The 230686-nt window shown below is 70.2% G+C and carries 214 protein-coding genes, 4 tRNA genes and 3 pseudogenes (2 of these 221 running past the window's edge); 75 read left to right on the top strand and 146 right to left on the bottom strand.

The window, feature by feature from the left end:
* The 26 genes and pseudogenes from rplC to PCA76_RS29145 all read right to left on the bottom strand — a co-directional run.
* A protein-coding gene (rplC, locus tag PCA76_RS29020; protein WP_272613590.1) for a 50S ribosomal protein L3 crosses the window boundary here: on the bottom strand, positions 1-650 show its 5' portion. Its footprint begins 16 nt before the window's first position; 650 of the gene's 666 nt are visible here — the first part of the coding sequence; its start codon is at positions 648-650; the stop codon falls past the left edge of the window.
* A gap of 10 nt (positions 651-660) precedes the next feature.
* Positions 661-969 (bottom strand): 30S ribosomal protein S10, encoded by a 309-nt coding sequence (rpsJ, locus tag PCA76_RS29025; protein ID WP_007073037.1) that lies wholly within the window; start codon positions 967-969, stop codon positions 661-663.
* 350 nt (positions 970-1319) lie between these two features.
* Positions 1320-2513: an elongation factor Tu gene (gene tuf, locus PCA76_RS29030; RefSeq protein WP_272613591.1), complete on the bottom strand. Its 1194-nt coding sequence runs from the start codon at positions 2511-2513 to the stop codon at positions 1320-1322.
* 212 nt (positions 2514-2725) lie between these two features.
* Positions 2726-4822 carry an elongation factor G gene (gene fusA / locus PCA76_RS29035; RefSeq protein ID WP_272613592.1) on the bottom strand — a complete coding sequence of 699 codons (2097 nt, stop codon included), beginning with the start codon at positions 4820-4822 and terminating at the stop codon, positions 2726-2728.
* Positions 4823-4898: 76 nt separating this feature from the next.
* Positions 4899-5369: a 30S ribosomal protein S7 gene (rpsG, locus tag PCA76_RS29040; RefSeq protein WP_007465317.1), complete on the bottom strand. Its 471-nt coding sequence runs from the start codon at positions 5367-5369 to the stop codon at positions 4899-4901.
* Position 5370: 1 nt separating this feature from the next.
* Entirely contained in the window at positions 5371-5745 is a 375-nt protein-coding gene (rpsL, locus tag PCA76_RS29045; protein WP_007465318.1) for a 30S ribosomal protein S12, read from the bottom strand.
* 507 nt (positions 5746-6252) lie between these two features.
* A complete protein-coding gene (locus PCA76_RS29050; RefSeq protein WP_272619717.1) occupies positions 6253-6633 on the bottom strand; it encodes a hypothetical protein in 381 nt (126 codons plus the stop codon).
* Between the two features lie 631 nt (positions 6634-7264).
* A complete protein-coding gene (locus PCA76_RS29055) occupies positions 7265-7633 on the bottom strand; it encodes a hypothetical protein (protein ID WP_272613593.1) in 369 nt (122 codons plus the stop codon).
* Positions 7634-7727: 94 nt separating this feature from the next.
* Positions 7728-11618 carry a DNA-directed RNA polymerase subunit beta' gene (locus PCA76_RS29060; protein WP_272613594.1) on the bottom strand — a complete coding sequence of 1297 codons (3891 nt, stop codon included), beginning with the start codon at positions 11616-11618 and terminating at the stop codon, positions 7728-7730.
* 80 nt (positions 11619-11698) lie between these two features.
* Positions 11699-15130: a DNA-directed RNA polymerase subunit beta gene (gene rpoB, locus PCA76_RS29065; protein ID WP_272613595.1), complete on the bottom strand. Its 3432-nt coding sequence runs from the start codon at positions 15128-15130 to the stop codon at positions 11699-11701.
* A gap of 569 nt (positions 15131-15699) precedes the next feature.
* Positions 15700-16086, bottom strand: a complete 387-nt coding sequence (rplL, locus tag PCA76_RS29070; protein WP_272613596.1) for a 50S ribosomal protein L7/L12 — start codon at positions 16084-16086, stop codon at positions 15700-15702.
* 55 nt (positions 16087-16141) lie between these two features.
* A complete protein-coding gene (gene rplJ, locus PCA76_RS29075) occupies positions 16142-16687 on the bottom strand; it encodes a 50S ribosomal protein L10 (protein WP_204942106.1) in 546 nt (181 codons plus the stop codon).
* A gap of 350 nt (positions 16688-17037) precedes the next feature.
* The gene (locus PCA76_RS29080) at positions 17038-17727 is read right to left on the bottom strand and encodes a hypothetical protein (RefSeq protein WP_272613597.1); all 690 of its coding nucleotides are present in this window, start codon (positions 17725-17727) and stop codon (positions 17038-17040) included.
* Positions 17724-18533 (bottom strand): ABC transporter ATP-binding protein, encoded by an 810-nt coding sequence (locus tag PCA76_RS29085; RefSeq protein WP_272613598.1) that lies wholly within the window; start codon positions 18531-18533, stop codon positions 17724-17726. The genes PCA76_RS29080 and PCA76_RS29085 overlap by 4 nt, the downstream gene beginning before the upstream one ends.
* A gap of 80 nt (positions 18534-18613) precedes the next feature.
* Positions 18614-19330, bottom strand: a complete 717-nt coding sequence (gene rplA / locus PCA76_RS29090; RefSeq protein WP_272613599.1) for a 50S ribosomal protein L1 — start codon at positions 19328-19330, stop codon at positions 18614-18616.
* Positions 19331-19408: 78 nt separating this feature from the next.
* Complete coding sequence (gene rplK / locus PCA76_RS29095) at positions 19409-19840, bottom strand: 50S ribosomal protein L11 (RefSeq protein WP_272613600.1); 432 nt, start codon at positions 19838-19840, stop codon at positions 19409-19411.
* Positions 19841-20027: 187 nt separating this feature from the next.
* Positions 20028-20750: a transcription termination/antitermination protein NusG gene (gene nusG / locus PCA76_RS29100; RefSeq protein ID WP_272613601.1), complete on the bottom strand. Its 723-nt coding sequence runs from the start codon at positions 20748-20750 to the stop codon at positions 20028-20030.
* A 39-nt stretch (positions 20751-20789) separates the two neighbouring features.
* Positions 20790-21182, bottom strand: a complete 393-nt coding sequence (secE, locus tag PCA76_RS29105) for a preprotein translocase subunit SecE (protein WP_272613602.1) — start codon at positions 21180-21182, stop codon at positions 20790-20792.
* A 214-nt stretch (positions 21183-21396) separates the two neighbouring features.
* Positions 21397-21469, bottom strand: a tRNA-Trp gene (locus tag PCA76_RS29110).
* A 129-nt stretch (positions 21470-21598) separates the two neighbouring features.
* Complete coding sequence (locus PCA76_RS29115; RefSeq protein ID WP_272613603.1) at positions 21599-21991, bottom strand: MaoC family dehydratase; 393 nt, start codon at positions 21989-21991, stop codon at positions 21599-21601.
* A 1-nt stretch (position 21992) separates the two neighbouring features.
* Positions 21993-22439 carry a MaoC family dehydratase N-terminal domain-containing protein gene (locus tag PCA76_RS29120; RefSeq protein WP_272613604.1) on the bottom strand — a complete coding sequence of 149 codons (447 nt, stop codon included), beginning with the start codon at positions 22437-22439 and terminating at the stop codon, positions 21993-21995.
* Positions 22440-22563: 124 nt separating this feature from the next.
* Complete coding sequence (gene rpmG, locus PCA76_RS29125; RefSeq protein ID WP_272613605.1) at positions 22564-22731, bottom strand: 50S ribosomal protein L33; 168 nt, start codon at positions 22729-22731, stop codon at positions 22564-22566.
* A gap of 134 nt (positions 22732-22865) precedes the next feature.
* Positions 22866-22938: transfer RNA gene (locus tag PCA76_RS29130), tRNA-Met, on the bottom strand.
* A 24-nt stretch (positions 22939-22962) separates the two neighbouring features.
* Positions 22963-23035: transfer RNA gene (locus PCA76_RS29135), tRNA-Thr, on the bottom strand.
* A gap of 93 nt (positions 23036-23128) precedes the next feature.
* The gene (locus PCA76_RS29140) at positions 23129-25678 is read right to left on the bottom strand and encodes a putative bifunctional diguanylate cyclase/phosphodiesterase (RefSeq protein WP_272613606.1); all 2550 of its coding nucleotides are present in this window, start codon (positions 25676-25678) and stop codon (positions 23129-23131) included.
* A gap of 896 nt (positions 25679-26574) precedes the next feature.
* Positions 26575-27771 (bottom strand): annotated as a pseudogene (locus tag PCA76_RS29145) (epoxide hydrolase family protein).
* A gap of 443 nt (positions 27772-28214) precedes the next feature.
* Between PCA76_RS29145 and PCA76_RS29150 the strand changes: the two are divergent.
* Positions 28215-28568, top strand: a complete 354-nt coding sequence (locus PCA76_RS29150; RefSeq protein ID WP_272613607.1) for a hypothetical protein — start codon at positions 28215-28217, stop codon at positions 28566-28568.
* Positions 28569-28784: 216 nt separating this feature from the next.
* Here PCA76_RS29150 and PCA76_RS29155 read toward each other — a convergent pair whose 3' ends face one another.
* From PCA76_RS29155 to PCA76_RS29205, 11 genes are all read right to left on the bottom strand, one after another.
* Positions 28785-29141, bottom strand: a complete 357-nt coding sequence (locus PCA76_RS29155; protein WP_272613608.1) for a hypothetical protein — start codon at positions 29139-29141, stop codon at positions 28785-28787.
* 20 nt (positions 29142-29161) lie between these two features.
* Positions 29162-30487, bottom strand: a complete 1326-nt coding sequence (locus tag PCA76_RS29160; RefSeq protein ID WP_272613609.1) for a pentapeptide repeat-containing protein — start codon at positions 30485-30487, stop codon at positions 29162-29164.
* A 733-nt stretch (positions 30488-31220) separates the two neighbouring features.
* Positions 31221-31787 (bottom strand): hypothetical protein, encoded by a 567-nt coding sequence (locus PCA76_RS29165; RefSeq protein ID WP_272613610.1) that lies wholly within the window; start codon positions 31785-31787, stop codon positions 31221-31223.
* 73 nt (positions 31788-31860) lie between these two features.
* On the bottom strand, positions 31861-33297 hold the full coding sequence (locus PCA76_RS29170) for a tyrosine-type recombinase/integrase (RefSeq protein WP_272613611.1): 1437 nt from the start codon (positions 33295-33297) through the stop codon (positions 31861-31863).
* Positions 33294-33479, bottom strand: a complete 186-nt coding sequence (locus tag PCA76_RS29175; protein ID WP_030329852.1) for a helix-turn-helix transcriptional regulator — start codon at positions 33477-33479, stop codon at positions 33294-33296. Before PCA76_RS29175 ends, PCA76_RS29170 begins: the two co-directional genes overlap by 4 nt.
* A complete protein-coding gene (locus PCA76_RS29180; protein ID WP_272613612.1) occupies positions 33476-35230 on the bottom strand; it encodes a replication initiator in 1755 nt (584 codons plus the stop codon). The genes PCA76_RS29175 and PCA76_RS29180 overlap by 4 nt, the downstream gene beginning before the upstream one ends.
* A complete protein-coding gene (locus tag PCA76_RS29185; RefSeq protein ID WP_272613613.1) occupies positions 35227-35766 on the bottom strand; it encodes a DUF2637 domain-containing protein in 540 nt (179 codons plus the stop codon). Before PCA76_RS29185 ends, PCA76_RS29180 begins: the two co-directional genes overlap by 4 nt.
* Positions 35763-35951, bottom strand: a complete 189-nt coding sequence (locus PCA76_RS29190) for a hypothetical protein (protein ID WP_272613614.1) — start codon at positions 35949-35951, stop codon at positions 35763-35765. The genes PCA76_RS29185 and PCA76_RS29190 overlap by 4 nt, the downstream gene beginning before the upstream one ends.
* Positions 35952-35954: 3 nt before the next feature.
* On the bottom strand, positions 35955-36221 hold the full coding sequence (locus PCA76_RS29195) for a hypothetical protein (RefSeq protein WP_272613615.1): 267 nt from the start codon (positions 36219-36221) through the stop codon (positions 35955-35957).
* Positions 36218-37813 (bottom strand): FtsK/SpoIIIE domain-containing protein, encoded by a 1596-nt coding sequence (locus PCA76_RS29200; RefSeq protein ID WP_272613616.1) that lies wholly within the window; start codon positions 37811-37813, stop codon positions 36218-36220. The genes PCA76_RS29195 and PCA76_RS29200 overlap by 4 nt, the downstream gene beginning before the upstream one ends.
* Before the next feature lie 175 nt (positions 37814-37988).
* Complete coding sequence (locus PCA76_RS29205) at positions 37989-38384, bottom strand: transcriptional regulator (RefSeq protein WP_272613617.1); 396 nt, start codon at positions 38382-38384, stop codon at positions 37989-37991.
* A 1484-nt stretch (positions 38385-39868) separates the two neighbouring features.
* On the opposite strand from PCA76_RS29205, the gene PCA76_RS29210 reads away from it, so the two are divergent.
* Together PCA76_RS29210 and PCA76_RS29215 are read left to right on the top strand one after the other, a co-directional pair.
* Positions 39869-41773, top strand: coding sequence for a hypothetical protein (locus PCA76_RS29210; protein WP_272613618.1), 1905 nt, complete (start codon positions 39869-39871; stop codon positions 41771-41773).
* Positions 41774-41848: 75 nt separating this feature from the next.
* A complete protein-coding gene (locus tag PCA76_RS29215; RefSeq protein ID WP_272613619.1) occupies positions 41849-42286 on the top strand; it encodes a hypothetical protein in 438 nt (145 codons plus the stop codon).
* On the opposite strand, the gene PCA76_RS29220 is transcribed toward PCA76_RS29215, so the two are convergent.
* From PCA76_RS29220 to PCA76_RS29235, 4 genes are all read right to left on the bottom strand, one after another.
* Entirely contained in the window at positions 42276-43052 is a 777-nt protein-coding gene (locus PCA76_RS29220) for a glycosyltransferase family 2 protein (RefSeq protein ID WP_272613620.1), read from the bottom strand. The genes PCA76_RS29215 and PCA76_RS29220 overlap by 11 nt on opposite strands.
* Positions 43040-43861 (bottom strand): GntR family transcriptional regulator, encoded by an 822-nt coding sequence (locus PCA76_RS29225; RefSeq protein WP_272613621.1) that lies wholly within the window; start codon positions 43859-43861, stop codon positions 43040-43042. Before PCA76_RS29225 ends, PCA76_RS29220 begins: the two co-directional genes overlap by 13 nt.
* Before the next feature lie 149 nt (positions 43862-44010).
* Positions 44011-44256, bottom strand: a complete 246-nt coding sequence (locus PCA76_RS29230; RefSeq protein ID WP_272613622.1) for a precorrin-4 C11-methyltransferase — start codon at positions 44254-44256, stop codon at positions 44011-44013.
* A gap of 91 nt (positions 44257-44347) precedes the next feature.
* On the bottom strand, positions 44348-44683 hold the full coding sequence (locus tag PCA76_RS29235; RefSeq protein WP_272613623.1) for a hypothetical protein: 336 nt from the start codon (positions 44681-44683) through the stop codon (positions 44348-44350).
* Between the two features lie 549 nt (positions 44684-45232).
* Here PCA76_RS29235 and PCA76_RS29240 point away from each other — a divergent pair.
* The gene (locus PCA76_RS29240; protein ID WP_272613624.1) at positions 45233-45655 is read left to right on the top strand and encodes a GntR family transcriptional regulator; all 423 of its coding nucleotides are present in this window, start codon (positions 45233-45235) and stop codon (positions 45653-45655) included.
* A gap of 540 nt (positions 45656-46195) precedes the next feature.
* Here PCA76_RS29240 and PCA76_RS29245 read toward each other — a convergent pair.
* The gene (locus PCA76_RS29245; RefSeq protein WP_272613625.1) at positions 46196-48121 is read right to left on the bottom strand and encodes an AAA family ATPase; all 1926 of its coding nucleotides are present in this window, start codon (positions 48119-48121) and stop codon (positions 46196-46198) included.
* A 568-nt stretch (positions 48122-48689) separates the two neighbouring features.
* Entirely contained in the window at positions 48690-50033 is a 1344-nt protein-coding gene (locus tag PCA76_RS29250) for a hypothetical protein (protein ID WP_272613626.1), read from the bottom strand.
* A gap of 933 nt (positions 50034-50966) precedes the next feature.
* On the opposite strand from PCA76_RS29250, the gene PCA76_RS29255 reads away from it, so the two are divergent.
* On the top strand, positions 50967-52043 hold the full coding sequence (locus tag PCA76_RS29255) for a hypothetical protein (protein WP_272613627.1): 1077 nt from the start codon (positions 50967-50969) through the stop codon (positions 52041-52043).
* Positions 52044-52046: 3 nt separating this feature from the next.
* Positions 52047-52496: a DUF3883 domain-containing protein gene (locus tag PCA76_RS29260; protein ID WP_272613628.1), complete on the top strand. Its 450-nt coding sequence runs from the start codon at positions 52047-52049 to the stop codon at positions 52494-52496.
* A 163-nt stretch (positions 52497-52659) separates the two neighbouring features.
* On the opposite strand, the gene PCA76_RS29265 is transcribed toward PCA76_RS29260, so the two are convergent.
* From PCA76_RS29265 to PCA76_RS29275, 3 genes are all read right to left on the bottom strand, one after another.
* Positions 52660-56271, bottom strand: a complete 3612-nt coding sequence (locus PCA76_RS29265; RefSeq protein ID WP_272613629.1) for a tetratricopeptide repeat protein — start codon at positions 56269-56271, stop codon at positions 52660-52662.
* The gene (locus tag PCA76_RS29270) at positions 56268-56630 is read right to left on the bottom strand and encodes a hypothetical protein (RefSeq protein WP_272613630.1); all 363 of its coding nucleotides are present in this window, start codon (positions 56628-56630) and stop codon (positions 56268-56270) included. Before PCA76_RS29270 ends, PCA76_RS29265 begins: the two co-directional genes overlap by 4 nt.
* A gap of 812 nt (positions 56631-57442) precedes the next feature.
* A tRNA-Tyr gene (locus PCA76_RS29275) sits at positions 57443-57526 on the bottom strand.
* Positions 57527-57672: 146 nt separating this feature from the next.
* Here PCA76_RS29275 and PCA76_RS29280 point away from each other — a divergent pair.
* Positions 57673-58167: a YajQ family cyclic di-GMP-binding protein gene (locus PCA76_RS29280; RefSeq protein ID WP_272613631.1), complete on the top strand. Its 495-nt coding sequence runs from the start codon at positions 57673-57675 to the stop codon at positions 58165-58167.
* Positions 58168-58171: 4 nt separating this feature from the next.
* Here PCA76_RS29280 and PCA76_RS29285 read toward each other — a convergent pair whose 3' ends face one another.
* From PCA76_RS29285 to PCA76_RS29325, 9 genes are all read right to left on the bottom strand, one after another.
* Positions 58172-58408 carry a dihydrofolate reductase family protein gene (locus PCA76_RS29285; RefSeq protein ID WP_272613632.1) on the bottom strand — a complete coding sequence of 79 codons (237 nt, stop codon included), beginning with the start codon at positions 58406-58408 and terminating at the stop codon, positions 58172-58174.
* 163 nt (positions 58409-58571) lie between these two features.
* Positions 58572-59831 (bottom strand): MFS transporter, encoded by a 1260-nt coding sequence (locus PCA76_RS29290; protein WP_272613633.1) that lies wholly within the window; start codon positions 59829-59831, stop codon positions 58572-58574.
* A gap of 145 nt (positions 59832-59976) precedes the next feature.
* Positions 59977-60852, bottom strand: a complete 876-nt coding sequence (gene htpX, locus PCA76_RS29295; protein ID WP_272613634.1) for a zinc metalloprotease HtpX — start codon at positions 60850-60852, stop codon at positions 59977-59979.
* A 124-nt stretch (positions 60853-60976) separates the two neighbouring features.
* Positions 60977-62473 (bottom strand): NADH-quinone oxidoreductase subunit N, encoded by a 1497-nt coding sequence (locus PCA76_RS29300; protein WP_272613635.1) that lies wholly within the window; start codon positions 62471-62473, stop codon positions 60977-60979.
* A 55-nt stretch (positions 62474-62528) separates the two neighbouring features.
* Positions 62529-64037, bottom strand: a complete 1509-nt coding sequence (locus PCA76_RS29305) for a complex I subunit 4 family protein (protein WP_272613636.1) — start codon at positions 64035-64037, stop codon at positions 62529-62531.
* A 175-nt stretch (positions 64038-64212) separates the two neighbouring features.
* Positions 64213-66150 (bottom strand): NADH-quinone oxidoreductase subunit 5 family protein, encoded by a 1938-nt coding sequence (locus PCA76_RS29310; protein WP_272613637.1) that lies wholly within the window; start codon positions 66148-66150, stop codon positions 64213-64215.
* On the bottom strand, positions 66147-66509 hold the full coding sequence (nuoK, locus tag PCA76_RS29315) for an NADH-quinone oxidoreductase subunit NuoK (RefSeq protein ID WP_272613638.1): 363 nt from the start codon (positions 66507-66509) through the stop codon (positions 66147-66149). Before nuoK ends, PCA76_RS29310 begins: the two co-directional genes overlap by 4 nt.
* The gene (locus tag PCA76_RS29320; protein ID WP_272613639.1) at positions 66506-67063 is read right to left on the bottom strand and encodes an NADH-quinone oxidoreductase subunit J family protein; all 558 of its coding nucleotides are present in this window, start codon (positions 67061-67063) and stop codon (positions 66506-66508) included. The genes nuoK and PCA76_RS29320 overlap by 4 nt, the downstream gene beginning before the upstream one ends.
* A 28-nt stretch (positions 67064-67091) precedes the next feature.
* Positions 67092-67715: a NuoI/complex I 23 kDa subunit family protein gene (locus tag PCA76_RS29325; protein ID WP_272613640.1), complete on the bottom strand. Its 624-nt coding sequence runs from the start codon at positions 67713-67715 to the stop codon at positions 67092-67094.
* Positions 67716-68031: 316 nt separating this feature from the next.
* Between PCA76_RS29325 and PCA76_RS29330 the strand changes: the two genes are divergently transcribed.
* Positions 68032-68286, top strand: a complete 255-nt coding sequence (locus tag PCA76_RS29330) for a Uma2 family endonuclease (protein ID WP_272613641.1) — start codon at positions 68032-68034, stop codon at positions 68284-68286.
* Here PCA76_RS29330 and PCA76_RS29335 read toward each other — a convergent pair.
* The gene (locus PCA76_RS29335) at positions 68267-68695 is read right to left on the bottom strand and encodes an ester cyclase (RefSeq protein ID WP_272613642.1); all 429 of its coding nucleotides are present in this window, start codon (positions 68693-68695) and stop codon (positions 68267-68269) included. The genes PCA76_RS29330 and PCA76_RS29335 overlap by 20 nt on opposite strands.
* Before the next feature lie 91 nt (positions 68696-68786).
* Between PCA76_RS29335 and PCA76_RS29340 the strand changes: the two genes are divergently transcribed.
* The gene (locus PCA76_RS29340) at positions 68787-69806 is read left to right on the top strand and encodes a glutathione S-transferase family protein (RefSeq protein ID WP_272613643.1); all 1020 of its coding nucleotides are present in this window, start codon (positions 68787-68789) and stop codon (positions 69804-69806) included.
* Positions 69807-69927: 121 nt separating this feature from the next.
* Here the strand turns inward: PCA76_RS29340 and PCA76_RS29345 are convergent, their stop codons facing one another.
* A complete protein-coding gene (locus PCA76_RS29345) occupies positions 69928-70890 on the bottom strand; it encodes a complex I subunit 1/NuoH family protein (RefSeq protein WP_272613644.1) in 963 nt (320 codons plus the stop codon).
* Positions 70890-71693 (bottom strand): NADH-quinone oxidoreductase subunit C, encoded by an 804-nt coding sequence (locus PCA76_RS29350; RefSeq protein ID WP_272613645.1) that lies wholly within the window; start codon positions 71691-71693, stop codon positions 70890-70892. Before PCA76_RS29350 ends, PCA76_RS29345 begins: the two co-directional genes overlap by 1 nt.
* Before the next feature lie 118 nt (positions 71694-71811).
* On the opposite strand from PCA76_RS29350, the gene PCA76_RS29355 reads away from it, so the two are divergent.
* Positions 71812-72858, top strand: a complete 1047-nt coding sequence (locus PCA76_RS29355; RefSeq protein WP_272613646.1) for a glucose 1-dehydrogenase — start codon at positions 71812-71814, stop codon at positions 72856-72858.
* 16 nt (positions 72859-72874) lie between these two features.
* Here PCA76_RS29355 and PCA76_RS29360 read toward each other — a convergent pair whose 3' ends face one another.
* Positions 72875-74191, bottom strand: coding sequence for a DUF2252 domain-containing protein (locus PCA76_RS29360; protein WP_272613647.1), 1317 nt, complete (start codon positions 74189-74191; stop codon positions 72875-72877).
* Positions 74192-74372: 181 nt separating this feature from the next.
* Between PCA76_RS29360 and PCA76_RS29365 the strand changes: the two genes are divergently transcribed.
* A complete protein-coding gene (locus tag PCA76_RS29365; RefSeq protein WP_272613648.1) occupies positions 74373-75296 on the top strand; it encodes a hypothetical protein in 924 nt (307 codons plus the stop codon).
* Positions 75297-75350: 54 nt separating this feature from the next.
* Here PCA76_RS29365 and PCA76_RS29370 read toward each other — a convergent pair whose 3' ends face one another.
* The gene (locus PCA76_RS29370) at positions 75351-75932 is read right to left on the bottom strand and encodes an NADH-quinone oxidoreductase subunit B (protein WP_272613649.1); all 582 of its coding nucleotides are present in this window, start codon (positions 75930-75932) and stop codon (positions 75351-75353) included.
* Positions 75933-76069: 137 nt separating this feature from the next.
* On the opposite strand from PCA76_RS29370, the gene PCA76_RS29375 reads away from it, so the two are divergent.
* The 3 genes from PCA76_RS29375 (at position 76070) to PCA76_RS29385 (ending at position 78929) form a co-directional block, all read left to right on the top strand.
* The gene (locus tag PCA76_RS29375; RefSeq protein WP_272613650.1) at positions 76070-77014 is read left to right on the top strand and encodes a hypothetical protein; all 945 of its coding nucleotides are present in this window, start codon (positions 76070-76072) and stop codon (positions 77012-77014) included.
* A 153-nt stretch (positions 77015-77167) separates the two neighbouring features.
* Complete coding sequence (locus tag PCA76_RS29380) at positions 77168-77734, top strand: RNA polymerase sigma factor (RefSeq protein WP_272613651.1); 567 nt, start codon at positions 77168-77170, stop codon at positions 77732-77734.
* Complete coding sequence (locus PCA76_RS29385) at positions 77727-78929, top strand: hypothetical protein (protein ID WP_272613652.1); 1203 nt, start codon at positions 77727-77729, stop codon at positions 78927-78929. Before PCA76_RS29380 ends, PCA76_RS29385 begins: the two co-directional genes overlap by 8 nt.
* A gap of 60 nt (positions 78930-78989) precedes the next feature.
* Here the strand turns inward: PCA76_RS29385 and PCA76_RS29390 are convergent, their stop codons facing one another.
* Genes PCA76_RS29390 through PCA76_RS29400 form a run of 3 tightly spaced genes read right to left on the bottom strand, consistent with a single transcriptional unit; the run spans position 78990 to position 82276 of the window.
* On the bottom strand, positions 78990-80477 hold the full coding sequence (locus tag PCA76_RS29390; protein WP_272613653.1) for a pyridoxal phosphate-dependent decarboxylase family protein: 1488 nt from the start codon (positions 80475-80477) through the stop codon (positions 78990-78992).
* 27 nt (positions 80478-80504) lie between these two features.
* The gene (locus PCA76_RS29395) at positions 80505-81929 is read right to left on the bottom strand and encodes an MFS transporter (RefSeq protein WP_272613654.1); all 1425 of its coding nucleotides are present in this window, start codon (positions 81927-81929) and stop codon (positions 80505-80507) included.
* Between the two features lie 32 nt (positions 81930-81961).
* The gene (locus PCA76_RS29400) at positions 81962-82276 is read right to left on the bottom strand and encodes an MGMT family protein (RefSeq protein ID WP_272613655.1); all 315 of its coding nucleotides are present in this window, start codon (positions 82274-82276) and stop codon (positions 81962-81964) included.
* Positions 82277-82289: 13 nt separating this feature from the next.
* Between PCA76_RS29400 and proB the strand changes: the two genes are divergently transcribed.
* Together proB and PCA76_RS29410 are read left to right on the top strand one after the other, a co-directional pair.
* A complete protein-coding gene (gene proB / locus PCA76_RS29405) occupies positions 82290-83447 on the top strand; it encodes a glutamate 5-kinase (RefSeq protein ID WP_272613656.1) in 1158 nt (385 codons plus the stop codon).
* Between the two features lie 90 nt (positions 83448-83537).
* The gene (locus PCA76_RS29410; protein ID WP_272613657.1) at positions 83538-84779 is read left to right on the top strand and encodes a glutamate-5-semialdehyde dehydrogenase; all 1242 of its coding nucleotides are present in this window, start codon (positions 83538-83540) and stop codon (positions 84777-84779) included.
* Between the two features lie 6 nt (positions 84780-84785).
* On the opposite strand, the gene PCA76_RS29415 is transcribed toward PCA76_RS29410, so the two are convergent.
* The 6 genes from PCA76_RS29415 to PCA76_RS29440 form a co-directional block, all read right to left on the bottom strand.
* On the bottom strand, positions 84786-85658 hold the full coding sequence (locus PCA76_RS29415) for a prenyltransferase/squalene oxidase repeat-containing protein (protein ID WP_272613658.1): 873 nt from the start codon (positions 85656-85658) through the stop codon (positions 84786-84788).
* Between the two features lie 146 nt (positions 85659-85804).
* Positions 85805-86986 carry an adenylyltransferase/sulfurtransferase MoeZ gene (gene moeZ, locus PCA76_RS29420; protein ID WP_272613659.1) on the bottom strand — a complete coding sequence of 394 codons (1182 nt, stop codon included), beginning with the start codon at positions 86984-86986 and terminating at the stop codon, positions 85805-85807.
* Positions 86987-87109: 123 nt separating this feature from the next.
* On the bottom strand, positions 87110-87937 hold the full coding sequence (locus tag PCA76_RS29425) for a DUF3152 domain-containing protein (RefSeq protein ID WP_272613660.1): 828 nt from the start codon (positions 87935-87937) through the stop codon (positions 87110-87112).
* Positions 87938-88039: 102 nt separating this feature from the next.
* The gene (locus PCA76_RS29430) at positions 88040-88897 is read right to left on the bottom strand and encodes a DUF3152 domain-containing protein (protein ID WP_272613661.1); all 858 of its coding nucleotides are present in this window, start codon (positions 88895-88897) and stop codon (positions 88040-88042) included.
* A 5-nt stretch (positions 88898-88902) separates the two neighbouring features.
* Entirely contained in the window at positions 88903-89877 is a 975-nt protein-coding gene (locus tag PCA76_RS29435) for an alpha/beta fold hydrolase (RefSeq protein ID WP_272613662.1), read from the bottom strand.
* A gap of 23 nt (positions 89878-89900) precedes the next feature.
* A complete protein-coding gene (locus tag PCA76_RS29440; RefSeq protein WP_442930171.1) occupies positions 89901-91553 on the bottom strand; it encodes a hypothetical protein in 1653 nt (550 codons plus the stop codon).
* 1917 nt (positions 91554-93470) lie between these two features.
* Between PCA76_RS29440 and PCA76_RS29445 the strand changes: the two genes are divergently transcribed.
* Entirely contained in the window at positions 93471-94109 is a 639-nt protein-coding gene (locus PCA76_RS29445) for a TetR/AcrR family transcriptional regulator (protein ID WP_030489514.1), read from the top strand.
* 64 nt (positions 94110-94173) lie between these two features.
* Complete coding sequence (locus tag PCA76_RS29450; RefSeq protein WP_272613663.1) at positions 94174-94401, top strand: DUF3107 domain-containing protein; 228 nt, start codon at positions 94174-94176, stop codon at positions 94399-94401.
* Between the two features lie 62 nt (positions 94402-94463).
* On the opposite strand, the gene PCA76_RS29455 is transcribed toward PCA76_RS29450, so the two are convergent.
* Positions 94464-95114 carry a ferritin-like fold-containing protein gene (locus PCA76_RS29455; RefSeq protein ID WP_272613664.1) on the bottom strand — a complete coding sequence of 217 codons (651 nt, stop codon included), beginning with the start codon at positions 95112-95114 and terminating at the stop codon, positions 94464-94466.
* A 317-nt stretch (positions 95115-95431) separates the two neighbouring features.
* Here PCA76_RS29455 and PCA76_RS29460 point away from each other — a divergent pair, with 317 nt between their 5' ends.
* The 3 genes from PCA76_RS29460 to PCA76_RS29470 all read left to right on the top strand — a co-directional run bounded on the left by PCA76_RS29460 (position 95432) and on the right by PCA76_RS29470 (position 99018).
* Positions 95432-97147, top strand: a complete 1716-nt coding sequence (locus PCA76_RS29460) for a DEAD/DEAH box helicase (RefSeq protein WP_272613665.1) — start codon at positions 95432-95434, stop codon at positions 97145-97147.
* 86 nt (positions 97148-97233) lie between these two features.
* Positions 97234-98394 (top strand): class I SAM-dependent methyltransferase, encoded by a 1161-nt coding sequence (locus tag PCA76_RS29465; protein WP_272613666.1) that lies wholly within the window; start codon positions 97234-97236, stop codon positions 98392-98394.
* 207 nt (positions 98395-98601) lie between these two features.
* Positions 98602-99018, top strand: a complete 417-nt coding sequence (locus PCA76_RS29470) for a helix-turn-helix domain-containing protein (protein ID WP_091402568.1) — start codon at positions 98602-98604, stop codon at positions 99016-99018.
* 133 nt (positions 99019-99151) lie between these two features.
* Here PCA76_RS29470 and PCA76_RS29475 read toward each other — a convergent pair whose 3' ends face one another.
* The 8 genes from PCA76_RS29475 to PCA76_RS29510 form a co-directional block, all read right to left on the bottom strand.
* The gene (locus PCA76_RS29475) at positions 99152-100099 is read right to left on the bottom strand and encodes a hypothetical protein (RefSeq protein ID WP_442930172.1); all 948 of its coding nucleotides are present in this window, start codon (positions 100097-100099) and stop codon (positions 99152-99154) included.
* A gap of 306 nt (positions 100100-100405) precedes the next feature.
* On the bottom strand, positions 100406-102538 hold the full coding sequence (locus tag PCA76_RS29480; protein ID WP_272613668.1) for a RecQ family ATP-dependent DNA helicase: 2133 nt from the start codon (positions 102536-102538) through the stop codon (positions 100406-100408).
* Between the two features lie 116 nt (positions 102539-102654).
* On the bottom strand, positions 102655-103767 hold the full coding sequence (locus tag PCA76_RS29485; protein ID WP_272613669.1) for a branched-chain amino acid ABC transporter permease: 1113 nt from the start codon (positions 103765-103767) through the stop codon (positions 102655-102657).
* Positions 103764-104654 carry a branched-chain amino acid ABC transporter permease gene (locus PCA76_RS29490; protein WP_272613670.1) on the bottom strand — a complete coding sequence of 297 codons (891 nt, stop codon included), beginning with the start codon at positions 104652-104654 and terminating at the stop codon, positions 103764-103766. Before PCA76_RS29490 ends, PCA76_RS29485 begins: the two co-directional genes overlap by 4 nt.
* Complete coding sequence (locus tag PCA76_RS29495; protein WP_272613671.1) at positions 104654-105433, bottom strand: ABC transporter ATP-binding protein; 780 nt, start codon at positions 105431-105433, stop codon at positions 104654-104656. Before PCA76_RS29495 ends, PCA76_RS29490 begins: the two co-directional genes overlap by 1 nt.
* 56 nt (positions 105434-105489) lie before the next feature.
* Complete coding sequence (locus tag PCA76_RS29500; protein ID WP_272613672.1) at positions 105490-106233, bottom strand: ABC transporter ATP-binding protein; 744 nt, start codon at positions 106231-106233, stop codon at positions 105490-105492.
* Between the two features lie 3 nt (positions 106234-106236).
* Positions 106237-107436, bottom strand: coding sequence for a substrate-binding domain-containing protein (locus PCA76_RS29505; protein ID WP_272613673.1), 1200 nt, complete (start codon positions 107434-107436; stop codon positions 106237-106239).
* Between the two features lie 226 nt (positions 107437-107662).
* Positions 107663-107902 (bottom strand): hypothetical protein, encoded by a 240-nt coding sequence (locus PCA76_RS29510; RefSeq protein WP_272613674.1) that lies wholly within the window; start codon positions 107900-107902, stop codon positions 107663-107665.
* Between the two features lie 261 nt (positions 107903-108163).
* On the opposite strand from PCA76_RS29510, the gene PCA76_RS29515 reads away from it, so the two are divergent.
* Positions 108164-108430 carry a GntR family transcriptional regulator gene (locus PCA76_RS29515; protein ID WP_272613675.1) on the top strand — a complete coding sequence of 89 codons (267 nt, stop codon included), beginning with the start codon at positions 108164-108166 and terminating at the stop codon, positions 108428-108430.
* 177 nt (positions 108431-108607) lie between these two features.
* On the top strand, positions 108608-109768 hold the full coding sequence (gene tcmP, locus PCA76_RS29520) for a three-Cys-motif partner protein TcmP (RefSeq protein ID WP_272613676.1): 1161 nt from the start codon (positions 108608-108610) through the stop codon (positions 109766-109768).
* A 36-nt stretch (positions 109769-109804) separates the two neighbouring features.
* On the opposite strand, the gene PCA76_RS29525 is transcribed toward tcmP, so the two are convergent.
* Together PCA76_RS29525 and PCA76_RS29530 are read right to left on the bottom strand one after the other, a co-directional pair.
* Positions 109805-110560, bottom strand: a complete 756-nt coding sequence (locus tag PCA76_RS29525) for a DUF5131 family protein (RefSeq protein WP_272613677.1) — start codon at positions 110558-110560, stop codon at positions 109805-109807.
* Between the two features lie 378 nt (positions 110561-110938).
* Positions 110939-112063, bottom strand: coding sequence for a glycerophosphodiester phosphodiesterase (locus PCA76_RS29530; protein ID WP_272613678.1), 1125 nt, complete (start codon positions 112061-112063; stop codon positions 110939-110941).
* Positions 112064-112203: 140 nt separating this feature from the next.
* On the opposite strand from PCA76_RS29530, the gene PCA76_RS29535 reads away from it, so the two are divergent.
* Together PCA76_RS29535 and PCA76_RS29540 are read left to right on the top strand one after the other, a co-directional pair.
* On the top strand, positions 112204-113538 hold the full coding sequence (locus tag PCA76_RS29535) for a TrkH family potassium uptake protein (RefSeq protein ID WP_272613679.1): 1335 nt from the start codon (positions 112204-112206) through the stop codon (positions 113536-113538).
* 16 nt (positions 113539-113554) lie between these two features.
* Positions 113555-114220 (top strand): potassium channel family protein, encoded by a 666-nt coding sequence (locus tag PCA76_RS29540; RefSeq protein WP_272613680.1) that lies wholly within the window; start codon positions 113555-113557, stop codon positions 114218-114220.
* 44 nt (positions 114221-114264) lie between these two features.
* Here PCA76_RS29540 and PCA76_RS29545 read toward each other — a convergent pair whose 3' ends face one another.
* The 7 genes from PCA76_RS29545 to PCA76_RS29575 all read right to left on the bottom strand — a co-directional run bounded on the left by PCA76_RS29545 (position 114265) and on the right by PCA76_RS29575 (position 122976).
* Positions 114265-115914, bottom strand: a complete 1650-nt coding sequence (locus PCA76_RS29545) for a serine/threonine-protein kinase (protein ID WP_272613681.1) — start codon at positions 115912-115914, stop codon at positions 114265-114267.
* A gap of 71 nt (positions 115915-115985) precedes the next feature.
* A complete protein-coding gene (locus tag PCA76_RS29550) occupies positions 115986-117548 on the bottom strand; it encodes a fused MFS/spermidine synthase (RefSeq protein WP_272613682.1) in 1563 nt (520 codons plus the stop codon).
* A 36-nt stretch (positions 117549-117584) separates the two neighbouring features.
* Positions 117585-118601 carry a coiled-coil domain-containing protein gene (locus tag PCA76_RS29555; protein WP_272613683.1) on the bottom strand — a complete coding sequence of 339 codons (1017 nt, stop codon included), beginning with the start codon at positions 118599-118601 and terminating at the stop codon, positions 117585-117587.
* 194 nt (positions 118602-118795) lie between these two features.
* Positions 118796-119605, bottom strand: a complete 810-nt coding sequence (locus PCA76_RS29560; protein WP_272613684.1) for an inositol monophosphatase family protein — start codon at positions 119603-119605, stop codon at positions 118796-118798.
* Positions 119598-120050 carry a response regulator gene (locus PCA76_RS29565; protein ID WP_272613685.1) on the bottom strand — a complete coding sequence of 151 codons (453 nt, stop codon included), beginning with the start codon at positions 120048-120050 and terminating at the stop codon, positions 119598-119600. Before PCA76_RS29565 ends, PCA76_RS29560 begins: the two co-directional genes overlap by 8 nt.
* The gene (locus PCA76_RS29570; protein WP_272613686.1) at positions 120047-121780 is read right to left on the bottom strand and encodes a sensor histidine kinase; all 1734 of its coding nucleotides are present in this window, start codon (positions 121778-121780) and stop codon (positions 120047-120049) included. The genes PCA76_RS29565 and PCA76_RS29570 overlap by 4 nt, the downstream gene beginning before the upstream one ends.
* Entirely contained in the window at positions 121777-122976 is a 1200-nt protein-coding gene (locus tag PCA76_RS29575; protein ID WP_272613687.1) for a PP2C family protein-serine/threonine phosphatase, read from the bottom strand. Before PCA76_RS29575 ends, PCA76_RS29570 begins: the two co-directional genes overlap by 4 nt.
* Positions 122977-123265: 289 nt before the next feature.
* Between PCA76_RS29575 and PCA76_RS29580 the strand changes: the two genes are divergently transcribed.
* Positions 123266-125686 carry a M28 family peptidase gene (locus PCA76_RS29580; RefSeq protein ID WP_442930173.1) on the top strand — a complete coding sequence of 807 codons (2421 nt, stop codon included), beginning with the start codon at positions 123266-123268 and terminating at the stop codon, positions 125684-125686.
* A gap of 107 nt (positions 125687-125793) precedes the next feature.
* On the opposite strand, the gene PCA76_RS29585 is transcribed toward PCA76_RS29580, so the two are convergent.
* The gene (locus tag PCA76_RS29585) at positions 125794-126282 is read right to left on the bottom strand and encodes a hypothetical protein (protein ID WP_272613688.1); all 489 of its coding nucleotides are present in this window, start codon (positions 126280-126282) and stop codon (positions 125794-125796) included.
* Between the two features lie 207 nt (positions 126283-126489).
* Between PCA76_RS29585 and PCA76_RS29590 the strand changes: the two genes are divergently transcribed.
* The gene (locus PCA76_RS29590; protein ID WP_272613689.1) at positions 126490-128640 is read left to right on the top strand and encodes a tetratricopeptide repeat protein; all 2151 of its coding nucleotides are present in this window, start codon (positions 126490-126492) and stop codon (positions 128638-128640) included.
* Between the two features lie 4 nt (positions 128641-128644).
* Here the strand turns inward: PCA76_RS29590 and PCA76_RS29595 are convergent, their stop codons facing one another.
* Positions 128645-129586: a threonine/serine dehydratase gene (locus PCA76_RS29595; protein ID WP_272613690.1), complete on the bottom strand. Its 942-nt coding sequence runs from the start codon at positions 129584-129586 to the stop codon at positions 128645-128647.
* Between the two features lie 17 nt (positions 129587-129603).
* Entirely contained in the window at positions 129604-130404 is an 801-nt protein-coding gene (locus PCA76_RS29600; RefSeq protein WP_272613691.1) for a 2OG-Fe(II)-dependent halogenase WelO5 family protein, read from the bottom strand.
* 287 nt (positions 130405-130691) lie between these two features.
* On the opposite strand from PCA76_RS29600, the gene PCA76_RS29605 reads away from it, so the two are divergent.
* Positions 130692-130838: a hypothetical protein gene (locus PCA76_RS29605; protein ID WP_272613692.1), complete on the top strand. Its 147-nt coding sequence runs from the start codon at positions 130692-130694 to the stop codon at positions 130836-130838.
* Between the two features lie 54 nt (positions 130839-130892).
* Here the strand turns inward: PCA76_RS29605 and PCA76_RS29610 are convergent, their stop codons facing one another.
* Both PCA76_RS29610 and PCA76_RS29615 read right to left on the bottom strand, forming a co-directional pair.
* On the bottom strand, positions 130893-131117 hold the full coding sequence (locus tag PCA76_RS29610; RefSeq protein ID WP_272613693.1) for a hypothetical protein: 225 nt from the start codon (positions 131115-131117) through the stop codon (positions 130893-130895).
* A gap of 111 nt (positions 131118-131228) precedes the next feature.
* A complete protein-coding gene (locus PCA76_RS29615) occupies positions 131229-131612 on the bottom strand; it encodes a hypothetical protein (RefSeq protein ID WP_272613694.1) in 384 nt (127 codons plus the stop codon).
* A 61-nt stretch (positions 131613-131673) separates the two neighbouring features.
* Between PCA76_RS29615 and PCA76_RS29620 the strand changes: the two genes are divergently transcribed.
* Together PCA76_RS29620 and PCA76_RS29625 are read left to right on the top strand one after the other, a co-directional pair.
* Complete coding sequence (locus PCA76_RS29620) at positions 131674-132276, top strand: DinB family protein (RefSeq protein WP_272613695.1); 603 nt, start codon at positions 131674-131676, stop codon at positions 132274-132276.
* Positions 132273-132899, top strand: a complete 627-nt coding sequence (locus PCA76_RS29625; protein ID WP_272613696.1) for a class I SAM-dependent methyltransferase — start codon at positions 132273-132275, stop codon at positions 132897-132899. The genes PCA76_RS29620 and PCA76_RS29625 overlap by 4 nt, the downstream gene beginning before the upstream one ends.
* A 36-nt stretch (positions 132900-132935) precedes the next feature.
* Here the strand turns inward: PCA76_RS29625 and PCA76_RS29630 are convergent, their stop codons facing one another.
* From PCA76_RS29630 to PCA76_RS29640, 3 genes are all read right to left on the bottom strand, one after another.
* Positions 132936-133190 (bottom strand): Smr/MutS family protein, encoded by a 255-nt coding sequence (locus PCA76_RS29630; RefSeq protein WP_007465523.1) that lies wholly within the window; start codon positions 133188-133190, stop codon positions 132936-132938.
* A gap of 138 nt (positions 133191-133328) precedes the next feature.
* Positions 133329-133697, bottom strand: a complete 369-nt coding sequence (locus tag PCA76_RS29635) for a tetratricopeptide repeat protein (RefSeq protein WP_272613697.1) — start codon at positions 133695-133697, stop codon at positions 133329-133331.
* Between the two features lie 111 nt (positions 133698-133808).
* Positions 133809-134579: an ROK family protein gene (locus PCA76_RS29640; protein WP_272613698.1), complete on the bottom strand. Its 771-nt coding sequence runs from the start codon at positions 134577-134579 to the stop codon at positions 133809-133811.
* 62 nt (positions 134580-134641) lie between these two features.
* On the opposite strand from PCA76_RS29640, the gene PCA76_RS29645 reads away from it, so the two are divergent.
* From PCA76_RS29645 to PCA76_RS29655, 3 genes are all read left to right on the top strand, one after another.
* Positions 134642-136279, top strand: coding sequence for an ABC-F family ATP-binding cassette domain-containing protein (locus PCA76_RS29645; RefSeq protein WP_272613699.1), 1638 nt, complete (start codon positions 134642-134644; stop codon positions 136277-136279).
* A 38-nt stretch (positions 136280-136317) separates the two neighbouring features.
* Positions 136318-136626 (top strand): hypothetical protein, encoded by a 309-nt coding sequence (locus tag PCA76_RS29650; RefSeq protein ID WP_272613700.1) that lies wholly within the window; start codon positions 136318-136320, stop codon positions 136624-136626.
* Positions 136627-136736: 110 nt separating this feature from the next.
* On the top strand, positions 136737-137462 hold the full coding sequence (locus PCA76_RS29655; protein WP_272613701.1) for a methyltransferase domain-containing protein: 726 nt from the start codon (positions 136737-136739) through the stop codon (positions 137460-137462).
* Between the two features lie 102 nt (positions 137463-137564).
* On the opposite strand, the gene PCA76_RS29660 is transcribed toward PCA76_RS29655, so the two are convergent.
* Positions 137565-138572, bottom strand: a complete 1008-nt coding sequence (locus PCA76_RS29660; RefSeq protein WP_272613702.1) for a LacI family DNA-binding transcriptional regulator — start codon at positions 138570-138572, stop codon at positions 137565-137567.
* Positions 138573-138720: 148 nt separating this feature from the next.
* Between PCA76_RS29660 and arfA the strand changes: the two genes are divergently transcribed.
* The 7 genes from arfA (at position 138721) to PCA76_RS29695 (ending at position 147106) form a co-directional block, all read left to right on the top strand.
* Positions 138721-140235 (top strand): arabinosylfuranosidase ArfA, encoded by a 1515-nt coding sequence (gene arfA / locus PCA76_RS29665; protein WP_272613703.1) that lies wholly within the window; start codon positions 138721-138723, stop codon positions 140233-140235.
* Between the two features lie 60 nt (positions 140236-140295).
* On the top strand, positions 140296-141627 hold the full coding sequence (locus PCA76_RS29670) for an ABC transporter substrate-binding protein (RefSeq protein WP_272613704.1): 1332 nt from the start codon (positions 140296-140298) through the stop codon (positions 141625-141627).
* Positions 141628-141633: 6 nt separating this feature from the next.
* Complete coding sequence (locus tag PCA76_RS29675; protein WP_272613705.1) at positions 141634-142599, top strand: carbohydrate ABC transporter permease; 966 nt, start codon at positions 141634-141636, stop codon at positions 142597-142599.
* A 10-nt stretch (positions 142600-142609) separates the two neighbouring features.
* Positions 142610-143467: a carbohydrate ABC transporter permease gene (locus PCA76_RS29680; RefSeq protein WP_272613706.1), complete on the top strand. Its 858-nt coding sequence runs from the start codon at positions 142610-142612 to the stop codon at positions 143465-143467.
* Positions 143464-144489, top strand: a complete 1026-nt coding sequence (locus tag PCA76_RS29685; protein WP_272613707.1) for a glycoside hydrolase family 43 protein — start codon at positions 143464-143466, stop codon at positions 144487-144489. The genes PCA76_RS29680 and PCA76_RS29685 overlap by 4 nt, the downstream gene beginning before the upstream one ends.
* Before the next feature lie 229 nt (positions 144490-144718).
* On the top strand, positions 144719-146380 hold the full coding sequence (locus tag PCA76_RS29690) for a glycoside hydrolase family 10 protein (RefSeq protein ID WP_272613708.1): 1662 nt from the start codon (positions 144719-144721) through the stop codon (positions 146378-146380).
* 186 nt (positions 146381-146566) lie between these two features.
* Positions 146567-147106, top strand: coding sequence for a phospholipase (locus PCA76_RS29695; RefSeq protein WP_272613709.1), 540 nt, complete (start codon positions 146567-146569; stop codon positions 147104-147106).
* Positions 147107-147270: 164 nt separating this feature from the next.
* Here the strand turns inward: PCA76_RS29695 and PCA76_RS29700 are convergent, their stop codons facing one another.
* Both PCA76_RS29700 and PCA76_RS29705 read right to left on the bottom strand, forming a co-directional pair.
* Positions 147271-150111: an ATP-binding protein gene (locus tag PCA76_RS29700; protein ID WP_272613710.1), complete on the bottom strand. Its 2841-nt coding sequence runs from the start codon at positions 150109-150111 to the stop codon at positions 147271-147273.
* Positions 150112-150262: 151 nt separating this feature from the next.
* Entirely contained in the window at positions 150263-150478 is a 216-nt protein-coding gene (locus PCA76_RS29705) for an FmdB family zinc ribbon protein (RefSeq protein ID WP_272613711.1), read from the bottom strand.
* A 55-nt stretch (positions 150479-150533) separates the two neighbouring features.
* Between PCA76_RS29705 and PCA76_RS29710 the strand changes: the two genes are divergently transcribed.
* The 3 genes from PCA76_RS29710 to PCA76_RS29720 all read left to right on the top strand — a co-directional run bounded on the left by PCA76_RS29710 (position 150534) and on the right by PCA76_RS29720 (position 156425).
* Positions 150534-151961 (top strand): lytic transglycosylase domain-containing protein, encoded by a 1428-nt coding sequence (locus PCA76_RS29710; protein WP_272619721.1) that lies wholly within the window; start codon positions 150534-150536, stop codon positions 151959-151961.
* Positions 151962-152033: 72 nt separating this feature from the next.
* Entirely contained in the window at positions 152034-153053 is a 1020-nt protein-coding gene (locus PCA76_RS29715) for a GNAT family N-acetyltransferase (protein WP_272619723.1), read from the top strand.
* A 93-nt stretch (positions 153054-153146) separates the two neighbouring features.
* On the top strand, positions 153147-156425 hold the full coding sequence (locus PCA76_RS29720) for a lamin tail domain-containing protein (protein WP_272613712.1): 3279 nt from the start codon (positions 153147-153149) through the stop codon (positions 156423-156425).
* A gap of 90 nt (positions 156426-156515) precedes the next feature.
* Here the strand turns inward: PCA76_RS29720 and PCA76_RS29725 are convergent, their stop codons facing one another.
* The 6 genes from PCA76_RS29725 to PCA76_RS29750 all read right to left on the bottom strand — a co-directional run bounded on the left by PCA76_RS29725 (position 156516) and on the right by PCA76_RS29750 (position 163033).
* Positions 156516-157019 (bottom strand): helix-turn-helix domain-containing protein, encoded by a 504-nt coding sequence (locus tag PCA76_RS29725; RefSeq protein ID WP_272613713.1) that lies wholly within the window; start codon positions 157017-157019, stop codon positions 156516-156518.
* Between the two features lie 303 nt (positions 157020-157322).
* Positions 157323-158306 (bottom strand): porphobilinogen synthase, encoded by a 984-nt coding sequence (gene hemB, locus PCA76_RS29730; protein ID WP_272613714.1) that lies wholly within the window; start codon positions 158304-158306, stop codon positions 157323-157325.
* Between the two features lie 20 nt (positions 158307-158326).
* Positions 158327-159907, bottom strand: coding sequence for a uroporphyrinogen-III synthase (locus tag PCA76_RS29735; RefSeq protein WP_272613715.1), 1581 nt, complete (start codon positions 159905-159907; stop codon positions 158327-158329).
* Complete coding sequence (gene hemC / locus PCA76_RS29740; RefSeq protein ID WP_272613716.1) at positions 159904-160872, bottom strand: hydroxymethylbilane synthase; 969 nt, start codon at positions 160870-160872, stop codon at positions 159904-159906. Before hemC ends, PCA76_RS29735 begins: the two co-directional genes overlap by 4 nt.
* Positions 160869-162266 (bottom strand): glutamyl-tRNA reductase, encoded by a 1398-nt coding sequence (locus tag PCA76_RS29745; RefSeq protein ID WP_272613717.1) that lies wholly within the window; start codon positions 162264-162266, stop codon positions 160869-160871. The genes hemC and PCA76_RS29745 overlap by 4 nt, the downstream gene beginning before the upstream one ends.
* Positions 162263-163033 (bottom strand): redox-sensing transcriptional repressor Rex, encoded by a 771-nt coding sequence (locus tag PCA76_RS29750; protein WP_272613718.1) that lies wholly within the window; start codon positions 163031-163033, stop codon positions 162263-162265. Before PCA76_RS29750 ends, PCA76_RS29745 begins: the two co-directional genes overlap by 4 nt.
* Positions 163034-163403: 370 nt before the next feature.
* On the opposite strand from PCA76_RS29750, the gene PCA76_RS29755 reads away from it, so the two are divergent.
* Both PCA76_RS29755 and PCA76_RS29760 read left to right on the top strand, forming a co-directional pair.
* Positions 163404-164708, top strand: coding sequence for a sensor histidine kinase (locus tag PCA76_RS29755; protein ID WP_272613719.1), 1305 nt, complete (start codon positions 163404-163406; stop codon positions 164706-164708).
* Positions 164709-164766: 58 nt separating this feature from the next.
* Entirely contained in the window at positions 164767-165420 is a 654-nt protein-coding gene (locus PCA76_RS29760; protein ID WP_272613720.1) for a response regulator transcription factor, read from the top strand.
* Here PCA76_RS29760 and PCA76_RS29765 read toward each other — a convergent pair.
* From PCA76_RS29765 to PCA76_RS29775, 3 genes are read right to left on the bottom strand one after another with little or no spacing between them, the layout of a single operon-like run.
* Complete coding sequence (locus PCA76_RS29765; RefSeq protein ID WP_272613721.1) at positions 165401-166063, bottom strand: HAD family hydrolase; 663 nt, start codon at positions 166061-166063, stop codon at positions 165401-165403. The genes PCA76_RS29760 and PCA76_RS29765 overlap by 20 nt on opposite strands.
* A 20-nt stretch (positions 166064-166083) precedes the next feature.
* Positions 166084-166338, bottom strand: a complete 255-nt coding sequence (locus tag PCA76_RS29770) for a glutaredoxin family protein (RefSeq protein ID WP_272613722.1) — start codon at positions 166336-166338, stop codon at positions 166084-166086.
* Positions 166328-167959 carry an AMP-binding protein gene (locus PCA76_RS29775; protein WP_272613723.1) on the bottom strand — a complete coding sequence of 544 codons (1632 nt, stop codon included), beginning with the start codon at positions 167957-167959 and terminating at the stop codon, positions 166328-166330. The genes PCA76_RS29770 and PCA76_RS29775 overlap by 11 nt, the downstream gene beginning before the upstream one ends.
* A gap of 585 nt (positions 167960-168544) precedes the next feature.
* Between PCA76_RS29775 and PCA76_RS29780 the strand changes: the two genes are divergently transcribed.
* The 3 genes from PCA76_RS29780 to PCA76_RS29790 all read left to right on the top strand — a co-directional run bounded on the left by PCA76_RS29780 (position 168545) and on the right by PCA76_RS29790 (position 171653).
* The gene (locus PCA76_RS29780) at positions 168545-169501 is read left to right on the top strand and encodes an ECF subfamily RNA polymerase sigma factor, BldN family (protein ID WP_272613724.1); all 957 of its coding nucleotides are present in this window, start codon (positions 168545-168547) and stop codon (positions 169499-169501) included.
* A 279-nt stretch (positions 169502-169780) separates the two neighbouring features.
* A complete protein-coding gene (locus PCA76_RS29785) occupies positions 169781-170656 on the top strand; it encodes a DUF5667 domain-containing protein (RefSeq protein ID WP_272613725.1) in 876 nt (291 codons plus the stop codon).
* 127 nt (positions 170657-170783) lie between these two features.
* Positions 170784-171653 (top strand): HAD family hydrolase, encoded by an 870-nt coding sequence (locus PCA76_RS29790; RefSeq protein WP_272613726.1) that lies wholly within the window; start codon positions 170784-170786, stop codon positions 171651-171653.
* Positions 171654-171662: 9 nt separating this feature from the next.
* Here PCA76_RS29790 and PCA76_RS29795 read toward each other — a convergent pair whose 3' ends face one another.
* The 11 genes from PCA76_RS29795 to PCA76_RS29845 all read right to left on the bottom strand — a co-directional run bounded on the left by PCA76_RS29795 (position 171663) and on the right by PCA76_RS29845 (position 181874).
* On the bottom strand, positions 171663-172703 hold the full coding sequence (locus PCA76_RS29795; protein WP_272613727.1) for a lysophospholipid acyltransferase family protein: 1041 nt from the start codon (positions 172701-172703) through the stop codon (positions 171663-171665).
* On the bottom strand, positions 172700-173776 hold the full coding sequence (locus tag PCA76_RS29800; protein ID WP_272613728.1) for an NAD-dependent epimerase/dehydratase family protein: 1077 nt from the start codon (positions 173774-173776) through the stop codon (positions 172700-172702). Before PCA76_RS29800 ends, PCA76_RS29795 begins: the two co-directional genes overlap by 4 nt.
* Before the next feature lie 122 nt (positions 173777-173898).
* Positions 173899-174000: a 30S ribosomal protein bS22 gene (locus tag PCA76_RS29805; protein WP_007465623.1), complete on the bottom strand. Its 102-nt coding sequence runs from the start codon at positions 173998-174000 to the stop codon at positions 173899-173901.
* A 214-nt stretch (positions 174001-174214) separates the two neighbouring features.
* On the bottom strand, positions 174215-174424 hold the full coding sequence (locus tag PCA76_RS29810; protein ID WP_007465625.1) for a helix-turn-helix domain-containing protein: 210 nt from the start codon (positions 174422-174424) through the stop codon (positions 174215-174217).
* 212 nt (positions 174425-174636) lie between these two features.
* Complete coding sequence (locus tag PCA76_RS29815) at positions 174637-175821, bottom strand: ABC transporter permease (RefSeq protein ID WP_272613729.1); 1185 nt, start codon at positions 175819-175821, stop codon at positions 174637-174639.
* Positions 175818-176702 (bottom strand): ABC transporter ATP-binding protein, encoded by an 885-nt coding sequence (locus PCA76_RS29820; protein WP_272613730.1) that lies wholly within the window; start codon positions 176700-176702, stop codon positions 175818-175820. Before PCA76_RS29820 ends, PCA76_RS29815 begins: the two co-directional genes overlap by 4 nt.
* Positions 176699-178081, bottom strand: a complete 1383-nt coding sequence (locus tag PCA76_RS29825) for an efflux RND transporter periplasmic adaptor subunit (protein WP_272613731.1) — start codon at positions 178079-178081, stop codon at positions 176699-176701. Before PCA76_RS29825 ends, PCA76_RS29820 begins: the two co-directional genes overlap by 4 nt.
* 42 nt (positions 178082-178123) lie before the next feature.
* Entirely contained in the window at positions 178124-179413 is a 1290-nt protein-coding gene (locus PCA76_RS29830) for a hypothetical protein (protein WP_272613732.1), read from the bottom strand.
* A 70-nt stretch (positions 179414-179483) separates the two neighbouring features.
* A complete protein-coding gene (locus PCA76_RS29835; RefSeq protein ID WP_272613733.1) occupies positions 179484-180059 on the bottom strand; it encodes a TetR/AcrR family transcriptional regulator in 576 nt (191 codons plus the stop codon).
* Positions 180052-180852, bottom strand: coding sequence for an alpha/beta fold hydrolase (locus tag PCA76_RS29840; protein ID WP_272613734.1), 801 nt, complete (start codon positions 180850-180852; stop codon positions 180052-180054). The genes PCA76_RS29835 and PCA76_RS29840 overlap by 8 nt, the downstream gene beginning before the upstream one ends.
* 101 nt (positions 180853-180953) lie before the next feature.
* Positions 180954-181874, bottom strand: a complete 921-nt coding sequence (locus tag PCA76_RS29845; RefSeq protein WP_272613735.1) for a proline dehydrogenase family protein — start codon at positions 181872-181874, stop codon at positions 180954-180956.
* A gap of 107 nt (positions 181875-181981) precedes the next feature.
* On the opposite strand from PCA76_RS29845, the gene PCA76_RS29850 reads away from it, so the two are divergent.
* The 3 genes from PCA76_RS29850 to PCA76_RS29860 are packed head-to-tail and all read left to right on the top strand — an operon-like array spanning position 181982 to position 184026.
* Entirely contained in the window at positions 181982-182251 is a 270-nt protein-coding gene (locus PCA76_RS29850; RefSeq protein ID WP_272613736.1) for a hypothetical protein, read from the top strand.
* 1 nt (position 182252) lies between these two features.
* Positions 182253-183419 (top strand): glutathionylspermidine synthase family protein, encoded by a 1167-nt coding sequence (locus PCA76_RS29855; RefSeq protein WP_272613737.1) that lies wholly within the window; start codon positions 182253-182255, stop codon positions 183417-183419.
* A 19-nt stretch (positions 183420-183438) separates the two neighbouring features.
* Positions 183439-184026, top strand: a complete 588-nt coding sequence (locus tag PCA76_RS29860) for a CGNR zinc finger domain-containing protein (RefSeq protein WP_272613738.1) — start codon at positions 183439-183441, stop codon at positions 184024-184026.
* Positions 184027-184058: 32 nt separating this feature from the next.
* Here the strand turns inward: PCA76_RS29860 and PCA76_RS29865 are convergent, their stop codons facing one another.
* Both PCA76_RS29865 and PCA76_RS29870 read right to left on the bottom strand, forming a co-directional pair.
* Positions 184059-184865, bottom strand: coding sequence for a sugar phosphate isomerase/epimerase family protein (locus PCA76_RS29865; RefSeq protein ID WP_272613739.1), 807 nt, complete (start codon positions 184863-184865; stop codon positions 184059-184061).
* A 75-nt stretch (positions 184866-184940) separates the two neighbouring features.
* Entirely contained in the window at positions 184941-185885 is a 945-nt protein-coding gene (locus tag PCA76_RS29870; RefSeq protein WP_272613741.1) for a Ppx/GppA phosphatase family protein, read from the bottom strand.
* A gap of 80 nt (positions 185886-185965) precedes the next feature.
* Between PCA76_RS29870 and PCA76_RS29875 the strand changes: the two genes are divergently transcribed.
* Positions 185966-186763 carry a hypothetical protein gene (locus PCA76_RS29875; RefSeq protein WP_272619725.1) on the top strand — a complete coding sequence of 266 codons (798 nt, stop codon included), beginning with the start codon at positions 185966-185968 and terminating at the stop codon, positions 186761-186763.
* A gap of 131 nt (positions 186764-186894) precedes the next feature.
* On the opposite strand, the gene PCA76_RS29880 is transcribed toward PCA76_RS29875, so the two are convergent.
* Positions 186895-187578, bottom strand: coding sequence for a response regulator transcription factor (locus tag PCA76_RS29880; protein WP_151489907.1), 684 nt, complete (start codon positions 187576-187578; stop codon positions 186895-186897).
* A 24-nt stretch (positions 187579-187602) separates the two neighbouring features.
* Positions 187603-188886 carry a sensor histidine kinase gene (locus PCA76_RS29885; protein ID WP_272613743.1) on the bottom strand — a complete coding sequence of 428 codons (1284 nt, stop codon included), beginning with the start codon at positions 188884-188886 and terminating at the stop codon, positions 187603-187605.
* 205 nt (positions 188887-189091) lie between these two features.
* Here PCA76_RS29885 and phoU point away from each other — a divergent pair, with 205 nt between their 5' ends.
* Positions 189092-189745: a phosphate signaling complex protein PhoU gene (gene phoU, locus PCA76_RS29890; RefSeq protein WP_272613744.1), complete on the top strand. Its 654-nt coding sequence runs from the start codon at positions 189092-189094 to the stop codon at positions 189743-189745.
* Positions 189746-189807: 62 nt separating this feature from the next.
* On the opposite strand, the gene PCA76_RS29895 is transcribed toward phoU, so the two are convergent.
* Positions 189808-190575 carry a phosphoglyceromutase gene (locus PCA76_RS29895; protein WP_272613745.1) on the bottom strand — a complete coding sequence of 256 codons (768 nt, stop codon included), beginning with the start codon at positions 190573-190575 and terminating at the stop codon, positions 189808-189810.
* A gap of 152 nt (positions 190576-190727) precedes the next feature.
* On the opposite strand from PCA76_RS29895, the gene PCA76_RS29900 reads away from it, so the two are divergent.
* Positions 190728-192011, top strand: coding sequence for an MDR family MFS transporter (locus tag PCA76_RS29900; RefSeq protein ID WP_272613746.1), 1284 nt, complete (start codon positions 190728-190730; stop codon positions 192009-192011).
* A gap of 74 nt (positions 192012-192085) precedes the next feature.
* Positions 192086-193381 carry an MFS transporter gene (locus PCA76_RS29905; RefSeq protein ID WP_272613747.1) on the top strand — a complete coding sequence of 432 codons (1296 nt, stop codon included), beginning with the start codon at positions 192086-192088 and terminating at the stop codon, positions 193379-193381.
* A 475-nt stretch (positions 193382-193856) separates the two neighbouring features.
* Here the strand turns inward: PCA76_RS29905 and PCA76_RS32920 are convergent, their stop codons facing one another.
* The 3 genes from PCA76_RS32920 to mshA all read right to left on the bottom strand — a co-directional run bounded on the left by PCA76_RS32920 (position 193857) and on the right by mshA (position 197038).
* Entirely contained in the window at positions 193857-194765 is a 909-nt protein-coding gene (locus tag PCA76_RS32920; protein WP_442930287.1) for a hypothetical protein, read from the bottom strand.
* A gap of 335 nt (positions 194766-195100) precedes the next feature.
* A complete protein-coding gene (locus PCA76_RS29920; protein WP_272613751.1) occupies positions 195101-195616 on the bottom strand; it encodes a YbjN domain-containing protein in 516 nt (171 codons plus the stop codon).
* 57 nt (positions 195617-195673) lie between these two features.
* On the bottom strand, positions 195674-197038 hold the full coding sequence (gene mshA, locus PCA76_RS29925) for a D-inositol-3-phosphate glycosyltransferase (protein WP_272613752.1): 1365 nt from the start codon (positions 197036-197038) through the stop codon (positions 195674-195676).
* A 204-nt stretch (positions 197039-197242) separates the two neighbouring features.
* Here mshA and PCA76_RS29930 point away from each other — a divergent pair, with 204 nt between their 5' ends.
* Entirely contained in the window at positions 197243-198007 is a 765-nt protein-coding gene (locus PCA76_RS29930) for an SDR family oxidoreductase (RefSeq protein WP_272613753.1), read from the top strand.
* A 22-nt stretch (positions 198008-198029) separates the two neighbouring features.
* On the top strand, positions 198030-198818 hold the full coding sequence (locus PCA76_RS29935) for a class I SAM-dependent methyltransferase (protein WP_272613754.1): 789 nt from the start codon (positions 198030-198032) through the stop codon (positions 198816-198818).
* A 107-nt stretch (positions 198819-198925) separates the two neighbouring features.
* On the opposite strand, the gene PCA76_RS29940 is transcribed toward PCA76_RS29935, so the two are convergent.
* Entirely contained in the window at positions 198926-199972 is a 1047-nt protein-coding gene (locus PCA76_RS29940; RefSeq protein ID WP_272619727.1) for a UDP-N-acetylmuramate dehydrogenase, read from the bottom strand.
* 113 nt (positions 199973-200085) lie between these two features.
* On the opposite strand from PCA76_RS29940, the gene PCA76_RS29945 reads away from it, so the two are divergent.
* The 8 genes and pseudogenes from PCA76_RS29945 to PCA76_RS29980 all read left to right on the top strand — a co-directional run bounded on the left by PCA76_RS29945 (position 200086) and on the right by PCA76_RS29980 (position 208128).
* On the top strand, positions 200086-200844 hold the full coding sequence (locus PCA76_RS29945) for a maleylpyruvate isomerase family mycothiol-dependent enzyme (RefSeq protein WP_272613755.1): 759 nt from the start codon (positions 200086-200088) through the stop codon (positions 200842-200844).
* A gap of 183 nt (positions 200845-201027) precedes the next feature.
* Entirely contained in the window at positions 201028-202335 is a 1308-nt protein-coding gene (locus PCA76_RS29950; RefSeq protein ID WP_272613756.1) for an ABC transporter substrate-binding protein, read from the top strand.
* A gap of 70 nt (positions 202336-202405) precedes the next feature.
* On the top strand, positions 202406-203404 hold the full coding sequence (locus tag PCA76_RS29955) for a carbohydrate ABC transporter permease (protein ID WP_272613757.1): 999 nt from the start codon (positions 202406-202408) through the stop codon (positions 203402-203404).
* Positions 203401-204234: a carbohydrate ABC transporter permease gene (locus PCA76_RS29960; protein ID WP_272613758.1), complete on the top strand. Its 834-nt coding sequence runs from the start codon at positions 203401-203403 to the stop codon at positions 204232-204234. Before PCA76_RS29955 ends, PCA76_RS29960 begins: the two co-directional genes overlap by 4 nt.
* The gene (locus PCA76_RS29965) at positions 204231-205610 is read left to right on the top strand and encodes a GH1 family beta-glucosidase (protein ID WP_272613759.1); all 1380 of its coding nucleotides are present in this window, start codon (positions 204231-204233) and stop codon (positions 205608-205610) included. The genes PCA76_RS29960 and PCA76_RS29965 overlap by 4 nt, the downstream gene beginning before the upstream one ends.
* Positions 205611-205629: 19 nt before the next feature.
* Positions 205630-206637, top strand: a complete 1008-nt coding sequence (locus tag PCA76_RS29970) for a LacI family DNA-binding transcriptional regulator (RefSeq protein ID WP_272613760.1) — start codon at positions 205630-205632, stop codon at positions 206635-206637.
* A gap of 179 nt (positions 206638-206816) precedes the next feature.
* Positions 206817-207231: pseudogene (locus PCA76_RS29975) on the top strand (RidA family protein).
* Entirely contained in the window at positions 207232-208128 is an 897-nt protein-coding gene (locus tag PCA76_RS29980; RefSeq protein WP_272613761.1) for a GNAT family N-acetyltransferase, read from the top strand. It begins immediately after the preceding pseudogene.
* A gap of 26 nt (positions 208129-208154) precedes the next feature.
* Here PCA76_RS29980 and PCA76_RS29985 read toward each other — a convergent pair whose 3' ends face one another.
* Positions 208155-208670 carry an O-acetyl-ADP-ribose deacetylase gene (locus PCA76_RS29985; protein WP_272613763.1) on the bottom strand — a complete coding sequence of 172 codons (516 nt, stop codon included), beginning with the start codon at positions 208668-208670 and terminating at the stop codon, positions 208155-208157.
* Between the two features lies 1 nt (position 208671).
* On the bottom strand, positions 208672-209463 hold the full coding sequence (locus PCA76_RS29990) for an EI24 domain-containing protein (protein WP_272613764.1): 792 nt from the start codon (positions 209461-209463) through the stop codon (positions 208672-208674).
* A 198-nt stretch (positions 209464-209661) separates the two neighbouring features.
* On the opposite strand from PCA76_RS29990, the gene PCA76_RS29995 reads away from it, so the two are divergent.
* From PCA76_RS29995 to PCA76_RS30015, 5 genes are read left to right on the top strand one after another with little or no spacing between them, the layout of a single operon-like run.
* Positions 209662-210570: an ABC transporter ATP-binding protein gene (locus PCA76_RS29995; protein ID WP_272613765.1), complete on the top strand. Its 909-nt coding sequence runs from the start codon at positions 209662-209664 to the stop codon at positions 210568-210570.
* A 12-nt stretch (positions 210571-210582) separates the two neighbouring features.
* Positions 210583-211317: an ABC transporter permease gene (locus PCA76_RS30000; RefSeq protein WP_272613767.1), complete on the top strand. Its 735-nt coding sequence runs from the start codon at positions 210583-210585 to the stop codon at positions 211315-211317.
* A gap of 11 nt (positions 211318-211328) precedes the next feature.
* A complete protein-coding gene (locus PCA76_RS30005) occupies positions 211329-212597 on the top strand; it encodes a sensor histidine kinase (protein ID WP_272613768.1) in 1269 nt (422 codons plus the stop codon).
* Positions 212594-213235, top strand: coding sequence for a response regulator (locus PCA76_RS30010; RefSeq protein ID WP_272613770.1), 642 nt, complete (start codon positions 212594-212596; stop codon positions 213233-213235). The genes PCA76_RS30005 and PCA76_RS30010 overlap by 4 nt, the downstream gene beginning before the upstream one ends.
* 24 nt (positions 213236-213259) lie before the next feature.
* Entirely contained in the window at positions 213260-214228 is a 969-nt protein-coding gene (locus tag PCA76_RS30015; protein ID WP_272613771.1) for a helix-turn-helix transcriptional regulator, read from the top strand.
* Here PCA76_RS30015 and PCA76_RS30020 read toward each other — a convergent pair.
* The 7 genes from PCA76_RS30020 to PCA76_RS30050 all read right to left on the bottom strand — a co-directional run bounded on the left by PCA76_RS30020 (position 214219) and on the right by PCA76_RS30050 (position 219163).
* Positions 214219-215133: an SDR family oxidoreductase gene (locus tag PCA76_RS30020; RefSeq protein ID WP_272613773.1), complete on the bottom strand. Its 915-nt coding sequence runs from the start codon at positions 215131-215133 to the stop codon at positions 214219-214221. The two genes, PCA76_RS30015 and PCA76_RS30020, sit on opposite strands and share 10 nt — an antisense overlap.
* 88 nt (positions 215134-215221) lie before the next feature.
* Positions 215222-215761 (bottom strand): DUF1697 domain-containing protein, encoded by a 540-nt coding sequence (locus tag PCA76_RS30025; protein WP_272613775.1) that lies wholly within the window; start codon positions 215759-215761, stop codon positions 215222-215224.
* Between the two features lie 4 nt (positions 215762-215765).
* Positions 215766-216503 carry an alanyl-tRNA editing protein gene (locus tag PCA76_RS30030; protein ID WP_272613776.1) on the bottom strand — a complete coding sequence of 246 codons (738 nt, stop codon included), beginning with the start codon at positions 216501-216503 and terminating at the stop codon, positions 215766-215768.
* 11 nt (positions 216504-216514) lie between these two features.
* Positions 216515-217402: an alpha/beta fold hydrolase gene (locus PCA76_RS30035; RefSeq protein WP_272613777.1), complete on the bottom strand. Its 888-nt coding sequence runs from the start codon at positions 217400-217402 to the stop codon at positions 216515-216517.
* A complete protein-coding gene (locus tag PCA76_RS30040; protein ID WP_272613778.1) occupies positions 217399-217713 on the bottom strand; it encodes a DUF2516 family protein in 315 nt (104 codons plus the stop codon). The genes PCA76_RS30035 and PCA76_RS30040 overlap by 4 nt, the downstream gene beginning before the upstream one ends.
* A gap of 71 nt (positions 217714-217784) precedes the next feature.
* The gene (locus tag PCA76_RS30045; protein ID WP_272613779.1) at positions 217785-218519 is read right to left on the bottom strand and encodes a hypothetical protein; all 735 of its coding nucleotides are present in this window, start codon (positions 218517-218519) and stop codon (positions 217785-217787) included.
* Positions 218516-219163: a helix-turn-helix domain-containing protein gene (locus tag PCA76_RS30050; RefSeq protein ID WP_272613780.1), complete on the bottom strand. Its 648-nt coding sequence runs from the start codon at positions 219161-219163 to the stop codon at positions 218516-218518. The genes PCA76_RS30045 and PCA76_RS30050 overlap by 4 nt, the downstream gene beginning before the upstream one ends.
* Positions 219164-219374: 211 nt before the next feature.
* Between PCA76_RS30050 and PCA76_RS30060 the strand changes: the two are divergent.
* Positions 219375-220072 (top strand): annotated as a pseudogene (locus PCA76_RS30060) (alpha/beta fold hydrolase).
* 40 nt (positions 220073-220112) lie between these two features.
* Here the strand turns inward: PCA76_RS30060 and PCA76_RS30065 are convergent.
* The 4 genes from PCA76_RS30065 to PCA76_RS30080 form a co-directional block, all read right to left on the bottom strand.
* Entirely contained in the window at positions 220113-221072 is a 960-nt protein-coding gene (locus PCA76_RS30065; RefSeq protein WP_272613784.1) for an asparaginase, read from the bottom strand.
* A 94-nt stretch (positions 221073-221166) separates the two neighbouring features.
* A complete protein-coding gene (locus tag PCA76_RS30070) occupies positions 221167-221994 on the bottom strand; it encodes a 3-keto-5-aminohexanoate cleavage protein (RefSeq protein ID WP_272613785.1) in 828 nt (275 codons plus the stop codon).
* 23 nt (positions 221995-222017) lie between these two features.
* Complete coding sequence (gene ygfZ, locus PCA76_RS30075; RefSeq protein ID WP_272613786.1) at positions 222018-223130, bottom strand: CAF17-like 4Fe-4S cluster assembly/insertion protein YgfZ; 1113 nt, start codon at positions 223128-223130, stop codon at positions 222018-222020.
* Positions 223127-223555, bottom strand: coding sequence for a Fur family transcriptional regulator (locus PCA76_RS30080; protein ID WP_272613787.1), 429 nt, complete (start codon positions 223553-223555; stop codon positions 223127-223129). Before PCA76_RS30080 ends, ygfZ begins: the two co-directional genes overlap by 4 nt.
* A gap of 69 nt (positions 223556-223624) precedes the next feature.
* Here PCA76_RS30080 and PCA76_RS30085 point away from each other — a divergent pair, with 69 nt between their 5' ends.
* Entirely contained in the window at positions 223625-224503 is an 879-nt protein-coding gene (locus PCA76_RS30085) for an aminotransferase class IV (RefSeq protein WP_272613788.1), read from the top strand.
* A gap of 1 nt (position 224504) precedes the next feature.
* On the opposite strand, the gene PCA76_RS30090 is transcribed toward PCA76_RS30085, so the two are convergent.
* A complete protein-coding gene (locus tag PCA76_RS30090; RefSeq protein WP_272613789.1) occupies positions 224505-225092 on the bottom strand; it encodes an FABP family protein in 588 nt (195 codons plus the stop codon).
* A gap of 232 nt (positions 225093-225324) precedes the next feature.
* Positions 225325-225429, bottom strand: a complete 105-nt coding sequence (gene mtfM / locus PCA76_RS30095) for a small membrane protein MtfM (protein ID WP_030327764.1) — start codon at positions 225427-225429, stop codon at positions 225325-225327.
* Between the two features lie 12 nt (positions 225430-225441).
* On the opposite strand from mtfM, the gene PCA76_RS30100 reads away from it, so the two are divergent.
* The 3 genes from PCA76_RS30100 (at position 225442) to PCA76_RS30110 (ending at position 228325) form a co-directional block, all read left to right on the top strand.
* Positions 225442-225816 (top strand): DsrE family protein, encoded by a 375-nt coding sequence (locus PCA76_RS30100; RefSeq protein WP_272613790.1) that lies wholly within the window; start codon positions 225442-225444, stop codon positions 225814-225816.
* Positions 225817-225893: 77 nt separating this feature from the next.
* Positions 225894-226274: an SCP2 sterol-binding domain-containing protein gene (locus tag PCA76_RS30105; RefSeq protein ID WP_272613792.1), complete on the top strand. Its 381-nt coding sequence runs from the start codon at positions 225894-225896 to the stop codon at positions 226272-226274.
* Positions 226271-228325 carry an amylo-alpha-1,6-glucosidase gene (locus PCA76_RS30110; protein ID WP_272613793.1) on the top strand — a complete coding sequence of 685 codons (2055 nt, stop codon included), beginning with the start codon at positions 226271-226273 and terminating at the stop codon, positions 228323-228325. The genes PCA76_RS30105 and PCA76_RS30110 overlap by 4 nt, the downstream gene beginning before the upstream one ends.
* A gap of 19 nt (positions 228326-228344) precedes the next feature.
* Here the strand turns inward: PCA76_RS30110 and PCA76_RS30115 are convergent, their stop codons facing one another.
* The 4 genes from PCA76_RS30115 to PCA76_RS30130 all read right to left on the bottom strand — a co-directional run.
* Entirely contained in the window at positions 228345-229208 is an 864-nt protein-coding gene (locus PCA76_RS30115) for a hypothetical protein (RefSeq protein WP_272613795.1), read from the bottom strand.
* A 76-nt stretch (positions 229209-229284) separates the two neighbouring features.
* On the bottom strand, positions 229285-229785 hold the full coding sequence (locus tag PCA76_RS30120; RefSeq protein WP_272619729.1) for a winged helix-turn-helix domain-containing protein: 501 nt from the start codon (positions 229783-229785) through the stop codon (positions 229285-229287).
* 211 nt (positions 229786-229996) lie between these two features.
* Complete coding sequence (locus PCA76_RS30125) at positions 229997-230317, bottom strand: DUF1416 domain-containing protein (RefSeq protein WP_272613796.1); 321 nt, start codon at positions 230315-230317, stop codon at positions 229997-229999.
* A gap of 2 nt (positions 230318-230319) precedes the next feature.
* On the bottom strand, positions 230320-230686 hold the 3' portion of the coding sequence (locus PCA76_RS30130) for a sulfurtransferase (RefSeq protein ID WP_272613797.1). 482 nt of this gene lie beyond the right edge of the window; 367 of the gene's 849 nt are visible here — the last part of the coding sequence; its start codon lies off the right edge, out of view; its stop codon occupies positions 230320-230322.

Here is a 230686-nt window from a genome sequence, read left to right on the forward strand (position 1 = left end):
CCCTTCTTCACCTTGCTCTTGGCCGCGGTACGGACCAGAACCAGCGCGCCCTTGGGGCCAGGAATGGCACCCCGGACGAGCAGGAGGTTGTTCTCGGTGTCGACCGCCTGGACGGTGAGGTTCTGCACGGTGTACCGAACGCCACCCATGCGGCCGGCCATCCGGGTGCCCTTGAAGACACGACCCGGAGTGGCGCAGGCGCCGATGGAGCCGGGCGAGCGGTGCTTACGCTCGACACCGTGGCTGGCGCGCAGACCGTGGAAGCCGTGCCGCTTCATCGGGCCGGCGTAACCCTTGCCCTTGGTCTTGCCGGTGACGTCGATGGTGACGCCGACCGGGAACTCCTCGACCGTGACTTCCTGGCCGAGCGAGTATTCCCCAGCGTCCGTGGTGCGCAGCTCGACGATGTGCCGGCGCGGCGCCACGTCCGCCTTGGCGTAGTGCCCGCTGATCGGCTTCTTGACCTTGCGCGGGTCGATGATGCCGTACGCCAGCTGGACCGCGGAGTAACCGTCCTTCTCGGCGCTACGAACCTGGCTGATGACGCACGGGCCGGCCTCGACCACGGTCACGGGAACAACACGGTTGTTGTCCCAGACCTGGGTCATGCCGAGCTTGGCGCCCAGGATCCCCTTGACTTGCCTGTCCATTGTCCGGTCCCTACAGCTTGATCTCGATGTCGACGCCAGCCGGCAGGTCGAGGCGCATGAGCGAGTCGACCGTCTTCGGGGTCGGGTCGATGATGTCGATCAGCCGCTTGTGCGTGCGCATCTCGAAGTGCTCGCGCGAGTCCTTGTACTTGTGCGGCGAGCGGATAACGCAGAAACGGTTGATCTCCGTGGGCAGCGGCACCGGGCCCGCGACCTGCGCCCCGGTGCGCGTCACGGTCTCGACGATCTTCCGAGCCGAGGAGTCGACGACCTCGTGGTCATAGGCCTTGAGCCGGATGCGGATCTTCTGTCCCGCCATGGTGGCTTCTGTTCCTTCTCTCGATGCCGCTGTGTTGCGGGCGCCTGTACCGGCTGGCACAGGCCCACTTCGCCGACCCCCGCGGTCGGGCGTGTCGCGCCCTCGGATCGGGCTCCGCCCCGTGGTTCCGGAGCGGTGCTGACCGCGCGGTGGGTCAAGGCGTCGATCGCATTACCGCGACCTGAACGCCGTGCGAGGGTGGTTGGCGACTGGGCCGCCAACCACCCCACGCTCGACTGCCTCGCCACCCGGAGGTTCAGCGAAAGCCGAACACAGGCGACGAACTGTCGTTACGCAACCTGACTAGTATGCCGCACGACTGGCGGCGGGTCTAATCGGGGTTACCTAGTTCACTTCTGGATCTTGGTGACGAACCCGGCGCCGACGGTGCGGCCACCCTCGCGAATCGCGAACTTGAGGTTCTCCTCCATGGCGATGGGCTGGATCAGCTTCACCGACATGGTGGTGTTGTCGCCCGGCATGACCATCTCGGTGCCCTCGGGAAGGGTGACGACACCGGTGACGTCCGTGGTCCGGAAGTAGAACTGCGGGCGGTAGTTCTGGAAGAACGGGGTGTGCCGGCCGCCCTCCTCCTTGGAGAGGATGTAGACCGTCGCCTCGAACTCCGTGTGCGGGGTGTTCGAGCCCGGCTTCACGACGACCATGCCGCGCTCGACCTCGTCGCGCTTGGTGCCACGCAGCAGCAGGCCGACGTTCTCGCCTGCGCGGGCGTCGTCCAGGGTCTTCCGGAACATCTCGATCGCGGTGACCTTGGTCTTGAAGCTCTTCTCCTTGATACCGACGAGCTCAACATCCTCGTTCGGCAGGAGAACGCCGCGCTCCACGCGACCGGTGACGACGGTGCCACGACCGGTGATCGTGAACACGTCCTCAACCGGCATCAGGAACGGCTTGTCAACCTCGCGCTCCGGCTGCGGGATCGAGGTGTCGACCGCGGTCATCAGGTCCAGCAGCTTGCTGGTCCACTCGGGGTCACCCTCGAGGGCCTTCAGCGCCGAAACCCGAACGACCGGCAGGTCGTCACCCGGGTACTCCTGCGACGAGAGCAGCTCGCGCACCTCAAGCTCGACGAGCTCCAGGAGCTCCTCGTCATCGACCATGTCGCTCTTGTTGAGCGCCACGACGATGTACGGCACACCGACCTGACGGGCCAGCAGCACGTGCTCGCGGGTCTGCGGCATCGGGCCGTCGGTCGCCGCCACCACCAGGATCGCGCCGTCCATCTGCGCGGCACCGGTGATCATGTTCTTGATGTAGTCGGCGTGCCCAGGGCAGTCGACGTGCGCGTAGTGACGCGTCTCGGTCTGGTACTCGACATGCGCGATCGAGATCGTGATGCCGCGGGCCTTCTCCTCCGGCGCCTTGTCGATCTCGTCGAACGGCGTGTAGGGGTTCAGGTCCGGGTACTGGTCGTGCAGGACCTTGGTGATGGCCGCCGTCAGCGTCGTCTTACCGTGGTCGATGTGACCAATGGTGCCGATGTTGACGTGCGGCTTAGTCCGCTCGAACTTAGCCTTCGCCACTGGTGTCCTCCTGTGGACTTCTTGGTTCGTACGCCCGGCGCGCCGGTCGGCGCTTAGGACTCTGTCGACAGCCTTTCCGGCCTGACGGCCGGAGAGCCATTGTGGGTTCTGCGGCGATGAAGCCTACAGGCCCGGTCTCACGCGATCCGATCGTGGTGGTCGCGGGCGGGCGAACCCTCCCGCGACCAACCACGAATCACCTGCTCAGGGCTTTACTCGCCCGTTGCCTTGGCGATGATCTCCTTCGCGACGCTCTGCGGAACCTCGGCGTAGGAGTCGAACTGCATGCTGTAGCTAGCCCGGCCCTGGGTCTTCGACCGCAGGTCGCCGACGTAGCCGAACATCTCCGACAACGGCACCAGAGCCCGGACGATGCGGGCGCCGCTGCGCTCCTCCATCGCCTGGATGATGCCGCGGCGGGAGTTGAGGTCACCGATGACGTCACCCATGTTCTCCTCAGGAGTGGTGACTTCAACGGCCATCATCGGCTCGAGCAGTGCGGGATCGGCCTTGCGGGCCGCGTCCTTCATCACCATCGAGCCGGCGATCTTGAATGCCATTTCCGACGAGTCGACCTCGTGGTACTGGCCGTCCAGCAGGGTCAGCTTCACACCGACCAGCGGGAAGCCCGCGAGGATGCCGTACTGCAGCGCATCCTGCGCACCGGCGTCCACCGACGGGATGAACTCCCGGGGGATCCGGCCGCCGCTGACGGCGTTGGCGAACTCGTAGGTCGGCGAGTCGTTGTCCAGCGGCAGCGGCTCGACGCTCACGATCACGCGGGCGTACTGGCCGGAACCACCGGTCTGCTTCTTGTGGGTGTACTCGACCTTGTCCACCTTGCGGCGAATGGTCTCGCGGTATGCCACCTGGGGCTTGCCGACGTTGGCCTCGACGTTGAACTCGCGGCGCATCCGGTCGACCAGGATGTCCAGGTGCAGCTCACCCATGCCGGAGATGACGGTCTGACCGGTCTCCTCGTCCAGACGGACGCGGAAGGTCGGGTCCTCCTCGGCCAGCCGCTGGATCGCGGTGCCGAGCTTCTCCTGGTCAGACTTGGTCTTCGGCTCGATCGCCACCGAGATGACCGGCTCCGGGAAGGTCATCGACTCCAGGATCACCGGGTTCGCCGGGTCGGAGAGCGTGTCGCCGGTGGTGGTCTGCTTGAGACCCTGCACCGCGATGATGTCGCCGGCCTGCGCCGACGGACGCTCTTCCCGCTTGTTGGCGTGCATCTGGTAGATCTTGCCGATCCGCTCCTTGCGGTCCTTGGTGGAGTTGACCACCTGGGAGCCGGATTCGAGCAGACCGGAGTAGACCCGGACGTAGGTGAGCTTGCCGAGGTGCTTGTCCGTCTGGATCTTGAAGGCCAGCCCGGCGAACGGCTCCGACTTGGACGGCTTCCGAATCAGCGGGGTCTCGCCGTCGGTGGCCGTACCCTCGATGGCCGGAACGTCCAGCGGCGACGGCAGGAAGTCGACCACGGCGTCGAGCATGGGCTGAACGCCCTTGTTCTTGAACGCCGAGCCGCACAGCACCGGGTTGGCCTTGCCGGCGATGGTGGCACGCCGGATGGCGGCCTTGATCTCCTCGACGGAGACCTCCTCGCCTTCCAGGTACTTCTCCATCACCGAGTCGTCGACGTCGGCGAGGGTCTCCAGCAGCTTCTCGCGCCACTCGGCCGCGGAGTCGGCCAGGTCGGCCGGGATCTCCTCGATCGCGTAGTCGTCACCCTTCTGGGTCTCCCCACGCCAGGTGAGCGCGCGCATGCCGATCAGGTCGACGACGCCGATGTGGTCGCCCTCGAGCCCGATCGGGATCTGGAGCACCAACGGGGTGGCGTTGAGCCGGTCGATCATCATCTGCACGCAGCGGAAGAAGTCGGCACCGGTCCGGTCAAGCTTGTTGACGAAGCACATACGCGGGACGTTGTACTTGTCGGCCTGCCGCCAGACGTTCTCCGTCTGCGGCTCCACGCCGGCGACACCGTCGTAGACCGCGACCGCACCATCCAGCACGCGCAGCGACCGCTCGACCTCGACCGTGAAGTCGACGTGGCCGGGCGTGTCGATGATCTGGATCGTGTGGCCCTTCCACTCACACTTGGTAGCAGCAGAGGTGATGGTGATACCACGCTCCTGCTCCTGCTCCATCCAGTCCATGACGGCAGCGCCCTCGTGGACCTCACCGATCTTGTACGTGATGCCGGTGTAGAACAGGATCCGCTCGGTGGTCGTGGTCTTACCGGCATCGATGTGCGCCATGATGCCGATGTTGCGTACGTTGGCGAGCGCGTCTGCGGCGGCCACTTCAATCCCTACTTATCGTCGTCTCGACTCAACTGGTGGCGGTTCCGGCGCCCGTGGGGGCGCCGGAACCAGGGTGTTACCAGCGGTAGTGCGCGAAGGCCTTGTTGGACTCGGCCATCTTGTGCGTGTCCTCGCGCCGCTTGACGGCGGCACCGAGGCCGTTGCTCGCGTCCAGCAGCTCGTTCATCAGCCGCTCGACCATGGTCTTCTCGCGACGAGCGCGGGAGTAGGTGACCAGCCAGCGCAGGCCCAGCGTGGTCGCCCGGGTCGGGCGGACCTCGACCGGCACCTGGTAGGTGGCGCCACCGACACGACGGCTGCGCACCTCGAGAGTCGGCTTGACGTTGTCCATCGCCCGCTTGAGGGTGACGACCGGGTCGGTGCCGGACTTCTCGCGGCAGCCCTCGAGGGCCGCGTACACGATGGACTCGGCGAGCTGACGCTTGCCGCGAAGCAGGATCTTGTTCACCAGCTGGGTGACCAGCGGCGAGTTGTACACCGGGTCAGCGACCAGTGGCCGCCGCGGAGCGGGTCCCTTACGCGGCATGTCAGCTCTTCTCCTTCTTGGCGCCGTAACGGCTGCGCGCCTGCTTGCGGTTGCGGACACCCTGGGTGTCCAGCGAACCGCGAACGATCTTGTAACGCACGCCGGGGAGGTCCTTCACCCGACCGCCGCGGACGAGCACGATCGAGTGCTCCTGCAGGTTGTGACCGACACCCGGGATGTAGGCGGTCACCTCGATCTGGCTGCTGAGCTTCACACGAGCGACCTTGCGCAGCGCCGAGTTCGGCTTCTTAGGGGTGGTGGTGTACACGCGGGTGCACACGCCGCGCCGCTGAGGGGAACCCTTCAGCGCCGGGGTCTTGGTCTTGGTGGTCTTCGCCTGGCGGCCCTTTCGGACCAGCTGCTGGATCGTGGGCACCGGGTTTCTCCGCTCCCTTCGGCCGCATTCGCGACCGCGCCGTCTGCTCGTTAGCCGGCCTGATGACCGGCTCTCCTACACTTCGACCAGGGCCACCTCACGGAGACCCCGGCACCCGCGGTCGGGCGTGTCGCCCTCGTCACGGTCCCGTTGCGACGCTTTCGCGTGCGTACCGGGTTTTGTCACCGGTGCGCGGGTCGCCCCGCTCCGGATCTTTAGCTTGTCGTGCCGCCGCCCGGACTCCGGAAACAGCGCACGCACGAGTTGCCCGGGCATGCCCGGGCACAAGGGGAAAGAGTACCTACCACAACCGCCCAGGTCAAAACGGAACGGCCCGGCGACTGTCTCACCTCGCCGGTCGAATCTCGTCCTGCCCCGTCGCCCGCGATGGGCACCTGCGAGCACAAGTGTACCGGCTTGCCGGCGGGACCACCCGTCGCCCCCGGCGCGCACCGGGATGCCACCGCGCCAATCGAAAAACGCGTCACGTGCGCGCGGTGACCTGCCTCACGTCAGGGCGAGCAACAGCGCCAGGCCCAGGCCCAGGAGGCTGAGCAGTGCCCCTGCCCCGCCACAGCTGATCCCGGCCACCGCCAGTCCTCGGCCGGTGAACCGGACTGCGGAGGGCGCGGCCGGACGGCGGATCTGCCGCTGGCCGAGCAGGCCGGTGACGACCGCCGCCACACCGGCCAGCAACCCGAGCGCAGCGAACGCCCCGGAAGCCCAGGCCCCACCCTCATTCACGAAGGCCACCCCGAAGCAGATCACCAGCAGCGACACCAGGACCGACGCGATCCCGGCCACCAGCGCCCCGATGGCGAGCCCCGAAGTGACCGGTGGCACATCCAGGTACACGACGCCGAACGGCGTACCAGACACCGACTCCACTCGTTTCGGCGGCCGGCGCTGGTCGTCGGTGGGTGGTGGCACCGGATGCCCCGGGCCGCCCCAACCGGGTGCGTGACCCGACGGCGGGCCCCAGCCGTGCGGCACACCAGGCCCGGACGACGGAGGACCCCAGTCGGGCGGCCCACCAGGCCCGGACTGCGGAGAGCCCCATCCGTATGGGACGCCAGGCCCAGAGTGCGGCGGACCCCACCCGTACGGGACGCCAGGCCCAGAGTGCGGCGGACCCCACCCGTACGGGACGGCAGGCCCAGACGACGGCGGACCCCAGCCCGGCGGTGTCGGGGTCGGCCCCCCGGAGACCGGGTACGGCTGACCGGAGCCGGGCGGAGTGGTCGTGCCCCAGCCGGGGTGCGGCCCGGCCGGGGTCGACGCGCCCCAACCTGGAGAGGACGCAGGTGGGTGCGGCTCGCCGCTCGGGCCCGCTTGAGCCCAGCCACTCGACTCGGACGGAGCCGGCGCATCCGGAGGGCCGGCCGGTTCGTCCGCAGGGGGCCGCGCCGGATCCGTCACGAGGTCCTCCTGTCGAAAGGCCGCCACCGCCGCACGGTGGACACCGGCCAGGCTACCGCCGAGAGCGCTGACGGCCGCGCCGGGCGCGGCCACGGGCGGCTCAGTCCATGTTCGCCGGGTAGTCGTGGCCGAACGGCGCCCCGGCCAACCGAACCACCCCGATGACCACCGCGGCCACCACACTGACGGCGACCAGCACCAGGCCGGTCCAGGCCATCCGCTCCCCCCGTCGCAGCCAGGCGCCGCCGGTCAGGAAACCCCCTGAGGCGTACGCCTCGCGCCGCGCCTGCCGGGCCAGTTGCAGTGCCACCGTCGCCGGCACCACGCCACCGATGAACAGCCCGGTCAGCAGGCCGAGCAGCCCCAGCGCGAAGACCGCCCGCGCCTTCGTGGCGCGGGCCGGATCCGGGTCCAGCGGGTGGCGCAGGCCCTGCTGCGCGACGGACACCTGCCCGGGTGCGGTCGTCATCCCCCCATCATGCCGAACTCGGACCGGGGGTGGGTGGGTCCGGACACGACGAGGCCCCCGGCGGATGCCGGGGGCCTCGTCGTGCGATTGGTGCTTAGCGGTACGACCCGAAGTCGAAGTCGTCCAGCGGCACAGCCTGCCCGCTGGCCGGCCCGAACCCGTAGTCGGTCTCCGGGTACCCGGTCATCGAGTAGACCTTGGCCTTGGCCTCCTCGGTCGGCTCGACCCGGACGTTGCGGTACTTGCTGATGCCCGTACCCGCCGGGATGAGCTTTCCGATGATCACGTTCTCCTTGAGGCCGACCAACGAGTCGCTGCGCGAGTTGATCGCAGCGTCGGTCAGCACCCGGGTGGTCTCCTGGAAGGAGGCCGCCGAGAGCCAGGAGTCGGTGGCCAGCGAGGCCTTGGTGATACCCATCAGCACCGGACGGCCGGCGGCGGGCTCGCCGCCCTCCGAGACGAGTCGGCGGTTCTCCGACTCGAACAGCGCCCGGTCGACCAGCACACCCGGCAGGAACTCGGTCGAGCCGGAGTCGATGACCGTCACCCGCTTGAGCATCTGGCGGATGATGATCTCGATGTGCTTGTCGTGGATGAGCACACCCTGCGAGCGGTAGACCTCCTGGACCTCACTGGTCAGGTGGACCTGAACCGCCCGCGGACCCATGATCCGCAGAAGCTCGTGCGGGTCGATGGTGCCCTCGGTCAGCTTCTCGCCGACCGCGACGTGACCGCCGTCGTGGGTACGGAGCTTGACCCGCTTCGAGATCTTGTCGTAGACGATCTCTTCGCTGCCGTCGTCCGGCACCACGATGATCTTGCGCGAGCGCTCGCCGTCCTCGATCCGGATCCGGCCGGGGGTGTCGGCGATGGGCGCCTTACCCTTCGGGACCCGAGCCTCGAAGATTTCCTGCACACGCGGCAGACCCTGGGTGATGTCCTCACCCGCGACACCACCGGTGTGGAAGGTACGCATCGTCAGCTGCGTACCGGGCTCACCGATGGACTGGGCGGCGATGATGCCGACCGCCTCACCGATGTCGACCGACTTGCCGGTCGGCAGCGACCGGCCGTAGCAGGCCGCGCAGACGCCCAGCTTGGACTCACAGGTGAGCACGCTGCGCACCCGGACCGTCTCCACGCCGGCGGCGACGATCTTGTCGACCCCGATGGAGTTGATGTCCTGACCACGCTCGGCGACCACGGTGCCGTCCGGCCCCTTGATGTCGTCGGCCAGGGTCCGGGCGTGCACGCTGGTCTCGGCGTGGGTGTGGACGACGAGCTTGCCGCCTTCGAGCTTCTCGCCGATCTGCATCGGGATCGCCCGGTCGGTGCCGCAGTCCTCTTCGCGGATGATGACGTCCTGCGAGACGTCCACCAGACGACGGGTCAGGTAACCCGAGTCGGCGGTCCGCAGCGCGGTGTCGGCGAGACCCTTACGGGCACCGTGCGTGGAGATGAAGTACTCCAGCACGGACAGACCCTCCCGGTAGCTGGCCTTGATCGGCCGCGGGATGATCTCGCCCTTCGGGTTGGCCACCAGACCACGGATCGCCGCGATCTGCCGGAGCTGGAGCAGGTTACCGCGGGCACCCGAGTGGATCATCTTCCACAGTGGGTTCTCCTGCGGCAGCGCGGTGTCCATCTCCTTGGCGACCTCGTTGGTCGCCTTGGTCCAGATCTCGATGAGCTCGCCGCGACGTTCCTCGGCGGTCATCAGACCACGCTGGTACTGCTTGTCGATCCGGTCGGCTTCCTTCTCGTACTTCGACAGGATCTCCGCCTTGCGCGGCGGAGCGATGACGTCCTCCATGCCGATCGTCACGCCGGACCAGGTGGCCCAGTGGAAACCGGCCTCCTTGAGCCCGTCCAGGGTGGCGGCCAGCGCCACCTTGGGGAAGCGCTCGGCGAGGTCGTTGACGATCGCGGAGAGCTGACCCTTGCGGATCTCGTAGTTCACGAAGCGGTAGCCCTGCGGCAGCGTCTCGTTGAACAGCACCCGACCCAGGGTGGTCTCCACGGTCAGCGCGTCACCCTCGACGAAGCCCTCCGGGGCGGTCCACGCCTCGGAGCCAGCACCGTTGTCGACCTCGACCACACCACGCAGGCGGATCTTCACGGGCGCCTGCAGGTGCAGCTCACCGTTGTCGAAGGCCATCCGCGCCTCGGCGTCCGAGCTGAACGCCCGGCCCTCGCCCTTCTCACCGGCGGTGAGGTGGGTGAGGTGGTAGAGACCGATGACCATGTCCTGGGTGGGCATGGTGACCGGCTTACCGTCGGCCGGCTTGAGGATGTTGTTCGACGACAGCATCAGGATCCGCGCCTCGGCCTGAGCCTCAGCGGACAGCGGCACGTGCACCGCCATCTGGTCACCATCGAAGTCGGCGTTGAACGCGGTGCAGACCAGCGGGTGGATCTGGATCGCCTTGCCCTCGACCAGCTGCGGCTCGAAGGCCTGGATACCCAGGCGGTGCAGGGTCGGCGCCCGGTTGAGCAGCACCGGGTGCTCGCCGATGACCTCTTCCAGCACGTCCCACACGACCGGGCGCTGACGCTCGACCATCCGCTTGGCGGACTTGATGTTCTGCGCGTGGTTGAGGTCCACCAGCCGCTTCATGACGAACGGCTTGAACAGCTCCAGCGCCATCTGCTTGGGCAGACCACACTGGTGCAGCTTGAGCTTCGGGCCGACCACGATGACCGAACGGCCGGAGTAGTCGACGCGCTTGCCCAGCAGGTTCTGGCGGAACCGGCCCTGCTTGCCCTTGAGCATGTCGGACAGCGACTTGAGCGGGCGGTTACCCGGGCCGGTGACCGGCCGGCCGCGACGGCCATTGTCGAACAGCGCGTCGACGGCCTCCTGGAGCATCCGCTTCTCGTTGTTGACGATGATCTCGGGCGCGCCGAGGTCGATCAGCCGCTTGAGGCGGTTGTTCCGGTTGATCACGCGGCGGTACAGGTCGTTCAGGTCCGAGGTCGCGAAGCGGCCACCATCGAGCTGCACCATCGGGCGCAGGTCCGGCGGGATGACCGGGACGCAGTCGAGCACCATGCCGAGCGGGGAGTTGCGGGTGTTCAGGAACGCCGCCACGACCTTGAGTCGCTTGAGCGCCCGGATCTTCCGCTGGCCCTTGCCGGACCGGATGGTCTCCCGCAGGCTCTCGGCCTCGGCGTCGAGGTCCATGTTCTGGACCAGCGCCTTGATCGCCTCGGCGCCCATGGAACCGGTGAAGTACTCACCGAACCGGTCGCGCAGCTCGCGGTAGAGCAGCTCGTCGGTGACCAGCTGCTTCGGCTCCAGCTTGCGGAAGGTGTCCAGCACCTCGTCCAGGCGGTCGATCTCGCGCTGGGCCCGGTCGCGGATCTGGCGCATCTCGCGCTCTCCGCCCTCCTTGACCTTGCGCCGGACGTCCGCCTTGGCACCCTCGGCCTCCAGCTCGGCCAGGTCGGCCTCGAGCTTGGCGGCCCGCTTCTCGATCTCCGAGTCGCGGCTGTTCTCGGACTGCCGCTTCTCGGCCAGGATCTCGTTCTCGATCGTCGAGAGGTCACGGTGACGCGACTCCGCGTCCACGCTCGTCACGACGTACGAGGCGAAGTAGATGATCTTTTCGAGGTCCTTCGGAGCGAGGTCCAGCAGGTAACCCAGCCGGCTCGGAACGCCCTTGAAGTACCAGATGTGGGTCACCGGAGCAGCGAGCTCGATGTGCCCCATCCGCTCACGACGGACCTTGGAGCGAGTCACCTCGACGCCGCAGCGCTCGCAGATGATGCCCTTGAATCGGACGCGCTTGTACTTACCGCAGTAGCATTCCCAGTCCCGCTGCGGACCGAAGATCTTCTCGCAGAAGAGCCCGTCCTTCTCCGGCTTCAGGGTGCGGTAGTTGATCGTCTCAGGCTTCTTGACCTCGCCGTGCGACCACTGACGGATGTCGTCGGCGGTGGCGAGACCAATGCGCAGCTCGTCGAAGAAGTTGACGTCGAGCACTCTGTCCCCTATGTCGTCGTCTGTACTGCTAATTCTCGGGCGAGGTCGGGGGCCGGCGTACCGGCCCCCGACCGCTCACCTCAGACCTCTTCGACCGAGCTCGGCTCGCGCCGGGACAGGTCGATGCCCAGCTCCTCAGCGGCCCGGAACACCTCGTCGTCGGTCTCGCGCATTTCCAGGGCCACACCGTCGCTGGAAAGCACCTCAACGTTGAGGCACAGCGACTGCAGCTCCTTGAGCAGCACCTTGAACGACTCCGGGATGCCCGGCTCCGGGATGTTCTCGCCCTTGACGATGGCCTCGTAGACCTTCACGCGGCCGAGCACGTCGTCGGACTTGATCGTGAGCAGCTCCTGCAGGGCGTAGGCAGCGCCGTACGCCTGCATCGCCCAGCACTCCATCTCACCGAAACGCTGACCACCGAACTGCGCCTTACCACCCAGCGGCTGCTGCGTGATCATCGAGTACGGGCCGGTCGAACGAGCGTGGATCTTGTCGTCGACCAGGTGGTTGAGCTTCAGGATGTAGACGTACCCGACCGCGATCGGGTCCGGCAGCGGCTCGCCGGAGCGACCGTCGAACAGCTGCGCCTTGCCGGTACGCCCGATCAGCTGCTTGCCGTCCCGGTTGGGCAGGGTCGACTCGAGCAGACCGGAGATCTCCTCCTCGCGGGCACCGTCGAAGACCGGGGTGGCCACGTTGGTGTCGCCCTCGGACTCGTGCGCGTCGATCGAGCGCAGCTGGCGCTTCCAGTCGGTGTCGTCGCCTTCGACCTTCCAACCGGTCTTGGCGACCCAACCGAGGTGGGTCTCCAGAACCTGGCCGATGTTCATCCGGCTCGGCACACCGAGCGGGTTGAGCACGATGTCGACCGGGGTGCCGTCCTCCAGGAACGGCATGTCCTCGATCGGCAGGATCTTCGAGATGACGCCCTTGTTGCCGTGCCGGCCAGCGAGCTTGTCGCCGTCCTGGATCTTGCGCTTCTGGGCGACGTAGACCCGGACCAGCTCGTTGACACCCGGCGGCAGCTCGTCGCCGTCCTCGCGGGAGAACGTGCGCACACCGATGACCGTGCCGGTCTCGCCGTGCGGCACCTTCAGCGAGGTGTCCCGAACCTCACGCGCCTTCTCACCGAAGATCGCGCGGAGCAGTCGCTCCTCCGGGGTCAGCTCGGTCTCACCCTTGGGCGTGACCTTGCCGACCAGGATGTCACCGGGGACGACCTCGGCGCCGATCCGGATGATGCCGCGCTCGTCGAGGTCAGCGAGCATTTCCTCGCTGACGTTCGGGATGTCGCGGGTGATCTCCTCCGGGCCGAGCTTGGTGTCCCGAGCGTCGACCTCGTGCTCCTCGATGTGGATCGAGGTGAGCACGTCCTGCTGCACGAGACGCTGCGACAGGATGATCGCGTCCTCGTAGTTGTGGCCCTCCCAGCACATGAACGCCACCAGCAGGTTGCGTCCGAGTGCCATCTCGCCCTCGTCGGTGCACGGACCATCGGCGATGACCTGACCGGCCTCGACGCGGTCGCCCTCGAAGACCACCGGCTTCTGGTTGACGCAGGAGCCGGCGTTGGAGCGGCGGAACTTGTGCAGCAGGTACGTCCGGCGGTGGCCGTCATCCTGGTGGATGGTGACGTAGTCGGCGCAGAGATCCTCGATCACACCGCCGACCTCGGCGACAACCACGTCGCCAGCGTCGACCGCGGCCCGGTACTCCATGCCCGTACCCACGAGCGGCGCCTCGGCCTTGACCAGCGGCACCGCCTGGCGCTGCATGTTCGCGCCCATCAGTGCCCGGTTGGCGTCGTCGTGCTCGAGGAACGGGATCATGGCGGTCGCGACCGAGGTCATCTGCCGGGGCGAGACGTCCATGTAGTCGACGGCACCGGGGAGGACGTCCTCGGTCTCGCCGCCCTTACGACGGCAGAGCACCCGCTCCTCGGCGAACGTGCCGTCAGCCTTCAGGCGCGCGTTGGCCTGGGCCTTGACGAACCGGTCCTCCTCGTCAGCGGTCAGGTAGTCGATCTGGTCGGTGACCCGACCCTCGACGACCTTCCGGTACGGCGTCTCGATGAAGCCGAACGGGTTGACCCGGGCGAAGGTGGACAGCGCGCCGATCAGGCCGATGTTCGGGCCTTCCGGCGTCTCGATCGGGCACATCCGGCCGTAGTGGGACGGGTGCACGTCGCGGACCTCGAAGCCGGCCCGCTCCCGGGACAGACCACCCGGGCCGAGCGCGCTCAGCCGGCGCCGGTGGGTCAGACCCGCCAGCGGGTTGGTCTGGTCCATGAACTGGGACAGCTGCGACGTCCCGAAGAACTCCTTGATCGCCGCCACCACCGGGCGGATGTTGATCAGGGTCTGCGGGGTGATCGCCTCGACGTCCTGCGTGGTCATCCGCTCGCGGACGACCCGCTCCATCCGGGACAGGCCGACCCGGACCTGGTTCTGGATCAGCTCGCCCACGGTACGCAGACGCCGGTTGCCGAAGTGGTCGATGTCGTCGGCCTCGTAGCCGTCCTCACCGGCGTGCAGCCGGCACAGGTATTCCACGGTGGCGACGATGTCGTCCTCGGTCAGCGTGCCGGTGGTGATCGGAACGTTGACTTCGAGCTTCTTGTTGAACTTGTAACGCCCGACCTTGGCGACGTCGTACCTCTTCGGGTTGAAGAAGAGGTTGTCGAGCAGGGTCTGGGCGTTCTCGCGCGTCGGCGGCTCGCCAGGGCGCAGCTTGCGGTAGATATCGAGCAGGGCCTCGTCGGCGCCGGCGATGTGGTCCTTCTCGAGCGTGGTCATCATCAGCTCGGACCAGCCGAACCGCTCACGGATCCGCTCAGCCGACCATCCGACGGCCTTGAGCAGGACCGTGACGGCCTGCCGACGCTTACGGTCGATACGAACGCCGACCGTGTCGCGCTTGTCGATGTCAAACTCCAGCCAGGCACCCCGACTCGGGATGACCTTGACGCTGGAGAGGTCGCGGTCGGAGGTCTTGTCCGGCTCCTTGGAGAAGTACACGCCCGGAGACCGGACGAGCTGGCTGACCACCACGCGCTCGGTGCCGTTGATGACGAAGGTGCCCTTGGGCGTCATCATCGGGAAGTCACCCATGAACACCGTCTGGCTCTTGATCTCGCCAGTGGTGTTGTTGGTGAACTCCGCGGTCACGAAGAGCGGAGCGCAGTAGGTCAGGTCCTTCTCCTTGCACTCCTCGATCGAGGCCTTGACCTCGTCGAAGCGCGGCGCCGAGAAGGAAAGCGACATGGTGCCGGAGAAGTCCTCAATGGGACTGATCTCTTCAAGGATCTCCGCGAGACCCGAGCGTGCGTGCGGGTCGTCCGCCGACCGGCCCTGCCAAGCCTCGTTGCCGACGAGCCAGTCGAAGGACTCGTTCTGGATGGCAAGGAGGTTGGGGACCTCGAGGTGTTCGGTGATCCTGCCGAATGAAACTCGGCGGGGAGCGAATGCGCTCGACGTACGACTGGTCTTCGCAGGGCGGGAAGCTGCCAAGATGCGTCCTTCCGAGGACCGGTGCTGCAGAACGGCTGGTACGCGTGCACTCCAATGACCCCACCAGAAATATCCGTAAACGGACATTTCCGAGCAGGGGTCAAGTCGGAAGGCAGCGCAAACTAGCAGTGTAGCCGAGAGGCTAACCGCTGTCCAGCCCACCCCGCAGGTCGTTTGCGGAACGTGCCTCGGCCCCCGTCAACCGGGGTCTGCCGGGCCGCTCAGAACGCAACGTCCCCACTGGGCCGCTCGGGTTACTGCGGCGATGGTGCCACCGCTGTCATACCCACGTCATGGCCGTCGCAAGCGCGGTGTCTTGCTGGTGTCAGCGTGCCTGGCAGCCCGGGGCCGCGTCAAGAGCCGGTATCCGGGTTGTCCCTTGTTTCCCACCGGAGGGCGACCCGCCACGCTCATTCGGGTCAACGGTGCCGGTCGTCGGAGCCCAGCTCAGGACCGGTCGGAGCCAGATTTACCAATACGGCGGGCGGCGATCCTTGTCGGATCACCGCCCGCCGCGACGCGATGATGTCCCGGCCCACGAGCCAGGTACGCGCAGGTGGAACGTCAGATCACTTGAGGGTGACCTTGGCGCCTTCGCCCTCGAGCTTGGCCTTCGCCTTCTCGGCGGTCTCCTTGTTGACCTTCTCCAGGATGGCCTTCGGCGCGGACTCAACCGCGTCCTTGGCCTCCTTGAGGCCCAGGCCGGTCAGCTCACGCACGACCTTGATGACCTGGATCTTCTTGCCACCGTCAGCCTCGAGGATGACGTCGAACTCGTCCTGCTCCGGCTCGGCCTCGGCAGCAGCGGCGGCGCCGCCGCCACCCTGGGCGATCGCGACCGGAGCGGCAGCGGTGACCTCGAAGGTCGTCTCGAACTGCTTCACGAACTCAGAGAGCTCGATCAGCGTCATCTCCTTGAACGCGTCGAGCAGCTCGTCGGTGCTGAGCTTCGCCATATCTGGCGTCCTTTCCTGATTCTGTTAAGTAAAGAACTGGTGCGCCGTGGGGGCCTCAGGCCGCCTCGGCGCCCTCCTTCTCGCGCTTGTCCTGCAGGGCAGCCGCCAGACGGGCGGTCTTCGACAGCGGGGCCTGGAACAGGGCCGCGGCCTTGCTCAGGTTGCCCTTCATCGCGCCGGCCAGCTTGGCCAGCAGCACCTCGCGGGACTCAAGGTCGGCAAGCTTCGTGACCTCGGCCGCGGAAATGGCCTTGCCCTCGAAGACACCGCCCTTGATGACGAGCTTCGGGTTGGCCTTCGCGAAATCGCGAAGCCCCTTCGCCGCCTCGACGACGTCGCCCGAAACGAAAGTCAGCGCGGTAGGACCGGTGAACAGCTCGTCGAGGCCGGTGATGCCCGCGTCCGTCGCAGCACGCTTCGCCAGCGTGTTCTTCGCGACCGTGTAGCTGGTCTCGGCGCCGAGCGTGCGCCGAAGCTGGGTGAGCTGGGAAACCGTCAGACCGCGGTACTCGGTCAGCACGGTGGCGCCCGAGCTACGGAAGCTCTCGGTCAGCTCAGCGACGGCCGTGGCCTTGTCGGCCCGGATCGGCTTGTCCGCCATGTCCCTCCTCTCTCGTTACTCGAGGCTGGTCCCCGTCACAGCCGAAGCTGGAACGGGGGCGGAGGCAGCACGACAACGAAAAAGCCCCGGCGCAGGGCGCACGGGGCGAGGGCCGGAAGTTCGTCACGGTCGGCGGACCATGCTCACTGCCGAGTTACGCTTGCCGCCCTACGCGGGTCGCCCGTTGTCGCAGGGCCTTCGACCGTGCCGAAGCACAGTGACCAGCGGTCTCTGGGTGGTTCCTCATCCATGACAACACGGATGACGTTTGAAGAGTACGCGACCCCGCGACCTGCGCCAAATCAGGTCCGTGTGGGCCAGGCCACCGTCCGCGAGCAACGTCGAGCCGGTCAGCCGTGGGACCGCCGCCGCCACAGGTAGCCCCCGAGGGCGGCCGCGCTCCAGGCCAACGCCCACGCGCTGAGCCCCAGCAGCGTGAGCGCGGCGGCATCGCCCGCGGTGGTCCGGGCGGCGGCCATGATAGGCGGCGCCAGCCAGGGGGCCACCGAGCCGGCCAGGCCGAGCACCACCGCCCCAACCCCACCGAGAGCCAACACCGCGACGCCGTACCCGGCGCCGCCCACCGACGCCCGACTGGCCAGCGCGCCGAGGGCGATCGCTGCTGGCACAGCGAGCAGATGCGCCCACACCCCCAGCGCAAGCCCGACCGGGATCGACCGGTCCCCCGGGTCGACCGGGCCGGAGACCCCGCCGACGAGCCACGGAAAGAGCAGCGCGACAGCCACCGTCATCGACGCCGCCACGCCGGCGGCGAGAATGCCGGCCAACCGCTCGCGGGCCACACCGACCACCACCTGCGCCAACCGGCGCTGCACATCCGGCTCCACGTCCAGAAGGATCTTGGTCTGCCAGGCGATGACCGGGAAGAGCACCACGGCCGAGACGCCATACGCCTCGGCCGGCTGGGCCCGGCCACCGCCATAGAGGGTGCCGAGCGTGATCAGGCCGGCGAGCAACGGCGCCAACGCCCGCCCGGTCCGTAGGAACCCGGACAGCCGCATCCGCACGAGGGCGTTCACCGGGCCTCCCCCGCCGCCTGTTCGACCGCCACAGCGCCGTCCGCGTTCTCTGGATCCCCCGGTGTGGCCGATGGCGCGCCGGAGCGTACCCGCAGCACCTGGTGGCCCTCGGCGCGTAACCGGGCGACGGTGCCGGCGACCCGCGCGGCCGGCACCGCAACCTCGACCACCGCGATCTCCTCGTCCGCCGACGACGTCTCCTCGGTCAGCGAACCGCCGCCCACCAACCAGCGCCGTGCGGCCGGCAGCCGGACCGTCTCCCCACGGTGGTCGCTGACCAGGACGGCACCGTCGCCGGCGAGCACCTCGGCGATCAACTCGGGCACCAGCTCGCGGGTGGCGGCGTCCAGCCCCTCCCACGGCTCGTCGAGCACCAGCAGGCCCGGCGGACGCAGCATCGCCTGGGCGAGGCCCACCTTCTGCGCGGTGCCCTTGGACAGCTCCGGCAGCCGGACCGAGCGGAAAGCGGAAAGCCCGAGCCGGTCGGTCCAGAAAGTCACCGCGTCATCGGCCGCTGCCTTGCCCAACCCCGCCACCCGGGCCATCCCGGTCAGATAGCGGGCCACGGTGAACGGCTGGTCAGCGGCGAAACGTTCCGGCACCCAACCCACCCGCGCCGGCCGACCGGTGACCCGGCCCTTGTCCGGCCGGAGCACCCCCGCGGCCACCTGGAGCAGGGTCGACTTGCCCACCCCGTTGCGGCCCTGAACGACCGCCACCTCGCCCGGACCGATCCGCACGTCAATGCCCCGCAGCACCCACGACCCTCGCCGGTGGTACCGCAACCAGACGTTCTCCAGCCGCATGCGGACGAGCCTGCCACACCTCAGACGCGCCGGGGCGCCGCCACTGTCGTGGCGGCGCCCCGGTGGAGCGATCTGTCGACTCAGGCCTCGGCCGAGTCCTCACGCAGGTTCTTCACCAGGTTCGGGTCGACCGGGACACCCGGGCCCATCGTGGTGGTCAGGATGACCTTGCGGAGGTACTTGCCCTTGGACGCCGACGGCTTGGCACGCAGCACCTCGTCGAGCACCGCGGCGTAGTTGTCCACCAGCTGGCTCTCCGTGAAGGAGGCCTTGCCGATGATCAGGTGCAGGTTGGAGTGCTTGTCCACCCGGAAGGTGATCTTGCCGCCCTTGATGTCCTGCACCGCCTTGGTGACGTCCATGGTCACCGTGCCGGTCTTCGGGTTCGGCATGAGACCGCGCGGGCCCAGGATCCGCGCGATCCGGCCGATCTTGGCCATCTGGTCCGGCGTGGCGATTGCCGCGTCGAAGTCCAGCCAACCACCCTGGATCCGGGCGACCAGCTCGTCGGTGCCCACCTCGTCCGCACCCGCCGCGGCGGCCTCGTCGGCCTTCGCGCCGCTGGCGAACACGATCACGCGGGCGGTCTTACCGGTGCCGTGCGGCAGGTTGACCACACCGCGAACCATCTGGTCCGCCTTGCGGGGGTCGACGCCGAGGCGCATGGCGACCTCAACCGTGGCGTCGAACTTGACGTTGGTGGTCTCCTTGGCCAGCTTCACGGCCTCGACGGGGGTGTAGAGCTTGTCCCGGTCGATGACGTCGGCGGCCTTGCGGTAGCTCTTGCTGCGCTGCATTGCTGATTACTCCTGTGGTCTCTGGCGGGCCGCTCGGCGCGAGCCCTCCCACGGTTGGGTCGTTGGCCTGGGCCGACGTCAGTCGTTGACGGTGATGCCCATCGACCGGGCGGTGCCGGCGATGATCTTCTCGGCCTGGTCCAGGTCGTTGGCGTTGAGGTCGGCCATCTTCTTCTCGGCGATCTCACGCAGCTGGACGCGGCTGATCGAGCCAACCTTCTCGGCCTGCGGAACGCCCGAGCCCTTCTGCACACCGGCGGCCTTGATCAGCAGCCGGGCAGCGGGCGGGGTCTTCAGCACGAACGTGAAGGACCGGTCCTCGTACACGCTGATCTCGGCGGGGACGATGTCGCCCCGCTGGGACTCGGTCTGCGAGTTGTAGGACTTGCAGAACTCCATGATGTTCACGCCGTGCTGGCCGAGCGCGGGGCCGACCGGCGGCGCCGGCGTGGCCTGGCCCGCCGGCAGCTGAAGCGTGAACGTCTTGACGAGCTTCTTCTTGGGAGGCATGTCACTTCCTGGGGCTTGGAGCTGGGAAAATGCGGCTGTCGCCGCCCTCGGAGCGCGCACGGTCAGCGCGGTGCGACAGCTGGCGACATTCAAGGGTAGCGCAGGCCGCAGCCCACTCGTCCGCCGAGGTCGAGCGGGAGGCGTACGCCGACGTCGGCGGCGGGCCGTGCCCGCCGCCGACGACCAGTCAGATCTTGGCGACCTGGTTGAAGTTGAGCTCCACCGGCGTCTCGCGACCGAAGATCGACACCAGCACCTTGAGCTTTTGCTGGTCCGCGTTGATCTCGCTGATCGTGGCCGGCAGCGACGCGAACGCACCGTCGGTGACGGTGACCGAGTCACCCACCTCGAAGTCGAGAACCTTGATCTCCGGCTTCGACTTCTTCTGCTCAGTCTCGATGGCCGGCGCCAGCCACTTCAGCACCTCGTCGAGGGAGAGCGGGGCGGGCCGGTCAGCCCGGTCGGTCGCGCCGACGAAGCCGGTCACGCCCGGGGTGTTACGGACACACGAGTACGACTCGGCGGTCAGCTCCATCCGGACCAGGATGTAGCCCGGGAAGACCTTGGCCTGGATCTGGGAACGCTTACCGTTCTTGACCTCGACCTCTTCCCGGGTCGGCACCTCGACCTGGTAGATGAAGTCTTCCATGTCGAGGCTCGTGATCCGGGTCTCGAGGTTGGTCTTGACCTTGTTTTCGTAGCCGGCGTACGAGTGCACCACATACCAGTCACCCGGCGCGTAGCGCAGCTTCTGCCTCAGCTCGGCGACCGGGTCGTACTCCTCGTCCGGCGCGGGCTCGGTCGTTGGGAACTCCGGCTCGCTGGCGGCCTCAACCGACTCGTCGCCATCCGCCGTCGCGACCGTGGACTGCTCGTCCACCGGTCCGGCGGTCTCGTCGTACTCAGGCACGCTCGCTCACTTCCGTCACTATCGGCTGGAGGCAGCCGGTCAGTCCGAGTTGCCGAAGACAAACAGCACGACCTTGGCGAAGCCGTAATCCAGCACACCCACGATCGTCAGCATCACCGCGACGAACGTCACCACCACGGCGGTGTAGGTCAGCAACTCCTTGCGGGTCGGCCAGATGACCTTACGCAGTTCGGCTACGACCTCGCGGAAGAACCGGGCGATGCGGCCGAACACGCCCACCCGACCGGTTTCCGAACGCGTGGTCGGCCGGCTGTCCGCCGACTCCGCCCGGGCACGCGACCGCGTGGCGGTGCCTCCCCGGGAGACCGGCTCGTCCGCGCCGGTGGCGTCGTCGTCAGCGACGTCGTCGACGACCTCGTCATCCAGACGATCGTCGCCGGCGTCCTCGCCGTGCCGCTTGTTGTCGGCCACTTCGCCCTCCGTCGCGGAATCTCGGGTCGTACGCCGAGCGGCGTACGCAGCGCTGGTCACGCTGGCCGTACCCAACCGTCCCGCGACGGGCCGCGGCCGGTGGATCATCCGGAGGGCCCCGATTGCCTCGGAACCACCCCGCCGATGCCACCACCACGGGCCGGACGCCGCCATGCTGGCGGCGCGACCCACGGGAACGGTCAGGCCTGAGGCGCAGGGGTGACAGGACTTGAACCTGCAGCCTGCGGTTTTGGAGACCGCTGCTCTGCCAATTGAGCTACACCCCTATGCGGCAACACTCGCCCCACGCGGTCACAGACGACCGAGCAGGGGTCACTTGCCCCACGGCGGACCAGTGTACGGGTAGCCGACCGACTTTCCCAACCGGTCTCGCCGCCACGCGTGGCGGGCTCGGCTCAGCGTGCCGTCCGGATGGTTGCCCGGGCCTGCGAGAGCACCTTTTCGCCCACGCAGGTGGCGGTCACCTCGAGTCGGGTGAGGCCATCCTCGGTCACCTCACGGACCCGCGCGGTCACCTCGATCTCGGTCCCCTGGTCGTCGTCCGGGACCACCACCGGCCGGGTGAAACGGACGCCGTACTCGACCACCGCGTCGGGCGCCCCGGCCCACTCGGTGACCGCCCGGCCGACCAGCGCCATGGTGAACATGCCATGGGCGATCACCCCGGGCAGACCCACCTTGGTGGCGACCCGGTCGCTCCAGTGGATCGGGTTGAAGTCACCCGAGGCGCCGGCGTAGCGGACCAGGTCCGCGCGGGTCACCCGGAACGTCTTTGCTGGCAACTCCATCTCAGGCCTCCCCGCGTACGACGATCTTGGACCAGACGGCGACCACCGGTTCCCCGCCGACGGTGCTGACGTCGGTGCGCGTGGTCAGGAAGCCGTGCCCACCCCGGTTGCTGACGTCCTCGATGATGTTGGTGCAGACCAGCTCGTCGCCGGCAATCACCGGCCGGGTGTACGCGAACCGCTGGTCGCCATGCACCACCCGGCTGTAGTCCACTCCCAGGGCCGGGTCCTCGATGATCTGGCTGCTCGCGGCCATCGTGATGATCACCGGGAAGGTCGGCGGGGCCACCACGTCGGGGTGGCCCAGCGCCTGCGCGGCCTCCGGGTCGTGGTGGACCGGGTCGGTGGCGCCGATGGCGCTGGCGAACTCACGGATCTTTTCTCGGCCCACCTGATAGGGGGCGGTCGGCGGATAGGTCCGGCCGACGAAGGAAGGGTCCAGAGGCATGCCGCGAACCTACACGGAAAGCACAATCGCCGATCTGGTCGGCAGGCGGCGGCAGAGCCGCGCCAAACCGGTCAGATCGGCGATTGGAAGCTTCGACAGCGGCCGGCATGACGCCGGCCACGGGTCAGCGGGTCTCGCGGTGGATCGTGTGCCGACCGTCGCGCGAGCAGAACTTCTTCAGCTCGATGCGGTCGGGGTCGTTACGGCGGTTCTTGCGCGTGATGTAGTTGCGCTCCTTGCACTCCACACACGCCAAAGTGATCTTCGGCCGGACATCGGTAGCCTTCGCCACGGCGGAGTGCCTTCCTCGCTATCGGAAACAACTACGACGCGCCAGCCTAGACGCTGACAGCGCGGACATGCAAAGTGGGCGCCGGAAGCGCCCATTTTCCTACGACCACCGGCGACGAGCCCGGAAGACGAGAGTAGCGGTGGCCGGACTTGAACCGGCGACACAGCGATTATGAGCCGCTTGCTCTACCATCTGAGCTACACCGCTGCGATGGGTCCAGCTGAACCCTCGAGCCCCCTTACGGAATCGAACCGTAGACCTTCTCCTTACCATGGAGACGCTCTGCCGACTGAGCTAAGGGGGCCTGCGCGATCTCCCCGTGGGGCGCGCAGAAGTAAGAGTACACGGCCGCGCGCGACAGGTGAAATCGGATCCCCAGTGATCGTCCGCGCCCTGTTCAGGGCACGACACGAAGGCGCGGAAGCTCCCCGTTGGAGACCGTTTCCGGCTCGACCTGGGCACCGAACCAGGCGGCCAACCGCTCGTACGGCAGCGGCCGACTGAACAGGAAGCCCTGCCCGATCTCACAGCCGATGTCCTGGAGAAGCTCCAGGGTCAGCTCACTCTCCACGCCCTCGGCGACCACGGCCAGGCCGAACTGCTGAGACAGGGTCACCACGGCGTTGACGATGGCCAGGTCCCCTGGGTCGGTCGCCATGCCCTGCACGAAGGAACGGTCCACCTTCACCTCGTGCACCGGCAGCCGGCGCAGATGCGCCAGGGACGAGTCGCCCGTGCCGAAGTCGTCCACCGACAGCCGGACACCGAGGTCACGCAGCCGCTGCAGGGTCGGGATGGGCCGGTCCGTGCCGTCCAGCACGCCAGCCTCGGTGATCTCCAGGGTGAGTCGCTGAGCCGGCACCCCGTACTCGGTCAACAACTCCTGGACACGGTCCGGGAAGTGCTGGTCGGTGAGCGTACGGGCCGAGATGTTGACCGCGATGGGCAGAGGCTGATCGGCCAGGGCCCAGTCCCGGCTGCGGCGCAGCCCCTCGCGGAGCACCACCTCGGTGAGCCGGCTCAACTGGCCGGTGTGCTCGGCCACCGCCACGAAGTCCTCGGGAGCGACCGTGCCGTGCGTCGGGTCGTCCCACCGAGCCAGGCACTCGACACCAACGAGGCGCCGATCCCGCAGAGTCACCTTCGGCTGGAAGTAGACCTCCAGCTCACCCTGGTCCAACGCGCGGCGCAGATCGCCGGCCAGACCCAGCCGGCGCAGCGATCGGGACTCCAGCGCGGGGTTGAACAGCTGCACGCTGCCCGGCACGGATTTGGCCGCCGTAGCGGCCAGGTCGACCCGAAGCAGCAGGGTCGCCGCATCGCTGCCGTGATCGGGGTGCACGGCCACCCCGACCGCGGTGTTCATGTCCAGGGTGAGCGCGTCGAAGACCATCTCGTCGCGGATCTGGTCGCGCAGTTGAGCGGCCAACTCGAGCGCGGCGTCGGCACTCTCCAACCGCAACGTCACCAGGAACTCGTCCCCGCCGGCCCGGCCGACCAGAGCCGACGACGGCGCGCTGGCCCGCAACCGGCTGGCGACCTCGGCGAGGACCTTGTCCCCGGCCGCGTGACCGAGGGACTCGTTGACCTGGCGCAACCCGTCGACGTCGAAGAGCAGCAGCGCCACCACCTCACCGGGAAGGCGGATCTTGACCGACTCCTCCAGCGCTGCGGTGATCCGCCGCCGGTTGGGCAGCCCGGTCAACGTGTCGTGGTGCGCGTCGTGCCGGAGCCTGTCGACCAGGCGCGAATTTTCCAGGGCCACAGCCGCGTGCGCGGCGACCGTCTCGAAGACAGGGATGTCGCCGGGCGTGAAGTGGCCAACGTCGCTGAGCCGGTTGACCACCTCAAGCGTGCCGATCACCGCCTGACCGGAGTAGAGCGGCACCACGATGATGTCCTTCACGCCGGTGCTGCGCAGCGATGCCTGCAGACTCTCCTCGTCGCCGAGGCGAACCCCCATCGCCAGACTGCGGCGCTGACGTCGGGCCTCCTCACGCACCACCACCGGCGTCGGCGACGTGTCCAGCAGACCCGCGTCGTCGACCCGCGCGGTCAACATCACCTCGGGATGACGCCCCTGGGCCGGCAGCCACAGCGTGGCGTACTCAGCCTGCATGAGCCCGCGGATCCGGCCGAGCAGGACGTCAGCGAGGTTGCCGCTCTGCCCGCTGGCGGTCATCGCCTTGGTGAGTTCGTACATGTCGCCGAGCGTCCGGTGCTGGCGGAAGAACTGCTCGTACGACCGGTAGACCCTCGCGAGTGCGGCCGCGAGGATGACGATCAGCACGGACGACCACCAGGTGGTTCGCACGGCGATCAGAACCACCAACCCGACGACGATGTTGACACCGGAGGTCAGCAGGGGCGGCAACGCGTTACGCAGCACGCCCAATGCCGCCTGCCAACCGTGCATGATCGCGATCACGCCGGCCACACCGGCCAACGTCGAGATGAGGATCGTGCTGACCGCAACGAAGAGCACGGCCCACGTCTGTGGCCCGACGTCCTTACCAGCAGGCGGAAGCGCCAGCAGCACGAGGCCGGCTAGCGATGCGGCGGCAGAGGCATTGGCGACGTTGAAGGCCAGTTTCGCCGGGCCGAACCGGTAACGCAGGTGGGTGATCAGCGTCGAGAGCGTGTACGCCGCCACCACCATCAGCGGCGGCAGGAAGAAGAACGCCACCACGAGGGGGATCTCGGTGAGCCGCGACCCGAAGGACTGGCGCCCGATGACGAAGTTGAGCATCGGCAGGCCGGCGACCACCATCACGGCCAGCAGGACTACGGCGAGCCCCCAGGACCGGAAGTGGTCCTGACTGACCAACCCGATAGTCGTCGAGAAGATCGCGGCCGCGAACGCCAACGGCCCGGTGATGAACCACGCGTACTGGGCCGGGCGGCTAGGAGACCCCGAGCCACCCGACGCGGACCGGCGGTCGGTCATCCCACTCCTTACCGGTCACTGCCACAAGTTATGCACGGCCGGTGAACGAAGCTGGCGACACCGGCGTGGGTGTCGCCTGCTTCGGACCTAGTGGAGTGGTGCCGTCCAGACGAAATCCAAGGCCTGGAACTCCCCAAAACCGGGAGCCCCACCCGCCATCACGGCGAAAGCCAGTACTGCGACCACCATGCCGACCCGCCGGGCCAGCCTTTGACCAGACATCGCGTGCTCCTCGTGGCAGGGGTGTCGGGAAGGCAAGATTCCACGATGGTGCCATACCCGAGGCAGCCCGCAAAGTGGTCGGACGGTTGAGCACCGCGGGCCCGACCGGCCGGCCTGAACGCTTCAACGACGGATGCCCAGCAAGGTCGTTGGCTCGCCCCCGGGGGGACGCGCAAATGATGCGTGTTCAAGTTATAGCCGCAATTTGCAACTACGCCTCGGATGCCCCGAGCAGGCGCAAAGCCCGCCTCCAGTGCAAAGCCGACAGGTTTTACGAGCAGCGGGGTTGCTCCGACCACCAGGATTCCGCCGCAACGACGCCAACGACTCGCCGCGCTCGCGGCCGGTGACCAGTTGAACACAAAGCCCCTCCGATCCATAGGATCGGAGGCTCTCGATTATTACGGGTGCCGGGACGTGATTCGAGGCTCTGTAGCCTTCACGACGGATCAGCCCACGGGCTGCCCACCACCGCCCAGGCCGACCAGTCGCGCCTTCACACTCGTCCTCCGGCATCGGCCACACGTCCCGAGAGTCGTTGAAGGCTCCCGAAGGCGACCACCGCCAAGCCCAGCGCCGATACCGCCACGTAGGCGAACACCGCTTCGAGGATCACGTGGGTATCGGCGCCCAGGCGTCGCAGGGCAAGCCATGGCGCGAACCCGAGCGAGGGCTCAGGATTCCCGCAGTGGCCGGAACGCGGCCCGCACCTCGGCGGAGAAGAGTTCCGGCTGCTCCCAGGCCGCGAAGTGGCCGCCGCTGTCGACCTCGTTGAAGTACGCGAGGCCGGGGTAGACCGCCTCGGCCCAGCTGCGTGGGGCAGCCCAGATCTCGCCGGGAAACGTCGTGAAGCCCACCGGGACCGAGACCGGAGGAGGTGCCTGGCCGGTCGCCTGGGCTGCGGCCTGGACCCGTCCAGACTCCCAGTACCACCGGGCAGACGAGGCACCGGTGCCGGTCAGCCAGTACAGCGTGATGTTGTCGAGGATTGCATCCCGGGTGAGATTGCCGGCGGGCTCGCCGTCGACGAACGCGCGGGAAATCTTGTAGTAGCTGTCGGTGTCATGGTCGAGCATCCACGCCGCCAGCCCGACGGGTGAATCCAGCAGGGAATAGCCGATCGTCTGCGGCCGGGTGGACTGCTCCAGGAAGTAGCCGAAGCCGTCCATCGTGAAAAGGTTGAGCGCGTCGCGTGCCACGCGTTCCTGCTCGGACTCCGCCGGCAACTGGTCCTTGAGGCCGATCGCTCCGGCGAGCAGATTGAGGTGGATGCCGAGCAGTCCCTCGGGTGCTTGGCGGCCCATCGCGTCCGTAACGGCGGCGCCTACGTCGCCACCCTGGGCGACGTAGCGCTTGTAGCCGAGGCGGCCCATCAGTTTCGCCCACGCCTGCGCCATGCGACCGGAGTCCCAGCCGAGCTCAGTCGGCTCGCCCGAGAAGCCGTAGCCGGGCAGGGACGGCAGCACCAGGTGGAATGCGTCTTCCGGAGTGCCGCCGTGCGCGGTCGGGTCGGTGAGCGGGCCGACGACCCCGAGCAACTCGACAACCGAACCTGGCCAGCCATGCGTCATGATCAGCGGCAGGGCATTCTCGTGCTGCGACCGTACGTGAATGAAGTGGATCTCGACGCCGTCGATCTCGGTCGTGTACTGCGGCAAGGCGTTCAGCTTCGTCTCGAACGCGCGCCAGTCGTGATCGGTCGCCCAATAGCGGGCCAGTTCCTGAAGCGTCGCCAACTGCACACCCTAAGAACGATCGGTGACCAACTCCCGGATGGGCCAACGCGTGGCCGCGATCCGGCGACGCATGTCGGCAATCGCTTCCTCCGGCGTGTCGAGCCGGAAGGGACGGATTTCGCTGTCGTTGGGCATCTACTCCACCTGCCGGATCGAGTCGGCCAACGCCGAAGTGCCGGCGGAACTGGCACTCGCCCAGTCTCGCAGCGGCCCTTTGGTCGGCGGGCCGAAACGGCACCCAAGAACGGTGGACGCGCGGCTGACACGCGCCAGGCCACTCGTCGATCATCGACCGCGCGCGCCCGGCAGGACGTCCTTTCGCATGGCTGAGGCCAAGTCGAAAGGGCATCGGTCGCCGCATGATTCCGCCGGGGCGTTCCGGTGGGAACGACGGTGTGGCGGCTGCTGACCCGCCTGGACTCCGTTGTGCTCGCGGCGCCTCCAGCTCACCGAGCCACCGACGGGCAGGGTCGGCGCCATCATCGGCCCGCCCCCATCGCGAATGGAATGCGATGGTCCCGGGTGCAGGTCCGCCGGTACTGTCCGGGCTCACCCAGAATCCGAACGGCGAGGCCGACATGAACAGCGATGACGGTACGACGGTGCTGTGGCGCCCAACCGGGCCGGAGGAGCTGGATCTCGTCCGCGAATCCGGATGGCTGAAGTGGCCGCCACGCCTGCCCGATCAGCCGATCTTCTACCCGGTCCTGAACGAGGACTACGCGGTGATGATCGCCCGGGACTGGAACGTGCCCGCGTCCGGCGTCGGCTACGTGACCCGCTTCCGGGTGGAGTCGGAGTTCCTGAGCCGGTACCCGGTCCGCCAAGCAGGCGGAAAGACCATCCTGGAGCTGTGGGTGCCGGCCGAGGAACTGAACGAGTTCAACGCTCACATCGTTGGACTGATCGAGGTCGTGCACGAGTTCCGGTAGCCGCCGCCCGGCGACGAGGATGGCCATCATCAAATGATCCCGACGACTGGGGCCGACTGGGCTGGACGGCACCGGTCGGCGGCAGCACTCGGCCCTGCCCTTGCCTGCTGCGGCCTCCGGTCGGCATCAGCCGGGCCAGCGGGGACCACCGGCTGCGGACGTTTCGGGCATCGCGGTCGTTTGGTTACGCTCCTCCCACGCGTTGCCGGAGGGTTTCTAATCGCGCTCGACCCCGGTACACCCGATCACGTGCGGCCGGTCGAAAGCGAGAAACAGGATGAACGCACAGGGCGGATCTTGCACTGTCACCTTGCCCAGCCGTACGAGTTCATTCCCGCACTCCCGAAGTTGCTCCACGGCCTCCCGCAGCCCGATCGTCCGTTGGCCCGTTCTCTGGGCGTGTCGGTCGCGGCGCCGATAGATCGGCTCCAGGCGCGATGCTGGTATCCCGTCATCCCAGACGACAAACTCAGCGCCCTGGAGCAACGCCTGCCGGCACGCGCGATGCGCCGGCACGTCATCCACAAGCGCGTCCAGAAGTTCGTTCCGCGTCACCAACCCGGCGCCCACCATCTGCCCACGCCTCCAAATCCTTACGCTTCCGGCAGGAGGAGACCGTACGGAGCACGCCCGGTAGGCCAATCGTCGAACCTAGGCGGGTCTTGAAACTTCGCACCAACGAAGGACACCTCCCCGCCGCTGAACGTCGCCCCGACGAAGGACACCTCACCACCGCTGAACGTCGCCCCGACGAAGGACACCTCACCACCGCTGAACGTCACCTGGGTGAGGTACACCCGCCCGCCACTAAACGTCGCCCCGTCGAAGTGCACCTTCCCACCGCTGAACGTCGCTCCTGCGAAGGACACCTGCCCGCTGCTGAACGTCACGCCGATGAAGTACACCTCGCCACCGCTGAACGTCGCTCCAGCGAAGGACATCCGGCCGCCGCTGATCTTCACGCCGACGAAGGACACCTCCCCGCCGCTGAACGTCGCCCCTGCGAAGGACACCCGGTCGCTGAACGTCGCGCCGACGAAGGACACCCGCCCGCCACCGAACGTCGCACCCGAGAGGTCCCCGCCATCGAAGACTGCGCCGGTGAAGTCGAAGTCGCAACCACGCCATGACCTGGCATCTTCTTCGGTAAGACGTAAGTGCCTGCCGACGAGGCGGATGACGGTATGCCGCACCTCCTGCTCCTCGCGAGCGGCCCGCGCTGCGTCCGCATTCACGATCGACACCTGGTCGCCGGCCTGGGCTGACGCTGCGTTCGAAGCATCCGCCGCAGGCGGTGTGTAGGGCATGCGGAGATAGGCGCAGAGGACGTCGATGCAGGTCTGCCGCCCTTCCCACCAGTCGTCAGCAAGACCGGCCATGGCGTGGACGCCCGCCAAGCGTACGGCCGCTTTCTCCGACCCGAGTTGCTCGGACGCCTTGGCGAAGCGTTCGTTGAACAGCCGGACAACGTTGCGGTCAGTCTCGATCTTTGCCCGTTCGTCGGCCGCCTCAGCGAGAACTTTGGTGACTTCGGCACGCAGATCAGCAGCGTGCGCCAGTTGGTGAGCGAATTCCGCCAGCGCGTTTGTGTGCTCTGCTACTCGCTGCCGACGGTAGGCCACCACCAAGGCTGCGACAGCGCCAATGCCCGCCACAACGGCGAAGACAAGCTTCAAGAGGTCGAACAGCGTGGCCGCGGTGACGGTGGCACCCCGTTCAAGGCCGGGCCAGCCCGCGTACCAGAGCGCCGCAGCGATCAGACCGCCGACTAGCAGCAACGCAGCCACTACAGCCAGGGCGATTGACCGACGGATGCCCCAGAGCCGCAGCTCTGGCACCCGACTATCAGTGGCTGGAATCGAACCAACCGCGTTACGGACCTCGGGCCGGGTTGAGTCTTGCGGCGCGGGCAACTCCATCCCCTCCTTCTAGCGCACCTCGTCCACTTCAGCACTCAGCAGGACGACCGCGAACAACACCGGACCGCCAGCAACGTCATCCGAGCGCGTTGCCGATCTCGTCGCTCATCGTGTCGTCTCCCCCGTCGATGCAGTTGGCGTGGACCCGGAGCAGGACGGCGACGCCGTGGCCCAGGCGCCGGGGCGACCTCGGTCGGCGGGACGCCTGCATTCAGCTAAAGCGAGGCCGCCGCGTGCTGCAAGGTCGTAGGGCCCCGCCCACAAGGGGCGAGGCCGCCTGCGATTCGGTGAGCCCTTTCTCGCGGGCGGGCTTCCACCACCGGTCGTGCCCCGACTCGGAGAGCGGCCCACCGTGCGGGCCCCGAAAGAAACCGACCGTCCGGAGCTACGCCGTGGTTCTCGACGTGCGCGCACAGCAGTCTTCGCAGCCCCAGAGGAGCCCTCAGCGGCAAGAACGACCTGCCCACAACCAGTCGTCATCGGTTGGACCGAGCCGGACTCGGCCAGACAAACTACAGCGGCCCCTGATCAGCATCTCTGCTGGTGAGGGGCCGTTGCTGCACCTGGTGGCGGGTAGAGGATTCGAACCTCTGAAGCTTTCGCGACGGATTTACAGGGCGTCCGTGATCTTGCCTTGATCAGCGGCGTTGACCTGCTGTTTCTCTGCATTGGCCGCAGCGCTCGCATACGAGCGCCCACCATCCGCCCACGCCCCGACACTGCCAGCCTGCCGTCAGGATTGACCGTTCCGAAGGAGGTGCTCGCACGGTCGTTCGGCACCAAGGTGCCAGACGCTCCCCGCCACAGCGACGGGATAGGTGGCCTCTCTCGCCTGCCGGTCGGCGGTCTCGACCGACAGGCGCATCGACAAAGGCTCACTCCCGAACGCAGTCGCACATTCGAGGCTCAGCTTGACTTCGACCCAGCCAGTACCGCCGGGACGTAGCAACACGGATTTTCCGGTACCACGTACCAGAACGCCCGGTCGTTCCCCGGCAACCGCAACAACCGTGATCGGCGCAGGGCCAGTGTTGATCACCGCCAGCTGCCCATCCATCTGGAAAACACCTTTAACGTCCCCGCCGCCGCTTCCTGCCGAAACAGGGATTGCGACGAGTGATACCGCAGTGACCCGATCCCGCTCTTCCTGCGAGTCTCGCAGCTCGTTGACACCGACACCACCAAGCACAGCACCGATCAGGAAGACAGCGACCAGCCGAACGACCATCTTTGACCTGCGCATAAGGCGGTCAGGGCTGGCCACCGCCGGCTGGCGACTATCTTCGTCCAGATCGATCACTCCACGCTCCGCCAACATCGCGTTAGCCTATGGCTCACCTTTCCCCCGGTCTGCACCCTCCTCAGTTCCGCCATCACCCGAAAGCCTCGCCGATCTTGTCGTTCATGGTGTCGTCTCCGCCGTCGATGCAGTTGGCGTAGACGCGGAGCAGGACGGCGACGCCGTGGCCCAGGCGCCGGGCGACCTCGGTCGGCGGTACGCCGGCATTCAGCCAGAGCGAGGCCGCCGCGTGCCGCAGGTCGTAGGGCCGGCGGACGAGCGGCGAGGCGACCTGCGATTCGGTCAGGGCCTTCTCGCGGGCGAGCTTCCACCACCGGTCGTAGACCGACTCGGACAGCGGCCCACCGTGCAGACCCCGGAAGAACCGACCGTCGGGACCGACCCCGTGATTCTCGACGTGTGCGCACAGCAGCTCGACGAGCCGGGGCGGAATCGGGACCGTACGAGTCTCGGCCCTCCCCCGGTGCTTGAGTCCGCGCCGCTCGTGGGAGCCGCCGTCATCCGTCCAGTGCGACCCGGCGCGCGGCGAGGTGCCGGCGAGCACCAGGCGGCCCCAGCGATGTTCGATCTTCTCGTGGTCGCAGGACCGGAAAGGCTTGACCGCCGCCAGGTCGTCGAATTCGGCCCCGCAGTCGGCGCACCGGCCGGCAAGGTCGCAGTCCTCCCGCCGTAGGTCTGCGGCTTCTGAGGGACGCATCCCCGCGTAGTAGAGGCAGCCGAAGAACGCCGTGACCTTGTCGGCCCGTTTGCCGAGAGATTTCACCGCCTCCAGCAGGGTGGCGACCTGGGCTGGGTTCGCCACCACCCGCCGGTCTATGGACTGTGCGACCTCGGGTGCGGTCCACTGGACCCGGTCGACCGGGTTGGAGGCGATCAGTTCCAGCTCGACGGCGTACCCGAGCACGTTGTAGAAGGTGGCCCGCTTCCGCTGGACGGTGGAGGCAGCCGCGGGCTTGCCGTCGAGGCGTACGCAGAGGCTGTCGAGGACGCGGCGGACCATCGCGGGCGAGTCCAGCTCGACGACCGGGAGCGACGCGGTTTCCAACCAAGCCAGCGCCGCCGCGTGGTCGGCCGGGAACTCCTCGGACCACCGGCGCGGGTTGAGGCCGTAGAGGTACAGCGCCTCACGGAGCAGGGCATCAGTCGGTCGGCCCCGCTTTGTCGGCCGGCTCAGGGTGACCGTGATCGACGTCAGCGCTTCGACGATCGAGCGCCGGGTCTTGGCCGCCGCCCGGGGCCACTTCATCTCGACGTACGCGCGGCTGTGCGCGTACCAGGTGGTGGGGTTCTTGGTTCTGGCCTCGGAGGCCGGGCGGCCGGTGGCCGGGTCGAAGGGCTCCCCCGCGTTGGCCGCCTGGACCAGCTCGGCGCGGAACGAGTGCGCCAGGGCTTTGGTACGGAACATGTCCTCGAAGCGTTGGCCGCTCACCGCCCAGCGGACCCGCCACGGCCGAGCTTTCCGGTCGGCGCGCTTAGCGATCTCCCAGATCTGGACCTCGTAGCTCTTCATGCCGCGTCCTGCTCCAGGTCCCCGAGCCACCGACCGAGCGCCGACCGGCGGACCCGGAGTTGTCCGTTCGGGAGCTTGATCACCCGTGGTCCCTTGCCGGTCTGCCGCCAGTAGAACCAGGTCGAGCGCGGTACGCGCAGCTCGGCGAGCACTTCCGGCACGGTCAACAACTCCTCGTTCACTGCGTTTCCTCCCCGTCGTGCTGCGCGCTGTGCTGAGTTGCCGAGAGATCTGGTGACTCCTGCGCGGCCCGGTCCTTGGCGGCGAGTAGTTCGGATCGCCAGCGGGCGCGTTCGCTGATCGAGCGCATGAGTCGGTGGGTCATCGGGCCGACGTCGGGGTCGTCGGGTCGGGCGAGTTCCCAGGCGTGCCGGACGCGTTCGGCGGTGTCGCCCTGGTCGTCGACGAGCGGTGTGCCGTCGGTGGTGACGCCGAGCAGTGCCCGGACCCAGGCCCGCGCGTCGTGTTTGTGGTCGGCGAGGGTCTTGCCGGACCAGTCGCGGGAGATGAGGATGCGCCGGCCGCCGATGCCGAGGGTGTCGCGCTGGTGGACCTTGCCCTTGCAGCGGCCGGGCTTGAGCTTGGCGTGTGCCCTCTTGGGCTGGACGCCGTAGAGCAGCCAGTTGGCGCACCGGTCGGCGCAGGGGGTGAGCTGGAGTTGCTGCCAGAGCCGGTCGAGGTGCTTGCGTTGCCGGTCGGTGGTTGCCTTGTGGCAGTCGCCGGTGTGTTTGGTGATGTATTTCGTGACATACCGGATGGTCCGTTCGGCGTCCTCGGTGCCGGGCATGACGCCGCGGGCGTCGACCTGGGCGCCGAAGCGGACGACGTGCACTGGCTCGGCGTCCGGGTTGTCGTCGATGGTGTCGAGGGCTTCCGTCCAGGTGGTCAGCGGCTCGCGGGTGTCGGGGTCGACCCATGCCGCTGCCTGCTCGTCCAAGATCGGGAGCCGGTCGAGGGTGTAGCGCTGGACGTCGACCGAGGGCCACCACACTTGGTGGTAGGTGGCAGCCGCCACGGTGCGGAGCACGTCGCGAGGGATGGTGCCCCGGATGGCGAAGTGGGCGTGTGGGGCGAGTCGGCGTTGCGGCTCGACGCAGCCGGCGTACTGGACGTTCCAGCCCTCGCAGCGTCGGAGGTTCTGCCAGAACCGGTCGAGTAGTCGGGGGAAGTGCACGGCGTCCCAGGCGGCGCGGCGGTAGTCATACCTGGCCGGGTTGACGGGGGTGCCGTCGGGGCGGACCGGGCCGTATGAGTCGAGGGTGAGCGTGAGCCACATCGACGGTTGGTAGGTGGAGCCGTCCGGGGCGGTGTAGGTCTTGCCGACAGTGCGCCGTTCGACTTTGCGCCGAGGCAGTTCGGGGGCATCCTGGCGCCGCTTGGTGGAGCGCTTGCGACGCTGGCCGGGCTCGTCGTCCTCGTCGTCATCGTCGCTGGCGTGCGGTGGCCCGACGCGCCCGCGCAGGCCCTCAGCGGCGATGGCCTCCTCTACCTCGCGGATCGCCTCGTCGATGTCGGAGACCTGGTCCCACTGGGCGGCGCGTACAGCCTCGTCGCGGGAGAACTCCAGGTGTGCGCGGAAGAGGATCAGGGACCTCTGTGCCTCGGTTGCGGGTTCCGGGCCGGGTAGTGGCTCGTCGTCGCGGTGCCAGCCCTCGCGGATCTGGGCCTGCCGCAGGCGGCGGTTCTTCTTGGCGCACGGCGGGCACTTGTCCTCGCGGGTCGCGCCGCAGGGCAGGTCGATGACCTCGGTCAGGCCGCTGTCGAGATCGGTGCGGCGCATGGCGAGCGGGCGGACGCAGACGCCGTACTCGATGGCGATGTCCTTGAGCACGTCGATCGAGCGGGGTAGCGCCATGCGGGCCGCCCGCGACCCCGGCCGAGGAGCAACCGGGGTCGGGGCGGGTTCGAGGCCGGGCAGGGTCGGAGCCGTCATCGGATGATCCCGACGACCTGGGGCCGGTTGTGGACGACGCCGACCGGAGGCAGCACCGCGGCTGATGCCGGCGGCATCACCGGAGCCGGCGGCGCGGGTTCGACAGGCTGCGGCTCGTCGAACCAGTCGGCCTGCGGCTGATCGGGCTCGGACGCCGGCACGGCGGTGGGTACGCTGGACAGGACGACCTTCACCAGGGCGAGGAAGGCCAGCGACGGCACCGCCGCGACGATCCAGCCCCAGACGGAGGGTTCGGCTTCGGCGACCTGAGCGGCGAGAGAGAGCAGCGCGAACGCGACCAGGAGCACGCCGACCAGGCCGACGGGTCGCCCGGTGCGGCGGCGGGCGCGGATCTCCAGGCCGAGGTAGATGGCCATCAGCTCGACCGCTACGGCGTTGGCCCAGCCGATCCAGTCGGGTTGGCCGTGGGCAACGGTCAGATCGTGGACGTGGGTGAAGGCGGCGGCACCGGCCATGGTGCCGACGACGAGCAGGATCAGCACCCGGACGCCAGACTCGGCGCGTTCGCGGATCATCGGCCGCTGCCGTTGTCGCGGATGGTCAGGGTGATTCTGATCTGCTGGCCGTTGAGGTCGCGGCGGCGGTTGACCATGTGCGCCAAACCGTGGAGGGCACCGGCGAGCCGGTCCGGGGAGCCGTTGAGTTCGATGTGCAGCGGCTTGAGGCGGTGGGTGCCGAGGAAGAAGCTCTTGAGGGACATCGGTTACCTCCGGGCCGGGGCGACGCGGGTACGGATGTGGTCGGGTGGCTCGCCGAGGGAGGCCACCGCTTCGGAGAGGCAGCGCCACAGCGCCCACGCCTCGTCGGGGGTCAGGTACATGCGGCGCCGGCCGCCACCGACGGCGAGATAGACCGGGTACGCATCGGGCCGGGCGGGATCGACGCGCACGGACACGGCCGTGCTGGTGGCGCCGTCGGTGCCGGGTGCGCGCAGCCGGTAGAAGGTTCGGCCGTCGGCCGGGGTAGTCACCGCGGCTCACCCCCGTCGGTGTCCCGGTCGAGGATGTTCAGCAGCGAGTCGGGCAGCAGTGGTCCGCGACGCTGCCGGGGCAGGGGTGGCCGGGTCGGTTCGGTGGCGGTTTCGCGGCCGACCTGGGCGAGGATGTCCGCCGCGTCGGCCGGCGCCGGGTACTCGGCGGCCAGCTCCCGGATGTGGTCGTCGGAGATGTAGGAGAAGCGGACCCGCGCGGGTTCGGGGGTGCCGTCGAGGGTCACGTAGCCGACGCCCTTGGCCCAGCGGGGCATCTGGTCGGCGAGGGCACCCCGGTTGCGGGCACCGTCGCCCAACACGAGGTCGACCTGAGCGGCCTCGGTCAGGCCGAGTGCGATCCGGGTCGGGAACAGGTCCCGGAACGGCAGGACCTCCTTGCGGGGGTCCTGCAACGCAGCCACCACCAGAACGCCGACGCCGGCACCCTGCGACAGCAGCAACCCGAGCGACCCGGCGATGCGCTTGCGCAGGTCGACGTCCTGGAGGTACGCGGTCAGTGCCGCCATCTCGTCGATGACGACCACGACCAGGGGGTCATCCAGGGTCGGGGTGTGCACCCGCACAGCGCCGGCAAGCCGCGTCTGTCGCTCGCGCATCACCGTCACGGCCTCGTCGAGCAGGTCGGCCATGGCCTCGAACGACTTACAGGCGAACCGGGCGAACAGCGGCCGGCCCATGGCGAACTCCATGCCGCCCTTGGGGTCGATAACCCAGAGCCGGACCAGCCCGGAGGAGATCCCGCCGGCCAGGACGCGGACCAGCGACCACAGCACCGAGCCTTTACCGGAGCGGGTGGCGCCGCCGATGAGAACGTGGGTGGCGAGCAGGTGCAGGCACCAGTGCCGCAGGTCTTCCCGTCGCGCGAGCGGGAGCGCGGTGAAGTCGGGTACCGATGGGACGTCGAACGGGTCGACCAGGGTGCGTAGCGCGTCCGTGCGGACCACCACCAGGTAGACCACCGACGGCCGGTCCCGGAACCGCAGCCGGTCCACCGCGCCCAGGACGAGCGCCCAGTAGCCCGACCGGATCGGCGGGTCATCGGGGCGCTCGGAGTAGACGCGGGCGTGCCGCCGGCCGAAGGCGTACGCCAGGTTCGCCGTTGCCTTTTGGAACTCCTCCGGTGTCTGGCCGCGAACCATGCGGATGGTCAGCACATCGAGCGCCTGATCCGAGCGGACCCGCAGCAGCTCCGGCAGGACCGTGCGATGGTCGTACACCTTGGCCAGGCCGCAGAGGGTCATCGCCTCGCGCCAGGCCCGCCGGTAGACGAAGAGCTGCCGGAATCGACCAAGGATCGGACCGGCGCACCAGGTCCACCAGGACGACTCGTGCCGCCACCGCCACAGCGCCGACACGGCAGCGGCCAGGACCACGGGCACGATCACGCCGGACCGGCCGAACTCGCGGTAAAGACTCACCCCGGCCACGACCAGGCCGACGGCAACCGGGTGACGAAGGCACCACCACAGGCCCCGCCACAGCCACCGCAGCACCAGGCCGACCGCGATCAGCCAGACCGGCAGCTCCAGCCTGCGCGGGCGGATCACCATCAGGTCCCCGGCGGTGGTCATCACGACCTCGCCACGCGGGCGGCGCATCATCGCCCACCCGCCATGACGAGCCGCCGCGGGACGGCAGGCATACGCTTGGACATGTCACTACCTCTCTCGACAGAGCAGGGGAAAGAGACAGAGGGCGGGGCTGCCGTCCGCCAAGACCTGACAGCCCCGCCCCCACCAGATGCGGCTACTGCGCCGCCTTCGTCGCCACGCCCCCCGGGGCACGCATCCCGGTCGCCCGCAGCGAATACGCCATCCGACCGTTGTTGCCCACGTACGGCGTCACGGTCATGCCGTCGAACTCCACCGCCTCGAACAGGCCACCCGTCGGCGGCACCGGCTGGTAGTCCGCCGAGATCTTCACTGTCGTCTCCCGCGACCGCTTCCCCAGCTCTGGATCCAGGTCCATCACCCGGACCTGCCACACCCGCTGGCCGGTCAGCTTGTCCTTCGCCGGGCTACGCCGGCCGGTCTTCTCGTCGTAGTCCTCGACCTCGCCCAGAGACTCGGGCACCAACGCGCACCCCGCCGGGAACACGTCCTCACACCGCACCGCGAACCTCGTACCGCCTCGCAGAGCCATCGCTCAACCTCCAACTTGTTAACTTGTCTGCCAAGTTGCGTCCAAGGTAGACGGCGCTTGGCAGACAAGTCAACAAGTTCTCTATGCGCTTCGCGTGAGCAGCATCAGCGAAATGCCAGCACCCACTCTCTTGCCAGCCATCCAGACATACCGACACGGACGAGTGACATCTATTTGACAAAAGGTCACCCGACCTGCGTCTCAAGCACCGGAAGAGCCTGGACATACCGGACCCTTCAATACATAAAGGCTCCTCAGGTTGCCATGCATAACGGCAGTCTTTCGGTAAAATACTGCGCAAATCTTTGCTGAATACGAAGAAATGCAGGACCTGCACCGCCAATCCTTCTGGGTTGGCCGCTAGCTTGGGAGAAAAATGGAAACGTGGGCAATCGTGGCGATTGTGTTCGCCATTGCGGTAGTGGCAGCGCTCGCAGGGGGATGGCTTCGGAGGCTTCGGATGCGCTCGCCGGAACACGAGTTGAACGTCGAAGCGCCTCCCAGCGGTCGCCTAAAAATTAGCCGATCCCTCTTTCGCCGCAGCAAGGTGAAGAATAGAGGTGCCACGGTCACAATGGACGAAACTAAGTCCTACGATTCGAAGTTCGATGTCCGTTGAAGCCAGGAGATCTCTACAATTTTGACTCACTGCTCGCCGAATTCGACCTACACCACTGGAGCCAGAGCCCGTACGTCTCGATCGTAGGCGCTCCAAAGTCAGGCAAGACACGACTATTGGAGCAATTTATAGAAACCCTCCTTGGAGCAGGCCAGGTTCTACATTTCGACGGGAGACGTGAACGGTCGGAAGAAGAGGTACTACTCCGCGCAGTTGCGTGCGCTTCTCCAGGCGAACTGCTTCATACGCGAGATGCCCTGGTGAGAACGGCAGGCCAAGTATCTTTTACGAATGCGACCCTTAACGGATCCCGGGTTCAAGTAAGGTTCAGCCCCTTCTTCTCGTTCTTCGGGCGGCGCTCGGAACCACCTGCAGCCCCGCGGAGCAAGCTACCAGTTCTTCTAGAAGATATAAGCGAAGTAGGACGGCCAGCATGGGTGGTAATTGACCATATCGATGAGGCGGCCGAACCCCTTAACGTCATGGCAGATCATCTCAAAGAACGCATAATGCGGACCGAAGGGCTCTACTTCATCGGAGTAAGATCGGATCACTCCGAACGGGAAACACCGAGCCTCCTCCTAAGGCAGGGGCCACTCAGACCGACTGTGTTTGAAATGAACGCATTGGAGATCCACAAGCTGCATGATTGGGCGGAAAAGCTGGGCTTGCGAATCGAGCTAAGTGATGCGGAGTTTCTCCACGCCCAAACAGACGGGCTAGCTGGCGCCGCTTGGACACAAATGGCACGCCTGATCGTCAAGGGCTGGAGTCGGAAACCCGTTAATAAGAGGCGGCTGAGAGCATGACTAAAGCGCGAAGCGCGTTCGACGGTGAGGACTTCCCGGCAGAGGATCTGCTAATCATGCTGGGCTCCCCAATCTCCAGGTTGCTGATACTTGAGAAGTTCTCACCGGGCGAAGCTCACGCCTATTCGGGTGGAAGGTTCACGTCAGAAGCGTTCGGCCCACTGACGGATATCGCTTTCACACGCGATCCAGTATCTGGAGATTTCTACACACGCCCCGAACTGGAACCAGTCCTACTATCCACTTTATCCGATGTTTACCCATCGGCAGCACCCGAGCTAGGTGAACTTTTAATCACTCGGCAAATCGGATATGAAGTCCTGGATAGCAATGATCTTTTGAGCTGGATGCTGCGTAACCGCGGGCACCCGATTGCGCGTTCTTCCGTAGCTGCCGCCGCCGCTTTTACTCCCCGAGAAGTAGAAGGCATCTTTCATAGTTTACGCCATTTGAATCCCGGTGCCTACCAGGTAAACATGGCTCTTTCGTCATATGCCACGGCAGCCAAGCGTTGGTTCGACATCCTGAAGCCGGCGGCTGCTAGCAACAAGGACAGCTATGGCGCCTTGATTGCCTTAATGACGTATGGGTACCCTCAAGTGAAGCGCAGAACACCCTCTGCACCGGCACCCGGATTATCGACGTCCGACGGCTTCGTGCCTTTGGCTGTTCAACAGGGGCCGAAACGCTCAGGATCACGCAACGCCACCACGCTTGTCTCACAACCAGAGACGACGGGTTACTTTTTTGGCCAGCGTAACCTACTAGCACGCCCCGCTTTGACGAACGGGCAGCGGGAGACCTCGGAGGGCTACCAGAGCCCCTTCTTCGGGCTTCCAGGGGTAACCCTCAGCGAAAGCACGGTGCAGCTCCTCAAGCTGGTTATCTCTGATCGAGGACCAAGCCAAGTTAACGAAACTTTAGAGCTTGACGTTGACTCACAATTAGTGCGCCGTGAGGCCGCAATAGCTATCTCAGATACAGCGATGCATGAAGGTGTTCTCTTCGTATACCTGGGTTCACTACCTAGCTCCATAGCAGACGCTCTGCCAATATCCGTTTCCTCGCTTGCTGGAGACCGCCTAATTCCGGGTGGCGGTCCAGTCATTAGCAGGTACAGAGCGGAAATGACCGCAGCATTGGCGAAAGTCGCCAGGTATGCAGTGGATGCTGGCGGGATCCTTTCCGCCAGCGACTGGTCTCGCATCGATCGCTCCGTTCGGGAGCCTTGGCGATTCGTCAGCACCAGCCGTGAATACGTTGACGTCTCGATGGTAGAGGTTGCATGGACAGAGCCACTGCGTCCGCACACCGCCAGCCGCGAGCTTTGGCCATTCAATGGCGCTTCCAAGGGAAGCGTTCCAGTAGAAGGGTTCCGTAACGGCAGTGACGATAGCTACTCCGTCAGAATTTCACTTTCAGACATGCGGTCACTGAAAGCCCTGGAACTCGATTCAATCCCTCGGCCACCGAGATTTCCTGCGCTGACTCGGCCATCAAGGATTCTCGCTCACGTTCAATGGACAACTGCGGCATACCTCAGTCTGCTGACTCTTGTTGCTGTCTGCGCCGCCGCGCTTATAACCCTGTCCTTGGCGATGACGAACGGTGGAGTTTCGGATTTTGACTATTCTACTCTTTCACTGGTCGTCTCTCTCGCCTCAGTAACAACGTCCCCCTTTATCGCATATCTAGCCACTGTAGGCCACCGAAAAGAAGCAGGACTCCTAAGATATCGCTCAGTATTAGTCCGCGCAGCCGCAGTAGTGGGAATTACTCTGCTCTTCTCCGCCGCGTCTCTACTTTCCGGCTCACACTCAGAAATCGGGTACGCCGTCACAGGGGGCAACATAATAGTGGCGGGTTATCTGCTTTTCTCTGCAATAATTTCCTTGATTCTCCGACTATCATCGAGGACGACCAACACAAGAATATTGGGGTCGCACGAAGAGCAACATTAGCAGCAGCGTCAACATCCTCGCCTAGATTAGCTCTTGCGATGATTGACCTCGGCCAAGATGGGTAATTTTTGCCGCATGGCACGAGAAATCAATTCACTTGACGTACAGCATGCTCGCCCGCCCGGAGTCGATGATGTAACTGTTGAAGCCCTAGGCGAATTGAGTAAGGCGCTGGAGACGATCCACCGCGTACGCGGCCACCTGTACTCGGCGCACCAGCTCGTCGGCGGCGCCGATCTCACCCTCGATCGGGTGGTGATGCTGCTCCGCGAGGCCGGGCACGACGAGACGGCCGACCGGGTCGAGCACGAATTGTTGGGGCGCAACCTGCTACCCGGCCGTTGGACCTTCCAGATCATGGAGGAGTTCGATGACGGCTACTACGCCGCGTTCCAGGAGATCGAGCGGGACGCGCGGGAGAAGCTAGCAGGCGGCCGGCGGCACATCTTCGAAGCGGAGATGAAGGAGCGACGGCGTACCCACGGGATGCCGGGGCACGAAGCTACGCCGTAGCGCTGCCGCCGAAGCCGTTCGGGATCATCGAGGCCAAGGCGCTGGCCCGCGCCTCGATGATCCTCATCCGTGCCTGGTACTCGGCCGGTTCCCGGTGCGCGGACTGGCTGGTGACCTGTCCGGGCCACTTGCGGTAGAGCAGGCCGTACTCCCGGGTGAAGTAGCCCGCGGTGACCGCGTTGGCTGCAAGCAGGAGGCCGGTGTCCTCGGAGGCGGGCAGCGCCATCCAGCCGCCCAAGGCGAAGACAAGATCCCGCCGCAGGCACAGGGTCGCCGGGTGCACCGATGCCCGGTAGTCGTTGGCCTTCCAGAACGACAGGACCGAACCGCGGTCGATGAGCCCGCCGGCCGGATCCTTGTCCCATCCGGCTGTCGATCCGTCGGGCAGCAGGTCGAGTACCCGCGAGGTGGTCCAGCCGATCTGCGGGTGCGCCTCGAATGCGGCGATGTCCCGGGCGAGCGCGCCGGGGGTCAACTGGTCGTCGGCGTCCAGCACCTTGATGAGTTGCCCAGAGACCCGGGAAAGCGCGAGGGTACGGGCAACACCAGGCCCACCAGGGCGGCCGGTGCCCAGACTGATCCGGGGATCGCCGGGCAGCGCGTCGACCAGGGCGCCGGTCTGCCCGTCCTCCTGGACGAGCCATTCCCAGTCCCAGCCGTCAGGCATCTCCTGCTTGGCCAACGACCCGTAGGCGCCAGGCAGGTGCTCGATGCTGGGCGCGTGGACCGGGGTGATGACCGAGACGACCTGAATCAAATTTTCCACCGCTGGAGTTTGTGGGAGTAGACAAGCTCGGTGCGGTCGCCCGGCATCACCACATCGGCGACCTCGACGACTCGACCAGTGGTGTCGGTCGAGGTCTTCCGCACGGTGAGCACGGAGACACCCGGGTCGATGTCCAACAGCTCGGCCTCATCGGGCGACGGCGGTCGTGCCCGGATCTCGTCGTCGATCCGGTCCAACTCGATGCCCAGCGTGTAGAGCTGATGCTGCGTCCCGCCCGGCCACGGTTCCTTGCCCGCGTCGAGCAGGTCCGGGTTCGCGGCCACCAGGTCGTGCGGCAGGTAGGAGTACGACACGGTCAGCGGCGCGTTCTCATGCCGTGACGACGTCCAGTAGACCCGGCGAAGCAGCGGCGTACCCGGCTCGACCTGGAAGGCCGCCGCCATCTCCGCGTCAGCCTCAACCCGGGAGTATTCGGCGTGGAACTTCAGGTCGTCCACGGTCAGGCCGGTGTCGTGTTCGGTGGCACCAGTCTTGAACCGCTCGTCCTCGTCGAGCAGGACGCGATCCTTTTCCCACTGGTACCGCTCGGTGTTACGACGCCGTACCCGCTGGCGGGGCGCCCGCACGTAGGTGCCGCGCCCCTGCTCCGCGCGGACCAGGCCCCATTCCCGGAGCTGCCGGATGGCGTTGCGGACGCTCGTGCGCGACAGGCCCGAGGTGTCGGCCAACTCGGTTTCGCTGGGCATCAGGGTTCCGGGGGCGAGTTCGCCGCTCACGATTTTCGCCCGCAACTCTTCCGCGAGTTGCAGGTAGCGAGGGCGCCAGTCCCGGCCTTGCACACCGGTCACCGTACCCCCTAGACGTTCCAACGTCTGCCAGGTGGTCCCGCCGGCCGGCCGCTCAGGAACCGGCGGTACGGCTACCGCCGCTCGCGGTGGCCGCGCAGGGCGCAGGCCAGGAGTACGAGGAACGGCTGAGCCCCGACGGGCATTGGCGTTCACCGCGCCCCTCCGGCCCGCTCGCCGCCATCTGCCGGTGTCAGCATCTCCAACTGGGCGTAGACCAGCTCGTCAATGAGCCGGTCCACCTGCGCGGACGACAGAAGCACGGTCTGCGTCGCGCCGTAACGGGTCGCGTCGAGCTTCACGGCCAGGTCCCGGCGGGCGAACCGGTCAACGACCAGTTGGACGGCGACCCAGCCGGTCCGCTCCCGGCCAATCGTGCTGAGCAGCCCGCGGTGCATCGGGTCGTTCGGTCCACAGCCTCGACACCACACCGGGCACACGACTGGCGCAATCGACGATGGCGGCGGCCTCTCTGGGATGGCAGCGCCCTCACTCATCGCCGGCACCCTGCTGCCTGGTGGCCTGGGCCAGCGATCCGCGAAGTTGCTCAATCAGTTGGGCTGCCTGCGGCAAGGACAACTCCGCCCAGGCGTTCCCGGCCCGGCACGTCACATGAACACCGACCATGGGACCGCCCAGAGCCTCACTGCTGATGAGGTAAGTGACGACAAGGCCGCCCGCCCGACTGTCGCCGGCCCGCTGCATGGGGCCGCGATGACGGCGGGCCATATGCGTCATCACCGGCGGCACCAGGTAGCCGCAGCGATCCGGGGCGCACCAGTCCGGGTGACTCGTGACGGCGGCCGGCTTGTTCGTACGACTCATCGCGGCCACCGCCCGCCGTTGCCTCGGAAGAGCTGGGCTCGCGTCACCAGGGGTGCGTACCGAAGCGCAGGCAGGTCGCGGGTGACACCCGTCGACCACCGCGGCGAGGAGGTAGTAGATCCCGCGCGTGGACTCGACTGAACGTTGCTGGTGATACCCCGGGCAGGTGGGCGCCTCCGAGACCACCAGGACGAGAACCAACGGTGTCGACGATGAGAGCCGGACATCGCACCTCCACAGGTAGACGGGGACCGGTGGCCAGCCACGGGGGAATGCAGCCGGCCACCGGCCCGGATGAAGGCGCGGCGCACCGTCCGACGCCGGACGGGTCGGGTATCGCCGAGCCAACTTGTACGCGCGACTACCGCAACCGGTCCGACAGGACGCCGCGCATCAGGTGCGACCAAGGCCAGCGACATCACCGCGGACACTCGCCGTCACCTCAGCCGCACATCAGGAAACGTATCTACAAGTGGATGAGTTGTCTAGACGTCGAAACAGGTCACTTGGTTGGCACTTGGTAAGACAAGTGCCAGGTACGGTGAGCAGGTGCCCACCCCGCACTTCGGACAGCCCCGCTATCGCGCCATTGCGGATGAACTAAGGGAACGCATCGAGAGCGGTGCCATCCCGCCCGGCGCCCTCTTGCCGACCGAGAGCGCCCTCACCGCCGAATTCCGGGCAGCCCGCGGCACAGTCCGCCAGGCTATAGCTGCCTTGAGGGCCGATGGCTACGTCACCACCGAACACGGTCGCGCCACCTATGCAAGTCTCCGCCCGTCGGCGGACAGAGAAACCACAGCCCATCTACTCACGACCGCACAGCGAGAAGTCGCCGCAGACCCGGAGCTTGCAGCCCTCTTCGCCGTAGAGGTGGGCACACCCCTGGTCGAACAACAAAACATCGATCAATCATGTGGAACCGTCAAAGCAGTCGTCAGAACTTACAGATTGCTCCGGCCAAGCCAGTAGCCTCTGTTCGCAGCATCGATACATCCTTAAGGCGGCCCACAACGGGCCGCACGCACCGCCGCCTGGGCGCGCGCCGGCCGCTGCCGCTGACGCTCTGCGGCCGTCACGCAGGACGCCCGGCGGCTGGCGCGGAGAGCCGTAGAGCCCGGTGGGCCGCCGCAGAACGACAGAAGCGTTGACCGGTGGATGGTGGGCCAGCAGCCGTCCTGGCCGCGCGGCCAGGACCACGCGGCGTAGGGGAGCGCACGCCGGCCGCGTTTGGCGAGCTGGCGGCGGCCGCGGGGTGGCAGTTTGATGCGCCTCCGGCGGGGGCCGCTCCGGCTCCAGGATGGCTAGGGCTCCGACGGCGGGTCACGGTCGGCGGGTGGTTGCGGGAGGCCATCCCGCCTGCCCCCGACCCGGACGAGCCGAGCAGACCACCTCCCGACCCGCCAGCGTCCGAACCTGCGTCAAGGTCCACTTGACGTGGCGGGCCGGGCGGCGGCCCGCTCCCCAGGAGGGCGGGTCGATGGCATACCGGATGGCGACGGGCGCACCAACTTACTCGGCGGCTGGCTTGACGAGAGGCTCCACCGCGTTCCGGCCAGGGTGATGAATGGTCGACACCGTAGGCTGGTCGTAATCGAAAACAATTTCGGAGAAACCCCGGCGATACTCGTCCGGCAACTCATTGTCGGCAACAATGAATTGCACTTTGCCCTGGTTCGCATCCGATTGAGTGACAATCCGTCGGTAAAGTGCGGCGGCTAGACTCTCTGCGGTGTTGAGCGCGAGGCGAGGGCTATCGATCATCACGAAGGCAGGGTAGGGCGTATCGCGCTGCCGCAGGGCTACCGATAGAAGTGACGTCCAGTACGCAACCTGAGTCGCCGTAACGATGCCCCCACCCTTGCTCACCGTGTCGAACCTCTGCCCGTTAAGAAGTGGCAAATAGTTCGTGCGATGGATGCCAGCGGACTTCACACCTGGGATCCCCAACTCGGTCACGGTCGTCGAGAACTCATCATTGAGGTCGTCGAGAATTTCGCTCCGTCGCGCAGTCATCTCGGCCTCGGCTCTTCCGATGGCCGCTTTGGTTCTATCCCTCTCCTCGCGTTTGCTATCTTCTACCGCCGTTAGATCATTGACTCGGTCCCATTGTCGCAGAACCAGCTCCAGGTGCTGCTGCTCTGCGCGGGCGGAGGCAAGACGGTCGGATGCGTCGGTGAATGCTTGAAGGCGAGGCGTGACCCTTTCAGATGTCCGGAGGTCCAAGTCCTCGGAAAGCTTGTGCACCAAGTCTTCCCGATCTTCCACAGCCTGAATCGTCATGCCGACCTGCTGATCAATGATGCTGAGCTGCTCGACCATCTCATCAAGCTGTGCAGCTAGCTGCCTGATTTCATACTGGTCCAGGTCTACATCACCAGTCACAGGGTCTGGCTGTAGACACAGTCTGCAACTTGAGGTAGGCACGTCCCGTTCCCGCAGGGACTGCATACAACGCGGACACGCAACAAATTCAATCTCAGCCAGTCGTGCGCCAGCATCTCGCATGCGCATCAACCGGTCGACATCAGTCTGGACGCGGCGACGCTCTAGCTGGTATTCCCGGTGCTGGCGCGTCAGGGCTACGACGTCCGATCGGGCATTCGCAAGGCTGCGCTCCGCTTCCGATAGCAGGTCGCGGAGGACTTGCGTCTCACGGTCAGTGATCGGATCTATCTCTTGAAGTAGAGCGTCACGCTCCGCTTGGGCGGCGACCTGTTCAGCTTGGGCCGATTCATATGCACGGATGGCCTCCTCCTGGCCAGTCATGTTACTAGCCCGGAGGAACTCAAGAACGGTCTTCGTCTCTCTTTCAGCGTTTGCAAGATCGCCTGACAAGGTGTTCAGTTTGGAACGCATTGCGAGGACATCGGCGTCTGTCAGGCCGAATAAAAGCTCGAAGACCGCCTTCCGCTTAGGGTCGAGATACTGATCCTTGCTGCTTGCAATGTCTCGGTTGATTTCTGATTGAGGAATGTATAGGAAAGAGAAGATGTCGGCGAAGCTGATGCGGGCGCCGGCCTTCGTACTCGTGCCACCCCGGGCCGCAGCCTTCATGTCGTCGGGCAAGCCAAGGGTTGACATTAAGAGCGAATTGAGGCTTGGCGGACCCCCTGTGACCCGATGATCGGCAAGGCGCTCCTGGAGGACGAGATCGATCACGCGAACAACGTCACGCTTCTCGCTATCAATGCCCCTTGTTAGTCGTAACCGAGAGTGCCCAATAGTCACGTCGAGGCTTACGTCCTGTACATATTCGGTCGCTACTGGCGCTATCAGCGCATTCCCACCAAACCCGAACTTGATCATCTCAAGCAGGGTTGTCTTTCCCACCCCTGTGGGTCCGGCGAGAACTGTCAGATCCGAGGTGAAATCGTAGTGAACCTCACCCTCGGTGGTGAAGAGCGTGACGGAATTGAGTCGGAATTTTGTAGTCATCTAATCACCTGTCGATGCGGGCGATCCATCAGATCTGCCAGACGCCCGTAAATGATTTCCTTCAAGGCGTTTCCCGTCAGCCCGGAGGACGCTTCTGCTACGGCGTGACATCTATCGGCGATCTCGGACCATTGGTCACTTGCCTGCATTTGGCGGGCCAGCTGCTTCCCGTTAGTCGTTGCCACGAGAGCCACGCTTCCCCTTCTGCCTCGTGCATAACGGAGCAACCCTCGGCCCACTAGAGCTCCTATTATGGAGTAATACCTGTCGTCCCATGGGCCATATTTGTAGCGAGTCATGGGAGACTCGACGTCTGTGGGGTCGGCCTGGTCTTCGAGAGATAAGTGCAATCGAGGGTCCGAAGGTCGGAGATTCGTCAAGACCTGTGGTGCTAGCGCAGGGTACCGGAGGAGGAAGTCTAGTTTGGCAAGCTTGGTGAGCCCGTCCAACTTTCGCGCGTGACCTGGTGCAGCACATACTGCGTCAACAAGCAGTAGTATGCGTGCCTGGTGGTAGGCGAGGTCCTCTCGCAGGAGCGCGAGTTCGAATTCCGCATCGACGCCCGCCATCATGCGGCACCTCGGCGAGCACGGAGACGGGCGATTTCTTCCTCTACATCAAAACTGTTGCTAAACCAGACCTGACAGCGGTTGGCAAGGTCAGCAGCCCCGCCGAGGAGAAGATCTTCGTCCATCTCGCCGGGCAAAGCCTCTACGGGCAGCTTGCTGAGCCGGTCCTGAAGCTCCTCCCAGAATTGGCTACCCCAGGCACCGCTGGAGGTCCGTGAACTACTGGTGGCGGCATCACTCACCTTGAGCAGGAGACGACGCAAGCGGCTTTGCTCTACCCGGGAAGCCGGCTCATCATTCGTTTTGGACCGCCAGTAATCCTGATAGTCGATCCGCAACTGCTCAGCTCGCTCAATACTATTGTCTGAGCATCCCCCCACCGACATTTTTACGGCTAGCCTCGTAGAGCGTGGGAGTCGCGCGAGCGGGCGGTATCCGTCGGGATAGGCGATTGCCGTCCGTATTGCTACGTCGATATCGGCGAGCGTTACGATCCGGTCGACTAAGCGACGTTCGGCCTCGGCGGCGGTAGGAGTCCGGCTATCTGCCCGAACTGAAATGACCTCCGGAAGTGCTCCAGTAGGTCTTGGCCCAGCCGAGCGCATCCGCGCCCTAAACAGCGACAGCACTGCCTCCCATATCGAATCCGCGGACGCTTGTATTCCGAGTCGGATTAATACGGGGTCGACATACATGTTAGGGGCGGCGTAGGCGATGTAGGTTCGCGCGGGTTGTGAGCACTGTAAGGTGAGGCCGGAAAGAAACCTCGCTACCTCTTCCCTGTCCTCGCCATTGGGCTCCGGAGCGGGAGGGCTTCCTTCTCGTTTCGACTTGCTTTGGCGTTTGATTACCTCGCGAGCGAAGCTCGTGACTATTTCTGCATATTCGCCTTCAGTGTCTAGCGGGGAGCTCGCGAGCCTTTGCGCCCTCATCGCATCGGCTGCCGCGAGAAGACCTTGGGCCGGTCCTGGTGCCAGACCGCCGGTTGTGACGAGTCGGCACGCCGGCTTACCATCCATCGACTTCCAGCGCTCGAACAGATGCCCGATTCCACCTTCATTGACGAGCGCGTTCATCGTGGTATAGGCACCGTAGGATGTCCCCGGATGTTTTGCTGATACCAGCTCCGCATCTTCCTCATCGAGGGCCGCCCAATCCTCATGATATTCACATAGGATTCGGCAATCTCGGGGTGCGAGTACGCCACTTTCGTTGAGGTTGTCTAGGTACAGTCGAAGACCGTCGGCGGACGCCATGGCCGCCTGCCAGTCAAATTGGTCGTAGGTGCGGGCTCCAGCGTCATCGGTAGGCTTGGTTGTCACGACAAGACCCGCTGCGGTCACGCCGGTTACCTCTGAGACCAAGGCGGCACCTGCTCTAGTCGTCCGGGGCTGGATGCTCTGCTCGCCGAGGAAGCGTCTCCTCAGCGATCACTTACTGTTGCCCACCCAATGCGACCACGTGACCGTCTGTCGTGTAGCCGACAGATCAGAGCTGGCTATGCCGAGCCTGGAGCCGGAGCCTTTGACGGCCGACACGGACTCGGTCGGCGGCGTACAGCTCTCGGGATTCGTCGGGACGAATGCCCACGATGACGGGAGACGCCGCGACGGTAGCGCACCCCGCAGGCGTCATCTCGCAGGAACTCCGTACGACGTCAGCGGCCCGCGGCGGCAGGTGACCGCGAAGCCACATGCCATCGCTGCCGACAGCAACGGTGGCATCAACCAGCGAGTGATAGCCGGCGGAGGCCGTGCCCGATGCGTGCCCGATCCGACGGGCGCATGGATGGAGGCCCTCCCGACTGTCCACCTAGTTCTGCCGTGCCGTTTGACTGGCTCCAGGATGTCGACCTGGACGCGGTGCCAATCAGCCATCCGGCGCACACGCAGGCCTTGATGGACCTCTTGGCACGCCCGGAGGAGACGGACGTGCCCCACGAGACCGAGGATGAGGTCGCGGTCGCAAGGGCGGATGTCAGCCGCGATATAGGTTGGTGACCGGCTTTTAAGCGAGACGTCGGCGGCAGCGACGCAGCGAGTAAGCAGCAGGATCTCTGATCGGGATCGGCGCCGAGCGTCGACCGACAGCAATCCGCACCCTGCTCCCCAACGGGAGCCGCTACCAGTCCGCAGCAGCCGATAACTTCGGTCCGCTTCCCCCTGACGGGAGTCATGCCCGGCTACGAAGGCGACCGCCGGCTCTGGGCCACAGAGCCGGGTCCAGCGGCCGGATACATGCTGGCGATCCCACCGACCGGCGCGCAGACTGGACGGATGCACAGTCAGGCACTCCAGGCGTCGACGCTTCCTCGCGTCGGCCCTACGCTGCGCCCTCTTGCGGCACCATGGCCGGCATTGGTTGTGGTTGCCGACACTAACGTCCTGGCTTCGCGTGCCTGCAATGCAGTCCGGAGAGGCCACGACGAGGAGCTCTTCAGCGGGCTGGCGGGAAACGGTCGGTCGAACATCTATGTCTCTGCGCACGTGCCTGAGGAACTTGTCGAGCACCTGCCGGCAATCGCCGCGTCAAATGACGTCCCGGCGTCGGAGGCATCAAGGGTCCTGTGGGGCGAAATCATGCCGGCGGTCCCTGTCGTCGACCTGGCGATTCGCGACTACCTCAGCCCGCGCGTGCGCCCGATGCTCTGTACCGACCGCGAGTTGCCGCGTCGGCTACGGGGGGACCCGGATGACATCGGGACTACTGCGCTCGCCGAGTTGCTCGCTCCGGCGGTGATCCTCAGCAGCGACAGTGTCTTCACGCGACTTGGGTTCGCCAACACTGACGCCGCGACCTGGGTCGGGTTGGCCTACGGCCTGTTACGGGCGGCCGGGTTCGAAGCACGGTTGGGTGACGCGGCCTTGCTCGCGGAGCTGACTGCTCGTACGGTCGCCGCAGCCGGCGGAGCCACCGTCCGCGCCATTCGTAGCTACCCAGTGCCTGCCATCGGACTGCTTGCTGGTGCTGTAGTACTGGCCGGTCGCTTCGGCTATCTCGATCCAGCTCGATGGCGTGAGGGCTGGCATCGTTTCCGCGAGGCGATGGAGCCCTTGCGGGATGGGCTGACGGTTGCCCTTGAGGAACACCAAGCAGCTCGCGGGGCACTTCGCGTCATTGAACCCGCAGGACGGCCAACGGTCGAACAGGCCGCCGCTCGGTATCTCGCCCGCCGACGTGCCGCGCTGACCCCGCGCGAGCTGCGCGACGAGCTGTCAATGTCCGGCTTCACAGCCTCTGGTGCTGAACTCAGGCGCGGCATGCTCAGCCACTCAGCCTTCAGTCGGCGGCCCGGCGACCGGTTCGAGTTGGGGCGGTGTTCGGTCTCGATGCTCGATTGCGTAGAGGGCTAGGCGATGGGCAACAGTGAGATCGAGCGCATTGCCATCGAGTACGTGATGGAGCTCGAACGCCGCAACGGTCGGGTACCGGAAGACGTACATCTCACGAGCGCTCCGTACGACGTCAGCAGCCCACCGCGGCAGATTGAAGTGAAGGCCTTCGGCGCGTCGGCTCGAAGCGCCTCAGTTCCGCTGGAGGACCGACAGGTTCAGGCGGCCCGTCAAGAGCCCGAGAACTTCTACCTCTACGTCGTGGACAACGTCGCGCGAGCTGGCGAGGGATTGATGCGCGTACGGATCATCCACGGTGACGTCCTGACCAGGATGCTCGACCGTACGAGGCCGCAGATCACCTACTGGCCGACGTTGCGTGCACAGGAGTACGACGACGCCGAGCAGCTCGGGCAAACGAATGCAGAGCCAGGCTGTGCCCATGATCCACGGGCACAGATCCGGCACAACTGACACCGGCAAGGGCTGTCAACCGCTGTAAGGCAACAGCAGAGCCAGCCCAGGCCAGACCAGGCAGCCGATCCGCCCGATTCGGGTTGATCAGGAGCAGGGCGGAGGGGTTCAGGGTTCAAGCCCCTGGGTTTCACCCTGCCATCGCGCGACCAACCGCGGGGCCCTACTGAGTTGTGCCGGCGAGCTGGCGGCGGATGGTGACGGCTTCTTCGGTTGCGGCCAGGGCTTCGTGGTGGCGGCCGACCTCAGTCAGATCCACCGACAGGTTGTTCAGGGACGTGGCGAGGTCGGGCAGGTAGAGGGCGGGGTTGGCGCCGGCGAGCTGGCGGCGGATGGTGACGGCTTCTTCGGTTGCGGCCAGGGCTTCGTGGTGGCGGCCGACCTCAGTCAGATCCACCGACAGGTTGTTCAGGGACGTGGCGAGGTCGGGCAGGTAGAGGGCGGGGTTGGCGCCGGCGAGCTGGCGGCGGATGGTGACGGCTTCTTCGGTTGCGGCCAGGGCATCGTCGTGCCGGTCTGCCTCACTCAACCGGTTTGACAGGTTGTTCAGGGACGTGGCGAGGTCGGGCAGGTAGACGACGGGGTTCGCGCCAGCGAGCTGGCGGCGGATGGTGACGGCTTCTTCGATGGCGGCCAAGGCTTCGTCGTGGCGACCAGCCTTACTCAAGCGAGGCGACAGGTTGTTCAGCGACGTGGCGAGGTCGCGCAGGTAGACGACGGAATTGGCGCCGGCGAGCTGGCGGTGGATGGTGACGGCTTCTTCGATCGCGGCCAGGGCATCGTCGTGACGGCCGAGCTCACTCAATTGGATTGACAGGTTGTTCAGCGACGCGGCGAGGCCGGGCAGGTACGCGGCGGGACTGGCGCCGGCGAGCTGGCGGCGGATGGTGAGGGCTTCTTCGATAGCGGCCAGTGCTTCGTCGCGGCGGCCAGCCTTACTCAAGCGAGGCGACAGGTTGTTCAGCGACATCGCGAGGTCCGGCAGGTAGGCGGCGGGGTTGGCCTCGGCGAGCTGGCGGCGGATCGTGAGGGCTTCTTCGATCGCGGCCAGGGCATCGTCGTGACGGCCGACCTCCCTCAAGCGGTTTGACAGGTTGTTCAGCGACGTGGCGAAGCCGGGCGAGTAGGCGGCGGGGTTGGTGCCGGCGAGCCGCCGGTAGGCCGTCGCGGCTTCTTCGATCGCAGCCAGCGCCTCGTCGTGGCGGCCGGCCTCACCCAACCGCGACGACAGGTTGTTTAGGGACGCGGCGAGGTCCGGCAGGTAGGCGGCGGGGTTGGCCTCGGCGAGCTGGCGGCGGATGGTGACGGCTTCTTCGATCGCGGCCAGGGCTTCGTCGTGGCGGCCGACCTTGCTCAACCGCGGCGACAGGTTGTTCAGCGACGTGGCGAGGCCGGGCAGGTAGGCGGCGGGGTTGGTGCCGGCGAGCCGCCGGTAGGTGGTCGCGGCTTCTTCGATCGCGGCCAGGGCTTCGTCGTGGCGGCCGACCTCACCCAACCGCGGCGACAGGTTGTTCAGCGACATCGCGAGGTCCGGCAGGTAGGCGGCGGGGTTGGTGCCGGCGAGCCGCCGGTAGGCGGTCGCGGCTTCTTCGATCGCAGCCAGCGCCTCGTCGCGGCGGCCGACCTTAGTCAAATCCACCGAAAGGTTGTTCAGCGACATGGCGAGGTCCGGCAGGTGGGCCGCAGGATCGGCGTCGGCGAGTTGCCGGCGGATGCCGACGGATTCCTCGGTCGCGGCCACTGCCTCGTCGTGCCGGCCCGTCTCACTCAACGGAAGCGACAGGTTGTGCAGCGACATGGCGAGGCCGGGCAGGTAGGCGGCGGGGTTGGCGTCGACAAGTCGGCGGTAGGTTGTCGCGGCTTCTTCGATCGCAGCCAGCGCCTCGTCGCGGCGGCCGACCTTAGTCAAATCCACCGAAAGGTTGTTCAGCGACATGGCGAGGTTCGGCAGGTGGGCCGCAGGATCGGCGTCGGCGAGTTGCCGGCGGATGCCGAGGGATTCTTCGATCGCGGCCAGTGCCTCGTCGCGGTAGCCCAGCTCACTTAACCGGACCGACAGGTTGTTCAGCTGGCGAGCATACCGAGCGAGCGAGGCCTCCGTCGGCGCGGCCGGGGGCGCGGACGCAGCGACAAGACGTTTGGAGACCGCGACGGCTACGGCCGCCCGGGTCGTAGCGAAGCCGAGTTCTCTGAGCAGAGCATCAGCCTGTTCCACCTCAGCAATGGGCAGTTGCGCTGACGTCGTGCCGCCAGCTATTGCGTCGACGAGATCATCCGTGAACTGGTCAGGATCAAGCAAAATGACGATGGGCACGTAGCGGGCCGGTGCGACCCGTATGAGGTGCCGTAGTCCAGCCTCTATCCGGCGAAGCGCTGCGACGTACCGGCTCCGGGGGGCCGATGACAGACAGCGATGTAGAACCGCAGCAGTCTGCTCCGCTACGCCGGCCTGCGGCCCCGCACACAAGGCCTGAAGATTGACCAACCAGTCGGCAGTGCTGGCAACATGTTCGGCCAGCTGTAACAGGTGAAGGTCAGCCAAGGGGTCCGGGCGAGGTGCCCTCCATACCTGAGAACCCTCGTCGTCTGGGTACAAGTCATGTAGCACCGAGGCCGCGACTGGCAAATCGGCGCCGGCTAGGTCGTTAACGACGGGACATGATGACAGCGCATCAACCGCCACATCGATACTTTCAGCGGGGCGCAGGATCACTGTAGCGAGGGCCCAATCCCGCTGTTCGTCCGTCCAGTTGAGGCCTTGTCCCTCGAAAGCGGCGCTAATCTGCCGCCTCTCGTGCGCGAGCACACCTGACAGAGGGTCCCCGTGGCCTACCCGCCCGTCGATCGCGTGCAGTAGCGCATCGGCGTACAAGTCAAGCGTGGTGGGGAAGTCACGCACGGGCGGCGATAGCGGCCCAATGCTCGGCACCCGTCCATGCGTGACTGACAGCTTCCGGAACGACTCAACCGCGTCTGACCACACATGCTGAACCTGGGGCCCGTCCCACCGGCTCGTCATGGAAACCAAACGCACGGGATCCGGATCCACCCACGCGTGCTGCTCGTGGTCAACCGCAATAGTGCGCCACCAGCCGCGCTCGGACCGCGCTAGCAGCAGCAGCCGTATGATTTCCAGCCCACCGGCTTCGGCAATGGTGTCTAGTATTTCGGCGACCACAGACGCCACATTTTCGGCGTAGTCGACGATCAGCAATGACGGGCGACCGGCCGAAATGAGCCACTGAAGTCCTGCGGTCAGCTCCGGCACTCTCCGCAACTGGCGGCGCAGGCCCTCGGCCTCCGCCCCGGCGCGCGCCAGGTCTGACATGGAGACGGTGCGCCAGCCCGGTGGTGGCACCCGCACGAAGCCCGCCGCGTGCGAGCCTGACACAGCGGCGCACACCCGCGCTGCAAGGAAGGACTTGCCCTGGCCGCCGGCGCCGCACACTAAGCGAACGGTCGGCGCCTTCCCCGAAAGACACCACTGCGTCAGCCACTGCTCCTCCGGACGCTCCTGAGGCGTAACCACGCCGGCATCGTGGCGCAGCCAGCTTCCGATGACGGAGGACCGCACTGGGCCGGTAGCGCCGAAAACCAAACGGGTGGCCTCCGAAGCCGAATCTGGCATCGTGACCCGCACGAACTCCTGGCCGTCAACGCGAAGGACGACATTGCCGTCGCCAGTGATGATCAGGCTGTTGGCGGCCGCGCCGACCGCCCGGTCACCGGAAACCTCTATAGGCGACGATGGTAGGCCGCTCCTGCCCGCGGTCACGGCTTTCCGTGATAGCCACCGGCACTGCCATCGCCCACCACGTTGCCGTCGCCTGTGATCGCCGTACCGCTCGACATCGAACCGATCGAACGCTCACCCGACACCACGGTTTTGCCCGGCTCCGCAACAGAACCCTCAGCAGCGCGAGCGGAACCGCCGCCCGCACCCGGGGTAACAGGATGGCGCCAAGCGAGATACGCGACAACCAACCCCGCTGCGGCGAACACTGCTGCCGCTACCGTCGCCCACCAACCAGCCCGCTCCAGCCCTTCGGACCGCAGGAACAGCACGAAAAGGACAAGCGCTGCCCCAACAAGCACCAATAGGCCAGCAGTCAGGAACGGCCGAACACGACTCACTCACCCAGCATGCCTGCCTCATCGACCCGACCCCTCCCCCGAACGGACGGCAGATGACCAAAGCGTGTCGGGTTACGGCACCCGGCAAGATCCGGAAGCTGCGACGCGGCGGCCCTCGGACGCCGTCGTCGATTGCCTCTGCGTGTCGGAGGTGTCGACAGCAACGCCGACAGCAACCGCACCGGACGGGGGAGCACAGGCGAGCGCGGAGGCGGACGGGTAGTCCGGGCTAACGATCGTCGGCGGACAACGACGGACGTGGCGCACAGAGCTTGTAAGGGAGATGTCTCGCTCCCACCCATCGCCCTTACACGGCTGCCGATTTCCTCTGTTCTGGATCAAGGCGCCGCGCTCCGCGCGGCGCGGGCGGTGAGCCGGCCGGCGGCAAGCCGCCCCGGCCGCCTCCGGCGCCGGGGCGGAGAGCCACCGACTGCCGCCGGACGGCCGCCCCGAACTCCACCGACCCAGACGCAGCAGGACCACAGCCAGGCGGCACGGAAGCCGCCAGGTCGACCTAATCGAGGGCCAGGGCTTCCGACTGCCGCGCCAGTCCAACCCCGGGACTGGCTTGCCCCCGAGCTACCTACGCAGCCAGCTAAGCCCGCGACAGCTTCAGCCGGCGCTTCAGGTGCGATCGCGCCGGGCCGGCAACTCCCTTCGCAGCCCTCCAGACGGGCCCTGAGAGGCAAGATCGACCTGCCCACCATCTGCCCACAACCAGTCGTCACGGGCTGGACGCAGCCAGACTCGGCCAGACAAACGACAACGGCCCCTGATCAGCATCTCTGCTGGTCAGGGGCCGTGTCTGCACCTGGTGGCGGGTAGAGGATTCGAACCTCTGAAGCTTTCGCGACGGATTTACAGTCCGCTCCCATTGGCCGCTCGGGCAACCCGCCAGGGCACCCCACCGCGTCGTAACGCGGCGGCGGAAGCAAGGATAGCGGCTCACCCCGGCACCAGCGCAACCGGGTACGGTCAGGGGGTCGTGCCGCTGGTCGGTGGCCGACGGCAGGCCCAACCGCCGGACAGCAGGAGCAGATACATGGCAGCGAACCCGTCGTTCGACATCGTGAGCAAGGTTGACCGCCAGGAGGTCGACAACGCCCTTCGGCAGGCGGAGAAGGAGTTCGCGACGCGGTTCGACTTCCGCGGCACCGGGGCGGAAATTTCCTGGTCTGGTGATGAGGCGATCGGCCTTCAGGCGGAGACCGAGGAGCGGGTCCGCGCCGCACTGGACGTGTTCAAGGAGAAGTTGGTCAAGCGGAACATCTCGCTGAAGTCGCTGGATGCTGGCGAGCCGCGCCCGTCCGGCAAGATCTTCAAGCTTGACTGCAAGGTGATCCAGGGCATCGAGACGGACAAGGCGAAGGCGATCAGCAAGAAGATCCGCGACGAGGGCCCCAAGGGCGTGCAGGCGCAGATCCAGGGCGACCAGCTGCGGGTCACCGGCAAGAAGAGGGACGACTTGCAGGCGGTCATCTCGCTGCTCAAGGGCGAGGACTTCGGCGTCGCTCTCCAGTTCAACAACTACCGCTAGCGGCTCAGTAGACGACGCTGTACCAGTGCGCGGTTTCGCCGGGTAGCACCGGGGCGAAGAACATGAGGACCTCGTCGAGCAGCCCGGCCTCAATGCACTGCTTGGCGACGTTCGCGCCGAGGATGTTGACGTATTTGTCCCCGGCGGCCTCTTTGGCCTGCGCGACGGCGGTGTGCAGGTCACCGACGAACGTGACGTCCGTGGGTGGCGCGGCCGGCGGCCGATGGGTGAGGACGAACACCGGCCCGTGGTACTGGCCGCCGAACGCGCCCTCGCTGTCGGTGCCGCGGTTCGGGTCGTCGCCGCCGAGGGTACGAGGCGGCGCTCGCGTTCCTTGATGTCGCGGTATCGGTCGGATGGGGATACCCCGATATCAAGGAACGCGAGTGGATCAGGGCCGACGGTCAGACGGTTACGGGCTGTTCGGTGCGTACCGCTGTGGTTTCCGCGCGGGCGATGGGCCCGGCGGGTAGTGCGGCGACCGCGGCCGCGACGGCGACCGCCGCCCCGGCGAACACGAACGCCCACGGGACGCCACCGGCGTGATCCACGATCAGGCCGGCCACCGAGCCGCCGGCGGCGCTCGCCGCCACGGCCACGGTGACCACCCAGGTGTACGCCTCGTTCAGCATGCCGGCCGGGGCGATCCGACCGACCAGGGTGTTCTCCAGGGTCAGCGCGGGCGCGATGGTGGCCCCGCCGACGATCAGGGCGACACCCAGCGCCAGCGGGGTGGGCATCAGCGCGAACACCACGAAGGTGCCGGCCACCGCGGCGAGCAGCATCGCGAACTGTCGGGTCATGTTCGCCGCCGGCTTGCGGACACCGAACCAGAACCCGCCGGCAGCGCTGCCGATCCCCCAGACCGCCAGCAGGACCCCGGCCAGGCTCTCCGGGTCGTCGGTGGCGGAGTTGCCGGCGTACGCCGGGACGATGACACCGGCAGCGCCGAATGCGATGCCGAGCCCGGCCACGCAGAACAGCAGGGCCGGGAAGCCGGGGACCCGCAGTGGACCGAGCCCTCGGGCGTGGTGCTCGCGCGGGTGCGGGCGCCAGCCGCGCATCACCCGGCCGAGGGCCACGGCGGTGGTGCCGACCAGGGTGACCACGGCCGCCCCGATCAGCGCGGCGGCAGCGTCCGCGAAGATGACGAAACCGGCCACGAGCAGCGGGCCGAGTACGAAGACGATCTCGAACAGCGAGGTCTCCGCGGCCAGTGCGGTGTTGCGCAGGGCGTACCGGCCGGAGTTGGGTCCGGTCAGCTCGTTCCAGGCCCCGCGGATGGCGGCGGTGAGGGGCGGGTACGTCGCGCCGGCGACACCCGCGGCCAGGTAGATGGCGGCCAGTGCGTCGTCGCCCGACCGGCTGGCCAGCAGTAGGCCGATGAGCGCCAGCGGATGTGCGACGGCGGTGACCAGCAGCACCGGGCTCGGGCCGATCCGGTCGGCGATCCGCCCGGCCACCGGGCTGATCGCGGCACCGGCGACGGCGTAGATCCCGCCCGCGACGGCGGCGAGCGCGTACCGCCCGGTCACCTGCTCGACCACCAGCAGCAGCGCCAGCGGGGTCATGCCGATCCCGAGTCGCCCGACGATGCCTGTGAGCAGCAGCATCGGCGCGCCCGGTATCCGCCAGATACCCAGGTACTGACGCAGCGCGGCCACTGTGAACCTCCGAGGATGTAATGAGCGTGAGCCGTTACGACCCTAACGTCGCCGGTCGGTGGGCTGGTAACAGATATCGCCCCCGACACAGCACTCCGCCCGCACCCGGTGCGACCGGGTACGGGCGGAGGCGGGAATCAGCGGGTCAGCGCTGGAACTGCACCGGCCCCGAGTTGGCGGCCATCTGCTCCAGCCGGGCGATGCGGTCCTCCATCTTCGGGTGGGTGGCGAAGAGCGCGGACATGCCACCACCCCGGAACGGGTTGGCGATCATAAGGTGCGCGGTGCTGGTGAGCTGGCCCTGTGCCGGCAACGGCCGACGTCGGGCCACCGCGTCGATCTTGCGAAGTGCGCTGGCCAGGGCCAGCGGGTCACGGCTCAACTCGGCGCCCGAGGCGTCCGCCTGGAACTCGCGGCTCCGGCTGATCGCCAACTGGATCACTGTGGCCGCGATCGGGCCCAGGATCAGGGTGAGCAGCAACACAGCCGGGTTCGGCCTGTCCTCGTCGTCCCCACCGCCCAACGGGATGAAGAAGGCGAGGTTCGCCAGGAGGGTGATGATGCTGGCCAGACCAGCCGCCACGCTGGAGATCAGGATGTCCCGGTTGTAGACGTGTGACAGCTCGTGCCCGATCACACCGCGCAGCTCGCGGTAGTCGAGGATCTCGGTGATGCCCTGGGTCACGCAGACCGCCGCGTGCTGCGGGTTACGACCCGTGGCGAACGCGTTGGGTTGCGCGGTCGGGCTCACGTACAGCCGCGGCATGGGCTGCTGCGCGTCGGTCGCCAACTCCCGCACCATCCGGTACAGCTCGGGGAACTGTGCCTCGGTGACCGGTTGGGCCTTCATGGAGCGCAGTGCGAGCTTGTCGGAGTAGAAGTAGGAAACGCCGTTCATGACCAACGAAATGACGACGGCGATGACCAGGCCGCTGCTGCCGCCAAACCAGTAGCCCACCGCGAGGATCAGGGCGGAGAGCAGGCCAAGCAGCGCCGCGGTCTTCAGACGGTTGTGGTGCACGATGTCTCCTTCGGTGCACGGATCGCCGGGATCCGCTGACCGGTTCAACAACCCGGTACCCGTCAACCATCCGTCTCAACGCTGAGAGTTCACTGAGACGGGCCAGGTAGGACCCTGTTTCCGGTCAGCGACCGGCCAGGTCGAGCACCAACTGCGGGGCGACGCCCAGCACCACGGCGGCCACCGTCGCCACCGCCAGCACCACGCCCACCACACCCACCAGGGGTACGGCCGCCGCACCGCCGGGAAGCGGCGCAGCCGCGCCGGACGTCGGCGGCGGCGCCCAGAGCGCGGCGGTCACCCGCAGGTAGTAGGCCAACCCGATCACGGCGTTCAGCGCCACCACCAGCGCCAGCCAGGCCGCCCCGCCGTCCAGCAGCGCCCGCACCACGGTCACCTTCGCGAACAGGCCAGCCAGCCCCGGCGGCAGGCCGGCAAGACCCACCAGCGCGAGACCGAACGCCGCAGCCCGCCACGGGTGCCGGCGGGCCGCGCCGCGCAGGTCGTCGAGCGTGCCACCGTCCGCACCCGCCGGGCGCAGCGCGGTCACCCCGGCGAACGCGGCCAGTTCCAACACCACGAAGAAGACGGCGTACGCCATCGCGGCGGCGTACGCGGCGGACCGTGCCTCGTCGGTACGGCCGGCGGCCAGCGCCAACGCTCCCAGCGGGGCGAGGATGTAACCGGCCTGCGCGACGGACGACCACGCGAGCAGCCGGACCGTGCGCCGCTGGCGCAGGGCGACCAGGTTGCCGACGGTCATGGTGAGCACCGCGAGCAGGGCGAGCACCGGGCCGGTCTGATCCGCCGGCAGCGCCCGTTGCACCACGGCGAGCAGAGCGACCAGGCCGCCCAGCTTCGACGCCGTGGACAGGTACGCGGCCACCGGCAGCGGAGCGCCGTCGTAGGTGGCCGGCGCCCAGGCGTGGAACGGCACCGCCGCCACCTTGAAGGCCAGCCCGACCAGGAGCACCGCCACCGCGGCGGTGGTCAGCGGCAGGTCCCGCAGTTCCGGCCGCTCGGCGAGCAGCGCGCTGAGCCGGTCCAGGTGCAGCCCTCCGGTCACCGCGTACAGCAGCGCCGCGCCGAGCAGGGTCAGGGTGGTCGCCACCACGCTGACCACGAAGAAGGTCACCGCCGCCTCGGCGCTGGCGAGGCTCCCCCGGCGCAGGCCGACCAGCACGTACAGCGGCAGGGTCAGCGTCTCCAGAGCGACGATCAGGGTGATCAGGTCGCCGGCCGCGCCAAGCACCACGCCGCCGGTCATCGAGCAGGCCAGCAGGAAGCAGTATTCCCCCACCGGCGAACGCCCGGCCAGCAGCGCGGGCACGGACAGCCCGAGCACGCCCAGGGTGAGCAGTGCCACCACCGCGGCGACAAGAGCGGCGCGGCCACCGAAGATCCAGGAGCAGTCGGCGCCGACGCAGAACGTCCGCCGCTCCCCAGCCGCGCCGACCAGAACGGCGCCTGCGGCCGTGCCGAGCGCACCGAGCGCGGCCACCACCATCGTGGCCCGTGGCCGGGCCAGGAGCAGGTCGGTGAGGAGCACGAGCACGGCGGTGCCGGCAGCCAGGTAGGCCGGCAGCAACGCGACGCTGTCCACGCTCTGCACGACGTTCATGTGAGCCTGCCTCTGTTCGCGACTGCGGGGCCCCGCTTCGCCGCACCTCTCGCGCTCACGGGGAGACCACCCCAATCAGGGCATCGACGGGGGCCTCGGCGACGCCGAGGACCAGCGCCGGGGCCAGCCCGATGGCCAACGCGAGCAGCACCAGCGGCACCCACGCGGTCAGCTCCGCACCGGCCAGGCCAGGGCCGACCTGCCCGACGGCGGGGCTCGGGCGGTTGTGGGTGACCTGGCGCAGCAGCCGCAGGAAGTACGCGGCGGTGAGCGCTCCGCCGACCGCGGCCAGCACCCCGAGGGTGGTCCAGAGCGGGCCGCCAACCTGAACGGCCGCGATCACCGCGAACGCCTCGCCCCAGAAGCCGGCCAGCCCGGGCAGGCCGAGCGACGCGATCGACGCGAACGCGAACAGACCAGCCAGCCGAGGCGCGGTCTCCCGCAGCCCGGACAACTCGGCGAGCGTGCCCGTGCCGGTACGGTCCTTCACCGCACCGGCCAGGAAGAACAGCAAGGCGGTGATCACCCCGTGCGCGACGTTGCCGATCAACGCCGCCTGGATGCCGGTGGCGGTCAGCGTGGCGACGCCCAGCAGCACGAAGCCCATGTGCCCCACGCTCGAGTACGCGATCAGCCGCTTCACGTCGGCCTGCGCCAGGCAGACCAGCGAACCGATCAGGATCGCGGCGACGGCCAGCACGCCGAGCACCGGCGCCGCCCAGCGGGCGCCCTCCGGCGCCACTCCCACCGCCACCCGGATCAGTCCGTAGGTGCCCATCTTCAGCAGCACCCCGGCCAGCACGACACTGCCCACCGTGGGGGCCTGGGTGTGCGCGTCGGGCAGCCAGGAGTGCAGCGGCCACAGCGGGCTCTTCACCGCGAACGCCAACGCCAACAGGGTGAACGCGGCCAACTGGGTGCCCCGGGACAACCCGTCGCCACCGGTCAGCGCCACCACGTCGGCGGTGCCGGCGGCGGCGACCACGACGTACACGCCGACCAGCAGCAACACCGAGCCGAACAGGGTGTAGAGCGCGAACTTGCGGGCCGCCCGACGCCGCTCCGCACCACCCCAGCCGGCGATGATCGCGTACATCGGCAGCAGGACGACCTCGAAGAAGAGGAAGAACAGCACCAGATCCAGGGCGAGGAAGGTGCCCAGGATGCCCACCTCGACGACCAACAGCAGCGCGACCAACGCCCGGCCACTGCCGCCGTCCGGCACCCGCCACAACGTGTACGCGCAGCAGAGCAGCGTGAGCAGCGCGGTCAACACCACCAGCGGCCAGGAGATGCCATCGACGCCGAGGTGGAAGCGCAACTCCAGGCCGGGCACCCAGGGCAGATCCAGTTGGTGCCACGGACGCACCGCCGGCGCGTCGGCCGACCAGGCGACCCAGCCCCGACCGCCGAACACCAGTGGCACCGCGGCCAGCAGGGTCAGCGCCGCCGCGACCGTGCCGACCAGCCGGGCCGCCCGATCCCGGGGCGTTACCGCCACCGCGACCGCGCCGAGCGCCGGCACCGCCAGCACGGCAACAAGCAACACCTGCCCGAACGTCACTGGACCGCCTTCGTTCGCGACTGCGGGGCTCGCAAACCCGGCTCACTCCTCGCGCTCACAGAGCCCCCTTCGGTTCGCGACTGCGGGGCTCGCAGAACCGGCTCACTCCTCGCGCTCACAGAGCCCCCTTCGGTTCGCGACAGCGGGGCTCGCAAACCCGGCTCACTCCTCGCGCTCACCGGACCACTCCAATCACGGCGGCGGCCACCCCGATCAGCAGCGCGCCGGCCAGCACGCCGGCGGCGGCCCGGGGCAGCGCCGCTCGGTGCAGCACGGCCAGACCGGCGCCCAGACCGGACGCGGCCCGCCCGCTGCCCTCGACCACGCCGTCCACCACCACCTCGTCACCGGTGCGCGCGGCGCGGCCCAGCGCGCGGACGGGGCGTACGACAAGGGTGTGCTGGACGTCGTCGAGCCGGAACGCGCGGGCGAAGACCGGCCGCAGCGGACCCAGCGCGACCGCCGGGTCGGCGGTCGAGTCCCGACGCCAGCCCAGCGTGACAAGCCCGGCGCCGACCAGCAGCAACGCGAGCGGCAGCAGGACCTCCGGCCCGACGTGGACCAGGCCGTCCTCGGAGCCCGCCACCGGCACGGTGGGGAACCGCAGGCGGTCGGCGAACGCCCCGACGAACCCGGCCAGACCGAGCAGCGCGGCCGGCACGGCAAGCAGCAGCACCGGCCAGCGCAGCAACGCCGGCGGATCGTGCGGCCGGACCAGCGGCAGGCGGGGAGCGCCGAAGAAGGTACGCAGCAGCAGTCGACCGGCATACCAGGCGGTGATCGCCACACCGGCCAACCCGGCCAGCCACACCAGCCAGCCCACCCAGGACGGCGCCGGGCCGGTGCCTTCCAGGGCGGCGGCTTCGGCCACCGTCAGTACGCCGTCCTTGCTCCAGAAGCCGGCCAACGGTGGCACCCCGACCAGCGCGCCCAGGCCCACCACCGTGCACCAGAACGTCACCGGCATGCTCCGCCGCAGCCCGCCCATCTCCGACATCAGGGTGGTGCCGACCGCATGGATCACCGCACCGGCGGCGAGGAACAGCAGCGCCTTGAACGCGGCGTGGGTGAGCAGGTGGAACAGCGCCGCCGACGGTGAGCCGACCGCCAGCGCGCCCGTCATGTAGCCCAACTGGGACACGGTCGACCAGGCCAATACCCGCTTGATGTCGTCCTGTGCGGTGGCGGCGAGCGCGCCGAGCAGCAGCGTGATCGCGCCGAGCACCCCCAGCACGGTCAGCGTCACCGGTGCGGCCGTGAACAGCGGGTAGAGCCGGGCCACGGCGTACACCCCGGCGGCGACCATCGTCGCGGCGTGGATCAGCGCGGAGATCGGCGTCGGGCCGGCCATCGCGTCCGGCAGCCAGGTGTGCAGCGGGAACTGCGCGCTCTTACCGGCCACGCCGGCGAGCAGCAGCAGGCCGGCGGCGGTCAACGTCACCCCGGAGTGGTCATGGGCGAGCACGTCGGCGATCCGGAAGCTGCCCGTCGACACGCCCAGCAGCGCGATGCCGAGCAGGAACCCGACGTCACCGACCCGGGTCACCAGGAACGCCTTCATCGCGGCGGCCGGCGCGCCGGGCAGTCGGCGGTCGTGGGCGACGAGCAGGTACGAGCAGAGGCCCATCACCTCCCAGCCGACCAGCAGCATGAGCAGATCGCCGGCGACCACCACCAGCAGCATGGCACCGGTGAAGAGGCTGATCTGAGCGGCGTAGGGCGGGTAGCGGTGGTCGACGTCGATGTCGTCGTGTGGGCCGCGCCGCAGGTACCCGATCGAGTAGACCTGCACGGCCAGGGCGACCGCGGTGACCGCCACCGCGACCAGCGCTGCGGCGCCGTCCAGCCGTACGCCGAGCGTCACCGCCAGCCCGCCGACGTCGACCCAGGTGGTCGACGTCTCCGCCGACCCGTCGACAGTCAGCAGCAGCGCGACGGCCAGCGCGAGCGCACCGGCCGCGCCGGTGACCCCGAGCGCGACGGCTGCCCGCCGGGCACGGTCACCGCCCTGCGCACCCGCTTGCCGGTGACGCGGGGCCGGCGGCAGCAGCAGACCGACAAGGCCGGCGACCAGCGGTACGGCGGGCAGCAGCGCCCCGAGCAGCCCGGTCACCGGCCAGCCTCCGTGTCCAGGACGGCCGGCTCTCGCCCGCCGACGGGTTGCGCCGGCTCGGTCAGCGGCACGTCATCCACCGCCACGGTGGCCCGCAGCCGGTAGAGCTGCAGGACGATGGCCAACCCCACCCCGATCTCGGCGGCGGCGAGGACGATGACGAACAGCGCGAAGACCTGCCCCGAGTGCGGCAGCACGGCGCGGGCGGTGGTGTCCGCGGTGACCAGGATCAGGTTGACCGCGTTGAGCATCAACTCGACCGACATCAACACCAGCACCGCGTTGCGTCGGCGCAGCACGCCGTAGACGCCGAGTCCGAACAGCAGCGCCGCGGTGACGTACGGGATGACCGGCCTCACCGGGGCACCCCGGAATCCACAACACCCGGTGCTGCCGTGCCGTCGCGTTGCGGGTCTGGTCGGCCGATGTCCGGACGGGACAGCACCACCGCGCCCACCAGTGCGGACAGCAGCAGTACGGAGAGCACCTCGAACGGCAGCACCCAGGATTGGAAGATCTGCTCCCCCAGCCGCTCGGCGGTGCCCGGGTCGGGCAGCGCGACGGTGCTCCAGCGGTACGCGTCGACAAGTAGGACGGTCAGCCCCAGCCCGGCACCGCCACCGATCAGGGCGGCCGGCCAGCCAGGCCGGTCCAGGTCGTCGGAGGCGCCGATCGGGGCCCGGGTGAGCATCACCGCGAACAGCAGCAGGACCACCACCGCGCCCACGTAGATCAACACCTGCACCCAGGCCACCAGCTCGGCGCTGAGCACCAGGAAGTCACCGGCGAGTGCACCCAGGCACACCACCAGGTAGAGCCCCGCCCGGACCAGGTGTTTCGTGGTCACCACCAGCACGCCGGCACCAACCGCCACCGCGCCGAGGGCGAGCAGCAGCACATCCGCGCCGGTCACCGAGCCGCCCTCGATGCCTGTCGCGCGGTCACGACGCCGGGCCTGGGTCGGTGTCGGACTCGGGGCGTACCGATGCAGGGGCCGGACGGGCGGCGGCGGCCTTGCGCGCGGCGGCGGTCTCCTCCTTGGCCGGCTCGCCGTTGGGGTCGTGCGCGGGCGGCGGCGGGACGGTGGCCATCCACTGACCGAGGTGGTCCTTGTCGTGCAGCAGATCCTTGATGTCGTACTCGGCGTACTCGAATTCCGGCGACCAGTAGAGCGCGTCGAACGGGCAGACCTCGATGCAGATGCCGCAGTACATGCAGAGCGAGAAGTCGATGTCGAACTTGTCGAGCACGTTGCGCTGGCGGGGGCGGGTGGCGCCGGGCACCACCACCTCCTCCTTGTGCGAGTCGATGTAGATGCACCAGTCCGGACACTCGCGGGCGCAGAGCATGCAGACCGTGCAGTTCTCCTCCGACAACGCGATCACGCCACGCGAGCGGGGCGGCAGGTCGGGGGCCACATCCGGGTACTGCTGTGTGGTCGACCGGCTGGTCATCGTCTTGAGGGTGACTGCCAGCCCCTTCACCAGGCCCGCGCCGGGCAGACCACGCGCACTGGTGGCGCCGGCCGGGTCGCCGTGCTCGCTGGGGTCGGTCATGCCGACCATCCTGCCCTGTGGCCCCGGCGCGCGCGACCACCACCCACAGGTCGGCGGCCCTAGGGTGTGAGCGGGAAGCGCGGACCGTCCGGAGGATCGACGACTACCGAGCTGGCAACCTTCCGCACTCCCGACGGCGGGTGGACCACCGATGATCTTGATTTGCTTCCCGATGACAATCGTCGCCGGGAATTGCTCGACGGCATCCTGCTCATGCCGCCGCCACCGCGAACCGCACACCACAGATCGCCGCACGCCTCATGGCAGCGCGCTCGACGACATTTCATCGGACGAGTACGTCGCCGTGCGCGGGGTGGAGGTCCGCATGAGCAACAGCCGGACCTTCGTGCCCGACGGGGTGGTCCTCCGAGCGGCGGGGAACGACGCAGACCGGCACTGGTTCACCCCGAGCGAGGTGGTACTCGCCGTCGAGGTCGTCGGCGAGGGCACCGAGACGACCGACCGAGTGTTGAAGCCTGAGGTCTACGCCGAGACCGGGCGGTGGAGGAAGTTCGTCGACACCGGCGAGCCCTTTCCGATCAATCTGCCGATCAGCCGGATCACGCCCCGGGTCCGCTGACGACGGTCGGTGGGAGCATCTCGACGCCGAGTTGCTGGAGCAACTGGAAGAGCTCGTTGCAGCTCCACACCTCGACGATCCGGCCCGCCGTGTCGAAGCGCAGGAACGTCGCACCGGAGTAGCTGACCACCTGCCCGGTCGGGGGCACCGGCCCGAACTGCCCGACGTGGGTGCCGGCCGCCCGCCAGTGCACGGCCACCCGCTCGCCGGCCGCCACCACGTCCACGATCTTGTAACGCAGGTCCGGGAAGGCCGCCCGCCGCTCGCGGTGCCAGGCCAGCGTCGCCTCCGGCCCGGTGCCGCCCAGCCCCGGACACTCCTCGGCGATCAACTCGTACGCCGACTCCTCCCGGCGAGCGTTCCACACGTCGGCGATGAACCGCCGGGCCGCGGCCTCCACATCCGTCATGACGGCAGGGTAGTCGGGACCACCGCGCATCGGTGAGCGGTAGATCCGTGAGGATGGGGTAGAGACACACTGACCAAACCGGGAGGGTGACGTGGGCGAGGAAACAGGCGGGAAGTACGTCGAGCCGGGCGGCGAGTTCACCCGCGACCAGCGGTACATCGCCACTCGAATCACCGAGGACGGGCGCGACGGGTACCCGGTGGAGCCGGGCCGGTACCGGCTGGTGGTCAGTCGGGCGTGCCCGTGGGCCAACCGTCTGATCATCGTGCGGCGCCTGCTCGGGCTGGAGGACGCCATCTCGATGGGGGTGGCCGGCCCGACCCACGACGCCCGGAGCTGGACCTTCGACCTCGACCCGGACGGTCGGGACCCGGTGCTCGGCATCGAGCGGATCCAGGAGGCGTACTTCAAGCGCTTCCCCGGCTACGAGCGCGGCATCACCGTGCCGGCGATCGTGGACGTGCCGACGGGGCAGGTGGTGACCAACGACTACGCGCAGATGAGCCTCGACCTGTCCACGCAGTGGGGCGCGTACCACCGCGACGGCGCACCGCAGCTCTACCCCGAGCACCTGCGGGCGCAGATCGACGAGGTCAACGGCGTGGTCTTCCGGGACGTCAACAACGGCGTCTACCGCTGCGGTTTCGCCGGCAGCCAGGAGGCGTACGACAAGGCGTACCACCGGCTGTTCGACCGGCTGGACTGGTTGACGGAGCGGCTGACCGACCAGCGCTACCTGGTGGGCGACACCATCACCGAGGCCGACGTGCGACTGTTCACCACGCTGGTCCGCTTCGACCCGGTCTACCACGGCCACTTCAAGTGCAATCGGCAGAAGCTGAGCGAGATGCCGGTGCTGTGGGCGTACGCCCGGGACCTGTTCCAGACCCCCGGTCTCGGCGACACCATCGACTTCGACCACATCAAGCGGCACTACTACGAGGTGCACCGCGACATCAACCCGACCGGGATCGTGCCGCTCGGCCCCGACCTGTCCAACTGGCTCACCCCGCACGGTCGGGAAGCCCTCGGTGGCCGCCCCTTCGGCGACGGCACCCCACCACAGCCCTCGGCCGAACCCGTCAACCCCGCACACACCCCGCTGCGCTAAGGCCCGCACCCCACCCCCAGCCCGCGCCGATCTTGCACTTTGTGACGCCGAAATGCCTGCTTCACCGCATTTGCCGGGGCAGAAAGCGCAAGATCGGCGCGGGCTAGGGGGGCAGGGGGGGTTACAGGGCTATGCGGACTGCTGCCGTTAGGACTAGTTGCCCTAGGGACGCTGGCACCAGCACCAGCCAGCAGAGCCGTTGCAACTGGTCTTCGCGCAAGCGGGGGTAGGACACGCGGAGCCAGATGATCACGAAGGACACGGCGAAGATCTTGAGCAGTGTCCAGAGCCAGCCCAGCTGGTCGTCGGCGAACGGGCCCTGCCACCCGCCGAGGAACAACACCGTGGTCAGCGCGGCGATCACCACGATGCCGACGTACTCGGCGAGCAGGAAGAACGCGAAGCGCAGGCCGGTGTATTCGGTCATGTAGCCGAAGACCAGCTCCGAGTCGGCCACCGGCATGTCGAACGGCGGCCGGCGGATCTCGGCCAGCCCCGCGACGAAGAAGATGATCATCGCGGGTGCCTGCCAGAGCAGCCACCACGGTTGCCACGCCTCGACGATGCCGGAGAGGCTGAGCGTGCCCGCCGCCATCGCCACCGAGGCGGCGGCCAGCACCAACGGCAGCTCGTAGCCGAGCAACTGGGCGGCCCCACGCAGCCCACCGAGCAGGCTGTACTTGTTTGCCGACGCCCACGCCGACATCAGCACCGCCACGACCCCGACACCGACCACGGCCAGCACGAAGAACAAGCCGATGTCCAACGGTTGCCCGACCAGGTCGTTCGGGCCGAGCGGGATGACCAGCAGCACCAGCAGATAGGGCACCAGGGCCACCACCGGGGCCAGCCGGAACACCGCCCGGTCCGCCTCACGCGGGGTCACGTCCTCCTTCTGCACGAACTTGACCCCGTCCGCGACCAACTGGGCCCAGCCGTGGAAGCCGCCCGCGTACATCGGACCGAGCCGGCCCTGCATGTGCGCCATCACCTTGTGCTCGGTCTGGCCCACCAGCAACGGCAGGGTGAGGAACGCGACCAACACCCCGCCCACCCGCAGCACCAGCTCCACCCAGAGCGGCATCAGGTCGTACCCCCGTCGTCGTCGGTGCGGTCACCGCGGGCCGGCGGGTCCGCGACCGGGCCGGGCGCGGGCTGCTCGGGTACGGCCGGGCCGTCTTCGGCTGCGGCAGGCCGGGGAGTACGCGCCGGACGGGCCCCCGGGGCGGGCCGCGCCGGGCGCTCACCGGCCGGCCTGGCCGGGGTGCCGCCGCGCGGGCCCTCGCCCACGCCACCCGCGCCGGCCGGGGTGGGCGTGGTCCCCCACTCGCCCGGAGCGGGAACGCCCGGCGGGCGGATCGGTCGGCGCCCGCCGCCGGCCTCCGACTCGCCCGGCTCCTTCGCACCCGGCCAGGGCTTGGCCACCCGGGAGGCGAGCACGAACTCCTTACGCAGCGGGTGGCCCTCGAACTCCGGCGGCAGCAACAGCGGCAGCAGCTCCCCGTGGCCAGCGAAGTCGATGCCGAACATCTCGTGCGTCTCCCGCTCGTGCCAGGCGGCACCCGGGTAGACGTCGACCACCGAGGCGACCGTGGGCGTGCCGCGCGACAACCGGGTACGCAGCAGCACACCGTGTCGCAGCCGCGTCGACCAGAGGTGCGCCACCACGTCGAAGCCCTCAGCCAGCTCGTCCACCGCGGAGAGCCAGTCGAAGAAGTCGCAGGCCAAGGCGGCGTCGTCGCGGGCGGCACGAACAGCGGTCACCCAGCTCTCCGGCGGCACATCGACGGTGGCACGGGCGAATTTTTGCCCGCCGGAGACCGACGGGGTCGCCTCAACCGGCGCGAGCAGCGCGACCAGCCGAGCGCCGACCTCTTCGGGAGTCATGCCGCTGATCCTAGGACGTCCGGCCGGTGCGGGCCCGGCCCGCGCCCTCCGGCCGCCGATGCCCGGTGATCTGCCGGCTTTGCGCGCGGCGTAGCCCTCGGCGGGGAAAGATGAGGAGGTGCGCGCTGTGACTGTGACACCCGGGGTCGCCAATTCGCTGCGCCTCGTCGAGGATCAGCCCGAGCCGGCTGCCGAGGAGGGCTCGATCCTGGTCGAGGCGCTGGCGGTCGGGATCTGCGGCACCGACCACGAGATCATCGCCGGGGAGTACGGCGAGGCGCCGCCGGGTGCGGACCGCCTGGTCATCGGGCACGAGTCGTTGGGTCGGGTCCTGGAGGACCCGACCGGCACCCTGCAACCCGGTGACCTGGTGGCCGGCGTGGTTCGGTATCCGGACCCGGTGCCCTGCTCCAACTGCGCGGTCGGCGAGTGGGACATGTGCCGCAACGGGCAGTTCACCGAGCACGGCATCAAGGGGCTGGCCGGCTTCGCGCGCGACCGGTGGCGGCTTCCACCCCGGTTCGCGGTCGGGCTCGACCCGGCGCTGTCACAGGTCGGCGTGCTGCTCGAACCGACCAGCGTCGTCGCCAAGGCGTGGGACCACATCGAACGGATCGGGCACCGGGCCGAGTGGCAACCCCGGACGGTCCTGGTGACCGGGGCCGGGCCGATCGGTCTGCTGGCCGCACTGCTCGCCACCCAGCGTGGGCTCGCCGTCCACGTGTTGGACCGGGCGACCGAGGGCCCGAAGCCGGAGCTGGTCGCCGCACTCGGCGCCACCTATCACTCGGTGCCGGTCAACGAGCTGCCCTTCGAGCCGGACGTGGTGGTCGAGTGCACCGGCGCACCGACGGTGGTCCTCGACGTCATGTGCAAGGCGGCCCCGACCGGGATCGTCTGCCTGGCCGGGGTGTCCAGCGGCGGCCGGAGCATCGACTTCGACGCCGGTGCGCTCAACCGGGCCCTGGTCCTGGAGAACAACGTGGTGTTCGGCTCGGTGAACGCCAACCGCCGGCACTGGGATCTCGCCGCCGATGCGCTCACCCGCGCCGACCAGGGCTGGCTCGGCTCGCTGATCACCCGGCGGGTGCCGGTGGAGGCGTACGCCGACGCGTACACCGCCGGACCGGACGACATCAAGGTGGTGTTGGAGTTCGCGTCCTGAGCGACGCCCCGCCCGATCAGATGCCCGGCAGCCGGCCGTTCCGGAACAGGTCGACGAAAAGCTGGTGGTCCTGCCGGGCGCGCACCCCGTACGCGTGCGCGAAGTCCACCAGGTGGGCGACGAACCCCGGCTCGTCGGTGTCCACCGCCGCGACGATCGCCTCCTCGGTGGAGTAGTCCACCAGGTCGTGGCTGGACTCGTCGTCGGCGACCGAGTGCATCCGGGCCACCGCCCGGCCGAGGTCGACGAGAACCCCGGTCAGCTCCTCCGGCTCGTTAACGTCCGACCAGTCCAGGTCAGCGGCGTACGGGGAGACCTCGGCGACGAGCTGACCGGCCCCGTTCAGCTCGGTGAAGCCCAGCCACGGGTCGGCGTGCGCCTGCAACGCCCGCTGCGACTCGGCGGTCCGGTGACCCTGGTGCTGGAAGTAGCCGCGGACCGACTCGTCGGTGACGTACCGCGCCACAGCCGGCACCTGCGCCTGCTTCATGTAGATGACGACGTCGTTCTCCAGGGCCTGGGTGTGCCCCTCCAGCAGCAGGTTGTACGACGGCAGCCCGGCCGACCCGATGCCCACCCCCTTGCGCAACACCACGTCCTTGATCCGCGCGGCGACGGGCCGGAGCTGCATGGAGGCGGTGGGCAGGGTGCCCAGGTAGTCCTGGAACGCGGCCCGAACCATGTCCCGGGTGGCGTCGTCGATCTCGAAGACCCCGTCACCGATGGAGAAGCGTCGCTCGTAGTTGTCGATGGTGGTCTGCGCGGCGAGCAGGTCGACGCGGGTGTTGAGGCGGGCCTGCTGGAGCACCCGGCGCAACACCCCGTCGGCGTTGTCGAGGGTGATCGAGCCGATCGCGTCGTCACCGCCGGCGGCGATGGCCCGCAGCTCGGTCAGGTACGACCGGGCGAAGCCGGCCACCAGATCCCCGATCGCCGTGTCGGAGAGCGCCTTGCCGTAGCCGAGCAGCGCCACACTGGCCGCGAGCCGCCGCAGGTCCCAGGTGAACGGCCCGACGTACGCCTCGTCGAAGTCGTTGACGTTGAACACCAGTTGCCCGGAGGCGTTCATGTAGGTGCCGAAGTTCTCCGCGTGCAGGTCACCGTGGATCCACACCCGGCTGGTCCGCTCGTCCAGGAACCGGTCGTCGGCGAAGTCGCCGAGTTGATCGGCGTAGAACAGCGCGGCGCTGCCCCGGTAGAAGGCGAACGGTGACGCGGCCATCTTGCGGAACTTGCGGCGGAAGGCGGCCGGGTCGATCGCCATCGACGCGCCGAACTCCTCGGTGAGCACGTCGACGATGTGGGCGGACCGCTGGTCCACTGAGCTGCTCATAGTGCGCAGGCTAGTGCGGCGGGTCCACAACGGGGTGGCGAAAGGGACATCCATCGATCATGCTGTCTGGCGTCACGGCGCGGGGGCCCGGACACCACGGTCACGTCGGTCGATCGAGCCGCTGCTTTCGAGCGGGCGGCAGCTCCCTCGCCGGGCGTCGACCATGGAGGACCAGATACACATGTTTCGAAAAACGGGGACCCTGCTCACCGCCGCCCTGCTCGGCCTGACCGCAACGATCGGCTGGGCCGGACCGGCCGCTGCCGCACCATCGGCCTCGGCCGACGCCCCCACGTTCTCGCTGGGCCGGCTGGTGCTCGAGCCGACCGAACGCGGCTACCGGGGCAGCCTTCGAGTGACCATCACCAACAACAGCGACAGCACGCAGGGGTTCTACTTCCGGATCCGTGAGGCGGTGGCGGGCTCCTTCTCCGGGGGCGTGGAGTCACGCTGCGAATCGGACGGCGTGGAGGAGGGGCGGTTGGTCCGCACCTGCGCCCTGCCGCGTGGCAATGACCTGGCCCCCGGTGAGTCCCGCAGGGCAACTGTCGAATTCCAGGTGCTGACCACCCCCCGCAGCTACCCGATGATCGCAGCGGGCGGCTTGGTCACCGCCTACTCGTACGAGACCGGATCGCTGGGCACCGTTCCGTTCAGCGCGCAGTTCCGGTCCCTCGACGGCAAGCTGGCCCGCCCCCAGACGTACGTGCAGGACACCCAGGCGAACGCGTCCGTCGAGCTGGCCGGCCCGGTGACCGACGGCCCCGAGAACACCCGGCGGGTGCCGCTGCTGATCCGGTACGCCGGTGACGCTCCGAACCTCGCCCACTCGGTCACCGTCTCGGCGCTGCCCGCAGGGTCGACGATCCTCTTCATCGAACCCTTGGACGGTCCGGTGTACGGCCCACAGGTCTTCGTGCCGGGTGGGCAGATGATGCAAGGCGAGGAGCGCGCCCTCGCTCTGTTCATCAGTCGGCCGACCGACCCGGCGGACGAGTCGGCCCCGATCGCACTGGAGCTGTCGACCCACTGGACGGAAACGACCACCGACGTCGACCCGAGCGACAACACCGTCACGTTCAGCCTGGCCTTGCCGACCAGCTGACCTACCCGCGGCCGGCCGCCGCCCGGACCAGCTCCGGGTGGCGGCTGATCGCCCTCAGCTCGCGGTGGGTGGGCGTACCGGCGGGGCGGTGAGGGAGTCGACGGAGCGTGGGGCGGAGGCTTCCCGGGGCGGGGCGTCCAGCGGCGCGGCCAGCACATCCCGTTGCGGCACACCCCCGATGCCGGACTGCTCGGCGGCGATCTTCTCCTGCAGGCGCAGGATGCCGTGCAGCAGCGCCTCCGGCCGGGGCGGGCAGCCGGGCACGTACACGTCGACCGGGATGAGCTGGTCGACGCCCTTCGTCACCGAGTACGAATCCCAGTAGGGGCCGCCGCAGTTGGAGCAGGCACCGAAGGAAATGACGTACTTCGGCTCCGGCATCTGGTCGTAGAGCCGCTTGATCGCCGGCGCCATCTTGTCGGTCACCGTCCCGGAGACCACCATGAGGTCGGCCTGCCGGGGGCCGTGAGCGAACGGAATCACGCCAAGCCGGATGAAGTCGTGCCGACCCATGCTGGTGGCGATGAACTCGATCGCGCAGCAGGCCAGACCGAAGTTGAACACCCAGAGCGAGTAGCGCCGCCCCCAGTTCAGCACGAACCGGATCGGCTCACCGAGCACTGCCGGCAACTGCACGACCGCCCCCCTCCTGTCCCCCACCAGACAGTCAACCACAGCGTCCCGCTGCAACCCCGAGGCCCGTTCAGGACTTCTATCGGGGTACGGCGCGCCGACAACGGCCGCCGACAACGGGGACCACGGGAGGAACCACGATGAACACTCGTACCGGACGGCGGGCAGGCGTGCTGCTCGGCTCGACGCTGGCCGTACTGACCGCGATGCCGGCCACCGCCGCGTTGGCGTCCACTCACGCGCCGGCCTCGGTCTCGGCGGGCCGGCTGGTGCTGGAGCCGACCGAGGGCGGTTACCAGGGCACCCTGCCGGTGACGATCACCAACCGCAGCCGAATCGCCGAGTACTACAGCATCCAGGTCCTCGAGCCGGTCGCCGGTTCCTTCGACGGGCTACGGCCGACCGGTGCCTGCGTCAACGGCGGTCGCGTGGAGAACCGGCGGGTGATGGCGTGCGGGGTGGACGGGCCAGACCTCAAGCCGGGCGAGCGGCGCACGCTAAGCGTCACCTTCGAGGTCCGGACCGCTCCCCGGTCGTACGCGATGATCGCCAAGGGCGGCCGGGTCGAGGTCGTGCCGGGTCACACCCAGCAGGTGGCCGACGGCGCGAACTTCACCGCCCGGTTCCGGGGCACCGACGGATCGCTGCGCAACCCGCGACCGTACGTCCAGGACACCTCGGCGAACGCCTCGCTGACCGCCGGCACTGACGCGCTCACCCTGACCCGGCAGGCCGACGGGACGTACGCGGGCCGGCTGCCGGTGACCGTGCGGTACGCCGGCGACGCCCCGCACGACTACCTGGCGGTGCGGGCGGCCCTGCCCGCCGGGGTGGAGATCGCCGGCACCGATCCGCAGGACTCGCCGAGCTTCGGCGAGTTCTTCGACGTGCCGGGCGGCCGGATGAACGCCGGCGAGGTGCGCACGTTCGCCGTGCTGTTCCGCGCGCCGACCGAGACCGTCGTCGGCGACCTCGGGGCCGTCGAACTGACCCTGAGCACCCGGTACGGCGCCGACGAGGTGGCCGACGCCTCGCCGGCCGACAACAGCCTCCAGGTCACGCTGAGCGCTTCCGACAACAGCTGATCGGGCGGTGCGTCGCCGGCCGGCACGGAGGGGTTCCGGCCGGCGACGCCACTCGGGGGCGTACGGCTCGGCGGTGTGGCTGCAACCCCCGCCTGAATGGCAAGTGTGACGACCGCTTCGGGCACGGGACCCGACGGCAAACGGGGAGGGGCAGTGACAGCGATGACGGGAGCCCGCGCCAACGAGCCGCCGGGTGCGACTGCCGCGGCGACCGGGGAGCACGCGGCGACGGTGAGCTTCGACGACTTCTACCACGCGCACTTCCGCAACGTGACCACCCAGCTCGGCGCCTACATGGGCGATCTCTCGCAGGCCCAGGACCTCGCGCAGGAGGCGTTCTGCCGCGCTCTGGCCCGGTGGGACCGGCTGGCCCGGTATGACGATCCGGTCGCCTGGGTCCGTCAGGTCGCCTGGAACCTGGCCCGGAGCCGCTGGCGGCGGCTCCGGACCGCGCGCAACCACCTGCTGCGGCAACGGCGGACGGAGGCTGCGATGGCCGGTCCGACGCCCGATCGAGTGGCGATCGACGCCGCACTGGCCCGGCTGCCCGCCAACCACCGACGGGCCGTCATCCTGCACTACCTCGCCGACCTGTCGGTCAACGAGATCGCCAGTCAGGAGGGGGTGGCCGAGGGCACGGTCAAATCCTGGCTGCACCGCGGCCGGCTGGCGCTGGCAGGGCTGCTCGACGAGAGCATCGAGGGGGTGGGCAATGTCTGACATCGACCCGCGGCTACGGGACAGGTTCGCCGCGTACCGCACCGAGACGATCGCCCGGATCACCGGTCCGGGACCTGACCAGGCCCGGCGTACCCTTCGTCGACGCCGCCGGACGACGGTGGTGGCCGTGGCGGCGGCGGCGATCGCCCTGGCGGTCGCACCCATCGTCGCCAACGCCGCACTGCGTGACGACGGGTCGGTGCCGGCACCGGCGGAGACCGGCGAGCCGACCACCACGCCGACCAGTGATCCCGCACCGACGCCCTCCGTCCCGCTCGCGCCCAGCACCACCACGACCACGAGCCCGGCCGCGCCGGACGGCCGGATCAGTCGGGCGCAGTTGCTCGGCACGCCGGTGACCCTGCCCGCGTGGCGGGCCGGACGGGGCTGCCCGACCTCGGCCGTACGGATCACCGCCGACGACCGCGAGGGCGCCAACTGGCTCTTGGCGCTCGACCACGGCGACGTCGACGGGGACGGGGCGGTGGAGACGGTGGCGCTCGTGCAATGCGTGCTCGGCAGCGGCGGGCCGATGCAGGTGGTCGCCTTCGACCGGGACGAGAAGGGGAAGCTCGTCACGCTCGGTCGCGTGGTCGCGACCACCATCGACAAGCCGCAGTGGCTGTTCACACTTGATGTGGCGGACAACGGCACGGTGCGGGTGCAGGTCGGCGACATCGCACCCGGCGGCGGCTGGCGGAGCGAGTGGTCGCAGCGACAATGGCGGGGCTACCGCTGGAAGGGCGACGCCTTCGCGCAGGTCTCCGGGCCGACGAGCTTCGGCACCAACAAGCACGACGTCAACCTGGTCGTCGCCTCCGGTGATCTGGTGCTGACCGAGGCACCGGACGGCTCCCGGACCGGCACGGTGACCGTGCGCATCCGCAACGGGGCCACGGGTCCCGCCGCCTATGTGGGGCTGCGGCTCGGCCTGCCGGCGGCGATCCGCCCGGACGGCGACGGCTGGGCGGCGTGCCGCAACGACCCGGCAACGACCGGGGAGCCGGTCACCTGCGATTTGAACCGGCTCGAAGGCGGCAAGGAGCTCCGGCTCACGCTGGGCTTTCGGGTGGCGGCGGGTGCCACCGTCGGTACCGGCAAGGCCGACGTGGCCGCCCGGCCGATGGACGCCACCTTCGACTTCGTGGAGGAGGTCTACGAAGTAGACAACTCGGTCACGATCACGTACCGCTGAGCGGGTCAGGTCCGTCGTCGCCCGACGGCGGACCAGACCCGCGGGTCGGGCCGGCCGGCTTTACCAGGTGGGACGCTGCAATAGCCCGACGAACTCCACCAGCAGTCGTTCCCGCAATGCCGGCGAAGCGGCGTCGAGCAGCGTATTCACCACCGCCATCCGGTCCGACGACGGCGCATCCCCGCCACCGAGCCCGAGCCCGGCGGCGAGCCCGGCGACAAGTTCGGGCGTGAGCGCGTCCGGGGTCAGCGACGTCGCCAGCGCCATCAGCTCGGGCGGGAGGGCGACCGGACCGGCCGTCCGGGCCGCGGCCACCGCGTCGGTCAGGTCCGGCCCGAACTCGGCCACCCGGGGCGCGACCGCGGCGGTCACCGTGAGGTGCACGCTGGCGGGCAGGCCGTCGTACGACAGCTGGGGTTGGGTGTGCCAGCCCCGCGCGGTCAGCTCGTCGACCAGGACGAACAGGTCGGGGCCGCCTTCGGTGGCCGTGAAGCAGACCACGGTGGACTCCGGTTCGACCATCAGCCGCAGCCCGTCGACGGCGCGGATCGCGTCTGCCAGCCCGGCGACCGCGTCCCGGGTGCGGGCGGCCAGCCGCAGGTAGCCGTCGTCGCCGAGGTGCCGCAGGGTCGCGTACGCGGCGGCGATCGGCCCGCCCGAGCGGGTGGAAGCGATCACCGGGTTGATCATCGTGTAGCCGGGCCAGTCGGCGTACGCGAAGTACTGCGAGGCACGGAGCGCGGCGTCACGGTGCAGGAGCACCGACACCCCCTTCGGCGCGTACGCGTACTTGTGCAGGTCCACCGAGATCGAGGTGACCCCGGGTACCGCGAAGTCGAACGCCGGCACCGGCTCCCCGAGGCGGCGCAGGTACGGCAGGGTCCAGCCGCCGAAGCAGGCGTCCACGTGGCAGCGCACCCCGGCGTCGGCCGCCGCTGCGGCGATCTCCGCGACCGGGTCCACCACCCCGTGCGCGTACGACGGCGCGGAGCACGCGACCAGCACCGTCTCCGGGCGGATCGCGGCGGCCATCGCGGCCGGGTCGGGGCGCAGCGTGTCCGGGGAGACCGGCACGACGTCCAGCGCCACCCGCAGGTAGTGCGCCGCCTTGGCGAACGCGGCGTGGGCGCTCGACGGCACCACGATCCGGGGTGCGGCGATCTCCGGGTGGGCGTCCCGGGCCGTCTTGACGGCGAGGATCAGCGACTCGGTGCCGCCACTGGTGACGCTGCCGACGACGTCTGGGGCGGTGGTGCCCGGCCCGCCGCCGAGCACCCGGCCGGCCGCACCGACGAGCGCGTTCTCCATGGCCAGCAGGGACGGGAACGCGGTCGGGTCGAGCCCGTTGACGTGCGCGCTCTCCCGGTGGGCGGCGGCAGCCAGCTCGTCCAGCCCCGGCACCGCCGGGTCGTAGACGTACGCGAACAGCCGCCCTCCGTGGGTGGGCCGGTCGGCGGCGCGCAACTGACGAACCTCGGCCAGAACCCGTTCCGCGGGAACCCCGGCGGCAGGAAGTGCCCCGGCCTCGACCCTGCTCTCGTCGATCATGGAGTTATGGTGCCCTTCTCGTGACGGTCAATGACGTTCATCCCCCACCACAACTCCATGGTCGACCCGCCCGGTGGTGGGGGTGGTGGTGGGGGTGGGGGTGGCGGTTAGGACGGCTGGGGTCAGGGTGTAGCGGCGTAGAAGGAGGATTGGGGGCGCTACCAGTAGGGCCGGGATGATCGTGAAACCGAGGAGAACGCCCAGTCTCGCCGTGTCGGACTGGGCAGCCGCCGAGCCGGTGTCAGAGGACACGTAGCCGGAGAACTGGAGCACCAGTCCGTAGATGCCCGGGCCGAGCGCCAGCCCGAAGGTCTCCCCGGCGGTCCACAGGCCGGTGAAGACACCCGCCTGCCGTCGACCGGTGCGCGCCGTGTCGTACGCGATGCAGTCCGGCAGCATCGCCAGCGCGAAGACCTGCTGCCCGGCGTACCCCACGCCGATCACGGCGACCATGAGGTAGACCGCGACCGGCGGCACCACCGGCGCGGCGACCAGGGCGAGCGCCCCGGCGGCGAGGATCAGTGAGGCGACGACCAGCGCGGTCCGCTTGCCCAGTCGGGCACCGACCCGGGTCCAGATCGGCATCACCAGCAGCGCCGGCCCGACGAAGCAGACGAACAGCAGGGTCGGCCCGCTCTGCTCGTCGCGCAGGATCTGCCCCGCGAAGTAGTTGACTCCGGCCAGGATCGTCGCCACGCCGGCGGACTGCACCACGAAGCAGATCAGCAGCGCCCGGAACGGACGGTTGGCGCCGGCCACGGCGAGCTGGGCACGCAGGGTCGGCTCACTGTCGCCCACCGTGCCGGTCGGCGCGGACCGGGTGCCGAGGAACGCGCCGAGGGCACCGAGGGCGATCAGCACCGCCACGAACAGCCCCATCCACCGGTGTCCGGCCACGCCGTCACCACCGGCGGTCACCACCAGCGGGGCGACCGCGCCGGAGACCAGGATGGCGAGCGCCAGCACCGCGATCCGCCAGGTCATCAACCGGGTGCGCTCGGTGTAGTCGTCGGTCAACTCCGCCGGCATCGCCACGTACGGCACCTGGAAGAAGGCGAACGCGGTGGCGGTGGCGAGGAAGGCGAACGCCACGTACACCGCGGCGGCCGGGCCGTTACCGAACGGCGCGGCGAAGATGGACGCGAACAGGACGGCGAGCGCGAGGCCGCCGATCAGCAGGTACGGCCGGCGGGCACCCCAGCGCGACCGGGTGCGGTCGGAGATCCGCCCGGCGACCGGGTTGACCAGCACGTCCCATGCCTTGGGCAGCAGCACCAACAGTGCGGCCAGCCCGGCGGCCACGCCCAGCGTGTCGGTCAGGTACGGCAGCAGCAGTAGACCGGGCACGGTGCCGAACGCTCCGGTCGCCAGTGAGCCGAGGGCGTAGCCGGCGTGCACCGTTCGGGGCAGCGGGTTGGCGGCTGACGAGCCGGCGCCCGGCGGCGTTTTCATGGGGCCGAATGTTACTCACGTTATGTCGAGGGTCACATCCCCTCATCAGGCGACCAACGCGCCGCCGCCATGTCCACGCCCTCGCCGCGCAGCGGCACCCCCTCGGCCCGCAGTCGGGCCCGCGCCTCCCGCTCGTGTCCCGGCGGTAGCCGGCCACCCGACGTCACCACCCGGTGCCAGGGCACCGCGCCGCCGTGCCGAGCCATGATGGTGCCCACCAGTCGCGCCGAGGCACGACCCGAACGCTCCGCGAGCGCGTCGGCGACCGCGCCGTACGACATCACCCGGCCCTCGGGGATTCGCTCGACCAGGTCGAGCACCGCCTCGACGTACTCGTCAGGAGTCACAATCGGCCACCATATGGGAACGCGTCCGGGCGGTGCGGCCGTGACCACGCAGAATGGTCGGGTGCGCGAAGCAGTCACGACGGCCCGGCGGGTCGTCGTCAAGATCGGATCCTCCTCGTTGACCACCGCCACCGGCGGGCTGGCCGACGAGCGCGTCGACACGCTGGTCGACACCCTCGGACGGCTCACCGCGGAGGGACGCGAGGTGGTGCTGGTGTCCTCCGGGGCGATCGCCGCCGGCCTCGCCCCGCTCGGGCTTCCCCGACGCCCGCGCGACCTGGCCACCCAGCAGGCCGCCGCCAGCGTCGGGCAGGGCCTGCTCATCGGCCGGTACGCGGCCAGCTTCGCCCGGCACGGCCGGACCGTCGGGCAGGTGCTGCTCACCGTCGATGACGTGACCCGGCGGGCGCACTACCGCAACGCGTACCGGACGCTGCGCAAGCTGCTCGACCTGCGGGCGGTGCCGATCGTCAACGAGAACGACACGGTGGCCACCCAGGAGATCCGGTTCGGCGACAACGATCGGCTGGCCGCTCTGGTGGCCGCGCTGGTGCACGCCGACCTGCTGGTGCTCCTCTCCGACGTGGACGCACTCTGGACCGGCGACCCCACCAATCCGCACTCGACCCGGATCGCGGAGGTCCGCGACGACGCGGACCTCTCCGGAATCACCATCGGCGGGACCGGTCGGTCCGGCGTCGGCACCGGCGGCATGGTGACCAAGGTCGAGGCCGCCCGGATCGCCACCGGCTTCGGCATTCCGGTGGTGCTCACCGCCGCCGACCTGGCCGCGCCCGCATTGGCCGGCGAACCGGTCGGCACGCTGTTCCACCCGCAGCGGCAACGCCCGACGGCCCGACTGTTCTGGCTGGCCCACGCCACCTCACCCCGGGGGCGGCTGCACCTCGACCCGGGCGCGGTGGCCGCCGTCGTCGGGCGGCGCAAGTCGCTGCTGCCGGCGGGCATCACCGCCGTGGACGGCTCGTTCACCGCGGGCGACCCCGTCGACCTGGTGGACACCGCCGGCGCGTCGGTCGCCCGAGGGCTGGTCAACTACGACGCGGTGGAGTTGCCCGGGCTGCTCGGCCGCTCCACGTCCGAACTCGCCGCGGCACTCGGCCCGGCGTACGAACGAGAGGTCGTCCACCGCGACGACCTGGTGCTGCTCTAAGGAGTCAACATTGAGTGAGCGTCAGCGAGCGAATCATCGGCTCAGGGCGGCGGTGCCTCAGGGCGGCACGGAGCGCAGCGGAGTGTCGGCATGAGCGTCAGCGAGCAGGCCCGGCGGGCCCGGGTGGCGGCGGAGACGCTGGCTGTCGCCACGCGTACGGTCAAGGACGCCGCGCTGGTGGCGATGGCCGACGCGCTGGTGGCGCGTACCCCGGAGATCCTGGCCGCGAACGAGACGGACCTGGCAGCCGGCCGGGAGGCCGGGCTGAGCGCGGCCGTGCTGGACCGGCTCGCCCTCGACGCGGGCCGCGTGGCCGGCATCGCCGACGCGCTGCGCCAGATGGCCACGCTGCCCGACCCGGTCGGCGAGGTGGTCCGCGGTTCCACCCTGCCCAACGGGCTGGAGCTGCGCCAGATCCGGGTGCCGTTCGGGGTGGTCGGCATCATCTACGAGGCGCGGCCGAACGTGACGGTGGACGCCGCCGGGATCTGCCTCAAGTCCGGGAACGCGGCGCTGCTGCGCGGGTCGTCCTCGGCCGCACACTCGAACGCCGCGCTCGTCGCGGTGCTGCGTGACGCGGTCGCCGACGCCGGGCTGCCGGCCGACGCGGTGCAACTGCTCGATGCCAGCTCCCGCGACTCGGTCAAGGAACTGATGCGTGCCCGAGGGCTCGTCGACGTGCTCATTCCGCGCGGTGGCGCGTCGCTGATCCGCACCGTTGTCGAGGAGTCGACCGTGCCGGTGATCGAGACCGGGGTGGGCAACTGCCACGTCTACGTCGATGCCGCCGCCGACGTGGCGAAGGCCGTCGCGGTGACGCTGAACGCCAAGACGCAACGCCTGTCGACCTGCAACACCGCCGAGTCGCTGCTCGTGCACGCGGGCATCGCCGACGCGTTCCTGCCGTCGGCGCTGGCTGCCTTCGCCGAGGCGGGGGTGACCGTGCACGGCTCCCCCGAGGTGGCCGCATACTCCGCCGCCGTGGTCCCGGCCACCGAGGAGGACTTCGCCACCGAATACCTGTCGGCCGACATCTCGGTCGCGGTGGTCGAGTCGCTGGACGCGGCGGTCGCGCACATCCGCCGCTTCGGCACCGGGCACACCGAGGCGATCCTCACCGACTCGGCGAGCGCGGCCCGCGACTTCGTCGCCCGGGTGGACGCCGCGGCGGTGATGGTGAACGCCTCGACCCGGTTCACCGACGGAGGCGAGTTCGGGTTCGGCGCGGAGATCGGCATCTCCACGCAGAAACTGCACGCCCGCGGCCCGATGGGCCTGCCCGAGCTGACCAGCACCAAGTACGTCGTCACTGGGGACGGGCACCTGCGCTAGGGCCACTCAGCCGGGTGCCAGGGCAGGCTGAGCGCGGCTTGCTCGGCCAGGCGGCGTGGGCCGGGCGGCCCGGATCGCGGACAGGGTGGTGTGCACGTCGAACTGGTGGCCGTCGTCGCTCTCCCAGCCGCCGTCGCTGCGCTGGGTCTCGGTCAGCCGGCGCAGCGCCCGGACCATGATCCAGTCCTGCGGGTCGATGCCGGCGCGGCGCAGCGTGGCCGCCAGCCACGCCACGTCCCCCGGGGACATCTTCGGCATCCGTTCGGCGAGCACCACCTGGATTCGCGCCGACTCCTGGAACATCTCCTGCCGGTGCAGCACCGCAGCGCTCAGCCAGCCGGCGGCGAGGAACGACGGCCAACTGCCGTCTGGGCGCAGCCGCGCGGCGAGCGAGTGGGCCGCCGCCTGCACCACCCCGGCGTACGCCCCACCGACGCGGTGGTCCAGCGGGCCTGAGGCGCGGGCATCCAGGCCGGCAACGGTGAGCCAGAAACCGGCGTTGGCCGACAGGAGGAACCCGGCCTCCGGATCGCCCGGCCGGGCCCACTCCGGAGCCGAGTCGGCCAGCGACGCGTCCTCGTCCCAGCCGCCGTCGGCGTGCTGCCGGGACGCCAGCCAGTCGAGTGCGCGCCGAGCGGCGGGACGGCCGAGCGCGCCCAGGTCGTCCAACTCGGCGAGCCGGAAGCAGGTGGCGTCGACCGAGGCGATGTCGCCGCCCCAGGTGGCCGGCCAACCGCCGTCGGGTGACTGGCCGACCTCGGCCGTCTCCAGTAGCTCGGCGGGCACGGCAGTGCCGTTGCGGAGCCACGAGAGTCGGGCGCGTTCTACCGCGTCCCCATGCGCCACGACGAACCCGATCGCGGCTTCCAAGTCGACCACGGCGAAGACGCTACCTGCGCAGACGCGACGCCGCCTCGGGGAATCGGCCAGCCCGGGATGGCTGCGTCGCTCCGGCGGGAGGGCTGCTCGGCGTCGCCTGCATCGATTTGCCGGGGCGACGGTGGGCGCCGCCCCGGCTCGGCCGGTCAGTACGCGGGCAGCGACGGGTCGATCTGCTTGATCCAGGAGAGCACGCCGCCCTGCACGTGCACGGCGTCCTTGAATCCGGCCGCCTTGAGCGCGGCGAGCGCTTCCGCCGAGCGGACGCCGGACTTGCAGTGCAGCACGATCTGCCGGTCCTGCGGCAGCTTCGCGAGGGCCTCACCGGAGATGATGTCGCCCTTGGGGATCAGGGTGGAGCCGGGGATGCGGACGATCTCGTACTCGGCCGGCTCCCGTACGTCGACCAGGAAGATGTCCTTGCCGGCGTCCTGCCAGTCCTTGAGTTCCAGTGCGGTGATGGTCGAGTCGAGCGTCGCCTCCTGGGCCTCCTCGGAGACCGCGCCGCAGAAGTCCTCGTAGTCTTCGAGCAGGTCGGTGACCGTCGGGTTCTCGCCGCAGAGCGCGCAGTTCGGGTCCTTGCGGACCTTGATCTTGCGGTATTCCATCTCCAGGGCGTCGTAGACCATCAGGCGGCCGACCAGCGGCTCACCGATGCCGGTGAGCAGCTTGATCGCCTCGTTCACCTGGATCGAGCCGATCGACGCGCACAGCACACCGAGCACGCCACCCTCGGCGCAGGACGGAACCATGCCGGGCGGCGGCGGCTCCGGGTAGAGGCAGCGGTAGCAGGGGCCGTGCTCGGCCCAGAACACCGATGCCTGGCCGTCGAAGCGGTAGATCGAGCCCCAGACGTACGGCTTGCCGAGCAGCACCGCCGCGTCGTTGACCATGTAGCGGGTGGCGAAGTTGTCGGTGCCGTCGACGATCAGGTCGTACTGGGCGAAGATCTCGCGGACGTTCTCCCGGTCCAGCGCGGTGTTGTGGATCTCCACGTTGACCAGCGGGTTGATCTCGCGGATCGACGCTGCGGCGGACTCGGCCTTGGACCGGCCGATGTCGGACACACCGTGGATGACCTGGCGCTGGAGGTTGGACTCGTCGACGGTGTCGAAGTCGATGATGCCGAGTGTGCCGACCCCGGCCGCGGCGAGATACAGCAGGGCGGGCGACCCGAGGCCGCCGGCGCCGACACAGAGCACCCGGGCGTTCTTCAGCCGCTTCTGCCCGGTCACCCCGACATCCGGGATGATCAGGTGGCGCGAGTAGCGGCGGATCTCGTCAACGGTCAGCTCGGCGGCGGGTTCGACGAGCGGGGGCAACGACACGGTGGACTCCCCGGGATCGGCGGTGTGAACCGCGCCATTGTCGCTCGCGGGAGCCCCACTCGGCCATGAGGGATGACACGTGGCCCGCAATGCGGGAGCGGGAATAACCGACGACCCCGCCGATCAGGGAACCATGTCACCCGCGTAGCGACGTCCGTCGAGGTAGGGCCAGGCGTTGGCGACGCAGTCGTCCAGGCCGTACGTCTGCTGCTGCATCACCGGGGCGGGCTCCCCCGGGCCGGGGCATGCCTCGTGTTCCTCGCCGAACTCGTGGCCCACCTCGTGGTTGATCACATAGGTGCGGTAGGTGTCCAGCGAGGCGCCGTAGTCGGGGACCGCCTCCATCCAGCGGGCCAGGTTGATGATGACCTGGCCCGGCAGGCGGCAGGAGGTGTAGCGCTCGGTGGTCAGCCCACCCTCGGCGCACATTCGCTCGGACGTGACCGGGGTGGCCAGGTAGATGGTGAAGTCGGCGGCCCCGGCGTCGGCCACCCGTTGCACCCGCAGCTCATCGGAGGCGATCCAACTACGCGGGTCGGCCAGCACCTCGTCCACCCTGGCGGCGAACGCGTCGGCGTCCTGGCCGGTGCCACGTTCGACCGCGATCCGGTAACGGCGCAGCGGCCCGTTCGCACCGTGCACGGGTGTGTCGCCGTCGGCCGCGGTGAACCGTCCCGCTCCGACGGACGGGTAACTGGTGGGCGTCGGGTGGGCGGGCGCCCCACCTCCGAGGCCCATCCCGCCCTGGGTGCTGGCAGGAGTCTCGGCTGATGGCTCGTCGCCCCTGCTCACCGTCACACCGATGGCGGCGGCGAGCACGAGCAGGCCGAGCAGCAGGCTACGGCGACGTCGCCGACGCATCCGCACGAGCGTGGGACGCCCACCCTCGTACGCCGACCGCCCGGACTGGTCGGGCGGCTCGGTCGGGCCGTAAGGGGACGACGGCGTCATAACGTCGAGCCTGCCAGATTATTCGGGCATATCTCTGTTTTTGCCGCTATTGCCGCAAGACGCCTGTTGGAGGGGTGGACGGTCGGCGTGTCGGCCGGTCGTTCAGAGGGCAGGACCGCCGTAGCGGCGCCCGTCGACGTACGGCCACGGGTTGACCCGGCACCCGTTGAGGAAGAGTGTCTGCTGCATCATCACCGGCGCGGGCCGACCCGCACCGGGGCAACGCTCGTGCCGGTGCCCGAGTTGGTGACCCACCTCGTGATTGACCACGTACGTCCGGTAGACCGCCAGCGGCACGCCGGCCGAGACGAAGTGCGGCACGGACAACCGCCACCGATCCAGGTTGATGATCACCTGACCGGGGGCGCGGCAGGAGGTGTACGGCCGACCCCCGACCCGGATGTCCACCCCACCCTGAGCGCACATCCGACCCGCCGTACGGGCGGTGGCGAGGAAGACCGTGAAGTCGCGAGGCGCGTCCCCCGGCACCTGCTGCAGTCGTAGTCTGCCGCTGTCGACCCAGCTTCCCGGACCGGCGAGCGCCGCCTGGACCGCCAGCGCGAACTCGGCGGCGTCCTCGTTGCTGCCCGACTCCACCGCGACCCGGTAACGCCGCAGCTCACCCGCGCGACCCAGCACCGGGCCGGAGCGGGCGTCGTGGTCGAACCGTCCCGTGCCGGAGCTCGGGACCGCGCCGGGCACCCGCAGCACCGGGGGCGGGCTGGACGGGACCGAGTCGGAGGGCGACGGGCCGGCCGACGGCGGCAGCGGCGCGGCCACCAGCGGCGGCGGCAGCGGGGCGATCTCCTCGGCGGCCAACTGGTTGGCACCGGGACGCCCACCCGGCCCCTCGGCGGTCACGCTCACCGCCGCGCCGACGGCAAGCACCACTGCCACCAGTTGGGCGAGCAGCGCGAAACGGCGCCAACGGCGCACAGATAGGCGGGCTGAGCTGGGCATCCCGCTCAGCCTGCCAGATCAGACCGCCCGACGGTGTCCCCCGTTTCGGCGAGCAGGCCGACCACCGCCCGGGCAACCAGACGGGGAACTTCCAACTGCGCCACATGACCGACGCCGTCGAGCATCATCAGCCGGCTGTCCGGGATGACCCGGGCGGTCTGCGGCGCAACCCGCACGTCGATCAGCCGATCCTGTCGGCCACCCACCACCAGGGTCGGTGCGCGCACCGCCTTGGCGAGGCGCCACAGCGAACCCGGCCCCGGCAGGTACGCCCGCAGGAAGCTGGCGACCAGACCGCGAAACGTCCGGACGTACGCGGCGGCGTAGTGCTCCGCCTCGTAGCGCACCCGGATCTCCTCCAGCGCCTCCGCCCGGCGCTGGTCGCAGATCCGGCTGAGGTCGGCGACGCAGGCCTCCAACACCTGCTGGGCCATCACCTCAGGAGCGAGCTGGGTGAGATGCCGGGCGACCAACCGTTCACCCCGCGGAATGGCGAGCACCGGCAGCATCCGCCCCTGCAACGAGCGACGGAAATCCAGGAACGGCAGCGCCGGGGAGATCAGGGTGAGGGTGCGGACCAGGTCAGGCCGGAGCCCGGCGACCTGGACGGCGACGGCACCGCCCAGCGAGTTGCCGAACAGGTGCACGGGCCCCCGACCGGAATGCTCGATCCAGCGGACGACAAGATCCGCGAAGGCCGGAATCGTGTAGCGACGGCCCGGCTCGCTGCGGCCGAAGCCGGGCAGGTCGATGGCCTGACCGTCCAGCCGATCGGCGAGCAGCCCGGCCAGGTCGGTCCAGTTCTGCGACGACCCGCCCAGCCCGTGCACGTACAGCGCCGGCTCCGCGCCAACAGCGGTGGCCGGGGTGTCCCGCACGTACGTGACCAAGCCGTCGAGGCGAACCTCCCGGCCAGGCCACGGCGGCGGGACACGGTCATCGGGGAGCAGATGGTCCGGCCAGAGAGTGGCGCTCTTCATCGTCCCAGTCTGCCTCGAACCACTCAGGACAGCAGCGCCTCCAGCCGACGGTTGACCGCCGCCAGCGTCGCCCGGACCACCGCCTGCCGCGGATCACCGGCGACCAGAGCAGAGCCGGCGAGCTGCTCGACCCAGCCCTCACAGACGAGCAACACCACGACGGTGGCCACCTCGCAGTTGCCGAACGGCACCACCGCCGCGTGCTCGACGAAGCAGCGCCCCCGCTCGGCGTTCTCCACGCTACGCAGCAACTCGTCCACGGCGGCGGCCGCCGCCACCGCGCAGAGCCGCAGCACGTAGCCGTCCACCGCCGGCCCGGTGGCGTACCCGGAAGCGCTGTCGCCCCCGGCCAGCAGCCGGACCTCCACGTTGGCGTCCAGGCCGAAGGTGCTCACCTGCACGTGGTCGATCACTACGCGGGGCCCCGGCGTGCCGCCGGTGTCCAGCGGCCGGGACGGCGCCGACTCCGTCGTGGTCACCTGACCACCGGAGTACGACGCGCCGACCGTCGCCGGACTGCCGGTTGCGGCACCAGCCGGCGCGGCCGAGACCGATCCCGGCTCCTCGACCGTGGCGCGACCCCGGTGCGGGGCGTTCGACCGACGGCGGCGCGAGGTGTCCGTGCTGGTCCACTGCTCCGGGACTGCCGGCGCGGCCTCGACCCGACCGCCCGGCGAACGACCGGCCGCCGTCGACTCCGCCGCCCGGATCTCACCGGTACGCGGGTCCACACCGGCATCACGCGAAGCTACGCCTGGAGGCTCCGGGGTACGTCGCTCGGCGGCTCGGGACTCGGCGAGGCGGCGGCGCACCGGCGGGGGCGGTGTGGTGGGCAGGCCGGGCACGTTCTGCGGGGCGGCGGCCAGCCCCATCCGATCCTGGAGCAGCCGGGCCACCTGTCGGCTCACCTCGGCCGGGTCAGCGCCGTCGGCCAGGTCCAGTCGCAGACTGTGCGCCCCCGCCGGGGTACGACGCAGCGCCGCGTCGCGGACACCCGCCACCTCCCGAACGGCGTCCAGGATGGCGTTGACGTCGAACCCCTCGGGGCGCTCCCGCAGCGGGGCTGGCTCGTCGTCACGGCGGAGGTGGGTGGCGATACGGGCGAGTTCCGGGGTTTCGGCGGGTGGCTCCACGGCTGGCGGCTCCGGCACGACGGGCACGTCCGGTTCCGCGGGGACGCGCTGCGGCAGCACCACCGCTCTCCGGTCCGACTGCTGGCCGTCGTCGCCCGGGACAGCCGGCGACGTCGGGTCGGGGGCGGATCGGCGAGCCGCGTAGGGGGAGACGGACGCGTTGACGGGCCGTTCACGGCCCCCGGACCCGTTGGTGGAGGGAGGCGGGACGGCTCCGGTGGAGGACGGCGTGGTGTCGGCGGATGACGGGTCGTTCGTCGGCGCGGTGGCACGGGGCAGCTCGACGGCAGCCGGACCGGACGACTCGGGTGGTGACGGCCGGAGCCGGAACGGTCCAGTCGGCCGACTCTCGGGCCGTGGCAGGCCGGGCTTCTCGCCCGCGTCGCCCCCACGGGGAGTGCTGGCTGACTGGCTTGCCGCCCAGGAGGGGCGTTCGACAGGTGCGTCGGAGATGCGGCCCTCGGACCAGTCCGGCCGCTCGGCCCGGGAGGCGCTCGCCGGAGTGGTCGGCGATCCGCCGACCCAGGAGGGGCGCTCCGCCACGAGGGGCGGGCCCGCCGGAGCTGGTGGCGCGTCGGTCAGCGTAGGGGGCGGCCCGGCCGCTGCCGGAGGTGGCCCGGCCAGCGTGGGAGGTGGCCCGGCCGGTGCCGGAGACGGCGCGTCGGCCGATGCCGGGCTGGCAGGCCAGGAGGCGCGCAGCGGCGGGGAGCTGGTCGGCGCCGGATCGGAACCTCCAGCCCAGGACGGCCGTACCGGCGGGACGTTGGGCGGCGTCGGTTCGGACCCGCCGGCCCAGGACGGCCGCACCGGCGGGGAACTGGTCGGCGCAGGATCGGAACCCCCGCCCAGGACGGCCGCACTGGCGGCGCGCTGGTGGGCTCGGGGTCGGCCCCGCCCGCCCAGGACGGGCGGTCGGTCCGGGGTGCATCTGTCGCCGCGGGCCCAGCCCATGAAGGCCGGACGGCCGGTGGGCCGCTGGTCGGGGTCGGGCCGCCGGCCCAGGCGGGGCGCTCGACCACCGGTGGTGCCATGCCTGACGACGACACCGGTGGCCCACTGGTCGGAAACGGGTCCGCGTCGGCGGCGGGGAGCGGACGGTCGGTGGGGAGCGGGGGGTCGGTGGGCGGTGCGGCCCAGGACGGGCGGTCGGCCGGCGGCGCGCTTGTCGGTGCGGCCGCGGCCCCGGCGCAGCCTCGGACCCGCCTCGGACTGGGTCGTACCCGCGCGGCGGATCGGCGCGGACCGGTTCGTACGGGCGAGGCGACTCGGCGCGCACCGGCTCGTAAGGCTGGTGGGGCTCGGCGACCCAGCCCGGCGCGGACTCGTCCCGGGCCGCCGGGCCGGCCGGCTCGTCGTCCTGGCGGGACCAGGGCGGTGCCCACCCGCCACCCCAGCTCGGGCGGTTCCAGCTCGGCCCCGTCCAGTCCGGCTCGATGGCCGGCGATTCCCCGGCACGGTGCGCGTCACCGGAACGGTGCACATCCTCGCCCCGGCGCGCGTCCTCGGCCCGCTGTGTATCTCCCGGCCGGGAACTTTCGGCGCCGCGACCCGGCTCGGTCGCTTCGGCGTTCCCAGCCGGCCCCGGGGCTGCCGCGTGCTCCGGTGAGAGCGGGTCCCGCCAGGCGCGTGGCGCAGCTGGAGGTCCGTCGGCGGCCATCCGCTCGCCGGACGGTGCGCGGAAGCCGGGCGGCACCTCGAAGCCCGACGCGGCGGTGCCGACGGGCGGCACCTGGACGGCCGGCGGCGCCGAGGTGGGCAACCCAGGTTCGGCCCAGCGGGCGCGGTGCGCGGCGGCCGGATCGACGGTGGAGCGCTGGGCGGGGCCCACGTCGGGCGAGCCGCTCCCCTGCTCCATCGGCGGCGGTGCGGGACGTTGGGCGGGCACCGCCAGCCGGTCGCTGGCCGCCTCGGGTCGAGCTTCGGCGGGTAGCCCCGGCGGTGCGCTCACCGGTGTCGGGCGTCCTGCGGTCGATTCGAGACCGGGATGACGGCCGTCGTCGGCGGCGTCCGGGTGGTGCACGCCGTTGGCGTGGTGGCCGTTGGCGCGGGCCGGCGGCTCGAACTCGCCCGGCAGCCCGACCAGAGGCGACGGCAGGTCGCCGTGGCGGGTGGAAGAGGTGCGCCAACCGGACGCGGGGTCGGGCTGCCAGCGCGGCGCCTGGTCCCGGGCGTCCTCGCTGTCGGCGGCTCGGGGCCACCCACCCGTCGGGGGCGCCCACCCGCTGACGGAACGGCTCGGGTCGTCGTGCTGACCCGCTCCGTCACCGTGCTCTCCCGGGGTGGCGGCTCCGGGTTGCCCTGTTTCAGTCACCGCGCGCTCCTTGGTCGCCCCCGCTGAGGCTACCGTGTGCCGAGAGTGGCGATAGGTTACAGCGGCGGGCCATTTCCACCACGGGGGTCACGGGCGTAGCCCGGTCTGGGGGGAAAATGCCGGCTCGTACGGAGAACTCGGAGGATCCCATGACCGCTGCGGGGAACGGTGCCCAGACCGCTGGCCGGCCCACCCGCCTGCCCCGCTCCGCGCGTCGTAAGCAGCTTCTCGCTGCGGCGCAGGAGGTGTTCGTCGCGCAGGGCTACCACGCCGCCGCGATGGACGACATCGCCGAGCGGGCCGGAGTCTCGAAGCCGGTGCTCTATCAACACTTTCCCGGAAAGATGGATCTCTACCTGGCGCTGCTCGATACGCACTGTGACGCCATCGTCGCTCAGGTACAGGACGCGATGCGCGGCACCAGCGACAACAAGGAGCGGGTCAGCGCATCGGTGCGCGCGTACTTCGACTTCGTCGACCACGAGAGCGAGGCGTTCCGCCTCGTCTTCGAGTCGGACCTGCGTAACGACCCGGCGGTGCGGCAGCGGGTGGAGCGGGTCGAGCAGGGCTGCATCGCGGCGATCACCGACACCATCATCTCGGACACCGGGGTGAGCCGGGCGCACGCCGAGTTGCTCGCCTCGGGGCTGGTCGGCGCAGCGGAGACGGCCGCGCAGTTCTGGCTGGCAGGTGGCCGGCAGGTGCCGAAGGCCGAGGCCGAGGCGTTGGTGGCCGCGCTGTCGTGGCGGGGCATCGCGAGCTTCCCGCTGCAAGGTGAGTCAGCCTGACCGCCGACCCCGTGATCGGATAGCCTTCGCAGGGCGGTTCTTTCGCCCCAGTTGAGGAGGCACAGTGGAGGTCAAGATCGGCGTGCAGTACGCGCCGCGCGAGCTGGTAGTGGACAGCGCGCAGTCGCCGGCCGAGATCGAGCAGATCGTCACCGACGCCTTCGCCGGTGACGGCGGCACGCTCTCCCTGACCGACGAGAAGGGCCGGCGGATCATCGTTCCGATCGAGAAGGTCGCGTACGTCGAGATCGCCGAGGCGTCGTCCCGCGCGGTCGGTTTCACCGTCCGCTGACTGGTCCGGCCGTCGCGGCAGGTCGGTGTTCGGCCCACCTGCCGCAGGCCGGCGCCGGGCGGTCAGTTGTTCAGTCCGGCCGAGGTCATCCGCGCGGTGTGCGCGGAGGTGAGCCTCCCGAACAGCCCCGGCACGTCGACCCGGTCGTCCCGTGCGATCAGCGCAGTGAGTGTGGCCCGCTCGGCGGCAACGCGGCCGGCCTGGGACAACGCCTCGCCGACCAGCCGCCGCGCCCACATGGAGAGCCGGCCAGCCACCCGGGGGTCGTCGGCAACGGCCACCCGGATCTCCGCCGCGGCGAAGTCCGCATACCGCGAGTCGTGCAGGACATCCAGCACCAGCGCCCGGTCCGGCTCGTCCAGCGCATCGGCGATCTCCCGGATGAAGTCGTCGGTGATCGCGTCGCCGACGTACGCCTTCGTGACCACTTCCGCCCAGTCCCGGGGCTCGGTCGAGTCGTGGTAGGCCTGCAGTGGCTCAAGATAGGGCGCCATCGCGTCCTCAGGCGGCACGCCCAGCGCGGTGAGCCGGTCGGCGAGGCGCCGGTAGTTGGCGATCTCGGCCGCGGCCATCTCGCTCAGGGCTGCGCGGCGGCGCAGGTCGGGGGCGAGCCGGGCGTCGCCGGCCATCCGTTCGAAGGCGAGCAGTTCGCCGAAGGCGACCAGACCCAGCAGGTCGGCGACAGCGGAACCGGGGGTGGTCGGCGCGGACACGAGCGCAGGCTACCGCGCGCGGTCGTGCACGGGTACCCCGCGCGGGGTACATCGTCAACTCCGGCAATCATGTGGTCCATATCACAATCGCTGCCCCCGCGTGGTGCCTGGCCGGCGGGGAATCGGGACGGACCCATGCCTGTTCAGGTAGCATGGAGCAGTTGCCGTGGGCGCCGATCTGATCGAAGCTCAGCCCGCGGCGCGCGTGCGGCCCGGTCCGGCTCGGCAGTCTGCCGCCGACCGTGTGGCCCGCGTCATACCGAACGCGCCCTGAGGACATGACGGGCGCACCCACGAGAGGGCACCCCCACATCCACATGAGCGAGCTGACTCAAGATCTGATGGACGGCCAGGAACTGGCCCCCACTGCCCCGGTTCGACCGGAGGCCCCCACGTTTGCCGCACTCGGCGCCCGTGCCGAGACCGTCGAGGCGCTGGCCGCGGCCGGCATCACCCGCGCCTTCGCCATCCAGGAATATGCGATCCCGATCGCGCTGCGCGGCGTCGACCTGATCGGTCAGGCGCCCACCGGCACCGGCAAGACCCTCGGCTTCGGCGTACCCCTGTTGGATCGGGTCTTCGCGCCGGGCGAGGGCAGCGACGGCGTCCCCCAGGCGCTGGTCGTCGTTCCCACCCGCGAGCTGGGCATCCAGGTCGCCAAGGACCTGGCCGCCGCCGGCCGGACGCGCGGCGTCCGGGTGCTGCCGATCTACGGCGGCGTGGCGTACGAGCCGCAGATCGACGCGCTGCGCAAGGGCGTCGAGATCCTCGTCGGCACCCCCGGCCGGCTCATGGACCTGCAGAAGCAGAAGCACCTCCGACTGGACCGGGTGCACGCACTCGTCCTCGACGAGGCCGACCGGATGCTCGACCTAGGCTTCCTCGACGACGTCGAGAAGATCCTGGCGATGCTTCCGGAGGACCGGCAGACGATGCTCTTCTCGGCCACCATGCCGGACCCGATCGTCACCCTGTCCCGGCGTTTCCTGCGCCAGCCGATGACGATCCACGCCGGGCACACCGCCGAGACCGGCCCGTCGCCGCAGACCCAGCAGTTGGTCTACCGCACCCACTCGATGAACAAGGTCGAGGTGGTGGCGCGCATCCTCCAGGCGGAGGGGCGTGGGTTGACCATGATCTTCACCCGCACCAAGCGGGCCGCCGACCGGGTCGCCGAGGACCTCGACTTCCGCGGGTTCGCGGTCGCCGCGGTGCACGGTGACCTCGGCCAGGGCGCCCGCGAGCGGGCGCTGCGGGCCTTCCGGGCCGGCAAGATCGACATCCTGGTCGCCACCGACGTGGCGGCCCGAGGGCTGGACGTCACCGGCGTCACCCACGTGATCAACTACGACTGCCCGGAAGACCAGGACACCTACACCCACCGAATCGGTCGTACCGGCCGGGCCGGAGCGACGGGTGTCGCCGTGACCTTCGTCGACTGGGACGACATGCCGCGCTGGCGGATCATCGACAAGACCCTCGGTCTGGAGATGCCGGAGCCGCCGGAGACGTACCACACGTCGCCGCACCTCTACACCGACCTGCACATCCCCACCGACATCAGCGGCACGCTGCCCACCGCCGAGCGCACCCGGGCCGGGTTGTCCGCCGAGGTCGAAGAGGACCTGGGTGGCACGACGCGTTCCCGCCGGGGCGACAGCGGTGGTCGGGGCGGTCCGCGACGCGGTGAAAGCCGCGGTGAGGGTCGAGGTGAAGGCCGGGGCGAGCGCCGTGGTCGGGGCGACGGCCGCCGCGACCGCTCCGACGCCGGCACGCCGGCCGTCGCCGAGGCACCCGCGATCGCCGAGGCCGCCGACACCGCCGAGGAAGGCACCCGCACTCCGCGCCGCCGGCGTCGCCGCCGGGCCGGCGAGGCGGTCGCGGGCGAACCGACCGCCGTGATCTCCGCCGACACCGGCCCCACCGAGCCGGCTGCCGCGTCCGACGGCGAGCCGTCCAAGCCGCGCCGCCGCCGGCGCCGCCGTGGTGGCGGTTCCGACGCGGGTACGCCGGCCGAGGCGACCGCGGACTGATCACCAGCTACACCTGACATCCCCCGCACCGCCTCGCGCGGTACGGGGGATGTTCCCTTCCCACCCCACCTGCCGAAGATGGAACGATGCCGGAACCACTGGACGCCGCACTGACCGAGATCCGGGCGTTGCTGCTCGACCCCGCGCTGACCCGGGCGGTCGCCGCCGGACGTCGCCGCGGTCGCCGCCCCACCGTCGCTAGGGCCGAACTGCGGCCGGTGACGCTCAAGGCCGGACCCCGAATGCAGATCACCACGTCCGATGGCGCTCGCCCGTACACCCGCAACATCGCCTCCGGTCCCGAGGCCGCTGCGGCGGTCGACGAGCTGCTGGCCGAGCCGTTCGGCAACTGGCACGTGGAGACGTCCGCCGCGACGCTGCAACTGCGGGTGACCAAGTCCGGCGAGGCGCAGGTGCACCGGGCCGCCACGGCCCGTCCGGCGGTGACGCCCGGTGGGAATGACCGGACCAAGGAGTATCTGCTCGACCCCGGCGACCCGATCTTCGCGGAGATCGGCGGCTCGGCGGCCAAACGCCGCCAGGTGGACGCGTTCCTGCGTGCCCTGGCCGCGACCCTGCCCGACGAGCTGACCGGTCCGCTGCGGGTGGTGGATCTGGGCTGCGGCAACGCCTACCTGACGTTCGCGGCGTACCGCTATCTGACGAGTCGAGAGCTCGACGTCCACCTGGTCGGGGTGGACGTCCGGGAGGACCAGCGGCGGCGCAACAGTGAACTGGCGCAACGACTGGGCTGGGCCGACCGGATCAGCTTCGTGGCCGGCACGATCGCCGACGCTGTCGTCGAACCCGCCCCCGACCTGGTGCTGGCGCTGCACGCCTGCGACACGGCCACCGACGAGGCCCTGGCCCGCGCGGTGCGCTGGGAAGCCCGCTGGGTGCTGGCCGCCCCGTGCTGCCACCATGATCTGGCGAAGCAGCTCCGCGCCCACCCCGCCCCAGCCCCGTACGAGTTGCTGACCCGGCAGGGCATCCTCCGCGAGCGTTTTGCCGACGTGCTCACCGACGCGCTGCGCGCCGGGTTGCTGCGGGTGCACGGGTACCGGACCGAGGTGGTGGAGTTCGTGGACTCCCAGCACACGCCGCGTAACCTGCTGATCCGTGCCCGCCGTACCGGCACCGGGGCGACCGAACCGCAGCGCGCGGAGTACCGCGAGTTGGTGGACCAGTGGCGGGTCACGCCCCGGCTGGAGACCCTGCTGGCCGCCGCCGAGGAATCCGCCTCCTAGCGACCAGCAGTCGGGACGGGCACCGAGCTTAGTGGAAGAACGATGGTGATCGCTCGATGCCTTGTCGGTCGGTACGCGTACTGCCGGAGAAAAAGTCTCGTCAACGGGACAGTTTGTGCGGTCAGTCAATTGTTTCCGGGCCTGGGCGTACTACCCTCGGAAGGCGCATCGTCCCGGTGCTCCGGCAAGGGGGAAAGACACACAGGGATGGGATCCGCCGACGTATCACCGCAGATGGCCTTCGCCCGCTTCGTCCGGCGCGCCATCGATGACGCTCGCGACGAACGTGGTTGGACCGTGACCGATCTTGCCTCGCACACGGGCGTGGGTCGTTCCACCGTGTTCCGCTGGCTGGCCGGGGACTGGCAGGATTATCCCGAGTTGGCCAAGGTTCGGGGCTTCTGCGCGGCACTGGATCTGCCGGTGGCCGCCGCGTTCCGGGCGCTCGGGCTGCCCGACGCTGGCCCCGCGCCCCGTCGGCGCCACGACGACGGCCCGGTCGAGGCGGACGTCCGGGCCATCCTGGACCGGCTGGCCGATCCCACGGTCCCCGCCGAGGAGAAGCACCACATCCGCGACCTGCTCCGCTACCTGGCCCGCCGCCCCATCCGCCGCGCCGGCTAACCCCCCACCCCCACCCCCACCCCCGCGCGTTGATCATGAAGTTATTGCCTCGACACGCCGCTGGCAGAGGCAATAACTTCATGATCAACGCAGTCTTACGCCTGGGCGGGCCGCTGGGCTAGGGGGAGGTTGGTCAGGGGACGGTGAGGGTGAATTCGGCGGTGTGGACGGCGGCTCCTACCTGGAAGTCGAGGTAGAGGCGGTAGCGGCCTGGGCCGGGGGTGGTCAGCCAGAACTTGACCTGACCGTCCACCAGTTCCGGCTCCGGGTGCACGTGCAGGTAGCCGAGGTCGCCCTCGCGCAACGCCACCAGGTGCCCGTACGCCCCGAGGTAACGCTCCAGCGGGGCGGCGCCGCCAACGCCGTCGACCCGGAAGGTCAGCGGCACGGTCGCCCCGGCCTGCGGAGTGCCCTGGTAGCCGACGGTGAACCCGTCCACGGTCGTCGAGGTGGCCGGACCCGGCAGCGAACGGGGCTGATAGCCGCCCGGCGCGACCAGGTCCGTGCCGAGGGTCACCGCGGTCTGCGCGCCGTTGTCGGCGACGACGGTGAAGTCGGCGTACGCGCGCCAGACGCCGGGCTCCGCGAGGGTCAACGGCACCGACCAGGTGCCGTCCGCCGCCATGGTGGGATGCAGGTGCTGGTAGCCGCTCAGGTCCCGGCGGACGACGATGAGGTGCATCGGCTTGTCGTGCACGACGGCGAAGCGGGTGACCGGCCGACGCTGCACGTCGCGCACCTGGAAGCGGAGCTGACCGGGATGATTGGCCACGAACTCGGTGGCCAGGGGGGCCAGGGTGAACCCGGCTGAGCTGACCGCCAGACCGCCCGGCTCGGTGGCTGCGCCCTGATCGGCGCCCGTGGCGGTGCCGTGGTTGTGCGGCCCGATGCCCGGTGGGTCGGTGTGCTCGGCCGCCAACGACGGGCTGCCGGTGGTGGCGGCACCGTCGGCGTTCAGCCGGCCGAGGCCGAAGCCCAGCAGCACCGCCAGCACCAGCCCGCCGACCACCAGCGCCAGCCGGAGCGTGCTCCGGTCCGGCGCGGCGGAGATCTGGTCAGGCACCGCCGGCGCCCAGCGCATAGCCGGCCTCGTCGACGGCGGTCGTGCCCATGACGGCGTCGGCGCGGGTGACAGGCGGCTGGTCGGTCATGCCGCCCACGGTACCGCCGCGTCGTGCCACTTTAGGCCGACGCCCGGACGGCGTGGCGCCCGTCGCATTCAGCGGCGCCCGGGAACTTTCCGCCCGACCGGACGCAGACAGCACCGTAAAGACGAGCGCGCGACCAACCGCCGCGAACGGCAGCAGACCAACCGGCGAACCGCCCCGACCACCGCGAACGCCAGACCAACCGACCTACCGGTCCGACCACCGCGAACGGGAGTGGGTCAGCCGGCCACGGCGAGGGCGAGCGGGAGCACGTCGGCCGCGCCGGCCCGGCGCAGTGCCCGGGCCACCAGCGTCATCGTCCAGCCCGAGTCGATCAGGTCGTCGACGAGCAGCACCGGGCCGTCCAGGCCAGCCAGGGCGTCGGCCAGGTCGGCCGGCACGGTGAAGGTGTCGTGCAGCGCGCGTACCCGCTGGGCGCTGTTGCCACGCGGCCCGGCTGGGCCGCCCGGACCGGCCGGGGTGACCTCACCGAGCAGCGGCAGCCGGCCCACTGCGGCGATCCGCTCGGCGAGCGAGCCGACCAGCCGGGGCCGTCGCCGGGAACCGACCGCGACCACCCCCACCGGCCGGCGGGGCCACGGGGCGTCGCCGTGCGCCCACGCCTTGAGCACCTCCACCACCGCGCCGGCGACGTCGTCGGGCACCGGTGCGTCCGGCGCTTCCGGGCCGACGAGGTCGCGCAGCCGGCCACCCCAACCCAGGTCGGAGAGGCGCCCGACGGCACGGCCCGGCAGCGCCTGCTCCGCGGGGGCGATCCGGCCCTTGAGGGGTACGCCCACCGCGTCGAGCCCGGTCGGCCAGAGCTTCTTCGGCGCGATCTCCACGCCGGGTCGACCCAGGAAGGTCTGCGCGGCGGTGAGCGCGGCCGTCGACACGTCGGCGGCGAAGAGTGGGTCGGCGCACCTGTCGCACCGGCCGCAGTCGGCCGCCCCGGTGTCGTCCAGACACTCCCGTAGATACCGCATCCGGCAGTCGGACGTGGTCGCGTACTCCCGCATGGCCTGTTGCTCGACGGTGCGTGCCTCGGCGACGCGGCGCAAGCGGGTCTCGTCGTAGACCCAGTGCTCGCCGGTGGCGAGCCAACCACCGCGCACCCGGCGGACCGCGCCGTCCACGTCGAGCACCTTGAGCATCAGCTCCAACCGGGCCCGGCGCAGGTCGACAAGTGGTTCGAGGGCCTGGGTGGAGAGCGGGCGGTCGGTGTGCAGGGCGGCCAGTACGGCCCGGACCTGCTGCTCCGGTGGGAACGCCAGCGAGGCGAAGTAGCGCCAGATCGCGGCGTCCTCGACGCCGGGCAGCAGCAGCACCTCCGCGTGCTCGACGGCGCGGCCGGCGCGGCCGACCTGCTGGTAGTACGCGATCGGCGAGGGCGGCGCGCCGAGGTGGACGACGAAGCCCAGGTCGGGTTTGTCGAAGCCCATGCCGAGCGCGCTGGTGGCGACCAACGCCTTGATCTTGTTGTCGAGGAGGTCCTGCTCGGCCGCGCGCCGGTCGGCGTCGTCGGACTGCCCGGTGTACGAGGCCACCGGGTAACCCCGGGAGCGCAGGAACTCGGCCGCCTCCCCCGCTGCCGCCACGGTCAGCGTGTAGACGATGCCCGAGCCGGGCAGTTGGTCCAGGTGGTCGGCGAGCCAGGCCAGCCGGTGCGCCGGGCTGGGCAGGTCGAGCACCCCGAGACGCAGCGACTCGCGGTCCAGGGTGCCGCGCAGGATGAGGGCGTCGCCCAACTGTTCCGCCACGTCCTGGGTGACCCGGGCGTTGGCGGTGGCGGTGGTGGCCAGCACGGGGGTGCGGTCGGGCAACTCGGCGAGGAACGTCCGCAGCCGCCGGTAGTCCGGCCGGAAGTCGTGCCCCCAGTCGGAGACGCAGTGCGCCTCGTCGACCACCAGCAGCCCGGTGGTCGCGGCCAGTTTCGGCAGCACACCGTCGCGGAAGTCCGGGTTGTTGAGCCGCTCCGGGCTGATCAGGAGCACGTCCACCGCTCCGGTCTGGATCTCGGCGGTGATCTCGTCCCACTCGTCGAGGTTCGCCGAGTTGATCGTGCGGGCTCGGATGCCGGCCCGGGCGGCCGCCTCGACCTGGTTGCGCATCAGCGCCAGCAGCGGCGACACGATGACGGTCGGGCCGGCCTGGTGGCCCTGCTCGCGGTCTCGGAGCAGGGCGGTGGCGACGAAGTACACGGCCGACTTGCCCCAACCGGTCCGCTGTACGCAGAGCACCCGCCGCCGGTCGACGACAAGCGCCTCGATTGCCCGCCACTGATCCTCGCGCAGCCGGGCGTGGTCACCGGCCAGCCGGCGCAGCACCGCCTCGGCCCGCTCCCGTACCGCCGCCCGCTCTGCTGTCTCCACCCGGCATTTCTACCAGCGCCGTACGTCGTTCCCCTGTTGATCAAGAGGTTTGCGTCATGATCCGGGCAGATCCTGACCGAAACCTCTTGATCAACAGGGGAAGACAACAGGAGGCGTCAGGTGCGGGGGGTTCGGAGGGATCGGGTTAGGTGGGACAGGCGGGGGGCCAGGCTGGTCAGGCCTCCTGGGAAGAAGTAGACGGCCAGGATGAACACCGTGCCCAGGACGAACAGGGGCTGGCTCAGCGGGCGGCTGAGGACGGCCGGCAGGTTGTCGACCGCGTCGCTCGCGCCGAAGGCGGTGAGCCGGTGGTCCAGGTACATGTAGAGGACGCCGCCGAGCACCGGCCCCCACCGGGTGCCCGGCCCGCCGAGCACCACCATGACCAGCAGCGACAGGGTCAGCTCGGAGGACGTGATGTGCGGCGACGCGCCGCCGACGATCAGGACGTAGACCACCCCGCCCGCCGACGCCAGCCCGCCGGCCAGGGTGAACGCGACCAACTTGTAGCGGTACGGGTCCAACCCGAGCACGCCGATCCGCCGCTCGTCGTCGCGCAGCCCGGCGAGCACCCGCCCGGTCGGCGAACCGCTCACCCGGTGCACCACGAAGACCACAAGCGTCAGGTACGCCAGCGCCAGCCAGTACAGGTTGACCGTGTTCGTCACCCCCACCAGCCCGGCGGGCAGCCCGGACACGTCCAGTGGCAGGCCCTCCTCGCCGCCGGTGAGCCCACCGAAGTCCCGCGCGACCAGGATCGCCCCGACCTGGGCGAACGCCAACGTGACCATGGCGAACGCGATGCCCACGGTCCGTAGCGCCACCGCGCCGAGCAGCGCGGCGAGGATCGTGCCGCCGGTGATGGTCAGCAGCGCCGCCTGCCACAGCGGCAGGCCAGCCCGGGTGACCAGGATGTCGGTGCCGTACACGCCGGCGGCGAAATAGAGCGCGTGCCCGAAGGAGAGCATCCCGGTCCGACCGAAGAGCAGGTCGTACCCGGCGGCCAGCCCGCCGAAGATCAGGCAGATGGCGAGCAGTTGCAGGGTGCCGGGTGAGTTGACCGGCCCCTCGAAGATCCCCGGCAGGGAGATCGTCGAGTACGGCAGGATCACGAGGACGGCCAGCGCGACAAGCGGCAGGAACGGGCGGACTTGGTGCCACCGCCCCCGCTGCGGGGTCAACTCGGCGGGTACCTGCGCGGGAGGCGCGTCGACCACGGAGTTCGTCATGCCGTTGCCACCTTTCCGGCGATGCCCTGCGGGCGCAGCAGCAGCACCACGGCCAGCAGCCCGACCACGCAGATGTCGCCGAGCCCGGACGTGCCGTAGTAGTTGACGAACTGTTGCACCAGCCCGACCACGACCGCCGCGTACGCGGAGCCGACCACCGAGCCCATCCCGCCGATCACCACCACGATGAACGCGAAGATCAGCAGCGAGCCGCCCTGCCCGGGCGAGACCGTGCCGAAGTAGACCCCACCGAGCGCACCGGCGAGCGCGGCAGCCGCCCCACCGATCGCGAAGACCAGCGTGAACGCCTTGCGCACGTCGATGCCGAGCGCCGTCACCATCTCCCGGTTCTCCACCCCGGCCCGGATCACCAGGCCGTACCGGGTCCAGCGCAGGAACGCCAGGATCGCGCCGAGCACCAGCACCGCCGCGAGGATCAGCAGCAGGCCCCCGTTGGGCACCTGCGCGCCGAGGATCCCGGTCACCTGCCGGGTCCAGTCCGGACGCGGGAACGGCCGGGCGTCCGCACCCCAGGTGGCCTGTAGGAGCGCCACCCCGGCCAGGGACAGACCGACGGTGACCAGCACCTGTTCGATGGTGCGGGAGTAGAGCGGGCGGATCAGCACCAGCTCGACCAGGATCGCCACCAGCGTGCCGGCAGCCACCCCGAAGGCGACCGCGATCACGAAACCGAACCCGTCACCGCCGGCACCCGGCAGGTTTTCCGCCGCCCACCAGGTCCCGTACGCGCCCACGCCGAGGAACAGCCCGTGCGCGAAGTTGAGCACGTCGGCCAGGCCGAAGACCAGGGACAGGCCGGAGGCGACCAGGAAGTACAGCGCCGCCAGGCCGAGCCCGGTCAACGTCAACAGGATCACGGTGCCCATCAGTGCTGGCCCTTCTTCGCGACTGCGGGGCTCGCCGGCTCACTCCTGGCGCTCGGCGCGTGCGCCTCCGCCGAGCCGACGCCGAGCAGCGACTTGGTCAGCGCGGTTTCCAGCAGCAGCTCACGGGCATCGCCGGTCCAGGCCACCTTGCCGGCGGCCAGCACGACCGCGTCACGGGCCAGCCGGCGTACCACTGCCAGGTTCTGCTCGACGAGCAGCACCGGCACCGACTCCGCGACCCGTTCCAGCACCTCGGCCACCTCGGTCACCACCTTCGGCGCCAATCCCTTGGTCGGCTCGTCGACCAGCAGCAGCCGGTTGTCGTTGAGCAACACCCGGCCGATCGCGAGCATCTGCTGCTGCCCGCCGGAGAGCGAACCGGCCCGTTGCCGTCCGCGCCGGTCCAGCTCCGGGAAGAGCGCGAAGACCTTGTCGTACGCCGGGCTGGTGCCGCGCCGCTCGGCGAGCCGCAGGTTCTCGGCGACGGTGAGGCCGGCGAACACGCAGCGGTCCTCGGGCACGTAGCCGAGCCCGCCGCGGACCAGCCGGTGCGTGGGCCGGGCCAGCAGACTCTGCGCGCCCATCCGGATGGTGCCGCGGACCTCCCCGGCGGGCGGGGTGAGGCCGACGATCGCGCGCAACGTGGTGGTCTTGCCGACGCCGTTGCGGCCGAGCAGGACGGTCACGCCGGTCGGGGCGACCGTGAAGGACACCCCCTGGAGGATGTGCAGCCCGGAGATCCGGACCGACAACTCCTCCACGGTGAGGATCGGTTCCATCAGGGCTGCCTCCGTTCGCGACTGCGGGGCTCGCAAACCCGGCTCACTCCTCGCGCTCACAGCGCCTCTCCGAGGTAGGCCTCTTGCACGGTCGGGTTGGCCATCACCGTCTCCGGGGTGTCGCAGGCCAGCAGCGCGCCGTGGTGCATGACGGCGATGCGGTCGGCCAGTTCGAGGATGACGTCCATGTGGTGCTCGACCATCAGCACCGCCCGGCCGCTGTCCCCGGTCAACGACTTGATGACGGCCACCAGTTCGGGCACGTCCTCGGCGCTGACCCCGGCCATCGGCTCGTCCAGCAGCATCACCCGCGGTTCACCGGCGAGCAGCAGAGCGATCTCCAATTTGCGCTTCTCGCCGTGGGCCAGGGTGCCGGCCAACGCCGTACCCCGGTGGGCGAGGCCGACCCGGTCGAGCGCCGTGTCGGCGGCGGCGGCGACCTCCCGGTCGGCCGCCGCCCGCCGCCACAGTGCCATCGAGCCCCCGCGGTGCGCCTGCACGGCGAGCCGGACGTTCTCCCGCACGCTGAGCGAGCCGAAGACCGAGGACGCCTGGAAGGTACGGCCCAACCCGAGGCGCGCCCGCCGATGCGGCGGGAGTTCCCCGATGTCCTGCCCATCCAGGGTGACCCGGCCCTCCGTGGCCCGGCGCAGGCCAGTGATCAGGTTGAACAGTGAGGTCTTGCCGGCGCCGTTCGGCCCGATCACGCCCAGGAACTCCCCCGGCGCGAGATCGAGGTAGACGCTGTCGACGATGGCGACCTCACCGATCCGCCAGGTCAGACCGCGGGTGGCGAGCATGGGTCAGCCCTTCATGGCCACGGCCGGTGGCGCGGTCTCGTCACCGGTGAGGCTCTTCTGGGCGGTCGCCGTGAACGCGGTGCCGCTGCCGGTCAGCTTGGCCTGGAACATCGGCTGGAGCAGCGCGTGGTCGGCAGCCCGGATGGTCATCTTGCCCTTGACCCCGTCGAAGCTCCAGCCCTCCAGTGCGGTGACCATCTTGTCGACGTCGTCCCCGCCCTCCTGCGCCGCACGGACCACCATCTGGGCGGCGGCGAAGCCGTCCGGGTGGAACAGGTCGATGGTGGAGACCTTGGCCTTCAGCGCCTTGCTGGCCTCGGTGTCACTGGCACCGTCGAAGTAGTGCGACAGGAAGGAGATCTTCGCGCCGGCAGCACCGAAGGTCGGCCACGAGGCGCGAATGTCCAGGCCGGTGACGACCGTGGTGGACGAGAGCACGCCCTGCTGGTCGAGGGTCTGCCACATGGCGGGGGCGGTGGTGCCGGCCCAGGCCACGAAGAGCAGGTCCGGCTTGGCCGCCTTGATCTGGCTCGCGAACGGGGTGAACTCGCTGGCGCTGGCCGGGGCCCGGACGCTGCTCACGGTGGCGCCCGCGCCACCGATGACGGTCTTGACGGCCGCCTCGTTGGCGTCGCCGAACGCGCCGTCCTGAGCGAAGACCACGACCTTCTTACCGGCCGGGTCGCCGATGAACGACTTGGCGGTCACCACGTCCTGGTAGGACTGCCGGCCCGAGCGGAACGTGTACTTGTTCGCGCCGGTCACCGCGTCGGTGGCAGCCGGGCCGGAGATGAACAGGACCTTGTTCTGCGCCGCGATCGGCGCGACCTGGAGCGCCACGCCGGAGGCGGTGGAGCCGGCAATGATCTTCGTGCCCTTGCCGATCAGGTCCTTCGCCGCGGAGACCGCCTTGGCCGGGTCGCCCGCGTCGTCGACCTCGGTCAGCTCGATCTTCCGGTCACCGACCTTGCCGGTGCCCTTGGTGGCGAAGTCGAGCCCCGCCTTGAAACCCTCGATGTACTGCTTTCCATAACTGGCCAGGGCTCCCGACTGGGAGTACACCAGGCCGACCTTGACCGGCGCGGCGCTGTCGCCGCCGCCGGTGGCGGTGTCCTGCGGGCTGCCACAGGCCGTGGCGGCAAGCGCCGCGGCCATCATCGTGGCGGCGGAGAGGAACACCCGCCGCGTCGTCCGGACCGTCATTGCGACTCCACATGAGGACTCGGAGGGAGAGAACTTCTTCGTGTCGGCTCACGCTAGAAGTGACGTCACCCACGAGCTATGTGGCGGAAACACACAAGTAACAGGATTGAGGTGGCCGGGGGTTACAACAGGCCGCGCTACCACCCGGGCACCCGCGCTCTCGATGGCCCGAACCGCCACGGACCACCCGGGGCGTGTGTCGTCCCGCGCCATCCGCCCCGTTTGGTCAGCCGCAGGGACCGTCGTGGGCTGCCGCGCGCGGGCAACGCCGGCGACCGTCGAGCAGGCTGTCGCAGAAGACCCGATGACGTACGCACTGAGCGTCCTCCTCGGAAACCGTCGTCTCGGCCCGGTCCACGTCGGCGAGGAAACCCAGCGCCCGCGTGATCGTCCGAGCGAACCGCAGCGCGGCCGACAGGTCCGCCGCGACCACCGGCAGATGCACCACAAACCGTTCCCTCGTCATGCGCACGATCACCGCCCTAGACTCGCCGGCCTGGAAGACGGCCCGGTGTGCGGGTAGGGGACGCCCACCGGACCGCCCGGCCCCACGCCCGCAGCCTTCGTCGGCGGCGGTACGTACGCGGAGCCCACCTCACGCCCGCACCCCGAGGGTTTGCCGAACCAACCGGAGCCGAACATCAGCAACCTACCCCAATTGCTTGTGTAGGTCGACCCTGTGAAGCAGCGACACCACAGCTTGTTGCAGTAACTGGTGTAGGCCGGCATGATCGGAGACGCCGAACCGACCGGAGTCCTCAGCATGCCCACAGCAGAAGCCCCATATCGTCGCATCGCCAACGAGATCGCCGCGAAGATCAAGAGCGGCGAGCTGAAGCCGGGCGACAAGCTGCCCTCGACCCGGGAACTCGCCGAGAGCTATGCCGTGCACATGAACACCGCCTCGCGAGCGCTCTCACTGCTGCACGACCGCGAGCTGATCACCGGTCAACCCGGCCGCGGCACCTACGTAACCGAGCACCCACGGGATTGACCCGTCCGACTGTCAGATCGAGGACACGGCCTGCCCTTGAACCACCACCCGTCGGCCGTTACGGCTGGTGAACGGCATGACGAACTTCGGTGCGCAGCCCTGCACGAACAGCAGGACGAAAATTGACCGCACTCTTCGCTACCTTCGCATCACTATTGGTGATGCAAAGGAGATCCGGTGTCGGCGAACGACGACTTCTTCCGGTCCCGCAAGGCTGCCGCCGTGCTCAAGCACGGCATCCTGAAGCGCTACCCGGTTGTCTTCGCTTCCAAGACCGGTCAGGGCAAACCAGTCGTCTTCCTCGATGGCTACGCGGGACGCGGCGAGTACGAGGAGGAAGGGGAGGAAGGATCGCCGCTGCTTCTGTCCCGGTGTGCCGACACGGTCAGGAGCTTTCGGAGCGTCTTGCTCTTCTTCGTGGAGAAAAATCCTTCCCACTTCGCGAACCTAAAGCGGGTTCTGGAGCAGCGCGGAGGCTCAACGAGGCGCATTCTCCGGCAAGGCGACGTGGCAGATCATCTGCCAGAGGTCCTCTCGGTTGCTCGTCAGGCTTCACTCTTTGCCTTCCTCGATCCGTTTGGCCTTGCGCTTGACTTCGGTCTCGTGCGCTCAGGGCTCCTCGGTCGACCCCCTTCGCCGCCGACAGAGGTTCTACTTCACTTCAGCATCTCTGCTATCGCGAGGATGGGACGAGCGGTTCAGGTCGCACGCTCCCGGGGTGACCGGCTGCCTCCTGCTGAGCAGAAGACGGCCGACCACCTCACCAGATTTCTCGGCGATGACTGGTGGCAGGACCACTTTGCCCGGGTCAACGGTGATGGAGATGAGGAGACCGCGACTGAGGTAGCTCTCAAAGTGGGCGCAGAGTACGAGAAACGGTTGACCACGGGAACGAGCTATAGCGCGATCACTATGCCGGTCCGACCGCGCCCGGAACTCTCGCCGAAGTATGTCCTGATGCTGTTCACGAGACACACAGAAGGCGCTTGGCACTTCGCGGACGCCGTGGGGCAAGCTGGCGTGGACTTAGAGGAAGCCCGCTACAAAAGCCAGATGAGCCAGGACACCCTGTTTGGGTCACTTCCCTTCGATCGGCCGGCACACGTGAACAGCGCCCTACCGCGGGTGGCGCAAGTCGTTGAGCGGAACATTGTCCGGCTGCTTGCGGGATCGAAACCTGTTCAGCTCGCGGAGCGGGTGCCCGAGGTCTATCGGGGAGTTCTTGGCCAGGCGTGGACGCGTCATGCGCGGCACGCAGTCAAGTCGTTGCACCGTCAAGGTCTGATCGACCACACCGGCGTCGGGGACTTCTGGAAGGACCCCATCCGGCAACTCTGAGAGGTGGGACCTCGGCGGAAGGTCGACCAACTGCAATTAGGCGGCAGCGGGCAGGCGAGGCGTCGGCATCTCATCCCAGGTGCGACCATCGAGTAGGCGCCCACCGGCCTTGGGCGTGCGGCCACCCCACTGCTTGAAGAAGAAGGCAGTCCCTGCCCGATCGCATTGGTCGCGTAGTTCGGCGACCCAGGACCCATCCATCGGGCGACAGCCCTGACCCGACTCGCCCCCCGCGATTAACCAGTCCATCCCACCGAGGTCGAGCTGCGGCAACGGGCCGAGCAGCGGCTCGGCCGAGATGAACCGAACCGCCGCCGGCACCTGCCGAAGGCAGTCGATCCGCGATCTCTGGCTGTCGTCTTCGACGCTCACGCCCATCCAGACATTTGGCGGCCAGTCCAGATCATGAGCAACCTTGGCGAGCCGAGATGCGCGCTTCGTCAGCACTTGGAAGGTGTGACGCGGCGTCTCACGCATAACGTCGAAGACCTGCTGCACGTACGTGAGAGGAACCCTCGCGTGGAACAGGTCAGACATCGAGTTGACGAAGACTGTTCGAGGATCACGCCAGCGTCGCGGAATATCGAGGGCGTCAGGGTGGATCGCAACCCCGAATCCCGGCCCAGAGGTGCGGGGGTCGCCATCGGTCTGATACTTGGCCGAGCCCATGGCCTTCAGGCGCTTCGCGAGAGTCATCGCATAGCAGTTGTCGCACCCCAACGAGATGCGGTCACAACCTGTAGTGGGATTCCAGGTTGCTTCCGTCCACTCGATGGCGCTTTTGTCCGCCATGCGCCGCTCCTTCCACTCGACGCGACAATACTGTCGAACAACCGTACGCATGGGAAGGGTTGCGCGGCGTGTCGGCCCGTCCAGGTTCTGCGCTTACGGGCCAGCCAACCGTGCGTCGCCGACGCACGCAGCCGCTGGGCGCACCTCACCCTCCCAAGATCGCGCCCGTTCCTTGATGTAGTGGCCTTGGCGGCCTTGCGACGCCACTACATCCTCTGTCGAGCGCGATCTTGCCTTCGCCGCGTGCGCGTCGACGCGACGCGACGCGGACCGAAACGCCGCTGGCCCGCCGTCCGGGTGACGGACGACAGGCCAGCGTGTGGGCCGGGCGTGATAGGCCCGGCGGTCGGCTCGGAGCGGATCAGCTCCGGGCCGAGGTCAGTTCCTGGGCAGGCCGGCGCGGGCGGCGACGGCGGTGTCCGGGTGGTCGCTGAAGACGCCGTCGAGGCCCAGGCCGAGGAAGAGTTCGCACTCGGCGGTGATGTCGCCGCGCGCGTTGGGGTCGGTGCCGATCCGGAAGTCCACGGGGAGGAACTGGTTCTCGGCGCGGAACGTCCAGGAGTGCACGAGCAGCCGCTCCCGGTGCGCGTCGCGTACCACGTTGGTCGGGGCGAGCAGGGCACCAGCGGCGTCGCGGGGCACGATCAGGTTCTTGTTCGCCCCGATGCCGTCGGCGTACCCGGCGATCCACTTCAGCCCGGCCGGCTTGGCGAGGTCCTGGTAGCTGCGGGTGTCGCCGGCGGCGGTGAAGTCGTACGGGCGGCCGGTGGCGTCGAGCAACTGGATCAGCTTCACGTCGGTGAGCCGGCTCAGCCGACGCAGGTTGGCCGTCTCGAACGACTGGATGAAGACCGGCGAGTTCTTGCGGTCCAGCTTGTTCTGGCGCAGCACCCGGAGCAGCGGCTCCTCCAGCGGCAGGCCGATCGACGTGAAGTAGCTCGGGTGCTTGGTCTCCGGGTAGATGCCGATGGTGCGGCCCCGTGTCCGCCCCTCGGTCCGGGCCAGGTCGATGACCTCCTGGAGGGTGGGCACCTCGAAGCGACCGTCGAAGGCGGTGTTCGCCACGCGGACCTGCGGCAGTCGCTCCTTGGCCCGCAGCGTCTTCAGCTCGGCCAGGGTGAAGTCCTCGGTGAACCAGCCGTTCACGGCGACACTGTCGATGGTCTTCGTCGCCTTACGGGCCGCGAACTCCGGGTGCGCCGACACGTCGGTGGTGCCGGAGATCTCGTTCTCGTGCCGGGCGACCAGCACACCGTCGGAGGTGGAGACCAGGTCCGGCTCGATGTAGTCGGCGCCCATCCGGATCGCCAACCGGTACGCCTCCAGCGTGTGCTCCGGCCGGTAGCCGCTGGCGCCGCGGTGACCGATCACAATCGGTTGGTCGTTTGCCCGGGAGCGGTCCGCGTCGGCCGCCGGGTCGGCTTCGGCCATTGTCGGCACGACCACGGCGGCGGCGGCGAGCAGCACGCCGGCCAGGCCGAGGGTCGAGAGGGTACGTCGCATCGCCGTCTCCTGTCATCGGGAAAGCCGGTTCAGCAGACCGCCCCGGATTGACTGGCAGTTGGTCGATGGTTGGCCGGGAGATGAATCTCCGGAATGGGCGTTCCCACTCCAGCCGGCGGGCGGAAAAGGAAGATTGTCTGGTGCGCCGGTTCTTCCGCAACCCCGTGCGGCTGGTGCCGTTCGCGTTCCTGGTGCCAATCCTGCTCGGTACCGGGTTACTCATGGCGCGCTGGGCGACCACCGAACAACAGCGTCCGCCCCTGGTCACCGCGCTCTTCACCGCCACCTCGGCCGTGTCGGTCACCGGCATGGCGATCACCGACACGCCGAACTACTGGTCCGGCTGGGGGCTGCTGGTGATCACCCTGCTCACCCAGCTCGGCGGTCTCGGCATCCTCACCGTCGCGGCGCTGGTCATCCTGGTGGTCTCCAGTCAGCTCGGGCTGCGCAACCGGCTGCTGGTGCAGGCCGAGACGGCGGAGTTCGGCATCGGCGACGTGGGCCGGCTGCTACGCCGGATCGCGGTGACCGTCTTCGCCTGCGAGACGGTGATGACCGCGCTGATCGCCGGCCGACTCTGGTTGGCGTACGACTACACGCCCGGGCGGGCCCTCTGGTCGGGCGTGTTCCACGCCGTCCAGGCGTTCAACAACGGTGGCTTCGCGCTCTACTCGGACGGCCTGCTGGCCTTCAGCCGCGACCCGTGGGTGTCGCTGCCCCTGGCGGTCGGCGCGATCATCGGCGGGCTCGGGTTTCCCGCGCTGTTCGAGGCGGTTCGCGAGTGGCGCCAGCCGGTGCACTGGGCGGTGGCGACCAAGCTGACCGTCTGGGGCAGCGCGGCGCTGCTGCTGATCGGCTTCGCCGGTCTGCTCGCCGCCGAGTGGACCAACGCAAGCACGATCGGCCAGTACGACGTACCGGGCAAGATGCTCGCGTCGTTCACCCAGATCGCCTTGAGCCGCACCGGCGGCTTCAGCGTCCTGAACATCGCGGCCCTCCAGGAGGAGAGCTATCCCCTGCTGATCGTGCTGATGTTCATCGGCGGCGGCAGCGCCAGCACGGCCGGTGGCATCAAGGTGTCCACGTTCTTCCTGCTGGCGTTCACCATCTGGGCGGAGTTGCGCGGCGAGCCCGACGTGACGGTCGGGCACCGCCGGGTGGCCACCGCCAGCCAACGGCAGGCGGTCACCGTGGCCCTGCTCAGCGTCGCGCTGGTCGCGGCCGGGACGATGCTCCTGCTGCTGCTCACCGAGGGCATTCGCTTCGTCGCGGCCCTGTTCGAGGTCACGTCCGCGTTCAGCACCACCGGGCTGACCATTGGTCTGGCCAGCGAGCTGCCGGCCAGCGGCCAACTGGTACTGACCGTGCTGATGTTCATCGGCCGGATCGGGCCGCTCACCCTCGGATCGGCGATCGCCCTGAACACCCGGCGCAAGCTCTACCGCTATCCCCAGGAACAACCCATTGTCGGCTAGGCGCGAGGAGGTCGAGGTGTCGGCGAGACGATCGGACGGCGGCGTCGTGGTGATCGGGTTGGGTCGGTTCGGCTGCCACCTGGCCGGGTCACTCACCCGGATGGACCGCGAGGTACTGGCCGTCGACCGCAACCCGGAGCAGGTGCAGCGCTGGTCCGCGCAGCTCGACCGGGTGGTCCAGGCCGACTCGACCGAGGAAGGGGCGCTGCGCCAGCTCGGCATCGCCAGTTTCGAACGGGCGGTGGTGGCGATCGGGGCCTCGGTGGAGGCAAGCGTGCTCACGGTGCTGGCACTGGTCGAGCTGGGCGTGCCCCAGATCTGGGCCCGGGCGACCTCGCAGAAACACGCCAAGATCCTGTCGTCGGTGGGCGCGCATCACGTGATCTTTCCGGAGGCGGAGACCGGCGACCGGGTGGCACATCTGATCGTCAGCCGGCTGCTCGACTTCATCGAGTTCGACGACGACTTCGCCATCGCCACCGTCCGGGTGCCGGAGTCCCTGGTCGGGCGCACCCTGCTCGACCTGCGACCGCAGGAGCGCTACGGGATACGCGTGGTCGGTGCCAAACTGCCGGGAGAACGCTTCCGGTACGCCTCGGACGACACCGCACTCCCCCAGGGTGGGGTGCTCATCGTGGAGGGTGGGATCGACCAGGTGCAGCGGTTCGCGGGACGGCGCTGACCGTCACTTCTTCCGACCACCGTGCCCCTTCCCCTTACCCTTGGTCACTTTCCCGCTTTTCCCGAACCACCACCCGACCCCTTGGCCTTGGCGGGCTTATCGGGCTTCTCGGGCTTGGCCTTCGGCGCACCGTTGCCAGGGCCGCCCGCCGTCGCCGCCTTGGGCGGGGCCTTGGGCGGCGCCTTCGCCGAAGTCTTGGGCAGAGTGATCGCGGCCGCCGGGGCGGTGGACGGCGTGCTGCCGGCCACCCCCGAGAGGTGTACCCCGCAGGTCGCGTCGCCGAGCCGGAACTCCACCGGCAGCGGGTTCGCCCCGCGGTAACTCCCGGCCAGGGTGAGCTTCTCGGCCGCGCCGGGCGCCAGGGTGGCGCGGTCGGCCGCCGGCCGGATCAGCACCGTGCGCCCCTCCTGGTGCACCGCGGTCGGTTCCGCCTTGGTCACCGTCTGCTGACCCGGGAAGGTGAAGCTCATCGTCCAGTCGCGCAGCGCGGCGTCCCCGGTGTTGGTCAGGGTCAGCTCGGCGGCGAAGTCCTTGCCGGAATCCGCGCGCAACGCGTACGCCACATCGCACGGCGCCGTCTTCGGCAGACCCATCCGAGCCTCGGTCGTCGGGCGGTCCTCACCGCTGGCGGGGCTGCGCGAGGTGAACCCCCACAGGGCCCCGGTGACGGCGAGCAGGCTGGCGGCGGCCACTCCGGCCTCGACCCGCCGGCGCCTCGTTGCCTGCCTGGTCCGGTTGCGGGTGCGCGACAGCGGCAATGCGTCGGTCGCCGCCGACCACGGCAAAATCGTGGTGCCCGCGCTGGCCAGCGCGGTCGGATCCAGGGGCCCGGCGGCCGAGGAGACCGGCACCGCCGGGAGCATGCCGGCCGCTTCGGCGAGGGTCCGGGTCAGCTCGGAGGTCGCCGGTCGGTCTTCGGGCCGCTTGGCCAGGCAACGCCCCACCAGGTCGACCACCTGGTCGGGCAGCCCTGGCACCGCCTGCATCGGCTCCGGGTCGTTGTACATGTGCGCGCGCAACATCTGGGTGGTCGTGCTGGCCTGCCACGGCAGCCGGCCGGTGAGCATCCGGTAGAGCAGCAGCCCGACGGCGTACACGTCGGTGGCCGGTGAGACCTGGCCGTTGTCCAAGCGCTCCGGGGCGAGGTACGCGGGTGTGCCGAGCAGCGCGCCGTCCGGCCCCTTCTCGCTCTCCCCGACCAACGCGGAGATACCGAAGTCGACCACCTTGACGCCGGTCGACGTCAGCATGACGTTGCCCGGGGTGACGTCGCGGTGCACCACACCGCGGCCGTGCGCGGTGGCGAGCGCCGAGCTGACCTCCGCGCCGATGGTCACCGCCTCGCGCCACGGCAGCTGACTCTCCCGGCCCAGCCGGCTGGCCAGCGAAGCACCGTCGACAAGCTCCATCACCACGTACGGCACGGTCAGACCGACCTGATCGGACTCGCCATAGTCGTACACGTTGGTGATGTTGGGGTGGCAGAGCCGCGCGGCGGCCTGCGCCTCGATCCGGATCCGGTGGCGGAAGGCCCGGTCGCTGGCCAACCGGGAGGCCAGCACCTTGACCGCGACCTGGCGGCCGAGCACCTCGTCGTAGCCGCGCCAGACCACCGACATGCCGCCCGCGCCGAGCTGCTCGATCAGCCGGTACCGCTCATCGAGCAGCTGCGCGCCGTTCCGGTCCCCACCCATGGTTACCGTTGTTGCCCACGAGCGGCCAACCTACACCTGGAGTGTCGGAATCGGTCAGGGCTGTCACCCGTTCAGGCGGTGGCGAGAAGTTGGTCCACCGGGGCGTAGTCGTCGGTCAACACCATCGCCCCGCCGACGAAGTCCGTCAGCGCCGCGCCGGACAGCAGGCTGACCTTCGGGTCCACCTCGCCCAACCGGGCGCGGACGGCATCCAGCGGCAGCGGCGCGTCGGAGCCGACGATGAGGAAGTTGGCACCCTGCTCCTCGGCGAGTGCCTCCGGCGGCGCGATCAACGCGACGTGCCCGAACTCGGCGGCCACCGTGGCCAGCTCGGCGCGAATGAACCGCAGCGGCGGGTAGTCGATGACGTTCTGCACGTACACACCGCCAGGGCGGGTCACCCGTCGAACCTCGGCGGCCATCTCCCGGGTGGCCAGGTGCCAGGGCACCACCAGGTGACCGAACGCGTCGCCGACCACCAGGTCGCGGCTGTCCGTCGGCTCGCCGGCCACCAGCATCCGGGCGTCGCCCACCACCGGCCGCAGCTCCGGGCCTGGGCGTACGCCCAACTCGCGCTCGCCCAGCTCGACCAGCCCACCATCGATCTCGAACACCACGTTGTCGGTGCCCGGTCGGGTGGCGGTCAGGTAGCCCGGCACGGTGAACCCACCGCCACCCAGGTGCAGCGCGTCCAGCCGCTGGCCGGTCGGCGCGGCGACGTCGGCGACCGCCCCGATCCACTTCGTGTACGCGTACTCCAGGTGCTTCGGGTCGGCGAGGTCCACGTACGAGTGCTGGGCCGAGTTGAGCAGCAGTGTCCGTCCGGTGGGCCGGTTCGGGTCCGACGTGACCCGGGCGCAGTGGTACGCCGTCTCGATGTCGCACGGGTTCGGTGCCACGGTGGTCAGCCCCGCCCCGACCAGGCCGAGTACGGCCAGCGCGGCCCGGGTCCGGGCCGGACCGGGCAGTTCGGTGGGCTCCTGCCGGCGCAGGTACCAGCCGAGGCCGATGCCGACCAGCCCGAGCGCGACCGCGAGTGCCAGCACGATGACCGTGCTGCGCAGCGCGGCGACCAGCACGAAGCCGGTGAGCAGGGTAGCGGTGATGCCGCCCAGGGTGCCGATCCCGGAGAGTCGACCGACCACCTGACCGGTACGGCGCAGGTCGGCGAGTTGAAGCTTCACGACCAACGGGGTGACCGCGGCCAACAGCGCTGCCGGTACGAACACGGCCAGCGCGACCAACAGCAGGATGCCGCTGGCCGCGCCACCGCGCAGCACCTCACCGGCGTACCGGACGACGGGCAGGGTGACCGCGGTGGCGATGCCGGCCAGCACCAGCGCCGGTGCCAGCAGGCCACGCGGGTTGCGCCGGTCGGCCAGCCAGCCACCGGACCACGCCCCGTACGCGATCGCGGCCAGCGCGATGCCGATCACCGAGCTGGTCACCTGGAGCGTCACCCCGACGTAGGGGCCGACCAGTCGCAACGCGACGGTCTCCAGCACCAGCACAGCGCCGCTGGAGAAGAAGACCAGGAAGGCGGCCAGGCCGTTGGGCAGCGCCCGGCCGGTGATCGACGCGGGCGGGGACGAGGAGACCAGCGGGGCCGCTACGTCGGATGGTGGGGAGCTCATCGTCGCGATGGTACGCAGCGAAGCTGGAGCTCCGGGTCAGTACATCGATAGATGAACATGGTTCGTGTGGGACGCGGCGGGACTACCGCTGCCACTGTACGAGCGCCACCCGGTGCCGGGATGCCAGATCTGCCGGTACCAGATCACGTAGAGCACGCCCAGGCGGTCGGCGTTGCGCACGTGCCAGGCGGCCAGACTGTCCCCGTACGCCTTGTCGCCGCCGGTCGCGTTGCGGTCCTCGAAGCCGTTCGTGGCGGCCGCGAAGTCGCAGGCCCGCCCCTTCGGGTGCTCGCCGCCGCCACCGCTGCGCTTGCAGGAGACGTGCCGCTTGTAGCCGGCCGCCTGCGTCTGCTTCAGCGCGTTGAGGGTGCGCGGGGTGATGCAGCCGGAGGTGGTCGGGTCCTTCACGGAGCAGGATTCCGACGGCCAGGACCCGTCCGAGTTGCGCGGCGCCGGCTTCGCCGAGGTGGAATTGCCGCCGCTGAAACCGTTGCTGCTGCCCGAGCTGACCTCGGCGAGCGCCGCCTCGGCCTCTTTCTTCTTCTTCGCCATCACGGCGAGCTGCTTCTGCTGCTCGCGGACCTCGGAGTCGATGGCGACCTTGGCCTGCTGCGCCTGCTGCTGGGCCTCGACGAGATCACGCAGCCGCTTGCTGTCCCGCTGGGCCATCATGTCGAGGTCGCTGACGCGTTGCAGGAACGCCTGCGGCGTGGCGGTGTTGAGCAGCATCGAGGCCGGGCTGAGCCGGCCGACGCGGTACGACTGCGCGGCCACCTCACCGACCTGGGCGCTGAGCCCGACCAGCCGACCCTCGACCGCCGTCAACTCACCGGTCAGTGCCGTCTGCCTGCGCTTGGAGTTGTCCAGTTTGGCCTTGGCCTCGATGTGGCCCTTGGCGGTCAACTCCAACGCGTCCTGCAGCTTCTTGCTGCCGCCCTCGCCGGGCTCCGCGTAGGCGGGCACAGCGGTGCCGGCGAGCACCAGCGCGACGGCGGCGAGCAGAGCGAACAGGGAGCGGCGACCGAGCCGCGGGCTGAGCGTGGTCCTGGGCACGAAAGCGTCCTTCCGTCGACCGCCGGCCCCCGGGGAACCACTGCACGGCGGCGTCCCCGCCGGCGCCGGTCGGCGGCCTGCTGGCGGAGACCGCCGGTCACGATACCGGACTGTGCGCCGGTGACCAGTCCCCTGACCCCCCGGGCCGCCTCGATGTCGACGGAGCGTCCCAACACCGTCGCGCAGTGCGCGGATCAGGGGGTGAGGAGGGCGTCGCGCACCTCGGCCCAGACCTGTTCGTTGGCGGCGACGAGCAGACCTCGGCCGTCGTCGGCGGGGTGGTAGTCGACGCCATCGAACCGACGGGCGACGCCGCCGGCCGCGCGGACCAGCACAGTGCCCGGGGCGTGGTCCCACGGCAGGGTGCGCCAGAAGAGCACGAACTGCTGTTCGCCGGTGAGGATGTCCAGATATTCCCGGCCGGCGCAGTGCTGGCCGGGCAGCAGCTCACCGAGCCGCCGGCCGCCGGCGCGGACCCGGTCCCGGGTCTCCGGCGGCAGGAACCGGGTCATCGCCGCGCCGCGCAGCTCGCCAAGCGGCGGCACCGAGGCCGCGCTGTCCACCGGCCGACCGTTGAGCAGGATGCCGTCGTCCGCCCAGCTGGCGGCGAGTGTGTCGGCGAGCGGGTCGAGGATCCAGCCGGCGGTCGGCCGCCCGTCGGTCAGCAGCGACACCATCAGGGCGAACGGTCGGCGACCCGCGGCGAAGTTGGCGGTGCCGTCGACCGGGTCGACCAGCCAGACGTCCCCGCTGTCGTGCAGGTGCCGCAGCAGGCTCGGATCATCGGCGACGCCCTCCTCGCCGACCACCATCGAGCCCGGCCGCAGTCGGCGCAATCCGGCCGAGAGCAACTCCTCGGCCCGGCGGTCGGCGACGGTGACCACCTCGCCGGGCGCCTTCTCCGACACGTCGGCGTCGTCGAGCTTGCGGAACAACGGCAGCACGACCTGGTCGGCGGCCTCCCGGAGCAGGTCGCCAACGTCGTCGAGCAGGGTGTCAGCCACGCGGCGGCAGCTTGACCACGCTGACGAAGAACTCGTCGATCTGACGGACCACTGCGATGAAGCGCTCGAAGTCCACCGGCTTGGCCACGTAGGCGTTGGCGTGCAACTGGTAGCTGCGCAGGATGTCCTCGTCGGCCTGCGAGGTGGTGAGCACCACCACCGGGATCCGACGCAGCTCCTCGTCCTTCTTGATCTCTTCCAGCACCTCCCGGCCGTCGCGGCGGGGCAGGTTGAGGTCGAGCAGGATCAGGTCGGGCCTCACCGCGTCGGCGTACTGGCCCTCCTGCCGCAGGTAGGCGAGCGCCTCGGCGCCGTCGGAGACGACGGCCAGCCGGTTGCGCAGCTTGTGCTCCTCGAACGCCTCCTGGGTCATCAACACATCACCCGGGTCGTCCTCCACGAGCAAAACCTCGATCGGGCTCTTGCCATCCGCCGGCGCGGTCATCCCACCGTCTCCCTCATGTCACCCGTTCTACCGCCTTCCGGCGCCTCGTCGGCCCGGTCCGGCCGGTCCGATCCTGCGGACTGCTCCGCCAGCGCTGACGGCACCTCGTTCGAGGGCGTCGTGTCGCCCGCCGCCAAAGCTTGCGGCGGCTCCGGCGAGTCGACAGCGGCGGCGGCCTCGACGTCCTGGGGCTGCGCCGGCAGGGTGAACCGGATCGCGGTGCCCTCCGGCACGTCGGTGTCCACCCAGACCCGGCCGCCGTGATATTCGACGATCTTCTTGACGATGGCCAACCCGATGCCGGTACCCGGGTAGGCGTCCTTCGAGTGCAACCGCTGGAAGATCACAAAGATCTTGTCAGCGAACTCCGGCTCGATCCCGATGCCGTTGTCCTGGCAGCTGATCTCCCACTCGGCGCCCACCAACCGGGCCGAGATGTGCACCTTCGAGGTCACGTCCGGGCGGCGGAACTTGACCGAGTTGCTGACCAGGTTGGCCAGCAGGTTGGTGAGCAGCGGTTCCTCACCAGAGATCACCGGCAGGTCGGTCCAGGTCAGCTCGGCATCCGCGTACTGCCGGGCGGCCTCGGTCTGGCCGGCCACGTCGCCCATCACCTTGTTGAGGTCGACCTCGACGAAGCCGGTGGTGAGCCGGCCGATCCGGGAGAACGCGAGCAGGTCGTTGATCAGGCGCTGCATCCGTTGCGCGCCGTCCACCGCGAAGGCAATGTACTGGTCGGCCCGCTCGTCGAGCTGCCCGGCGTAGCGACGCTGGAGCAGCTGACAGAAGCTGGCCACCTTGCGCAGCGGCTCCTGCAGATCGTGCGAGGCCACGTACGCGAACTGCTCCAGGTCGCGGTTGGACCGGGTCAGCTCCTCGGCCTGCTTCTGGAGCTGGCTGTTGACCCACTCGATGCGCTCGCGCGCGGCCCGCACCTCGGCCAGGTCGGCGGCGATCTTTTGGCGCATCGCGTCCACGTCCTCGCCGAGCCGGATGAATTCCGGCGGGCCGCTGGTGGCGATGCCGTGCTGGTAGTCGCCGTCGGCGACCTCGCGGACCTGGTCGGCCAGCCCGATGAGGGGCCGGATGACCATCCGGTCCAGGGAGAGCAGCAACAGCGCACCGGTGGCGGCCACCACCAGCGCGGCGACGATCAACAGGATGACCAGCACGTTGCTGCTGGTCCGCACGTTGGCAGCCGCCTGCTCCCGGGCGGCCAGGATCTCCTCCTGGAGGTCGTTCACCGCCGCGCGCACCTCGTCGAACTGCTGCCGCGCCTGTTCGGTGATCAACGCCTGGCCCGCTCTGGTGCCGCTCTGCTCGGTGGTGGCGATCACGGGCTCCGCCACCGCCTGCCGCCACTGCGCGGTGGACTCTTCGACGACCCGCAGCTCCTGGCCGATCTGCGGGTAGTCGTCGAGCAGCGCCCGCATAGCGGCGATGACGCCCTGCTCCTGGTCGAGCCCCTCCTGATAGGGCCTCAGGTCGGCCACGTCACCGCTGACCGCGTACCCGCGGACCGCCGTCTCCTGGTCGAGCAGCGCGTTGAGCAGTTCCTGCGACTGCACCCGCAGCGGGCCGGTCTGGTTCAGGATGGCGTCGATCTGGGTGCGGTTGCGGGCGGCCATCGCCGCTTCCGCGCTGGCCAGGCCGATCAACAGCACGCCCACGACGGTGAGCAGGGTGATGACCCGACGGCGCAGACTCCAGCCGCCGATCACCGGCTTCACCGGCCACCACCCCGGCTGACCAGAAGCATGGCCACGTCGTCGGCGAGCGGGCCACCGTTGAGCCGCTCGGCCCGGCCGACCAGCCAGGCCGGCAACTCGGGCAGCGACACCGCACGACTGGCTGGCTCGTCCAGCAGCCCACTGAGGCCCGGCACGTCGAGCCGTTCGTCACCGGCATCCACCCGCCCCTCGATCAGGCCGTCGGTGTACATCAGCAGGGACCAGTCATCGGTGTCGAACTCCAGGTCGTAGGCAATCGGCCGGCGAGGTCGTACGCCCAGCAGCCGGCCGCCGGGCGCGGGCACCGGGGCCACCCGGCCGCCGGAGAGCAGGAGCGGCGGCGGGTGCCCGGCCAGGCGGACGGTGGCCCGGTTGGCGTCCAGGTCCAGTCTGGTGGTGGCCACCGTCGCGAAGATCTCCTGAAGACGGCGCTCACTCATCAGCACCTGCTCCAGCGCGGGCAGCACCTCGTCGTCCGGTACTCCGGCGAGCACCAGGGCCCGCCAGGCCACCCGTAGCTCGACACCGAGCGCGGCCTCGTCCACCCCGTGCCCGCAGACGTCGCCGACGATCAGGTCGAGACGGTCCGGACGGGTCTGCACCACGTCGTAGAAGTCCCCGCCGATCAGCGCGGCGTGCCGGCCGGGCCGGTAGAAGGTGTGCACCGCCACCTGGTCGGTCGTCATCAGCGGCTGGGGCAGCAGGCCACGTTCGAGTCGGGCCGACTCGGCCTGGCGCAGCTCGACCTCGCGCAACCGGCGCGCGTTCTCGTCAGCGCGCTTGCGCTCCACGGCGTAGCGCAGCGCCCGGGTCAGCAGCACCCCGTCCACCTGGCCCTTGACCAGGTAGTCCTGTGCACCCTCAGCGACCGCCACGATGCCCAGGTGCTCGTCCGAGCGGCCGGTCAACACACAGACCGCGGCGCCGCTGGACATCTCCAGCACCTGCCGCAGCCCGTCCAGCCCCTGCGCGTCGGGCAGGCCCAGGTCGAGCAGGACGCAGTCGACATTGATGATCCGCTGCCGCGCCTCGCTGAGGCTGGTGGCCACCAACAGCTCGATCATCGAATTCGTCTCGGCGAGCAGCTCACCGACCAGGAAGGCGTCGCCCTCGTCGTCCTCCACCAGCAGAACCCGCAACCGCTCGCCCGGCGGCAGGTTGGCGTGCCGCCCCAAGCCGCCGTGCGGGTACGGCACGACTGAGGAACCGGCCAGGCCGGTCCCCCGGTGCGGCCGGGTCACCGCCGCGAGACGCGGGAGTTCGCTGGTGATGTCGGGCTCCTTCCGAGTGCCCCGCTGATCCTGTATTAGACAACGGTCGCACACAACACGACGCCCTCGGCGCGGGCGGGGATGGGCCGCATCACTGCCCGGCGAATGACAAACCGGGCGGTCGGTCGATGCAGGCGTACCGGCCATCCCATCCGGAACCGCTGACGGGCAGGATGGTGCCACCCCAGGCCCCACCACCCCCCGAGGAGTTTCCGTGGGCGCACCCACCACCCCGGCCACGGCCGGCACGCCGGCCCGTCCGACTCCAGGCGTACCACCTGCCGACCGCGCGCTGACCCGGCCTCGCCGGCGGCTCGTGGCCGCCGCGGCGGCCCTGGTCGCGCTGGCCGCCGTCGGCGCCGGCAGTCTGCTCGACCTGCGCGTCCCGGCGCCGAAGCCGACGGACGCGGCGGCGGGTGAGTTCAGCGCCGGCCGGGCGTACGAGGACGTCCAGGTGATCGCGGCCCGGTCGCACGTCGCCGGCAGCCCGGCCAACGACCAGGTCCGCGCGCACATCGAGCAGCAGTTGCGCGGGCTGGGCCTGGAGACCGAGGTGCAGGACACGGTGGCACCGGAGGCCGGCCAGCTCAGCGGGGCGGCGGGTGGGGCGACCCTGGCCCGGGTACGCAACGTGGTGGCCCGGATGCCGGGCACCGATTCGACGGGCCGGGTCTTCCTGGTCGCCCACTACGACTCGGTGCAGACCGGGCCGGGCGGCAACGACGACGCGGCCGGCACGTCGGCCATCCTGGAGGTGGCCCGCGCGCTGACGACCGGTCCCCGGCCCCGCAACGACATCGTCTTCGTACTGACCGACGCCGAGGAGGCGTGCCTCTGCGGCGCGTCCGCGTTCGCCGCCAGCCATCCCCTGGCAGCCGACGGCGGTGTGGTGCTCAACCTGGAGGCGCGGGGCTCCACCGGGCCGGTGATCATGTTCGAGACGTCCCGGAACAACGCGAAGCTGGTGGACGTCTTCGGCCGGGCAGCCCCGCATCCGGTCGGCACCTCGTTCGCGGTGGAGATCTACCGCGCGCTGCCCAACGACACCGACTTCACCGCGTTCCTGGATCAGAAGTTCGTCGGGTTGAACTCGGCGTACATCGACGGCGGTGCGATCTATCACACGCCGTTGGACACTCCGGAGGCAATGGACCAGGGCAGCCTCCAGCAGCACGGGGACAACGCGCTGGGCCTGGCCCGGGAGTTCGGCCGGACCGACCTGACCGACCTGCGCTCCGGGCACGACGCCACCTACTTCCCGGTCCCCGGCGGGCTGGTCCGCTACCCGGGCTGGCTCACCCTGCCGCTGGCCCTGCTCGCGGTGGCCGCGGTGGCCGCCCTGGGCTGGCTGACCCGTCGGCAGGGCCGGGTCAGCACCGGCCGGCTGGCCGCCGGATTCGGTCTCGCACTGGTGCCGATCGTGGTCGCGCCGGTCGCCGCCCAACTGCTCTGGCTGGCGATCACCGCGATCCGGCCGGGGTACGCGGAGCTGCTCGACCCGTACCGCCCGATCTGGTTCCGGTTGGCCGTTGTGGCGCTCGCCGCCGCCATCCTGTTCACCTGGTACGCGCTGACCCGCCGCCGGATCGGCCCGGCGGCACTCGCCGTCGGTGGGCTGGCCTGGCTGGCTCTGCTCGGGGTGCTGCTGGCCGTGGCGGTGCCCGGCGGGGCGTACCTCACCACCCTGCCGGCGCTGGCCGGCGCGCTCGGCGGGCTGGTCGCGCTGCGGACCCGGCAGACCGGGCCGTGGCCGGTGGTGGCGGTGACCGCCGCCGCGGCCGTCGGCGTGGTCATCCTGCTGCCCACCGTGGTGCTGCTCTTCCCCGCGTTGGGCATGGCCATGGGCGGGGTGGCCGCGCTGGTCGCGGTGCTGCTCGGCCTGACCGCCCTGCCGGTGGTCGACCTGCTGCACCCGCAGGCCGGTGGCCAGCGCGGCCTGCGGGCGCTGCGGGCCCGACGGCTCGGCGTGCTGCCGGCCGCAGCCGCCGCCGTGGCGGCGGTGGTGCTCGCCGGGGTCGGGCTGGGCGTCGACCGGTTCGACGCCGCCCACCCCGCGCCCACCCACCTGATGTACGCCCTGGACGCCGGCACCGGCCAGGCCCGGTGGCTCAGCCACGAGGGTGACCCGCAGCCGTGGACGGATGGCTACGTGGACGGGGTGACCGACGTCGGCGACGACTTCCCCGGGCTCGGCGACGGTGAGCTGCGGGCCGGGCCGGCACAGCCGGCGAACCTGCCGGCGCCGAAGCTGGAGGTTTTGGCCGATGCCAGCTCCGGCGGCGAACGGACGCTGCGGCTGCGGCTCACCCCGCAGCGGCAGGCCCGGCTCGCGACCCTGCACGTGGACACATCGACCGCCACCGTGCTGCGGGCCGAGGTGGCCGGTCGGTCGGTGCCGGTGGAGCCCCGCGCGGGCAAGTGGGGCTTCGGGTTGGTGTTCCACGCCCCGCCGACGGAGGGCATCGAGGTCACGTTGACTCTGCGGCCTACCGCCGGGCAGGTGGCGCTGCGGGCGATGGACGCCAGTGACGGGCTGGACGCACTGCCCGGCTTCCGCTCCCGGCCGCCGGCCGTCGGTGTCGTCGGGTCGCACAGCTCGGAGATGCTGGCGGTGGCCCGCACCTATCCCATCTGACGGAGAGCGCGTGGTCCGGCGGAGCGATTCGCCCGCCGGACCAGCGGCTATTCGTAACGCACGAATATGTCAACCGTCGATTCGGATCCGACCGGTGTCACATTTCGTCAGCTCACCGGTTCGGGTTGACCAGCGCCGATACGTCGCCAGCGATTTCCGTCGTGATCGGTGAAGGTGAGCTCCACCAGAATGGTGTCGGTCGGGCCCAACCGGTGTTCCGCCGCGACGGTGACGAAGAGGTCGTGGGCGTCGCGGGCGGGTACCCGGCGGACCTGTTTCGCCGCGGCCAGCCCGATGGGTGGGCCGTCCGGATCGTCGGGCGGGGCGAGCCGAGCCAGCACGGCCACGTCCAGCACCGGCGCGTCACTTTCGTTGGCCACGGTGACCCGCAGCACCGAGGTGCCCCGAATCTCGGCCACCGCCGAGACCAGCCGAGCCTGGGTGGCCCGGACCCGCAGGTCGTCGGTGCGGCGGGCGCGGATCTCCCGCCGCAGCCCGAGGTAGACGAAGAGCACGCTGGCAATGGAGCCGACCGCGCCGAACCAGTCCGGTACGGAACCCCAGTCGACCACATCCTGGATTGGCGACCAGTTCATGCGTCCATCGTGGAGCCTTCTGTCGAGCGTCGAGCACGGCGGATCGGCCGGAATCGACCGCGAATTGGGAATGCCGGCACCAATTCCGGTCACCCGGGCGGCCTAAACGGAGAGTATGCAACCCAGTACGGGGGTGGATACCCTTGCGGTTGTCGCCACCGAAGGGGGACCGCATTGACTGCGGACGTTCCACCCGAGGATGCCCGCGTGCCCCGGCCAGCGTACGACCGGCCGAGTCGCGTCTCCGTCGACCCACCGCTCGGGCGGTTGGACAGCCCGCTGCACGGGCGCGACGACCTGATCGACGAGATCGTGCAGCCGGGGGAGGATGCTGGGGATCGACCCTCGGTGCACATCCTGTGCGGCATGGGTGGCTCCGGCAAGAGCCACGTTGCCCTGGAGATCGCCCGTCGCGCCCGAGCTGGCGGCCGGACGGTCTGGTGGGTGCAGGCGGGGCGGCTCAACTCCGGCATGCGTGAGGTGGTCAGCCAACTCGGTGCCTCGGAGACCCAGGTCGACCAGGCCTGGGCCGGGATGATCAGCGCGACCGACCTGGTGTGGCGCTATCTCAACCAGGCCGCGCAGCCCTGGTTGCTGATCTTCGACAGCGCGGACGAGCCAGCCACGCTGGGCCCCACCGACGGCGTGCTCGCCGACGGCACCGGCTGGCTGCGTCGCCCGGAGGCCGACGACGGCGTGGTCATCGTGACCACCCGGGATGGCAACCGGGCCACCTGGGGCACCTGGTCGACGCTGCACCAGGTGCGCCCACTCGACGCCGACGCCGGCGCGCAGGTGCTGATCGACCGGGCCGGTGAGCAGGCCGGTGACCTGGCCGACGCCCGGGAGCTCGCGCGGGAGCTGGGCGGGTTGCCACTCGCCCTGCGGGCCGCCGGCAACTACCTGCGGTCGGTCAACGCCAGCCCGGTCTGGCGCGGCTCGTCCACCATCACCACCTTCGCCGACTACCAGACCGCCGTGCAGCGCCGGTTCCGCTCACCCCGCGACGCCGCCGACGTCGACCTCGACGAGTCACTCGGCCTGGAGATCGTCCGCGAGGTCGACGACATCTCACTGGACCTGCTGGCCCGCCGCAAGCTCCAACAGAGCCGGCCACTGCTCAACGTGCTGGCCTGCCTGAGCATCTCCCCGGTGCCCTACGAGGTGGTGCTCAAGCCGGCCATCCTGGCCGAGTCGCCGCTCTTCAAAGGGCTCACCGGCCAGCAGCGGGTGCGGGTGCTGGAGGGCATCGCCGACCTCGCCCTCGTCGACTTCGATGTCCAGGAGGACGTCACCGACCCGGCGTTCGCGCACGTGCTGTCGCTACACCCGCTGGTGCACGCGATGTTCCGCGACCGCGAGGAGGTTCGCGAGCAGATCGCCGACTACCACGGCGTGGTCATGAAACTGCTGCTCGCCGCCACGGAGGGGCAAAACCCGGACTACCCCGCCGACTGGGCCAACTGGGACGTGCTGGTGCCGCACCTGGTCGAGGCGGTGCGGGAATACCTGGTGCCGCAGAGACACAAACACGACCCCGAGACGGTACGCCGCGCGCTGGAGCTGGCCCGACTCACCGCCCGCTACCTCATCGCGGTCGGCCTACCCGGCTCGGCCTTCGACATCCTGGACCCGATCGTGCGCGGCTGCGCCGCGTACGACCACGACCTGGACCGGCCGCAGGTGCTGGCGCTGCGCCACGAGCTGGGCCGCACCTGGCTGGAGCGCAACCAGCCGGAGATGGCCGACCGGGTGCTCCGCGAGGTGATCGCGGACCGCACCAGGGTGCTGGGCAGCGACGACGCCGACACCCTGGCCAGCCGACACAAGCTCACCAAGGCGATCATGGCGCAGCGCCAGTGGCCCGAGGCCGAGTTGGAGCTGCGGCAGATCGTCGCCGCCGAGGACCAGGTCCGCGGCCCGGAGCACTGGGACACCATGATCGTGCGGCACAGCCTGGCGCTGGCGGTGCTCGCCCAACAGCGGGCACCCGAGGCCGAGGAGATGCTGCACGCCATCCTGGAGGTCCGATACCGGACCTGGCCGCTCAACCAACCGGAGACCTGGCAGGCCCGTCACACGTTGGCCCGCTGCATGCAGGAGCAGGGCCGGCTCGCCGAGGCGGAGGCCGAGCTGCGGGCCACCCTGGCCACCGTGGAGCCCCGGCACGCCGACCGCAGTGAGGTGCTCGCCATCCGGGCCACCCTGGCCGCGGTGCTCCTGCTCGACGGGCGGCTCGACCCGGCGATCGAGGCGTACGAGCAGTTGCTGGCCGACCGGCGGCGACTACTCGGGGACGCCCACCTGGACACCCTTCAGGTGGAGCACGCGCTGCGCCGCCTGCGCAACGGCGGCTGACCGGTCAGTGCGGCGCGGCCGGCCCCAGGTCACTCGGGTCGGTGTTGCCACCACAGATGATCACTGCGACCCGCTCCCCCGGCTGCGGCACGTACGCGCCGCCGACCAGCGCGGCCAGCGCGGCAGCGCCACCCAACTCGGCGGCGACCCGCAGCTCCGACCAGAGCAGCCGACGCGCCCGCACCAGGTCCTCGTCCCGGACCAGCACGGAGACCACCCCGGTCCGGCGGACGGTGTCGAAGGCGATCTCGCCGATACGACGGGCGCCCAGCGAATCCGTGGCGATGCCGCCCACCTCGATGTCGACCGGCCGGCCAGCCTTGAGGGCCGAGTTCAGGGTGGGGATCTGCTCAGGCTCGACGGCGACGACGCGTACCGACCCGCCGAACCAACTGGCGATGCCGGACACCAACCCGCCGCCGCCGACCGCCACCAGCACGGTGTCGATCCCGTCCACCTGCCGCTCCAACTCCCGGCCGACGGTGCCCTGACCGGCCACCACCTCCGGCTGGTCGTACGCGTGCACGACCAACGCGCCCGTCTCCCCGGCCCGCTGGCTGCTCGCAGCCAACGCCTCGGCGTAGTGCTGACCGACCTGACGCACCTGCGCGCCCAGCCCGGCCAACCGCTGCACCTTCACCGGCGAGGCGGTGACCGGCACGAAGACCTCCGCCGGGACGCCCAGCGACCGGGCCGCATAAGCGACGGCGAGGCCATGGTTGCCGCCCGAAGCGGCAATCACCCCGGCCGACGGCAACGACCCCTGGAGCATCCGGTTGAACGCGCCACGCGGCTTGAACGAACCGGTGTGCTGGTGCAACTCCAGCTTCAGGCTGAGCTGGCCGGGCACACCCAGATCGGCACCATCGACGGCGATGACCGGGGTTTCCCGGACCCGCCCCTCGACAAGTGCCGCAGCCGCCTCGACGTCGCTTCTGTCCACCATGGGGAAACGCCCTTCACCTACGACCAGAGGGCCAGTCGACCATCGTCGGTGAGCCCGACGAAACATCCTATGGAGATCCGTCGGCCATCCGTTGCGGGACGCACCGTGTGATAGTGCCGAGGATCAAACAGAAAGCCCTCCCCGAGGGTGGGCCGCAGTGTCAACGACTGCGCGTCGGCCGCAACCGACTCGTGGAAGCCGTACCCGCCAGGAATCCGCAGATCCTCGTCGTTCGGCTGCCAGCGCCGCCGCCACAGCACGGTCTCACCACCGGCCGGCGGCACCCGGACGTAGATGTTGAACGCCAACTGCGCCACCACGTCACCGTCGAGCAGCCCGCCAGCGTACTCCCGGACCGCGTCGTCGAAGTGCACCTGGAGACCGGCGTTGATCTCCCGGACGATGCCGACGTGCATGTCCCGGCCCTGCCGCCGCCCGGCTTCGACATCCGGCCAGGCGGCCCGGAACGCGGCCAGGCACAACTCCCGTGGCGCGTCCGCCAGGCCCAGCGTGGACCAGCTCTTCTCGGCCGCGCGGGCCGCGTCCCAGTAGTCCTCGCGGAGTTCACCGGCGACCCGGTGATCGTTTATGGCCGGGCCGAACTTGGCGACGACGGGAAAGACCCGGCTCTCGTCGTAACGGTCCATCGGAGCGTTGGCGAGCGCGGCGGTGATGGCGTGGCAACGGGCCGCGGACAGCAGCCCCGGCACCCGGACGGCAGCCAGCCGCCCCGCGATGAGCCCGGCGACATCCGCACGGGTGATCGAATTCGATTCGACGGCGACGAACAACGGATCGGTCCTGCTCGAATGCCGCACGGCGGTCCTCCCGTAGCGAAGATCCCTCACCGGACATGTCGCGCCCCCCGATCCGCGCACCGTGCAATGTACAAACCTCCAGCAAGGCGGGGTTCCGCCAGTTCCGGGCGCGGTGGCGTGGCCGCCGCTACCATCGGCGCAACCCGGGTACGCGACACCGAGCCGCACGGCGGGCGCTTTCCACCGATCGGAGAATGGTGACGATTCCCGGGGTGTCGCATGATGCGATTAGTTCGAACGCTGACGAGGAGTTCGATATGGCTGGCGCCGGCCCGACGGATCTTGACATGCACGTCGACCGCCTGGAAATGGCGCGTCGAATAGCCCGGGAAATGATCGACTCCGATCGTCAGGCACTGGAGCTCGCCGTCCGGCAGCGGCCACAGTGCTGGTCCCGACGCCCCGCCGGCCACGGCTCCCGCCCGGACGCGTAGGCCTACTGACGCATACCCTCGTCGCCGGGGTTAGGGCGGTCGCCCCTCAGACGTTCACAGCCCAAGCGCGACGGGTTGGGTTGGTACTCCGTCAGCGATCAATGCGGCCAACGGCGTGGCGAGGTCCCGTGGCGAGAACAGTTCCAGACCGCGGTATTCCCTGACCTCTGACAGCGACCACCAACGCCAGCCGATGACGTGCTCGGCGGCGAGTTCCTCATCGCTCATCGCACCGCGCGGCGTGAACGACGCGGTCCGAACGAGAAAGTAGTCGTTCACGACGCCATCGTGGCCGGGAGTCGGAGCAGCAGAACACGGTCGTCCTCATCGACGACGACCGCACGCGCCGATCGCCGCAGGTCCACCGTCGACATCAGGACACCCTACGGGTCAACGATCACCGTCGACGTCCACGACGGCATAGCGGCCTGATGCGCCTGCGGCCATGAACCAACCAATCGACGCCTCCTGCTCGTAGGTCGATCGGGCTTCCCATGCCCGCTCCCACGCGTCTCCGTTGCCGCCGTCAGCGGCGAAAGCCATGAACTGGCGGGCTTGTGCGCGCACCTGATCCGCCTGTTCGGCCGTGATCACATGCAGAATCAGCGGCCGAGGCTGCGCCGGAACCCAGTCGGGTCCGGCCGAGAACCAGTACTCCCGGCCCTCGTAGCGAGCCAGCCCGTCCAGCGGCCCGTCGTAGAAGTCCAAGACCTCGACGATCTGGACCCCAACAAGCTGAGGCAGACCGTGCGGGCCGGCGGGATCGTGGTGCACCTCCGCACGCTAACCGCTCCCGCTGAGCATTGCGGGTCTCCACTGTATGTAACGTGCGGAAATGACAAGGAGCGAACGAATCGCGGACCAGCTGGACCGGCACTGGCACAAGAACCTGCGGCCGCGGCTGCACGGTCTTGCCGATGAGGAGTACTTCTGGGAGCCGGTGCGTGGCTGCTGGAGCATCCGCCGACGTGGCACCTCGGCCGCACCGATGTCGGCAGGTTCGGGGGAATGGACGATCGACTCCGCGTCCCCTGACCCGGTGCCGGCGCCGGTGACCACGATCGCCTGGCGGCTGGCGCACATCATCGTCTCCTGCCTGGGCTATCGGGTCGGATGGCACTTCGGTGGCCAGGACGTCGACTCCCAGACATTCGCCTACGCGGGGACCGCTGACGAGGCGCTGAGACAGCTCGATGAGATGTATGGGAGATGGAACGCGGGGGTCCGCGAGCTCTCGGACGCCGACCTGGAGAATCCGCCCACGGTGGGTCCCGAGCGGTTTCCCATGGAGGGCATCGTCTTGCACGTCAACAGGGAACTGATCCATCACGGCGCCGAGATTTCCCTGCTGCGCGACCTCTACCGCTGGCAGGACGAAGCCGCCCCGCGATCAATGAGTCGGCAAGTGGCACCGAGCCTCGTAGCGCTCCCGGAATGAGCAGGAGCGACGAGCGTGACATGGTCCGACGCGGGTACGACGCACTCTCCTACCACTATCGATCGGACGACGCTGACGACGGCCAGTACGCTCCCTGGCTCGCCGGCCTAAACCAGCGCCTACCTGCCTCAGCAGCAGTCCTCGACCTCGGATGTGGCTGTGGGGTGCCGGTCGCCCGCTTCCTCGCCAACGCTGGACACCGCGTCACCGGCGTTGACATCAGCGACGTGCAGATTGAGCGGGCGCGCCGCCTGGTGCCCGACGGCACCTTTCTCCGCGCCGACGCCACCCGGCTCGACCTGCCGCCGGCCTCGTTCGACGCCGTGGTTTGCCTGTACGCCTTCATCCACATGCCCCTGGCCGACCAGCCGCAGCTCATCAAGAGCATCGCCACCTGGTTACGCCCCGGCGGCTGGCTGCTCACCACCGTCGGCAACACCGCCTGGACAGGCACCGAGGACAACTGGCTCGATGGCCCCGCCACCATGTGGTGGAGTCACGCCGACGCCTCTAGTTACCGCTCATGGCTGCGACAGGCGGGACTGACGATCATCGCCGAGGATTTCGTCCCGGAAGGCAGCAGCGGGCACGCCCTCTTCTGGGCACAGCGCCTACAGAGCTGACCTGGTCCGAGCCGCAGGTCAGAGGCCGTGACGCTGCTACTTCCAACGGAAGTGTACGAAGAGGCGGCCGAAGTTCTTGGAGTCCTTTTCCACGCGGTGGTAGAGCTGCTTGACGTCCTTCTGGTCGAGGAACCGCAGCACCCGCTTCTTGAGCTGGCCGGACCCCTTGCCGGGGATGATCTCGACGAGGGTGGCCTTCTTCGCCACCGCCTCGTCCATGATCCCGCGCAACGCGCGGTCGATGTCCTGGCCCTTGTTGAAGATTTCGTGCAGGTCCAGCTTGAGCTTCATGCCGCAGCCCCCGGCCGGTCAGGTCCCATGTCCGCCATCCTAGGGCCCCTTTTCATCAGGACTGGCCGGCCTGCGGCGGGCCCGGACGACGGAGGGGCGGCCCCGAAGGACCGCCCCTGCCACGTCACCGGCCCACGCTCAGCGTGTGCCGCCTACACGGGTTTCCACCCGCGCAAGAGCGGTCCGGTAGTCGTCGTTGGTCGCGTACATGGCGGCGGCGATCCGTAGGTGCCGCAGCGCGTCGGTGTGCCGGTTCAGCCGCTCCAGCGTCCGACCGAGCACGTGGTGCGCGTAGTGGTCGCTCGGGTCCCGGTCGACAAGTTCCCGCAGGTGCTCCTCGGCCCGGTTGAGCTGGGCCGAGTGGAAGTACGCCCGGGCCAGCAACTGCCGAACCGCCGCGTTGCCGGGTTCGGCGTCGACGATCGGCTCCAGCAGTCGGGCCGCTCCGCTCGGGTCACCGGTCTCGAAGAACATGGTCGCCCGCCGGTAGTCCGCCAGAAGATCCATCTGCCCGCCTCCTCGGTCGCACCGTCACCTGTTCCGACGCTGGCACAACACTGGGCGTCTGGCGACTGTTCCCGGGAGTCGAGATGGGGTCAGTTCGGGCCGGCGCCAGGGTCAGGTGCGTGCGTCCCGGCGTCCGGTCGAGAGCTCCCAGGCGCGGACGCCGCCGACGATCCCGGCGGTGTTGGGCACCACCACCACGTCGTCGCCCATCCGGGTCAGTTGCTCGGGCCGGATCAGTCGGGAGTTGCCCCCGCCCAGGTAGAGCCGGTCCCAGCGAAACACCGGGCGGAGCCCGTCCACCACCTGCCGGATCCGGCGGGACCAGAAGGCGTCGCCGAGCCGCCGGCGTTCCGGCTCTCCCACGTACGTGTCGTAGGTGGTGCCCCAGCGGACCGGCGCGTGCGACAGCTCCAGGTGCGGTGCGAGCACCCCGCCGTCGAAGAGCGCGCTGCCCAGCCCCGTCCCGAGGGTCAGCACCAGCTCGCAGCCGGTGCCGGCGACCACCCCGGCGCCGTGCACCTCGGCGTCGTTGAGCACCAGCGCCGGCACCCCGAACGCGTCGGCCAGCGCGCCCCGCGCGTCCCAGCCGGACCACTCGGCGAGCAGGTCCGGGTCGACGCGGGTCCGCGGGCCGTTCCGGGTCACGTAGTGCGGCGTGGTCACGACCACTCCGTGCCGGATCATCCCGGGTACGCCGACCGTCAGCCGATCGGCCGTCGGCAGCCGCCCGCCGAGATCCAGCAGGGTCTGGACGAACAGTGCGGGCGGCAACGGGTACGGGGTCGGCACCCGCAACGGCCGGGCCCGCATCGTTCCCGCCTCGTCGAGCACGGACGCCTTGATGCCTCCGCCGCCACAGTCGATCGCCAGTGTGGTCACCACGTCGTTGAGTCTGCCCGCTGCCGGCCGGTCGTATGCGGGCGGCCGGATAGGCTGCCGTCCTGATGAGCGCCACGATGATCGTCAAGGACCTGGCCGCCGGGCACGGTGACCGCCCACTCTTCGCCGGATTGGACCTGGTGGTCGCCCCCGGCGACGTCGTGGGCCTGGTCGGGGCGAACGGAGCCGGCAAGTCGACGCTGCTGCGTACCCTCGCCGGGTTGCTGCCGGTCGAGGCCGGCAGCGTGCGGCTCAGCCCGCCCACCGCGAGCGTCGGGCACCTGCCGCAGGAGCCGGAACGGCGGCCGGGCGAGACGGTACGCGACTTCCTGGCCCGACGAACCGGGGTGACCGCCGCACAGGCGGCGTTGGACGCGGCGACCGAGGCGCTGACCGCCGGGGCGGCGGGCGCCGACGACGCGTACGGCGACGCTCTGGAGCGCTGGCTCAGCCTCGGCGGCGCGGACCTGGACGAACGCGCCGAGCAGGTGAGCGCCGACCTGGGGCTCGCGGTGGACCTGGACCACCCCACGACCGGGTTGTCCGGCGGCCAGGCGGCCCGCGCCGGGCTGGCGTCGCTGCTGCTCAGCCGGTACGACGTGTTTCTGCTCGACGAGCCGACCAACGACCTGGACCTGGCTGGGCTGGAGCGGTTGGAGGAGTTCGTCACCGGGCTGCGGGCCGGCACGGTGCTGGTCAGCCACGACCGGGAGTTCCTCCTCCGCACGGTGACCCGGGTGCTAGAGCTGGACCTGCCACAGCAGCAGGTGCATCACTACGGCGGTGGCTACGCGGCCTACCTGGAGGAGCGCGAGGTCGCCCGCCGGCACGCCCGCGCGGACTTCGAGGAGTACGCCGACACCCGGGCCGGCCTGGAGGCGCGGGCCCGCACCCAGCGTGGCTGGATGGAGAAGGGCGTGAAGAACGCCCGGCGCAAGGCCACCGACAACGACAAGATCGGTCGCAAGTTCCGGAGCGAGGCGAGCGAGAAGCAGGCCGCCAAGGCCAAGCAGACCGAACGGCTCATCGAACGGCTCGACGTGGTCGAGGAACCCCGCAAGGAGTGGGAGCTGCGGATGGAGATCGCCGCCGCCCCCCGCGCCGGCGCCGTCGTGGCCACGCTGCGAAATGCGGTGGTACGCCGGGGAGGGTTCACTCTCGGCCCGGTCGACCTGCAGATCGACTGGGCGGACCGGGTCGCGGTGACCGGGGCGAACGGGTCGGGCAAGTCCACCCTGCTGGCCGCGCTGCTCGGGCGGCTGCCGCTGGACGCCGGCACCGCCCATCTGGGATCCGGGGTGGTGGTCGGCGAGGTGGATCAGGCACGAGGGCTGTTCCTCGGCGACGTGCCCCTGATCGACGCGTTCCAGGCGGCCGTACCGGACATGTCGCCGGCGGACGCGCGGACCCTGCTGGCCAAGTTCGGGCTACGTGCGGCGCACGTGCCCCGACCGGCGGCCACCCTCTCCCCCGGTGAGCGGACCCGGGCGGCGTTGGCCCTGCTCCAGGGCCGCGGGGTCAACCTGCTGGTGCTCGACGAGCCCACCAACCACCTGGACCTGCCCGCCATCGAGCAACTCGAATCGGCGCTGGCCAGCTACCCCGGAACGCTGCTGCTGGTCACCCACGACCGGCGGATGCTGGCCGCTATCGAGACGAACCGTCGGCTTCGGGTCGACGCCGGGCGGATCGCCGAGGATTGATCCGGGCCGGCGGGCCAGCGCGGGGTGAGAATGACGCCATGCTCAAGTGGGAGTACGCGCTGCTGGTCCGCCGCCGCCAAGCGGCGACCAACGACCTCGGCTGGGAGGTCGTCTTCGTCTGGTACGGCCCGGACGGCTCGATGGTCGACGTGACGCCGTACGGTGACACCTCGCTGGCCCACCTGAACCGAGCCGGTGACCAGGGCTGGGAGTTGGTCGCGATGAGCGAGGACCCGTCCCTGCCCGGCCATCACGAGTTGCACCGCTACCACCTGAAGCGGCCGAAACCCTCCGACCCGCCACCCCGCCAGCGGATACGCGGGGGCCGTCGCACCGTCTCGGGCTGACTCGACCGCTCCGGGCGCCCAGTGCCGACGCGGCCCTCGCGGGCGACGAGGTCGACCGGCCTGGCATACCGGGCGCGACTTCGGGTAACGCGCGGCGGGAGGTGGCCCGAATGGTCGCTTTGGCACAGACTCCGCCCTCGGCCGACCGGCTGCGGGCGATCGACGAGTTCCTCGCTCAGGCGTGGGCGGACCAGGTCCGGCACGATGACCGGCTGCGCGGCCTGGCGGTCGAGGTGCGGTTCGACCGGGGGGTGGCCCACCTGAGCGGGGACGTCGCTGAACCCGCCCAGTTACGGCTGGTCAGTGATCTGGTGGGGCGGCTGGCCGGCGTCTACGCCGTCTGGTGTCGAGTTGGCGTCGGTGGGCGACCGCCGGTGGTCATGGACCTCGGTTGCGGGCCGACCAAGCAGTGGTCGGGCAACCTGGGGCTGGACATCTACCCGGCGCCGGGGGTGAACGCGGTCGCTGACCTGTCCGGCTCGCTACCGCTCGCCGACAACTCGGTGGACGTCCTCTTCGCGGTGCACATCCTGGAGCACCTGATCGACTTCCTGCCACTGGTGGACGAGTGCCACCGGGTGCTTCGTCCGGGTGGCGTACTGCACGTGATGAGCCCCTGGTGGGGGCACGTGAACGCGGTGGCCGACCCGACCCACGTCCGGCTGATGGACGTGCAGACGTTCAAGGGGATCTGCCAGGGCCGACCACCGGGCACCCCGCGGTGGTATCCCCTGCACTCCGGCTGCGACGGTGCCTCGATCTTCGCCGACCTGACCCCACTCCCCCCGGACGCCGACCCAACCCCAAAGCCCCACCTAGCCCGCTTCTTCGACTAACCCCCACCCCCTGTTGTCTGCCCGGTGATCAAGAGGTTTGCGTCAAGGGGAGTGCGATTCCTGACGCAAACCTCTTGATCACCGCAGAGAAGCGGGTCGGAGTTAGGGGGTTTGGGTGGATTCGCGGAGTTCTAGGCGGTAGGGGGCTGACAGCGCTCTTGCGGGGGCGGTGCGGTCGCCGTCCAGGCGGTTGGCCAGGAGTTCGACGGCCAGGCGGGCGATCCGTTCCTTGTCCGGGGCGACAGTGCTCAGGGTGGGGATGGAGAACCTGCCGTCCTCGATGTCGTCGAAGCCGACCACCGCCACGTCCTCGGGCACCCGCAGGCCAGCCTCGTGCAGGGCGCGCAGGGCACCCAGGGCGAGCGTGTCGTTGAAGCAGAAGACGGCGTCGGGGCGTACGCCGGAGGTGAGCAGGTCTCGCATGGCGGCCGCGCCATCGGCGCGATGCCAGGCCGGCGCGGGCGCCACCAGGGCCTCGTCGTAGTCGAGCCCGGCGGCGCGCAGCGCGTCGGTGTAGCCGGCCAGGCGCAGTCGGGCGCTGGCGCCCTCGTCGGTGCGCTGCGAGCCGATGGCCGCGATCCGGCGGCGGCCGAGCTGGATCAGGTGGCTGGTGATCTCCCGGGCCGCTGTCACGTTGTCGATCACCACGCGATCCGCGGGACCGTGTTCGACACGCTCGCCGAGCAGCACCATGGGGGTGCCGTCCAGGCCGGCCAGGTCCTCGGCGGTGAGCGCCAACGGGCTGAAGATGAGCCCGTCGATCAGGTGGTCGGTGATGCCGGAGGCGACCACCCGTTCCTGCTCGCGCCGACCGCCGGTCTGGTCGATCAGCACCGTCCAGCCGTACTCGGCGGCGGCGGTGACCACGTAGCGGGCCAACTCGGCGAAGTACGGAATGTCGAGTTCCGGAACGGCCAGCGCGATCACGCCGGTGCGGCCCTTGCGCAGGTGGCGGGCGGAGAGGTTGGGCCGGTAGTTGAGTTCGGCGATCGCCTCCTCGACCCGGGCACGGGTGTCCGGGCGAACGTGCACGTAGCCGTTCACGACGTTGGAGACGGTCTTGACCGACACGCCGGCCCGTTCGGCCACGTCCTTGAGCCTCTGTCGCACTCCGCAACCTCCCCGATGCAACCCAGCGCACCATACCTCGTCAGCAGCCCTTTACAACGTTGCCTACAACGTTGTAGAAACGATGGACACCGGGTGAACGGTGACTGCGGTCACCCGGGCAACGGCACTGAGGAAAGGTGGCACCCCCTTGCGGACCGCGCAGCTGACGATCGACCCGGCCTTCTCCATCGGCCCGGCCGACCGACGCCTCTTCGGCTCCTTCGTCGAGCACATGGGGCGGTGCGTCTACGGCGGCATCTACGAGCCCGGCCACCCCAGCGCCGACTCCCGCGGCCTGCGCCGCGACGTGCTGGACCTGACCCGTGAGCTGGGCGTCTCGGTGGTCCGCTACCCGGGCGGCAACTTCGTCTCCGGCTACCGCTGGGAGGACGGGGTCGGCCCGGTCGGCGACCGGCCGCGCCGGCTCGACCTGGCCTGGAAGACGATCGAGACCAACGCGTTCGGGCTGGACGAGTTCATGACGTGGGCCGCCGAGGCCGGCGTCGAACCGATGATGGCGGTCAACCTCGGCACGCGCGGCGTCCAGGAGGCACTGGACCTGCTGGAGTACGCCAACCACCCGGGCGGCACGGAGCTCTCCGATCTGCGGCGCAAGCACGGCGCCGAGGACCCGTACGGGGTGCGGCTGTGGTGCCTGGGCAACGAGATGGACGGCCCGTGGCAGGTCGGCCACAAGACCGCCGACGAGTACGGCCGCCTCGCCGCCGAAGCCGCCCGCGCGATGAAAATGATCGACCCGTCGATCAGCCTGATCGCCTGCGGCAGCTCCAACCGGCGGATGCCCACCTTCGCCTCGTGGGAGGCGACCGTGCTGGAGCACACCTACGCGCATGTCGACTACATCTCGGCGCACACCTACTACGACCCGTCCGACGGCGACCAGGCCAGCATCCTGGCCTCGGCCGTCGACATGGACAACTTCATCACCGAGGTCGTCGCGACCGCCGACCACGTGGCCGCCAAGCAGCGACAGAAGCGCAAGCTGAAGATCTCCTTCGACGAGTGGAACGTCTGGTACGAGGCCCGCCTCCAGGCCGACCTGGACCGGCGCGGCTGGGTCGAGGCGCCGGCGCTGATCGAGGACGACTTCACGGCGGTCGACGCGGTGGTCGTCGGCGACCTGCTGATCACCCTGCTGCGCCACGCGGACCGGGTCGGCGTGGCCGCCCAGGCCCAGTTGGCCAACGTGATCGCGCCGATCCGTACCCGCAACGGTGGCCCGGCCTGGCGGCAGAGCATCTTCCACCCGTTCGCACTGACCGCCCGGTACGCCCGGGGCACCGTGCTGCGCACCGACCCGGTGTCGCCGCGCTACGACACCAAGAAGTACGGGGACGTGCCGGTGCTCGACACCGTGGCCGTGCACGACGAGGAGACCGGCGAGCTGACCGTGTTCGCGGTCAACCGCGACTCCACGGACCTCGCACTGGACCTCGACCTACGCGGCCTGCCGGGTATGTCCGGTCTGTCTTTCCAGAGCATCGCTGCCGGGTCTGACCCGTCAGCGACGAACACCGAAGCCGAGCCCGACCGGGTGACGCCTCGGGACCTGCCCACCCCCACCCCCGACGGCGGCCGGTGCACCGTGCGCCTGCCCGCCGTGTCCTGGAACGTGCTGCGCTTCGGCCCGACCAGCGCCTGATGTCGCACCGTGCTTGAGCAGGCACAATTCATCCCGTCCCCCTCCAAGGAGAAATACAGCATGATCCAGAACGACATGAGTCGGCGCCGCCTGCTCGGCCTCGGTCTCGGAATCGGCGCCGCGGCCTCGCTGACCCTCGCGGGCTGCGGCGGCGGCGATGACAGCGCCTCCGGGCCGGCCGCCGGCAACGGTGGCAAGGAGTACACCGGCCCCAAGGTGGACCTGAAGCTGTGGAACGGCTTCACCGGCGGTGACGGCGACATCTTCAAGACGCTCGTCACCCAGTTCAACACCGAGCACCAGAACATCGCGGTGTCGGTGGCCACGTACCAGTGGGAGGACTACTACAACAAGCTCCCCGGCGCGGCCTCCAGCGGCAACGGCCCGGACATCGCGGTCATGCACATGGACCAGCTCGCCACCTTCGCCGCCCGCGGCGTGATCAGCGAACTGGACGACGTGGCCAAGAACCTGGAGCTCTCCGAGGCGGACTTCGCCCCGATCGTCTGGAAGGGCGGGCTCTACAACAACAAGCGGTACGGCATCCCGCTGGACATGCACCCGCTGGGCTTCTACTACAACAAGGCCGTCATGCAGCGGGCCGGCCTGGACCCGAACAAGCCGCCGACCACCAAGGACGACTTCACGGCGGCCCTGGTCGAGTTCAAGAAGGCCGGAGTGCAGGGCTTCTGGATCAGCCCGTTCCAGTTCACCGGCGGCATGACGTTCTACTCCCTGCTCAACCAGTGGGGCGGCACCCTCTTCGACGCCGACGTGGCCAAGGCCACCTTCAACTCCGACCCCGCGGTCGAGGCGTGCACCTGGCTGGTCGACATGATCAAGCAGGGTCACTCGCCGGCCAACGTCGGCCAGGACGCCGAGTATCTGGCGTTCAAGAGCGGTAAGAACGCCTTCACCTTCAACGGCATCTGGCAGATCAACGATCTGAAGAAGAGCCCCGAGGTGCAGTGGGGCGTGGCTCCGCTGCCCCAGATCGGCAGCAAGAAGGCGACCTGGGCCAACTCGCACAACTTCACCATCGTGAAGCAGCGGGCCAACGACGCCAACAAGGTCGCCGGGTCGAAGGTCTTCATCAACTGGCTGAGCCAGCACTCGCTCGACTGGGCCAAGGGCGGCCAGATCCCGGCCCGTAAGGCCGTTGTCGAGAGCGCCGAGTTCAAGGCGCTGCCGGAGATCTCGGCGCTCGCCCCCGAGCTGGAGTACGCGGCCTTCCCGCCGGCGGCCCCCGGCCTGGGCGAGGTCATCACGACCTTCTACAACTCGTTCAACGAGGCCGCGCTGGGCAAGAAGACGCCCAAGCAGGCGCTGGACGACGGCGTTGCCAAGGCCAACAAGCAGCTCGAGGACAACCGCAAGAAGTACGGGAGCTGATAACTCGTGGCGGACGTGATCGAGGTCGGGGCGGCGCGCGGTGACGCGCCGCCCCCGGCGGCCAACGCAGCCCGCCGGGCCGCCTCGGCGGGTCGGACCAGACGGGCGACGCCATACCTGTTCCTAGCCCCCTATCTGGTCCTGTTCGGGGTCTTCGGCCTGCTGCCGATCATCCTCGGCCTCTGGCTGAGCGTGCACCAATGGGACTTCCAACTGCCCAACCGGCCGTTCGTCGGGTTGGACAACTACAAGCAGCTCTTCTCCAGCGACTCCGCCGTGTACGGCGACTGGTGGGAGAGTGTCCGAGCCACCGTGATCTTCACGGTGCTGTCGGTGCCGCTGCTGGTGGTCGTACCGCTCGGGCTGGCGCTGCTTCTGAACCGGTCCTTCCCGGGCCGGACCTTCTTCCGGGCGATCTACTTCGCGCCGTACGTGCTGGGCGTCGCGGTGATCGGCCTGCTCTGGCGGTTCCTGCTCGACGCCAACCTGGGCCTGGTCAACCGGCTCCTCGGGGCGGTCGGGCTGCCGTCGGACACTCCCTGGGTGACGAACATGCCGTGGGCATGGATCTCCCTGGTCGGGGTGACCGTCTGGTGGACCTCCGGCTTCAACGCGGTGATCTACCTGGCCGGCCTGCAGGACATCTCGCCGGAGCTGTACGAGGCGGCCCGGATGGACGGCGCCAACGCCTGGCAGCGGTTCCGCAACGTGACCATGCCCGGGCTGCGCCCGGTGCTGCTCTTCGTGATCACCACGACCGTGCTCGCCTCGGCGAACATGTTCGGCCAGTCGTTCCTGATCACCCAGGGGACGCCGGGCACGGAGACCCGCACGGTGGTGTGGTTCATCGTCGAGGAGGGCCTGCGGAACAACAATGCCGGCCGCGCGGCCGCGATGAGCATCGTGTTCGCCCTGATGCTGGCGGTCGTGAGCATCGCCAACTTCCGCATCTTCCGCTACAAGGAAGACTGAGGGGATCGCCATGACGACGCCCACGCCGACCGCCAACGGTTCCGCATCGGGCCTGCGCCGGGTCGGGCTCTACACCACCCTTGTCGCGCTGGCCCTGATCTTCCTGGTTCCGCTGGTGTGGATGGTCATCACCTCGCTGAAGACCTACACCGCCGCCCAGCAGATCCCGCCGAGCTGGCTGCCGAACCCCGTCGCCGGGTACGGCTACGAGCAGATCCTCAACAACTCGGCGAACCCGGTGCTGCGCTGGTTCCTCAACAGCATGATGGCGGCCACGCTGCACTCGCTGCTGGTGCTGGTGACCGCTTCGATGGCCGCGTACTCCCTGGCCCGCCTGCGGTTCCGCGGGCGCGGGGTGACCTTCGCCCTGATCGTCGGGACGCTGTTCATTCCGCCGACCTCGCTGATCGTCCCGAACTTCCTGATCGTCGATCAGCTCAACTGGATCGACACCCTCGCCGTGGTGGTCGTGCCCGGCGCGGCCAGCGCGTTCGGGGTCTTCTTCCTGCGGCAGTTCTTCCTCTCCCTGCCCAACGAGCTGGAGGAGGCCGCCACGCTGGACGGCGCCAACCAGTGGCAGATCTTCTTCAAGGTGGTGCTGCCGCTGTCCAAGCCGGCGCTGTCCACCCTGGCCGTGCTGTCGTTCCTCACCAACTGGAACGACTTCCTCTGGCCGATCTTCGTGCTGTTCAGCCCCGAGAAGCTCACCCTTCCGCCAGGCCTGGGCCTGCTCCAGGGCTCGTACGTCACCGACTACCCGGTGATCATGGCGGGCGCGGTGCTGGCCAGCCTGCCGGTGCTGATCCTCTTCGTGCTGGCCCAGCGGCACATCATCCAGGGCGTCTCCCGCAGTGGTCTGAAGGGATGACGCGCACAACCGCCCGGCGACGCGGCGCGGCGGCGATCGTCATCGCCGCCGCGTTGCTCGTTCCGGGCTGTGCCGACGGCAGCGAATCCACCCCCACGAGCAGCGGGAGCGACCCCAGCATGTTCACCAACCCGGTCGTGAAGACCGACGCCCCTGACCCGCAGGCGATCCAGGTGGGCGACACCTGGTACCTGTTCCACACCAACTCCGGGGGCCGCAACGTCCCGGTGCTCACCTCCACGGACCTGGTCGACTGGACCGAGGCCGGGGACGCCCTGCCGGCGCTGCCGGACTGGGCGGACGCCGGCAAGACCTGGGCGCCGGAGGCGATCCAGTTGGCACCGGACCGCTTCCTGCTCTACTACACCGTGGCCGGCCGGGAGTCCGGGCGGCAGTGCGTCGGGCGGGCGGTGGCCAGCGCGCCGCAGGGGCCGTACTCCGACGACGCGGCCGGCCCGCTGATCTGCCAGGCCGACCTGGGCGGGGCGATCGACGCCAGCCCGTTCCGGGACACCGACGGCAGCCTCTGGCTGCTGTGGAAGAACGACGGCAACGCGATCGGGGTGGACACCTGGCTCTGGTCGCAGCGCCTCGCGGACGACGGCCTGACCCTCGTCGGCGAGCCGACGAAGCTGCTCAAGCAGACCGAGCCGTGGGAGGGCACCCTCATCGAGGGGCCGTTCTTCCACCGCCAGGACGGTCGGTTGCTCCTCTTCTTCGCCGCCAACGCCTACGACCGGGCCGAGTACGCCGAGGGCTACGCGGTCTGCGAGAGCCCGACCGGCCCGTGTGTGAAGGCCGCCGAGAACCCGATCCTGAAGAGCGACCAGGCCGCCTCGGGCCCCGGCCACGCCTCGATGGTGGTCAAGGACGGCCGGACCTGGCTGATCTACCACGCCTGGCCACCCGGCCAGGAGGGCAGCACCGACCCCGGTCGGCAGATCTGGCTCGATGAAGTGACCTGGGTCGACGGCAAGCCGGTGGTCAAGGGCCCGACGGCAACGCCGCAACCCCGCCCCTGATCGGTCGTGCGGAAGGGCCCCCCGAGTGGGGGCCCTTCCGCACGCGTCGGGTCAGGAGGTCGGCGTTGCTGCCCGGCGGCGATGTTGGTCAATCGCATCGATCGGGCGTGAGCCCTTGCGATTACGACCCGAGTATGAAAATTTCCTACCAGCGGCAGATAGCCCTCGGCGAATCTTGCCGGAGTTGCCGCGCTGATCACCCGGGAGCCCCAACGAAGGGACACACCGCATGAAGGCAACTCGCCTCGGAGCCGCCGGGCTGGTCACAGCCCTGCTCGGCACGCTCGTCGCCGCCACCCCCGCGAACGCGGCACCCGACGCGGCCGGCACCACCAGCACCACCACCTGCACCACCAACCCGGCAACGCCCAAGCGGCAGTTCCGGGCAATGTGGATCTCGTCGGTGGTCAACATCGACTGGCCCAGCAAGGCGTCCCAGACCAGCCCGAACCAGGTCGCCGCCCAGCAAGCCGAGTATCGGGGGCTGCTCGACCTCGCCGAGCGACTGCACCACAACGCAGTCGTCGTGCAGGTCCGGCCTACCGCCGACGCGCTCTGGCCCTCGCCGTACGAGCCCTGGTCGGAATACCTGACCGGCGTCCGCGGGCAGGACCCCGGCTGGGACCCGCTGGCCTTCCTCGTCGACGAGTCGCACAAGCGCAACCTGGAATTCCACGCCTGGTTCAACCCGTACCGTGTCTCCATGCCGGCACCCGGCGGCGCCGGTGCGGACCTCACCCAGCTCGCCCCCGACCACCCGGCCCGGCAGCACCCGGACTGGACCTTCGCCTACCCGCCGGCCGGCGTGGCCGGCAGCAGGCTCTACTACAACCCAGGCATCCCCGAGGTCCGTGAGTTCGTGCAGACCGCGATGATGGACGCGGTCAGCCGGTACGACATCGACGGCGTGCACTTCGACGACTACTTCTACCCGTACCCCAGCGGCAGTTACCAGGTGCCGGACGACGCCACCTTCGCGGCCCACAACCGGGGCTTCACCGATCGGGCGGACTGGCGGCGGGACAACATCAACCTGCTGATCCAGGAGATGAACGGCAAGATCAAGGCGGCGAAGCCGTGGGTGAAGTTCGGGGTCAGCCCATTCGGCATCTGGCGCAACAAGGCCGCCGACCCGCTCGGCTCGGACACCACCGGCAGCCAGTCGTACGACATCATCTCCGCGGACACCCGAAAGTGGGTCAAGCAGGAGTGGATCGACTACGTGGTGCCGCAGCTCTACTGGTACATCGGCCAGTACCCGGCCGCCGACTACGCGCGGCTCGTGCCGTGGTGGGCCGAGACGGTGCGCGGCACCCGCGTGCAGCTCTACATCGGCCAGGCCGACTACAAGAGCGGCGAGCCGACGTACGGGCCGTTCTGGCAGAACCCGAGTGAGCTGTCCGACCACCTGACGCTCAACCGGGCGTACCCGGAGGTGCAGGGCAACGTGCACTTCTCCGCCGTCCAGGTGCGGGCCAACCGGCTCGGCGCCACCGACATCTACGCCGCCGAGCACTACTCCCGCCCGGCGCTCGTGCCGACCATGCCGCACCTCCCGGCGAAGCCGCTGCTCTTCCCGGTGGTCACCAAGGCGGTCCGGCAGGCCGACGGGGTACGGCTGACCTGGCGCCAGCCGGCTGACGGCGTCGGGCCATTCGGCACCGCCACGTCGTACGCGATCTACCGGTTCGACGGCACCACGCTGCCCGGTCGGTGCGGTACGGCGGACGCCGCGCACCTGGTCGACGCCGTCCGGGCCGTGCCCGGTGGGGCGCAGTCCTGGGTGGACGACTCGGCCGAGCCCGGACGGCGCTACACCTACCAGCTGACCGCCCTGGACCGGTCGGCCAACGAGAGCCCGACCAGCCCGCCGGCCTTCGTCCTGCGCTGACCCGTCCCTCCCTCGCCGAATGCCCCGGGTGCCCCGCGCACCCGGGGCATTCGTCTGTTTCGACGTATGTCACCAATAGTTGGCGCGACGCATACCGACCAGTTGATCAGTTGATCGAGACTCATCGACATCCGGTAACCCGCCGGTAACTTCCGTCCCACCCGCTCACCCCCGCGGAGGTCACCCGTGCCCCGACGTCTCGCCACCCTGTTCGCCTCGGGCGCGCTCGCGCTGCTCGCCACCCTCGCCATCGCCTCCCCCGCCGCCGCCGTCACCCCCGCCCAGCGGCTGTCGGTGCTGTCCAGCTGGACCCAGACCAGCGCGTCCAGCTACAACTCCTGGAACAGCGCACGGGTCAACCGGGCACCCTGGGCCGAGTACAACTTCAACTGGTCCACCGACTACTGCTCGTCGAGCCCGGACAACCCGCTCGGCTTCACCTTCAACCTGGGCTGCTACCGGCACGACTTCAGCTACCGCAACTACAAGGCGGTCGGCCAGTTCCCGGCCAACAAGTCCCGACTGGACAGCGCCTTCTACGAGGACCTGAAGCGCGTCTGCGCCACGTACAACGCGGTCGTCCGACCGGCCTGCTACAGCCTGGCCTGGACCTACTACCAGGCAGTCAGCATCTTCGGATCGGTCGCGGCCGTGCAGCAGGCCGACATCGACCGCGCCGCCCGAATGAAGGCCAACGCCGAACGCGCCGCCGCCACCCACCCCTAAACCCCACCCCACCCCACCCCACCCCTGCCTCCACCCCCACCCCCGCCCCCTGGCCGCGTTGATCAAGAGGTTTCGGTCACCGGAAGCCCGTTTCCTGACGCAAACCTCTTGATCAACAAGGCTGGGCTGGGGGGTGGGGTGGGGGCGGGTGGGGTGGGGTGGGGTTAGGCGCGTTCGGTTCGGGTGGCTGGGTGGCGGTCGGGGTCGGCGGGACGGCGGGGGGTTGGCTGGGACAGGCCCGTGCTGAAGCGGGTCGAATCCGCCGCCAGGTCCGGGTGTTCCACGTCGAGCGCCAGCGCGGCGGCCTCGTCCAAGCCCAACTCGGCACCCTCGCCGTACGCGTCGTCGAAGGCCGCGTCACCCAACACCGCACGCAACTCGGCCTGCTGCTCGGCCCAGTAGCCGCCGTAGATGCCCGGGGTCGCCCGCATGCTCGCCCGGGTGGCCTGCGCCGCCCCGAACAGGCGGGCGGCGGTCAACCGATCCCCGCCGATCGCGCAGCGCACCGCGATCGCGTTCAACGTGTCGCACGCCCGGCCGTGGTAGCCGTGGCCCATCCTGGAGCGCAGCGCCACCAGCAGGTGCTCATGTGCGGCGATCACGTCGCCGCGGGCCAACGCGACCATCCCGAGCAGCATGTCCACCGAGCGCCGGCCGCGCTCGACCGGTCGGGCCGCCTCCACCGGCCGGACCGCCCCCAGCAGGTCCGCCGCCTCCTCCAGGGCGCCCCGCCGCCAGAGCAGCTCGGCCAGGCTGAACACCGCGAACAGGGCTTCACCGACCACGTCCTGCCCGTGCGCCCAGTCGATGACCTCCCGGCACACCCGCTCGGCCTCGGCGAACTGCCCCATGTCGACCAGCGGCGCGGCCCGGCCCGCGAGCACCCGGGCCAGCAGCCCGGCATCACCGGCCTGTCGGGCGGCCGCCTCGGCCCGCTGGGAGTAGCGCAACTCCTCGGCGAACTCGCCGTCCGCGCCGGCGTGCAGCGAGTGCATGTGGTAGACCGCCGCCAGCTCCGCTTCCGGAATCCGCTCACCCGTTTCAGCGATCCGCCCGTACAACCGGAACAGCCACAGCCGCCCCTCCCGGGCCAAGCCCCGCTCAAGCCACCACTGGTCCAGGCCACCAGCCAGACCGAGACCGGCTCGGGCGCTGCCGCCGGTGGCGCACCACCGCAGCGCCGCGCGTAGCTCCCCGGCCAGTGGGTCGAGGGCATACAGCGACAGCGTCACCGGTCGGCCGTCCTGACCCAGGTGGGCCCGGTTCAGTGCGTGCGCCGACCAGGCCACGTGCCGGTCCCGGGCGGCCTGCTCCTCACCCACCTCGACCAACCGCCGCGCCGCGTACGCCCGGATGGGGTCGAGCATCCGGTAGGTGCTGCCGGCAGCACGCGGCTCCGCCAACACCATCGACTTGTCCACCAGCACCGAGAGTGGATCGAGTGGGTCGTCGCCCAGCAGCCACTCCACCGTCTCCAGGTCCACCGGCCCAGCGAAGATCGCCAGCCACCGCAGCAGACGGGCGGCCCGAGGCCCCAGCGTCCGGTACGACCAGGTGACGGTGGCCTGCATGGTCAGGTGCCGCTCGGTGGCCGAACGCTGCACCGCCCTGCTCGCCGGTGTGGGCGGCGTCGCCCCGGCCGCCGCCGCGACCAGGTCCACGGTGTCCTGCTGGTTGCCGGACCAACCCCGCTCCACCGGCGGCGGCTCCGAATCCTCCCGGCCGGCGTCCAATGTGCCGAGCACGTCGTCCAGGCGCTCGGCGAGCTGGCCGACAGAGAGCACCCGCAGCCGGGCGGCGGCCAACTCGATGGCGAGCGGCAACCCATCCAACCGCTGCACCACCCGGCGCAGATCGGCCGACTCGGCCGGGTCCGGTTTCCGGCCGCCGCGCGCCGCCGCCGTACGGTCCAGCAGCAGCGCCACGGCGTCGCTCTCCGCGCCGTCCGTGCGCGGGTCGACCGAGAGCGGCGGGATCCGCCACACCACCTCACCGGGCAGGCTGAACGACTCACGACTGGTCGCGATGACCCGCACGCCGCTCCCGCCGGACAGCAACCGCGCGATCACCTCCGCACAGGCGGCCGGTTGGGTGTCGCAGGTGTCGAGCACGACCAGCATGCGGCGGCCCGCCGCGTACTCCACAAGGGTGTCCAGCATCGGCCGGCCCGGCTCGGGTCGCAGGCCGAGCACCGCAGCGATCGCGAAGGCCACCAGCCCCGGGTCGGTCACCGCGGCGATGTCGACGAACCAGACCCCATCCGGGTACGCCTCGACCACCCCGCTCGCCAACTCCACCGCGAGCCGTGTCTTGCCCGCGCCGCCCGCGCCCACCACCGTGACCAGGCGGTGCTGTTCCACCAGCAGGCCCAACTCGACGCGCTCCGCCCGGCGACCAACGAACGAGGTCACCTGGGTCGGCAGGTTGTGCGCCACCGCGTCGGCGGTGCGGGGCCGGGGGAACTGCCGTTCCAGGCCCGGCGCGACAAGTTGGAACAGTCGTTCCCGGTCGTCGAAGCCACGCAGGCGGTGCAGGCCCAGGTCGAGCAGTGCCGCACCGGGTGGCAACGGCTCGGCCCGACGTGCGGTGGACGCGGAACAGAGCACCTGCCCGCCGTGCGCGGCGGCGGCCACCCGGGCGGCCCGGTGCACCTCGGGGCTGGCGTACTCGCCGTCGCGCGGCTCGGCGTAGCCGGTGTGCAGGCCCATCCGCACGCGGGGCGCGGCTTCACTGGTGGGCCATTCGTGGCTGGACAGCGCCCGCTGGGCTGTCAGGCACGCGGTCAGCGCCGCCGCCGCGTCCTCGAAGGCCAGGAAGAACGAGTCGCCCTCGGTCAGCAGCTCCGCGCCACCCGTGCTGGCCAGCGTCCGGCGCAGCAGCCGCCGGTGCTCGGCGAGCACCGGGCGGTAGTCCGGGCCGAGTAGCTGGGCCAGCCGGGTCGAGCCCTCGATATCGGTGAACACGAAGGTCACCCAACCGCTCGGGAGCTGGATCCGTGGCGACATGCGTGGACCTCCGCCCGTGACGTCGGATTCATGCTGCCTGAGTCCGGGCGATCACGCATCGTGAGAACGGCCGGGCAGGTGCCGCCTCAAGGTGCCACTCGGGCCCAATCCCGGCAAGGCCAGCCGACCAGGCGGCGGCGATTTGGCCCGATCAGCAGCCGCAGGCGCCGCCACAGCAGCCACCACCGGCGGGTGCCGGGGCACCACCGGCGGCACCACCCCGGCCGGTGACCGCAACCGCGGAGAGCAGCTTGACGGTGTCGGCGTGTCCCTGCGGGCAGGTGGCTGGCTCGCCGGCCGCCGCCATCGAACGGTTGACCTCGAAGGTGTCGCCGCAAGCGCGGCAGCGGAACTCGTACCGGGGCATGGCACCCAGGGTACGTGGATCTGACGTTCGGCGGAGCATGGGTGATACTCGACGGGTGGTGGACGGTGAGGACGACACGCGTGTGAAACCGTTACGTCCGGCCGCGCCGCTGGACGGGCCACTCCAGGGCTCGGGGGCCGCGCCCGATCCGGGGCGCGCGGTGCCCCGCCCCCGCCGACCCTGGTTGAGCGGCCGGTCCGGAAGCGCGTCGACCACACCAGCGGCCCCGGCCACGCCGGCCGAGCCCGCGCCGCCCGCCGACACGAAGGCCGACACCCAGGTCGAAGACCCCAAGGTCGAAGACCCCAAGACCGAAGACCCCAAGACCGAAGACCCCAAGGTCGAACACCCGAAGACCGGGGACCCGAAGGCGGATGGCAGCGCCAGCGCCCCGGCCGCGCCGAAGCCCACCGCCGGGTCGAGCGCCGATGCGCCGGCTGACGAGGCGAAGACCGTCGCCATGGCTGGCGTCGCGGATCCGACGAAGACCACCGTGGACGAAATGCCGGTCGTGCCGGCGTCCGACCCCACCCGGCGACGGCGGGTGCAGTTCGCGCACGCGGTACGGCTGCCGCCACGTCGGGCAGCGGCAACCGCCGCCCGCGCGACCCGCGCCTGGGCTCGCCGGCCGAGCGGTCGGCTCACCCTGCCGGGCGTCTTCCTGCTGGCGCTGGTGGCCGCGACCGGCGCGGCGGGCGCGCTGCTCGTGCCGGCCACGATCCGCGCACCACGCCCGGTCGCGGCCGACTCCTCCGCCGCGCCGACCGCAGCCGCACCACCAGCGGGGCCGTCCGGCCTACCCACCGGCCCGTTGCCCACCTGGCCCGTCCCGACCGGCCCGGTGCCCGGCGGCGGGCTGCCCACCAACGGGCTCCCGACCGGGCCTCCCATCGGGCCGGTGGTCGGGGTCCGGCCGTCGGACGCCCTGGCCGGCTGGGCTCAGCAGGTCGGCACCAAGGTCGGCGTCCCCCCAGGAGCCATGCAGGCGTACGGCTATGCCGAGCTGGTGCTCGCCCAGACCAATCGCAGTTGCGCGCTGAGCTGGACCACGCTGGCCGCGATCGGTCAGGTCGAATCGGGGCACGGCTCGGCCAACGGCGCACGGCTGGGGCAGGACGGCAAGGCGCTGCCGAAGATCATCGGGTTGCCGTTGGACGGAAACGACGGCCGGATGCGGATCATCGACACCGACCGTGGGCTGCTCGACGGGGACACGACCCTCGACCGCGCGATCGGGCCGATGCAGTTCATCCCGACCACCTGGCAGGAGATCGGGGCGGACGCGGACAACGACGGGGTCAAGGACCCGCACGACCTGGACGATGCCGCCCTGGCAGCGGGAAACTACCTCTGCAAGGGCGGCCGCAACCTGAGCATCGCGGGCGACTGGTGGAACGCGATCCTGTCCTACAACGATGTACGGCGGTACGCCCAGAACGTCTACGACACCGCGAACCGGTACGGACGGGCCAGTCGCCTGTGAAGTGATCGTCTCGATACGTTGGAGAACTGGACACTTCCCCCGGGCAGCTGTTAGAGGCAAGCTAGACGGGTGATGGTGCGCGAGTGGGACCCCAGGACCGCGTCGTCCGCCGAGATCGCGTCGCTGTTGGTCACGCTGAACGCGGTCCTGGCGGCTGATCTGCCGCAGGACCCGCCCTGGCGGGAGACCTCGCTACGCGAATACCTCGCCGAGGTGATGCCCGGCGAGCGGCGGATCTCCTGGATCGCCCAGGCCGAGCCGACCGGCTCCGGCGACCCGGGCGCGGTGCTCGGCCAGGTTCACGTGCTGCTCCTCGGTGACATCGGCGTGCTCGAGGTGCTGGTGCACCCGTCCGCGCGGCGCAGCGGCCTCGGTCGTGACCTGGTGCTGCGTGCCGCCCGCCGGGTCTACCAGGAGGGCTTCCAGTCGATCGGTGTGGAGGTGGTCGGCGACACGCCCTCGGTCGGGTTCTACGAGTCCCTCGGCTTCACCCGGGAGTACGTGGAGACGCGCAGCGTGCTCGACCTGACCGCGGTCGACTGGGCCGAGCTGGCCCAGATGGCCACCGGCATCGGGGCGGGCTACCACTTGGAGTTCTTCCCCGGTGGGCCACCCGACGACCTGATCGAGGCGTACGCGCGGGCGAAGGCCGAGGTGCGCGACGTCGACGACGGTGAGCTGCGCCCCAGTTCCTACGACCCTGAGCGGCTGCGCGACAGCCTCGACACCCTGCACCGGCGGGGCATGAAGCCGTACATCGTGCTCGCCCGGCACGAGCAGAGCGGCGAGGTGGCCGGTCTGACGGAGGTGGTGGTCCCGGCGCAGCACCCGACTCGCGCCGACCAGTACGACACGATCGTCGCGCAGGGCCACCGGGGCTACGGCATCGACCGGGCGATCAAGTCCCGGATGCTGTTGGAGCTGCGCTCCGCCGAACCGGAGCTGATCGAGGTGCAGACCTGGAACGCGCAGGCCAACGAGGCGATGCTGAAGGTCAACGCGGAGCTGGGCTACCGGCCCGACCGGGACTGGTGCGAATACAGCGTCGACGTCGCTGAGTTGGTGCACCGCCTCGATTCGTCGCCGCGCTGAGGAAATTCACGAAACTGTCCATTAGGGGATGGACGGTGGACAGTCGCGCACCTTAACGTGCGTTGACTCCCATCCACCCATCGTGGAGGCCCTATGCGCCCGCGCCGCTCAATCGCCGCGCTCGCGACCGCCACCGCCGCCGTGACCGTCACGGCGCTCGGCGTCGCACCCACCGCGGCCAGCGCCGCGCCCACCGACCTGTTCATTTCGGAGTACGTCGAAGGTTCGTCGAACAACAAGGCGATCGAGCTGTTCAACGGCACCGGCGCCGCCGTCGACCTCACCGCTGGTGGCTACCAGCTCCAGCTCTTCTTCAATGGCTCCACCACGGCGACCACGGTCGCGCTGACCGGGACGGTGGCCGCCGGGGACGCTTTCGTGTTCGCCAGTGCCTCGGCCGGGGCCGCGATCCTCGCCCAGGCCGACCAGACCACCGGGGCGAGCCTGTTCAACGGCGACGACGCGATCGTGCTGCGCCGGGGCACCACCGTGCTCGACTCGATCGGCCAGGTGGGCGTCGACCCGGGCACCGAGTGGGGTGCCGGTGCCACCAGCACCGCGGACAACACCCTGCGTCGACTGCCCGCCGTCACGACCGGCGACACCGACCCGTCGGACGCGCTCGACCCCGCCGCGCAGTGGGCCGGCTTCCCGGTCGACACCTTCGACGGCCTCGGCTCGCACACCGTCGACGGCGGTGGTCCGGTCGACGTGCCGGCCACGCTCACCTGCGGCGGCCCGCTGGTCACCTCGGCGGGCACGGCGGCGAGCCGAGAGGTCACCGCCGCCGACCCGGATGACACGATCGTCGACCTGGCGGTGACCGGGGTCAGCCCGACCCCGGCCACCGGCTCGATCAGCCGCACCGCGTTCACCCCGGCCGACGGGGTGGGCGGCACCGCGCGCGCCACGGTCGATGCGAGCGCCGACCTCGCCGCCGGGGCGTACACCGTCACCCTGACCGCGACCGACGCGGGCGGTGGCACCGCCACCTGCGCGTTGGTCGTGCAGGTGACCCGGGAGTTGACCGTCGGCGAGGTGCAGGGTCCGACCACCGACGCCGAGTCCGGTCCGACCGACCGGTCGCCGCTCGCGCCCTCGAGCGGCAACGGCACGAGCAGCACGCTGTACGACGTACGCGGCGTGATCACCCAACTGACCCTGGCCCGCACCTCGGCCGGGGCGGAGCAGCACGGCTTCTTCCTGCAGAGCCGCACCGGCGACACCGACGGCGACCCGACCAGCTCCGACGGCATCTTCGTCTTCATGGGCGCGTTCACCTCGCTGATCGGCGGCTACGTCCCGACGATCGGCGACGAGGTCGTGCTCCGGGCCCGGGTCTCGGAGTACTTCAGCTTCACCCAACTTTCCGGCGCCTCCCTGGTCCGCCGGATCACCGGCGGCCTGGCCGTGGACACCGCCGTCGCGGTGACCGACGCGGTGCCACCCACCGAGTTCACGGACGCGCAGCGCTTCTGGGAGCGGCACGAGGGCGCCCGGATGCGGGTACGCGCGGGCAGTGGCGCGGTGAGCGGACGGGACGTCTTCTCGTCCACGGCCGACGCCGAGCTGTGGGTGGTCGACCGGGACGACCCACTCCTGGACCGCGCCGACCCGTACGCCCGGCGGGTCTTCCGTGATTCGCACCCGCTGGACAACGACCCGACCCGCCGCTTCGACGACGGCAACGGTCAGCGGGTGCTGCTCGGCAGCATGGGCGTGAAGGCTACCGCCGGGGACAGCACAGCGCTGCTCCCGCCGACGCACACCTTCGACACGCTGCGCGCCGACGCGATGGGCGCGGTCTACTACTCGTTCGAGAAGTACGGCGTCCAGGTCGAGCGGGCGGAGTTCGACGCCGGGGCCGACCCGTCGAAGAACAACCCGCCCAAGCCGGCTGATCGGTCCCAGGAGGTGGCTGTCGCCACCTACAACGTGGAGAACCTGTACGACTACCGGGACGACCCGTTCGACGGCTGCGACTTCGCCGGTAACGCCGGCTGCACGGGGGTCTCTCCGCCGTTCGACTACGTGCCGAGCAGCGAGGCGGACTACCGCGAGCAGTTGGCCGCGCTCGCCGACCAGATCGTGAAGGATCTGCACGCACCGGATCTGATCCTGGTGCAGGAGGCCGAGGACCAGGACATCTGCACGGTCTCCGGGACGGCGCTGACCTGCGGCGACACCGACAACGCCGACGGCGCTCCGGACAGCATCCAGGAGTTGGCGCTCGCGGTGGCGGCGGCTGGCGGGCCGGCGTACGCCGCTGCCTATGACCGGACCGGCGCGGACGCCCGCGGTATCACCGCCGCCTTCCTGTACCGGACGGACCGGTTGTCGCTGGCGGCCGCGACGGCGAACGACCCGCTGCTGGGCTCGGCACCGACCGTTCAGTACCGCGCTGCGGGGCTGCCGGCCAACGCCGACGTGCAGAACCCGAAGGCCCTCAACGCGGTGCTGCCGTCGGACGTGGACACCTCGACCGGTCGGGACGGAACCAACGTCTTCACCCGCGCTCCCCAACTGGGCAAGTTCAGCGTGGCCGCGTCACCCGGTTCGACCGAGCGGTTCACCCTGTACGCGCTCAGCAACCACTACTCCTCCGGCCCGGACAGCCGGGTCGGGCAGCGGCGGGAGCAGGCGACGTACGGCGCGGCGATCGTCACCGCGATCGAGGCGGCCGACCAGTCCGCCCGAGTGGTCTACGGCGGGGACCTGAACGTCTTCCCGCGCCCGGACGACCCGATCGCGACGGGCAGCCAGCCCACGCCCTCGGACCAGCTCGCACCGCTCTACGAGGCGGGCCTGCACAACCTGTGGGACAACCTCGTCGCGGACGTGCCGGCGTCCGCCTACTCGTACAGCTTCGAGGGGCAGGCGCAGACGCTCGACCACCTGTTCGTCAACGACGCGCTCTACGGCGACCTGGTGCAGGTGCGGGCGGCGCACATCAACGCCGACTGGCCGGCGGAGTTCGCCGGCGACGGGTCACGCGGTTCCAGCGACCACGACCCGCAGGTGGCCAGGTTCCGGTCCCGGGCGTCGCTGACCGTCGCCGACACGACGGTGGTCGAGGGCAACCAGGGCACCCGGCAGCTCACCTTCACCGCCACCGTGTCCCGGCCGCTGTCCCAGGCGGTGCTGCTCTGCGCCGCCACCGTCGGCCTCACGGCGCAGGCAGGCTCGGACTTCGACCCGTACGCCGGCTGCAAGGTGTTGGCCGCCGGGCAGACGTCGGTGGCCTTCCCGGTGACGGTACGCGGTGACCGGAAGCGGGAGTCGGACGAGAAGTTGACGCTGCTGGTGGCCGGCGTGCCCGGTCTGCGGCTGGCCGATCCGCTGGCGGTCGGCACGATCACCAACGACGACTGATCCGCCAGGCGCCGTGTCAGCGGCCCGTCGTCCGGATGCCCCCGGACGGCGGGCCGCTCGTCGTTCGCCCGGCCCAGTCGACGTGAGGGCTCAGTAGTAGTCGTGGACGATCGGCGGAGGTGGCACGTTGCGGTGCTGCGCCACCCGCACCTCCCACTGGCTGCGTCGGCGTCGCGCCTCGCGGTCTGCCGAACTGCGGTGGTAGGTCTCCGGAGGCCGGGCCAGCCCATAGATGTCCCCCCACCACTCCCCCTGCTCCGGGTCGAGAATGGTGTCCAGGTGCGAGGGGTAACGGCGAAACGCGCCGTCGTGAACGTCCTCGCGGTCGGCCATCGGTTGGATGACCCGGCCCTCCTGGTCCACCACGGTCAGATAGAGCCCGGCCGCAGCGAGCAGTCGCTCCAGCACCGCCAAACTCGGTGTCATGTCGCCGGCCTCGACCTTCCCCACGGTCGATGGTGAAACCTTGGCGAATCGCGCCATCTGACGTTGGCCCAGCCCTTTGATGCGGCGGGCCCGACGCACCAGGCCCGCGATGGGAAAGCGACCGATGGTGGGGCCGAGGGACGGAGGAGGATCGAGCGCCGAAGCCATGCGACCACGATCCGCAACCCGAACGCTCGACTCAATCCCTGTGGATAAACCTGTGGACAACTAGTGGGAGCCTGGGGCCGAGGGCATACCCACGTCACCTTTGCTCTGCTTCAGCGGAGGCAACACTCAGAGCCCCGAACTGTTGCCTCCGCTGAAGCAGAGCAAAGGGCGAGAAGAGGTACCCCAGGGGAAGCCCAAGGCGCAGTCCAGGGCGCAGCCCAGACGGCACCCCAAGGAAGGAGGGGCGCAGCCCAAGGCGCGCGGGCGAAGCCGCAGCGCGGGACGGCCGTCAGGCGATGATCGTCAGTAGCGCTGGCGGAGCAGACCGGCGGCCTCGACCGCCCAGTAGGTGAGGATGACCTGCGCGCCGGCCCGCTTGATCGAGGTGAGCGTCTCCAGCATCACGCGCTCCCGGTCGATCCAGCCGTTCGCCGCGGCCGCCTCGACCATCGCGTACTCACCGGAGACCTGGTAGGCGGCGACCGGGACGTCCACCGCGGCCCGCACCGCCGACACCACGTCGAGGTAGGGCAGCGCCGGCTTGACCATCACCAGGTCGGCGCCCTCGGCGACGTCGAGCGCCACCTCGCGCAGCGACTCGCGCAGGTTGGCCGGGTCCTGCTGGTAGGTACGCCGGTCGCCCTCCAGCGCCGACTCCACCGCGTCGCGGAACGGGCCGTAGAAGGCGGAGGCGTACTTCACGGCGTACGCCAGCACCGCCACGTCCTGGTGTCCGGCGGCGTCGAGCGCCCGGCGTACCACGCCGACCTGGCCGTCCATCATCCCGGACGGCCCGACCATGCCGACCCCGGCGGCGGCCTGGGCCACCGCCATCTCGGCGTACGCGGCCAGGGTGGCGTCGTTGTCGACCTCGCCGTCGGGGCTGAGCAGCCCGCAGTGTCCGTGCGAGGTGAACTCGTCCAGGCACAGATCACTCATGACGACGGTGGCGTCACCCACCTCGGTCACCACGTCGCGGATGGCGACGTTCAGGATGCCGTTCGGGTCGAGGCCGCCGGAGCCGGTCGGGTCCCGCTGTTCCGGCACGCCGAAGAGCATGATCCCGCCTACACCGGCCTGGACCGCCTCGACCGCCGCCTTGCGGAGCGAGTCCCGGGAGTGCTGGAGCACCCCCGGGAGCGACGCGATGGCCCGGGGCTCGGTCAGCCCCTCCTTGACGAACATCGGCACGACCAGCTCGGCCGGGTCGACCCGGGTCTCGGACACCAGCCGGCGGATCGCCGGGGTGCGGCGCAGCCGGCGGGGCCGGATCTCGGGGTACGACATGGGACGGCCTCCTCGAACGACTACCGGAAGCGCAGGGCGGTCGGGCCCTGCACCTTCGAGCCGCGGCGCTGCTTGGCCGGCATCGCGGCCAGCTTCTCGCGCAGCTCGACGGCGTAGGCGGCGAGCGCCTCCACCAGGTCGGGCACCGAGGCGTGCGGCGGCTGGACGTCGACCCGCAGGCCGAACTCCGTCGCGGTCTCCGCCGTCTTGGGCCCAATGACGGCAACAACGGTGCGGGCGTGCGGCTTCCCGGCGATGCCGACCAGGTTGCGCACGGTGGAGGACGAGGTGAAGAGCACCGCGTCGAACCCGCCCGACTTGATCGCGTCCCGGATCTCGGCGGGCGGCGGCGCGGCGCGCACCGTCCGGTACGCGGTCACGTCGTCGACCTCCCAGCCGCGCTCGGTGAGCCCGGCGGCGAGCGTCTCGGTGGCGATGTCAGCGCGCGGAAGCAGAACCCGGCCCACCGGGTCGAGGATCTCGTCGTGCGGGGAGAACTCGGCCAGCAGCCCCTCGGAGGACTGCTCCCCGGCGGGGATCAGCTCCGGCTGGATGCCGAACGCGCGGACCGCGTCCGCCGTCGCCTCACCGATACAGGCGATCTTGACGCCACCGAAGTGCCGGGCGTCCAGGCCGTGCTCGGCGAACTTCTCCCAGACCGCGCGGACCGCGTTCACCGACGTGAAGATCACCCAGGCGTACCGGCCGTCGACCAGGCCCTTGACGGCCCGCTCCATCTGCGCCGGGGTACGCGGCGGCTCGACCGCGATGGTCGGCACCTCGCACGGGATCGCCCCGTACGCACGCAGCCGAGCGCTCATCGCGCCAGCCTGCTCCTTCGTGCGGGGTACGAGCACCTTCCAGCCGTACAGCGGGCGGTTTTCCCACCAGCTCAGCTTGTCGCGCTGCCCCACCCCGACACCGACGGTGAGGACCACCCGGCCGGTGAAGCCGAGCGCGGCGGCCACGAAGCTGTCCACGGTCGACGTGGTCGTGTACTGGGTCTCGCCGGTGCCGTCGCCGGTCACACCGACGCCGGTGGTGCCGTCGACCCCGGCGGCCAGCAGCCCGTCCCGGACGGCGGCAAGGTCACCGGCGTCCACGGCGAGCGCGAGCGAACCCCGGCCGACGGCCGTGGCCAACGCCTCGAAGTCCAGTGCGCTGACGTCTTCGACGTCGGCGGCCGTACGCACACCCGGCAGCGGGACGCCCGCGTAGGTGGCCACACCCTCGGCCTGGCCGACGCCGGGCACCACCTCGAAGTGGGCGGCGGTGCGGGCCACGGCCTGCACCTCCTTGACCACCGAGTCGTGGCCGAACGGGTCGCCGGCGACCAGGTGCACCGCGTTCAACCCGGACCGGGCCGCGGAGATCAGCACCTTCGCCACGTCCCCCGGCGCGCCTTCGGCCGGGGTGAACTCGGCATCGTCCCTGGCGTCGGCGCGTACGAAGGCGAGCAACGACTCGGGGACTCCCCGGTCGTAGATCACCTGGTCGGCGTCGACCAGGGCGTCGTGTGCCCGACGGGTCAGCAGACCTGGGTCACCGGGGCCAGCCCCGACGAACGCGATACGGCCGACGGGCTTACGGGTGCGGGTCATTCTGTGCTCCCAAATTGCTGGGTCCCCGGGCCGGTGTGTCCTTCGTGGCCGAGGATCGAGTCGGCGCCGAGGTCGAGGAGTTCGGCGGCGAGTGCCTTACCGATCTCCGCCGCGTCGGCGGGCGTTCCGGTGCGGGACAGCCGGAGATCACGAGTGCCGTCCGGGCTGATCACCGCCCCGCGCAGGTAGATCTCATCGCCGTCGTCGCCTTCGGCGAGTTCGGCGTAGGCGGCGACGGGTGCGCTGCACCCGGCCTCCAGGGTTGCCAGAAACGCGCGTTCCGCGGTGACCGCAGCACGCGACGGTGCGTGGTCGAGCACCGCGAGCAGCTCGACCAGGCCCTGGTCGTCGATCCGGCACTCCACGGCCAGCGCACCCTGGGCGGGGGCGGGCAGCATCAGCATCGGATCCAGCGTCTCGGTGATCACGTCGACCCGACCGAGTCGGGCCAGCCCGGCACGGGCCAGGACGACGGCGTCGAGGTCGGCCTCGGGGCCGAGCACCCGCGCCAGGCGGGTGTCCACGTTGCCGCGGATCGGGGCGACCTCCAGTTGCAGCCCGAGGGCGTGCAGCTGGGCGATACGACGCAGCGCGCCGGTGCCGACGGTGGCCCCGGGCGGCAGCTCGGCGAGCGTCCGCCCGCCCTGGGCGATCAGCGCGTCGCGCGGGTCCTGTCGGGCCGGCACGGCCGCGATGTGCAGCCCGGCGGCGCCGGCCGTGGGCAGATCCTTGTAGGAGTGCACCGCGAAGTCGATCGTCCTGGCGGTCAGCGCGTCGCGCAGCGCGGAGACGAACACCCCGACGCCGAGCCGATGCACCGGCGCGTTGGAGCGGTCGCCCGCAGTGACCACCTCGACCAGCTCGACCGGGCGGCCAGTGGCGGCGGTCACCGCCTCGGCGACCTGGCCGGACTGGGCCATCGCCAGGGCGCTGCCCCGGGTGCCGAGGCGTAGGGGGGCGGTCATCGCGCACCTCCGGTGGGCGGGGTCGGCTCGGCGACGTCGGCTCCGGACACCGGATCGGTGTCGGGGAACGCCAGGCCGAGGTCGGGGGTCAACACGTCCGGGACGGTGTCCACCGGCGAGGTCTGCGGCACCTCGAGGTCGAACAGCTCGCGCAGCAGGGCTGCGTACTGGTCGCCGCCGGGCTCCGCGGCCAACTGGCGGACCTTGACGGTGGGCTGGTGCAGCAGCCGCTGCACGACCCGGTGCACCGTGCGGGCCACCTCGGCCCGCAGGTCGTCGCCGAGGTCGGGGCGACGCTGGGCCAGCCGGCGCAGCTCGGCGGTGACCACGTCGTCGGCCCGGCCGCGCAGCGCGGCCACGGTGGGTGCCACGTCGGCACCCCGCAACCAGGTGAGGAAGCTCTCCACCTCGGCCAGCACGATCCGCTCGACGGCCGCGGCGTCCGCAGCCGCCGGACCGTCGGCGAGCACCGCCGCCATCCGGTCGATGTCGATCACCTCGACGCCGGGCAGCGTCGCGACGCCCTCCTCGACGTCGCGCGGGACGGCCAGGTCGAGCAGGACCAGCGGGCCCCTGGCCGGGTCCCGTTCGGTCAGCGCCGCGCTGACCACCGCGCGGGTGAGGACCGGTTCAGTGGACGCGGTGGCGGCCACTACGATGTCCACTGTGGAGAGGGTGTCGGTCAGCTGGGTCATCGGCGCGGCACTCGCCCCGTACGACTCGGCGAGCCGGACGGCACGTTCGGCACCCCGGTTGCTGACGGTGAGCGGCCCAGCGCCCAGCCGGGACAGCGTGGCCACCCCGAGCGAGCCCATCGCGCCAGCACCGACCACCAGGGCCGGGCGGGCGGCGAGGTCGCCGTCGAGGTGCCCGGCGGCCAGCTCCAGTGCGGCGGTGACGACGCTCTGGCCGGCCCGGTCGATGCCGGTCTCGGCGTGAGCCCGCTTGCCGACCCGCAACGCCTGCTGCATCAGCTCGTGCAGCAGGCGACCGGCCGAGTCGGCGCCGGTGGCCCAGTGGTACGCGTCACGCAACTGGCCGAGGATCTGCGCCTCGCCGACCACCATCGAGTCCAGACCGGTGGCGACCCGGAAGACGTGGTCCACGGCGGCGTTGTCGTAGTGCACGTACAGGTGGCTGGCGAGCGCCGCAGGTGGGCTGCCGGCCTGCTCGGCCAGGACGGCGCAGACGTCGCCGAGCCCGCCGTGGAAACCGGACACGGCGGCGTAGACCTCCACCCGGTTGCAGGTGGAGACGATCACCGCCTCGGCCACGTACGGCTGGGCGACCAGGCGGTCCAGGGTGCGGGTCAGGTCGGCGGGAGGCACAGCCAGTTGTTCCAGCGTGGCGACCGGGGCGGTCCGGTAGGACGCGCCGACAACGAGCAGTTTCACGTGCCGATCGCCTCCTGGGTGTCGGTGGCCGCGAACCCGCCCGGCAGAGCGGTGAGTGCGGACCCGCCGGTGGCGGGCAGCGCGGTCAGCGACGCCTTGCGGTGCTCGTGGAAGGACAGAATCTGCAGCTCGATGGCGAGGTCGACCTTGCGCACGTCGACCCCCTCCGGAACCGAGAGTACGCACGGCGCGAAGTTGAGGATGCTCGTCACGCCGACGGCGACCAGTTGGTCGGCGACCTGCTGGGCGGCGGCGGCCGGGGTGGCGATCACGCCGATCGCGAGGGATTCCTCCGCCGCGACCGTCGGCAGATCGTCGACATGCCGGACTACCAGGCCGTTGATCTCCTCGCCGACCCGGGAGGGATCGGCGTCGAGCAGTGCGGCGATCCGGAAGCCCCGACTCGCGAAGCCGTCGTAGCCGGCCAGAGCGTGACCGAGATTACCCACGCCGACCAGGGCGACCGCCCGGCGTTGAGTGAGCCCGAGCACATACTCGATCTGCTCGATCAGCAGCCCGACGTCGTAGCCGACGCCCCTGGTGCCGTACGAGCCGAGGTGGGAGAGGTCCTTGCGGAGCTTGGCGGAGTTGACGCCAGCGGAGGCGGAGAGACCTTCACTGGACACCGTCTCGTGCCCGGCGTCGGCGAGGTTGTGGAGCGCGCGCAGGTACTCCGGAAGCCGAGCGACGGTCGCCTCGGGAAGATCCGGGAGCGTCGGTACGGCACCGGCGCGGCCGGGCGCGCCTGGGTGACGGTGCTGACTCATGAGACTCCGTGCGGTGCGATCCTCGGCCAACTCCGCTGGTGGGCCGCTTATGGACTCCCGCTGGCGACCGAGGTTGCCGGCTGTGCTAGCAGGGCGCGTCGGAGTCACAGAGTAGGCGCTTGTGAAGACGTGCACAAATCGCGATCTTGTCGCTGCGTCACGCGACCTCACCAGCACCTCCATTCCACAAGATCGATCCAGCGGGTCTCCGCCCCCACCGCCTGGGCGATTATTACTCAATCCCGACTTCTCTGACCAATCCCGCGCCGAGCCTCACAAGGCCGTCTCGGAAGGGGTAGGGACAGCACTACGGGGGAGAGGCAGGGCTTCGGGATGGGGACGGGAAGCACGGATGCCTAGCCTTTGAGACATGACCGCCGTTGCCGCCACCAGCGACCACCCAATGCTGGCACCGAGCATCCCCCGCCAGCTCTTCGTCGACTCCGGGTACGTGCTGCTCGGCCTGCCCCTGGCGGTGGCCAGCTTCGTCGTCCTCGTCGTCGGCCTCTCGGTCGGCATCGGCCTGGTGGTCACGGTGATCGGTCTGCCGATCCTCAGCGGCGTCCTGTACGCGGCCCGTGGGCTGGCCGACATCGAGCGGCTGCGGCTGCCCGCGGTGCTCCGGCAACCCCGGATCCGGCCGCACTACCGGCTGCCCGAGGCGGGAGCGAACGCCTGGCGGCGGATCTTCGTGCCGATGCGGGACGCCCAGTCCTGGCTCGATCTGGCGCACGGCATCCTGCGGCTGATCGCGGCGGTGGGCACCTTCGTGGTTGCCGTGGCCTGGTGGGCCGCCGCGATCACCGGCTCGCTCTACTGGGCCTACGACTGGGCCCTGCCCCGAGCCGAGGGCGAGGGTGACAGCGACCTTGCCCAGTTGCTCGGCCTGGGCGACTCGACCACCGCCCGGATCGGTCTGTACACCGCGGTCGGGGTGTTCTTCCTGATCACACTGCCGATCGTGGTCCGGGGTTGCGCGCTGCTCCAGGCCAGCTTCGCCAAGGCCATGCTGACCGGGGTGGCCGAGATGCGCGACCGGATCACCGTGCTGGAGGAGCAGAAGCGGGCCGCCGTGTCCGCCGAGGCGTCCGCGCTGCGCCGCCTGGAACGCGACATCCACGACGGCCCCCAGCAGCGCCTGGTCCGCCTGGCGATGGACCTCAGCCGGGCCCGGATGCAGCTCGCCTCCGACCCGGAGGCAGCCGGCCGGACCATCGACGAGGCGGTCACCCAGACCCGGGACACGCTGGCCGAGCTGCGGGCACTGTCCCGGGGCATCGCCCCGCCGATCCTGGTCGACCGGGGCCTGCCCAGCGCCCTGGCCGCGATCGCCGGCCGAGGGCTGATCCCGATCGAACTTCAGGTCGACCCGCAGCTCGGCACCCCGGCCGGGCGGCTCGACCCGGCGGTGGAGAACACCGCGTACTTCGTGGTGTCCGAGGCGCTGACGAACGTCGCCAAGCACAGCCGGGCCACCGAGGCCGTGGTGGCCGTAGCCCGGCAGGGCGCCGAGCTCCAGGTGCGGGTGGGCGACGACGGGCAGGGCGGCGCGCACCTCGCCAAGGGGCACGGGCTGGCCGGCATCGCCGACCGGGTCCGGGCCGCCGGCGGTGAACTGCTGGTGGTCAGCCCGGTCGGCGGCCCCACCGAGATCCGCGCGGAACTTCCGCTGTGAGCAGTCGGGCACCGCGCCGAGCCCCCGCGACGGGCCGAACGTGGTAGACAACACGACCATGCGCATCGTGATCGCCGACGACGCCGTCCTGCTCCGGGAGGGGCTGGTCCGGCTACTGACCGAAAGCGGGCACCAGGTGGTGGCCGCCGTCGGGGACGGCGACGCGCTGGTCGAGGCGGTGGTGAAGCACCGGCCGGACGTGTCGATCGTCGACGTCCGGATGCCGCCGTCACACACCGACGAAGGGCTGCGGGCGGCGGTGGAGGCGCGACGGCTGGTGCCGCGTACCCCGATCCTGGTGCTCTCCCAGTACGTCGAGGTCTCGTACGCCGATGATCTGCTCGCCACCACCGGCGGTGCCGGCGGCGGAATCGGCTACCTGCTCAAGGACCGGGTGGCCGCGATCGACGAGTTCCTGGACGCGCTGCGCAGGGTGGCCGCCGGCGGCACCGTGCTCGACCCGGAGGTGGTCGGCCAGCTCTTCGCCCGACGTCGCCGGGACGACCCGCTGAGCGAGCTGACCCCCCGCGAGCGTGAGGTGCTCTCCCTGATGGCCGAGGGGCGCTCGAACACCGCCATCGCCCGCGCCCTCGTGGTCAGCGACGGCGCGGTGGAGAAGCACGTGCGCAACATCTTCACCAAGCTCACCCTGCCGCCCGACACCGAGCAGCACCGGCGGGTGCTGGCCGTCCTCACCTATCTGCGGAACTGACCTCCCGGGCCAGGGTGACCGCCTCGGTGAGGGTGTCGGCCACCGGGTGACCGGAGGCGCGCAGCCGGGGCGGGTCGGTGAACCCGCCGGTGTAGAGCACCGCACGGCCGCCCACCGCGAGCGCCGCATCCGCGTCGTCGATGGAGTCGCCGATCAGCACCACCGAGGTGCCGTCCACGCCCAGCTCGGCCAGGTGCAGCTGAAGTGACTCGGCCTTACGGCCGCCGCCGACCGTGGCCCGCAGGCCGTCGACCCGGGTGAAGTGGCTGGTCAGCCCGTACGTGTGCACGGTCGGCACCAGCTCTTCGTGGAACCACATGGAGAGCAGACTCTGACTGCCCGGCCAGGCGGCCATCGCGGTGCGCGCGTCGGCAGCCAGCTCACAGGTGGTCAACCCGGTGCGGTACGCGTCGTGGAAGATCCGGTCCAGTCGGCCGAACTCGTCGTCGTCCACGGCCTGCCCGAGCACCTCGGCGTAGTACTCGGCGATCGGCCTGCGGAACCGCACCCGGTGCTCGTCGGGGGTCACCGTCGGCCCGCCCAGGCTCTCGAAGACGACGTTGGTGGCGGAAACCACCAGGCTGAGGTCGTTGAGCAGGGTGCCGTTCCAGTCCCACACGAGGTGAGGGTGCGCAGGGGTCATCAGAGCACCCTAGGCACCGCTCAGAGCTGCGGCGTGGTCAGGTCCCGCAGGAGCCGGTCCTCCTCGACCCGCCAGTAGCCGTGCTCCTTGCCGTCGAGCATCACCACCGGCAGCCGGTCCCCGTACTCCCGCTCCAGCCCGTCGTCGCCGGTGACGTCCCACTCGACCCACTTGTCGCCGGTGACCGCCACCACCCGGTCGAGCGCGGCCTTGGCGTCGTCGCACAGGTGGCAGCCGGGTCGGGTGATCAGGGCGAGTCGGGCGTCACTGGCCATCGGTTGCCTCCGTGCGGGTGTCGGCGATAGCCGGCGGGTCGGTCGGCATTGCCGACCGGAGCTGGGTCTTGCGTACCTTGCCGATCGCCGAGTGCGGCAGGGCGTCGACGAACTCGACGGCGGTCGGGCACTTGAACCGGGCCAGGTTGCGTGCGCAGTGGGCGAGCAACTCCTCGCTGGTCACCGGTCGGCCCTGCGCCGGCACCACGTACGCCCGCACAGTCTCGCCGGTCCGCGGGTGCGGCACACCCAGTACCGCCGACTCGGCCACCCCGGGGTGTCCGGTGAGCACCAGCTCGACCTCGTGCGGATAGACGTTGAACCCGTTGACCAGGATCAACTCGCCGAGCCGGTCGACCAGGAAGAGGTCGCCGTCCTCGTCGGCGTACGCGATGTCGCCGGTGCCCCACCAGCCGTCGGCGTCCGGGCCACCCCGAGCGTCGGGCCAGTAACCGGCGAAGAGGTTGGGGCCGCGTACCACGATCTGCCCCGGGTCGGTGCCCGGCGCCACGTCGGAGATGTCCAGCTCATCGGGGTCCTCATCGGGCACGGCCAGCCCGTCGCGCCACAGGTCCACCCCGTCGGCGTCGACCAGGCGGAGTTGCACACCGGGCAGTGGCCGGCCGATCGAACCCGCCTTGGCCACACCGCCGACCAGGGTCGAGGTGAGCACCGGCGCGGTTTCGGTGAGGCCGTACCCGATGTGCACCTGATGGCCGGTGACCTCCGTGAAGCGCGCCGCGACCGTGGGCTCCAACGGTGCCGCGCCGCAGACCGCCACCCGCACCGACGCGGTCGCCGCGCGGATCGTGGCCACGTCGGCCCAGGCCAGGAACATCGACGGTACGCCGACCAGCACGCTGACCCGGTGCCGGGCGATCTCGTCCAGCCCCGCCGTCGGGCCCAGCTCGTCGAGCAGCACGCCGGTCGCGCCATGGTGGACGACCGCGCCGAGCCCCGAGTTGAGCCCGTACGCGTGGAACAGCGGCAACGCGAGCAGCACGGTGTCCGCTGGCCCGACCACCGTCGGCTCGATCTCGTCGACCTGCTCGTGGTTGGCGAGCAGCGCCTGGTGCGAGAGCATCGCCCCCTTGGGGCGCCCTTCGGTGCCGGAGGTATAGAGCAGTACAGCCAGGTCGGCACCGCCGCGCTGCGGGCGGGGCGGCGGTCCGGGCGCCTCGGCGGTCGGCGGGGTCCCGCGTACGACGGCGAGCGCCGGCAGCTCGGCGGCCACCTGGGCGACCAGGCCACGCACCCGTTCGGTGCCGATCAGCACCGACGCACCGGAGTCGGCCAGCACGTGCCGCAGCTCCGGGGCGGTGAAGCCGGGGTTGACCGGCACGGCGACCAGCCCGGCGCGCAGAGCGCCGAGCCAGGTGATCACGAAGTCGAGGGTGTTGGGCAGTGCGATCGCGACGCGTGGCGGGGTGCCGCCGGGGTTGGTGGGCGGCGCGGCGGCGGACAGGCCGCGCGCGGCGGCGTCCACCGCGGCGTCCAGTTCGGACCAGCTGAGGGTGTGGTCGCGCCAGTGCAGCGCGGCCCGGTCATCGCGGTCGAGAGCCGCCCGGCGGACCCGGTCGGCGAGGTTCGGCGCGGGGTGGTCTGCCGCTGCGTCCTGCACGGTGATCGAGTCTGGCACAGCGGGCCGCGACAGGCCACGCCCGACGGTTGGGCCGGAGCCCGGACGGCGGCGTCGCACAAGTCTCATCCACGGGACTGTCCGGCGTGCCACCGGCGGCCCGATCAGGTCCTGCCGATGGGATGGCTGACGCCGTCCACAGTCGGTTCGGCGCGCCCGCGCGGACACCCGGCGCGGTGGGTCAGCCGATCAGGCAATGCGCTCCCGACCAGGGGATCCATCCTGGAACACCGGACCGACGGAAAGTCAATCGCACACGACGGACAACCGGTCCGCCACTGGTGCGACGGAGCGGGAAATACTTCCGCCTTGTGTAACGGACTTGCCACGCGCGGGTGACGTTGGCCCTATCATCACTCGGGTCGGGTCACCCCATTTGCCGTGAGTCGACACCCCTCAGCCCGAGGAGGCCCCCGTGCCTGTGAGTGCATTGGACCAGCACCTCCAGGGGAATTGCCGCCCGTCGGCAACTCCCGCCACAGTCCTGCCCGACCGGAAGCCCGGTCGGGCCGCCCCGACGAAACACAGACCGGCCCGTCCGGCGACCGACGGGACGGGGGCAACTCGGTGACCACCTTCGGTTACGCGGAACGCCCAGCCGGCCTGGCTGGTCAGCCGACCCGCTCCCACGTCAACGAGCGGCCAGCGGCCCGCGCTCCACTGGACGATTCGAACGGCACCGCCGTGCGGGGCGACGGCGCGGCGCAACGGATCCGCAGCCGGCCACACCACAACGAGCCACCACCTCGACCTGCGGTGCCCGGCGCGAACGCGAAGCCGGCCGGCGGCCGGGTCGCCGTACCGGCCCGACCGATCATGCCTTCGCAGGGTCGACGGGTCAGCGACACACCGGCGGTGACCACCGACCCGGCGGCGGGTGAAACAGCGGTCATTCCGGCAGTGCCGGCCACCACCGCCACCACCCCGACCGGCTTCCCGAGCCGCCCGGATCCGTCCGACCCGGCCACCGAGGTCTGGACGCTGATCGAGCGGGCTCAGGCTGGTGAGTCCGAGGCGTTCGGTCTGATCTACGACCGGTACGTGGACACCGTGTTCCGGTTCGTCTACTTCCGGGTCGGTAATCGGCAACTCGCCGAGGACCTCACCTCGGACACGTTCCTGCGCGCGCTCAAGCGGATCAGCAGCTTCACCTGGCAGGGTCGTGACCTCGGCGCCTGGCTGGTGACGATCGCCCGCAACCTGGTCGCGGACCACTTCAAGTCGGGCCGGTACCGGCTGGAGGTCACCACCGGCGACGTGCTCGACGCCGACCGGGAGGACCGGGGCCCGGAGGGCAGCCCGGAGGCGGCGGTGGTGGAGCACATCACCAACGTCGCGCTACTCACCGCCGTCAAGCAGCTCAATCCGGAGCAGCAGGAGTGCATCGTGCTCCGCTTCCTCCAGGGCTTCTCGGTCGCCGAGACGGCCCGGGCGATGGGCAAGAACGAGGGTGCCATCAAAGCCCTCCAGTACCGGGCCGTTCGCGCCCTGGCCCGACTCCTGCCCGACGGCTTCCAGCCGTAGTTTGTTACGGCGGGACCGATGGGCGCCGATCAACGTTCGTGCAGCTCAGAGTCGGTCCCGCCCGGTGACGACGATCACTTTCTGTAATTTCCGGCCCGCCAGGCCCGTAACCCGTGCCCGGTCCGCCGCGTTTCTCCGGGTGCGACCGGTGGTTGTCCCGGCAAGCCCGGGTCACCGAGGTCCTCCGGCACGCCGGCGGCACCTCACCTCCGTGGTGTCACACTGCCGCCCGGTCGCTGGCAACGACGGCGGCCGACCGGCCGTGACCAGCGAGAGGAGGTGCCTGCGGTGGACGACATCCTCTTCTCCCGCCGGCGCGCCGAGCGCTTCGCGCAGCTTCTCGACGAGGCCAACGGCGCTCGGCGACACCACGTGCGATCCCGAGCGGACGGTCAACTCGCGCCGCTCGTCGCAGTGGGCCAGCGGCTCAGCGTCGACCCACCGGCTGTCGAGGTGAACCCGGACTTCCGTACCGGCCTGCGGGCGATGCTGCTCGCAACCGCCGAACGGGAAGGGCTGGGCACCGCACCGGCGACCACTGAACCGGCCACCACGACCGCCCGTGGGCGACTGCTGCCGGCGGCCACCGCCCGGCGGGCCCGAGCCCGAGGAGCGATCCTGGTCGGCATCGCCGCCGGCGCCATCGCCGTCTCCGGCATCTCCGCCGCCAGCGAGAACGCGGTGCCCGGCGACGCGCTGTACGGCATGAAGCGGTCGACCGAACGGGCTCAACTCGCTCTGGCCAGCTCGGACATCAGCCGCGGCCAACTCTTCCTGGACTTCGCGCGGACCCGACTCGGCGAAGCCGCCAAGCTGCGTGGCGACCGCATCGGTTACAGCGCCGTCCTCGACGACATGGACGCCGACACCCGGCAGGGTGTTCGGCTGCTGACCGCCGCCGCGGTGCAGCGGGCCGAGCCGGGCAGCCTGGACACGCTCAACATCTTCGTCTCGGGCCAACGCCGGGCGGTGAGCGCCCTGCTCGACGGGAGCACCCGCGTCGACCGGGAGCGGACCCAACGGTCGCTGCTGCTGCTGGACACCATCCGGGAGCGCTCGGACACACTGCGCGCGGCGATCGCCTGCGGCCTGCCGGCGCCGACTGCCAGCGACGCCCTCGGCCCCGACCCGAGCGCCTGCCCCGGGGCTCGCTGACCCCGCGCCCTTATACCGCACGTCCGACCGGCCGCGACACAGTTCGTTCTGTGTCCGGCCGGTCGCCCGTACTCGGCGGCTACCCTCGCTGGAGGCATCCGTCGTAACCGGTGAGGAAGGGAATCGCGTGGCGCGTAGCCGTAAGGTGACGGTCAGCACTGACGCCGCCGGGCACACCGCCGGCTGGGCGGAGACCGACCTGGCCCCGGTAGCCGCCCCCGACCCGACCGCGGCGGCGTTCTTCGACGTGGACAACACGATGATGCAGGGCGCCTCGATCTACTGGTTCGCCCGTGGCCTCGCCTCCCGGAACTACCTCACCACCTCCGACCTGGCCCGCTTCGCGTGGCAGCAGCTCCGGTTCCGGCTGCTGGCCCGGGAGCACGCCGGTGACATGTCCCTGGCCAAGGAAGCCGCGCTGGCCTTCGTCGAGGGCTGGCGGGTCGACGAGGTGGAGCGCCTCGCGGAGGAGATCTTCGACGAGCTGATGGCTCCGCGGATCTGGTCCGGGACCCGTCAGCTCGCTCAACGTCACCTCGACGCCGGCCAGCGGGTCTGGCTGGTCAGCGCCGCCCCGGTGGAGATCGGCCGGGTGATCGCCGCCCGGCTCGGCCTGACCGGTGCCATCGGCACGGTGGCCGAGGTGGTGGACGGGGCGTACACCGGGCGGTTGGTGGGTGACCTGATGCACGGGCCGGCGAAGGCCGAGGCGGTCACGCAGCTCGCCGCGGTGGAGGGGCTCGACCTGATCCGCTGCGCGGCCTACAGCGACTCGACCAACGACCTGCCGCTGCTCTCGGCCGTGGGCAGGGCGGTGGCCGTCAACCCGGACGGGTCCCTGCTGCGGCAGGCCCGCCAGCACGGCTGGGAGGTACGGGACTTCCGCACCGGCCGTCGGGCGGTCAAGATCGCCGTACCGTCGACCGCAGCGGCCGGGCTGGTCGCCGGCGCGGTCACCGCCGGCCTGGCACTGCAGCGCCGCCGCCGCGCCGACTGACTCAGCTTCTCAGGGGCCGAATGGGTCGGGTCGTTGCTCCAACAGCGTGTGCAGGGTCTGCTGGATGGTCTCCCGCACCTGGTCGGCGAGGTTGAAGACCACCAACGGGTCATCCGCCGAGTCGGTCAGGTGGGCGGTGGGGATCGGCGGGCAGAAGTGGATCAGCCACTTGCTCGGCAGCGGCACCATGCCCAGCGGGCCGAGCCACGGGAAGGTCGGCGTGACCGGGAAGTATGGCAGCTTGAGCAACCGCGCCAGGGGCTTGATGTCGGCGAGCATCGGGTAGATCTCCTCGCCGCCGACGATGGCGACCGGCACGATCGGGGTGCCGGTGCGCAGCGCCGCCGAGACGAAGCCGCCCCGACCGAATCGTTGCAGCTTGTACCGGTCGGCGTAGAGCTTGCCGATGCCCTTGAAGCCCTCGGGGAACACACCGACCAGATCACCGCCGCCGAGCAGCCGCTCGGCGTCCGGGTTGCAGGCCACCGTGCCGCCGGTCTTGCGGGCGATCTCCGACACCACCGGCATCCGGAAGACCAGGTCGGCACCGAGCAGCCGCAGGTAGCGGTGGGCGGGATGCTTGTCGTGCAGCGCCGCCGAGAGGATCAACGCGTCCAGAGCGACCGTCCCGGAGTGGTTGCCGACCACCAGCGCGGGCCCATCGACGGGCACGTGCTCCACCCCACTGACCTCGGTGCGGAACCAGTCCCGGTAGAGCAGCCGCAGCAGTGGGTGGAAGACGGCATCGGTCAAATCCGGGTCGAAGCCGAACTCGTCCACCTCGTAGTCGCCGGAGAACCGTCGGCGCAGGAACGCCAGGCCGTTCGCGACCTTACGGTCCCAGTGGTCCCCCGGCCGGTCCGGCACCGCCGGCTCGACCGGCGTCGGCGGCAGGGGCGGGGTCGGCGTCAGGGGCGGCGTCGACGCGACCTGGGCGGCCGGCCGATGTCCGTTGCGCCGCGCCGACTCCGCGTCCGGTGCGGGCAGTTGCTGCGGTACGTCGAAACGCCCGACCCCCTGCGGGTCGCGCCCCTCCCCCGACCCGGTCATGACGACCGCTCCCGCACTGCCGAGCGGACCTGCCGGATGCCGTCCAGGACGAGCTGCTCGGCGGCGGCCAACTGACCCCGCGTGACCACCACCCCGCCGTGATGGGCGCGGATGAAGTCCTCGAACGCTTCGGCGGTGGAGCGGGGCGTGAAGCCGTACTCCTGCTCAAGCCGGGTGGTGTCGACAACCCGGCCGTGCACGAAGAGGTCGACCTGGTCCAGGCCGTAACGGCCGAAGCCCATGCTGCGGGCCAGCGCGGCGGCACCGGAGAGACCCGGCTCCAGCACCGGCACGGCCACCCGACCGGCCCGCCGGATCGCCTGGGACAGCGACAGCACCCCCGGACCGGCGACGTTGTAGGTGCCGGGATGGTCCTCCACGATCGACCGGTGCAGCACCTCCAACGCGTCGTCGAAGTGCAGGAACTGCAGACGGGGGTCACGGCCGAAGACGGTCGGCACGAACGGCTGCGAGAAGTAGCGGGTCAACGTGGTGTCGGCGGTCGAGCCGATGAACGGGGCGAAGCGCAGCACCGTCGCGGTGACGTCGGACCGGCGGCGCCGGAAGCCACGGACGTATCCCTCAAGGTCGAGGATGTCGCGGCCGAACCCGCCGCGCGGCACCTCCCGGGGCTCGGTCTCCTCAGTGAAGACCGCTGGGTCCCGGAACGACACCCCGTACGCGGCGGTAGACGAGCGGACCACGAGCTTGCGCAGCCGGGGCGCCCGTTGGCAGGCGGCGAGCATCTGCATGCTGCCGATGACGTTCTGGTCCTTCATGCCCGACCGGCCACCGTGCTGCGGGTCGGGGGAGCTGACCAGCGCGAGGTGCACCACCGCGTCGACGTCCAGGTCGGCGAGGAGGCCACCGAGCGCACCGGTGTCGACGCGGATCCGTTCGACCCGGTCCAGCAGGTCGGTGAACTCGGTGCCGGAGTCCGGAGCGTCCACCCCGATGACCCGTTCGATCCGTGGGTCGGCGGCCAGCCGGGCTGCCACGTGGGCGCCCAGATAGCGGCCCACCCCGGTGACGAGGACGACCCCCGGAGCACCTGAGGTGCTACCGGGGGTCATCTGACGCACCTACCGCGGCAGGAAGGATCGAGCCGGGACGACCACGGCCTGATCACCTGAGCCTCCGGGAGTCGACAGTTTGGCAAGTGACGCCGAACGCCGGGCTATGAGCCCGGCGGCGATCACTTGCCGAGACGGCGACGCTGGACGCGGGTCTTGCGCAGCAGCTTGCGGTGCTTCTTCTTAGCCATGCGCTTACGGCGCTTCTTGACCACCGAGCCCATACGACAGCCTTTCGATACAACGTGCGGGGCGGACCGGATGACACCACGCAGGTGGCGACGGCGACCGCTTGCGGACAACGGACCGGACCGGTCTGGGCGGCAGGGCGCACCGGTGGGGTCTCGATCGGGGTCCAGGGTAGCCGCAGAGCGTCAGCCGGACCAACGCGCCCCCGTCGATGCCGGTTACGTGGCACTCGGAGGGCGGTCCGGTGGCTCAGGCAGTCTCCTGAAAAGCACCCCGGAGATATTCGTGCACCGCGTGCTCGGGCACCCGGAATGACCGGCCAACCCGCACGGCGGTGAGCTCACCGCTGTGCACCAGGCGATAGACCGTCATCTTCGACACCCGCATGACCGTCGCCACCTCCGCGACGGTCAGGAACTTGACCTCCGACAGCCGTCCGTCGGACTGCGACCCGGCCATGGCTCACCGACCCATCCCATGCCCGGCGCGTGCCAACCCGACGGATGCTCCGGGCCGGGCCGGCGACGCGCGTGTTACCAGTACGGTAGCGGGACGGCTGTGACCGGCGCGATCCCTTCGTGCAACTGATCATGCTTCGGTCTTTGGTTCACCCGATCCGTGTCTCCGATTTTCGCCCGCCTGCGTCCGCCGTCCGGTTGCTCCGACGCTGCTCACTCGGCGCGCAGCGCGACCACCGGGTCGAGCCGGCCGGCACGCTGCGCGGGGACGACCCCGAAGACGATGCCCACCACCGCCGACACGCCGAAGGCGAGCGCCAACGACCACCAGGTGATCGCGGCCGGGATCGGCGACAGCGCGTCGACCAGCAGTGCGGTCCCCACCCCCAGCGCCATCCCGGTCAGCCCACCGATGGTGGTGAGCAGCACCGCTTCCAGCAGGAACTGCACCCCGATGTCGCGGGGACGCGCGCCGACGGCCTTGCGCAGCCCGATCTCCCGGGTCCGCTCTCGGACACTGACCAGCATGATGTTGGAGACGCCGACGCCGCCGACGAGCAACGAGATGCCGGCGATGGCGGCCAGTACGCCGGTGAGGACGCCGAGGATGTCGCCGAGTACGCCGAGGATCTGCTGCTGGGTGACGGCGCTGAACTCGGTGTCCGGGTGACGGCGGTTGAGTTCGGCCACGATCCGCTCGCCCAACTCCTCGATCCGTTCCCGGTCCGGTGCCTTCACCGCGATGCCGTCCACCCGCTGGGTGCCCCAGAGCCGCTGCGCGGCGGTCACCGGCACGTGCACCTCGTCGTCCCGGTCGACGCCGAGGCTCTGCCCGAGTGGCGCGAAGACGCCGATCACCCGGAACCGCACCCCGGCCAGCGCGACCTGCTGGCCGAGCGGATCCCGGTCGGGGAACAGCGCGCGGGCCACCGAGTCGCCGAGCACCGCCACGCGTCGGCTGGTGTCCACGTCGGCACCGGTGAGGTAGCGACCCCGGGCCAGCGACCGTGTGAACACCGCCGGAGTGGTCTCCAGCACTCCCTGGACGGTGGTGAAGTCGGAGCGTGCACCGGCTCGCGCGGTCGCCCCGGAGGCAACGGTGACCGCCACCCGGTCGGGGTCGCCGACCACGCGGGTGACGGCGTCCACGTCCTTGAGGGTCAGCGGCGAGACCACCGGCGCGTTGCCCACCTCGATCCTGCCGGGGACAACCAGCAGCAGGTTGGAGCCGAGGCCCTCGACCTGTTGCTCGACCTTCTGTTTGGTGCCGGTGCCGATCGCCACCAGCAGGACCACCGAGGCCACCCCGATGATCACCCCGAGCATGGTCAGCGCGCTGCGCAGCCGGTTGGCCCGTAGGGCGTCCAGCGCCACCCGCCACGCCTCGGCGACCCTCACGCCGTACCCCCGGGCCGCTCGGCCTCGCGCGGAAGGCGTCCGGTGGCTCCGGTGGCGCCACCGGAGCCACCGGACGGGTGCCCCGGACCGCTTCCGGACGCGGACCGGGGCTCCGCGCTGGGAGCGGAGACCAGTGTCGCAGGTCGACCGTGATCAACGGACGGCGGTCGATCATGAGAGGAGGGCTGGTCGTCGCTGTCCGCCACGACCACGCCGTCGCGCATGGTGATCCGACGGTGGGCGCGGGCCGCCACCTCCTGGTCGTGCGTGACCATCACCAGCGCCACCCCGGACTCCGCGTTCAACTGCTCCAACAGCTCCAGCACCGCCGCGCCGGTGACGCTGTCCAGGTTGCCGGTGGGTTCGTCGGCCAGCAGCACCGTCGGCTCGGTGACCAGCGCGCGGGCGATCGCCACCCGTTGCTGCTCACCGCCGGACATCTGGTTGGGCCGGTGGTCCAGGCGATGCCCGAGGCCGACCCGACCGAGCATCGCCGCCGCCCGGGTCCGACGCTGCCGGGCGGGCACACCCCGGTAGACCAGCGGCAGGGCCACGTTGTCCACCGCCGAGGTACGCGGCAGCAGGTGGAACGCCTGGAAGACGAAGCCGATCGTCTCGTTGCGCAGGGTGGCCATCTCCGGTGGGGCGAGGGCGTTGACGTCCCGCCCGCCGATCACCAACCGGCCACCGGTGGGCCGGTCCAGCCCGCCGAGGAGATGCATGAGGGTGGACTTTCCCGAGCCGGACGGGCCGACCAGAGCCACGTAGTCGCCCGGTTGCACGACCAGTGACACCCCGCGCAACGCCTCGACGGACACCCCGTCCAGTTGGTACGTCCGGGACACGTCCACCGCCTCGATCGCCGGCGGGGCGCCGGTCACCGCACCTCCTGGCCGTCGCGCACCTGGTCCGTGCCGCGCACCACGATCCGGTCGCCGGGTTGGACACCATTGAGGATCTGCACCAGGTCCGGCCCCTGGACGCCCACGGTGACCGACGCCCGGCCGGCCTTGCCGTCACGGACCACCCAGACCGCGTCCCGGCCGTCGGCGGAGAACACCGCCGAGGCGGGGACGGTCACCGCGTCGGCGGCGTCGCGTACCCGCAGGTGCACGATCGCGTTCATGCCCGGTCGGGGGCTCGGGGCCGGCTCGTCCTCGGCCAGCTTCCCGGCGCCCAGTGCGAGGCGTACCCGGTAGGTGACCCCGCCCTGCGCGGAGTTGGTGGGAAGCACGTCGACCGACCGGACCGTGGCGTCGTAGCTGGCACCGGTGACAGCGTCCAGCTCGACCGTCGCGGTGACGCCGGCCTTGACCAGCAGCACATCGGTCTCGTCCACCTCGGCGAGCAGCCCCAACTGCCCGGTGTCCACCACGGTCAGCACCGGCGTGCCGGCCGTGACCTGACCGCCGACCGCGACCGCGTCATCCACCCCGGCGGGCGGCCCGCCCTGGCCGGGGGTCAGCACGGACGGGTCGATGCCGGCGCCGCCGGCCTGCTCCAGCAGCCCCGCGAGGCCACCGGACGAGCCGCCGCCGGCCCGGGTGCCGCCCGGCTGCACCACCCCGGCGATCGGGGCGCGCAGGGTCAACGCGTCGACGGTCGCCTTCGCCAGGTCGTACGCCTGCTGGGCCTGTAGCCGTTGCGCCGCGGAGAGCGCGCCGACCGCCGAGCTCAGCCCGTTGATCCCCCGCTGCACGGCGCGGACGGCCTGGTCGGCGCTGTGCGCGGCGGCGGCGTACTGCCGCTGCGCGGAGGTCACCTGGGTCAGCAGCGCGTCCCGTAGCTGCGGATCGGCGATCTTCTCGGCGGCCGTCCGCGCGGCGTCGAAAGCCTCGTCGGCTGCCTTGTCCGTGCCGCGCCGGCTGCTGGTCAGGCTGCCGGTGGAGACACCCCGGCCGGCGCGCTTCGCGGCGGTCAGCGCCTCCTTCGCCTGACGGAGGCGCTGCTGGGCGGAGGGTGAGTCGACGACGGCGAGCACCTGCCCCCGCTTCACCGACTGTCCGGGTTGGATGCGCAGGCTGGCCAGGGTGCCGTCGGCCGGAGCCGTCAGGGTGGCAGCGGCCCGAGCGGTCACCGTCGCGGGGGCGTCGATGACCTCGCTGACCGGGTTACGGGCGGCCGAGGCGAGCGCGAGAGGCGGCTGGTCGTCACCGCACGAGGCGGCGGTGGTGCCGGTGAGGACGGCGACGGCGGTCAGGGCGATGAGCAGGCGGGGCCGCGTGGCGCTCGCGGGCCGCGACGACTGGAGGCGGCGCACCCATCGATGGTACGGCTCCCCGTCGTGCCGCCCACGAGCCCGTCAGCCGGCGGCAGCTCGGACGTACGCGGCGCACTCGTCGTGCAGCGTCGACCACTGCTCACCGAACGCCTTCTCGGCGGCCGCGTCGAGGGTTCTGCGATCGTGCACCACGGTCTTGAAGAAGGTGAGCAGCCGCAGCGGCCCGTACCGGTCGACGAGATGCCGGACGGCCAGGTAGCCGACGCCGTAGCTGCCGCCGACCCGCTCGGCGGAGGCGTCGTCGGCGGGGTTGATGCCCTCCAACTTGCCGTCCCAACCGCCCCGGACCAGTTTCCGCACCTCGGCGATCCCCTCGTACCGGTCGACCGCCTGGTCGCCGGCGCCGGCGAATTCGGCCAGCCCCTCCACCAGCCACCAGGTGTCCTTGCCCGGGTAGCCGCGCTCCGGCAGTGAGGCCGCGTGGGTCAACTCATGCCGGAGCAGGTCGTCGGTGCCGTTGGTGGAGAGCCCCTCGGCGTTGAGCACCACCTCGTGGTGCCCGCCGCCCACCGTCACCGCGTAACCGCCCGTCCATTCTGGTCGCTCGCCGCCGTACCAGCGCTGCCACTCGGTGCGGCCGGCGTAGAAGATCCGGTAGCGGTCCGGCAGCGATCCGGCTACCGCGTACCCGTCGGCGACCCTGGCCGCCGCTTCGGCCTGGACGAGCAGGCCGGGCAGTTTGCCGCGCAACGCCGGGGTGGTGGCGACGATGGTCCGCTCACCGATCGCGACGGCCAGGTCGCTGATCTCCCACGGTCGGGTGCCGGTCTCCACCGACTTGGATTCCTCCATGGCGAGCAACCGGGGCTGGTCGCCGTTCTCCCGCCAGCGGGTGCCGATCAGCACCGGGCTGGGCCGGCAGTTCGGTGTGACGAAGCAGTACTGGAAGCGCACCAGGAGGCGCCACTCGCCGGGCTTGCCGATGATCGGCGCGGGCAGACCGCTCGGCTCGGCTCGCCAGCCGGTCACCTTGAGCTCGCGTAGTGCGCCGAAGCGTCGGCGCAGGTCGTTGTGGGCGGCCGGATCGGCGATGGCGAGGAACCCGGCGCGGTCGCCGCCGAGGAGTGCCGCGGACTGCCGATTGAGCTGGGCGGTGATCCGGTCGGCCAGCCCGCGGGCCACCGCCGTCGCGGGGTCATCGGCCGCCGAGGCGCCGGCGCGGCTGATCGTGGACCGGGCACCGCTCTCCCGGATCACTCCCACGACGAGCACCGCCGGCAGGCCGCAGCCCAGCAGCAGGACGACCACCACGAGCACCGTCCACAGCGGCCAGAGCCGCCGTGGTGCTGGATGCTGCACCCCGTCAGTCACTCGCCGAAGGGTACGACCAATCGGGGGATGGGGCGAAGCCGCCCCGTGCCGATCGGCCCGGCCAGCCGGCTCACGCGTCGGAGGCCGGCCAGGACCGGAACGAGATGTCCATGCTGGCGACCAACTGGCGGTACGAGCGGTCGACCTCGCGGGGCAGGCCGAAGCCGCCCGCGGCCTCCAGGGCGACGAAGCCGTGCAGGGCACTGCGCAGCGCCCGGGTCGCGTCCACCGCGTCGTCGCCGGTGAGCTCGTACCCGCGCAGCACCGCGAAGATGGCACCGACCGCACGCTCGCCCGCCTCGATGTGCTCCGGGTCGGCCGGGTCGGGCACCTGCTGGGTCGCCGGGTAGCGGCCGGGGTGCCGGTGGGCGTAGTCCCGGTAGGCGTCGGCCATCGCCCGGAGCGCGTCGCCGCCGGCCCGGCCGACGGCGGCGGTGGTCAGCTCGGTGGCCAGCTCGGCGGTGGCCAGGGCGGAGAGCTTCTGGGCCAGCGCGTCCGCCCCCCGCACGTGCTTGTAGAGGCTGGGCAGCGCGACGCCGAGCCGGCTGGCGAGCGCGGCGAGGGTGAGCTGCTGGTAGCCAACCTCGTCGGCCAGCCGGGCCGCCTCCCGCACGACGGTCTGCTGGTTGAGGCCGACCCTAGGCACCGGTGCACACCGCCAGGAAGCCGAGCAGCTCGTCGGCGGTGCGCTGCGGCCGGTCGGCGTGCGGGTAGTGGCCGGACTCCTCGATCATCCGGGCCTCGGCGGTGCGGAAGAGCCGCCGGGCGGCCCGCGCCTCGGCGCCCGGGTCGGGGAAGTCCGGGTCCTTGGCACCCATCAGGATCAGCACCGGTTGCCGGACCTGTGGCGCGCGGGCTGTCCAATGCGGCTCGACCGGTAGAACCACACCGCGCGTCGCTGCCATCCGGCCGGGCTCGCGCAGGTTGGCCACGATCGACCGGCGGTACGCGGCGTCGTCGGCGGGCCGGTGCACCGGGAACAGCGTCTTGTGGAACATCCCGAACAGGCGGGGGCTGCGCAGCACCATCGCCGTCGCCACCCGCAGCAACGGATTGGGCTTCTGCTGACTGACGAACGCGCCGATCTGCACGATGCCGACGACCAGTTCGGGCGCGTCGATCGCGGCGAAGATCACGGCCGCCGCGCTGGATGAGTGGCCGACCAGCACGGCCGGCCCGGCGTCGAGGTCGCGGACCACGGCCAGCAGGTCCGCGCCGACCTCCGCCGGGGCGTACGTGGGCCAGCCGACGCTGGACTCCCCGTGGCCCCGGACGTCGACCGAGGCGACCCGGTGACCGGCCGCGACCAGCAGTGGCACCAGGTGTCGGTAGCTTGCCCGGTTTTCCCCCATGCCGTGTGCGAGGACGACCAGCGGGCCCTCGCCATGCACCTCGTACGCGATGTGGCCGCCGTCGCGGCGAGCCTGGCTAGTTGTCATAGCCAAAAGGCTAAGTGCATTAGCCATAGTCGTCAAGCCGGATACGCCAACGGGCCGGCGGGACCACAGGGGTCACCGCCGGCCCGTCGACCGGGTTCGGGTTACTTCTTGGAGATCAGGGCGCGGCCGAAGAAGACCAGGTTCGCCGGGCGCTCGGCGAGCCGGCGCATCAGGTAGCCGTACCACTCGTCGCCGTACGGGACGTAGGTGCGCACGGTGTAGCCCTCGCCGGCCAGCCGCGCCTGCTCCTCGGGGCGGATGCCGTAGAGCATCTGGAACTCGAAACGCTCCGGCCCCCGGTCGAACCAACGGGCCCGATCCTCGCCGATCGCGATCATCCGAGGATCGTGGGTGGCCAGCATCGGGTAACCGTCGCCGGACATCAGGATGTTCATGCAGCGCACGTACGACTTGTCCACCTCACGGGCCGACTGGTAAGCCACCGACTCCGGCTCCTTGTACGCGCCCTTGCACAGCCGCACGCGCGACCCGGCCGAGGACAACTCCCGGCAGTCCGACTCGGTCCGGCGCAGGTACGCCTGGAGCACCGCGCCGGTCGACGGGAAGTCCTTCCGCAGCTTGGCCAGCACCTCCAGCGTCGAGTCCGTGGTGGTGTGGTCCTCCATGTCGAGGGTGACCGTGGTGCCCGCCGCGTCGGCCGCCGCGCAGATCGCCCGCGCGTTGTCGTACGCCAACTGCTCGTCGAACATCTGGCCGAGGGCGGAGAGCTTCACGCTCACCTCGGCGGCCGGGGTGAGCCCCGCTGCGGCGAGCATCTTCAGCAGTCTCAGGTATTCGTCGCGGGTGGCGACGGCCTGCTCGGGGGTGACGGTGTCCTCACCGAGGTGGTCGAGGGTGACCGCGAGACCATCGTCGACGAGCGCGCGGGTCGCGCGCAACGCGTCGTCGGTGGCAGCACCGGCGACGAACCGGCGAACGACGTCCCGGGTGTACGGGGCGGTCGCGACGAGCCGCTCGACCTGGGATGACCGGGAGGCGGCGAGGATGACGGAACGGAGCATGAACCGAGCGTATCGCCCCTGCCAGGGGCCCCGCCGACGGGCGGCCGGGCCGCCCTCGCTCAGGGGGCGGGGCGGCGGCGGTGGCGCCGATCGGCTACAACGATGCCGTGGACCAACGCCCCCGCCGCCGACTCCGTTCGGCCTCCGTGCAGCTCGGCGCGCTCACCGCTCTCGCGCTCGCCCTCTCCGGCTGCAACATGACCTCGGACGACGACGATGACGACGACTGCGCCCTCGGGCCGGTCGGTGGAGGCGACACGGTCGCGCTGGCGATGCGGGTCCCCGCTGCCACCGGTCGCGCCGCACCGGAGCCAACCACGGCGGCCGTGCCCGAGCGCGGCGGGTTCGGCACCCACCTCGCCTCCTGCGGCGGCTGAGGTGCGCCGCGAGACGGTCACGCCACGACCCGACTGGGACGCCACCATCCGGGCGCAGGGGCTGGTCTACGTCGACACCGAGCTGCCCGACGGCGGGATCATGTCGTACTGGGACGAGACCGCCGCGTACGCCTTCGAGCTGGACGAGGTGCTGCGGCTGGAAGAGGCCACCGAGGAGTTGCACCGGATGTCGGTGGCCGCCGCCGAGCACGTGGTGGCCCAGCGCCGGTACGCCGAGTTCGGCATTCCGGCGTGGGCGGCCGACGCCGTGGCCCGATCGCTGCGCGAGGCGCCACCCACCCTCTACGGGCGCTTCGACCTCGCCTACGACGGCACCTGGCCGCCGAAGATGCTGGAATACAACGCGGACACCCCGACCGCGCTGGTCGAGGCGAGCATCATCCAGTGGTACTGGCTGGAGCAGACCCGGCCGGACCTGGACCAGTGGAACAGCCTGCACGAGCGGCTGGTCGGCGCCTGGGCCAAGATCGGGGCCGGGCTGCACGATCCTCGGGTGCACGTGCTCTGGTCGAACGAGGAGGAGTCGGGCGAGGACCACATGACCGCCGGCTACCTCGCCGAGACCGCCCGACAGGCCGGCCTGGACGTCGAGCTGCTCCCGATCCAGGAGATCGGCTGGGACGGCCGGCGCTTCGTCGACGCCGCCGACCAACCGGTGACCACCTGCTTCAAGCTCTACCCGTGGGAGTGGATGCTGGCCGAGCCGTACGGGCCGGCGGCGCTGTCGCCGGGCACCCCGACCACCTGGATCGAACCGGCGTGGAAGCTGCTGCTGTCCAACAAGGCGCTGCTCGCGGTCCTCTGGGAGCTCTACCCCGACCACGAGTTACTCCTCCCGGCCTACCTCGACTCGCCGCGCGGCATGCCCGAGTACGTGGCCAAGCCGCTACTCGGCCGGGAGGGCGGTTCGGTACGCATCGTGACCGCCGAGGAGGAGATCACCAACCCGGGGATCTACGGCGACGAGGGCTGGTGCTACCAGGAATTCCGGGCGTTGCCACAGTTCGACGGCAATCGGATGGTGCTGGGCAGCTGGATCGTCGACGGCGAATCGGCCGGGGTGGGCGTGCGGGAGAGCGCCAGCCTGATCACCGACGGTTACGCCCGTTTCCTGCCGCACTACATCGACGCGCCGCGCACCCCATGAGTCGTCTACCGTTGGGGGCGTGAACTTCGACGCGTACGCCCGGACCGGCGTTGACCTGGTCAACGCCCGCCTGGACGACCTCGACGACCTGCGGGCCCTCTTCCCCGACGACAACGCCTGGATGCGCGACGAGGTCGCGGACCGGGACGTCGCGATCTTCCGACGGGCCCAGAAGCGGTTGCGCGACGTCTTCGAGTACGGCACCTCGGGGCGGGACGCCCAGGCGGTCACCGAGCTGAACACGCTGCTCGAGGCGTTCCCGGTGCAGCCGCGCATCTCCGGGCACGACTCCAGCGACTGGCACATGCATGTGACCAGCCGGGGTGCCTCGGTCAGCGCGGAATACCTGGCCGGCGCGGTCTGGGGGCTGTCGGTCTGGCTCTGCGAGTACGGCAGCGCCCGGTTCGGGGTCTGCGCCGACGAGCGGTGCGGCAACGTCTACCTGGACACCTCGTCCAACTGCTGCCGGCGGTTCTGCTCGGAGCGCTGCGCCACCCGCTCGCACGTGGCGGCGCACCGGGCCCGCAAGCGTGCGGCGGTCGGCGAGCAGGTGACCGTTGCGGCGCAGCCGACCTCGGGCGCCGACTCGCTCACGCCGGTCAGCTGACACCGCCACCGTCCCGGGGGGGGGCGGACGGGTCAGGCGTCGATCGGGGACGGCGCGGTCAGGTGCTGGCGGGCGAACTCCAGCGAGGCGCGCAGGTCCGCCTCGCGCACCTCGCGGCTCTTCGCGCCCCGGGTGGCGACCTCCACCGCCACCGACCCGGTGAAGCCCCGGCCGGCCAGCGACGAGAGCAACTCCCCGCAGGGTTGGGTGCCGCGCCCGGGCACCAGGTGCTCGTCGCGGCCCTCGCCGGTGCCGTCACCGAGGTGCACGTGCGCCAGCCCCGCGCCCATCCGGTCGGCCATCTCGAGGGGGTCGCTGTGGGAGGCCGCGCAGTGCGACAGATCCAGGGTGTACGACGGGTAGCCGGTGTCGGTGGGGTCCCAACCCGGCACGTACGGGACGAACTGCCGACCCGCCATCCGCACCGGGTACATGTTCTCCACCGCGAAGCGCAGGCCGTTGAACCGGTCCTCGACCGTGGCCAACCCCTCGGCGAAGTTACGCGCGTAGTCGCGTTGCCAGGAGAACGGTGGGTGCACCACGACGGTCGGCGCCCCCAGCGTCTCGGCCAGCTCGCCGGCCCTGCGCAGCCGCTCCCACGGGTCCGGGCTCCACACCCGCTGGGTGACCAGCAGGCAGGGCGCGTGCACCGAGAGCACCGGCATGTCGTAGTGCGTGGAGAGGCCGCGCAGCGCGCCCGCGTCCTGGCTGACCACGTCGGTCCAGACCATCACCTCGACGCCGTCATAGCCGAGTGCCGCGGCCAGTTGGAACGCCGCCGCGGTCGGCTCGGGAAAGACCGACGAGCTGGACAGGAGCACGGGAACGCGGTAAGTCACATCAGCCAGCGTAGCCCGGCAGCGCCTGGGGCACCGTGACGAGAGCCGGCAAAGCGGCCGAAACTGGTCACCCGGTCAGATCGGTTCGAGTTGATCCAACCGGCGAAGAATGACCCCCTCCCGCAGCGCCCACGGGCAGATGTCCAGCGAGTCAAGATCCAGGCGGCGCATCACCGCCTCGGCAACCACGGCACCGGCCAACAACTGGTGTGCCCGACCCGCGCTGACCCCCTCCAGCTCCATCAACTGGGCCGGTGGGATGTGCCGGATGAAGCCGATGACCTGCCGCAACCCGGCGCGGGTCAGGCTGCGCCGCACCCAGAGCCCGGCACCGGACGGCGCCGCCCCGGCCAGTCGGGCCAGGGTGCGGAACGTCTTCGAGGTGGCCACCGCCCGGTCCCAACCCACCTCGGTCATCTGATCGACGACCTTGTCCAGCCGCCCGTCCACGTACTCCCGGAGCTTGTCGACGGTCTCCGCCGACGGCGGGACCGCGCTGCCCGGGTCGACCCCCAGCCGCTCCCGGGTCAGCCGGCCGGCCCCGAGCGGCAGTGAGACCGCGACGTCCGGGTCCTCGTCGATGCCGGCGGCGATCTCCAGCGAGCCGCCGCCGATGTCCAGCACCAGCAGCCGCCCCGCCGACCAACCGGACCAACGCCGTACCGCCAGGAACGTCATCCGCGCCTCGTCCGCCCCGGAGAGCACCGCCAGGCGTACGCCGGTCTCGTCACGGACCCGGGCCAGCACCTCGGCCGCGTTGGTGGCGTCGCGTACCGCGGACGTGGCGAACGCGATCAGGTCGTCGGCCTTCAGCCCGGTGGCCGCCGCCTTGGCCATGCCCACGGCCTTGACCAGGCCGTCCGCGCCCGCCTCGGTCAACGCGCCATCCGGGCCGATCTGCTCGGCCAGCCGGAGCACCACCTTCTCGGAGTGCGCCGGCCACGGGTGCGCGCCGTGGTGTGCGTCCACCACAAGGAGGTGCACCGTGTTGGACCCAACGTCGAGGACACCCAGTCGCATGGTGAAGACCCTAGGTGCAACACGTTTGCGCGGCTCGGCGGCCCACGGACCTCACCGCGCGTACGCTGGGCCGGGTGACGATGGAGCTCCGTGTGCTGGTGGACGACCCGGGCGACCCGCGCAGCCGCGAGGTGCCACTGGACTTCCCCCGGGAGTGGATCGAGTTCACCGACCCGGCCGACGACACGCACCAGATCCGGGCCGACCTGACCTGGCTGCTCTCCCGCTGGACCTGCATCTTCGGCAAGGGCTGCCACGGCATCATCGCAGGCCGGGCCGCCGACGGTTGCTGCTCGCACGGGGCGTTCTTCACCGACTCGGACGACGAGAAGCGAGTCCGCAACGCCGTCAAGCGACTCACCCCGTCGACCTGGCAGCATTTCCAGCGCGGGTTCAAGAACTGGACCGACGAGGACACCATCGACGGCAAGAACCCGGCCCGCCGCACCGCCACCCAGGGCAGCGAGGGTCCGTGCGTGTTCCTCAACGACGCCGACTTCGTCGGCGGGGGCGGCTGCGCTCTACACGCCCAGGCGTTGCGCGACGGGGTGCACCCGTTGGAATACAAGCCGGACGTCTGTTGGCAACTGCCGATCCGCCGAGACCAGGACTGGGTCAAGCGACCGGACAACTCCAAGGTGCTGGTCTCCACCCTGTCCGAGTTCGACCGGCGGGGTTGGGGAGCCGGTGGGCACGACCTGGACTGGTGGTGCACCTCCTCGACGGACGCGCACGTGGGCGCCGAGCCGATGTACCTGTCGTACGGGCCGGAGCTGACCGCGCTGATCGGCGCTGCCGCGTACGAACGGCTGGCCGAGCTGTGCGCGGCCAGGACGAAGCAGGGCATGGTCGCCCCCCACCCCGCCGACGCGCTCTGAGCACAACACCATGATCGACGGACCCCACCTCTCGCCCCGACGCCGCCTTGGCAGCCGAGCAAATGAGGACATGGGTCGGGACAGCCCAAAGGGGGCCTGCGTCGAGCGCAGACCCCCTTCGAGTACGCCGATCACGGCTCGAACTTGTAGCCCAGGCCCCGGACGGTGACGATGAAGCGCGGCGCGGACGGCTCCGGCTCGATCTTGGAGCGCAGCCGCTTGACGTGCACGTCCAACGTCTTGGTGTCACCGACGTAGTCGGCGCCCCAGACCCGGTCGATGAGCTGGCCGCGGGTGAGCACCCGACCCGCGTTGCGCAGCAGCAGCTCCAGCAGCTCGAATTCCTTCAGCGGCAGCTGCACGGCCCCGCCGTCGACGGTCACCACGTGCCGCTCGATGTCCATCCGCACCGGCCCGGCGGCCAGGGTCGGAGCGCCCGCGTCAGCCACCTCCGGGCTCTGCCGGCGTAGCACCGCGCGGATCCGGGCGACCAGTTCCCGAGGCGAGTACGGCTTGGTGACGTAGTCGTCGGCGCCGATCTCCAGCCCGACCACCTTGTCGATCTCGCTGTCCCGGGCGGTGACCATGATGATCGGCACGGCGGAGCGCTGCCGCAACTGCCGGCAGACCTCGGTCCCCGACATCTCGGGCAACATCAGGTCGAGCAGCACGATGTCGGCGCCGGTTCGGTCGAACTCGGTGAGGGCGTCGGTGCCGGTCGCGGCGACCGAAACCTCAAAACCCTCCTTGCGGAGCATGTACGACAAGGCGTCGGAGAACGACTCCTCGTCCTCGACCACCAGAACGCGGCTCAACGGGGATTTCCTTTCCATTTGCTGTCAGACCTGCCGTAGCCCAGTCGGACCGGACTCGATCCCAACCGGCGGCAGTGTCGCCAGCAGGTCGTCCGGTGGGCTGGCGGGCAGCCGGAGGGTGAACGTCGATCCGCCACCAAGAGTGCTCGATACCTCGACTCGTCCGCCATGGTTGCTCGCGATGTGTTTCACGATCGCCAGGCCGAGCCCGGTGCCGCCGGTGGCACGGGAGCGGGCCTGGTCGGCCCGGTAGAACCGTTCGAAGATCCGGTCCACGTCGGTGGGGGCGATGCCGATGCCCTGGTCGGCGACGGCGATCTCGACGTGCTCGTCGTCACCGCGGAGGGTGACCCGCACCGCGGTGTCCTCGGCCGAGTAGTTGATGGCGTTCTCCACCAGGTTCGCCACCGCCGTGGCGAGTTGGGAGTCGCTGCCGTACGCGGTGAGACCACGCTCGCCGTCCACGGTCACCTCGACACCCCGGGCGGAGGCCGTGGTGCGGGTCCGGTCGACCACCTCGGCGATCACCCAGTCCAGCGCGACCGGCTCCGGTGGCGGCTGCGGTTCGGCACCCTGCAACCGGGTCAGCTCCAGCAACTCCTGCACCAGCCGACCCAGCCGGGTCGACTCGTGCTGGATCCGTTCGGCGAACCGGCGGGCGGCCACCAGGTCCTCGGAGAGGTCAGGCGCCGCGGCGTCGGCCGGCTCGGTCGCGTCCAGCAACGCCTCGGCGAGCAGTTGCAGTGCCCCGATCGGCGTCTTGAGCTCGTGGCTCACGTTGGCCACGAAGTCGCGTCGCACGCGGGTCAGCCGGTGCGACTCGGTCACGTCGACCGCCTCGACCGCGACGACGCCGTTGCCGAGGCCCATGGCCCGTAGGTGCACGCCGAGCGGGTTCTCCCCCGCGCTGTCGCGACCCCGGGGCAGGTCCAGCTCGATCTCGCGCCGCACTCCGGTGCGGCGCACCTGGCCGGCAAGGGTACGGATCAAGGGGTGCGCGGCGATCGAGCCGGGGGTGCTGCCGGTACGCAGAAGCCCCATCGCGCGGGCGGCCGGATTGATCAGAACGGGCACATCGTCGTCGTCCAGGACCACGACACCGGCCCGGAGCGAGTCGATCGTCCGGCGGCCGAGCCCGGCCTGTTGCTCGTCGGCTATCGCGGGCCTCCCCCTGCTCCAGCGGGAGCTCGCGCTCCCCTTCGACGTGGAGCGATCGTCCCGCGCCGGCAGGAACCGGGGCAGCAGGAAACCGGCGGCCATCCCGGCCACCAACGCCACGGCCACCACGACCGCCACTACCCACTCCACCCGGCGATCGTAGGGTCATTGTTAACCTGGCTACCACACAGACCGGGACGAAACCCCCTCACTTCCTAAATTGTTCACCCCTGCGTCTGGCGTCGTTCACCGTGGTTCATCCGTGGTCCGTCATCGCCACCTACCGTTGGCGTCGCACCTGCTGAACCCCCCTGCGCCGGCACCCGTCGGCGGCGACCGACCACAGGACGTGATGATGCGCGACGAGTTCCGGGCCGACCTCCAAATCGTCAGCCAACTGCTGGTGGACATGGCGGAGGGCGTCCGCGCCGCCATGCGCCAGGCCACCCGGGCCCTGCTCACCGCCGACCGGCAGGCCGCCGAGACGGTCATCGAGCGGGACGCCGAGATCGACGACCTCTACCGGCACGTCGAGGAGCGGGTCTGCGACCTGCTCGCCCGACAGGCACCGGTCGCCTCCGACCTCCGGGCGATGATCACCGCGCTGCACGTGGCCGCTGATCTGGAGCGGATGGGCGACCTCGCCGACCACGTGGCGAAGACCGCGCTGCGCCGGCACCCCTCTCCCGCCGTCCCGGCCGAGCTGCGGACGGTCTTCACGGAGATGTCCGAAATCGCGGACCGAATGGCGGTGAAGATCGGTTCGGTGCTGGCGAAGCCCGACGCCGACCTTGCCGGCGAACTGGACCGCGACGACGACGCCATGGACGAGTTGCACAAGAGCCTGTTCGCGGTGCTGCTCGGCGACGACTGGCCGTACGGGGTGGAGACCGCGATCGACGCCACCCTGCTGGGCCGCTTCTACGAGCGCTTCGCCGACCACGCGGTCAACGCCGGCGAGCACGTGATCTTCCTGATCACCGGCCAGAGCACGCCCACCAGCAACTGACCCGTTACAAGGAAGGGCCCCTCGTTGTCGCCTGGCGACAACGAGGGGCCCTTCCTTGCTGATCAGCGACCCTGGTTGGCCACCGCCGCGGCGGCTGCCTTCGCGGCGGTCGGGTCGAGGTAGGTGCCGCCCAGAGTGAGCGGGCGCAGCTGCGGGTCGAGGTCGTAGCGCAGCGGGATGCCCGTCGGGATGTTCAGCTTGGCGATCGCCTCGTCGGAGATCTGGTCGAGGTGCTTGACCAGGGCGCGCAGCGAGTTGCCGTGCGCGGCCACCAGCACCGTCCGGCCAGCCAGGATGTCCGGCACGATCGAGTCGTACCAGTAGGGCAGCATCCGGTCGACGACGTCCTTGAGGCATTCGGTACGCGGCATCAGCTCGGCCGGCAGCAGCGCGTAGCGCGGGTCACCGACCTGCGACCACTCGTCGTTGTCGTCGATCGGCGGCGGCGGCGTGTCGTACGACCGGCGCCAGAGCATGAACTGCTCCTCGCCGTACTCGTCCAGGGTCTGCTTCTTGTCCTTGCCCTGCAGGGCGCCGTAGTGCCGCTCGTTGAGCCGCCACGACCGGCGCACCGCGATCCAGTGCCGGTCGGCGGCGTTGAGCGCCAGCTCGGCGGTGCGGATCGCACGGCGCATCACGCTGGTGTGCACGACGTCCGGCAGCAGGCTGTGCTCGCGCAGCAGCTCGCCGCCGCGCCGCGCCTCGCCCTCGCCCTTCTCGGTCAGGTCGACGTCCACCCAGCCGGTGAAGAGGTTCTTGGCATTCCAGTCGCTCTCACCGTGCCGCAGCAGGACCAGCGTCCCGACGGTGGGCCCTTCGCTCGCAGTCATGCGGATCATCCTGCCTCAACCGCCCGGTGGACACGCGGGCAGCCGTCGTGACGACCACCACGTGAAAATGCGGGTGACCAGCGGATCCGCCCGCCACTAGGGTTGTAAGGCACGACAGTCACATCGGTCATTACTTACAAGCGGGGCGCCATATGCGGACGATGCGGAGTTGGTTCCGGGACACCACCGGCGGCCTACCGACCACCTTCTGGTACCTGTGGTCCGGCACTCTGATCAACCGGCTCGGCTCGTTCGTCCTCGTCTTCCTCGCCATCTACCTGACCCAGGAACGTGGCTTCTCGGCCTCTCAGGCCGGCCTGGTGATCGGCCTCTGGGGTGTCGGCGGCGCGTTCGGCACCACCGCCGGCGGCACCCTCGCGGACCGGTGGGGCCGACGACCGACGTTGCTCACCGCGCACGTCGGCGCGGCCGCCATGATGCTCGCGCTCGGGTTTGCCCGGGATCTCTGGGCGGTGGCGCTGGGCGCCCTGTTGCTCGGCATGTTCGCCGAGGCGGCCCGGCCCGCGTTCGGGGCGATGATGATCGACGTGGTGCCGGCGAAGGACCGACTCCGTGCCTTCTCGCTCAACTACTGGGCGATCAACCTGGGCTTCGCCTGCGCCGCCGTCCTCGCCGGCCTCGCCGCGCAGGCCGACTACCTGCTGCTGTTCGTGGTCGATGCCGCCACCATGCTGATCACCGCGCTGATCATCTTCAGCCGCGTGCCGGAGACCCGGCAGACCGGTTCCGCCACCGCTGCCGCCGCGAAGGCCCCGCGCGGCGCCCTGCGCACGATCCTCACCGACCGCGTCTACCTCGGATTCGTGGCACTCAACCTGTTCGCCGCGCTGGTCTTCCTCCAGCACATCTCGATGCTGCCGATCGCCATGGGCGACGATGGCCTGAGCCCGGCCACCTACGGCACGGTGATCGCGCTCAACGGCGTCCTCATCGTGGTCGGCCAACTCTTCGTACCCCGTCTGATCCGGGGCCGGAGCCGCTCGCACGTGCTCGCGCTGGCATCCGTGGTGATGGGCGTCGGGTTCGGGCTGACCGCGTTCGCCGGCACCGCCTGGTTCTACGGGCTGACCGTGCTGATCTGGACGGTCGGCGAGATGCTGAACTCGCCCTCCAACTCCACGCTGATCGCCGAGCTCTCCCCGGCCGAGCTACGCGGCCGCTATCAGGGCGTGTTCTCCCTCTCGTGGCAGATCGCCGGGGCTAGCGCGCCGATCCTCGGCGGCCTGGTGCGCGAGCACGCCGGCAACGACACCCTCTGGTACGGATGCGCCGTGCTCGGCGCCCTGACCGCGGTGGCCCATCTGGTGTCGGGGCCGGCCCGGGAGCGCCGTGCCACCGCCCTGCGCCATTCCGGCGAAGCGCTGGCACCGGTCACCGCCAACCGAGGGTCACAGCCCGCCGAGGCAGTCGTCTGACGACTGGCGCAGCGCGCCCTGAGTTTTCTACTGTGCAGGAAAATAGTTAAGAAACCGAACTGTCGGGAGGTCGGGTGCACGCCCTGCGGCGCTGGTGGCACGACACCGCAGGCGGGCTCCCCGCCACCTTCTGGTACCTCTGGGCCGGCCTGCTGATCAACCGGGCCGGCGCGTTCGCCATGCTGTTCCTCTCGCTGTACCTCACCGACGTGCGCGGAGCGAGCGTTGGGCTGGCCGGCGCGGTGGTCGGCGCGTACGGGGCCGGCGGGGCAGCCGGAACGCTGCTCGGAGGGGTGCTTGCCGACCGGTGGGGCCGCCGGGCAACCCTGCTCGCCGCGCACCTCGTCACGGCCGGCCTGATGGTGGCGCTCGCCTTCAGCCGACCACTGCTCCTGATCGCGGTGCTCTCCGCGCTGGTCGGCGTGGTCCACTCGATGCCTGGTCCGGCGTTCGTCGCGGCAATCGTCGACGTGGTGCCCGCTGAACGCCGCTCGCGCGCGTTCAACCTCCAGTTCTGGGCGTTCAACCTCGGAATGGCGGTCGCCTCACTGCTCGCTGGGGTGCTGGCCGAGGCGAGCTTCACCGCGCTGTTCCTGGTCGACGCCGGCGCAACCCTGACCGCCGCCGCCGTGATCGGTTGGAAGGTGCCGGAGACCCTGCGACTGGCCACTCCCACGGCCGAACTCCCGCACGCCACCCGCCCGGCGTCGAGGTCCGTCCGGCCCCGCCGACCAGGACTGCACACCGCGCTCACCGACCGCACCTTCCTGGTCTTCGTCGGGCTCACCTTCGTGCTGGCCGTGCTCACCATGCAGACTTCGACGATCATGCCGCTGGCCATGCGCGCGGACGGCCTGGGCCCATCGGCGTACGGGCTGGTGGTGGCACTCGGCGGCGCGCTGATCGTGGTCGGGCAACTGTTCGTGCCCCGGCTGATCGATCGGCACCGCAAGGACGTCGTGCTGGCCACCTCCACCGCGCTGCTGGCGCTCGGCTTCGGGGCGCTCGCCGTCGCCGACGAGCTGGCCATCTACCTGGGTGCCGCAGTGATCTGGACGGTCGGCTCGATGCTCGCCGCCCCGCCGAACGCGCAGATCAACGCCGACCTGGCACCGCCGCAGCTACGGGCGCGGTACCAGTCCGTCTTCTACCTGACGTTCCCGGCCGCCGCCTTCGTCGCTCCCACTCTCGGCGGGGTGAGCCTGCAGCACCTCGGCGACCGGCACTGGTTGATCGTGGCCGGGCTGGGCCTGCTGGCCGCGCTCGGGCATCTACTTGCCGGGCCATCCCGGGAGCGGCACGTCGCCGCGCTGCGCCGGGCCGCCAGCCGGGAGTCGACAACGCCTGTGGAACGCGTGCCAGCCGCGTAACCCGCCAATCCGGGCACCCGAATGACCACCCACACACGCGCAGAGGCGTGCCGGCCCGAGGCCTATTCGTGCATGCCCTTTGCGCACATTGGTCGCCTTGCGCCCCACCGTCCACGCAAAGCGCCCACCACGTCCCTAAGGTCGTGGTGGGCGCCCGCCGGTGGGGCCGGCGGCGGCGGGCAACACTCACCCCCGTAAGCATCGCCCGCTCACGCCGCCGGTCCAAACAGGTGGGAACCGTCCCCCAACGGTTAATCCACCCGTCCCCTCGCGCCTCGCCTGGTGCGCGGATCTGATCGATCCGCCGCTCCCCCGAACGTTTCCAAGCGTGGCGCGGTGCAATAAAGCTAGTTCGCCCGGATTCTGAATTCAACCTAGAACGGCTGTTCCGCCGGTCACAACTGGCGAGTATCCGCTGCTCGGGCCTCGATCTTTGGCAACAGCGGCGTACCCGTCAGCCATTCCCGCAAACACCTCAACCGTCTTCCCGATCCGGTGACTCGGTCCGGAAGAAGTTGCTCTGCCGGCCGTCGCGCATCTGTTCCTGATAAATCAGGTTCAGCCGGCGCAGGTCAAAGGTGTAGAACCACTCATCCCAGGTGATCTCACGGATCCGGCTACTTTCCCGGTATCCGGGGATGTTGAAGGTCAACACACCCGCCCTGCCGTCCCGCTCGGTGCCAGCGATGGTCGCCGGCTTCGCTCCGCGCTCTCGGGCCCAGCGCTGGATCACCTCATGATTCGTGGTGATCAGGCTCCGTCCCGGCCGCTCCGGCCGGTCCATGATCGACGAGATTACCTGGGAGCTGCTGACCGACCGCCCAGTGCCCCGTCCGGTCCGGATCCCACCGGCAGCCGTGCTCCCCCCGGTCGACCGGGGCGCCGTCCGCTTGGCAGGCGCCGCGCGCTTGGCCGTGGTGCGCTTGGTAGGCGCCGCGCGCTTGGCCGTGGTGCGCTTGGCAGGCGCAGCGCGCTTGGCCGCCGGCCGCGCCGGCGCCTTCTTCGCCGGTGCCTTCCGCGCAGGCGCCGTCCGGGCCGTCGCTGTCTTACGGGCAGCCGTCGTCTTACGCGCGGCTGTCGACTTACGCGCGGCTGTCGACTTACGGGCAGCTGTCGTCTTACGCGCAGCTGTCGACGTCGCCGCCGGTGTCGTCTTCTTCGCCGCCGTTGTCTTCTTTGCCGCCGTCGACTTACGCACGGCAGTCGTCTTCTTCGCGGCGGCCCGCTTCGCGGGTGCGCTCTTGTTCGCCGGCGCGGCCTTCGCGCGGCTCGGCGCCGCCCTGGCCGCCGACTTCTTGGTGGCGGCGGCACGACCCGCCGACGCCCTGGTGCCGGCGGCCCGGCCCGATGGGCCGGTGCTGCTCCGACCCGCGCCGGACCGCATCGAACGCACCAACTGTTTCACCAGGTCAGGCTTGCGCAGCGCGGAGATCCCGGAGACCCCGCGTTTGCGTAGTTGTCCGCGGATGTCGTCCACCCGCATTCGGGAGATCTCCGACTCGGAGACTCCAGGGGTACCCGGCGTCTGGTTGCCGGCCTGTCGCTTGGTCCTGGTCGCAGTTGCGCCGCGACCTGAGCTGTTCCGCTGAGCCATGGGACGCTCCGCTCCTTGACACTCCGTCTTCGGCGCGCGGGGGTCCCTTGCCGCACCGCGCGGTGCGGCATACCCGTCAGGAGCACTCCGAACCACCTGCGACAGACCAGGTCAGGGCTGAGCGGTCAGGCCGGGTCGGGGCCGGAGCCGGAGGGCTCGAAGAGATGGGCGAACGCAGCCAGGTTGGCGGTCGACTCGCCACGCTTGACCCGCCACTCGTACTCGCGCCGGATCGAGCTGCCGAAGCCGATCTCCAACATCGTGTCGAACGACTCGTCGGCGTACGTGAGCACGGCACCGAACAACCGGTCCAACTCGTCGGCGTCGACGCCGGCCGGATTGACCCGCCCGGTCAGGTACACGTCGCCGACCGCGTCGGTGGAGAAGGAGACCCCGTACATCCGGGCGTTGCGCTGCAACAGCCAGGCCCACAGCTCCTCACGGCGTTCGTCCGGCTGACGCATCACGAACGCCTCGACCCGCAGCGCGTGCTCACCGACGATCAGGTTGCAGACCGTCTTGAGCTTGTGGGTGCCCGGCAGGGTCACCGCATACGAGTCGGGGCCGGTCGACTCCCACACCAGGTCACGCTCGGCACAGACCGACTCGATCAGGGTCGCAAGATCGCTCTTCGGGCTCACCGGACCCACTCTACGACCGACCCGGCCGACGCACCGGTTGGCGACCGACGCCCCCGGTCACCAGGAGCAGGAGAGCGCAGGGTCGGCCACCAGGTCCGCCGCGAGCCGGGCACGGTGCCCGGCGATCGCCTCGCCGTACACACCGAGCAGACCGGCGACCGTACGGTCCCAGGAGAAGTGCCGCGCGTGCTGCTCGGCGCCACGGGCCAGCACCGCCCGGAGGGCCTGGTCCGGCAGCAGACGGCCCAGCGCGCGGGCCCAGTCGACTGGGTCGTGCCCGTCGATCAGTACGCCGCTCACCTGATCCCGAACGGCGGTGACCAGACCTCCGACGGCGGCGGCCAGCACCGGCGTACCGCAGGCCTGTGCCTCCAGGGCGACCAGCCCGAACGATTCGTTGTGCGACGGCACCGCGACCAGATCGGCGGCCCGGTACAGGGCCGGCAGGTCGTCACCGGTGAGCGGCGGCAGGAACCGCACCCCGTCGGTGACCCCGAGCCGGGCGGCCAGCTCGATCAGCGCGGTCGGTCGGTCCAGCCCACTGCCACTGGGCCCGCCACAGATCACCACGGTCACCTGGTCGGCCAGCGCCGGGTCGCGCTCCCGCAAGGCGGCGACCGCGCGGATCAACACGTCGGGCGCCTTGAGCGGCTGGATCCGACCGACGAAGGCGACGACGTACCCGTCGGTCGGCAGCCCCAGCCTGCGGCGAGCCTCGCGGGCGGCCGCGGACCGGTCGCCCGGCGCGGGCCGGAACCGGTCCAGGTCGACGCCAGGCTGCACGACGGAGACCCGGGTCGGGTCGGCGTCGTACCGGTCAAGGAGGTCGGTGGCCTCGACCCGGGTGTTGGCGACCAGCCGGTCCGCCTCGGCGACCACCTGTTCCTCACCGATCACCCGGGCCTTGGGCTCTGGCCGGTCGCCGGCCGCGAGCTGGGCGTTCTTGACCTTCGCCAGGGTGTGCGCGGTGTGCACCAGCGGCACCCCCCAACGCTCCTTGGCCAGCCAGCCCACCTGGCCGGAGAGCCAGTAGTGGGAGTGGATCAGGTCGTAGTGCCCGGGCGGGCGGGACGCCTCGGCCCGCAGCACCCCGGCGGTGAAGGCGCAGAGCTGGCCGGGCAACTCCTCCTTGGTGAGGCCCTCCAGAGGGCCGGAGGTGATGTGCCGGACCTGCACGCCAGGTGCCATCTCGACCACCGGGGGCAGGTCACCGGAGGTGGCCCGGGTGAAGATCTCCACCTCGACGTTGGCCTCCGCGAGTCGCCGGGCGACCTCGAGGATGTAGACGTTCATTCCGCCGGCGTCGCCCGTGCCCGGCTGATGCAGGGGGGAGGTGTGCACCGACAGGGTGGCGATGCGGCGAGGGCGGGGCCACGGTTGGGCACCTCGCTGACGTCCGACACCGGTGTGCATTTCCGCCACGTCCGCTCCTTTGCCACGGTTAATGCCGTCTCGCACGACCGGCGCTTCTCGGTCAACCTGTACGCCGGATGTCATCTTCCCCATCGGGCTTTGGAAATTCCCCGGCGCGGCCCCGCGGGGTGACGGACCTCATCACCGCACGCCCGTCAATGGGCCCCCACGCCCGGTCGGGGCGGGTCCTGCGGCCGGGGTGACAATGTCGGGATGACCGCCATCGCCATCGTCACCGGAGCGTCCAGCGGGATCGGCGCGGCCACGGCCCGCCGACTCGCCGCCGAGGGCTTCCACGTGCTCGCCGCCGCCCGCCGCGCCGAACGGCTCGCCGACCTGGTTGCCGAGATCACCGCCGCTGGCGGGCAGGCCACCGCGGTGACCTGCGACATCACCTCGGACGAGTCGGTGGCCGGGCTGGCCGAGGCCGCCGCCCAGGCACCCGGACCGGTCACCCTGCTGGTCAACAACGCCGGCGGAGCGCGTGGGCTGGACCCGGTGGAGTCCGGCTCGGTCGCCGACTGGCAGTGGATGTACGACGTCAACGTGCTCGGCACGCTGCGGGTCACTCAGGCGCTGCTGCCGGCGCTGGAGGCGTCCGGCTCCGGCACCATCGTGGTGGTCTCCTCCACCGCCGGCCTGACCGTGTACGAAGGCGGGGGCGGCTACACCGCGGCGAAGCACGCACAGACCGCCATCGCCGGCACACTCCGTCTGGAGTTGTGCGGCCGACCGCTGCGGGTGATCGAGATCGACCCGGGCATGGTGAAGACCGACGAGTTCGGGCTGGTCCGCTTCGAGGGCGACGCGGAACGGGCCGCCGCCGTCTACGCCGGGGTGCCCGATCCGTTGGTCGCCGAGGACGTCGCCGACTGCATCGCCTGGTGCGCCACCCGCCCCGAACACGTCAACGTCGACCGCCTGGTGGTCCGGCCGCGGGCGCAGGCAGCCCAGCACAAGGTGCACCGGGTCTCCTGAGGTCGTCGACAGGGAGGGCGGCATGAGCGGTGCGGCGCGGCATCGGCCGCTCGGCGTGGTCACCCGGGGCACGACCAACCCGAACCGGCTCCGTCGGGTGGACAACTGGATCGTCGCCACCTGCGCCGACCGGCTGTTGGCGGCGGCCGACCCGTTGGTGGTCGACCTCGGCTACGGCGCCACCCCGGTGACCGCAGTCGAACTGCGCGCTCGGCTGGCGGCGGGGGTTCGTCCCGACGTACGGCTGGTCGGGTTGGAAATCGACCCGGCCCGTGTGGCCGCCGCGGCACCGGCCGCCGACCCACCTGGCCTGACGTTCGCCCGTGGCGGGTTCGAGTTGGCCGGGCTCCGGCCGGTGCTGGTCCGCGCGTTCAATGTGCTGCGGCAGTACGACGAGAGCGAGGTGCCCGACGCCTGGCGGACGATGACCACCGCGCTCGCCCCGGGTGGGGTACTCGTCGAGGGCACGTGCGACGAGTTGGGGCGGCTCGCCACCTGGCTGCTGATCGACGCCGACGGCCCCCGGACGCTGACCCTGGCAGCGAAGCTCACCACGCTGGGCAGCCCTGCCGAGTTGGCGGAGCGACTGCCCAAGGCACTGATCCACCGCAACGTCCCCGGTGAGCCGGTGCACGATCTGATCCGTGCGCTGGACGACGCCTGGCAGGCCGCCGCCCCCTACGCCACCTTCGGCCCCCGCCAACGCTGGGTGAGAGCGGTAGCCCGTCTACGCGAGACCGGCTGGCCCATCCTCAACGGCCCCAACCGCTGGCGCCAGGGCGAGTTGACCCTCCCCTGGCCCCTCCCCTAACCCCAACCCCCGTGATCTTGCACTTTCGGTCCTCGATCTGCGGCTTTAGGACTGCTATGTCCCGGCAGAAAGTGCAAGATCGCCGAAAGCCAGGGGGTGGGGGTGGTTTAGAGGGCGCAGTTGATGAGGACGGGTTCGGGGTGGAGGGTCACGCCGAAGCGGGCGTGCACCGTGTCACGGATGTCGCGGGCCAGCATCAGCAGGTCGGCGGTGTGGGCTGCGCCGCTGTGGTTGGTGAGGGCCAGGGTGTGCTTGCTGGAGATGCTGACTCCGCCCTCGCCGGGGTGGCCCCTGGTGAAGCCGGCCTTGTCGATCAGCCACGCCGCGCTCACCTTGACCATGCCGTCGACCCCGGGCCAGGCGGGCGGGTCGCCCAGCTCGGCGGCGCGCTCCAGGAACAGCTCGTACGTCGCCCGGTCGAGCACCGGGTTGGTGAAGAAGGAGCCGACCGAGCGAGTGTCCGGGTCGTTGGCGTCGAGCACCATGCCCTTGCCCGCACGCAGCCGCAGCACCGCCGCTCGGGCCTCCGCCAGCGGCACCTGGTCGCCGACTTCGACACCGAGCGCCCTGGCCAGCTCCGCGTAGCGCACCGGCCCGGAGAGCGGGGACCGGGTGAGCCGGAAGTCGACGGAGAGCACCACCCAGCGGTCCGCGTACTTGAAGATGCTGCCCCGGTAGGCGAACCCGCAGTCGGCGGCGGGGATGACCTGGCGGGTGCCCTCGACCCGGTCGTACACCTCGACGCCGGTGATCGTCTCGGCGACCTCCTGGCCGTACGCGCCGACGTTCTGGATCGGGGTGGCGCCGGTCGAGCCGGGGATGCCGGAGAGGCACTCCAGCCCGGCCCAGCCGTTCGCGATCGTGGCGGCGACCAGGTCGTCCCACGGCTCGCCGGCCTCGACCCGTACGGTGACCGACCCGGCGTCCTCCGCGACGACGCGCAGGCCCCGGGAGCGCACCAGGACGACGGTGCCGGGGAAGCCGGAATCGCCGATCACCACGTTGCTGCCGCCGGCCAGGATCAGGACCGGCTCGTCGGCGGCCCGGACGGCTCGGACGGCTCGGACGATCTCGTCGGCGCTGCCCGCAGCCACGATCCGCTCGGCCGGCCCACCCATGCGCAGAGTGGTGTAGCTGGCCAGTGGACCAGGGATGGCACGATCGGCGTCGGTTGTCGGCTGGGCGGAGGCGTCTGGCACGCCCTTCACCTTAGGCTGAGTAATAGCCGTGGCACCCACTGGTCGCCCGGCACCCCGGGAGGATGGCGATGAGCAGACTGCAGGGCAGCAAGGATTTTTGGATCGGGGCGCTCCGGACGGAGGGTCCGGCTTTCGCGGCGGCGGTGGCTGAGGCGCCGCCGGAGACACCGGTGCTGTCCTGTCCGGGCTGGACGGTCAACGACCTGACACTGCACCTCGCTGGCATCTATCACTGGGTGTCGTCGTTCGTCGGCTCCGGCGTGACCGCGCAGCCGGCCCGCCGCGAGCCGCTCGAGGCGGACCCGGGTGTGAGCCCGCTCCAGCTCTGGCAGCAGGGGTACGACCGGCTGTTGACCGTCTTCGACGGGCTCGACCCGGAGGCACCGGCGTGGAACTGGGCGCCGCAGCCGAAGAAGGCCGGCTTCTGGCCGCGTCGGATGGCTCACGAGACGGCGGTGCACCGCTGGGACGCCCAGCTCGCCATCGGGGCCGGTGACCCGGTCGAGGCGAAGCTCGCGGCCGACGGGGTGAGCGAGGTTCTGGACACCTGGCTGCCGGCGGGTCGGCGGCACGTGCCGGGCGACTGGCACGGGGTGGTGCAGCTTTCCGCAAGCGACGCGGCCCAGGAGTGGTATCTGCGGCTGCGCGGCGAGGGGGTGGCGCTGCTCGACACCGCGACCATCTTCGACCACGACGACCACCATGCTCGGGCGCAGGTCAGCGGCACGGCGAGCGACCTGCTGCTGGCGCTCTGGGGTCGGGTGAGCTTCGAGACGCTGGATGTCGCCGGCGACCGCGGCCTGCTGGACGGTCTGCGCCCCGACTGAGCGGGCCTCTTCGACGAGGGCGTCACCCATTGACGGGGGGCGCCCTCGAACACGTCGTGGGTCACGTCGGGATATCAAAGAGAGCGCTCTCTTGACAGGGCGTGGAGCGCCCACCACCCTGTCGTGAGAGCGCTCTCTTGACCATCTGCCACCACCCACCCGCCTTGAGAGAGGTCGATACCCATGGCTGTCTTCCCGCGCCGCCGCCTCGCCGCGGTGGCCCTCACCGCCGTCGCCGCCCTGCTCGTCACCGCTGGCTGCGGCGGTGACGACGAGCAGGGCGGTGACGGGAAGGTCACCCTGACCGTCGACGTCTTCGGCCAGTTCGGCTACGAGCAGCTCTACCAGGAGTACATGACCGCGAATCCGAACGTGAAGATCGTCGAGCGCGGCACCGGCACCAATCTCGACGAGTACTCGCCGAAGCTGACCCAGTGGCTCGCCGCCGGCCGGGGCGCCGGCGACGTCGTGGCCATCGAGGAGGGCCTCCTGGTCGAGTACAAGGCCAACCCCGGCAACTTCGTCAACCTGCTGGACCACGGCGCCGCCGACCTCAAGGGCAACTTCCTCGAGTGGAAGTGGAACGCCGGCCTGACCGCCGACGGCAAGCAGCTCATCGGCCTCGGCACCGACGTCGGCGGCATCGCCATGTGCTACCGCAAGGACCTCTTCGAAAAGGCCGGCCTGCCCACCGAGCGCGACGAGGTCTCGAAGCTCTGGCCGACCTGGCAGGACTACATCGCCACCGGCGAAAAGTTCGTCGCGGCCAAGACGGGTGCGTCCTTCCTCGACGCGGCCACCAACACGTTCAACACGATCCTGCTGCAGACCGCCGGCAACACCACCGGCTACAGCTACTACGACACCAACGGCAACGTCGTCGTCGACAGCAACCCGGCCGTACGGCAGTCGTGGGACACCACCATGGACATCATCGACTCGGGCCTCTCCGGAAAGTACGGCTCCTGGTCCGAGGAGTGGGTGTCCGCCTTCAAGCAGTCGAAGTTCGCCACCATCGCCTGCCCCGCCTGGATGACCGGGGTCATCGAGGCGAACGCGGGCCCGACCGCCCAGGGCAAGTGGGACATCGCCCAGGTGCCCGGCAACGGCGGCAACTGGGGCGGCTCGCACCTCGCCGTGCCGAAGCAGAGCAAGCACCAGGCCGAGGCGATCGAGCTGGCCAAGTTCCTGACCAGCGCCAAGGGCCAGATCGGCGCGTTCAAGGCCAAGGGTCCGCTGCCCTCCTCGCCGCAGGCGCTCGACGACCCGGCGATCACCGGCGCGACCAACGCGTACTTCTCCGGAGCGCCGGTCGGGACGATCTTCGGCACCGGCGCGAAGAGCCTCAAGCCGGTCTACATGGGCCCCAAGAACCAGGCCGTCCGCACCGAGGTGGAGAACGCCGTGCGGACCGTGGAACTGGGCCAGCGCAACCCCGGGCAGGGCTGGACGGACGCGGTGACCAACGCCAAGAAGGCCGCCGCCAAGTAGCCCGAACGAGCGTGCGGGCGGGCCCCCGGTCACCGGAGTCCCGCCCGCACGGCGAAAGGAGTTCCCGGGCATGACCGTCCAGCTCGACGCCCGCCCGCCGGTCGCACCCCCGGCCGGCAACCAACGCCGATTCGCGGGTCGGCTCAGCCGGCTCGACACCCGCTACTCGCCGTACCTCTACATCGCCCCGTTCTTCCTGCTCTTCGCGGTCTTCGGGGTCTACCCGCTGGCGTACACCTTCTGGGTGTCCCTGCACGACTGGGACCTGCTCGGCACCGACCACCCGTTCGTCGGGGCGGAGAACTACACCCGGCTGCTCGCCGACACCGACTTCTGGCACGCGCTGGTCAACACGCTGGGCATCTTCGTGATCTCGACCGTCCCGCAGTTGCTCGCCGCGCTGTGGCTGGCCAACCTGCTGAACCGAGGGCTACGGGCCCGTACCGGCTGGCGGATGGCCGTGCTCGTCCCGAACGTCACCTCCACCGCCGCCGTGGCGATCGTCTTCGGGGTGCTCTTCGGCCGCGAGTTCGGCATGGTCAACTGGCTGCTCGACCTGGTCGGGATGGACGCGATCGAGTGGAAATCCAACCGGGTCGCCTCCTGGGTGGCCATCTCCGCCATGGTCGACTGGCGGTGGACCGGCTACAACGCGCTGATCCTCCTGGCCGCGATGCAGGCCATCCCCCGCGACCTGTACGAGGCCGCGGCGATCGACGGCGCCAACCGGGCCCGGCAGTTCTGGTCGATCACCGTGCCGCTGCTCAAACCGACGATCATCTTCTGCACCATCATCGCCACCATCGGCGGGTTGCAGCTCTTCACCGAGCCTCGGATGTTCCACTCCGGCACCAACCCGATCCGGGGCGGGCCGCTGCGTGAGTCGCAGACCCTGACCATGTACATGTTCGAGAACGCGTTCGCGCCGCACTACAACTTCGGGTACGGCTCGGCGGTGGCCTGGCTGCTCTTCGCGCTCATCGCAGTCGTCGCGGCGGTCAACGTGCTACTCCTGCGCCGAATGGGCGGCCGACCGCGCCCGGGTGCCCGGAAGGGAGTCAACCGATGAGCCGGCTCTGGCGGGCCAGCCCGCTCACCTACCTGGCCCTGGTGTTCGCCGCCGGCCTGTCGATCTTCCCGATCTGGTGGATGGTCGTCGTCGCCAGCCGCACCAACGACGCGATGGGCCAACTGCCGCCCCCGATCACCCCCGGCGGCAACCTGGGCGCGAACATCTCCCGGCTGTTCGACAACGCCGACGCGTACTTCTTGACCGGCCTGATCAACTCGGTCATCGTGGCCACCACGGTGACCGTCTCCGTGGTGTTCTTCTCCAGCCTGGCCGGGTTCGCCTTCGCGAAGCTGCGGTTCCGCGGCCGCAACGCGCTCCTGCTGGTGATCATCGCGACCATGATGGTGCCGACCCAGCTCGGCGTGATCCCGCTCTACCTGCTGATGACCCGGCTGCAGTGGAACGACCGACTGCCCGCGGTGATCGTCCCGGTGCTGGTCACCGGGTTCGGGGTGTTCATGATGCGGCAGTACGCCGGACAGGCCATCAGTGACGAACTGATCGAGGCCGCCCGGATGGACGGCTGCGGCACCGCCCGGATCTGGTGGCACGTGGTGGTGCCCGCGCTGCGCCCGGCCGCCGCAGTGCTCGGTCTGCTCACGTTCATGACCACCTGGAACGACTTCCTGTGGCCGTACGCTGTGCTGAACGATCCGGCGAATCCCACCGTGCAGCTCTCCCTGCGGGCGCTGTCGGACGGGTACTACCAGGACATGTCGCAGGTGTTCACCGGGACAGCCATCGCGACGCTGCCCCTGCTACTGGTCTTCGTGTTGTTCGGCCGGCAGATCATCGGCGGGATCATGGAAGGTGCGGTCAAGGCGTGAATGAGATCCGTTTTCCCGAGCATTTCCTCTGGGGGGCGGCCACCGCCGCGTACCAGATCGAGGGTGCGGCCCGCGACGACGGTCGCGGTCCGTCCATCTGGGACATCTTTAGCCGCACGCCGGGCAAGGTGTACCAGGGCCACACCGGCGACGTCGCCTGCGACCACTACCACCGGTACGCCGACGACGTGGAGCTGATGGCCGAGTTGGGGCTGCGGGCGTACCGGTTCTCGGTCGCCTGGCCGCGGATCCAGCCGGACGGCACCGGCCCGGCCAACCCACGGGGGCTGGACTTCTACGACCGGCTCACCGACACACTGCTGGCTCGGGGCATCGACCCGATCGTCACCCTCTACCACTGGGACCTGCCCCAGGCCCTGGGTGACCGTGGCGGCTGGACCAACCGCGACACCGCCGAACACTTCGCCACCTACGCCACGGCCGTGTACGCCCGACTCGGCGACCGGGTGGACGTGTGGACCACGCTCAACGAGCCGTGGTGCTCGGCCTACCTCGGTTACGGAAACGGGGTGCACGCCCCGGGCGAGCAGGATCCGGCAGCGGCCTTCACCGCCGTACACCATCTGCTGCTGGGGCACGGCCTGGCGGCGCGGGCGTTGCGGGCGGCCGGCGCGCGCAGCGTGGGCGTCACCGTCAACCCGGCCGACGTGCGCCCTGCCGACCCGCAGAGCGCGGCCGACGCCGCCGCGGTCCGCCTGGTCGACGGCCTGCACAACCGGATCTTCCTCGACCCGCTGTTGGCCGGCGGCTACCCGGACGACGTCCGCGAGCATGTGGCACGCATCGTCGAGCCGACGTTCATCCGGGACGGCGATGAGAAGCTGATCGCCGCCCCGATCGACCTGCTCGGGATCAACTACTACGCCCCCAGCTATGTCGCAGGTCGGCCTGACGGTGCCGGCAACGCCGCGTACCCGGGCACCGAAGGGGCGGTGCACTTCCTGCCGCCGGCCGGGCCACTCACCGACATGGGCTGGATGATCGAGCCGGCCGGGCTGACCCGGCTGCTGGAGCGGATCGCCACCGACTACCCCGGGGTGCCGCTGCTGATCACCGAGAACGGTGCGGCATTCCCCGACAAGGCGGGCGCCGACTCGCCCGACGGGCCAGCGCAGGTGATCGATGCCGATCGCATCGCCTACCTCGACGGGCACCTCCGTGCGGCGCACGAGGCGATCTCCCGGGGCGTGGACCTGCGTGGTTATCTCGTATGGTCATTCCTGGACAACTTCGAGTGGGCGGAGGGTTACCGCAAGCGGTTCGGGATCGTGCACGTCGACTACCTGACCCAGCGGCGTACACCGAAGGCCAGCGCCCGGTGGTACCAGGAGGTGATCTCCCGGAACGGGCTGTGACGAGCGGGGGGAAGGCGCGATGACGACGGCGCAGCGGCCGACGCTCGAAGCGGTAGCGGCGCGGGCCGGGGTGTCCCGGGCAACCGTGTCCCGTGTGGTCAACGGCTCCACCACCGTCGCCGAGCCGATCCGGGAGGCAGTCACCCGGGCGGTCGCCGAACTGGGGTACGTACCCAACCTCGCCGCCCGCAGCCTGGTCACCCAGCGCACCGACTCGATCGCTCTGGTCATGCCGGAGGCGGCCACCCGGGTCTTCTCCGACGACCAGGTCTTTCCCGGCATCATCCGTGGCGTCAGCCAGGAGTTGGAGGCGGCCGACAAGCAGTTGGTGCTGATGCTCGCCGGTTCGCCAGCCGGGCATCACCGGGTCGAGCGGTTCACCACCGGCCGCCACGTGGACGGGGTGCTGTTCGCCTCGCTGCACGGCGCCGACCCGCTGCCCGGCACGCTGGCCCGCCTCGGCATCCCGGTGGTGTGCAGCGGCCGGCCGCTCGGCGACGTGCCCGTGCCGTACGTGGACGTCGACCACGTCGGCGGGGTGACGGCGGCCGTACGGCACCTGATCGACAGCGGTCGCCGGCGAATTGCCAGCATCGCCGGGCCACAGGACATGGTGGCGGGGATCGAACGACTCGCCGGCTACCGCGACACGGTGGCCGGGGCCGGGCTGCCCGAGCTGGTCGCAATCGGCGACTTCACCCGGGAATCCGGGGCGGCGGCGATGCACTGGCTGCTCACCGAGCATCCCGACCTGGACGCCGTCTTCGCCGCCTCCGACCTGATGGCGCACGCCGCCATGCGAACGCTGCGCGAGGCCGGTCGGCGGGTGCCGGAGGACGTCGCGGTGGTCGGCTTCGACGACATCGAGACCGCCGCGTACACCGAACCGCCGCTGACCACCGTCCGGCAGCCCATCGTGGAGATCGGCCGGCGGATGACCCGGCAGCTGCTCCGGCTGGCCGCCGGCGAGACCATCGAGCAGGCGGTCATGCTCCCGACCGAGCTGATCCTGCGCGACTCGGCCTGACCCGCGCGCGGTGCCCGCCGCGCCCGGCGCAAGATCCGCACAACTTCAGGGTTATAGGGGTCTCACGACGCCCGGAGGCCCCTATAACCCTGAAGTTGCTGTCTGCTGAGCCGTCGCGCGCGGGCGGGCGCGGGGTTAATGCGTCGCTGCGGCGGACGATCGTCGTTAGCCTCGCCGACATGCCGGATCCTGTCGCGTTGCTGCACGTCCCCGTTCTGTCCGACATCGCCGAGTACGCGTACGCGGCCACCGTCGAGTCACCCGCTCGGCTGGTGTACACCGCCGGCGCCTGCCCGCTGGACGCCGAGGGACGCACCGTCGCGCCGGGTGACCACGCCGCGCAGGCCCCGGCAGGTGATGACGAACCTGAAGATTGCCCTCGCGGCGGCCGGCGCCACCCCCACCGACGTCGTCAAGACCACCGTTTATGTGGCGTCGTCGCAGCAGAAGGACCTGGTGACCGTCTGGGAGGTGGTGCGGGACTTCTTCGGCGACCACGACCCGCCCAGCACCCTGCTCGGGGTGACCGTGCTCGGCTATCCCGACCAACTCGTCGAGGTCGAGGCCGTCGCCGCCATCCGGATGGCGGCCTGAATGCGGATCCGTGTGGCGCGTCCCGACGATGCCCCAGCCGTGGTGGCACTGCGGGCGATGGTCTTCCCGTACCTGGTGCGTGGTGTCGAGTCGACCCGGAAGATGATCGCCGAGCCGGTTCCGGGAGAGGACTGGGCCGCCTTCGTGGCCGAGTTCGACGCCCAGGTCGTGGGTTGGGTGACCGCGCAACGCAACGGTTCGACCTCGACGGCTGACTTTGGTGACATCTCCCTGCTGCACGTGCACCCGGAGCACCGGCGGCGCGGGATCGGCACCGCGCTGCTGACGACCGCGACAGGTCACCTCGCCCCGCTGGGGATCCGCCGGCTCCGCGCCTTCGCGCAGCCGGAAGGGCTACCGTTCGCCCGTCAGCACGGCTTCGAACCCAGCCGAGAGCTGCGGTACTCGGCGCTCGACCTCAATCCAGCCCCCGCGCTGCCCGAGCCGCCGCCGGGCGTACGGCTGCGCCCGATTGCCGACCTGGACCCGTACCTCCTGTACGCGGCGGACGTGGCCGCGGCCGCCGACGAACCGGGCGACGTACCGGTCGACGCCGTCAGCTACGAGACCTGGCAGTACGACGTGTGGGACAACCTCGGCCTGGACAAGACGGCCAGCACCGCCGTCGAGGTCGACGGGGAGGTGGCGGCCTTCAGTCTGGTCAAGCGGGACGGGGACCGGATGTGGTCGGACTACACCGGCACTGTCCCGTCGTACCGGGGTCGAGGGCTGGCCCGGCTGGCCAAGACGGCGGCGCTGCACCGGGCTGCCGCCAACGGCGTGCGCATTGCGTACACCTCGAACGACGAGGAGAACGCGCCGATGCTGGCGATCAACGCCCGGCTGGGCTACCGCCCGGTGGCATCCCAGTGGTCCTGCCTGGCCGAGCTGACCTGATCAGCCGAGGCCGAGGGAGATGTTGGTCAGGCGGCGTCGAAGACCCGGCGTGCAGTGGCGAGGGTCTCCGCCCCGAAGAGGACCAGACGGACCTCGGTGACGTTCACCGGCGCGGCCGAGCGCAGCACCGTCAGGGCCTGCCGGACCGCGTCGTCGATCGGCCAGCCGTAGATGCCGGCGGAGATCAGCGGAAAGGCCACAGTGGTCACGCCCAGATCGTCGGCCACGCGAAGACTGTTGGCGTAGCAGTCGCGCAGCAGCGCCGACCGGTCTTCGCTGGCGGACCAGACCGGCCCGACGGTGTGGATCACCCAGCGGGCCGACAGTTCCCCCGCGGTGGTCGCCACCGCCTGGCCAGTGGGCAGACCTCTGCCGTAGCGGGATGCCCGAAGCGCCCGGCACTCGGCCAGGATGGCTGGCCCGCCGCGCCGGTGGATGGCGCCGTCGACCCCGCCGCCACCGAGCAGGGACGAGTTGGCGGCGTTCACGATGGCGTCGACCTGCTGGGTGGTGATGTCCCCCTCGACCAGGTTGATCTCCATGTCAGTCCTTCTCGATCGACTGGCCGAGTGATCGGCGGGCCAGCAGAGTGGCGCCGGCGACCGCCGCCGGCATGATCAGCACCGCGCCGAGCGGGATGAGGAAGCAGAGGAAGACGGCCACCCCGAAGCCGAGCGCGGCGGGTCGGTCGGCCTTCAGGATGGTGCGGCGCTGCGGCAGCCGCATTCCGCGCCGGTAGAACGGGGCCCCGACCAACTCCACGGCGAGGAACCAGCCACCCACCGCCGCCCCGATCACCGGGACGACCGTCTGGCCGACCACCGGGATGAAGCCGGCGAGGAAGAGGGGGATGCCGACCAGCGCCGTGAGCGCCACCAGCCGTACCGAGTCGGCGAGGCTGCGGCGCAACGACGACCAGAAGGGCACGTCCACCGCGCCCGGCGTGCCGCCGTACCGCTGCTCGACCTGCTCGGAGATCTTCTCGTAGAACGGGTCGCCGATGACCAGGGTGACCGCGGTGAAGGTGAGCACTCCGAGCAGGCCACCAACCCCCAGGAAGGCCAGCCCGGCGATCACCCGGACCAGGCTGCGCGTGGTGCTCGACCAGTCGTCGGCGAACGGGGTGACCAGCGCGGCGAGGTCGTCCACGAAGTACACGAGGGTGGCGAGCGCGGCCACGAAGAGCGCGCCGGAGATCAACGCCGGCACGACGCCGAGCAGCATCAACCCCGGGCTGCGGACGTAGAGGCCCAGCCCGCGCAGGAGCAGCCCCGCCCCGGCGAAGAAGCGTCCGACGACCCCGGTCACCGGGCTGGCGATTCTGCTGACGTCCACGACCGAGCAGCCTAGCGAGCGGTCGTCGAATCCGCCGGGCAGAGCGCTAGCAGGGACGCTCGCCGGACACATCAACCGGTTGATGGACGGGAGTCATCCACCGGGGACGGCGGTGATCATCGCCGACCAGTCGATTCGCCGCCGGGTCACCCCGACAACCCTTGAGGGGGTACGAAGCCAGCGGCGGAAGGCGGCACGATGCCGGTCATCGAGGTGACCCACCTGAAGAAACGGTACGGCGATCTGGTGGCGGTGGACGACGTGTCGTTCACGGTGGAGGCCGGGGAGATCTTCGGGGTCCTCGGCCCGAACGGTGCCGGCAAGACCACCACCGTGGAGTGTGTCGCCGGGCTGCGCGTCCCCGACGGGGGCGGGGTGTCGGTCCTCGGGATCGACCCCCGCGGGGACGCGGCCCAGCTCCGGCAGCGGGTCGGGGTGCAACTCCAGGAGAGCCAACTGCCGGACCGGCTCCGGGTGGCGGAGGCGCTGGAGCTGTACGCGTCGTTCTACCGCAACCCGGCCGATCCGGCCGGGTTGATTGAGAAGCTGGGCCTCGGCGAGAAGCGGAACACCCCGTACAAGAAACTCTCCGGCGGTCAGAAGCAGCGACTCTCCATCGCGTTGGCCCTGGTCGGCAACCCGGAGATCGCGATCCTCGACGAGCTGACCACCGGGCTGGACCCGCAGGCCCGGCGGGACACCTGGGGCCTCATCGAGCAGGTGCGCGACAGCGGAGTGACGATCGTGCTGGTCACCCACTTCATGGAGGAGGCCGAGCGGCTCTGCGACCGGGTTGCGGTGATCGACCGGGGACGGGTCGTTGCCCTGGACAGCCCGGCGGGCCTGGTGTCGACGGTGGCTCCGGAGCAGCGGGTCCGGTTCCGGCCGTCCGCCCCGGTCGACGACCAACTCCTCACCGACCTCCCCGAGGTCTCCGCCGTTCAGCGCACCGGCAGCCAGGTGGTGGTGACCGGCACTGGCGAGTTGCTGCACGCGGTCACCTCGGTGCTCGCCCGCAACCAGATCGTCGCCGCCGACCTGCGGCTGGAGCAGTCCACCCTCGACGACGCCTTCGTCGAGCTGACCGGGCACCGGCCCGCCACCTGAGAGGGAACCAGCATGCACGCCTTTCGCCAGATCCTGAGGATCGAGGCGCGGCTCTACCTGCGGGACCTGCCGACGCTGCTCCTCACCGTCGGGCTGCCCACCCTGATCCTGGTGGTGCTCGGGCTGGTCCCCTCGCTCCGCAAGCCGGATCCGACCTTCGACGGGCAGACCTTCGTCAGTTACTTCGCCCCGTCGCTGCTGGTGGTCACGCTCGCCATGGTCGGGGTGAACACCCTGCCCGCCGTGTTGGCCACCTACCGGGAGCGTGGCGTGCTGCGCCGGCTGGCGACCACCCCGGCGCATCCGGCGGCTCTGCTCGCCGCCCAACTGGTGCTGGCCCTGGCCGGGATCCTCGCCAGCGCGCTGCTGCTCATCGTCGTCGCGCGGCTGGCTTTCGGGGTGCCACTCCCCCGGCACCCGCTCGGCTTCACCGTGGCGTTCGTGCTCGGTACGGCGGCGCTGCTGGCGCTCGGCCTGCTGGTCGCCGCCGTAGCCAGGACGGCGAAGGCCGCCCAGGCCCTGGCGGTGCCGCTGTTCCTGGTCACCATGTTCTTCGGCGGGGTCTACCTACCCCGGTTCCTGCTCCCGGACTTCGTGGCGCGGATCGGCGACTACACGCCGCCCGGAGTGCAGGCGCTACTCGACGCCTGGACCGGCACCGCACCGCAGCCGCTGCACCTGGGGATAATGGCGGCGATCGCCGTGGCGGCCGGCGCCGGCGCGGCGAAACTGTTCCGCTGGGAGTGAGCAGGGATCCGATGAGCAGCAGCGGTGGGTCCGAGCGGTTGGTCGCCTGGCGGGCGCGGGAGGCAAGTCTCTATCGGGTGCTGCCCTACGCCGGGCTGGCCGTGGGCACCGTGCTGGCGGTCGTCGCACCGGCACCCGGAAGCCTCGCGCCGATACCCACTCTGGCCGTCGCCGTGGCGGCCGGGTGCTGGGTTGCCTGGTTCATCACTCTGCACCCCGGTTGGCAGAGTCGACGCCGACTGATGGCGGTCTACTACGCCGGGCTGCTCACGTTCGCCGCCGCGATGGTGGCCGCCAGTCCGTGGTATGGCTTCTTCGCCTGGATCGGTTACTTACACGCCTTCCCGGTGCTACCGGCGCGCTGGCGGGTCACCGGGGTGGTCACCACGGCCGTCCTCGTCGCCACCTCGCAGGGCGGCGGCCCGAAAATCGCGATGTCGCACTGGCCGCTCTGGCTGGTGCTGGTGCTCTTCAACCTGGTGGCGGCCGGCGGGCTGACCTGGTTCGGCCTTGTCGCCGAACAGGAGGACGCCAAACGTAAGCGGTTGGTGGCGGAGCTAGGCGCCACCAACCGACAACTCACCGAGACGGTACGGGAGAACGCCGGGCTGCACGCCCAACTGCTCACCCAGGCACGGGAGGCCGGCGTGCTGGACGAGCGCCAACGGATGGCGCGGGAGATCCACGACACCCTGGCCCAGGGGTTGACCGGGATCATCACCCAACTGGAGGCGGCCGAGCAGACCCGCGACCGCTCCGCCGACTGGCGGCGGCACGTCGACAACGCGCTCGCGCTGGCCCGGGAGAGCCTCACCGAGGCCCGCCGCTCGGTGCGGGCCGTTCGCCCGGAGACGTTGGAGACGGCCCGGCTACCGGATGCCCTCGTCGAGCTGGGCGGGCGCTGGTCGGCCCTGAACGGGGTACGGGCCGAGGTCGCCACCACCGGTACGCCCCGCCCCCTGCACCCGGAGGTCGAGGTGACCCTGCTGCGGGCCGCCCAGGAGGCGCTGGCCAACGTGGCCCGGCATGCCGCCGCGTCACGGGTCGGGCTGACCCTGTCGTACATGACGGACGTGGTCACCCTCGATGTCCGTGACGACGGGACGGGCTTCGACGTCACCGGGCAGCCGACGCCCCGCGAGCCGGGCGGCGGGTACGGGCTGACCGCGATGCGGCAGCGGGTGACCCGGGTCGGTGGCGAGTTGGCCGTCGAATCCGAGCTGGGCGGTGGCACCGCCATTTCCGCGTCCGTCCCCGCGCTGCCGGGAGGTGCCGGTTGACCGCCCCGATACGGCTGCTGATCGTCGACGACCATCCGGTGGTACGCGACGGGTTGCGGGGGATGTTCACCGGCGACCCCGGGTTCGAGGTGGTCGGCGAGGCCGCGGACGGCTCGGAGGCGTTGGCCCTGGTCACGACGGTGCAGCCGGACGTGGTGCTGATGGATCTGCGGATGCCCGGCATGAACGGGGTGACCGCCATCGGCAGGCTGGCCCGCTCCGGCAGCACCGCTCGGGTGCTGGTGCTCACCACGTACGACACGGACGCCGACGTGCTGCCCGCGATCGAGGCTGGTGCCACCGGCTACCTGCTCAAGGACACTCCCCGCGAGGAGCTGGTCCGCGCGGTACGGGCCGCCGCCCGGGGCGAGTCGGTGCTCGCGCCGAGTGTCGCCGGCCGGCTGATGGGCCGGCTGCGTGCACCGGTCGAGGAGCCGCTCAGCCAGCGTGAGTTGGAGGTGCTCACCCTGGTGGCCCGTGGTGCCTCCAACCGGGAGGCGGCGGCTCGGCTGTTCATCAGCGAGGCCACCGTCAAGACGCACCTGCTGCACGTGTACGCCAAGCTCGGGGTCAACGACCGGGCCGCCGCGGTGGCCACCGCGTACGACAGGGGGTTGCTGACCCCCGGCGGGCGGTGAGTGGGGGCCGGGCAGGATGGGCGGGTGCGCGCGTCCCGATTGATCTCGCTGTTGTTGCTGTTGCAGACGCGCGGGTCGATGACTGCGGGCGAGCTGGCGCGGGAGCTGGAGGTCTCCGAGCGGACCGTCTACCGGGACGTGTTGGCGCTCTCCGCCGCCGGTGTGCCGGTCTACGCCGATCGGGGTCGGGCCGGTGGCTACCGCCTGCTCGGCGGCTACCGCACCCGACTCACCGGGCTGACCCGGGACGAGGCGGAGGCGCTGTTCCTCGCCGGGCTACCCGGACCGGCCGGCGACATGGGGCTCACCGACGCGGTCGCCGCCGCCGAACTGAAGGTGCTCGCCGCGCTGCCGCCGGCCCTGCGCGACGCCCCGGCCCGCGCTGGGCAGCGGTTCCACCTGGACGTGCCGGGCTGGTTCCGGGAGACCGCGCCGCCACCCCGACTCGCCGAGCTGGCCCGGGCGGTCTGGGCGGACCGGGTGGTGGAGCTGCGCTACCGACGCGGCGAACGGGAGGTGACCCGCCGGGTCCAGCCGTACGGGCTGGTCCTCAAGAGTGGGGTCTGGTATCTCGTTGGCCGGGTCGGCGACGACGCCCGCACCTACCGGGTGGACCGGGTCACCGGCGTCGAGGTGGGCGAGGAGCACTTCGACCGCGACGAGGGTTTCGACCTGGCCGGGCACTGGCGCGAGCAGGCCGGTGCGTTCCTGCGGACCATGCTGCGGGCCGAGGTCGCCGTCCGGCTCAGCCCGGCCGGCCTGCGCCAGCTCCGGCACCTGGTGGACGCCCCCTTCGTGTACGACGAAGTGGTGGCCGCCGCCGGAGCACCCGACGGGCAGGGCTGGGTGGTGGCCCGGCTGCCCGTCGAGTCCGTCCAGGTGGCGTACCACCAGCTGCTGGGGCTCGGCCCCGAGGTGGAGGTCCTCGGTCCACCCGAGCTGCGCCGGTTGTTCGTCGAGGCGGCCGACCGCCTCAGCGTGCTCTACCGGTAGCCGGTGACGTCGGCCGGCTTGCCCGCGTCGACCACCTCGACGATGTACCGGAAGCCCTCGGGCTGGCTGCCGTCGACGTCGGTGAACCCGTACACCTTGGACAACGTGCCGGCGTCGACGGACCTGCCGCTCCAGCGGGCCTTTTCTGTGTCGGCGGCGAGCGCCGCCACCGCGCGGCCGACGAACGTTGGGGTCTCCGAGATGAGGAAGTTCGGGTCGGTGGCCGCGCCGTCGCGCCAGTTTTCCTCGGTCACGCCGAAGTGCTCCAGCATCGCCTCGGAGCGGATCCAGCCGGGGGTGAGTGCCACGGCGGTGCAACCGTGCGGCTTCAGCTCGTGCGCCTGGCTGAAGGCGAGCCGGTTGACCGAGACCTTGGCCAGGTCGTAGAAGATCGAGAGCCGGTAGTTGTCGTCGTTGTACGCCTTGGTGCCGTCGCCCATCTCCACCACGAGGCCACCGGGCTTACGGATCAGCAGCGGCAGGGCGAAGTGGCTGGTGATGATGTGCGTGTCGATCGCCAGTCGCAGGGTGCGGAAACCCGCGTCCAACGGCTGCTCCCAGACCGGCTTCTCCCAGGTGACAAGTGGGTCGCCGCCCCAGATGTCGTTGACCAACACGTCGAGTTGGCCCTGCTCGGCGTCGATCCGGGCGACCAGGTCGCGGACCTGCTCGGGCACCAGGTGGTCGACCTGAACGGCGATGCCCGTGCCGCCGGCCGCGGTGACCTGCTCGGCGGTCTCCTCGATGGTCTCCGGCCGGTCCATCTCGGAGCGGCCAGCCCGGGTGCTGCGACCGGTGGCATAAACGGTGGCCCCGGCCGCGCCGAGCTGAACGGCGATCTGCCTCCCGGCACCTCGGGTAGCGCCGGCGACAAGCGCGATCTTTCCTGTCAGCGGTTGCGTCATGCCTGCGACGTTGTCAGGAATACCTGACAACCGCCGTCCGAATTTCCGGACCGGGCTGGCGACCTGGATGTCACGGGGTGAAAGCAGCTCACCGCATCATGGCGACGAGCTTTTCCACCGTGTTCCAGTTGCGCACCGTGCTTGGCGGACCACCCTTGATCTTGCCCAGGGTCCTCATCAACGGGCTGTCCCGCAGCCCGCCCGGGCACCAGATGTACATTTCGGTGCCGTCGACGGCGTACCGGTCCGCGCCGAGTTCGGCGCCGGCCAGCTCGTCCTCAAGCGGCCTGTCGAGCGGCCGAGCCAGGAACACCACGACGTACTTCGAGCCGTCGTCAGCCACCCCGGCGAGGGGGTTCTTCGCCACCACCCGGGCCAGCTCATCGCGGCTACGGAGAATCACCCCCACCGGAAATCCGAAACGCTTCTCAATCGCCTGCTCGATGGCCGTTCCCAGCTCGGCCGGCAGCCGGTCGGCGTCCAGCACGACGTTGCCGCTCTGCAGTAGCGTGCCGACGTTGTCGTACCCCTCCTCGGTGAGCAGCGTCCGCAGGTCGGCCATGGCAACCCGGCGAGCCCTGCCGAGGTTGATGCCACCGAGAAACACCGCGTAACGGCCCCGGACCATCCCCTCAGTCGACCAGTCTGACGCGGACCCGGCGGTTGGCCCGGCCCTTGCTCTCCACCTTGACCACCTGCACCTTGCCGATCTGGGCGGTGGAGGCGACGTGGGTGCCACCGTCGGCCTGCACGTCCAGCCCGACGATGTCGACGATCCGGACCTCCTGCTCGTCCGGCGGGATGAGGTTGGACTGGGTGCGGATGATGTCCGGCAGGGCCAGTGCCTCGGTGCGCGGCAACACCCGCACGGCGACCGACCGGTCGGCGGCGACCTCGGCGTTGACCAGTTCCTCGATCCGGCTCTTGAAGTCGGCCGGCACCTCGGGGAGGTTGAAGTCCATCCGGGCCTCGCCCGGCTCCATGGAGTTGCCGGTCACGAGCGCGCCGAAGTCGCGGAACACCACTCCGCAGAGCACGTGCAGCCCGGAGTGCGTACGCATCAGCCGGGTGCGGCGCTCGTCCTCCACCGCACCGACGACCTCGGTGCCGACCGGCGGCAGCGGGTCACCCTCGGCGGGAATCAGGTATGGGTCGTCGCCCTTGCGGGTGCCGACGATCCGGGTCTGCACGCCCTGCCAGAGCAGCACGCCGTGGTCCGGCGGTTGACCCCCGCCACCCGGGTAGAACGCTGACCGGTCCAACACGATGCCCTGCTCCGGGTCGGCATGCAGGACCGTGCAGGTCCACTCGCGCAGGGTCGGGTCGGCAAGGTCGAGACGCTGCGTACGGCCGTGCTGTGTGACGCCCATGACAGGGCAGGTTACTCGTTGAGGAAGCCGGAGATGCGGTCCCGCAGGTCGGCGCGTTCCGACCAGAGGACGCCGGGCCGGTCGTACACGTGCAGGGTGGCCTGGGGCAGCGCGACGGCGAGCCGCTCGGCAACCTCGACCGGGTGCAGGTCGTCGCCCGCGCAGCCGATCACCAACGCCGGCGCGGTGACCGCCGACAGGTCGCTGATCTCGCGCAGCGGCGTCTGCTCCGCCAGCGTGGCCAGGCCGTCGGCCAAACCGTCGCGGAGCAGTTGGTCAAGTCGCTGCCGCAGGTACGCCCAGCCGGCCGGAGTGTTGCGGATCGCCGCGGGCAGCTCCAGTGAGACGACGTCGGCGACCGCCGAGGCGTCCCCGCTCTGCACCGCCTCCAACAGGTCCGTGACGCGTTCCCAGGCGACCGGCCCGCGCGGCTCGTCGAGCACCGCCGGCAGAAAGAAGACCAGCTTCTCGAAACGCCCCGGGCTCTCGGCCAGTAGCCGGCAGAGGGCACTCGCGCCGAGGCTCGCGCCGAACGCCCGACTGGCCCGGCCGAGGTCCGCGATCGCCCGCAGATCCCGGGCCAGGTCGAGGTAGGTCCACGGCCCGTCCGGGGCCTCGGAACGGCCGTGCCCGCGGAACTGGAAGAACACCTTGCGGCCGGTCACCCCGCTGCCGAACGGACGGGTGGTGGCGATGCCGTTGCCCAGCCCGTGCGCGAAGACGGTCACCGGATCACCGGTGCCGGTGACCAACCGCTCCAGCCGTACACCGTGTGGGGTGGTGACCAGCTCGGTCTCCGGCTCCGGCAGCGCCGGTCGGCCGGTACGCGGCCCACCCGGACCGGGCCCCCAGGTGCGGGGCCCGCTGTCCGGTGGAGGTGGCCAGCGGAAACCTCTCACCAGAACCCTTTGCCGTCGCCAAGCTCGCGCAGGCCGACTCGGACGTCGAGGAGGTAGATCAGACCGGCAGCGATGCCGACCAGTCCGAAGAGGCTGATCGGCCCGAAGCCGAGCAGAGTCAGTAGGAGGCAGACCGCCAGGATGGCGATCCAGCCACCCTTGGGCAGCGTCCCGATGGCGGGGAAGGCGTCAGAGCGCTGCGTGATCGCGTGCACCAGGGCGACGCCCTGGACGATCAGCGCGAAGACGAGCAGGATCAGCTGGATCACTTCACGGACGGCAAAGGCGAAGATCGGCGCGGCGTTGGCCATGCCGGCCAGTTTATGTCGAGGACCCCGGCTACGTCCGACAAGGACGCCGCCGGGGTCGTCGACATGACGAACTACTCGGCCGTCGGGCTGGTCCGCTTGGTGGCCCGGGGAAGCTTCGCCGACGGGCTCGCGGCCGGCTTGGGAGCCTTCGGCGCACGGGCGGCCTTCTTGACGGCGGCCGGCTTGGCCTCGGCGATCTCGGCCACGTCGGCCGGGGTCGGGATGTCGGCCGGGGTCGACACGTCGGCCACGGTCAAGGTGGTGGCGACGGCCGGAGCGGTGGCCGGCGTCACGGCCTGGGTCGCCTCGATGTCGGCGTTGACCGTCTCGGCGGCCTCCAGCACACCGGCGCCGACGACCCGCTCACCGCGGGCGACCAGCGCACCGTAGGCGGCGAACGCCCGCTCCTGGGCGGCCTGGGCGCCCGCGACCACCAGGGCGGCGTTGCGGGTCGCGGCGGCGCGCAGCTTGTCGGGGTCGGCAACCTCGCGCAGCTTGGCCAGGTCGGCAGCCTCGCGCAGCTTGTTCAGGTCGGCCGAGTCGCGCAGCTTGGCCAGGTCCAGCTCGGCCTGTGCCCGGCCGCGCAGGGTGCCGGCGGTCTCGTTCACGGTACGCAGCGTCTCGGTGGCCTTCTGGCGCAGCTCGAAGCCGGTCAGCACGGCCCGACCACCCAGGTCGGCGACGACCCGGGTGCCGAGGACGCCGACCACGGCCGGCAGCTTGCGCAACTGCTCGAGGGCCAATTCACCCGCGCCAGCGGCGGCGTAGATCGGGGCGGGGATGCGGTTGGTCTTCGGCTCGCTCATGACGTCTCCTCTTCGGCCGCCTCGGCGGCCTTCCGGACCGCCGGACCGGCGGCCTTCTTTTCGGGGGTGTTGGTGCTGCTCGGGGCGGGGGCGGCGCCCGCCTCGGTGACGGCGACCGACTCGAGCACGGCCTCGGTGGGGGTGCCGCCTGCGGTGGTGGGGCCGGTGGCGGCCAGGTTGGCCACGTCGGCGGGCTGGTCGGCGACGTCGGTCGGGGTGGTGGCCCCGGCCGTGCCGCTGCCCTCGTCGGCCTGGGCTTTGGTCGCGCCGCTGTCGTCGGCGGCGGCCTGGGCCTCGGCGAGCCGGGTGTTCTCCCGGCGGAATGTCTCGTAGATCTGGCTGAGCGACTGCTTCTGGGCCATCGTCAGGTCGGCGTCCACGGCGATGGCGGCGAGCACACCGTGGCCTTCCTTGTCGTCGAGCAGCCCGGCGCGTAGGTACATCGCGGGAGTGGAGACCCGCAGCGCGCTCGCCAGTTGCTGGAGCACCTCGGCGCTGGGCTTGCGCAGGCCGCGCTCGATCTGACTGAGGTACGGGTTGCTGACCCCCGCCTGCTCGGCGAGCTGCCTCAGCGAGATCTTGGCGTTGCGCCGCAGATCGCGGATGAACCCGCCGACGTCGGGAAGGTCCTTGGGTGTGGCCATGACAGCGACGCTAATCGTCCGCGCTAGCTCTTGCAAGCAAAACGCTAGCCATAGTTAGCAAGGTCTCAGCATCCCGTTTGCGCGCCGCTCGTCCGATCCGTACGGTCCGTCCGTGCACAAGATCACAGTCAATGGAGCAAGCATCGCGTACGACGAGGCGGGCACCGGTTCGCCCGTCGTTCTGCTGCACGCCGGCATCGCCGACCGGCGGATGTGGCGGGGCCAGCTGTCCGCGCTCGCCGCCCGGCACCGGGTGATCGTTCCGGACCTGCGCGGCTACGGCGACTCGGAGCTGCCCCGACCCCGTTCTCGCACCATGACGATGTGGCCGGACTGCTGGACGCGCTCGACCTGCCCCGGGCCGCCCTGGTCGGCTGCTCCTTCGGTGGGTCGGTCGCCATCGACACCGCGCTGGCCCACCCCGACCGGGTGAGCGCCCTCGCGCTGTTCGACACGGCGGTCTCCGGCAACGAGTGGTCCGACGAGGCGAATGACCTCTGGGACGAGCTGGTCGGAGAGGTCGACCCCGACGACTTCGTCGCCGGCGCATCCGGCGAGGTGCGGTTCTGGGTGGTCGGCCCGGGCCGTCAACCGGAGGACGTCGACCCCGAGCTGCTCGCGTTCGCGCAGGAGATGGACCAGCGTGCGCTCGCCGCCGAGCTGGCACTCGGCGCGGTCGAGGTGGGAGAGCTGACGCCGCCAGCGATCGACCGTCTCGGTGAGCTGAAGGTGCCCGTCCTGGTCACCGCCGGGGCCGTGGACGTGCCGGACATCAGCCGGCTCGCCGACCGGATCGCCGCCGAGGTTCCCGGCGCGGTACGAATGCCCGACGTGCCGAATGCCGCGCACCTGCTGCCACTGGAGCGCCCGGAGCCCGTCAACGCCGCCCTGCTCGACTTCCTGAGCTGAACGCGCGGCACCGGTTCCACGGCGCCCGGCGGCAGGGCGCTCACCAGAGCGGGCGGACCGCGCCGACGGGAACGGCACCGCCGAAGAGCGGCACCTCGGCGTACTCGGTCAGCACCGGAGCGTCCACGCCGAGCCGGCGCAGCGCCGAGACGAGCACCGGCATCCTGGCACGGTCGGCGCCGTCATCGATCTTCAGAGCGACGGCGCCGATGCCCGGCAGCGCCACCGCGATCACGCCCTCGGCGCCGACCTTGGCCAGCAGGCCCGGGACACCGCGCATCAGCCGGGTGTCGTCGGCCTGGGTGCCACCGACGATCTCCGGGTGGGCGCGCATGGCGTCGGCCACCGTACGCGGCACCGATCCGGGTTCGGCGTCGACCAGCCGGAGGTACGCCCCGGCCAGACCGGTCAGCGACACCGCGAGCACCGGGGCACCGCAGCCGTCCACGCCCACCGCCGCCGCCTGCTCGCCGGTGAACTCCTCGATGGCCGCCCGCAACCGCTGCTGAAGCGGGTGCTCCGGCCGCCAGTAGCCGTCCAACGGCCAGCCAGCGGCCTCGCAGGTCAGCAGCATCCCGCTGTGCTTGCCGGAGCAGTTCATCTGCACTCTGGTGGGGCCGCCACCGGCGCGCAGCACCGCCTCCCGGGCCGCAGCGCCCACCGGCAGGTCGGGCGGGCAGTGCAGCGCCGATGCGTCCAGCCCGGCGCGCTCCAGCAACGCACCGACCCGGGCCAGGTGGAACTCCTCACCCGCGTGACTCGCCGACACCAGCGCCACGTCGGCCGGGTCGGTCAACGTCAGGCCGGCGCGGAGCATCCCGATCGCCTGCATCGGCTTGCTGGCCGAACGGGGGAAGACCGGCGACGTCACGTCCCCGGCGGACGCCACCGGCAGACCGGCGGCGTCCAGCACCACCACCGAGCCGCGGTGCGCACCCTCCACGAACCCGGACCGGACCACCTCGGCGAGCGGCGCGCCGCCCTCGTACGTCTTCGTCACGCGCTGGACGGTACCGACGGTCCCGGGGTGCGTGGCGGCGGGGTGACCAGGACGTCCACCGCCCGGGTGACAGGGGTGCCGGACAGGCTCGGCCTTACAACCCGAGTAGCGCGCGGGCCTCGGCGGTGGTGAGCGGCGGGCGCTGGGCGAGCTGCGCGAAGCCGACCGCGCGGGCGACCAACTGCATGTTGGACTCCACCGGGCGGCCCTTCGCGTACGTCACGGTGTCCTCCATGCCGACCCGCAGGTGGCCGCCCGTCGACAGCGAGGCAAGCAGCACCGGGATCGTGCTGCGGCCAACGCCGGTGGCCGAGAAGGTGGTGCCCTCGGGCAGGTCCCGCAGCATCCGGTGGGCCGCGACAAGCGTCTCGGTGTTGCCCGGCATCCCGCCCGGCACACCCATCACGAAGTCGACATGCACGTGCCCCCCGGCCGGCAGCCCGTACTTGCCGAGCAACCGCTGCAACGCGGACAGGTGGCCGAGGTCGAAGATCTCGTACTCCGGCACGATCCCGCGTTCCTGCATCCGGGTGTGCAGGTCGACGATGAACTCCCAGCGGTTGAGGAAGACGTCGTCGCCGAAGTTGACCGTACCCATGGTGCAGGACGCCATGTCCGGCCTGGCGTCGAGCACGGCGAGTCGGGCGGCCTCCGGGTCGGTCACCGCGCCGCCGGAGGAGAGCTGCACGATCAGGTCGGTGCTCTCCCGCAGCGCGGCCACCGTGTCGGCCAGACGCACCGGGTCGAGGGTCGGCCGCGCCGCATCGTCGCGGATGTGGACGTGGATCACGGCAGCGCCGAGTGCCTCGCACTCCTTGGCGGTGAGCAGCAGCTCGTCGAGGGTCACCGGCAGCGCCGGCACCTCCGCCTTGGCCGACTCCGCGCCGGTCGGGGCAACCGTGATCAACGTTCCTGTCGTCATGCCGGCGATCCTAGACGGCCCGCTCAGGACGGGTCGATCGCCGCCGCGGTCTCGCCGATCCGCAGCGCGGCATCGTCCGCGACGTTCCGCTTCAACACCGCGAGGGCGACCTGGCCCAACTCGTGGTGCAGCACGGCGGTGCCGACGAAGCCAACCGCCCGGCCGTCGAGGGTCACCGGCGTACCGGCGGCCGGCGGCTGGTCGGTGGTCACCCCGTCCAGGTGCAGCAGTACGAGGCGACGCGGCGGCCGGCCCATGTTGTGCACCCGGGCCACCGTCTCCTGGCCCCGGTAGCAACCCTTGTCCAGATGCACCGCCGGGGCGATCAGGTCGACCTCCGCCGGAATGGTCCGGTGGTCGGTGTCCACCCCGACCCGGGGTTGCCGGGCGGCCACCCGGATCGCCTCGTACGCCCAGAGCCCCGCGAGCGGCACGCCGGCGCCACGCAGTTCCGCCACCACCTGGTCCATCGCCGACCGGGGCACCAGCAGGTCCACCCCGAGCGGGCCGCGTCGGGCCCAGCCGCCGGTCGGCAGCGGCCGGACGTCGTACCGGACGCTCGCCCGGGGTGGCACGACACCGTGGGGGAACTTCGGACCCGGCACCGGGAGCAGGTCCGGCGCGGCCAGCCCGGTCACGCCGAGCGTGCCCAGCGCCTCCGTCGCCGCCGGCCCGACCAGCGACAGCAGCGCCCGCTCGGCGGTCGCGTCGCGCGGGTCGACCTTGCTGAAGAACCGCATCTTCTCCAGGTAGGCCAGTAGACCTTCGGTGGCCCCCGGCTCGGTGTCCAGCCAGGTGGTCTCGCCGTCCTCCGCGACCAGGGCGTGCTGCTCGACGTGGCCGTGCGGGGACAGCACCAGCAGTTCGGTGCCCTCACCGGCGGCCAGCGTGGTCAGGTGCTGTGAGGTGACCGTGTGCAGCCAACCGGCCCGCTCTTCCCCGGGCACCGCGATGACCCCTCGGTGCGACCGGTCGACCAGGCCGACCTCGGTGTCGAGGGTGCGCTGCTCGCGCAGCGGGTCGCCGTAGTGCGCGGCCACCCCCCGCACCCCGGCCGCGACGTGCGCCGGATCCGGCTGGTCGCGGCTGGCCTCGTCGATGCTCTCGACGGCCACCGCACCCGCGATGTCGATCATTTGTCGTCCCCGTTCTCGCAGCGTACGCAGACGCCGAAGAGTGACACGTGCCCGATATCCACCAGGAACCCCCGCTGCGCGGCCAACTGGTCGGCGAGCGGACGGAGCAGCTCGGGATCGATCTCGTCGATCGCGCCGCACTCCCGGCAGACCAGGTGGACGTGTTGGTGCTCACCGGCGGCGTGATAGGTCGGTGATCCGTGCGACAGGTGTGTGTGGGTGACCAGGCCGAGCCGTTCCAGCAGCTCAAGCGTGCGATAGATGGTGGTGATGTTGACGCCGGCGGCGACCTCCCGGACGGCGGTGTGCACCTGCTCCGGGCTGGCGTGCCCCAGATCGAGCACCGCCTGGAGGACGAGCTGCCGCTGGGCCGTCAGCCGCAGCCCACGGGCCCGCAGCATTTCCGCGAGGGAGGATTCGGACACCGTCCGATCATAGTTCGGCCACCATGCCAGTCCCCGCACCGCGACCGACCGCCGCTAGGCTCGACGGTCATGGTGATGTCGTCCGTCGGGAAGGTCGCGGCCGACCCGACCGCGCGGATCGTCGTTCTCGGGCGCGGCCCGGTGCCGGTCGGCGACCCCGTGCTCCGCGGCGACGACCTCGGCGTACTCCGCGGCGACGGCCTCTTCGAGACCATGCACCTGCGTCAGGGCCGACCGTGGCTACGCGACGAACACCTGGCCCGCCTGGTCGCGGCGGCCACCGCCGTCGACCTGGCCCTGCCTCCCACCGCCGCGCTGATCGACCTGCTCGACGAGGTACGCGCAGGCTGGCCAGCGCAGGTGGAAGGGGCACTTCGGCTGGTCTGCACGCGCGGCCCGGAGATCGGCGGCCCGCCGACGGTCTACGCCACGCTGGCCGAGGTGCCGGCGTCGTCCCGGGTGGCCCGGCGGAACGGGATCAGCGTGGCCACCCTGCCGCTGGGCGTGCCCGCCGACGCCCGCAACGGGCTGAGCTGGCTGCCGGCCGGGATCAAATCCACGTCGTACGCGGTCAACACCGCCGCCCGCCGCTGGGCCGACCGGGCCGGGGTGGACGACGTGCTCTGGATCTCCTCCGACGGGTACGCGCTGGAGGGCCCCACGGCCAACGTGGTGTGGCTCACCGGCGGCACGCTCTGCACGGTGCCCGCCGCCACCACCGGGATCCTCGCCGGCACGACCGTGGCCTGGCTGCTCGACCACGCCGACGAGTTGGGCCTGGGCGCTGCCGAGCGGATGGTCACCCCGGCCGAACTGCACGCGGCGGACGGCGTGTGGTTCACCTCGTCGGTACGCGGGGCCGCCGAGGTCCACACGCTGGACGGGGTGCGTCGGGCCAACTGCCCGCGCACCCCCGCCCTGCAAGCCCTGCTGGGTTTCCCCGTCTAGATCAGCCGCCGACCCGGACGAGCCGGGCGGAGAGGTGCGGGCTGAGCCCGTGCCCCATGGCGGCCATCTCCTGGGCGTAGAGCAGTGCACCCTCGACGATGCCGTAGAGCCGCTTCCCGCCGGTGACCTCCTTGGCGGTCGGGGTCCGGATCACCGCGTCGGTGGCGAACTCGATCTGGGTACCGGTGCGCTTGCCGAGGTGCAGCTCCATCACCCCCGTCGGGGTGGTCAGCAGCACCTCCAGCTCATCGGTCGCCCGTCCATCCACCAGCACCGGCCGCCACCAGCCGGCCTCACGACCGGCCGGGCGGACCGGCTTGCTCTGCTCGTCGAGGATCCAGGCACGGGACTCGTAGTGCAGGAACGGCCGGCCGTCGTGGCTGATCCGGATCTCCTGCGCGTAGTCGAAGTCCTCGATGGTGGGGAAGCCGCCCTTGCCCCGGCCGCGCCACAGGCCGACGTAGGGCAGCAGGCCATCCAGCGCGGGATGCAGTTTCGGCCCGACCCGCAGGTCGTGACTCTCCTCGAACGGGTATTCCTCGACCGGCGGCGCGTTCAACCACGGCGGCTGCAGCGGGTTCTCGCTCACCCTGCCACCTTCGTTCGCGACTGCGGGGCTCGCAAGCCCGGCTCACTCCTCGCGCTCACCCTGCCACCTTCGTTCGCGACTGCGGGGCTCGCAAGCCCGGCTCACTCCTCGCGCTCACCCTGCCACCTTCGTTCGCGACTGCGGGGCTCGCAAGCCCGGCTCACTCCTCGCGCTCACCCTGCCACCTTCGTTCGCGACTGCGGGGCTCGCAAGCCCGGCTCACTCCTCGCGCTCACCAACGTCCTCTCGAAATGCGTACGGCAAGGTAGACGAGGCCACCGGCGAGCCCGCCCAGGCCGGCGACCAGCAGGCTGACAAACCCGATCTCGGTAACCATCCCGGCCATCCTATGCTGGGCCTCATGGCCCGCAATCTCGTCGTCAAGGCCACCGCGGGGGCGGATGCCCCGGAGCGGTGCGCGCAGGCATTCACGGTCGCCGCGACGGCGGTCGCGGCCGGGGTGGACGTGTCGCTCTGGCTGACCGGTGAGTCGACCTGGTTCGCCCTGCCCGGTCGCGCCCAGCAGTTCGAGCTGCCGCACTCCGCTCCGCTGGCCGAGTTGCTGCACGTCATCCTCACCAGTGGCCGGGTGACCGCCTGCACCCAGTGCGCGGCCCGACGGGAGATCGGCCCGGACGACGTACTGCCCGGGGTCCGGATCGCGGGTGCCGCGGTCTTCGTCGAGGAGTCGTTGGCCGAAGGCGCGCAGGCACTGGTCTACTGACCGCCGCCGCGGCGGATCCATCCGAGTGGAGTGCCGATACCGACCCGACATCTCGGACGGCTGCCTACGATTCGGATGTGACCGAGGCGACGGAGAGGTTCTTCGAATCACTGCCGTCGCGCGCCCCTGATGTCCTGGGCGGCCTGGCCGACGGGACCCTGCAGATCGACCTCGGCAGCGACCACCGGACCGAGCACTGGCTGGTCCGGATGCGGCCCGGCTCGGTGCAGATCAGCCGCGAGCGCGGGCCCGCCGACGCCATCTGGTACAGCAGCGCGGCCCTCTTCGACCGACTGATCGCCGGCGAGGCCCAGGGTGTCGCGGCGGTGCTGCGCAACGAGAGCACGTTCAGCGGGAACGTGGTGCTCTTCCTCGCCTTCCGCCGGTTCTTCCCGAACCCGCCCGGCACCCGCGACCCCCGCGAGGCGGCCCGCAAGGCAGCAGGGCGACCGGTGTGAAGGAACTCGTCAGCATTCTGGACGGCAACACCTTCCTGGTCAGCGACCGGCGGGGGGACATCGAGCCGTCCTACGACTTCCCCACCGGGTTGTTCTCCTTCGACACCCGGTTCCTATCCACCTGGATGCTCACCCTGGACGGCGAGCGGCTGCACGCCCTCTCCGTCGACGACAACGAGTCGTACCGCACCAAGTTCTTCCTGGCCCCCGGTGAACCCACGCACTATCTGGACGCGAAGGCATCGGTGATCCGCAGTCGGGCGATCGTGGGCAGCTTCGAGGAGGAGCTGACAGTGCTGAACCACACCGGTGCGGAGGTCGAATTCACCGTCCGAATGGACATCGGAGCCGACTTCGCCGACCTGTTCGAGATCAAACATGCCCGGCCGAAGCAGGGCCGGGCCACGGTCTCGGTCGCGGAGAACGAGCTGCGGCTGACCTACCGGCGGGAGGCATTCCACCGGGAGACACTGGTAAAGAGCACTGCGCCCGCGCAGGTCGACGCGGACGGGATGACGTTCCGGATCCGGATAGCCCGCAACAGCCGGTGGACCACCCGGCTGCACGTCTCCAGCGTCGTCTACGGGGCGCGTGGCGAGGACATCCGGGCCACCCTCCCGTACGGCGGCAGCCGCAGCGCGGACGTCATCCGGGCCGAGCAGCAGGAACTGATCGACCGGGCGCCGAAGCTCGGCTGCGACTGCGAGCCACTGGCCGGGGCGTACCGGCGCAGCCTCAACGACCTGGCGGCTCTGCGCTACGAGTCGATCGCCCTGGGCGTGCGACTGATCGCCGCAGGACTGCCCTGGTTCATGACGCTGTTCGGCCGCGACAGCATCATCACCTCGTTGCAGGTGCTGCCGTTCCTGCCGGAGCTGGTCCCGCCAACCATCCTCATGCTGGCCGGGCTGCAGGGGCACCGGGTGGACGACTTCCGGGACGAGGAGCCCGGGAAGATCCTGCACGAGCTGCGGTACGGGGAGACCGCCGGCTTCGAGGAGCAGCCGCACTCGCCGTACTACGGGTCGGCCGACTCGACGCCACTGTTCATCATCCTGGTCGACGAGTACGAGCGTTGGACGGGTGACGCCGCGCTGGTCCGTCGACTGGAGCCGCAGGTCCGGGCGGCGCTGGAGTGGATCGACACCTACGGCGACCTGCTCGGCACCGGCTACCTCTGGTATCAGACCCGCAACCCGGACAGTGGTCTGCAGAACCAGTGCTGGAAGGACTCCTGGGACGCCATCTCCTACGCCGACGGCGAGATGCCCGGCTTTCCCCGGGCGACCTGCGAGTTGCAGGGCTACGCGTACGACGCGAAGATCCGGGCCGCCCGGCTGGCCCGGACCTTCTGGAACGACCCGGAGTACGCCGACAGGTTGGAGCGGGAGGCCGCCGATCTCAAGCGGCGGTTCGACCGTGACTTCTGGATCGCCGACCGCGGGTACTACGCGCTCGCGCTGGACGCCGACGGCCGGCAGGTGGACGCCCTGACCTCGAACATCGGGCACCTTCTGTGGAGCGGCATCGTGGACGAGTCCCGCGCTGGCAAGGTGGTCGAGCACCTGCTCGGGCCACGCCTGTTCTCCGGTTGGGGAGTGCGTACGCTCGCCGAGAACGAGGGACGGTACAACCCGATCGGGTACCACGTGGGCACCGTCTGGCCGTTCGACAACTCGATCATCGCCTGGGGGTTGTGGCGGTACGGCTTCCGCGACGAGGCCGGGCTGATCTGCGACACGATGCTGGCGGCGTCCCGGTACTTCGGGGGGCAGTTGCCGGAGGCCTTCGCCGGCTACGCCCGTGACCTCACCGACTACCCCGTGGAGTACCCGACCGCGTGCAGCCCGCAGGCCTGGTCGACGGGCACCCCGCTACTGCTGCTGCGGGTGATGCTGGGGTTGGAGCCGCAGGGCGAGCACCTGATCATCGACCCTGCGGTGCCACCGGGCATGGGCCGGGTCGAGCTGCTGGACATCCCCGGCCGGTGGGGCATGGTCGACGCGTTGGGTCGCAGCCGAGACCCCGAGGATCAGCCGAGCGGCGGCTGACCCACGCGGGCTGCCCGACTCAACCCGGGCAGCCGACGGTCGCGGCCACTCGGGTGGCGTCCGGGCCGAGCTCGGCCAGCACCGTGACCGTTCCGGTGCGGTACGCGTACACCGGGGGTTTGTCCAGCAGTGGGGCGCCGCCGGCCAGCGGGGCGAGCGCGGCCACCGAGGCGGCCGGGCCGGAACCACCCGACGACCGCGCGGCACGGGCCAGCCCGCCGCCCGGGCAGGGCGCGGTGACCAGCTCCGGCGCGGCGTCGCTCGGCCGGTCGAGCGCCCGCAGCGCGGCGGCCAGGGCGGCGACCTCCGGGCCGGCAGCGGTGGCCGGGGCCGGCGTGTAGCCGGAGCCGACCGGCCGGCAACCGGTGTCGGCGATCAGCCGGACCCGTCCGTCCACGGTCGGCCGCCCCGCGACGGCCACGAACTCTCCGGCGTCGGCGTGCAGCTCGGGGCCGTCCAGCCCGGGCCCGACCCCGGCCCGCCAGCTCGCCGGCAACCGCTCGGCGATGCCGGCCAGCACAGCCTGCTCAGTGCCGGTGGGCGCAAGCACGACGACCTCGCGCCGCAGCCTCGCCCCGTCGGCGAGCGGGGTGACTCGGCAGCCAGACGCGATCCGCGGCGGGCCCAGCTCCAGCAGATTGGCCGCACCAGCCGCCCGGGTCAGCTCGCCGACCGCCCGGTCGACCACCGGGCCGGCCTGGTCGAGAGAGCGCTGTTCGCGCACGGTCGGCGGATCGTCACGTACCGACGTCCAGGTGAGCAGGGCCAGCAACACGGCCCAGGCCGCGGTCGCGGCCAACAACCAACGCCGCCACGACCGGGCGGGTGCCGGCGCGGCGGGACCGGTCGACGAGGCCCAACCCGTTTGGACAGCACCGCTCACCCGGCCATGGTGTCACGGGTGGTCCGCCGGCCCGGCGGCGGAGGCGGCGGTCCGGGAACTGGGCGACGGCCTGCGGTCAGGCAGGCGGGGGCAGAGGGCCGAGCCGATAGCCGACCCCGCGCACGGTGTGCACCTGCGGTCCGCCCGGCAGAGCCCGCAGCCTGTGCCGGAGCCGCTTCATCGTGGAGTGCAGGAGCGCGGTGTCCGCGCCACCCAGGACGGAGGCGCAGAGCTGTTCGTAGCTCCACAGCACCAGTGGCGGGCCGACCAGTCGGACGAGCAACTCCCGCTCGGTGGGGGTGAGCGGGAGCGGTTCGTCGCGCCAGGTGACCCGGCCCCCGGCCCGGTCGACGACCAACTTACCCCAGCTGACCGGCCCCTGCGGTGCCACCGGTGGGGCGACCGGCCCGACGGCCGGCGTCGCGCCACCCGGCGACGGGAACAGCATCGCCCGCAGCTGAGCCAGGTCGGCGCAGCTCACCACCGAGCCGACCCCGTCGAGTTGACGCAGCACCCGCTCGCGCACCGCGACATCAGCGCTGACGCAGACGACGATCGGGACCTCTGCACCGGACATGCCGCCGCCACCCGCACCAACGGTGATTTCCACCCGTAGATAGTGACGCACGCCGATGGATTTCGGGGTCCTGCCCTCGATCAGAATGACGCCACGTCATCAACCAGCTACGCAGGGGCCACCCCGCCAACGGGACGCATCTCGGACACACGCAACGACCGGGGTCGGCCACCCGAGTGGGTGACCGACCCCGGTCGATCAGAGCAGTGGGTCAGGCGACGGTGACAGCAACCTCGTTGATGCCCCGGCCGGCCGTGACGGCGGTGTCGCCGTTGCCGTGCCGGGACAGCGCCCGCAGCGTCCAGGAACCCGGCGCGGCGAAGAACCGGAACTGGCCGGCCGCCGAGGTCACCACCTCGGCGGTGAACTCACCGGTCGAATCGAGCAGCCGGACGTACGCGCCCGGCACCGGCTCGTCCTCAGCGGAACTGACGATGCCGGTGATCACGGTTTCCTTCTCCAGGTCCAGCCCGGCCGGCAGCGGCGCGGCCTGGTCCGGTGCGGCGCAACCTGTGGCGGTGGGAATGGTCATGATCAGGCCTCCCCGGGTTCGTCACCGAGGGCGACCGGCACGCCGACCAGCGAGCCGTACTCGGTCCAGGAACCGTCGTAGTTCTTGACGTTGGGGTGGCCCAGCAGCTCCTGGAGCACGAACCAGGTGTGCGAGGAACGCTCACCGATGCGGCAGTAGGCGATGGTCTCCTTGCCGTCGTCGAGCCCCGCGTCGCCGTAGATCCGGCGCAGCTCGTCGTCGGACCGGAAGGTGCCGTCCTCGTTGGCCGCCTTGGACCACGGAACGCTGATCGCGGTCGGGATGTGCCCGCCCCGCTGCGCCTGCTCCTGCGGCAGGTGGGCGGGGGCGAGCAGCCGGCCGGCGAACTCGTCGGGGCTGCGCACGTCG

Origin of the sequence: Micromonospora sp. LH3U1 (assembly GCF_028475105.1) — a bacterium.
GTDB lineage: Bacteria > Actinomycetota > Actinomycetes > Mycobacteriales > Micromonosporaceae > Micromonospora.

Excerpts from the sequence above, each read along its gene's own strand:
- PCA76_RS29330 (WP_272613641.1), top strand. The coding sequence starts at position 68,032 with ATGAGCAACAGCCGGACCTTCGTGCCCGACGGGGTGGTCCTCCGAGCG.
- phoU (WP_272613744.1), top strand. The coding sequence starts at position 189,092 with ATGCGCGACGAGTTCCGGGCCGACCTCCAAATCGTCAGCCAACTGCTG.
- PCA76_RS29795 (WP_272613727.1), bottom strand. The coding sequence starts at position 172,703 with ATGACCGGGTCGGGGGAGGGGCGCGACCCGCAGGGGGTCGGGCGTTTC.
- mtfM (WP_030327764.1), bottom strand. The coding sequence starts at position 225,429 with ATGGTTACCGAGATCGGGTTTGTCAGCCTGCTGGTCGCCGGCCTGGGC.
- PCA76_RS29200 (WP_272613616.1), bottom strand. The coding sequence starts at position 37,813 with ATGACCACCGCCGGGGACCTGATGGTGATCCGCCCGCGCAGGCTGGAG.
- PCA76_RS29205 (WP_272613617.1), bottom strand. The coding sequence starts at position 38,384 with ATGGCTCTGCGAGGCGGTACGAGGTTCGCGGTGCGGTGTGAGGACGTG.
- PCA76_RS29525 (WP_272613677.1), bottom strand. The coding sequence starts at position 110,560 with ATGGCGGACAAAAGCGCCATCGAGTGGACGGAAGCAACCTGGAATCCC.
- PCA76_RS29470 (WP_091402568.1), top strand. The coding sequence starts at position 98,602 with ATGGGATCCGCCGACGTATCACCGCAGATGGCCTTCGCCCGCTTCGTC.
- PCA76_RS29390 (WP_272613653.1), bottom strand. The coding sequence starts at position 80,477 with ATGATCGACGAGAGCAGGGTCGAGGCCGGGGCACTTCCTGCCGCCGGG.
- PCA76_RS29750 (WP_272613718.1), bottom strand. The coding sequence starts at position 163,033 with ATGAGTCAGCACCGTCACCCAGGCGCGCCCGGCCGCGCCGGTGCCGTA.
- PCA76_RS29895 (WP_272613745.1), bottom strand. The coding sequence starts at position 190,575 with ATGACTGCGAGCGAAGGGCCCACCGTCGGGACGCTGGTCCTGCTGCGG.
- PCA76_RS29510 (WP_272613674.1), bottom strand. The coding sequence starts at position 107,902 with ATGACGAGGGAACGGTTTGTGGTGCATCTGCCGGTGGTCGCGGCGGAC.
- PCA76_RS29385 (WP_272613652.1), top strand. The coding sequence starts at position 77,727 with ATGTCTGACATCGACCCGCGGCTACGGGACAGGTTCGCCGCGTACCGC.
- PCA76_RS29705 (WP_272613711.1), bottom strand. The coding sequence starts at position 150,478 with ATGCCCCGGTACGAGTTCCGCTGCCGCGCTTGCGGCGACACCTTCGAG.
- PCA76_RS29700 (WP_272613710.1), bottom strand. The coding sequence starts at position 150,111 with ATGTCGCCACGGATCCAGCTCCCGAGCGGTTGGGTGACCTTCGTGTTC.
- PCA76_RS29505 (WP_272613673.1), bottom strand. The coding sequence starts at position 107,436 with ATGACGGTCCGGACGACGCGGCGGGTGTTCCTCTCCGCCGCCACGATG.
- rpsJ (WP_007073037.1), bottom strand. The coding sequence starts at position 969 with ATGGCGGGACAGAAGATCCGCATCCGGCTCAAGGCCTATGACCACGAG.
- rplL (WP_272613596.1), bottom strand. The coding sequence starts at position 16,086 with ATGGCGAAGCTCAGCACCGACGAGCTGCTCGACGCGTTCAAGGAGATG.
- PCA76_RS29485 (WP_272613669.1), bottom strand. The coding sequence starts at position 103,767 with ATGACGAACTCCGTGGTCGACGCGCCTCCCGCGCAGGTACCCGCCGAG.
- PCA76_RS29670 (WP_272613704.1), top strand. The coding sequence starts at position 140,296 with ATGATCCAGAACGACATGAGTCGGCGCCGCCTGCTCGGCCTCGGTCTC.
- hemB (WP_272613714.1), bottom strand. The coding sequence starts at position 158,306 with ATGTCGTACCCCGAGATCCGGCCCCGCCGGCTGCGCCGCACCCCGGCG.
- PCA76_RS29565 (WP_272613685.1), bottom strand. The coding sequence starts at position 120,050 with ATGACCGCGCCGGCGGATGGCAAGAGCCCGATCGAGGTTTTGCTCGTG.
- PCA76_RS29805 (WP_007465623.1), bottom strand. The coding sequence starts at position 174,000 with ATGGGCTCGGTGGTCAAGAAGCGCCGTAAGCGCATGGCTAAGAAGAAG.
- PCA76_RS29140 (WP_272613606.1), bottom strand. The coding sequence starts at position 25,678 with ATGACCGACCGCCGGTCCGCGTCGGGTGGCTCGGGGTCTCCTAGCCGC.
- PCA76_RS30085 (WP_272613788.1), top strand. The coding sequence starts at position 223,625 with ATGGTGATGTCGTCCGTCGGGAAGGTCGCGGCCGACCCGACCGCGCGG.
- PCA76_RS29490 (WP_272613670.1), bottom strand. The coding sequence starts at position 104,654 with ATGGGCACCGTGATCCTGTTGACGTTGACCGGGCTCGGCCTGGCGGCG.
- PCA76_RS29460 (WP_272613665.1), top strand. The coding sequence starts at position 95,432 with ATGAGCGAGCTGACTCAAGATCTGATGGACGGCCAGGAACTGGCCCCC.
- PCA76_RS29845 (WP_272613735.1), bottom strand. The coding sequence starts at position 181,874 with ATGCTCCGTTCCGTCATCCTCGCCGCCTCCCGGTCATCCCAGGTCGAG.
- PCA76_RS29430 (WP_272613661.1), bottom strand. The coding sequence starts at position 88,897 with ATGCCCAGCTCAGCCCGCCTATCTGTGCGCCGTTGGCGCCGTTTCGCG.
- PCA76_RS29300 (WP_272613635.1), bottom strand. The coding sequence starts at position 62,473 with ATGAACGTCGTGCAGAGCGTGGACAGCGTCGCGTTGCTGCCGGCCTAC.
- PCA76_RS29280 (WP_272613631.1), top strand. The coding sequence starts at position 57,673 with ATGGCAGCGAACCCGTCGTTCGACATCGTGAGCAAGGTTGACCGCCAG.
- PCA76_RS29515 (WP_272613675.1), top strand. The coding sequence starts at position 108,164 with ATGATCGGAGACGCCGAACCGACCGGAGTCCTCAGCATGCCCACAGCA.
- PCA76_RS29150 (WP_272613607.1), top strand. The coding sequence starts at position 28,215 with ATGAACAGCGATGACGGTACGACGGTGCTGTGGCGCCCAACCGGGCCG.
- PCA76_RS29960 (WP_272613758.1), top strand. The coding sequence starts at position 203,401 with ATGAGCCGGCTCTGGCGGGCCAGCCCGCTCACCTACCTGGCCCTGGTG.
- ygfZ (WP_272613786.1), bottom strand. The coding sequence starts at position 223,130 with ATGATCGACATCGCGGGTGCGGTGGCCGTCGAGAGCATCGACGAGGCC.
- PCA76_RS29680 (WP_272613706.1), top strand. The coding sequence starts at position 142,610 with ATGACGACGCCCACGCCGACCGCCAACGGTTCCGCATCGGGCCTGCGC.
- PCA76_RS30050 (WP_272613780.1), bottom strand. The coding sequence starts at position 219,163 with ATGGCCACACCCAAGGACCTTCCCGACGTCGGCGGGTTCATCCGCGAT.
- PCA76_RS29210 (WP_272613618.1), top strand. The coding sequence starts at position 39,869 with ATGCTGGGCTCCCCAATCTCCAGGTTGCTGATACTTGAGAAGTTCTCA.
- PCA76_RS29435 (WP_272613662.1), bottom strand. The coding sequence starts at position 89,877 with ATGAAGAGCGCCACTCTCTGGCCGGACCATCTGCTCCCCGATGACCGT.
- rplK (WP_272613600.1), bottom strand. The coding sequence starts at position 19,840 with ATGCCTCCCAAGAAGAAGCTCGTCAAGACGTTCACGCTTCAGCTGCCG.
- PCA76_RS29735 (WP_272613715.1), bottom strand. The coding sequence starts at position 159,907 with ATGACCCGCACCCGTAAGCCCGTCGGCCGTATCGCGTTCGTCGGGGCT.
- PCA76_RS29425 (WP_272613660.1), bottom strand. The coding sequence starts at position 87,937 with ATGACGCCGTCGTCCCCTTACGGCCCGACCGAGCCGCCCGACCAGTCC.
- PCA76_RS29995 (WP_272613765.1), top strand. The coding sequence starts at position 209,662 with ATGCCGGTCATCGAGGTGACCCACCTGAAGAAACGGTACGGCGATCTG.
- PCA76_RS29185 (WP_272613613.1), bottom strand. The coding sequence starts at position 35,766 with ATGATCCGCGAACGCGCCGAGTCTGGCGTCCGGGTGCTGATCCTGCTC.
- PCA76_RS29810 (WP_007465625.1), bottom strand. The coding sequence starts at position 174,424 with ATGGCCGGGTCGCAGTCCGACGGACGGCTGTCGGAGGTCAAGTTCCTG.
- PCA76_RS29935 (WP_272613754.1), top strand. The coding sequence starts at position 198,030 with ATGAGCGGTGCGGCGCGGCATCGGCCGCTCGGCGTGGTCACCCGGGGC.
- PCA76_RS29170 (WP_272613611.1), bottom strand. The coding sequence starts at position 33,297 with ATGAAGAGCTACGAGGTCCAGATCTGGGAGATCGCTAAGCGCGCCGAC.
- PCA76_RS29180 (WP_272613612.1), bottom strand. The coding sequence starts at position 35,230 with ATGACGGCTCCGACCCTGCCCGGCCTCGAACCCGCCCCGACCCCGGTT.
- PCA76_RS29465 (WP_272613666.1), top strand. The coding sequence starts at position 97,234 with ATGCCGGAACCACTGGACGCCGCACTGACCGAGATCCGGGCGTTGCTG.
- PCA76_RS29545 (WP_272613681.1), bottom strand. The coding sequence starts at position 115,914 with ATGGGTGGGGACCGGAACGGCGCGCAGCTGCTCGATGAGCGGTACCGG.
- PCA76_RS29325 (WP_272613640.1), bottom strand. The coding sequence starts at position 67,715 with ATGGTCGGCATGACCGACCCCAGCGAGCACGGCGACCCGGCCGGCGCC.
- PCA76_RS29160 (WP_272613609.1), bottom strand. The coding sequence starts at position 30,487 with ATGGAGTTGCCCGCGCCGCAAGACTCAACCCGGCCCGAGGTCCGTAAC.
- PCA76_RS29475 (WP_442930172.1), bottom strand. The coding sequence starts at position 100,099 with ATGCGCTGGGCGCCGGCGGTGCCTGACCAGATCTCCGCCGCGCCGGAC.
- PCA76_RS32920 (WP_442930287.1), bottom strand. The coding sequence starts at position 194,765 with ATGCGGTCCGGCGCGGGTCGGAGCAGCACCGGCCCATCGGGCCGGGCC.
- PCA76_RS29755 (WP_272613719.1), top strand. The coding sequence starts at position 163,404 with ATGACCGCCGTTGCCGCCACCAGCGACCACCCAATGCTGGCACCGAGC.
- PCA76_RS29530 (WP_272613678.1), bottom strand. The coding sequence starts at position 112,063 with ATGCGACGTACCCTCTCGACCCTCGGCCTGGCCGGCGTGCTGCTCGCC.
- PCA76_RS29645 (WP_272613699.1), top strand. The coding sequence starts at position 134,642 with ATGAGCGCCACGATGATCGTCAAGGACCTGGCCGCCGGGCACGGTGAC.
- PCA76_RS29620 (WP_272613695.1), top strand. The coding sequence starts at position 131,674 with ATGACAAGGAGCGAACGAATCGCGGACCAGCTGGACCGGCACTGGCAC.
- PCA76_RS29875 (WP_272619725.1), top strand. The coding sequence starts at position 185,966 with ATGGAGCTCCGTGTGCTGGTGGACGACCCGGGCGACCCGCGCAGCCGC.
- PCA76_RS29495 (WP_272613671.1), bottom strand. The coding sequence starts at position 105,433 with ATGGAACCGATCCTCACCGTGGAGGAGTTGTCGGTCCGGATCTCCGGG.
- PCA76_RS29445 (WP_030489514.1), top strand. The coding sequence starts at position 93,471 with ATGACCGCTGCGGGGAACGGTGCCCAGACCGCTGGCCGGCCCACCCGC.
- PCA76_RS29955 (WP_272613757.1), top strand. The coding sequence starts at position 202,406 with ATGACCGTCCAGCTCGACGCCCGCCCGCCGGTCGCACCCCCGGCCGGC.
- PCA76_RS29985 (WP_272613763.1), bottom strand. The coding sequence starts at position 208,670 with ATGGAGATCAACCTGGTCGAGGGGGACATCACCACCCAGCAGGTCGAC.
- PCA76_RS29980 (WP_272613761.1), top strand. The coding sequence starts at position 207,232 with ATGCGGATCCGTGTGGCGCGTCCCGACGATGCCCCAGCCGTGGTGGCA.
- PCA76_RS29840 (WP_272613734.1), bottom strand. The coding sequence starts at position 180,852 with ATGACAACTAGCCAGGCTCGCCGCGACGGCGGCCACATCGCGTACGAG.
- PCA76_RS29770 (WP_272613722.1), bottom strand. The coding sequence starts at position 166,338 with ATGGCCAGTGACGCCCGACTCGCCCTGATCACCCGACCCGGCTGCCAC.
- PCA76_RS30100 (WP_272613790.1), top strand. The coding sequence starts at position 225,442 with ATGCTGGGCCTCATGGCCCGCAATCTCGTCGTCAAGGCCACCGCGGGG.
- PCA76_RS29930 (WP_272613753.1), top strand. The coding sequence starts at position 197,243 with ATGACCGCCATCGCCATCGTCACCGGAGCGTCCAGCGGGATCGGCGCG.
- PCA76_RS29550 (WP_272613682.1), bottom strand. The coding sequence starts at position 117,548 with ATGAGCTCCCCACCATCCGACGTAGCGGCCCCGCTGGTCTCCTCGTCC.
- rpsG (WP_007465317.1), bottom strand. The coding sequence starts at position 5,369 with ATGCCGCGTAAGGGACCCGCTCCGCGGCGGCCACTGGTCGCTGACCCG.
- PCA76_RS29230 (WP_272613622.1), bottom strand. The coding sequence starts at position 44,256 with ATGCACCGCGGGCTGCTCAGCACGATTGGCCGGGAGCGGACCGGCTGG.
- PCA76_RS29635 (WP_272613697.1), bottom strand. The coding sequence starts at position 133,697 with ATGGATCTTCTGGCGGACTACCGGCGGGCGACCATGTTCTTCGAGACC.
- PCA76_RS29725 (WP_272613713.1), bottom strand. The coding sequence starts at position 157,019 with ATGGCTTCGGCGCTCGATCCTCCTCCGTCCCTCGGCCCCACCATCGGT.
- PCA76_RS29395 (WP_272613654.1), bottom strand. The coding sequence starts at position 81,929 with ATGAAAACGCCGCCGGGCGCCGGCTCGTCAGCCGCCAACCCGCTGCCC.
- hemC (WP_272613716.1), bottom strand. The coding sequence starts at position 160,872 with ATGACCGCCCCCCTACGCCTCGGCACCCGGGGCAGCGCCCTGGCGATG.
- PCA76_RS29595 (WP_272613690.1), bottom strand. The coding sequence starts at position 129,586 with ATGGTGGACAGAAGCGACGTCGAGGCGGCTGCGGCACTTGTCGAGGGG.
- PCA76_RS29630 (WP_007465523.1), bottom strand. The coding sequence starts at position 133,190 with ATGAAGCTCAAGCTGGACCTGCACGAAATCTTCAACAAGGGCCAGGAC.
- PCA76_RS29765 (WP_272613721.1), bottom strand. The coding sequence starts at position 166,063 with ATGACCCCTGCGCACCCTCACCTCGTGTGGGACTGGAACGGCACCCTG.
- PCA76_RS29650 (WP_272613700.1), top strand. The coding sequence starts at position 136,318 with ATGCTCAAGTGGGAGTACGCGCTGCTGGTCCGCCGCCGCCAAGCGGCG.
- PCA76_RS29215 (WP_272613619.1), top strand. The coding sequence starts at position 41,849 with ATGGCACGAGAAATCAATTCACTTGACGTACAGCATGCTCGCCCGCCC.
- PCA76_RS29255 (WP_272613627.1), top strand. The coding sequence starts at position 50,967 with ATGCACAGTCAGGCACTCCAGGCGTCGACGCTTCCTCGCGTCGGCCCT.
- PCA76_RS30005 (WP_272613768.1), top strand. The coding sequence starts at position 211,329 with ATGAGCAGCAGCGGTGGGTCCGAGCGGTTGGTCGCCTGGCGGGCGCGG.
- PCA76_RS30025 (WP_272613775.1), bottom strand. The coding sequence starts at position 215,761 with ATGGTCCGGGGCCGTTACGCGGTGTTTCTCGGTGGCATCAACCTCGGC.
- PCA76_RS29870 (WP_272613741.1), bottom strand. The coding sequence starts at position 185,885 with ATGCGACTGGGTGTCCTCGACGTTGGGTCCAACACGGTGCACCTCCTT.
- PCA76_RS29085 (WP_272613598.1), bottom strand. The coding sequence starts at position 18,533 with ATGCGGCTGGAGAACGTCTGGTTGCGGTACCACCGGCGAGGGTCGTGG.
- PCA76_RS30030 (WP_272613776.1), bottom strand. The coding sequence starts at position 216,503 with ATGGGCGTCACACAGCACGGCCGTACGCAGCGTCTCGACCTTGCCGAC.
- PCA76_RS29585 (WP_272613688.1), bottom strand. The coding sequence starts at position 126,282 with ATGAACTGGTCGCCAATCCAGGATGTGGTCGACTGGGGTTCCGTACCG.
- PCA76_RS29335 (WP_272613642.1), bottom strand. The coding sequence starts at position 68,695 with ATGACGGATGTGGAGGCCGCGGCCCGGCGGTTCATCGCCGACGTGTGG.
- PCA76_RS29235 (WP_272613623.1), bottom strand. The coding sequence starts at position 44,683 with ATGAGTCGTACGAACAAGCCGGCCGCCGTCACGAGTCACCCGGACTGG.
- PCA76_RS29360 (WP_272613647.1), bottom strand. The coding sequence starts at position 74,191 with ATGAGCAGCTCAGTGGACCAGCGGTCCGCCCACATCGTCGACGTGCTC.
- PCA76_RS29720 (WP_272613712.1), top strand. The coding sequence starts at position 153,147 with ATGCGCCCGCGCCGCTCAATCGCCGCGCTCGCGACCGCCACCGCCGCC.
- PCA76_RS29625 (WP_272613696.1), top strand. The coding sequence starts at position 132,273 with ATGAGCAGGAGCGACGAGCGTGACATGGTCCGACGCGGGTACGACGCA.
- PCA76_RS29115 (WP_272613603.1), bottom strand. The coding sequence starts at position 21,991 with ATGGAGTTGCCAGCAAAGACGTTCCGGGTGACCCGCGCGGACCTGGTC.
- PCA76_RS29155 (WP_272613608.1), bottom strand. The coding sequence starts at position 29,141 with ATGGTGGGCGCCGGGTTGGTGACGCGGAACGAACTTCTGGACGCGCTT.
- proB (WP_272613656.1), top strand. The coding sequence starts at position 82,290 with ATGGGAACGCGTCCGGGCGGTGCGGCCGTGACCACGCAGAATGGTCGG.
- PCA76_RS30120 (WP_272619729.1), bottom strand. The coding sequence starts at position 229,785 with ATGTCCGGTGCAGAGGTCCCGATCGTCGTCTGCGTCAGCGCTGATGTC.
- PCA76_RS29690 (WP_272613708.1), top strand. The coding sequence starts at position 144,719 with ATGAAGGCAACTCGCCTCGGAGCCGCCGGGCTGGTCACAGCCCTGCTC.
- PCA76_RS30070 (WP_272613785.1), bottom strand. The coding sequence starts at position 221,994 with ATGACGACAGGAACGTTGATCACGGTTGCCCCGACCGGCGCGGAGTCG.
- PCA76_RS30000 (WP_272613767.1), top strand. The coding sequence starts at position 210,583 with ATGCACGCCTTTCGCCAGATCCTGAGGATCGAGGCGCGGCTCTACCTG.
- PCA76_RS29120 (WP_272613604.1), bottom strand. The coding sequence starts at position 22,439 with ATGCCTCTGGACCCTTCCTTCGTCGGCCGGACCTATCCGCCGACCGCC.
- PCA76_RS29655 (WP_272613701.1), top strand. The coding sequence starts at position 136,737 with ATGGTCGCTTTGGCACAGACTCCGCCCTCGGCCGACCGGCTGCGGGCG.
- PCA76_RS29055 (WP_272613593.1), bottom strand. The coding sequence starts at position 7,633 with ATGACGACCGCACCCGGGCAGGTGTCCGTCGCGCAGCAGGGCCTGCGC.
- PCA76_RS29245 (WP_272613625.1), bottom strand. The coding sequence starts at position 48,121 with ATGACTACAAAATTCCGACTCAATTCCGTCACGCTCTTCACCACCGAG.
- PCA76_RS29900 (WP_272613746.1), top strand. The coding sequence starts at position 190,728 with ATGCGGACGATGCGGAGTTGGTTCCGGGACACCACCGGCGGCCTACCG.
- PCA76_RS29410 (WP_272613657.1), top strand. The coding sequence starts at position 83,538 with ATGAGCGTCAGCGAGCAGGCCCGGCGGGCCCGGGTGGCGGCGGAGACG.
- PCA76_RS29345 (WP_272613644.1), bottom strand. The coding sequence starts at position 70,890 with ATGCCGCTCTGGGTGGAGCTGGTGCTGCGGGTGGGCGGGGTGTTGGTC.
- PCA76_RS29945 (WP_272613755.1), top strand. The coding sequence starts at position 200,086 with ATGAGCAGACTGCAGGGCAGCAAGGATTTTTGGATCGGGGCGCTCCGG.
- rplJ (WP_204942106.1), bottom strand. The coding sequence starts at position 16,687 with ATGGCGGACAAGCCGATCCGGGCCGACAAGGCCACGGCCGTCGCTGAG.
- PCA76_RS30045 (WP_272613779.1), bottom strand. The coding sequence starts at position 218,519 with ATGAGCGAGCCGAAGACCAACCGCATCCCCGCCCCGATCTACGCCGCC.
- PCA76_RS30040 (WP_272613778.1), bottom strand. The coding sequence starts at position 217,713 with ATGGCCAACGCCGCGCCGATCTTCGCCTTTGCCGTCCGTGAAGTGATC.
- PCA76_RS29500 (WP_272613672.1), bottom strand. The coding sequence starts at position 106,233 with ATGCTCGCCACCCGCGGTCTGACCTGGCGGATCGGTGAGGTCGCCATC.
- PCA76_RS29950 (WP_272613756.1), top strand. The coding sequence starts at position 201,028 with ATGGCTGTCTTCCCGCGCCGCCGCCTCGCCGCGGTGGCCCTCACCGCC.
- PCA76_RS29350 (WP_272613645.1), bottom strand. The coding sequence starts at position 71,693 with ATGACTCCCGAAGAGGTCGGCGCTCGGCTGGTCGCGCTGCTCGCGCCG.
- PCA76_RS29970 (WP_272613760.1), top strand. The coding sequence starts at position 205,630 with ATGACGACGGCGCAGCGGCCGACGCTCGAAGCGGTAGCGGCGCGGGCC.
- PCA76_RS29365 (WP_272613648.1), top strand. The coding sequence starts at position 74,373 with ATGTTTCGAAAAACGGGGACCCTGCTCACCGCCGCCCTGCTCGGCCTG.
- PCA76_RS29800 (WP_272613728.1), bottom strand. The coding sequence starts at position 173,776 with ATGACCCCCGGTAGCACCTCAGGTGCTCCGGGGGTCGTCCTCGTCACC.
- PCA76_RS29685 (WP_272613707.1), top strand. The coding sequence starts at position 143,464 with ATGACGCGCACAACCGCCCGGCGACGCGGCGCGGCGGCGATCGTCATC.
- PCA76_RS29605 (WP_272613692.1), top strand. The coding sequence starts at position 130,692 with ATGCACGTCGACCGCCTGGAAATGGCGCGTCGAATAGCCCGGGAAATG.
- PCA76_RS29190 (WP_272613614.1), bottom strand. The coding sequence starts at position 35,951 with ATGTCCCTCAAGAGCTTCTTCCTCGGCACCCACCGCCTCAAGCCGCTG.
- PCA76_RS30125 (WP_272613796.1), bottom strand. The coding sequence starts at position 230,317 with ATGACCATTCCCACCGCCACAGGTTGCGCCGCACCGGACCAGGCCGCG.
- PCA76_RS30020 (WP_272613773.1), bottom strand. The coding sequence starts at position 215,133 with ATGACGCAACCGCTGACAGGAAAGATCGCGCTTGTCGCCGGCGCTACC.
- rplA (WP_272613599.1), bottom strand. The coding sequence starts at position 19,330 with ATGCAGCGCAGCAAGAGCTACCGCAAGGCCGCCGACGTCATCGACCGG.
- PCA76_RS29375 (WP_272613650.1), top strand. The coding sequence starts at position 76,070 with ATGAACACTCGTACCGGACGGCGGGCAGGCGTGCTGCTCGGCTCGACG.
- PCA76_RS29260 (WP_272613628.1), top strand. The coding sequence starts at position 52,047 with ATGGGCAACAGTGAGATCGAGCGCATTGCCATCGAGTACGTGATGGAG.
- PCA76_RS29760 (WP_272613720.1), top strand. The coding sequence starts at position 164,767 with ATGCGCATCGTGATCGCCGACGACGCCGTCCTGCTCCGGGAGGGGCTG.
- PCA76_RS29715 (WP_272619723.1), top strand. The coding sequence starts at position 152,034 with ATGGTGCGCGAGTGGGACCCCAGGACCGCGTCGTCCGCCGAGATCGCG.